The organism is Serratia sp. NCCP-200, assembly GCF_059697885.1.
This window is the reverse complement of record NZ_BAAKUJ010000005.1, coordinates 1-230686: the sequence shown is the minus strand read 5'-3', so window position 1 is coordinate 230686 and position 230686 is coordinate 1. Positions and strand designations below refer to the sequence as shown.

Here is a 230686-nt window from a genome sequence, read left to right as displayed (position 1 = left end):
TATCCGTGAAGACGTGTTCAAAACCACCATCGACAGCTACATTCCGCCGCAGTCGCTGGAAGAGATGTGGGACGTGAAAGGGTTGGAAGAACGCCTGAAAAACGACTTCGATCTGGATATGCCGATCGCCGAGTGGTTGGATAAAGAGCCTGAGCTGCACGAAGAAACGCTGCGTGAGCGCATCATGGCGAAGGCGAAGGAAGATTACCTGCGCAAAGAAGAGGTTGTTGGCGCCGAAATGATGCGCAACTTCGAAAAAGGCGTGATGCTGCAGACGCTGGATTCCCTGTGGAAAGAGCACCTGGCGGCAATGGATTACCTGCGTCAGGGTATCCACCTGCGTGGCTATGCGCAAAAAGATCCGAAGCAGGAATATAAGCGTGAGTCCTTCAACATGTTTGCCACCATGCTGGAATCGCTGAAATATGAAGTGATCAGCGTGTTGAGCAAGGTTCAGGTACGCATGCCGGAAGAGGTTGAAGCTCTGGAGCTGCAACGCCGCGAAGAAGCAGAGCGTCTGGCACGCCAGCAACAGCTGAGCCACCAGGAAGAAAATGCCCTGGCGGTCACCGATCCGAACGCTCCTGCTGTTGCCGAACGTAAAGTAGGGCGTAACGATCCTTGCCCATGCGGTTCCGGTAAGAAATACAAGCAGTGCCACGGCCGCCTGCAAAAGTAAGCCGGGTGCAGTGAACAGTTAACGGTAAGGGCTCAGCATGCTGAGCCCTTTTTTTAAGTAGTAACTTCTGGAGGATGCGATGAAGCACCTGAACATCGCCGTAGGGATTATCCGTAACCCACAGCAGGAAATCTTCATCACACGCCGCGCTGCGGATTCGCACATGGCTGGCTTTTGGGAATTCCCTGGCGGCAAGATTGAGCAGGGCGAAACGCCGGAGCAGGCATTAGGCCGCGAATTGCTGGAAGAAACCGGGATCCGCGCCAATCAGGCACGGTTACTGGAGGTGCTGGAACACCGCTTCACCGATCGGATCGTAACGCTGAATTTCTATCTGGTGGAGGATTGGAAGGGCGAGCCCTATGGCCGTGAAGGCCAGCCGATGCGTTGGGTAAAGCAGGCCGACCTGCGTGAGGAAGAGTTCCCCGAAGCCAACGTCAGTATCATCAAGCTGTTGGTGGCGCAGGCCAGTGCCGTGTAGTTAATTTTCGGCCTGGCAAGGCCAGGCCAATAATACCGTTTTAATGGTTGTTGCTGTCTCTGTCTTCACTCCAATCTTCACTTTCGTTCAGATCTTCGTTGCTCGGAATGCGCTTCTCTTCATCGGCCCATTCACCCAGATCGATCAGCTGGCAGCGCTTGCAGCAGAATGGACGATATGGGCTCACTTCACCCCATACCACGCCTTTGCCACAGGTTGGACATTTTACTACGGTCATATTCATTCCTTTCTCCCTCTTAAACCCAAGGGGTGATTAACAGCAGGCCAGCTCAAAGGTAAGACGCTCTGGCACTGTGCCGTTTTCGCTGTCTAGCGGCAGGAAACGGATGGCATAGCGCGTCTTGTGGCCGGAAATCTGCGGGTAAAGCTGGTAAGCCAGATTAATACGCAAGCGTAACAGATCGGCCCCTTCGGCGTTATCCTGGAAGAAGCCGTTGAGGCTGATCTGATTGCGGAACGGCCCGGCCTGGCGCACCAGATCCAACACGATGGTCAGCGCCTGATTCAAGGGTTCGAGGGTTTGCAACCACTCTGCCACGTCGGCATCACGCTCATTTTGTGCCACATGCATCCACATATGCAGTGTAGGCAAATCAAAGCTGCAACAGCCACCGGGGATGCTCAGACGTTGGCGAACCAGGCTAATCAGCCGGTCTTCACGCAGCGCCTGGCCCATACGCGGAGCAGACATCAGTGCAGATGCACAGCCTTTCAACTGGCTGCGTAGCTGATTGACCACCGAGATATCGACACCGGGCAATTCTGCCCACTGCAGTAATTTTTGCTGCTGGCGTTCCAGTTCTTTGAGCAATTCGGTGCGTACTTCGCCACGTTCCAATACGTCCAGCAGGTCTGCAACGGTACGGAAAAAGGTCAGGGCGATAGCAGTTTCGCTCAGTGCTCTTTGGCCATGCAGTTGTTGTAATAAAAACTCGATCCGCAGCCAGGTGCGCATTTTTTCATTTAACGGGTGTTCAAAGAGAACGGTCGGGGAAGCGTCACTCATTCGGTGTGATCCTGTCGGGTCGCTGAGGTTGCCAGCTCAATATAGTGTTGATGCAATGCGGCGACATGGGATTCAATTCCTTGTGCGCTACCGCTATTGTCAATTACGTCATCCGCCACGGCCAGACGTTGTTCGCGCGTGGCCTGTGCAGACAGAATATTCAGCGCCTGCTGACGGCTGATGCCGTCGCGGGCCATGGTTCTGGCTAATTGTGTTTCGCTGTCGACATCCACCACTAAAACGCGGTCGGCACGATCCTGCAGGCCGTTTTCTACCAGCAAGGGGACTACCCATAGTACGTAACAACTCTGGGCGTTGGCTAGTTGGCGTTGCGTTTCCCGCTGTATCTGCGGGTGCAGCAACTGGTTTAGCCAGCGCTTTTCGTCGGGATCGCTGAAGATCCTCTGACGCAAAGCCGCACGGTTGAGGGATCCGTCCTTCAGCAACATTTCATTACCAAAATGTGCCGCAATGGCGTCCAATGCCGGTGTTCCAGGCTCAACAACCTGGCGAGCAATGATATCCGCATCCACAATGGCCACGCCAAAACGTGCAAAGGCGTTGGCAACGGTGGATTTACCGCTGCCGATACCGCCGGTTAATGCCACTAGGTAGGCCATGGTCAAAGGGGATCCTGATATTCACCAAAAATAATAAACGAATCATAAAGCGATCGCGCAGAAGTGCAAGCGGGTGCGTGTGACTTGCCCTGCGCTTGGTGTTTTGATAGGGGGTAATTTGAGCCGCGGCATTGGGAAAATGAGGCGGCAATCACATTGGGATGTCGCAGGTAAATTTGTGGGATTGTACCGTAAATAAAGGCGAAATCGCAGTCTTGCCGAGCGATTATTAGTGCGTATGATAACACCACTGGAACTGGCAATAACAATACCCGCCGCCTTTCAAGCTGAAACTTGAAATTCATCGGGTAGTGGTTCGAAATCCCCTTGCGATCCGTCGCCAAAAACCAGGAAATCATAAGTCATGCGTATTGAAGAAGATTTGAAGTTAGGCTTTAAAGATGTGTTGATCCGCCCAAAGCGTTCCACGCTGAAAAGCCGCTCGGAAGTTGAACTGGAGCGCCAGTTTACCTTCAAACATTCAGGTTACAACTGGTCCGGTGTGCCGATTATTGCCGCCAATATGGATACGGTTGGCACCTTCCGCATGGCCGAGGCCCTGGCAACCTTCGACGTTCTTACCGCCGTTCATAAACACTACACCGTTGAGCAATGGGCCGAGTTTGTTCAGCGCTCGTCCGACTCCGTGTTGCGTCATGTGATGGTGTCTACCGGCACTTCTGAAGCCGACTTCGTCAAGATGAAGCAGATCCTGGCACTTTCCCCGGCGTTGAAATTTATCTGCATCGACGTGGCCAACGGTTATTCCGAACACTTTGTTGCCTTCCTGAAAAAAGCCCGTGAAGCTTGCCCTAGCCATGTGATCTGCGCGGGTAACGTGGTTACCGGTGAAATGGTGGAAGAGCTGGTGCTGTCCGGTGCCGACATCGTCAAGGTCGGGATTGGTCCTGGTTCGGTCTGTACCACCCGTGTGAAAACCGGTGTGGGCTATCCGCAGCTTTCCGCGGTGATCGAATGTGCCGATGCTGCACACGGTCTGGGTGGGCAGATTGTCAGCGATGGCGGTTGTTCCGTACCGGGTGATGTGGCGAAAGCCTTCGGCGGCGGCGCAGACTTTGTCATGCTGGGCGGGATGTTGGCTGGGCATGACGAATGTGAAGGCACCGTGGTGGAAGAAAACGGTGAGAAGTTCATGCTGTTCTACGGTATGAGCTCAGAGTCTGCCATGAAACGCCATGTGGGCGGTGTAGCTGGCTACCGTGCTGCGGAAGGTAAAACCGTCAAGCTGCCGCTGCGTGGTGAAGTCGAGTTTACCGTGCGCGATATCCTCGGTGGCCTGCGTTCTGCCTGTACTTATGTGGGCGCAGAACGTCTGAAAGAGCTGACCAAACGCACCACCTTTATCCGCGTAGCGGAGCAGGAAAACCGCGTTTTCGGCAGCAAATAATTGCCTGACCTGGTTGGGGCGCAGCAATGCTGCGCCCGTATCAAACAGGGCAAAAATTGAAAAGCATTACCCCAATACATTCCCCAGTTGGAATATCGGCAAATACATCGCGATCACCAACGTACCCACAATCCCGCCAACCACTATCATCAACAACGGCTCCAGCGTTTGTGCCAGCGTATCGGCGAGCTCATAGGTCTGTTGTTCGTGCCAAAGCGCCAGCTTGTCCAACAGGACATCGAGCGTGCCGGACTCTTCCCCCACCCGCACTAATTGCTGGCATAGCGAAGGAAACAGCGGCTGTTGAGCTAGTGCGCTATGGAAGGGATACCCTTGAGAGAGCTGCTGTTCGATCGCCGTCAGCGCCTGGCAATAAAACACAATATTCACCGATAGCTTCGCGGCGCTTAGCCCTGCTACCAGCGTCAATCCGGCCTGCTGCGTCATGGCCAGAATACGGAACACCTGGCTCAGGCAATTGCCCTTGACCAACGAGGCAATCAACGGAATGCGTAGCAACATTGCCTGCTCCCGTTGTTGCCAATCGGCTAACGGATGCAACCTGCGCCAATAAAATCCTGCCAGCCCAGCCACCGTGAGTAATAGATAAGGCCCGGTATCGATCAATGCGCCGGACAGTGCCAGCAGCCCTTGAGTAAACCAGGGCAAGGGAGCGTCGAATGACTGATAAATCTTGGCAAACTCTGGCAGCACCATCACCAACATCAGTATGGTGACTGAAATGGCCACCAGGCAGATAAACAGCGGGTAGCGCAGCGCCTTCAGCACTTTTTTCTGTAGCCTTTGCTGAGCTTCCTGTTGCTGTGCCAACTGTAGGCAGCAGCGATCCAGATTACCCGTCAATTCGCCGATGGCGATCAGCTGGCGGTAGATTAGCGGGAATATGCGATGTTGGTCTGCGATCACCTCGGAAAAGGGTTGCCCCATCGCCACGCTATTGCTGATTTCCAGCAACAGACAGCGCCAGGCCGCCGACTGATGCTCCTGAGCCAGTAACTGTAGGCTATTGACCAGCGGTAACCCGGCTTGCAGCAGAGTTGCCAACTGACGGGTGAATTGGGTCATCGGCTCGCCACGCCATTGACGTGCGGAGACCCGTTTCCCCGCCCCCAACTGGTAAGGCTGCAATCCTTGCTCCAGCAAATGCTGATAGACCTGATTTTTCTCCTCCGCCAGCAGTTCGCCACTGCGAATTCCACCTTGGCTATCGATGGCTTGCCAAACAAACAGACGGCGAGTTTTCATGCTGTACTCTCACCTTGAGTGTTCACTCCGACTACGCGGTACAGTTCCTCCAGCGAGGTTATTCCCTGGGCGACCAGCTCCAGGCCCGCTTGTAGCAGCGTTGTTTGGCCCTGCTGCTGTGCGATATCGGCCAACTGGAGCACCGAGGCATTTTGCATCAGGGCATTTTGGATTTCGGGCGTGATCCTCAGCAGTTCGTAAACGCCGACCCGGCCGTAATAACCGCCAAAGCAATGCTCACAACCAGCTGCACGCCACGGGATCAGGGGTTCCGGCCAAAGGGTAGCCGGGAAGTGCAGGATCTCAACTTGTGGATAGCGGCAATGGGGGCACAAACGTCGCACCAGGCGTTGGGCGATCACCAGTTTCAGGCAGGCCGCCAGCAGGTAACCGGGAATGCCCATTTGGGTCAGGCGGGTCAACGTTTCGCAGGTGGAGTTGGTGTGCAGGGTCGATAGCACCAAATGCCCGGTTTGTGCCGCCTTGACGGCAATTTCTGCCGTTTCTTTATCGCGGATCTCGCCGATCATGATGACATCCGGATCCTGGCGCAGCAGGGCCCGTAACACGCGAGCGAAGTCCAGATCGGTTTTGCTGTTGATCTGCGTCTGATTAATACCGAACACCGGGATCTCGATGGGATCTTCAACGCTGCACAGGTTGCTCTGCGCATCGTTCAACTGGCGTAACCCGCTGTACAGAGTCACGGTTTTACCGCTGCCGGTCGGGCCGGTTACCAGGATCATGCCTTGCGGGTTGCAGAGGGCATTGGCATACCACCCAAGTGCTTCCAGACTCATACCAAGCTGCTCGAGCGGCAGCTCCTGGCGATCGGTTTGCAGGATCCTCAGCACCACCTTTTCGCCATGCAGCGTGGGTAGGGTGGAGATCCGCATTGAGAAACTGGCATTATCCAGCTGCACGCTGAGTTGGCCGTCCTGTGGCAGGCGGCGCTCGGCGATATCCAGTTGCCCCATGATCTTCAGCCTGGCAGTGATCCTGGCCGCCAGCGAAAAGGGCGGAGAGGCGATCGCCTGTAGCACACCGTCGATCCTGAGTCTGACGCGGAACCTCTGCTGATAAGGTTCAAAATGCACGTCAGAGGCACGCCGTTGAATGGCGCTACGCAGCGTTTGGTTAATATATTGCACGACGGGTGTGTCGCTGTCGTCGTTAAGCGAAGGGGGCCGCTCCTCGGTATTTTCCGGCGGTGGAACCAGGGCGAGGGATTGCCGCTGATTCTGTGCCTGTTCCAGCCGCGCAACGGGCCATTGCTCAATCCCCACGCTTTTGCCGGTGGCGAAACGCAGAGCGCTCACCAGTGCCGCAGGGATTTCACCATGCAGGGCGATAGTCAGCCGCTGCTCGTCTTCGCTGAGTGCCAGTGCCTGATAGCGTTGGCACAGTGCGTGGATTTCATCGCTGATTTCCATGCCGCCTCCCCTTTACTGCGCTGCATCATCAAAACGGAAAACTTCCTGGCAGGTTTCCTGCAGGCTGGAGTTACTACTGCTGCATTGGCGTGTCCAGCGCATGGGGCCGGTGGAGTCCATTGTGGGAGCCAGCGTCACCGTCAGGCCTTGCAGGCTCTGTGTGCCGACCAGGCTGATGGTTCCCCCGGTGACCTTGATACTGCTGACGTAACGAGTTGCCGCCCCTGCAGGTATCCCTTTGCTGCCAGCATCGCAGCCAGATGGGCCACCGCCTTCCAATGCGCACAATTCAACCGCCATTTTGTACGGCACCATGGCCTGCAACATATCGGTCATGGCGGCCTTCTGGATATAGCGCTGATAGGCGGGAATGCCAATGGCGCTGAGGATGGCGACGATGGCAATCACCACCATTAATTCGATCAGGGTAAAACCGCGTTGTGTTTCCATCTGTTGTTTCCTCCGTGTCATCAGGAGGCAACGTTAAAATGGCCAACAGCGGGTGGCGAGGGAGGAATGCGGATTATGCGTGGCTGTTCCACCACAATACGTCCGTGTTACGCGGCGTTGAAAAATAATGCGTATTGCATCACAACCGGGAGGAAATGATGCCTGTTTGCGTATTACCTCATCCGCCAGAGCCGTTGACTAAGCTGGAAAGCGTCCGTTTTTTATCTAAAATTTCCCACTCACAAGGTATGATTATTCTTATGAGGTAAGAATGATCCTGCATTTGGCTTTTTTAATTAATGCGATAACGATAGGGTTTAACCCTGTTTTTTAGAGTGTGGCACCTGTTTTTTCTAAGAATAATCCTTCATCAATAATTCCGTAATATAATTCTTATATAATATTTATCAATAAAAATACCATTGATCTGCTTTGGAGATCACGGTATCTTTGCCCTCGCCGTAACAGAGAAGTTAATAAATATCATCTATTCTGCGCTTTAATAAAGGCATGGGTTATCGTGCCTTTATATTGAGCGTAGATTTGTTCTATCGTTGATGATAGACATAACTAGGGCTATTTATTTCACTTTTATATAAGGATGATGTTGTGAAAAAATTAAACGTTTCTGAAGCTAATACAATCGTTGGCGGCACTTGCAAAACCTGTAGCGTTGAGTATGTAAACCTTACTCCAACCACTTGTAATGCTGTTACCACTTGTGTAGACAAAGATGGCAAAGTTGTTAGCGTTGACAGCAAGCCAGTTGCCCTGAGCAGCTGCCCTGCGCAGCCATAATGTAAACATTGGTTTCCTGTTTGACAGGAACTAATACCAGTGCTGGTGCGGTAGGATTTATCGCATCAGCCTGTTTGATTCTCGTGCATTTTTAATGGACAGGGATGTGACTGCTGCAAGGATTATTGCAGCCTGCCTGACTAAAACAATCAATATCCCTCCGTTATTAAGTGCTAATCGATTTACCCTTATACATTAAGGTTTGTGATTGTTCACACGCAACCTTGAAAGATTTTGGGTATATGTATTTTAGGACGTAGCGCTCATGTTCAAGAAGCCATTTTATCTTTTCGCCTATACCCTTTTGGTTATTATTATATCTTCGCTGATCACCACGGCTTATTTTCACTATTTTGTGCTGAATCAGAATGCCGGTCCTGAACAACAGGCTCTGACTATGGTTAGCGAGAGCGACGTTAAAACCAGCCCGATAAACACGGATAATACGATTATCGAGATCTTCTCTTACGGCTGCCACTATTGCGCCTTGAACGAAGAGAATGTTGCCAAGATGGAAGCGCGGATGCCCGCCGGGACTCAACTGGTCCGTGTGCATATCGCCAACCAAAACAATGATGGCCTGGCGAGCTTTGCCCCGTTGTTTGCCACGCTGACGGTGATGGGCATTGAACCACAGCACCGTGAGAGCGCTTATAACGCCATTATCAAAGGTAAAATTGATTTAAGTAACCCGGTCAATCGCGATAAATGGTTAACGAAAAACGGTATCGATCTTGATGCCTATAACAAGGCAAGCCAGACACCGCAGGTAGCAGAGCTACTGGACTATATGACCAAAGTATCCGGGCATTACAAAATCAGGGCGACCCCAACGTTTATCGTCAACAAAAAGTGGATGGCCGTGCAGGATCGCGATTTCCCTGAGTTTGCCGATCATCTGCTGTCATTGTTGCAGAATGATAAACCGCTGGAGAAATAATGCGTTTATTTGCCGTATGGATATATCTGACGTGGAGAGAGGCGCTCACAGGCATTGCTCGCGGTTTGTTGCCCTTGCGCAGGGCATACGGCAAGACGGTTTGTTGGCTGCTGCGCCATGGCAGCTACCGTTGGTTCCTTGGGTTGGCGGCACTGGGCCGCTGGCTGCGATTAGGTAACCGGGGCGATCGTCGGCGCGCCTTTGTGGCCGAGGCGAACAAGCAATCTCTGCTCGGGGCTGACTATCAAGGGAATTTTGCCCGCACCAGTCAGCGCCGCCGTTTACTGGAGCTGGCCGCAACCTACGGTCAGAGCCCTCAGGTCGCAGCTCAACTGGCTCGCTGCCAGGCAGAACTTAATGCGGTCGTCGAGCCTTTGCATCAGGCTGGGCACCCAGTGGTGCTGGCACCGCTGCATATGCTCTCTGACGTGCTGGCCGGTATGGTCGGTGCTGGGGTCTTTCCGGGAAAGGCGACGGCGATAGTTTCCGTTAGCGTTGAGGTGTATCACGCCAGGGCGCGGGAATTAGGGGGCGTTAACCTGTCCTATTGCTCGATCCATGATGATAACCGGGAAATTGCCGGCAATCTGATGGGCGCGATTATGGAAGCGGCCGATCATCAACGCAATATCATGATTTTTCCGGATATCTCGCCGGATTACACCGTCAATACCAATAAGGCGCAAACGGCAAAGCTCAGTTGTCGTTTGTTTGATCGCCCGGCCAATTTGCACAGCGGCGTGATCCGCATTGCCCGAGCGCTGTCGGCTCAGGTGGTGTTTTATTACCTGTATTACGACAAAGAGATAAAAATCCACATTGACCCGCCGATGCCGGCGCGCAGTGTGAAAGCCAGGCTGCCGGAAATTGTTGAGAGTTCGATCGTCCGGCACCCCGAGGACTGGCTGTTATGGCACGCACATTCGTTATTTTTTATCAATGAATAAACCGGAAATTGAAGAAGTCAGATCATGGAAAAGATAATCCCGACGCTGGTGTTTCAAGGCGAAACTAACGAATGTGGGCTGGCCTGCATCGCCATGATGGCGGAAACCCAGGGGATTGATGTCTCGCTGGAAAGCCTGCGTGAACGCTATCCGGCATCGCAGCATGGCACCTCGCTGGCCAGGCTGTGCGATATCATGGGCGAATTGGCGATGCCCGCTTATCCCGTGGCTTTTGAGCATGACGAACTGGCAGAACTGCCGCTGCCCGCCATTTTGCATTATGGCGCCAGCCATTACGTGGTGCTGGCCTACCGTAAAGGCAACCATGTCTGCGTAATGAATCCGGGCATCGGCCAACAACTGCTGCCTATCGATGCGCTAAAGCTGGACATTAGCGGCTATGCGCTGGTGCTGGACAATGAAACCCAGCCCGATCCGCAGGCGCTGGCCAACGTGCAGCGCAGTAAGCGCTTTCGCATGTTCGACACCATGAGTCTGAAAGAAACGGCACGTATCCCCGGCATTTACCGGTTGATGATACTGGCGTTTCTGATCTCGTTAACCCTGTTTATCATGCCGACGATGGTCAGTAGCGCCATCAACCAGGTCTTTTCCTCTGCGGGAAAAACAGATTTCCCCTATTTTTACTTCCTGCTGGCGTTTGTCGTTTCGACCACGTTGGCCTTCGGCGTGCGCTGGATCACCGAGCGATTTATTAAACGTTTCGTGGTGGTCAACAGCGTGGCGGGCTTCTCGCGCTTGCTGAGTAACTCGCTGAACTTCTTTGATAAACGTGCACCAGGTGACGTGTTTAGCCGCTTTGCCAGTTGGCAGATGGCCTCGGGCATTAAAATCGAGCTGGATAACGGCCTGCGTACCGACTGGATCATCGGTGCCATCGCGCTAGCGGTGATGTGCTATATGAGCCCGCTGCTGGCCATGGTGTCTGGCATCAGTGTCACCCTGATGGGGCTGGTTAGCGTCTGGGCCATCTATCGTGACCGCTATTTTACCCAGCAAATGCAGGTCAAAACGGCCGATCAGAGCGACTTTATCCTGGAGAGCATTCAAGGGTTCGCCACCATTAAGTCTGCAGGGCTCGATAGTCAACGCAAGGGCCTGTTTGCCAAATATGCCCTGGCGCTGTTTACCTGCCGCCAGCAACAGAGAATGTACGAGCAGGTCAAAAGCAGCCTGTATCAGCTGATCGGTAGCCTGGAGATGGTGCTGTTTATGTTCCTGGCGCTGCCGTTGTTGAAAAACGAAACTATCACGCTCGGGGAGTTCTTTGCCTATAGCTTTGTGCGTGAAATTTTCACCTCTTACATCACCAAAATTTTCTATTCCATCCTGCAAAAGAATCAGCTGAACGTGATTGATACCCGCGCGCGGGATCTGTTTCCGTCACGTTCTGCACCGGAGCCAGGCAATGATGCGGTCCCTGCGCCCATCCCGTCGTTCACCTCGCAGCTGCGTTATCACCATATCGCCTTTGCCTATGACGCCCAGCAACCGGTGCTGCACGATCTTTCGCTGTCGCTCACGCCGGGCCAAAGCATTGCCATTGTCGGTGAATCTGGCGCGGGTAAAAGCACCTTGCTGAAGGTAATGACCGGCCTGATGCCACCACAGCAAGGGGACGTCATGGTGGATGGCCAGCCGCTCGATTATCAGCAGGTGCACGCGCTGTTCTTCCTGCAAAGCCAGGAGGACATCTTGTTCAATGCCACGGTGTTGGAAAACATCACGCTGTTTGATGAGAACTTTAATGAGCAAAAGCATCGGCAGATTGAGCGTTCGCTGGAGGGGCTGAATCTTGCCCCGGTGATCGAGAAATTGCCGGGCGGCCTGAATGCCCTGATCCGTGAAAGCCATGCTGGGCTGTCTCAGGGGCAACGCCAACGTCTACTGTTGGCTCGGGCCATGTACAGCGATCGCCCAGTGCTGGTGCTTGATGAACCTACGGCCAATCTGGATGAAGAAACGGCGCATCAGGTGATGGCCACCTTGCTTGCGCATTGTCGCGAACGGCATAAAACGTTGATCACCGTGACTCACAGCGAGAGCGTATTACCGATGTTTGATCGGGTGTTCCGCGTGAGCAATGGCCATGTGGCCAGCGTCGAAACATCACCGACACTGATTACGGCGGTGTGCTGATGAAGCTGAAACGGGTTGGCATAACCAAACGCTGGCTGGTGCCGATGGCCTTGCTGTGTTTGGTGGCGATGGGTGCGATCGTCTGGTACGCCACTGCACCCACGCAGGAAAATACCTATGACACCGAAGAGATTACCCGGGGCGATATCGAAAAAACCGTGCTTGCCACCGGCATTCTTAAACCTGCACTGCAGGTCAGCGTTGGTGCCCAGGTTAACGGGCAATTGCAAAAGCTGTATGTGAAGCAGGGCGATCGTGTCACCCGCGGGCAGTTGCTGGCGGAAATCGATCCGACCTTGCAACAGAACGCACTGCGTAAATCGCAAGCGGCCCTGCAAAGCGCCGAAGCGCAAAAGCAAGTCACCCAGGCAACGCTCAAACAGTATCAACAGGAGCTGAAGCGTCAGCAAAAGCTGGATCGTGATGGTTCTGGGGTGAAAAGCGAATTGGAAAAGGCGCAAGCGCAGTTCCAAACCCAGGTTGCCCAGTTGAAGGTCAACGATGCGCAGATCGTGCAGGCGCAGATGGAGCTGGAAACGGCCAAGGCCAATCTGGGCTTTACCCGCATCGTTGCGCCGATCGACGGTGAAGTGCTGGGCATTGTGACCAAGGAAGGGCAGACCATCGTGTCGTCACAAACCGTCCCGACCATTCTGGTGCTGGCGGATGTGGATACCATGACGGTACACACCCGTATTTCAGAGACCGATATCCTGAAGGTACGCGTGGGGCAACCGCTGTGGTTCTACGTGGTGGCCGATCCCAAGCAGCGTTACGAAAGCGTGATGGGCTCGATCCAGGAAGCGCCAAGCGACGCTTTGCGGGAAGATAACCCGTCCAGTTCCTCTAATCAGCAAGCCTCGGCAGTGTATTACAGTGGGGTATTTGCCATTGCTAACGGGAAACGTCTGCTGCGCACCTCGATGACCGCGCAGGTCTTTATCATTACCGAACAGGCAAAGAACGCTTTACGTGTACCGGTGGCCGCCTTCGGTGCACAGCAAGGCAAAGATCGCTATCAGGTGCAGGTGATGAACGGCAAACAGCTTGAATCACGCTGGGTTCGCATCGGCTTGAACGACCGCCAGTTTGCCGAAGTAAAAGAAGGGCTGAAAGAGGGTGACCGCGTGGTATTGGCGGGGAGCGCTAGCAATGGTTAAGCCATCTTCTGCGTTGATCTCACTGAGCGGTATCTCCCGGCATTTTGTTTCTGGGTTGCAGACGGTGGCGGTGCTGAAAAATGTCTCCCTATCCATCCAGCCTGGCGAGATGGTGGCGATCGTGGGGGCGTCCGGCTCGGGTAAATCCACGCTGATGAACATCATCGGCTGCCTGGATAAACCTACCGAAGGTGAGATGCAGATCAAAGGAATCTCCACCCAACTCGCCAGCAGTGAGCAGTTGGCCCAGTTACGCAGCCAGTACATCGGGTTTATCTTCCAACGCTATCACCTGATGCCGTACCTGAGCGCCAGCGAAAACGTCGCCATTCCTGCCCTGTATACCGCGATGCCAGCGGCGGAACGTCAGACGAGGGCTGAATACCTGCTTACCCGGCTTGGGTTGCAACAGCGGATGAACTACAAACCGGCGCAGCTCTCCGGCGGGCAACAGCAGCGCGTCAGTATTGCCCGAGCGTTGATGAACGGGGCCGAAATCATTCTGGCCGATGAGCCGACCGGTGCGCTCGATCGCGCCAGTGGGCAGGAGTTAATGGAAATTCTGCACTCTCTGCATCGCTCGGGGCACACCATCATTATCGTCACTCACGATCGGGATGTCGCCAATCAGGCGCAGCGTATTATCGAAATCAGCGACGGTGAAATTATTGACGATCGGCGCAATGAAGCGGTTGCGCCACTGGACACCCGTCCCGTATTGCCGGTGGTTGCTGCTACTGGGCGTAACCCGTTCTGGCAGAGTGTGCAAGAGGCGATCAAGATGGCCTGGCGTGCGCTGATGGGGCACCGTGCCAGAGCCTTCCTGTCGATGCTGGGCATCATTATCGGCGTCTCCTCCGTGGTGTCGTCGATGGCGGTGGGTGAGGGTGCAAGGCAAAATATTCTCAGGGAGATCGGCCAACTGGGCAACAGTACGTTGGAAATCCGCCCTGGTGAAGGGAGAGGGAAAGTGCGGCCTGACTTTGCGCGTGCATTGAAGGTTTCCGATGTAGAGCTGTTGGCTCGCCAGCCTTATGTCGACAGTGTATCGCCAGTGGTCAGCACAGCGGTTACCGCGGTGCGCGGTGGCAAAGAGGTTACGGTGGCGATTTCTGGCATCAGCAATGCCTATTTCCGCGTGCAGGGCCTGCATTTTATCTCTGGTAACGGTTTTACCCAGCGCGATCTGGACGAGCGGGAACCGGTGGTGATTATTGATCCGGAATTACGCGATACGCTGTTTGAAACGGATGAAACACCAGAAGGGGAAATCATCCAGCTTGGCGGTACGCCTTACCGGGTGATCGGCGTTGCCGAGCGTAAAGGCGGCAAATTCAGCGGCATGATGCTGGGTGCCTGGATGCCCTATACCGCGCTGCTGGAGCGCATGTCTGGCGATATGCCGATCGAGTCCATGACCTTGCGTGTACGTGACGGGCTTTCACCGAATGAGGTTCAGGGTCGCGTGGAAAAACTATTGGAACAGGCTCATGGCCAGCGTGACTTTTACACTCAGACCAACGATCAGATGACGCAGGCCATCCGCAAGGCATCGGACTCCATGAATCTGCTGATCACCGCTATTGCCGGGATTTCACTGCTGGTGGGGGGGGTTGGCGTGATGAACATCATGCTGGTGTCGGTCACCGAACGCACCCACGAGATTGGCATTCGTCTTTCGGTCGGCGCACGGCCAGCGGACATCATGCGCCAGTTCCTGATTGAAGCGATGGTGATCTGCTCGCTGGGCGGGCTGATCGGCATTATTGGCTCCGGGTTGGCCGGGGTTATTTTCTCCCAGGTGACTCAAGAGTTCTCGATGATCTTTACCTGGCCACCGTTGGTACTTGCCTGCGGGTTCTCTGCACTGATCGGCCTGGGTTTTGGCTTCTTCCCGGCGCGCAATGCGGCACGTCTTCATCCCACGGAGGCGCTGGCGCGCGAATGACGAACAACAAACTTTCTCTGGTGATGCTGTTGCCCCTGCTGCTGAGCGGCTGTGGCTCGTTGACGAAAAGCGATTATCAGCGGCCAATGCTGTCGGTGCCTGCTGAGTGGCGAGTGCAGGATACCGGTTCTGGCTATCTGCAACACACTGACCACTGGTGGGATAACTTCGCGGATCCACAGCTCTCGATGCTGATTGGACGCGCGCTGACCAGCAACAACGATCTGGCCATCGCGGGCATACAGCTTCAGCAGGCCCGATTGGCGGCCGGGTTAACCGATACCAACTTAACGCCTGATGTTTCAGTTAAGGGTAACGCTAACAACAGCAAAAACCTGCGGAATAATACCACTCCGACGGAATCTTACAGCACCACGTTGTCGCTGAGTTACGAGCTGGATCTGTGGGGGAAATTGGCACGTGCCAGAGAACAGGCGCAGTGGCAGGCTGAAGCCACGGAGCAGGATCGGCAAAACACCGCGCTGACGCTGATCGGCAATACGGCGCAGTATTATTGGCAGATCGCCAACCTTAACCAGAAGATAAAACAGCAGCAAGCGGGTCTGGAAATCAGTCAGCAGACGCTGGCTCTGGTGCAGTCACGTTATGCTTCCGGTGCTGCCGGACAGCTCGATCTGTTACAGGCGAAACAGTCGTTGCTTAATCGCGAGAACACCTATCGCACGTTGCAACAGCAGCGGGAAGAGAACCGTAATGCGCTGGCGATCCTGTTTAACCGTTCGCCCACCGATCGTCAGGCAGAGCGCAGCTCGCTGGACATCAATCAGGATGTGCCAATTGCCAAAGTGCTGCCGGTTGAGGTCATTGCCCGCCGTCCAGACGTGAAGGCGGCGGAAGGGCGTCTGCGAGCAGCCCTGGCCGGTTCGGATGTGGAGCGTTTAAGCTTCTATCCATCGCTGTCACTGGCTGCGTCACTCGGCTCTGCCAGCAGCATTTTCTCTCAATGGTTCAGCAATCCGGTCAGGACGCTGGGAGCCAACGCTGCACTGCCGTTTGTGCAGTGGAACACGGTGCAATTGACCATTGAGAAATCCAATCTTGACGTCAAACAGGCGGCGATCGTCTTTCGCAGCAAGGTTTATAGCGCGCTTTCCGACGTGGATAACGCCATGTCGCAACGGCTCAGCTATCAACAGCAAAAAATCAATCAGCAACAGAATCTGCAGCTTAGCCAGCAGCGCCTGGCATTGGCCAGAAGCCAATATCAGGCGGGGGCAGTCTCTTTCCAGAGCTTGCTGGATGCCGAGGACGATTTGCTGACCATCGAAACCAATTTGTCAGATCTGCAATACAACTACCTCAACGCCACCATGAAACTGTGGCTGGCGTTGGGCGGCGGTGTGGAAAAAGACGGTGATATAACAGGATGAGATCATGAATAAAGACGCTTTGTCACGTCGCGTGGTGGTTACAGGCTATGGTGCGGTCACGCCATTGGGGATGAATGCCGAGCAAAGCTGGGCGGCGATTATGGATTATCAGCTGGGCTACCGCTATTTCGATCGGTCCGCCGTGGGGATCCAGTCGCGTTTCTTCGGGGTGATCGACGATGAACCCAGCCTGAAGGGCGTCCCTGCGGCGATCCGTCGCCGTTTACCACGTTTTGCTCGCCTAGCGCTGGGGGCGGCTCGGGAAGCGATGGAGATGGCCTTCCATGGTGAGAGCCCGGCGGCCTATTACGATTTGCTGGAGTGCGGCACCATCATCGGCAGCGGCTGGGCGGGTCAGGATGAAACCCATATTAATTACGAAGGCTATCTGCGCACCGGGTTGGGTTCGCCGTTTGGCTGTTTCCTGTCCATGCCGAATGCCGCAACGGCCGCCTGTAGCCTGTTCTGGGGTCTGCGTGGTTATCAAAATAGTCCGATTGCGGCCTGTGCGACCGGGACGATTGCCATTGGCGATGCGTTTGAGGTGATCCGCAGTGGCCGTGCCTCGATGATGCTGGCCGGGGCCGGTGAGTCGTTGTGTACCGATGCCGCCGTATGGAACATCGATATCCTGCGCGCCTTGGCGAGTGAGCAGGATGATGCCAGCAAGGCCTGCTGCCCATTCAGCCTGGATCGCAACGGTTTTGTCCTTTCCGAAGGTGCTGCCGTGTTGTGCCTGGAAGAGCGCGAGGCCGCATTGGCTCGCGGGGCAACCATCCTGGGGGAAATCAAGGGCTACGGCAATTACTCCGATGCCTTCGACTTTACCGCCCCCGCGGAAGACAAGATTGCCCGGGTGAAAACCATCCAGCATGCCTTGCGGCAGGCTGGGGTGACGGCGGAGGAGATCGACTATATCAATGCGCATGGCACGTCCACGCCGCTCAACGATCTGAATGAAACCCAGGCGATCAAGCTGGCCTTCGGCGAGGCGGCCTACAGCACCCCGCTTTCCAGCACCAAGTCTTACTCCGGGCATCTGATTGCGGCGGCAGGCAGCTTTGAATCCATCATCTGCCTGCAAGCGTTGCAGCATCAGCTGATGCCCGCCACCTTTCATCTGAAAAATGCCGATCCGGAGTGCGATCTGGACTACATCAGCGAAGGGCATCGCCCGGCCCGGTTACAGAACATCTTGAATCTGAGCTTTGGTTTCGGTGGCGCTAACGCGGCCTTGGTTATCGGGCAGGCATGAGCATGATCCTCAACTACACCCTGCGTGATGCTGAAGAGTGGGCCGCCTTTTCCGGCGACTACAACCCGATCCACTTTGATTTACAGCACGTGCGAAAAATGGGGGCCGATCAGCTAAGCGTTCATGGGATGCGTGCGATGCTGGATATGAAACGTCATCTGAGTGCGGTCTTACTTGCGACTCCGCTGGAGCATGACTTTTATGTGTTCAGTACCCGCATGCGCCGACCGGTGCTGTGCCAGACGCCGTATCACTTGCAGATAACGGGCAACGGCAAGCAGATCACCGGCAAGATGCTGGACAGTGCCACGCAGGAAAGCTGTTTCAACAGCAAACTGGCTCCGGCTCAGTCGTTAGCGCTGGCAACTTCTGAACTGGAGTATGCACTGACCGTTAACGAGGTGATGGCACTCAGCCAGTCATTCCCGGGGCAGACTTCGGATGTCACTCAGGCGTGGAGTTTCTTTGACGCCCTGCTGTTCCAACTGCTGGTGAAATCCCCGGAAACATTGGCGGCGCTGAGGACAGCGCTGCCGGAACTGCAGGTCGCTACGCTGATTGAGGTGTTTGCTCAGATCCCGGTGGTACAGACGCACCATGAGACCCACTTCAGCGCCCGATTATTCAACCCCGAAACGCTATTTGAACCCGAAGATCGGCTGTACTACCGCATTCAGCCGATGCTGGTTATCGGGGACCGAAGCAGCGGATTTGTGTTACGCGCGGTGATCGAGGCCAGAACGCAGCGGCAGCCTCTGCTCGTCACCTCGGTGACCTTAAAAACATGGCCATTGGCCGACAATTAACCATAGGGATATAACCATGGAAAACTACCAACAAGTTTACGACACCGTCACTGAAATGATTTGTGATGCCAAAGATCTCGAGATGGCCGATCTGGCGCCAGAGATGCCCCTGCAGCAGTTGAAGCTGGACAGCCTGGACTATGTGGAGCTGATGGTATTGGCCAAACGCGAGTTCGGAGTCACGCTCAACGCCGAAATGTTCATCAATCAGCCGAATATGACGCTGGGTGAACTCTGTCAACACCTGGCCGACGCGCAAAAATAACCCTATGACTAAACAATGGGTATTAGTGACCGGCGGTAGCCGTGGGATTGGCCGCGCATTGGTGGAAGAACTGGCCAAGCAGTGGAACGTGGTATTCACCTGCCGTAGTGGCTCTGAGGCGGAGTCAGCAGTTATAGAAGCTTGTGCGGGTTTGCCGGGGTTGGTGGAAAGCTGTGTCTGTGACGGAAGCGATGAGCAGGCAGTGGATGTTGTGGCTCCACAACTGATGGCTCGCCTCGGCGCGCCTTTTGCAGTGATCCATAACGCCGGGATCACGCTGGATGATTTGCATATCCAGCAAACCGGGGAGCGCTGGCGGCAGGTGATCGACACCAACCTCAATGCCATCTTTTACTGGAACCGTCACCTGCTGCCTGCCATGATGGCGCAGGGGGAAGGGGCGATGGTGCTGATGTCTTCAGTGACGGGCATCAAGGGCAACACCGGACAAACGGCCTACGGGGCCAGTAAGGCGGCGATGATCGGCATGGGGAAATCTTTGGCGCTGGAAGTGGCCCGTTTTGGTATCCGGGTGAACTGCCTGCTGCCCGGGATTATCGAAAGCGAGATGACGCAGGCCATTCCGCCGGAGGCGCTGAAGGCGCTGCGCAAGCAAATTCCTCTGCGCCGCCTGGGCAAAGCCAGCGAAGTGGCGCGTGCCACCGCGTTTCTCATTGGTGATGATAGCCGGTATATGACGGGCCAAAGCCTGATCCTTGACGGGGGTTTGACCGTCTAAGGCAAGCCTGATTAACTCTTCTATTGGGGTATCTCTGCATACCCCAAGTGTTTTCGATAACTCCCTATTTCCTCACTTCAGAGCATCCACGATCACCCCCTCCTTCTATCAAATGGTGAGTCTAGCTTACGATTTACGTGGTTAAATAAAGCACCGATGGTAAAATTGCCTGTTCAAAAAACAGACTGTCCCACACGTTATTACTACGATGCGAAATGAATAAATGGCACTGAAACCGCTGAAATTCGATTTATTCCACAAAGTTATGCTGAGCATCAGGTTGTAGCTTGACCAGAATTTTCTTATGTCGTTAAATCCAATATCTGAAAAAAAATGTGTATAGGGAAATACCGCATGTCGGCTAACACCAATCGTAAGTTTTTGAGCATGGATGAAGTACAGCGTTTACTAGATGCAATTCCTGATCATAAGAATACCGTCCGCGATAAATGTATGTTGCTGGTTTGCTTCATTCATGGATTGCGCGTCTCCGAACTCTGTAATCTGCGCCTGCAAGATTTGGATTTACTCAGCAACAAATTGTACGTTAATCGCCTGAAAAATGGCTTTTCTGTCCAGCATCCGATCCAGCCGCGTGAGCACTCCGCACTGGTCAGTTGGCTGGCCCTGCGCCCGCAATATCTTGAAGCAGACAGTGATTTTCTGTTTCTTTCACGCCAGGGGGGACGGCTTTCTCGCCAGCAGATGCATCGCCTGTTTCGCGAGTATGGTGAACTTGCTGGACTGAATGTCCCCGTGCATCCGCATATGTTACGCCACGCCTGTGGCTATGCGCTGGCTGATGGCGGCATCGATACTCGTTTAATCCAAGATTATCTGGGCCATAAAAATATTCAGAATACGGTAATTTATACCGCCAGTAACGCGGGGCGTTTTCGTTCGATCAGAATATAATTAAAACCTGCTTGAAAAGCAGTTTATTTAATCCTTCTATAATAGTTAGACTCATCCAATCTAGGTTGAGTCTAATATTGTATATATAGCCGCCCCTAATTTATTATGCGGGTCATGAATAAGAATGTTATGAGGATATAATATATAATTCCAATGCTGTTTACTGCACTCATTATTGATAGGGGTGTTTCGTTACATTGTGATTGAATTGTTTTCGGATTTATCTCTCACTTAAAAAAGAATAATCCTTTAAATCATAGGGCGTTGGCTTTTCTATGGCGTTTCTTTTTTTTTGTCGGATATCCTTAGCAATTCCATGGCTGTTGTCTTTTTTCCTCTCCGCTATACTGATCTGGGATAGGTTGAAGCTGTAGCAACCCCTGCATCAGCGATCCTATGAATCTTGTAGGTATGTAAAAGGATGAATAGCCCTGCACATTTTTTAGTAAAGTCACAGTGAGGCACTATGAATAATCGCAAGCATCTGACTCCTTCCGAAGTTGCGCGTCTGCTAGGAGCTACTCAGCAGGGTAAACACGCTGAACGCGATTACTGTTTGATTTGGATGTGTTTTATCCACGGATGTCGCGTCAGTGAGATCAACCGCTGGCGCCTTTCCGATATCGATTTGGAGGGCAAAAGCATTTATATCCATCGCCTGAAAAACGGCTTTTCCACCATTCATCCTTTATATGCCAAAGAACATAAAGCGTTACGCGCCTGGTTAAAGGTCAGACGCACTTATCGAGGTGCCGACAGCGACTGGTTATTTCTTTCCGAGAAGGGAAACCATCTATCCCGCCAGCGTATCTACTGGTTAATGCGTAATTATAGCGAGTTGGCTGGTCTGGAGGTTAACGCTCATCCTCACATGCTGCGACATGGTTGTGGATTCGCGCTGGCAGACCGCGGGATAGATACTCGGTTGATTCAGGATTTTCTTGGGCATAAGAATATTCAGCACACCGTACTTTATACGGCCAGCAACGCGCGGAGATTTAAAGAAGTCTGGTAAAAAAAATGTAATAATTTAATTCACCCGGTACACTTTGAACTAAACTGTCACGCACTCTAAGGATTATCTTTTTGCGAGTCAACAAATTTGTTATGGCAACATTCCTAATTTTTATAAAATATTTAATATCAATAACTTAAGTTAATTTCTGGACAGCTATTCATCATTGCGCTCTCTCCCATTAGTGGCTGTTCAAGCCCACTACTGATAGGTCTAAAAAATCCCCTTCGGCACTGTAGATAGTCTTAACGTTTCATGTTTGTTCGTTAATTGTTCACCGGTTGAAGTTTAATGCTGGTGGCTAGGAAATTTCAGCATAAATAATTGGACGGTACACTTTAGTTCAAAATGACTCGTCGGTTCGATAAAGCTTAACGGCTTGATGGGTTATTTAACGGGAGAGGTTCTCGCTTGGAGCTAAATAAACAGGGAACGACATAAGGCTATGTCAAATAATTTTGCTATGCACATGGGTGCATTACATTAAAGGAAAGTGTTGTATGAAAAAGAATCTGATTGCTGTTGCCGTATTGGCCTCCTCTGTGTTTGCCGTTACCGCTGCTGCCGCTGCTGATGGTCAAGTGGATTTCGTAGGTAAAATCACCGATGACGCTTGTGTTGTGACTAACAACCCAGCCAGCCCACTGCAAGTGAATCTGGGTGAAGTAGCTACCACTTCTTTCAACGTGGGTGGCGTTCCGACTGCGGGTGTTAAATCTTCTGCAACCAATTTCACCATCAAATTGACAGGTTGCCCGGCTGCGGCAACTCAAGCTGCAGTTAAATTTGACGGTATCGCTGTGTCTGGTGACAACACCGTTCTGGCACTGACTGCTGGTGGCGCAACAGGTGTTGGTATTCAGCTGAGCGATGACGCTAACGCTGTCGTTCCATTGTTTACCGCATCTAAATCATATCCACTGGTTGTGGGTAATAACGATCTGAACTTCGTTGCACGTTATATCTCTACCTCCGCCACCATCACTTCTGGTGTTGCGAACTCCACCGCTAGCTTCACCCTTAACTACAACTAAGACTTTACCAATTCGACGTAGAGATTAGTTGTTCTGATTTCAGGCCAGCGGCAGTTGAGCTGGCCTTTATGTCTCATTTCACGGGGTGTTTGTATGAAATTTATTCCTGCCACGGTGCTGACGAGCTTGCTGATGATGAGCTGTGCTGCTCAGGCCGGTGTGGTTGTGGGCGGTACGCGCCTGATTTATGAGGGCGGTAAAAAGGAGTCTTCACTGAGCGTCAGTAACCCGGACAAGGGGCCGTACCTCATCCAGACTTGGGTAGAGACCACCGCAGGTGGCGCTGAGAAAGCCCCCTTTGTGGTGACCCCGCCGCTGTTCCGCCTGGATGGCGACCAGAAAAACGTCCTGCGCGTGGTGCGTGCCGGGGGCAATCTGCCCTCAGATAAAGAATCGTTGTATTGGATGAACATCAAGTCCATCCCCGCAGCCAGCAAAGCTGAAGTCCGCAATACGCTGCAAATTGCAGTGAAGACGCGCATCAAGCTGATTTACCGCCCGGAGGGCATCAAAGGCACGCCGGAGCAAGTCACAGAGAAACTGACCTGGCAACGTAGTGGTAATAACCTGCAGGTGAACAACCCGACGCCGTTTTATATGAACTTCTATGAGGTGAAGGTTGCAGGCAAGAAATTGAGCGATGTGACCTATGTGGCTCCGATGAGTACGGCAAGCTTTGCACTGCCAACCGGAGTGAGCGGCGGCCCGCTCAGTTGGAAAATTATCAATGATTACGGGGCGGTAAGCAAAGAGCAACTCGCGTCGTTATAGCCTTCAGAGAGCAGGGATCCCCACAGGCCGTGGGGCACAGGACACAGGGGTAGTTTCACCCTGTAGGCAATGGAGTCAAACGGATGAATAATTATAAAAGCCAGGCCGGGCACTCGCCGCGCGTCAGTCGGTTGGCGTATTTGATCGCTACCCAGCTGGCATTGATGGGAACCCTATCTTTTAGCGTACAGGCGCGTGACTATTTTAACCCTGCACTGCTGCAAATGGATAACCCAAACCAGGGCGCGACAGATTTAACGGTTTTTGAAGAAGGCATAGGTCAGGCACCGGGCACCTATCGGGTCGATATCTATCTCAATAACGAACAGCAGGACACACGGGATGTGACGTTCAGTATGCAAAAAGGGGCTGATGGCAAAGAGCATCTGCAACCTTGTCTGAGCGTAGAGCAACTTAATGCCTTGGGGGTGAAAACCGATTTATTCCCAGGGCTCGGTGATGCCAAGTCACAATGCGCCAACATCAGTGCCATTCCCCAGGCCAGCGCCAAGTTCCGTTTCAGCGAACAGCAATTACTGATCAGTATTCCTCAGGCAGCCCTCTCACAGAAAGCGCGTGGTTACGTTCCTGAAAGCCAATGGGATCAAGGTATCCCGGCATTGCTGCTCAACTACAGCATGAGCGGAGCCAACACTTATGCACGTAATGGTAATAACCAAGACAGCAACAGCCAGTTCGTCAACCTGCGGCCGGGTGTCAATCTCGGGGCGTGGCGGTTGCGTAACTACACGACCTGGAGCCGAAGCAGTGACGGCCAGGATAAATGGGACACCATCTATACCTATGCCCAGCGTGACATTATCGCGCTGAAAAGTCAGATGACGCTGGGGGATAGCAGTTCGCCTTCGGACGTGTTCGACAGCGTACCGTTCCGTGGTGGGCAGTTGGCCTCGGACGACGAAATGATACCGGACAGCCTGAAGGGCTATGCGCCAATGGTACGGGGTATTGCACGAACCAATGCGCAGGTGACTATCCGCCAGAACGGTTATGTGATTTACCAGACCTACGTGGCGCCAGGTGCGTTTGAAATCAACGATATGTTCCCTACCGGGGGCAGCGGTGACCTACTGGTGACCATTAAGGAAGCCGACGGTAGCCAACAGCAGATGGTGGTGCCGTTTGCCTCGCTGCCCGTGCTGCAGCGTCAAGGTCGTTTGAAGTACTCGCTCACCAGCGGGCAGTACCGTTCTTATGACAACAGCATAGACAAGACCCTGTTTAGCCAGGGTACAGCGATTTATGGTTTACCCAATGGCTTTACCGCCTACGGCGGTGGCCAGTTTGCCAGTAAGTACCAGTCTGTGGCCTTGGGGCTGGGCAAGAACATGGGTGACATCGGTGCCATATCGGCAGACGTGACCCAGGCATGGTCTACGATGCAAGACCAACCTAAGACCGATGGCCAATCATGGCGAGTTCGTTACAGCAAGAACCTGGTACAGACGGGTACCAACTTCTCGATTGCCGGATACCGTTACTCAACGGCGGGCTACTACAGTTTGCAGGAAGTATTGGACACCTACCGTGACGGTAGTAGTTACCGGCTCACCGACCGCAAGCGCAACCGCAGCGAGTTGACCATCAGCCAGAACCTGGGAGATGCGGCGGGAACCCTGTCATTAAACTGGGTCAGCGAAGATTACTGGAACAGCGATCGTACCTTACGCTCGATTGGCGTCGGCTATAACAACAGCTGGAACGGTATCAGCTACGGGTTGAGCTACAGCTATAACGAAAACTCGACGGCCAGTGGCAACAGCAGTGGCGCCATTTATGACCGCGATCAGATCTTTGCGCTTAACGTCAGCATGCCGCTGGATCGTTGGTTGAGCAGGACTTATGCCAGCTACAACCTGAACACCAGCCAGAAGGGTTCCACTAACAACGCCGTCGGCCTGAACGGCACGGCGTTAGCGGACAACAACCTGAGTTGGGGCGTACAGCAAAGCTATGGCAACAAGGGCATCGGCAACGGCGGCAACCTGAATGCCGACTATCGCGGTACCTATGGGGAAGTGTTGGCGGGCTATGCCTACGATCGCAACAATCAACGACTGAACTACGGCCTGCAGGGCGGCATTATAGCGCACCAGGACGGGGTGACCTTCGGCCAGCCGTTGGGGGAAACCATTGCGCTGGTGAAAGCACCAGGAGCCGGTGGCACGGGGGTTAACAACCAGACCGGGGTTAAAACCGACTGGCGTGGTTATGCCATCGTGCCGTACGTCAGCCCTTATCGCAAGAATCAGGTGCAGTTGAATACCGAGACTTTGGCGGATGACGTTGAGGTGGAGTTGACCTCTCAGAACGTGGTGCCAACCCGTGGTGCTGTAGTTCGAGCCAACTTCCAGGCCAACGTGGGCCAGCGAATACTGATGACTCTGTTACGCCAGGGCGGCGCACCGGTACCGTTCGGTGCCACGGTGAGCGATCCGGCACAGAAAACGGCACAGGGCTTTATTGTCGGGGACGGTGGCCAGGTTTATCTGACCGGGATGGCAGACAGCGGCAGCCTGAATGTGAAGTGGGGCAGCGGTTCAGACCAACAGTGTCAGGTGAGTTACTCACTGACAAAACAGACAACGGAAAGTGCTGGCATTCAGATGCTGAATGCGCAGTGCCGGTAAGGAACGATGATGAAGTTGATCAGGTTAGTTAAATTAACATTGGGCGGCCTGCTGTGCCTGTTTTCCGTATCAAGCTTTGCTGCAACCGGGTGGTGTACCACGGTAACCGGCACGAAGATATATAACTTCCCCTTTGTCAAACAGTACGACAATCCAGCGGACAACAAGGCTGGCATGTATTTTAATCGAACCTACGAGTGGAATTTAGCGGCGAATTACGCTGCCAACTGTGATTGTACCACCCCGGCCATGACCTACTATAAGGCAGAGGTACCGGGTAATCTGACCGCTACGCGGGACTTTGATGGATTACATTTTTATTCACTAAATCAATATCTGGAAGTGGCTACTGAATTATATGTTGGAGGGAACAGAAGGGATTACTTTGCCACCCCATTCCCGAACCAGGACAATAATTTTGTCAGCGCCTGTTCGGGTGTAACGAACTGGATATCCGGTGCTAATGGCTATGTGTCTTTATACTTTACCCGGCCATTTGTGGGGCAGGTCGTCATCCCAAACACTAAGATCCTGGACCTTTATGGCTCAAAAGTCACTGGATCCTATGGCGGGATGCCGATGTCGTCTGTCTATATGAGCGGATCGGTAACGGTACCACAATCTTGTGAAATTAATGCCGGGCAGGTCATTAATGTCAAGTTTGGCAATATCATGTCAAATGACATCAAGAATCCCGGCGAAATTGCCAATGGGTTTACCCCCAAAGTCGTTGATATGACGCTGGCCTGTAACAATATTTCTAACGGTGTTGTCGTCAGCTTATCCTTTAGTGGTGAGCCATCGGGGGGGGACCCAACCGCATTGAAGACGGACAATAATGATATCGGGGTTCGGGTACGTGACGCGAACGGTAATATCGTGCCGCCGGTCAATGGAAATCTGCCTGTCACCTTCGACTATTCTTCACAAACTGGCACCAGCTCTATGAGTCTGGCACCGATGAACGTGACTGGCAATCCCCCGGCGATAGGGCAGTTTAATGCCGTGGCCACCATTAATGCAGAAATTAATTAAGTTTTTTTAACTCAAGGAAATCAGGCAGGAATTCCCTGCCTGGAATATAGACGGGAACAGTAAGGAAACATCATGAAAAAACAAACTCAACGTACGCTGCTGGCCTTATTGGTTTTGGGGGCTGGTGTTCATCAGGTTGTGGCAGCTCCAACTCAAGTCAATATTACCGGTGTCGTAGTGGCTTCGCCTTGCACGGTAGATACCACCAACTCAGACTTGAACGTCAATCTGGGGACCAGTATTCAGGCGAAGGACCTGGCGACGGCAGGAAACACCTCCACGGCGGTGCCATTCAAGCTGGTAGTGAAGGACTGTCCGACGACAACCAGCAAAGTTACCGCCTCGTTTAGCGGTACGGCGGATACCGCGGCTGGCGGGCGTTACGCGACGACCAGCGGTACGGGGATGGCAGATAACGTGGCGGTAGAAGTGGCGCAAGATGTGTCCCCGTATACCTTGCAAAACCCGGGATCTACCATGGAAATGACAGTGGCAGGAACCACGGCAACATTCGCATTGAGAGCCAGTGCTTATGCCAAAGGGGTGGTTACGCCGGGTAATATTGCTTCGGTAATGTCAGTCGACTTTACCTATAACTGATGAGCCAAGTCAGTTTTCGCGGCGGGTAAAACACGGTCAAGTTTAGACGGCCGGCGTTGGTTTCCCTGGCCGCTGTGTGTATTGGCGTAGCAAGCTTTAACATCGGCACCCAAGTCTATTTTGGGTGCCAGCACCTATCAGGACAAGCTGAGTCATTAATAACGGAACTATTATCATGATGACATCAACCGTATGGAACAACACACCCCTACCGAAAATGCAGACGGCATGCCGCATCGACCGGGTATTGCTCATGGATGCTTGCCCGATAACGCGTGCCGGGATCTGCTCTGCATTCCAGCCACCACAGTTTCAGGTCATGGATTGTGTGCACGTAGAAAAGGTGTGCGATCTGCCAGTGGCGATGCAGCAAGGCAAGGTGGATGTGGTGATCACCGAACTCTGTGGCGAAGGTGAGTCGGTATTGGAGGGGCTGCGAATGATTAGCCATTTACGCCAGTACTGGGCACGGGTGCCGCTTATCGTCGCCACCTCTTTGCAGGAACCGCACCTGCTTGCACAGTTGAGAACGTTGAGGGTCAGCGGTATCTACCTTAAACAGGATCCCCTGTCATCACTGACACAAGGCGTTCTCTGCGCGATGGCGGGGTTGTCCAGTCTTAGCCCGTCAGCGGTGAACCTGATTGGCAATGGCGCGCCGTCATTATCGCTCACCGGACGTGAGATGGACGTACTGGAGTGCCTGTTTGCTGGCAGAACCGTGACCGACACGGCGCGGGTGCTAGCTCGGGATGTACGCACCATCAGCACCCATAAACGCCGTGCCATGATTAAGCTCGGCTTCCATAGTGATAGCGATCTCTATACCCGTGGAGATTATCTGGCGCGTAATGGATTACTGATCTAGGAGTCGCTCATGAATACGCCTTTATCGGTTGTCAAATTAGCCGTTGTTGCCCCTATCCCCTTGCTTCAGGCAGGGATGGCACATTTTATTCAGAACCTTGATCCCCCTATGCATCTGGTGGTGATGGTCTCTTCGCTTGAGCAATTGCTGGCGCAATGGGCGCCGCCACAGATTGACCTGTTGGCGGTGGTGCTCAGTGGCTCGCCGCAGGAGATTGCCCGCGACACGCAACAGTTGCTGATGCTCTCTGAACGTGCGCCCGCGCTGCGTATTGTGGTGTGCACCTATTGCCGGGACATTGCGTTGTTGACGCGATTGAATCTCCGGCCGCACATCAGCCTGCTTGCCCGCCAGGAGTCGCAGGAGCAGACTCGCCGTGATATGGCACAGGCGCTGACCGGTGCCAAGGTTTGTAGCCCCAGTATGGCAATGTACCTGCTGCACAGTGCCACTCCTGCGCAAGTGCAGGACAGCTTGGTGGTGTTGACGCAGGCGGAACATAAGGTACTGGAGTACTTGCAGCAAGGAATGAGCGTTTCTGACGTGGCTGATTTACTGCATCGCAGTGTCAAAACCATCAGCGCACATAAGTGCAATAGCATGCGCAAGTTGGGGGTTCGCAATGATGCGGAACTGTTCCAGCATTTACGCAGTCAGGTCACCGACACGCCCTACAACACGCCGAATTCCCCCTGGTATGTAACGACATGATTAACCAGAAGCGGTATCGCGTGGCAGTAGTTTCACCGTGCCGTTTCTTTCAGGCTGGGATTTGGGCGTTGCTCAACACCCATTCGCTATCGCGGGTCTGGCACTGCCAGAAAGCCGCTGAAGCACAATGGTATCTGGATGCCCAGCCGGTGGATGTGCTGGTTATGTCATTGCACGTTGGGCAACAGGCCGACTTATTGCTAGCCTTGCGCTTCATTCAGCAGATGCGTATCTCTTTTCCCGGCGTCGCGCTGATGGTTATTCTGGATGACCCCATTCCTTATCTGGTGACTCGGTTGCGCCGTCTGGGGGTGAGACATATCGTGGATCTGGGGCAACCGTTAGTCTTATGGCATGCGCAATTGCGTCAGATTCTGTTGGGGGAGGATAGCCGGGCTGGCTGCACTTTACCGGGGTGTGATGAGGAAACGTTGTCTATGGGTGAGCGGCAAGTGGTCGAGTACCTGATACAGGGGATGACTCCCGCCGAAATTGGCGCGCTGACGAAGCGTAGTATCAAAACCATCTCCACACAGAAGGGCATAGCCATGCACAAGCTGGGGATCCGCCACTATGCCCAGCTTATCGCGATACAAAGCGTCTTTACCGACAGTTGGCTGCCCCATGATGGAGTCCAGATGGTTGGGGAGCTGACCCCAAGCCTTTGGTATTATTGCTGAATTTATCTACCATTGCCATTTGTCATCAATCTGATAGGTTTTTGCTATTTACTATAGTGCTCCGACGTAAGCAAGGATTTTTCGTAATAAAGTTAGGGAACCGTTAGGGGGTTATAGGCTCGCTCCAATCATAATACTGACTTTCCAAACGGAATTCCTGCATCAAATTTTTAGCGGCCAGGGTCAAAGGACGTTCAGATGAGTAGACCAGACAAAATTTAGCAGCAGGCAGCATTTCTTTTACTCGAATAATACAAAGATCCTGCTTCAAGAAATTATTGCGAATCATCTGGCTGGTTGCGATGGTTAAATAATCGGCATTCATCACCATTTGCAGCGCGGCACTTCCCGTTCCACGCATGATCGATTTATTTTTATCATTATCGGACTTAAACAATATTTGCTCTAATTGATTGTAATATCCTATTTTTGTTACGGGTAAAAACCAGTCGGCATCTTGTAGTTCGACTAATGAGGTGCAATTCGCTAATGGATGTCCTTTACGGGCGTAGATAAAGTATTGAGTGTCAATTAAAGGTTCTTGAATTAATCCACCCAGATATTCTAAAGGCGCATGGGCACAGATGATAAAATCCAGCTTGCCGTTGCGTAGGCCGGGTAGTAGTTCGGATATTTGTCCCTCCACATTGGTCACGCATGACGTGGAGTGTTTGGCTTTAAAACGCTTTATTGCACCAGGGAATATAGTTAAAATAGGTAGCAGTGATAACCCTATGGTCACAGGACCAGATACAGAGTGAATGTGATGCTGGATTTCATCCAACGCACGGTCTAACTCATTTAATATTAACTCAATACGTGAGTTAAATAGCCGCCCTATATCGGTGAGGACTACACCGGTGCTTCCTCTTGTCATCAGGGAAATACCTAGTATTTGCTCCAACTCTTGCAGACTGCGTGTCACTCCTGGCTGTGACTGGCCCAGTGCCTTGGCGGCAGTGCGGATACTGCCATGCAGAAGAACGGATTGAAACGTTTGCAGTTGTTGCAACTTAGGTAGGTATCTCATATTACCTCTTTTTATATGTTTCAAGTTTATTGAAATGAAAGGCAAAAGTGATGTAAATACCGTATTTCAGAGTAATGTGCACAAAGGGGGGCATACCTCATTATGTTTAATCTACCCAGATTTATCAATAATATTATTGTGTTTCTTCTGATTGTTAATGTGTTGTTTTTATTATAAAATATGAGGTCGTGACATGGTTTTAAATTTACTTTTCTATGGCATTTGATAGGTATAGGTTGATTATAGTTTTTCTGTTGTAGCCTTTGACCATCAGTGGTTGTAATGAGCGGATACCTAACTTAAACAACGCTGAACGTTTATGACTGCTTACGGTCTTCGGGCTGATACGCATATCGCAGGCGATATCAGCCATTTTTTGCTCTTCGAGCAACCTCTGCAATACCGTCGTTTCACGTGGTGTGAGAGAAGGTGTTGTCGATTGCCGCAGTGGGGAACGGCCTGTGAAAGGCTGGAAAGTATTGAGTAGTTGAAATTCCAGGGCCTCCACCGATCTTGAAGTGTCCAATATGGCCAAAACATTCTTGAATTCGCAAATATAGCGGCCCATAATGCTGAAAGACGCTATGTCGTTAATGAGTATGGTCTTCACTCTTGGGTTTACCCGAGAGTATTCACCCAGCAGATGCAAAGTTGATGATGGATTGTTCACCATGCTACTCAGGGTCATAATTAAGATATCTGGCGCAGGCTCCTTATTTAGTAGTTTGATACACTGGCTAAGCCTAGATAAACTGGCAACGACTTCGAGCCCAACCAGAAAATGTATGTTTTGCAGTACTGCCTCAATTCCCCTGCGGGTAAAATGGCAGGGGCATTGAATGATTGTTTTTTTATTACGCATGGTATCTCCTGAGGATTAGACCAGTGATCGGTGCGATTGATATCGGTTATGCCTTTGGGATGACAATAAAGTTTAACGTGTCAGAGTGAAGGCCTTCCTTGGTCGACGCATTTTTGAATAGGTTTATTTTTGGCGTCCAACACATCTCACTGCGGTCAGTCGAGTAATTGTTCGTCTGTCCCAAAGTGATATAATTTGGGGTGCCTGTTGCCGGGAAATTAAAGTTGTTGGCGGTATTGCCGTCATTGCTTGCTAACTGCAAATTATAAAATAATTGGCTGCTGTCTGGGCCTGGTAGCGTAAACAGGTTACGCCCTCCTTGTGAACTGGCACTATTGGTGACGGCCAACGCATATTGCTTGTTAGTGACTCCCGCTGTCACATATCGCACGCACAAATTGTTGTTGTTAATATTGTTAATCATTACTGGGTAACCAGTGCTTGCAGAGGTGACATCGGGAAAGTCAATCAGGTCGGTTGTTTGCAACATCCACTCAGCCGAGTTCATTGTAAATTCGGGGTCTATCGGATTTAATTCCGATATTGGAGGAACTACCGCGGGCGGTGTATTGCCAGCAGATGGTGTACAGGCACTGGTTGTGATAGTAGGGATAAACCAGTAATAACCATACGAGGCGTTGCTGCCATTATCCGCCTGGGAATTTGTTGCGATATAGGCTGCTGGGTAGGCATTATTTGCCTCTGTTGGTGAGATGATAAAGGTCACGGTACCACCAGAACTAATAACCAAAGGAGTAGACGCATTGCTTGAACCGACGGTAATGTTACTAGAGCTCGGGCTATTGCTGGTGATGGCCAGCCCGGCAGGGAAATTAAAACTTGATGCTGGCGGCGGGACTACAAACCGGTTACCAGTACGGCTGATGGTACCGTTTGCTGCTGTTGGCACAGAAATGGTAAAATTATTCACAGAGTTGTTACCGATGGATGCACCACTTGAGCCCATAGCAGGCTGAATAGTAAAGCTGACTTTCCATTCATTGTTACTCCCCGTACTGGCAATTGAGCAATTGCTAAGATTCAACCTGAAAAAAGTGCCAGCAAATGCGGGTTGAATAGCGCAATACAGCAGGAGTACCCCTGAAAAAGCGAACCATGGAAAACGTCTGTTCATCATAAATCCTTAATAAAGTAAATCTGGTTCAAAACACGCTCATCACAGGGGATAAACGCTATATATTGACTTCGAACAGCAACATCAGTTCACCCACATAGTCGCCAGTAATCTCTCCTCGTGCCCCTGCAGGCTGATGGGCTGACACCGACAGTAGATAATTCCCTACTGAGGCATCTCCCTGGGGGATCGGGTTGCTGAAATCTATCGGTGTAGCACTTAATGTCTGCAAGGTAGCCGTACTGCTGCCAAACGCGACATGCGCGGTACTGAACACCAGCGAGGGGTTCGTACTGTGGGTCAGGATCAACGGGTTAACTAGCGTGACGCTGAAATCGCGTTCATTACGGATGCTGACCTTCACCGGCACTTGAGCTTGATAAAGAGTGACGTCTCTACCGCTGCTGTTGTCCAGTGTCAGTGTGTCATACCAACCACCCTCCGGTTTTTCTACCGTAATTTGTGGCAGGTTGGTCAGGTTGATGGTGATAGGCACCCCGCCCAAGGGGGAGTCGGCTGCATTTGCCGTAATTCCAGGCAGCAGCAACACTGCCAAAATCATCTGTTGCCATAGCTTCATGGTGCTCATTCCTTTTTATGCGCCACACTGCAGGGTAAAAGTTTTGTCCTGCGCCTTGCCGCGTAATGTTTTGCCAGCCATATGACGCGGCGTGCCAGGGTAGACGTTAAAGCTATCCACGGCCTTGCCATCCAGCGTCAGTTCACTGAACTCAACGCGCACCGTGCCGGTTGAAGCCAACTGCAATCCTTGTGCTTCGCAGCGATGTTGCCAGGTAGCAATAGGGTTCATGGGCAGTTGGCGCACCAGGCCCATATACCCGAGATTGACCACCATCACGTTGCCTCGAGTTCCGCTGATGTTGAGCTTCTGCTGCGGGATCACCGAGAGCCGATACACTTTTTCCTGCTCAGGCTGTTGCAACGGCTTCAAATGCACCCGTTTTTCCTGGCGTGGGCCCAGCGACAGCTTGAACGGCGCGGCATACAGGTAAGGCGTTTTGATGATACCCAAGGGTATGCGTTGTTCCTGTTCTGGCGGTACGCCGGGGTTAACCAGTTCGAACAGGCCAACTTCGACAAACTCGGATTTATCACCGGTATTGATCACGTTCACTACCGCCTCTTCGCCTTTTATTTCGACGATTTTCGGTCTGATATCAATCAGCGCCTGTGCCATTCCCCAGGGAAACGTACCGAGCACCGCCGCCGCGACAGCCTTACGGGCAGCGCAGATCAAAGGGTTTGCCATCGGCTTGGCCTTTCAGGGCTTTCACTGGGAATACGCGCGGTAATCCTGGGAAGATTTTTTGTTCATCAGGCGTGCTGCCCGCCGGAACCGCCTGCAAACCGCTAAACAACGTATGCATGTTGCCAGTGGAGGTCAATTGCAGCCCACCGGCTTGGCATTGGTGAGCCCAACTGTGGGTTTGCGAACCGGAGGAGGGTAAGTGGTTTACCAGCACCCCATAGGCTATGCCAAAGGTGATCGGTGCTTTGATTTTGTCTTGGCTATTATCACCCACCACCTTGATGCTATTGACTGGCACAATGTATAAGCGATAGAGAGTCTCTTTCGCTGGTGCCTTCAGCACCACCAGATTGATGTCGCGCTTTTGGCCTGGGCCTAAGGTCAATTTGGCCGGGTTGGCCATCATTTCCGGCACGGCTAGCTCGCCAATCGGCGTTTTACGCTCCGGTTTCTCGCCGGGATTTTCAATGCGCACCATATCGATTTTCAGATAAAGGGGTTTATCCCCAAGATTGCTGACCTGAACGGTACGATTTTGAGTGCCTTCAACAGTGCTGCGTGCGGGTATCACCATCAGTTGGCCATCGGCCAGAGTTAACCCACTCATAGCTAGCAGGGCACTTGCCAGAGTGATGTGCAGGGGGCTGATTTTCGGTTTCATTTTTCTACTCTATTCCATGCGTTACTTGCCAACCCTTACAGATGCTGGCAGAGGTAACGGTTGTTATTCTGGCGTTGACTCAGATCGCATTGATAACGCCCCTGTTTGCCATTAACGGTGACCACCTGCAGCATCATCGAGGTCGCTACCGAGAACATGCCGTTCGGGTAGACGGTATCGCCGGTTTCTTGCAGCATACCGCTCACAGGTAGCCCGTGGCTGTCCATCAGAAAACCGTTATACAGCAGGTTCATTTCGACCTCGGCCATCACCGGGTACACTTGTCCTGGATGGGCGCGAAGGATGTTGGCAGGTAGACGAATGTTCATGTCCGTATTGCTATCCACCGACTGCGCGCGGGCGAAGGCCACGTCCTGATAGCTGGCCAGTGGCACCGCATAAGTGCTGCCACCGGCAACCGGAGAGCCTTCAACCTTGAATCCGTACTTCATATCCCCCAATACAGGCGTAGTCACCAGCATTGCAGTACCACCAGAGCTGGTACGTCCCAAGGCAATACCGTCGCGGCTTGCCGCCAGCATGCCGTTGTAGTTAAAACTGGTGTTGGTAATGCGGTCGTCTACCCCAATGCGGCCTGATACGTCACCACGAGAACCGCTGCGGCGGGCGTTGACGCCAATGGCGTTGGTACGGCCGATTTCACTGAAGTCCACTCCGGCGTAGGTGGTGCCGTTGACGTCTTCAAACTCACGGCTATAGCTACCGCCAGTGTGCAATTTACCGTCGTTATAAGCGGCATTGAACGTTCCTGTGTTACGATCCAACATGATGGTGGTATTCAGAAACAGCCCGTAGTTGTTGTTGCTGGTATCAAATCCGCCCTTCTGTAGACCGGCAGAAATTACCGCCCAAACCCCGTTACCGCGCCAGTTCCAGGTGCTTTGTAACTGGTGGCGTTCGCTGCGTGCGAAACGGCTGTAGTGATAGGCCATACGCGTTGCTCCAAACTGCCGATTGTATGACAGCGTGCTACTGTCATTGCCCCGATAGAACTCGGATACCGTAGTATTCTGGTACCGTGAGGCGCTCAGGTAGCCTAATAGTGGGCTGCCAACGCTCAGGCTGGCATAGCCACCGACGCTCCTCTCGCCCGCCATGACACCCGCGGTGGGGGTGACGTCTACATCGTCAACCTGCATGGGCCGGGTGAGGTTATGCTCCATCGCCCATTTGTTACTCGTACCCTTGAGCAGTGCACTACTCATGGCAAACCAGTGGGTACGGAAGTTGGCCCCGGCGCTCGCCAGGTTTTCCTGAGTATCCAGCTCCTTACCCAAGGTCACGAACCAGCCCGTTCCCGCGCCATAGTTCAGGTTGGCAACCTGTTGATTTTCGCGGCTAACCACTTGACCACTGCGGTTGACCAGCCGGATTTCCACGCTGTAGAAGCCGCCTGGCAACTGGTTGAAGTCAATCTCGTTGCGGCCAAGGGTGGCAGGCAGGCGGCGGATCAGCCGCCCGTCGCGGTAGAACTCGTAGTCACCATCGCTGGTGGCGAACAGCACCATCTTGCCGGCCGACTGGTTATCGCGTTTGAGATTATCCTGACTGCCGAGGGTGACGAACTGGTCAAAGCTCGGGCTGATGGTGGTGCTGACGCTGCCAGCAGCATAATCCCGGCTATCCTGGCGACCACCGCGCAGGTATGTGCTGGAGAAGTTTTTCTGCAGATACCAGGTACTGGCACCCTGATCGTTAGTCTGGGTATCGTAGCTTTTGCTCTCGTTGTAATACCAGTTCAGGTAGCCATAGCTCTGGAATGGCATGCCAAGATAGGCCTGACCCGTCGCCGCAACCGAGTGGTAGTTGTTTGACGCGGTTCGCACATCCAGCGCCTGGTTATGGATAAATCCCATCGTGGTGTGTGGCTGCACGTAACGCTGCTTGCCATCGGTGATGGTGATCGACTGCTTGACCTTGTCCAGAGAAATGACCTGACCGCTGATGCTATAGTCGCAACCGTTGGGGCAGACGGCGTAGGGGATCTGCGTCAACATTTTGTTCAACAGATCTATCTGCTCGGTTGGGATACCGTTTTGACGGAACAGTGCCTCATCAAAAGTCAGACGGCTCTTCTGCGCGGACCAACTGATCGCGCCTGGTAAGGGCTTGCCGTCCAGCGTGGCGAGAAACCGCATGGATTTATCCTGCTCGGCCTCGGAAAAACCCGCAGGAACCTGGTATTCAATTTGGGCAGTATCTGCATAGGTTGTTGCTGATGGTGCCAACAGCAATAATCCGGTTGCCCATCCTGGGATAGCTTTGGCCATGGAAAGTCCGTTCCATAAGTAGATTAAAGAGAGCTGCGAATAATTGCTTAACCAAAATGTCCGGTTATATTAAGCAGTCCGTTATTGAATGGATTCTTATGCTTTCATAACTCGGGAACGGATGCCAAACCGTAATCACCATGGCGAAACAAATGGAGTGATAACGATTAAATAATAGGGTTAAAAATCTAACCCTATTTATTATTGGCCTGGGTCTCATCCAATTATTGACTAACTATCAGGCCAAATATAATCAACTTTCCAAAGGTTGGAGATTATGGCATTGGTTCGAACAGCATCACCAGATCGCCCTGGTAGTCACCGTTGGTGCTAACGCCAGCCGCAACGTTGGTTGGTGCATCAGCTGTGATTTTCAGGGTGTAGGTGTTATCAAAACCGCCTGTTACTGGGGTGGTCTGAGTGAGTTCTGCAGCGGTTGCCGTGCTCAATTCCAGGCCGCCCAGAGTCACTTTTACGCCGTCTAACTGCGCGCTATCAGCACGGGTCACGGTCAAAGGTTGAACCATGGTCACATCAACTTTGTCCGTAGTGCTGTAAATACGCACTGGCAGATCGTTAGAAGCGAAAGTAGTCTGGTAGCGATCGCTGGCGAACAGTTCTTCCGTGTCGTACCAGGTGCTGCCATCCGGTTTAGAAACAAAAATCGCATCGTTAATGGTGGCAACGATAGAGATTTTTTTGTTGATGCCAGGGGCGGCGTTAGCCATGCTGGATGACAGAATGGCAGCAGCGACTACAGACAGAAGGATCTTTTTCATGTTTTTCCCTTATTAAATGTTTTTGACGTCCTTATCTTTAAGAAACGTCTCCTGCGTTTATTACTGAACTTTATACAAATAACCCTTAAAAAAGGTTATTTGGAATGAGTTCAATCCATGATCAAAATATTCACTAAACATCAAAAAGGTATAGGATAAAGATTAGACTAATGACTAAGATATATCTGTGTTATCAGTGGTTGGCACTATAGGATCATTCTTTGTTTTATGTAAGATAATATTTATTTATAGGCGATGCGAATTAGTTATACTTCTATTCCAGCCAGGAGCGGTTCGGTAGATTGATGCAGCAGGTGATAAGTTCGGAGGGCTATGTATTGGTATTGATCGGAGATATCGAGAACATGCAGTGGTTATGCTGATATGGGCGACAAAATGGCAATCTGAGGGTGCAGCATAGAAGTGAGCCTGCTTTCAACAACGCCCCAGAAAGAGGCGTTGCCAATAACAGGATCAGTTAAAACGCATCGACAGATCGAGCGCGGTAACGTGCTTGGTCAGCGCCCCGACAGAGATATAATCCACCCCGGTTTCGGCAAACTCGCGCAGGGTCTGATCGGTAACGTTGCCGGAGACTTCCAACTGGGTGCGTCCCTGGGCCAGGGCAACGGCATCGCGCATCATCTCGACGCTGAAATTATCCAGCATCACAATATCGGCCCCGGCATCCAGCGCCTGTTGCAGCTCATCCAGCGATTCTACTTCCACTTCTACCGGCACGTCGGCGTGCAGCCAGAAGGCTTTCTCTACCGCGTTTTTGATCGAGCCAGAAGCAATGATATGGTTTTCCTTGATCAGGAAAGCATCCGAGAGACCGAGACGGTGATTGCTGCCACCGCCGCACAGCACGGCATATTTCAGCGCGGTGCGCAGGCCGGGCAGTGTCTTGCGGGTATCCAGCAGCCGGGTTTTTGTGCCTTGCAGCAACGCAACATAGCGGCTTACCGCCGTGGCTACGCCGGACAGCGTTTGCACAAAGTTCAGCGCGGTACGTTCGCCCGTCAGCATTATACGCGCTGGGCCGCTCAGGCGGCATAGCGGCTGGTTGGGTACCAGTTTATCGCCATCTTCCACCAACCACTCGATCTTCACCTGTCCACCCAGTTGGATAAACACCTCTTCCAACCAGCGGCGGCCACAGAAAACGCCGGGTTCACGGGTGATCACCGTGGCATTGGCCTGCTTATCTGCGGGTAGCAGCTGTGCGGTGATATCGCGCTCGGCATCCACGGAGCCCCCCAGATCTTCGCTCAGCGCCTGGGCGACGGTGGCAGGGACATCATTGGCAATACGTTCGAGAAGCGCGGTACGGCGGCTGTCGGCACTGTAGCGACGGGTCGGCATGGCAAACTCCGGAAATGGGCTATAAGCGGTGAGTGCACATGCTACTCTGTTTTATATCCCCGCGCCAGCCGCTAGTTCTACATAATATCAATAGGTTAGTGATGCTGTAATCCCCCTCACCCTAACCCTCTCCCACAGGGAGAGGGGACTGAATGTGCCACAATTTTACGTCCACATCTGACCTTAACACATGCCGCGCCCCTACGGCGTACCACCTTAGCCATGCTGCAAGTTGTACTACCAACAGCACAACCGCATTAAATATCTCAACCTTCCCTATTTGGCATACTGTTTATCCAGACAGTGTTCTGTCTGGGTTAATAAAATCATCAATAGAATTTTTTAATAACTTACACCGCAGGTGTATTACGAGGATTTAATATGAAAAAGTATCCATTAAATGTTCTCTATCGACTGTATAAAGCAGAGGCTGGCGATACCATTGATAACACTTATGTTCGTCTAACTGGCGGTTGGAAGACCAACGATGACCGTAATGTCGGTGAGAATGGGTTGCTCAGTATAAATCCTTTCTACCAGTTCGTATTTAAGGATTTATCCGATGGGCAATACTATCAGGTAGGTGATGTCGGCAAGGTGGCTTCCGACCCCAAATACCCTGGCAGTGTTTTCTATACAGAGCCATTCACTGATACCAGGGAAATCACCCGGGACGGGCATACTTGCAAATATTCAACAATTGCAGTGAACGTGGTTGAGGTTACGGAAGTGTTGCAGCCTTAATATTATTGAAGTCCAATGGTGACGAACGTGTTTTTTAACCTATAACGTTTTAATCATGAGGCAATCAGGCCTATATTCAGTATTAATAAGATGCTGGATATAGGTCATTCACCGCGTTATTTTAGGACTACGTTTGGGCAACTGAAAATAGTGTCCGTCAAGATGACTTTTGTACTGACTGGCATCCACAGGCCGCGACTGCCGGGGGCAGTGCTTGATGTGGCGGCGCAGGTAACTAATCCATTTATTATCAACGTATTAAATTCACTTCGCGGAAACATGCTACTCTGCTGCTGGCACTCGTCCCATCGCAAGCATTATGCTGGGGAACAGACAGAAGGAGAGGATTAGCTAATGACGCTGTTTACGCTGTTACTGGTTTTGGCGTGGGAACGCCTGTTTAAACTGGGTGAGCACTGGCAGTTGGACCATCGTTTAGAAGTGGTGTTTCAGCGGCTGCATCGGTTTTCTTTGGCACAAACGTTGGCAATGACCCTGGTCTGGATGTTTATCGTCTGGGGCATTCTGTGGTTGGCCCAGGGCCTGTTCTTCGGCGTTGTGGCGCTACTGCTGTGGATTGTGATTGGTCTGCTGTGCGTTGGGGCCGGGATCACACGCAAACATTATCGGGCCTATTTGCAGGCCGCACGGCAGGGCGATACCCACGCCAGCGATCAGATGGCGGAAGAGCTGGCGCTGATCCACGGTTTACCGGTGCAGTGCAGCGAGGCAGAGCGCCTGCGTGAACTGCAAAATGCCCTGTTGTGGATTAACTATCGCTACTATTTGGCACCGCTGTTCTGGTTTACGGTGTGCGGGCCATACGGGCCGCTCGCTCTGGCGGGCTATGCTTTTCTGCGGGCCTACCAAACCTGGCTGGCACGGCATCATACACCGCTGCAACGCTCGCAAACGGGGATCGACTTCCTGCTGCATGTGTTGGACTGGATCCCGGTTCGTCTGGCAGGGGTAGCGTATGCGCTGATTGGACATGGCGAAAGGGCGCTGCCCGCGTGGTTTGCTTCGCTGGGGGATCGTCATACTTCGCAGTATCAGGTATTGACGCGTTTGGCGCAGTTCTCTCTGGCCCGTGAACCGCATATGGACCCGGTTCAGACGCCGCGCGCCGCGGTAACGTTAGCGCGTAAAGTGACTCTGATTGTGGTGGTGGTGGTGGCGATATTGACGATTTACGGTACCTTGCTCTGAAGGTAACGGCGGGCGCAGAGTAGCGCCCGCCAGCAGATTACAGCTTGGCGAAGCAGCGGCGTGCGGCATCGACGGTGCGCTGAATATCTTCCTCGCTGTGTGCGACAGACATAAAGCCAGCCTCGAACGCCGACGGGGCCAGATAAACCCCCTCATCCAACATCAGATGGAAGAAGCGCTTGAAGCGCTCGACATCGCAACCCATCACGTCCTGATAGCAGGTGACCGTTGGCGCATCGGTAAAGAACAGCCCGAACATGCCGCCTACATGGTTGACCACGAACGGAATATTCTCTGCCTTGGCCGCTGCCAGCAGGCCTTCTGCCAGCTTGTTGGTCAGTTCGGTCAAGGTCTGGTGAATGCCAACCTGGGAAACCTCGGTCAGGCAGGCGAAACCGGCGGCCATGGCAATCGGGTTGCCGGACAGCGTACCAGCCTGATACACCGGCCCGGTAGGTGCCAGAGCGGCCATCACTTCACGGCGGCCACCGAAGGCCCCCACAGGCATGCCACCACCGATAATTTTGCCCAGGCAGGTCAGATCTGGTACCACATCGTAATAAGACTGAGCACCGGCCAGCGCGACGCGGAAACCGGTCATCACTTCATCAATGATCAACAGCGCACCATACTTGTCACACAGGGCGCGCAGGCCCGGCAGGAAGTCTGGCAGCGGTGGAATGCAGTTCATGTTGCCCGCGACCGGCTCAACGATGATACAGGCGATCTCTGAAGGGTACTGCTCGAATGCGGTACGCACGGAGTCGAGATCGTTATAGGTACAGGTCAGCGTGTGCTTGGCGAAGTCTGCCGGCACGCCCGGTGAGTTCGGCTGGCCCAGCGTCAGTGCGCCGGAACCGGCTTTCACCAGCAGGCAGTCGGCGTGGCCGTGGTAGCAGCCTTCAAACTTGATGATCTTGTCGCGGTTGGTATAGCCACGGGCCAGACGAATGGCGCTCATGGTGGCTTCGGTACCGGAGTTCACCATACGCACCATATCCATGGTTGGCACCAGATTGGTCACCAACTCGGCCATTTTCACTTCCATCTCGGTAGGTGCGCCGAAGCTCAGGCCGCGCTGTGCCGCCTCGATCACCGCATTGCGGATCGCCGGATGGTTATGGCCCAGCACCATCGGGCCCCAGGAACCGACATAATCGATATAGGCTTTACCATCGGCATCAAACAGATAGGCACCGTCGGCACGTTCGATAAACAGCGGGGTACCGCCTACACCGGTGAATGCACGCACTGGGGAGTTGACTCCGCCTGGGATCAGCTGTTGCGCCTGGGCGTACAGACTTTCGGACTTACTGTGTAAGCTCATAAACCGGCTCCTGGGTTTGCTTTTGAATGATTTGACCGCGCTATTCTAGTGGAGAGTACGGAGTTATGAAACGATCATAGACCGATACCTATTTTGAGGGGGCGGTAAGACAACGACTGAGCTAGAATAGCTTACATCGCTATTAGTCTGATTTTTCAATTCAATAATGAACCCACTATGACTGAATTACAGCAACAGCCTCCTGCGGCTTCAGGCGTGAGCCTGACTCGCAACTATAGAGTCCGTCAGTTTATTCGCCAGGATAAAACGCCGGTTGTCATCCTGATCATGGCGGCGGTGGTAGGGACGTTGGCGGGATTGTTGGGCGTCGCTTTTGATAAAGCGGTGGAGTGGGTGCAGCAGCAGCGGCTGTCGGGCCTGGCCTCTGTTGCCAACTCCTGGTTCCTGGTGTGGCCGCTGGCGTTTATATTGTCAGCCATGCTGGCCGCTTTTGGCTTTTATCTGGTCAAACGTTTTGCGCCAGAGGCGGGGGGATCAGGGATACCAGAGATCGAAGGGGCACTGGAAGAGTTACGCCCGGTGCGCTGGTGGCGGGTTATCCCGGTGAAATTTATCGGTGGTATGGGTACGCTCGGTGCAGGCATGGTACTAGGGCGTGAAGGGCCGACGGTACAGATGGGGGCCAATGCCGGGCGAATGGTGTTGGATATTTTCCGTATGCGCAGTGCGGAAGCGCGCCACTCCATGCTGGCCACCGGTGCTGCAGCGGGTCTCTCCGCCGCGTTCAACGCGCCTCTGGCGGGGATCTTGTTCGTGATCGAAGAGATGCGGCCGCAGTTTCGTTACAACCTGATCTCCATCAAGGCGGTGTTTATCGGCGTGATTATGTCGAGCATTGTCTTTCGCATTTTTAATGGTGAAAGTCCGCTGATCGAGGTGGGTAAACTCGCTTCGGCACCGCTCAATACGCTGTGGTTGTACCTGGTGCTGGGGACGGTGTTTGGCGCGGTGGGGGTGATGTTTAACGCACTGGTGTTTCGTACCCAGGATATGTTTGCCCGTTTTCATGGTGGTAAGATGAGCAAGTTCCTGCTGATTGGTGCTCTGCTAGGGGGCGCTTGTGGCGTGCTTGGGCTGATCGAGCCAGCAGCCGCGGGTGGCGGTTCGGCCTTGATCCCGATCGCGGCGGCGGGTAATTACAGCGTCGGCATGCTGTTGTTTATCTTTATCGCACGGGTGATCACCACGGTGCTCTGCTTCGGTTCAGGCGCACCGGGCGGTATTTTTGCACCGATGCTCGCCCTGGGAACGCTGCTAGGCACCGCTTTTGGTCTTTTTGGCGCTCATCTGTTCCCAGAGTATGGGCTTGAGGCTGGCACCTTTGCTATTGCGGGCATGGGGGCGCTGTTTGCCGCTACCGTGCGTGCCCCATTAACCGGTATTGTGCTGGTATTGGAAATGACCGATAACTATCAGCTGATTTTGCCGATGATTATTACCTGCCTCGGCGCGACCCTGGTGGCGCAGTTCCTGGGCGGTAAGCCATTGTATTCCGCCATTTTAGCCCGCACCTTACAAAGGCAGCAGCAGGCATTGGCCGAGAAAACAGGTAAAGAAAATACAACAAATGCGGTGAATACTTGAACGCAACACTCAGGTATTAGATAATCAGCACCATTAATCAGGTTACCGTCGTCGTCGCCTGATGTGAAACACTGTTGGGAGTAACGAGTATGAGTGATGAAACAGCACTGCCCCTGCAATTTACCGAGGCAGCAGCAAGCAAGGTGAAATTCCTGATTGCTGACGAAGAGAATCCAAACCTGAAGTTGCGGGTTTACATTACCGGTGGTGGCTGCAGTGGATTCCAGTACGGCTTCACGTTTGATGACAAGATCAACGACGGCGATATGACCATCGAGAAACAGGGCGTTGCGCTGGTGGTTGATCCGATGAGCCTGCAATATCTGGTTGGCGGCGCGGTGGATTACACCGAAGGGTTGGAAGGTTCACGCTTTATCGTAACTAACCCGAATGCCAAAACCACCTGCGGCTGCGGTTCTTCATTCAGTATCTGATCCGCCGCCGTTAAATAACCCGCCAGCCGGCATGGTGCGCGGGTTTTTTTGTGCCTACCATTCCACGGTGATCAGTTCGCTTTCCCGATCGTCTACTACCCGTTTGCTATGGCTCATCTTCGGTTGCAAGACTGTGCCATTGCCGCACTCCACCTGTGGCGTGTTGCCGGTCGTGGTTACGCTGCAGGTGGGAACAATCGTCAGACTGATACCCATCTTGCCGCTGGTGTTTTCGGCCAGCACGCTGCTGCTCAACAACAGTGTGCTGGCGATCAAAAGATTTTTCTTCATGCTTAAATTCAAAACAATACCTATCCGCAGGCCACAGCAATAGGACCTATCGGCAAAAGTGAACGGAACTTAATGGCGCGGGATAATTTTTAACGAAGAGTTAACTGGATGATTACATTATTCAAGCGCATTTTAATAGCGCAAAATAATAGCACATTGCTTATATAATAGTCGAATATACTGATTAACAGCAAAGCCTCCGCCGAAGCTGGCGGAGGCAAGAATTACTGTTCGAGGATAAACGCCGGTAGTTTAAGATGCCAACGAATGGCGGCCAGGCGGATGCCCAGCGTGATGATCATCCCTAACATCATGGCATGCTGTAACGGCATACCAAAGCTGTAGAACGCCGTGACGTGCACCGCTCCGCCAACGATGCAGGCGGTGGCGTAGACCTCGGTTCGCAGGATCATCGGGATCTCACGGGCCAGCACGTCACGGATAATCCCGCCGCCGACACCGGTGATCACTCCCATGCAGACCGCCACCAGCGGTCCACTGCCTGCGGCGAACGCCTTATTGACGCCGATCCCCACGAACACCGCCAGCCCGATGGCATCGAGCACCGGCAGGATCCATTTCGGCAACCGACGCGGCTGGCGTACCAGCAGCAGCGTCAGCACACAGGTGATCATCGCCACCACCAGATCGGTGGGATCCTTTACCCAGAATACCGGGCCGTTGGCGAGCGCCATATCACGGATCGTCCCGCCGCCGACCGCGGTCACTACCCCCAGTACCAATACGCCAAAGGGATCCATCCGTAATTTGCCCGCCAGCAACACGCCGGAAATGGCAAACACCGCCGTACCAAGAATATCCAGCCAAAATACCATCAATGGATCTCCTCCAATTGACCGCATAGTGATTGTGCCGCCAGCATGATGCGTGGCCCGGCACGGTTAAACCAATCTTCCTCAAGGGCAATCACCGGCACGTCCAACTGTGGGCCCCAGAAGGCTTTCACATTGGCGATCTGCTGGGCATTCCCGCTGATCACGATGGCCTGCGGTTTACGCACCAGCACCTGCTCACGGCTCACCTGCGGCCAAGGCACGGGGCTATCGGCAAAGATATTCTCAGCGCCGCACAAGGACAGCACCTGGCTTTGCAACGTGGCCGCCGAACTGGTGAACAGCGGTTGGGTGCCAAACTGCAGCAGCACTGGCCTTGGCGAATTGCTGGCATAGCGCATTTTCAGCTCCTCTACCTGTTGGCGGAGGCTGGCAGCGGCCTGATGTGCCTGTTCTGGATGAGGGCTGTACTGCGCCAACGCATCCAGCGACTGGGCGATCTCGTCAATATTTTTGGCATCTGCATAAAAAATCGGGATGCCGAAGGAGGCGAGCTGATCCAATACCCGCTGGGGGTTACCGCCACGCCAGGCGAGAACCAGATCGGGTTTCAACGCCAGGATCCGTTCCAGGTTGATCCCTTGCCAGGAGGCGACCTGTTCCAGCTGCTTGGCGGCAGGGGGGTAATCGGAGTAAGCGCTGACGGCCAGCAGGGTATCCCCCATACCGGCCGCATAGGCAAGCTCCGTGGTGCTCGGTGCCAGGCTGATCACCCGTTGGGCGGCGCTGGCAGGCAGCAGCATCCCCAGGATCAGCCAGCTCAGCAGGGCGCACAGACGCAGCTTCACATTAACCGCGCTTGGCCAGGGCTTGCAGCATGGCATTGACCATCAGCGAGGACTGCTTGGCGGCCACCGCCAGGAACTCGTCGAAGCTCATATGGGATTCACTATCGGCAACGTCGGAAATCGCGCGTACCACCACGAATGGCGTGCCGAACTGATGGCAAACGTGGCCAACGGCGGCGGCTTCCATCTCAACGGCGGCAACGGTTGGGAAGGTGTTGCGGATGCGGGCCAGAGGCTCGGCACCGTTAATAAAGGCGTCACCGCTGCAAATCAGGCCGCGTACCGCGTTCAGGTTAAGCTGCTTGATGCAGTTTTCCGCCAACTCGATCAACGCAGGATCGGCAACGAACGCTGGCGGGCAACCGGCCATCTGGCCCGGTTCGTAGCCAAAGGCGGTCACGTCGGCGTCGTGGTAGCGCACTTCTTCAGACACGACGATATCACCCACGTTCAGCGTAGCGGCCAGGCCACCGGCGGAACCGGTATTGATCACCACATCGGGTTGGCACTGTTCCAGCAGCAGGGTGGTACCCAGGGCCGCTGCCACTTTGCCGATGCCCGATTTGAGCAGGGCGACTTCCACGCCGTTGATTTGGCCGGTATAGATCTCACAACCCGCACGTTGCAGGGTCTGGCGGTTCGCAATTTGCTCGCGCAGCAGGGTAACTTCTTCTTCCATTGCGCCGATGATGCCTACTTTCATAAATAATACTCGCTGATAGGGTATGGAAATTGCGCCATAGTCTATCATGGCTCTGTGAGAGAGATAATCCGCAATACCGTTGCATCCGCCGCCGGGAATTGTTATCACGGAGGGAATGCGCAACGGGAGGAGAAACAGATGTCCGGGATCGACTTTAAGCAGAAGATCAGCTTTCAGCGGCCTTTTAGCAAGCCGATTGAAGCCGAAGAAGAGTACGACATCATTCGCCAGTTCGAGAGCGATCGCGGTCGCATCGTCAATTCTGCGGCGATACGCCGTTTGCAGCAGAAAACGCAGGTGTTTCCGCTGGAGCGTAACGCGGCGGTGCGCAGCCGTCTGACCCACTCGATGGAAGTGCAACAGGTGGGGCGGCATATTGCCAAAGAGATCCTCAACCGCTTCAAACAGGAAAAGCGTATTGATGCGCTCGGCCTGAGCAAGCTGCTCGATCCTTTCGAGAGCATTGTCGAAATGGCCTGCCTGATGCACGACATCGGCAATCCGCCGTTTGGCCATTTTGGTGAATCTGCTATCAACGACTGGTTCCGCCAGCGGCTCGATCCGGCCAGCTGTGGCAGTGAGCCGGGTAGCCACGATCGTTGCCAGGTAGAGGTGTTACGCCTGCATGAAGGGGAGAGCGACCTCAACCGGCTGCGCAGCCGTATTCGCCACGATCTCAGCCATTTTGAGGGCAATGCTCAGGCGATCCGCCTGGTCTACACGTTGCTGAAATTGAACCTGACCTATGCGCAGGTAGGCTGCATCCTGAAATATACCCGTCCGGCCTATTGGGCGAGCGATATTCCCGCCAGCCACAGCTATCTGATGAAGAAGCCAGGGTTTTATCTGGCCGAAGAAGCCTTTGTCGATCGCTTGCGGCGTGAATTACATATGGGAGAGTTCGATCGTTTCCCTCTCACTTATATTATGGAAGCCGCTGATGATATTTCTTATTGCGTGGCCGATCTGGAAGACGCGGTAGAAAAGAACATCTTTACCGTGGAACAGTTGTATCAGCATTTAATCCAGGAATGGGGCGAGATTGCTCCAGGAGATCTGTTTGATAAGACCGTGGCCAGTGCGTTTCGCAAAATTGAGCGCAGCGCAGCGCGCCGCAGTTCAGAAGATCAGTTCTTTATGTACCTGCGGGTATTTACCGTTGCCAAATTGGTTCCCCATGCGGCCCAGCGGTTTATCGATAACCTGGACTCGGTGTATCACGGCCACTTTAACGGAGCCTTGTTGGAGGATGCCAGCCCGGCTTGCCGTCTGCTGGCTATCTTCAAGAACGTTGCGTTCAAACACGTGTTCAACCACCCGGAAGTGGAGCAGTTGGAACTCCAGGGTTACCGGGTGATCAACGGCCTGCTGGACATTTATAGCCCGCTGCTGGCCATGTCGCTGGCCGATTTCAGCCAGTTGGTGCGGGAAGACAGCCACCGGGCGTTTCCGATTGAAACGCGGCTGTTTCACAAGCTTTCGACCAAACATCGCCTGGCCTATGTTGAGGCGGTGGAAGGTTTGCAGCATCTTTCTGCCGAGCAGCAGGCTATTAGGGAATATTATTTCCGGGCGCGGTTGTTACAGGATTATATCAGCGGCATGACCGACCTTTATGCCTATGATGAATATCGTCGTTTAATGGCAGCGGAATAAAATCATGAGATAATTCTCGCTTATTTTAGCGAGATAACTCTCAAGCTGGAACATTATTTCTAGTTTTGTAAAGACCGACAATATTTGTTTACTATTAGCCAGCCGCACCAGGGGAACTTCAGCTTATCAGCAGGCTCTTACTAAGCACCAAGACCCGGTATTCCTTTTTGAACGACTTTTAAGAGACACACAGATGAAAAAAACAGCACTGGTTTTAAGCGCCCTGGCTTTGAGTATTGGTTTGGCAATGGGTCCGGTAACGACCGCCAACGCCGCAGAAACGGCTTCTGCCTCCACTAGCGCCCAACCGATGCCAAGCCTGGCACCGATGTTGGAAAAAGTGATGCCTTCAGTGGTAAGCATTAACGTGGAAGGAAGTGCCGCGGTGAATGCGAAAACGGTACAGCAAATGTCGCCGTTCTGCCAGGATGGTTCACCCTTCCAGGGATCCCCAATGTGCCAAGGTGGCGCACCGGGTGGGCCAACTACCCAGGAAGCCTTTAAAGCCCTGGGTTCAGGCGTCATCATCAATGCGGACAAAGGCTATGTGGTCACCAACAACCACGTGGTAGACAATGCCAGCAAGATCACGGTGCAATTGAGCGATGGCCGTCGCTTTGAAGCCAAGGTGATCGGCAAGGATCCGCGTTCTGATATCGCGTTGATCCAACTGAAAGACGCCAAAAACCTGTCAGCGATCAAAATGGCCGATTCCGAGCAGCTGCGCGTGGGTGATTACACCGTGGCGATCGGTAACCCGTATGGCCTGGGTGAAACAGTGACCTCCGGGATCGTTTCTGCCTTGGGGCGTAGCGGTTTGAACATTGAAAACTACGAAAACTTTATCCAGACCGATGCGGCGATCAACCGGGGTAACTCCGGCGGTGCGTTGGTTAACCTGAACGGTGAGCTGGTTGGCATTAACACCGCGATCCTGGCGCCGGACGGCGGCAACATTGGTATCGGCTTCGCTATTCCAAGCAACATGGTGAAAAACCTGACCTCGCAAATGGTGGAATATGGCCAGGTGAAACGCGGTGAGCTGGGCATCATGGGTACCGAGTTGAACTCCGAGCTGGCGCAAGCGATGAAAGTGGACGCCCAGCGTGGCGCATTCGTCAGCCAGGTTGTGCCGAAATCCTCCGCTGCCAAGGCCGGTATCAAGGCCGGCGACGTGATTGTCACCATGAACGGTAAAGCCATCTCCAGCTTTGCGTCGTTCCGTGCCGAAATTGGCAGCTTGCCGGTGGGCACCAAGATGGCGCTGGGCATTATCCGCGACGGCAAGCCGGTGACCATTGACGTAACGCTTGAGCAAAGCAGCCAGGAGCAGGTTGATTCCAGCAATATTTACACCGGTATTGAAGGTGCAGAACTGAGCAACAGCACCGACAAAGTGAAAGGTGTGAAGATTGAGAAGGTGAAACCTGGCAGTGCCGCTGCGCGCATCGGGCTGAAAAAAGGCGACGTGATCATGGGTGTGAACCAGCAGCCGATCAATAACCTGGGCGAACTGCGTAAGGTGCTCGACAGCAAGCCTGCGGTGTTGGCGTTGAACATCCAACGTGGCGACTCGACGCTGTATCTGCTGATGCAGTAATATCATAGCGATATCGCACATAGGCACGCTTCGGCGTGCCTATTTTTTTGCCCAGCGTTTCAATAAAATAAAAGCCAGTAGCTATTTTTACGCTAGTAAAGTTAGGTTGGAAGATACAAACCAACTTTTTTGTTATAAAAAACACTGAGATTGTTAGTTATAAACGACAGTAAAGTTCGCAGTAGAGTTTGCTACACCAGGAGTAATGGTATCTGAAAAACCGACATAGCGAGAAACAAAACGTAATTCGTTAAAGCCAGCATGTAAAGTAAAATCAGGTGAGGCCTGAAAAATAGGAATAATAGTCGTCATTGTTTCATTGGTGATTTGGATCCCCACACCAGTCGCAACATTATTTTCCGGCGTCAATGCCAAAACCTTATTATCACTGGTGGCGGGAATGCCATCAAACTTTACCTGTGCAGTTTTACCATCTAGAGCGGCAGGACAGTCCGTTAATCGAATAGAGAAATAAACCGGGTTGGCAAATCTTCCTGTGTTGCCGGAGCCTCCTCTGAGGTAAGAGGCATGCGCGGTTCCCATTACCACGGTTAACGGATTGGACGTATCGTTTTCCACCGTACAGGCGACATCCGTAATGCTTCCGGTGAAGTCAACTTCTCCATCGGCCGCTGCCACATACGAACTTATTGAGAGGTAAACAGAGGTTAAAAATAGAGGTAAAAACTTATTCATTTCCCTTCCTTGTGATGATTTTATTTTGGTTGAAAACCAACGTCATCGTAATTGGAAAAAAACCAAATAACACCTCACTAAATGTGATTAAGATCAACTAATGAAGTTAATGGGTAAAAAAGGAAAACTCTGATGTCATAATTTGATAGCATCGATGATTTTAGTGCCAGCGATCTGACATAAGCTTCCGTTATGTATTTTTTGAGGTAAATTAAATGTGGTCATGGCGATTGTCAATGAAAGTGGTATGTCATGGTTAATTTAAATAGATGGCATGGTAATAAACTATTGCCTAAATCATAAAGAATTAATGTGCTTTCTTCTATGATGAAGAAAGAGGATGACGACATAGAAGCCAACCTAAGCCGTATACGGGTCTGCGATAAGGATGAAGTGGTGACGCCTCGCTTTACTCGATAGGGCTAAAAACTGTGAGTTTGAACACAACTTGTGCCCGGCCAAAACGCATTTGGGCATCTGCACAATGTGCCCGTAGAGGCGCGTCGGTATGCTGAACGTTGGTTTATCATCCGACGGGGATAAGACGCAATGGCGGAGTATCATCTTGATGCCAAGCTAGCCAGGGAAATTGTCGCTCGCACCATGAAAATTATTGATAGCAATATCAACGTGATGGACAACCGTGGCCGGATTATTGGCAGTGGCGACCCTGAGCGGCTAGGGGAACTGCATGAAGGGGCATTGCTGGTGCTGTCTCAGGCCAGGGTGGTCGCTATCGACGATGCCGTTGCCCGTCATTTGCACGGTGTTCGGCCTGGTATTAATCTGCCGTTGCACGTTGATGGGAATATCGTTGGGGTCATCGGCCTGACCGGTGATCCGGTGCAACTGCGGCAGTACGGTGAACTGGTCTGCATGACCGCTGAAATGATGCTGGAGCAGGCGCGATTGTTGAGTTTGTTGGCGCAGGACAGCCGCTTTCGTGAAGAGTTTGTGTTGAACCTGATCCGTACGGAGGATCTGTCACCGGCCTTGATGGAATGGGCGCACCGCCTGGGGATAGATCCCAACCAACCCCGCGTCGCGGCGGTAGTGGAGGTGGATAGCGGCCAGTTGGGAGTCGACAGCGCCATGGCCGAGTTGCAGCAGTTACAGGAGCTGCTGACGCTGCCGGAACGTGACAACCTGATCGCCATTGTTTCTCTCAGTGAAATGGTGGTACTTAAACCGGCGCTGAATCACCATGGGCGTTGGGATGCCGAGGCCCACCGGCGGAGAGTGGAGAATCTGCTGGTGCGGATCAATGAAAGCAGCCGTTTACGAGTGCGTATTGCGCTCGGCAACTATTTCGTTGGCCCAGGCAGCCTGGTGCGTTCCTATCGCACTGCGCGCACCACCATGGCCGTTGGCAAGCAGCGCATGCCTGAGCGATGGGCCTATTATTATCAGGATCTGATGCTGCCGGTGTTGCTGGGCAGCCTGCGTAGCGGTTGGCAGGCGGATGAGCTGGCTCGGCCGTTGGAGCGTTTGAAAGCCATGGATGGTAATGGTTTGCTGCTGCGTACCTTAAATGCCTGGTTCCTGAATAATGTGCAACCCACCGCGACCGCCAAGGCACTCTATATTCACCGCAATACGCTGGAATATCGCCTCAATCGCATTTCGGAACTCACCGGGTTGAACCTGGCCAATTTCGATGCGCGCCTGTTGCTGTATGTGGGGTTACAGCTTGATGAAGACTAGGCTAGCTGTACGCCAGCCTCAAGCTTCAGTGTCGCGGTATTTAAACCCCAGCTAATACGGAGTCGGGAGGCTAAATAGTTGCACGTTCGGTTCCCTCTCCTTGGGGAGAGGGTTAGGGTGAGGGGCGTTGCACTCAAGTAACCGGTGCTGGATTAAATACCGCCAACGCGTTGAACAAACCCCATTGATCTGACCAGGTTTGCTTGCGGCCGCTGGCGATATCCAGGATCAGTTCAAACAGTTGCCAGCCCACCTGCTCAATGGTCGCCTCCCCGGTGGCGATGGTTCCGGCGTTGATATCGATCAGGTCGTGCCAGCGTTCAGCCAGCGCGCTGCGCGTTGCCATTTTGATCACCGGCACGGCAGTCAGGCCGTAAGGGGTTCCCCGGCCGGTAGTGAACACTTGCACCGTAATGCCGGAAGCCAACTGCTGCGTGCCGCAAACAAAGTCGCTGGCGGGAGTGGCAGCATAAATCAGCCCACGTTTGCTGGGGCGTTGGCCGGGAGAAAGCACTTCGACAATCGCGCTACTGCCAGATTTGGCAATCGAGCCTAATGCCTTTTCCACCACGTTGGCCAAACCGCCTTTCTTGTTGCCGGGTGAAGGGTTGGCGCTGCGATCGGTTTGCCCTTGGTTGAGGTACTCGTCATACCAGGCCATCTCCTCCAGTAAGCGCTTGCCAACTTGTTGATCGGCGACCCGTGGGGTTAACAGGTGGATGGCATCACGCACTTCGGTGACTTCGGAGAACATCACGGTTGCCCCGCAGCGTACCAGCAGGTCGGAAGCAAAACCCACTGCCGGGTTGGCCGTCACCCCGGAAAAGGCATCGCTACCGCCACATTGCATCCCCACCACCAGCTCTGAGGCCGGCACGGTTTCCCGCTGGCGACGGTTCAGGCGTTGCAGGTGCTGCTCTGCAACGGCCAGGATATCGGCCACCATGGCCTGAAACCCAACGTGTTTCTCATCTTGCAGGCGCACAATCCGGTTTTCATCCACGGAGATGGGGTGTACATCTGAGGTTCCCTGCAGCAGGCGTTCCGGCTGCAACTTCTCGCAGCCTAGCCCCACCACCATCACTTCGCCGCCAAAGTTCGGGTTGAGCGCCAGATTATGTAAGGTGCGGATAGGGACCACCGCTGCGGGAGCGTTGATGGCGACGCCGCAGCCATAGAGATGATTCAGACCTACTACTCCGTCGACGTTGGGGTATTTCGCCAGCAGGTCGCGCTCAATGATTTTCACCACATAATCCACCACACCGGCCACGCAGTGCACGCTGGTGGTGATAGCCAACAGGTTCTTGCTGCCAACGCTGCCGTCGGCATTACGGTAGCCTTCAAAGGTATAACCTTCCAGAGGCGGTAATGCCTGGGGCACATTGTTGGCTAGTGGCAAGCTGGCCAACTCGGGGGCCGGGGGAAGCAGCACCAGCGATTCATCAATCCAACTGCCACGGCGAATATCCCGTGCGGCAAAGCCAATCACTTCGCCATAGCGCAAAATAGTGCTGTCTTGAGGAATATCTTGCAGCGCAACTTTATGCCCTTGGGGAATATGCTCCAATAATGTCAGACCGCAAGGGAAGCTTGCCCCTTTAGGCAGCCCATGGTCATTAACCACAATGGCGACGTTATCTTGCCGATGAACCTGAATATAGCGCGGTAATGCTTTAATACTGCCAACTGCATATTCGGACATAGTGAAACCTCACGCACTCTGATTTATGTACGCCGTGGGTAATAATCGAAAAACTGGCTCAGCAAAAAGCATAACATTCGCAATGGTGTCGGGCATTATGCAAATGACCTAGATTTGGCGTTTCCCGGGCGTCAATCTTTGGCATTGTGCTAATCCGCTGTGAGATAGCTCACGCAACTGGGGGATCCGTGAGCCAGCCCGCGCCCGATTGGGCATACGCCATAAACAAACCGCCATATTAGCCCTGTTATTGGGTTATTTGCCCGATGAGTCCCGGCAGCCGGTTCCCTATACTTTTCTCCACCAAGCGTTAATGCGTTTAAAAATTGCCGATGCCGTATTAATCGAACTGCTCAAAAAAGGCTGCAATTTAATTTAAACCTTTCGTTCTGAGCTATTTTTAGCGGTTTTTCAGGATGAATATAGTAATGCAGGAGAGCACCATGTCTACTATCAGCGCTGCCAACAGTGCCATCAAGCGAACCAATAAGCGTTACTGGATCGTGGTAATGCTGTTTATCGTCACCTCATTTAACTATGGCGATCGTGCCACGCTTTCTATTGCCGGTACCGCAATGGCTCAGGATATTGGCCTCGATCCGGTTGGAATGGGTTATATCTTTTCGGCGTTTTCCTGGGCCTATGTGATTGGTCAGATCCCCGGTGGCTGGTTACTGGATCGCTTTGGCTCCAAACGGGTCTACTTCTGGAGCATCTTCATCTGGTCGCTGTTTACCTTGCTGCAAGGCTTCGTGGATATCTTCAGCGGTTTTGGCATCGTGATAGCGCTGTTTGCGCTGCGCTTCCTGGTCGGCCTGGCAGAAGCACCGTCATTCCCCGGTAACAGCCGGATTGTCGCCGCCTGGTTCCCAGCCCATGAACGTGGCACGGCGGTATCGATCTTCAACTCGGCCCAATACTTTGCCACGGTGATCTTCGCACCGATCATGGGTTGGCTGACGCATGCCGTTGGCTGGTCGCACGTGTTCTTCTTTATGGGCGGGCTGGGCATCATCCTGAGCTTTGTCTGGCTTAAGGTGCTGCACAATCCCAAAGACCACCCCAGCATCAACCAGGCGGAACTGGACTATATCGAAGCTGGCGGTGCCTTGATCAATATGGATCAGAAACAGGCCACGCAGGTGAAGGTCAAAGGCGAGAAGTGGTTCCAGATCAAGCAGCTGCTGCAATCGCGCATGATGATTGGCGTCTATATCGGCCAGTACTGCATCAACGCGCTGACCTATTTCTTTATCACCTGGTTCCCGGTGTATCTGGTACAGGCGCGGGGGATGTCGATCCTCAAGGCTGGCTTTGTCGCCTCGGTTCCTGCCATTTGTGGTTTTGTCGGTGGGGTGCTCGGCGGGGTGATTTCCGACTACCTGATGCGCCGTACCCAGTCGCTGACCTTCGCCCGTAAAACGCCGATCGTGCTGGGCATGCTGTTGTCGATGTCGATGATTTTCTGCAACTACGTTGAAACCGAATGGATGGTGGTGGGCATCATGGCCGCCGCGTTCTTCGGTAAGGGGCTGGGCGCGCTGGGGTGGGCAGTGATGGCAGATACCGCCCCCAAAGAGATCAGCGGCCTGAGCGGTGGCCTGTTCAATATGTTCGGCAATATCTCCGGCATCGTCACGCCGATCGCCATCGGCTACATCATTGGTACCACCGGATCGTTTAACGGCGCGCTGGTCTACGTCGGGATCCATGCGCTGTTGGCGGTGGCCAGCTACCTGTTCATCGTGGGGGATATCAAGCGTATCGAACTGAAACCGATGGCTAAGGCCAGCAGGCAGTGACACGGCGGCGAGTTTGGCAACTGAACCCACAATTTTGAGGACATCTCTATGACTACAGCACCAAAAATTACTGCCATGCAGGTTGTACCGGTGGCCGGTTACGACAGCATGCTGCTCAATCTCAGCGGCGCTCACGCCCCATTCTTCACCCGTAATATCGTGATCTTGCAGGATAACGCCGGTAATACCGGGCTAGGGGAGATCCCTGGAGGTGAGAAAATTCGCCAAACTCTGGAAGAGGCTCAGTCCCTGGTGGTCGGCAAAACACTGGGTGAATACAAGAACGTGATGAACCGGGTGCGCGAACGCTTTGCCGATCGGGATGCCAGCGGGCGTGGCCTACAGACTTTCGATTTGCGTACCACTATCCACGTGGTGACCGGTATTGAAGCGGCGATGCTGGACCTGCTGGGGCAGTTCCTTGATGTGCCGGTAGCGGCCCTGTTAGGGGATGGGCAGCAGCGTGACTCGGTGGAAATGCTCGGTTATCTGTTTTATGTCGGCGATCGCAACAAGACGCCGCTGCCTTACCAGAGCCAGCCGGATGAGGCCTGCGACTGGTATCGCCTGCGTCATGAACAAGCGCTGACGCCGCAAAGCATTGTGCGCCTGGCGGAAGCGGCTTTTGATAAGTATGGCTTCAACGATTTCAAGCTAAAGGGCGGCGTATTGGCGGGCAGTGAAGAGGCTGAGGCCGTCACGGCGTTGGCGCAGCGCTTCCCTCAGGCGCGCATCACGCTCGATCCCAACGGTGCCTGGTCGCTGAAAGAAGCGATCGCACTCGGTAAACAACTGCGTAACGTGTTGGCCTATGCCGAAGATCCTTGCGGGGCAGAGCAGGGCTTCTCCGGACGGGAAGTGATGGCGGAGTTCCGCCGTGCCACTGGCCTGCCTACCGCGACCAACATGATCGCCACGGACTGGCGGCAGATGGGGCATACGCTGCAGTTGCAGTCGGTGGATATTCCATTGGCGGATCCTCATTTCTGGACCATGCAGGGATCGGTGCGCGTTGCGCAGATGTGCCATGAGTTCGGCCTGACCTGGGGCTCACACTCCAATAACCATTTCGATATTTCGTTGGCGATGTTCACCCATGTGGCCGCGGCGGCACCGGGCAACATTGCGGCGATCGACACCCATTGGATCTGGCAGGAGGGCAACCAGCGGCTGACGCGGGAACCGCTGCAGATTGTCGGTGGCCGCGTACAGGTTCCACAACGTCCAGGATTGGGGATCGAGCTGGATCGTGATCGTTTAATGCAGGGCCATGAGCTTTACCAGAAACACGGGCTTGGGGCACGTGACGATGCGCAGGGTATGCAGTACCTGATCCCTGGCTGGATCTTTGATAACAAACGCCCGTGCCTGGTGCGTTAATCCGTCTACAGAGGAAATTTCATGAAGAGCTGCCATAACCCTTTTCGTCAATCGTTGCTCGCGGGCGAAACCCTGATCGGCTGCTGGTCTGCGCTTGCCAACCCGATCTCCACCGAAGTTTTGGGGCTGGCCGGTTTCGACTGGCTGGTGCTGGATGGTGAGCATGCGCCGAATGACATAGGCACTTTTGTGCCGCAACTGATGGCGCTCAAGGGGAGCCCTAGCGCCGCGGTGGTACGGCCGCCCTGCAACGAACCGGTGATTATCAAACGCCTGCTGGATATCGGTTTCTACAACTTTTTGATCCCGTTTGTGGAAAGTGCTGAGCAGGCAGAGTTGGCGGTAGCGTCGACGCGTTATCCCCCTGCAGGGATCCGCGGGGTCTCGGTGTCGCACCGTAGCAACGGTTACGGCACCGTGCCGGACTATTTCGCCCAGATTAACCAGCAGATAGCGGTGCTGGTGCAGATCGAAAGCCAGCAGGGGGTCGATAACCTGGACGCGATAGCTGGCGTAGAGGGTGTAGACGGCATCTTTGTCGGGCCGGGGGATCTTTCCGCCGCTTTGGGGTATCTCGGCCAGCCTAATCACCCGGAGGTGCAGGCGGTTATCCGTCATATTTTCGAGCGTGCCAGCGCGCACGGTAAAGCCAGCGGCATCTTGGCACCGGCTGAGGTTGATGCCCGCCGTTATCTGGAATGGGGAGCCAGGTTCGTGGCCGTCGGCAGCGATCTTGGCGTATTTCGCACGGCCACGCAGGCCTTGTGCGATCGGTTTAAACAGGCTGTTGAATAAGGGGAACGGGATGAAAATTGGATTTATTGGCTTGGGGATTATGGGGAAACCCATGAGCAAAAACCTGCTGCAGGCGGGTTATTCGCTGGTGGTAATGGACCGCAATGCCGGTGCGGTGGCTGAACTGGCTGCGCTGGGTGCTGATGTTGCCGCCACGCCAAAGGCGGTGGCCGCATTGAGCGATATCGTGATCACCATGTTGCCTAACTCACCGCAGGTGCGGGAAGTGGCATTGGGAGAAAATGGCCTGATTGAGGGAGCCAAAGCGGGGACTGTGCTGATAGACATGAGTTCTATTGCTCCACTGGCAAGCCGTGAAATCAGCGAAGCCCTGGCTGCCAAACAGATTGCCATGCTCGATGCACCGGTAAGCGGTGGTGAGCCTAAAGCGATAGATGCCACATTGTCGGTGATGGTGGGCGGCGATAAAGAGGTGTTTGATCGCTGTTTTGACGTGATGAAAACCATGGCCGGTTCGGTGGTGCACACTGGCGATATTGGCGCTGGCAACGTCACCAAACTGGCGAATCAGGTGATCGTGGCGCTGAATATTGCGGCCATGTCCGAAGCGCTGGTGTTGGCCACCAAGGCCGGGGTCAACCCAGACCTGGTATTCCAGGCGATCCGTGGTGGGCTGGCGGGCAGCACGGTGTTGGAAGCCAAGGCACCGATGGTGATGGATCGCAATTTCAAACCGGGTTTCCGCATTGACTTGCACATCAAGGATCTGGCCAACGCGCTGGATACCTCCCATGGCGTGGGGGCACAGCTACCACTGACCGCGGCGGTAATGGAAATGATGCAGGCACTGCGCGCCGATGGTCTGGGCAATGCCGATCACAGCGCACTGGCGTGTTATTACGAAAAGTTGGCCAAGGCAGAGGTTACCCGATAGGGGCAGCAAAGTACTGGTTAGTTAAGGTGACGCCCCTCACCCCAACCCTCTCCCACAGGGAGAGGGAGCTGTTAGCCCCTGCTCTTTTGCAAATAAAGGGGCTATCTCAACAAACTCGATTGTCCCCTCATCCAAGGTACACCACCGAATTTTCAGGCCCACCCTAACCCTTATGTCTTGATCTGGAGCTGTCTGGAGTTGTGGCAAGGTGTGGAGCTCAATCTGTTAGCTGGGTAAAAGGTAGTTGATTGAGTGCCATGATCAGGTAGGTTTCTGCAACGAATAACGAACTCGATCGGTCCCCTCTCCCTGTGGGAGAGGGTTAGGGTGAGGGGTCTGGTTTATCCCAACTGGAACTTCGCTTCCGTCTCCACCAGCTCAATCTCATCCAACAGCTCCAGCCATTCCGGTTCTAAATCACCGTTGCTCACACCCTGACGCAGTTGCTGCTCAAGATAGAAGCACAGTTGCTTAAGGCGCGGAACGCCGCTGTAGCTGCAACTGCCGTGCAGTTTGTGGATCAGATCGAGAATGGTGTCGTCCTCTTCTCCTTCCAGCACGGCTTTTACCCGATCGCTGACCTGCGGTAGGAACTCGATCAACATCTGCAACAGATCGCGCGCCAGATCCTCTTTATTGGCGGCCTGGCGCAATGCCAACGGCCAATCCAGCGATAACGGTGGTTCAGCTGGGCTACGCGGCTGGGCTGCCTCTGGTTCAAGCTCGATGGTGTGATAACGGGAGAGCACCCGTGTCAGCATGGCTTCGTCAATCGGCTTGGCCAGATAGTCATCCATGCCAGCCTCCAACAGGTGTTCTCGCTCACCGCTAACCGCATGGGCGGTCACGGCGACGATCGGCGTGGAGTTGTGGTGCGGCATCTGGCGGATTAGCTCACTGGCGCGGATGCCGTCAATGTTCGGCATCTGAATATCCATCAGGATCATATCCAGCACGTTATCACGTGCCAGCACGATGGCTTCCTCACCGCTTTCGCACAGTAGCGTTTTTTCTACCTGTTCTGCCAGCAAGGCACCGATCAGCTTCAGGTTGGCCGGGTTATCATCGACCGCCATCACCGTCAGCGGTAAGCGTCTATGTACCTTTGGCGCATTCTGACGTAACGGGGCCTCCAGACGCAGTAACGGATACAGACGATTACTGCTGATCGGTTTGGTCAGGCAGCCGATAGCGCCCAGCTTTTTCATTTTTTCGGCATCGATCTGCGATTGGCTAGGTACCGCCAGGATCACCCGATCGGCAAGTTTCAGCGACTCCAGCAGCTTGTCTCGATGCTGGCCGTTAGCGTCCCGATAAGGGATCGGTACGCCTGCCAACAGGAAGTCATAATGATTTTTCGGCAATTGCCCCAGGGTTGGCGAATGGGTTACCACCAGATGGGTGACGCTCAACATATTCAGCGTGGCCTGGGCCGCCGTTGGGTTGGCTTCGATATAGGCCAACGTCTTACCGCGCAGATCCGGTAGACTAGGTGGCAGCGACAACATGCCTTCGTTGAGATCGAGGGTGATGTGGAACCAGAAGGTTGAGCCGCGATTGAGCTGGCTGTGGAAGTTGATATCCCCCCCCATCTCTTTCACCAGCTTCTGGGTGATCACCAGGCCTAGCCCAGTACCGCCGTGGCGGCGCGAGATGCTGGCATCTGCCTGACGGAAGGCCTGGAACAGCTGCGATTGCTGGCGTTCAGAAATCCCGATGCCGGTATCGTGGATCTGCACCTCCAGCTCCACCTGGCGTTCCAACTGGTTACGTAGCTCTACGCGGATATCGATATTGCCGGTTTCGGTGAACTTCACCGCATTGCCGAGCAGATTGGTGATCACCTGCTGTAGCCGCAGTGAATCGCCAATTACCTGCTCTGGCACATCGTTTTGCACATCCAGGGTCAGCTCCAGCCCTTTGTCGTGTGCGCTAGGGGCCAGCAATACCAGCACCTCATCCAGCGTTTCACGCAGCGAGAACGGAATGTGTTCCAGGATCAGCTTGCCAGCCTCCAGCTTGGAGAAGTCCAGCACGTCGTTGATGATGGTCAGCAGGTTGTTGGCCGAGCGTTCGATAGTTTGCAGATAGTCGGTCTGGGTGGCGCTCAGGTCGGTTTTCAGCGTCTGGCGGGTAAAGCCGATCACCCCGTTGAGCGGGGTACGCAGCTCATGGGACATATTGGCCAGGAACTCCGATTTGATACGGGCGGCTTCCTGTGCGCGCTTCTTCGCCAGATCCAGCTCAACGTTCTGGATCTCCATTTGTTCCAGTGTTTCACGCAGATCGGAGGTGGCTTGGTCGATGTTCTGCTGCATCTCCTCGTGATAGGCGGTCAGCGACATCGCCATCGAGTTGATGCCGTTTTTCAGCATTTGCAGCTCGCCGAGCATAAAGCCTTCTACCCGGCTATCCAACTGGCCCCGGCGGATACGGTCGACGGTGTTGACCATATTGCGGATCGGGCCGGTGACGTCGCGCATCAGGCGGTAGGCAAACAGAATGGCAATACACATACACAGCAGCAGCAGCAGGGTAGAAACGAACACCTCTTTATATTGCTGTAGGCGTACCGATTGCAGATCCAGCTCGATCGCCACATAGCCGAGATTGCTGTCTGGATGTGCCTCCCCGCTGGTGTCCTCGTCCGGGAACTGTGACTCCGACAGGATTGGCGTACGCAGGATCAGTGAATCGCCACGCCGGGTCAGCATCATATCGGTGGGCACCGGCACACCTTTGGGCAACTGCAACTGGGTATAATTGTGGTGATAGTTGGAGGTGACAAACAGGTTGTTCTGCGAGTCAAATACGGTGATCGCCCGGACAATATCCGAATGGCGGCGATGCAGCAGACTGACCAGTTGCCGCACCGACTCACGGCTGCGGAAGGTCATGCCATATTCGCTGGCGACGGCCAGAGGTTCGATAATGCTGGCACCGGCATCGACCAATTGCTCCTGCAGTTCGTTGTAGCGGTGCACTACAAAGAAGGTGCTGAGCAGCAGACCGATCAATAAAGTCGGTGCCAGGATCAGGATCATCATGCGCGCGCGCAAGCTGTATTTGGTCATGGGATTCCAATGTGGGAGAATTGGAGGCTAATCTTAAGCTTAATTAACCAACACACAATCAATAATTATGGCGCAATTCTACTCTCCGAAACGCCGCGTGACGACCCGGCAAGCTTCACAAATATTCACGGTGACGGTAACGAACCTCGATCCATTTGGCCAGGGAGTGGCACGCCATGAAGGCAAAGCGGTATTTGTCCCCGGAGTTTTACCGGGAGAACTGGCCGAAATCCAGTTGACGCAGGACAAACGACAGTTCGCCAAAGGTCAGCTCAGGCAACTGTTAAATTGCAGCATACAACGCGTTGAGCCGCGCTGCCCACACTTTGGTGTGTGCGGAGGTTGCCAGCAGCAGCATGTCTCCGAGGCGCTGCAACAGCAAAGCAAGGCGGCCGCGCTGGGGCGCTTGATCTGCCGCGAAACCGGGGTGACGCCGCAACAGGAACCGGTGATTGCCGGGCCACAATATGGCTACCGTCGGCGGGCGCGGCTGGGGTTACAGTGGCAGCCCCAGCAGCATCGTTTGCTGATGGGTTTTCACCAGGCCGCCTCGTCCGATCTGGTGGCGGTGAAACAGTGCCCGGTATTAGCACCGGAACTGGAACGGCTGCTGGTGCCGTTGTATCAATGCCTGAGCGGCTTGCAGGCCGTGCAGCGTCTGGGCCATGCGGAGCTGGTGTTGGCGGATAACGGACCGGTGCTGGTGTTGCGCCACCTGGATGCGCTCAAGCAGGGCGATCGTCAGGCTTTGCAGCAGTTTGCCCAGCAAAATGGCACCACTGTTTATTTGGCACCGGATAGCGATCGGCTGGAAAAACTGTGCGGTGAAGCGCCGTATTATCAGGTTGACGGGCTACGCTTAGACTTCAATCCGCGCGATTTTATTCAGGTAAATGATGCGGTAAATCAGCAAATGGTGGCTCAGGCCCTTGAATGGCTCGAGATTGAGCCCAATGATCGCATATTGGATCTGTTTTGTGGCATGGGCAACTTTACCCTGCCGCTGGCCAAGCGGGCCAAGGCGGTGGTCGGGATTGAAGGTGTTGCCACGCTGGTAGCGAATGGGCAATATAATGCCGATAGGAATAGGCTCAGTAATGTCTCCTTTTTCCATGAAAATCTGGAAGATGACGTTGCGCGACAACCATGGGCAGCACAGGGATTTGATAAAGTGATGCTGGATCCAGCCCGCGCAGGTGCGGCTGGGGTGATGTCACATATTGTAAAACTGGCGCCAGAGCGCGTGGTGTATATATCCTGTAACCCCACGACGTTGGCACGCGACAGCAAAGTGTTGCTGGACGCCGGTTATCGTCTTGCGCGTGTGCGGATGTTGGATATGTTCCCGCACACGGGGCATCTTGAATCCATGGCGCTGTTTATCCACGGGTCGCGGAAAAAGTAGGGAGAAGTTATGGTCGCGGTAAGAACTGCACATCTGAATACGGCGGGTGAATTCGCGCTTGATGACTGGATAGCCAGCCTGGGGTTGCCCAACCCGCAGTCAGGTGAGCGATTAGCCGCAACCTGGCGTTACTGTGAACAGCAGACGAAAGACCATCCCGATGCGCCGTTGATGCTATGGCGTGGCCTGGAGATGGTAGAGATCCTCTCGACCCTCAGCATGGATAACGACAGTATGCGCGCGGCGCTGCTGTTCCCGTTGGTAGACGCGGCGATCGTTCCTGAAGCCACCCTGACCGAAGAGTTCGGTTCCGGCATTACCTCCCTGGTGCACGGCGTACGCGATATGGACGCCATCCGCCAACTGAAAGCCACCCACAACGACTCGATGGGCTCCGAGCAGGTCGATAACGTGCGCCGCATGCTGCTGGCGATGGTGGAAGATTTCCGCTGCGTAGTGATCAAGCTGGCAGAGCGCATTGCCCACCTGCGTGAAGTGAAGGATGCGCCGGAAGACGAACGCGTGCTGGCGGCCAAAGAGTGTTCCAATATCTACGCCCCGCTGGCTAACCGCCTCGGCATCGGCCAGTTGAAATGGGAACTGGAAGATTTCTGCTTCCGCTATCTGCATCCCGATGAATACAAACGCATTGCCAAGCTGCTGCATGAACGCCGTATCGATCGCGAGCAGTTTATTGATGACTTCGTGGCTTCATTGCATAGCGCGATGGAGATCGAAGGCATCAAGGCGGACATTTATGGCCGCCCGAAACACATTTACAGCATCTGGCGCAAGATGCAGAAGAAATCGCTGGCGTTCGACGAGCTGTTCGACGTGCGTGCTGTGCGGGTGGTAGTGGAGCGCCTGCAGGATTGCTATGCGGCATTGGGCATCGTCCATACCCATTTCCGCCATCTGCCGGATGAGTTTGACGACTACGTCGCCAACCCGAAACCGAACGGCTATCAGTCGATCCATACCGTGGTGCTCGGGCCGCGTGGCAAAACGCTGGAGATCCAGATCCGCACCCGCCAGATGCACGAAGATGCCGAACTGGGCGTCGCTGCACACTGGAAATACAAAGAAGGCGCGGTGGTTACGGCGCGTTCCGGCTACGAAGAACGTATTGCCTGGCTGCGCAAGCTGATCGCCTGGCAGGAAGAGATGGCGGACTCGGGCGAAATGCTCGACGAAGTGCGCAGCCAGGTGTTCGACGATCGCGTCTACGTGTTTACGCCGAAGGGCGACGTGGTGGATCTGCCAGCCGGCTCCACGCCGCTGGACTTTGCCTACCATATCCACAGCGACGTCGGTCACCGCTGTATCGGTGCCAAGATCGGCGGCCGTATCGTGCCGTTTACCTACCAGTTGCAGATGGGCGATCAGATTGAAATCATCACCCAGAAGCAGCCGAACCCTAGCCGTGACTGGCTGAACCCTAACCTGGGCTATGTCACCACCAGCCGTGGACGCTCCAAGATCCACAACTGGTTCCGCAAGCAGGATCGCGATAAAAACATCCTGGCCGGGCGGCAGATGTTGGACAACGAGCTGGAACACCTCGGTATCAGCCTGCGGGAAGCCGAAAAGTTGCTGATCCCACGTTATAACGTCAACTCGTTGGATGAAGTGTTGGCGAGCATTGGCGGGGGTGATATCCGTCTCAACCAGATGGTGAACTTCCTGCAGGGCAAGCTCAACAAGCCTAGTGCCGAGGAGCAGGATCGCGAAGCGTTACGCCAACTGACCCAGCAGAAAGCCCCGGCAACCTCGGCCCGTAGCAAAGATAATGGCCGCGTGGTGGTCGAAGGCGTCGGTAATCTGATGCACCACATTGCCCGCTGCTGCCAGCCGATCCCGGGGGATGACATTGTCGGCTTTATCACCCAGGGGCGCGGGATCTCGATCCACCGTGCGGATTGCGATCAACTGGCGGAGCTACAGTCTCACGCGCCGGAACGTATCGTGGATGCGGTCTGGGGGGAAAGCTACTCCAGCGGTTATTCGCTGGTGGTACGCGTCGTGGCCAACGATCGCAGCGGTTTGCTGCGTGATATCACCACCATCCTGGCCAACGAGAAGGTCAACGTATTGGGCGTCGCCAGCCGCAGCGACACCAAAAAGCAGCTGGCCACCATCGATATGGACATCGAAATCTATAACCAGGTGGTGCTGGGGCGTGTGCTGGCCAAGCTCAATCAACTGCCAGACGTTATCGACGCCAAACGCCTGCACGGCGCTTGATTTTTGTTTTTTGCTTAAGGGCTCAGCATGCTGGGCCCTTAATTATTCAGAGAGTTCAACATGACCCAACCAACACCACTGCAACGCCTGCTGACCATTATGAAAACCCTGCGCGATCCGCAGGTGGGTTGCCCGTGGGATCGTAAGCAGACCTTCGCTACCATCGCGCCTTACACCTTGGAAGAAACCTACGAAGTGCTGGATGCCATTGAGCGCCAGGACTATGCCGAGCTGCGTGATGAACTGGGCGATCTGCTGTTCCAGGTGGTGTTTTATGCCCAGATGGGGCAGGAGCAGGGGCTGTTTGACTTCGACCAGGTGTGCAACGCCATCAGCGACAAGCTGGAACGCCGTCACCCGCATATCTTTGGTGAGGCTGAGGCAGCAGACAGCGCGGCGGTTTCCGCCCGCTGGGAGCAGTTGAAGGCCGGTGAACGGGCAGAGAAAGCGCTGCACTCTGCGCTAGATGATATTCCCAATGCCTTACCGGCGCTGATGAAAGCTCATAAAATCCAGAAGCGCTGTGCCGCGGTCGGCTTCGACTGGAACACCTTGGGGCCGGTCGTAGGCAAAGTGTATGAAGAGCTGGATGAAGTGATGCACGAAGCCCAGCAAGCGGTGGTAGACGAGCAGAAGCTGGAAGAGGAAATTGGCGATCTGCTGTTTGCCACGGTCAATCTTTCCCGCCATCTGGGTCATAAGGCGGAAAAGGCGTTGCAGGTGGCCAACCGCAAATTTGAACGCCGCTTCCGCCAGGTTGAAGAAATCGTGCAAAGCCGCGGTCTGACAATGCAGGAAGCCACGTTGGAGCAGATGGAAGAGGCCTGGCAGCAGGTAAAACGCCTGGAAAACTAATTGCCAATACCGTTGTCCTAACTGTGTCGCTTGTTTGATCGGCGACAATATTTACTCAAGCTGAAACGGTTAAGCTCGGAGTTGTGGATTGCTGAATCTGGTTTAACCGGCAGAAAAGCTCAACAAACTGAAATCTAAGGTGTTTTATTGCATCCAAACTCGGTTTGTACGCGGTTTTTATGCTAACCCATTGTTTCTAAAAGGCTCTAAAACGGGGGCCGAACGATTAAACCGGGATGAACTCACGAGGGTGGTTGAGATGATGGCAGGTAAAACGATCGTTTGTAGGTCAAGAGAGGTTCGGGTATACTACTTTCCCGTCTTGGTTCTTCCATCGTCTTTAAACCTAAACTCTCAGGTTCAGCATGACAACTAACTATATTTTTGTAACCGGCGGGGTCGTATCCTCTCTGGGTAAAGGCATTGCCGCAGCCTCCTTGGCGGCTATTCTTGAAGCCCGTGGCCTCAACGTTACCATCATGAAACTGGACCCGTACATCAACGTGGATCCGGGCACCATGAGCCCGATTCAGCATGGGGAAGTTTTCGTCACCGAAGACGGGGCAGAAACCGATCTGGATCTGGGTCACTACGAGCGCTTCATCCGTACCAAAATGACGCGTCGTAACAACTTCACCACCGGGCGTATCTACTCTGATGTGCTGCGCAAAGAGCGCCGTGGCGACTATTTGGGTGCCACCGTACAGGTGATCCCACATATCACCAATGCCATTAAAGAACGCATCATCGAAGGCGGCGAAGGCCACGATGTGGTGCTGGTCGAAATCGGCGGCACCGTCGGCGATATCGAATCCCTGCCGTTCCTGGAAGCCATTCGTCAGATGGCCGTCGAAGTGGGCCGTGAGCACACTCTGTACATGCATTTGACGCTGGTGCCATACCTGGCAGCCGCGGGTGAAGTGAAAACCAAACCTACCCAGCATTCGGTAAAAGAGCTGCTTTCCATCGGTATTCAGCCAGATGTGCTGATCTGCCGTTCCGATCGCGCAGTTCCTGCTAATGAACGCGCTAAAATCGCTCTTTTCTGTAACGTACCGGAAAAAGCGGTTATCTCCCTGAAAGACGTTGATTCCATTTATAAAATCCCAGGCCTCTTGAAATCTCAGGGCTTGGATGATTATATTTGTAAACGATTCAGCCTGACACCGCCGGAAGCCAATCTGGGCGAGTGGGAGCAGGTGATCTACGAAGAAGCCAATCCGGGCGGCGAAGTGACCATCGGCATGGTCGGCAAATATGTCGAACTGCCAGATGCTTACAAGTCGGTGATCGAAGCGCTCAAGCACGGTGGCTTGAAAAACCGTCTGACCGTCAACATCAAGCTGATCGATTCGCAGGATGTTGAAACCCGCGGCGTTGAAGTGCTGAAAGATCTGGATGCCATCCTGATCCCTGGCGGCTTTGGCTATCGTGGCGTGGAAGGCAAGGTGATGACCGCACGCTACGCGCGTGAAAACAAAATTCCTTATCTGGGTATTTGCCTGGGTATGCAGGTAGCGTTGATGGAGTTTGCGCGCAACGTGGTTGGGATGGAAAATGCCAACTCCACCGAATTTGTGCCAGACTGTAAGTACCCGGTTGTCGCATTGATCACCGAGTGGCGTGACGAAGACGGCAACGTCGAAGTCCGTACCGAAGAAAGCGATCTGGGCGGCACGATGCGTGTCGGTGGCCAGCAATGCCACCTGACCGACAATAGCCTGGTGCGCAAGATGTACGGCGAGCCAACCATCGTGGAACGTCACCGTCACCGTTACGAAGTCAACAACATGCTGTTGAAGCCGATCGAAGCCGCGGGTCTGCGTGTGGCGGGTCGTTCTGCGGACAACAAGCTGGTTGAGATTATTGAATTGCCTGATCATCCGTGGTTTGTGGCCTGTCAGTTCCATCCGGAATTTACGTCGACGCCGCGTGATGGACATCCGTTGTTCGCTGGCTTCGTCAAGGCGGCCGGTGAACACCAGAAGCGTCAGGTGAAATAAGAGTTTTAGTAAGCAACGCGCGGCCAAAACCGCGCGTTGTTTGTCTGGAGTTTTAGTTTAACTTGTCTGAGGAAAACCTAATGTCCAAAATCATTAAAGTCATCGGTCGTGAAATCATCGACTCACGCGGCAACCCAACTGTTGAAGCCGAAGTTCATCTGGAAGGCGGTTTCGTCGGTCTGGCTGCAGCGCCGTCAGGTGCTTCTACCGGTTCCCGTGAAGCACTGGAACTGCGTGACGGTGACAAGTCTCGTTTCCTGGGTAAAGGCGTACTGAAAGCCGTTGCCGCAGTAAATGGCCCAATCGCTCAGGCGGTTGTGGGTAAAGATGCCAAAGACCAGGCTAACATCGACAAGATCATGATCGATCTGGACGGTACCGAGAACAAATCCCAGTTTGGTGCTAACGCCATCCTGGCTGTTTCTCTGGCTGCTGCCAAGGCCGCTGCTGCCTCTAAAGGTATGCCGCTGTATGAGCACATCGCTGAACTGAACGGCACCCCAGGCAAATTCTCTATGCCGTTGCCTATGATGAACATCATCAACGGTGGTGAGCACGCAGACAACAACGTTGATATTCAAGAGTTCATGATCCAGCCTGTTGGCGCTAAAACGCTGAAAGAAGCCGTACGTATGGGTTCTGAAGTGTTCCATCACCTGGCTAAAGTGCTCAAGAGCAAAGGCATGAACACCGCCGTAGGCGACGAAGGTGGCTATGCGCCAAACCTGGGTTCTAACGCCGAAGCGCTGGCTGTTATCGCTGAAGCGGTAAAAGCGGCAGGTTATGAACTGGGTAAAGACATTACTCTGGCAATGGACTGTGCAGCGTCTGAATTCTACAAAGACGGCAAATACGTGCTGGCCGGCGAAGGCAACAAGGCCTTCACTTCTGAAGAGTTCACTCACTTCCTGGAAGACCTGACCAAGCAATACCCAATCGTGTCTATCGAAGACGGTCTGGACGAATCTGACTGGGATGGTTTCGCATACCAGACCAAAGTGCTGGGCGACAAAATCCAGCTGGTGGGCGACGACCTGTTCGTGACCAACACCAAGATCCTGAAAGAAGGCATCGAGAAAGGCATCGCTAACTCTATCCTGATCAAATTCAACCAGATCGGTTCTCTGACCGAAACTCTGGCTGCAATCAAGATGGCGAAAGACGCTGGCTACACCGCGGTGATCTCTCACCGTTCAGGTGAAACCGAAGATGCTACCATCGCTGACTTGGCGGTAGGTACTGCGGCTGGCCAGATCAAAACCGGTTCTATGAGCCGTTCTGACCGCGTTGCTAAATACAACCAACTGATCCGTATCGAAGAAGCGCTGGGCAACCGCGCACCGTTCAATGGCCTGAAAGAAGTTAAAGGTCAGTAATATAACGGTTTGATTCGTTACCGAATCAGTAAGCAAACGGAGAGTGCCATAAAGGTACTCTCCGTTTTTTTATGCCTATGTTAAATGAAATCACCAATCTTCGACATGGTGTAATAATTTCTTTAAGATTCTTCTTGGGGTAAGGTGGGGTATTTCAGCGATAGATTTCCTGTTTTTTGGTGATATTTTCCTGCCCGATGAAGCAAGTTTTGATATCAGATCGGTCACTGAGTAATCAATAAATACCTAAACAAAGACATTAAAATATTAAAATGACAGGAATGTTCCTAACCTTAGGGAATACCCCTAAAAAGGCCAATATGTTTCAAAATGTTTTACATTGTGACATTGTAATTGTGGTTTGTTTTTAACTTGTTGATATTTAATGTTTTAATTTATCTGAAAAGCAAAATTAATGATTGTTACAAAGTGTAAATAAAGTCTATTATGTGACCTTGCTACGAAAAAACGGTTGTTAAGAAAAATCTTGGTTTGCTAGAATAATCTCACATGTCCACAGGGCGTTTTGGAAATATAGTGTGGCATGTATATTCTTAGTGAGTTTAAGCCAGTAATTAATTACTGCCAGGACTGCTTTATTGGAAAAAGTAAATTAAAAGGATTTCTTATGAAAATCAAAATGACGGCTCTCGCTTTAATTGCATTCTCTAGTACCTCCATGGCAGATTCAGCCAACACCGTGCAATTCAAGGGTGAAGTGAGTACTCAAACCTGCTCGGTGAATATTAACGGCAATGAAGCCAATCCGGTGGTGTTACTGCAGACGGTGGCGGCCAGCTCGCTCGCGACCAAAGGTGCCACCGCTGGTGACACAACCTTTACCGTTAACGTAACCGGTTGTACAACCGCGGCCAGCGACACTTCCATTAAAACGGTATTTGTGGGTAATAACACGACTACCAATGGCAACCTGGGTAACACCGGTGATGCGACCAAGGTTTCCATTCAACTGTTGGATAGCGATGCCACCACGCCATTGAGCTTTGCTACGGGTTCAACGGCCACCACCAGCGCAATGACGCTGGCAACCGGCGCGACATCAACCTCGCAAGAACTGGTTGCCCGTTATTATGCCGAAGAAGCCGGGGTGACTGCAGGTTCAGTGATCGCCACGGCACAATATGCGATTACGTATAAATAATACTCTGCCGCTCTAGGTTGTTTCCGCCAGCGGGCTTAAGCCCGATGGCGGGAAATAACCTGTTACCCATAATAACGTCAGCACCGCCCGAAACGCTAAGGGGTGCTGAGTTATTAGTCTTGTTGACTGGTCTCTCTTATGGCGTATACCACACGTACCTTTTCTTGTTGGGCGGCATTGCTGTTCAGTCTGACGTTGCTGATTGTCGATAGCGCTGCTGCCAGCGTCACCATGCTGGGCAACCGAGTGATCTACCCGGCCCAGGCACGCGAAAAGACACTGCAGTTTACCAATGATGATGCTGCCCCGGCGCTGATCCAGGTCTGGCTTGATATCGATAATGACAAATCGACGCCGGAAACGGCGGATGCCCCCTTTATCGCATCGCCACAGATTTTCCGGATGAATGCCCATAGCGGGCAAATGGTAAGGCTAATGTACACCGGGAAAGGCTTACCGACCGACCGCGAATCCCTGTTTCACCTTAACTTCCTTCAGGTGCCAGCCGTCAAGCAAAGCGAAACGGATAAAAACAAGCTGGTACTGTTGGTCAGCAACCGGTTGAAGGTGTTCTATCGGCCAGAAGGGCTGCCGGGAGAGGGGAATCAGGCGGGTAAACAGTTGCAAATCCAGCGTAATGGTAATGCATTACAGGTCAGTAATCCCACGCCTTATTACGTCAGCATCAGCTATGCCAAAAGCGGCAATAAAAACCTGCATATTGAACCGGCCGATATGGTCGCGCCTTTTTCGCAGGTGAGTTGGCCGCTCGGTTCGGCGTTCCCCAAAGGGAAACTGAAAGTGGTGCTCGGCGTCATGAATGACTACGGGGTAGAGGTTCCCGTAACGCTAGAGACGCCGCACTAAAAAAGGACAGGGAGGTCCTGATGTCGCTCAAAAACTATCCCACATTGCCGTCTCTGCTATCAACGTGCTGCCGCTATGGCCTCTTTTTGCTCTCTCTGGGCGGGAGCTCCTTGGCACAAGGCGCGACGGACGACTACGCCTTCGACGCCGATTTACTGCGCGGCAGCGTTTTCAGCACCACGCAACTCGAACAGTTCAACCAACAGGATCTGGTGACGCCGGGCACTTATGAGGTTGAGCTGTTTACCAACGGTGTATTTGTTGAACGCAGCAAAATCCGCTTTGTCCTGGGCGACGATCGGCACGTATTGCCATGTTTTGAGCAGCAACAACTGGAGCGCCTTGGCCTAAAGGAAGTGCCGGTGGCACCTGCGGAAGGCTGCCTGCAACCTGGACGCGATCTTAAAGATATTCAGGTTCAGGCCGATATGTCACAACTAAGATTAGATCTCAGTATCCCACAGAGTTTGTTGAACCATAAACCCCGTGGCAGCGTTAGCCCTGACAGCCTGAGCAGCGGTGAAACAATGGCGTTTTTCAACTACAACGTTAACCAATATCACGTCAATTACCGTCAGGGGCAGACCAAGGACCTCAATTCCACCTTCGCCAACATGAACGGGGGTTTTAACCTGGGGCTATGGCGTTACCGCCAGCAATCCAGCTTCCGTTTTGATAATGAATTTGGCAGCCATTGGGATACCAGCCGCCGCTATGTCCAGCGGGCGGTTCTGCCGTTACGCAGTGAGGTGTTGCTGGGGGAAGGCTTTACCGACGGCCATTTCTTCGCCGGGCTGGGGTTTCGCGGTGTCCGGATGACGTCGGACGATCGTATGCTGCCCGACTCGCTGCGAGGTTATGCTCCCGTGGTACGCGGTATTGCCAACAGTAACGCCAGAGTGACCGTATTTCAGGGCAAAAGCCAACTGTATGAAACCACGGTGGCTCCCGGCCCATTTGCGATTGACGATCTGTTTGCCACCAACTTCTCCGGTGACCTGACGGTGGTGGTGACCGAGGCAGATGGTAGCGTCAGCACCTTTACCGTGCCATTCTCTGCCGTTCCCCAATCCATGCGCCCCGGCTCCTCACGGTATTCGGCGACTCTTGGCCGATCGCGCTTTATCGGCGACAACGATCTTTTCAGTGAGCTGACCTGGCAGTATGGTTTGAGTAACTCGGTGACGTTTAACGCTGGCAACCAGTTAGCTGATGGTTATCAGGCCTTGATGCTGGGCGGGGTCTACAGTAACTCGCTGGGGGCTTTTGGCCTGGATAGCACTTTTTCCCATGCCAGCCTGCCGGAAGGCACCACCTCGGGCTGGATGCTGCACCTGTCCTATAGCAAAAGCTTTACCCCAACGGATACCACGCTTTCCATTGCCGGGTATCGTTACTCCACCGAAGGGTTTCGTGATTTGAGCGATGTGCTTGGCGTACGTCAGGCCGACAGCAGTGGGCAAAGCTGGCAATCCGATTCCTATCGCCAGCAGTCGCGCTTTGAAGTGGCCGTCAATCAGGGGATCGGCTCATTGGGTAACCTGACGCTGTCAGGCTCTACGCAGGATTATCGCGATGGGCGTGGCCGGGATAATCAGCTACAGTTTGGGTGGGGCAAGGTATTTGGCAACGGCGTCGCGTTGAACCTTTCGGTGACGCGTACCCGTAGCCTGAACGGCAACAATAGCGCCTATTACGACGGAAATCAGCCTTATGTAAATAGTAATGGTTTCGCGAGTACCAACACCTCGCAAACCGTTAGTTCGCTCTCGGTTTCCTTTCCTCTTGGCCGCTCTTCTTCTGCGCCAACGGCATCGTTGTTCTCTAATCATAGCCAAGGGCAGGGGGGGAGTTATCAGGCGGCGATCTCGGGCAACATGGGGGAGACGCAGCAGGTCGGTTATGGGCTTAATTTTACTACCGACGATAATAACCATAACAGCATCTGGGGGGGGAATCTGCAAACTCGTCTGCCTTATGCCAGTGCCACCGGCTCGGTTTCAGCATCCAGCCAATATTGGCAGGGATCGGCAGCACTACAGGGGGCAGTGGTTGCCCATCGCGGTGGAGTCACGCTCGGGCCTTATGTTGGGGATACCTTTGCCCTGATCGATGCCCCTGGTGCGCGTGGTGCGCAAGTGATGGATGGGCAGGGCGCTCGTGTCGATCGTTTTGGCTATGCGCTGGTTCCTTCGTTGGTGCCCTATCATTTCAATACCGTGGCTCTGAATCCACAGGGGATGAGCAGCAAAGCAGAATTGGAAGATGGGCAACAGCGCGTGGCACCTTTCGCAGGAGCCACGGTGCGAGTGCACTTCAAGACGATACGGGGCCAGGCCGTGCTGATCAAAGTTCAGCGGCCGGATGGCGGTATAATCCCGATGGGTACCTCGGTCTTTGATGAGAACAATAACGATGTCGGCATGGTCGGCCAGGCTAATCAGGTCTATCTGCGCAGTGATAAACCGCAAGGGAAATTGACCTTACGCTGGGGAGAAGGGGCGACTGAGCGATGCAGTCTGCCCTATAAATTACCTCCACCAACCGATGAGCCGCTCCTGCTGCTGAAGGCGGCATGCCGCTGATTTACCGATTATTCACCGGAGGTTATTCCATGAAGTTATTTTCACTGCTGCGGTTGGCGCTGTTGGGAGGCCTATTTGCAGGGGTCTGCCTACCAGCGGCGGCCAGATGCACCCGCGTTTCGCCAGCCATTGACTCCGGTTGCGACGCCTGTGGCGTCGGGATCGGCCTGGGGCGTATCAACCTGACCAGCACATACCTGCAGCCCGTAGGCACGCCGCTGGGCAGTAGCGTGTTTGATTTCACCTCCGGCGTCCGTTACCCAGATCCGAACAAAGTTTTGTATGAGTGCGATGCTAGCGACGTCGGGCAGATTTTTGAAGTTTTTGCCACCAACGGTGACGACCGTGTGGGGGGGTATTATGATTTAGGGGCGGCGGACGGCAATCCCAACTATTTTGCCACCTACTTCCCCTATGTCGGTATTCGTCTCACTCATCTGGATTCGGGCAAGGTATTTACCCGTTACTGGCAGGCAACGCCGATCACCCGTTATGCCACCGTGGGTAACAAGATCCAGGTCCGGGTCAAGGATTTCAGCCCCATCCGGGCAGATCTGATCCGCATCAGTTCGCTCCCTGGCCGTGGAGCCAGTAACTACTGTGGTTATAGTGCCTCTAATCCATTGACTGGCATGGCTTCCACCACGGGTAATTCGAACTATACCTGCATCCAGCCTAATGGCTACGTGACCTTCCAAGGGCCGGGCATTGCGTCTGATCCTATTGGTAGCGATTCAGCCACCAACTATTCGACCTGGGGAACCGGGCGTTGGAACGCTATGGGGATGGGGACGTCGCCGATTTCTTCTCTTTCTTACACCGCCACCTGTGTGGCACGTAACGTCACGCCGCTGGTGATCCTGCCCACGCTTTCTGTCGGTCAATTAACCGCGGGGCGAACCTCGCAGGCCCAGTTCACCATCAATATCGAATGTGATAATGCAGCCGTTTCGGGGATTAGTACCAATCGTACTGCCTTGGGTCTGCAAGTCCCTTATGCCAGCTTTGCTCTGGCGCAACAGCTTGGTCTGGTCAACGCCAGCGGTGGCGTCAGCTATCTGCTCTCTGACGGTTATGGCACGGACAGCAGTGTAGCGACCGGCGTGGGAATTGCACTCTCTAACAGTAGCAACGGTACGCCAATGAACTTTGTCGGCTGGGCTCGTTGTAGTGCTGGCCAGTGCCCACAGGGTAACAATGCGGGTTGGTATCCAGTTCTCGATGGCGCAAGCAGCGGGGGCAGTACCGCGACGGGGTATACTCATTACACCACGCAATTGACAGCCACATTATCACGCTTGCCGGGCCAGACCGTTACGGCGGGCAAGGTTGATGCCAAGGCGTATGTTTGGGTCAAGGTACAGTAGAGAACATTATGAAGAAAATCGTCTGTACGCTACTGCTGCTCGGTGGCTTGTTACCTGCCATGCTGGCTCAGGCCGGCATTATTGCCTCCGCGACGCGAGTCATTTTTCGTGAGGGCGATAATGAAAAAAGCTTGATGCTCCTCAATACCAACGACTATCCGATAGTGGTACAAACCTGGGTAGACGATGGGGATGTCAATGCGGCCCCCGAGCAATCAACAGCGCCTTTTGTCAGCTTGCCCGCCGTATTTAGCATGCAGCCCAAGACCATGAAAGGGCTGAGGCTGATTTATAACCAGCAGTCACTGCCGACGGATAGGGAATCGGTCTTCTGGATTAATCTGTACGAAATTCCACCGACACGCCCGGTGATCCCCCCGCTTCAGCCTAGCGTGACCATGGCGATGAACACCCAGATGAAGATTTTCTATCGGCCCAAGGCGGTAGTCGCGGCAGAGAAGGATGCGCCCAAGCCGGTGTTCACACTGAAAAAGGAAGATAATCATTACGTCTTGCTGTGCGATAACCCGTCGCCGGTTTATCTCTCTTTTTCCCGTCTTGCGTTGCGCATTGGCCAGCAGGATTATCCGGTACAACAAGAGAGCGATATGATGACGCCACCTTTTGGCAGTAAAAAGTATCGGATTGATGGTATTGTTCAATCAGGAGCTATCTCCTCAGCAGTGGTCAACGCCGCCATTATCGATGACCAGGGTAATGCGGTCGATCAACAATATGCCATACGGAAATAACAGGCCTCACCTTGTGGTCAAATAGAGAAAAAGATGATACCCAATAAACCTCAGATCGAACTTGAATTGGCACAACGGGCCACCAGGATAAGACGCTCGGGGCGGTTCCATCAGGCGATAATTAAACATGCTGTGATGATAGATGAAACCTATCGGAATCATCCTATGTTCTACAAAATCATCTTTCGTAACAGCCGTTTTATTATCTGCTCGACTCTGCTGGCCATTTATTACAACCAAAACGGGGCAGCCCTGAAGGATGTTAAAGCCTTTTTTAAAGGCAAAGATATTATCAGCGAGAACGCGTTGGATTCGTTTCTGTTCTTTCTGCGCGTTGGGCGCTGGCTGGAGGTCAAGAAGGACGATCAAGACCGGCGCACGCTGTTGTTCAAGCCTACCCCGAATGCTTTGCGCCAAACCCATGAGCTGGTTTCCTCGATGGCGCTGCCCTATCAAACGTTAGCCCCTGAAATTCCGGTTGCCGACCTGTTGGGTCAGAGCTGGTTTTTACCTGCGTTCTTCAAGGTTTACGGCCAACTGATGATACAGGAGATCTATCTGATCGATCTGGTTCCACAGGCCGCATTATTTATTACTAAAGATGCAGGCCATATGGTGTTACTGATGCTATTTATAGAAAGTATCCGCCATAATTCCCACATGCTGTTTTTGTCCTCGGCGGAGATCGCCAAGTTTAGCTCGGTGTCCCGTACGCATATCAATCGGATCCTGCTGGCGGCGGAAAAATCGGGCCTACTCACCACCAAAAATAACGTGCTGATTGAGTTAAATAGCTCGTTTATTGAGATGGCAGAACGCTACTTTAGCCTGTATATGGCGATGGTGGGTTATAGCCTGGATGGAGCATGTCAGCAGCATAATAACTAGATCTGCCAGAAAAACCACCCTAGTGATATAGCTGCAATATGCAATTTATAGTATTCAACTAATTACCATGGTATTTATTTTACTTTCAATGTTCATAACGCCATGATTTTATTGGTGTAATAAAAATCCTATTTTTATATTCATTTTCATTATGTCTTATAGCTGTTAGCTACTAGACTCTTAATTCTATCAGGGAAATATCTGCTTTCCCCTCGATTAAATACCTTAAATAGAACCGATGGAATAATGCCATTGGCTGTCGTACTTTGTTGCATGCAGACTGAGAGGTTGGAATGCGAAGTAGGATAATTATTGTAGGTGGTGGTACGGGAGGTACCATGCTGGCCAATCTTTTGGCCGCCAAGTTACATCGTGAGGTTATCAATAATCAGGTTGAAATCATGATGATTTCCAACTCTCCGATGCATTATTACAAGCCCGCGTTTATGTATGTCGCCTTTAATGCTTTTTTCAAACAAGAACTGACCAGGCCGCAGCAAAGTCTATTACGTCCAGAGATACAGTTTATTATTGATAAGGCTGAGCAATTCGATTTATCCCAGCGTTGTATTTATACCCGCAGTGGCAATAAATATCACTACGACTTTTTAGTCTTTGCCACCGGCTGCGTACCCTGGCCTGAACAGATTGAAGGATTGGCCCAGGCGGGCGATCACTTTTACCAATATCAGGCGTCTCGCCAGTTGGCGCAAAAGTTGGCTACTATCGAGAAAGGGCGCATTTTTATCACGGTGTCGTTCCCTCAAACGCCCAACGTACCGCACCAATGTGGTATTGCCCCAATAGAAACCACCCTGATGCTGGATGACTACCTGCGGCGGCGCGGGGTGCGTAACAACGTTGAAATTGTTTACACCTACCCGACCATTTCGCAGCTCCTGCGTAACTGCCTGTTCCTGCAACGCCCTACTGGCGAGGCTCTGCCCAGCATTTTTGCGGCCCGTGATATCAAGCATCAGCGCGGTTTTACCCTAAGCAAAGTGGATAGCGAACGGCGCATTGCCTATTCCTCTGAGGGCGACGAACAACCCTTCGACATCCTGATGGCTACCCCGCCGATCCGTGCGGTGGAAGCGGTGCGCAATACCGGACTGAGCGATATCGATAACGGCGAAGGCTGGCTACCCACCGATCACCAGACGCTGCAGGTTTATGGGCAGCAGGGCGTTTATGTGATTGGCGATACCGTCGATCTGCCGGTCAGCAAGGCGGGCGGTTCCTGCCATAACCAGGCCCCGGTGATTGCCGACAATATCGTCGCGGAACTGCGTTTGGGCCAGCCTCATAGCCATTATGACGGTAAGGTACAGGCCATCGCCCAAATGGGACTACAGGCCGGTATGCCGTTGGTTTACGACTATCGCCATGACGTGATCCCCACACCTGCCACTAAGCTGGGCGGCATGCTGCGCAACGGGTTTAACCGTGGCCTGTACTGGGCCACCGTACGCGGACTGATTTGAACGGAGGAAGTATGGACTCATCGCAAGCACAGCCGTTAGATGCCCTGTTGGCCAAGCTTGATCCGCTGCTGGCGACCGGCAGATTGGATAACGTGGTCGATCTGCTGTCGTTGCTGTCTGACATAACGGATATTGCGGACAACGCGCTGGTGGAAAAACTGGCCGGGGTGTTCGAAGGCGTCGTCGCTGCGGGTTGGGAGGGCGGCATGGCGCTGAAGATGGCGCATAGCGAGCTGCAATTGAACACCTCGCCCGCCAATTACCGTTCGGTTTATGCGCTGCTGCGCCAGCCGGACACGCTATTAGGATTGATGCTGGTGTTGCGCACGTTGCAAATCATCGGCCAGCGGTTGCGTACCTCGACGTTGCCAGCAGAAAGCTGACGGCAACTCTTCTCCCCCAACAGGACATCTTTATGTCAATGAATTCCAAACAGGCGTTCGCCACACGCGCCATTCATCACGGTTATGACCCGCAGCAATTTCTGGGTGCCCTTTGCCCACCGGTATTTATGAGTTCGACCTTTACCTTTCCCTCGGCGGAATATGGTGGCGCCTGTTTCGCTGGCACCGAGCCTGGCTATTTTTACTCACGCATTGCCAATCCGACGCTGAATTTACTGGAGCAGCGTATCGCCAACCTGGAGGGCGGAGAGGCCGCCGTGGCTTTCTCCTCCGGCATGGGAGCGATCACTGCCTGTTGTTGGACGCTGCTGGCTCCGGGCGATGAACTGATCGTCGATGAGACGATTTATGGCTGCACCTTCAGCTACTTCCATCATGGCCTGGCGCGTTACGGCGTGAAAATCACCCACGTTGACCTGACACGTCCAGACCAACTGGCGAAGGCCATCGGGCCACGCACCCGACTGGTATATTGCGAAACACCGGCCAACCCGAATATGCGCCTGATCGATATTGCTGCTATCGCCGAAATTACTCACGGGCAACCACGAGCGCAGTTGCTGGTGGACAACACCTACTGCACGCCTTACCTGCAACAGCCGCTGGCTTTAGGGGCCGATATGGTGGTGCATTCTGCCACCAAATATCTGGGTGGGCATGGCGATCTGCTGGCCGGGCTGGTGATCGCCAAGGCCGAACTGGCGCAGGAGATCCGCCTGATTGGCCTGAAGGACATGACCGGTGCGGTGCTGTCGGCGCAGGATGCGTCTTTGTTGCTCCGCGGCCTGAAAACCCTGCCATTGCGCATGGAGCGCCATTGCGACAACGCTCAGCAGTTGGCAGAACTGTTGGAACAGCATCCGGCGGTGGAGCACGTGTATTACCCAGGATTGGAGAGCTTCCCGCAGCATGATTTGGCCAGCCAGCAGATGAGCCGCCCTGGCGGGATGTTGGCCTTTGAGCTGAAAGGGGGAATGGAGGCCGGGATCAGCTTCCTCAACGGATTAAATCTGATCCTGCGGGCGGTGAGCCTGGGAGATTGCGAATCCTTGGCGCAGCATCCGGCGAGTATGACGCACTCAGCCTACAGCGCCGAAGAACGCCGGCGGCACCATATCAGCGATGGGCTGATACGGCTTTCTGCCGGGCTGGAAGATGTTGAGGATTTGAAGGCGGATATCAATCAGGTGCTGGCGCGTTACCAGTAAACCTGCCGCAGCGGGCACCAGCCTCATTAATCGAGGCTGGTGGGCTGGTTGTTAGCGGCTTTCTGTTGAGACTACGGCAGAGGTTTCCCCACCTTTTTTGCGTACCCACAACGTATAAGCCAGCGTCAGGAAGGCTACCCAGACTAGCCCGACATACAGCGCGATGCGGCTTTCCTCGAAGTAACCGAGCAGGCCGATCACAAACACCATAAACGCCGTGGCCAATGCAGGAGCGACTGGCCACCAAGGTACTGGGAAGCTCAGCTTGGCCACTTCATCTTTAGTGAGCGTGCGGCGCATGGCGATCTGCGACAGCAGGATCATCAGCCATACCCACACGGTGGCAAAGGTGGCGATGGAGGCAATGATGATAAAGATTTGTTTGGGGATCAGATAGTTGAGCACTACGGCCAGCAGTAGGGCAATGGACATCACCAATACCGTCATCCAAGGTACGCCGTTACCGGTCAGCTTGGTGAAGGCCTTAGGTGCTTGCCCATCCTGCGCCATGCCGTACATCATGCGGCCAGCGCCGAAGATGTCGCTGTTGATGGCGGAGATGGCGGCGGTGATCACCACTACGTTCAACACGTTAGCCGCCGAGCTGATGCCCATATGGCTGAAAATCTCGACAAACGGGCTACCGTTCTGGCCGATGCTGTTCCACGGATAGATAGACATCAATACCAGCAGGGTCAGCACGTAGAACAGCAGGATACGGACCGGCACGGCGTTGATCGCCTTGGGCAGCACTTTGGCGGGATCTTTGGCTTCGCTGGCGGTGATACCGATAATTTCAATCCCGCCGAAGGCGAACATCACCACCGCCAGGGAGGCAATAACGCCACCAATACCGTTAGGCATAAAGCCGCCGTGTTGCCACAGATTGCTGAAACCGGTCGCTTCCTGTGTGACACCGAAGCCGAACAACATCACGGCAGCCCCACCAACGATCATCGCCACGATGGCGGCAACCTTGACCAGCGACAGCCAGAACTCCATCTCGCCAAACACTTTGACGCTGCACAGGTTAAGCGCGCCGATAAACAGAATGATGCTCAGTACCCAGACCCATTGCGCGACATCCGGGAACCATAGCCCCATATAGATGCCGAAGGCCGTCACGTCGGCCAGGGCCACGATCACCATTTCAAAGGTATAAGTCCATCCGGTGAGGAAGCCCGCCAACGGGCCGAGGTAATGGCTGGCGTAGTGGCCGAAGGAGCCGGAGACGGGCTGATGCACCGCCATCTCCCCCAAGGCACGCATGACCATAAATACCGCCGCGCCACCCACCAGATAGGCAAGCAGTACGGCCGGGCCAGCCAGTTGAATAGCGCCAGCGGAACCATAGAACAGACCGGTACCGATGGCCGAACCCAGGGCCATAAAGCGGATATGTCGCGCGTTCAGGCCACGCCGGAGCTGGGGTTTCTCATTACGCATGTTGCTTCTCCGTTTTAATCATATTGTTGTCGGACAGGCAGCGCTATCCGCACAGGGGGAACGAACCCCGGCGGGATAGAGGACGAATTGTGCAGGGTAATAGGCCGTGCTCCAGACTGACGGGGCACGGCCTAAAGGCGTTACGCCTGGCTAGGTAACAAAGTGGCTGGGATCAGCGCGGTCAGATGGCCTGCTGCCAACAGTTGGCTGGCTGCTTCGATATCGGGGGCGAAGAACCGATCCTTATCGTAGTAGGCGACATGTTCGCGCAGCAGATGCCGAGCCTGTTCCAGCCCTGCGGTGGTTTGCAGACCTTTACGCAGATCCAGCCCCTGGCAGGCCGCTAACCATTCTACAGCCAGAATGCCGCGGACGTTATCCGCCATTTCCCACAGGCGGCGGCCCGCAGCCGGTGCCATCGAGACATGGTCTTCCTGGTTGGCCGAAGTTGGGATGCTGTCAACGCTGGCCGGGTGCGCCAGTGCCTTGTTCTCGCTGGTCAGCGCGGCGGCGGTGACCTGGGCAATCATAAAGCCGGAGTTCACCCCGCCGTTATCCACCAGGAACGGTGGCAACTGCGACATGTGCTTATCCATCATCAGAGAAATACGGCGCTCGGAGAGTGAACCGATTTCGGCAAACGCCAGCGCCAAGTTATCGGCAGCCATGGCTACTGGTTCGGCGTGGAAGTTGCCGCCTGACAGTACATCGCCCTGCTCGGCAAATACCAACGGGTTATCGGAAACGGCGTTGGCCTCGATCTCCAGCACTTCTGCTGCCTGGCGGATCTGCGTCAGGCAAGCACCCATCACTTGCGGTTGGCAGCGCAGGGAGTAAGGATCCTGCACTTTTTCGCAGTTGGCGTGTGAGTCCGAAACGGCGCTACGCGCGCCAAGCAGGTGGCGATAAGCGGCGGCGGCGTCGATCTGCCCACGCTGGCCACGTACTTCATGAATGCGTGGATCGAACGGGCTGCGAGATCCCAGTGCGGCTTCCACGGTCAGGCTGCCGGTTACGGTGGCGGCAGCAAACAGATCTTCGGCATCAAACAGGCCACGCAGCGCAAAGGCGGCGGAAACCTGGGTGCCGTTCAGCAGTGCCAGACCCTCTTTGGCTGCCAGCGTTAACGGTTTCAGACCCGCTTTGGCCAGCGCCTCGGTGGCCGGTAACCATTCACCTTGATAGCGGGCCTTACCTTCGCCCAACAGCACCAGGCTCATGTGTGCCAGCGGGGCCAGATCGCCTGAAGCGCCAACGGAGCCTTTCAGCGGGATATGCGGATACACTTCGGCATTCACCAGCGCCATCAGCGCCTGGATCACTTCCAGACGGATGCCGGAGAAACCACGTGACAGGCTGTTGATTTTAAGCACCATAATCAGGCGCACCAGGCTGTCATCGGTAGGCGCACCTACACCGGCCGCATGTGACAGCACGATGGAACGTTGCAGGTTCTCCAAATCTTCGCGGGCGATACGGGTGGAAGCCAGCAGGCCAAAGCCGGTATTGATACCGTAAGTGGTGCGGTTCTCTTCCACAATGCGTTCCACGCAGGAAACGCTCTGCTGGATCGCGCCATAGGCGTTGTCGTCCAGCGTCAGGGTGACCGGGTGCTGATAAACCTGGCGCAGTTCGGCAAGCGTCAGCTTACCTGGGCGGATAGTCAGAGCGTTCATGCTTTTTCTCCCTGAGTAGCGGCAACCATTGGCAGGTTCAGACCTTGCTCGCGGGCGCAGTCGATAGCGATCTCGTAACCCGCATCGGCATGGCGCATGACGCCGGTGGCCGGGTCGTTATGCAGCACGCGGGCGATACGCTCGGCGGCTTCATCGGTGCCGTCGCAGACGATCACCATGCCGGAGTGTTGGGAGAAGCCCATGCCGACGCCGCCGCCGTGATGCAGAGACACCCAGGTGGCACCGCTGGCGGTGTTGAGCAGGGCGTTGAGCAGCGGCCAGTCGGATACGGCATCAGAGCCGTCCTTCATTGATTCGGTTTCACGGTTCGGGCTGGCGACCGAGCCGGAGTCCAGGTGGTCACGGCCAATGACGATTGGAGCAGAGAGTTCGCCGCGGCGTACCATCTCGTTAAACGCCAGGCCCAGCTTGGCGCGTTGGCCCAGGCCAACCCAGCAGATACGGGCTGGCAGCCCCTGGAAGCTGATGCGCTCACGCGCCATATCCAACCAACGGTGCAGGTGCTCATCGTCTGGGATCAGCTCTTTGACCATGGCGTCGGTCTTGTAGATATCCTGCGGATCGCCAGACAGCGCCGCCCAACGGAACGGGCCGACGCCGCGGCAGAACAGCGGGCGAATATAGGCAGGTACAAAGCCTGGGAAGTCAAAGGCGTTATCAACGCCCATCTCTTTGGCCATCTGGCGAATGTTGTTGCCGTAGTCGAAGGTAGGCACGCCCATTTTCTGGAACGCCAGCATGGCTTCTACGTGTTCGGCCATTGACTGTTTGGCAGCCTTCACCACCACCGCAGGTTCGGTTTGTGCACGGCGGCGATACTCTTCCCAGCTCCAGCCTTTTGGCAGGTAACCGTTGAGCGGATCGTGGGCGCTGGTCTGGTCGGTAACCATGTCCGGGCGCACGCCACGCTTGACCAGCTCCGGCAGGATTTCTGCCGCATTGCCACACAGGGCAATCGAGATGGCTTTGCCTTCGGCGCAGTACTTTTTCAGGCGCGCCAGTGCGTCATCCAGATCGGTGGCCTGCTCATCGACGTAGCGGGTTTTCAGGCGGAAATCGATGCGGCTCTGCTGGCATTCGATGTTCAGCGAGCTGGCTCCGGCCAAGGTAGCGGCCAGTGGCTGTGCGCCACCCATGCCACCCAGCCCGGCGGTCAGCACCCAGCGGCCTTTCAGGCTGCCGTCGTAATGCTGGCGGCCAGCTTCGACGAAGGTTTCGTAAGTGCCCTGCACGATGCCCTGGCTACCGATGTAAATCCAGCTGCCGGCGGTCATCTGGCCATACATCGCCAGACCCTTGGCATCCAGTTCGTTAAAGTGTTCCCAGGTTGCCCAGTGAGGCACCAGGTTGGAGTTGGCAATCAGCACGCGCGGGGCGTTACTGTGCGTTTTGAACACGCCGACCGGCTTGCCGGACTGCACCAGCAAGGTTTCGTCGTCTTCCAGAGTTTTGAGGGTGGCAACAATCTTGTCGTAACAGTCCCAGTCACGGGCTGCGCGGCCGATACCGCCATAAACGACCAGTTCGTGTGGATTTTCAGCCACTTCAGGATCGAGGTTGTTCATCAGCATGCGCAGCGGCGCTTCGGTCAGCCAGCTTTTGGCGTTTAATTGTGTGCCGCGGGGCGCGCGAATATCAACATGGCGAACTTTGTTATTTGCAGTCACAGCTAGTTCCTCAAACAGTATCGGTACAAATCTCATCTTATGACGGCAACTCACAGGCCATAACAATGAGCGGGGTTTATTAACATATACTTGTATGTACAAGCATATGCAACAGCGGCGACAATTTGAGAAAAATGGCATAAGCAAAGGTTATTTGTGTTTTAAATCATGTTGTTATGTTTTGTTTTTGGATTAAAACCATTAGCCGGACGTGGCAAAACAGTGAGCTGCTCTACAAAAATGAATTAAAATAGTGTCATTTTTGAGCGACAAATCACAATAATTTTACATCTGGATTACAACTAAGCGGGAGAGATAAAAAAAACCTATTACCGGAGGATTGGAAGACAACGATACGTAGGGCGCTGTATACAGCGCCCATTAATATAATCAATAGGTTAGATAGCCGGTTGCAATGCGCTTGAACGCGTCATTTTAAATACCGTGGCCAGGCTGGCTAGCAGCGCCGGGATCGCCAGGAACAGCAAAATACTCTGCACCTGCCACTCCATCGCCAGTAGCTGAGCCGCCATCATGGTGCCAGCCACGCCGCCAAAGCGGCCAATCCCCTGCATCCAGGCAATACCGGTAGCGCGGCTGTGCGTTGGGTAGTAGGTGGCAGCCAGGGTTTGCAGGCCGGATTGCGCGCCGTTCATGGTAATGCCCATCAGGAAGATAAAGGCGCCGAGCAGCACGATCTGGCTATCCTCGGTGGCCATCGCCACAATCAGCAGGGCGCTGATGGCAAAGCCGGTGGAAACCACCTTATGGGCATTCCAGCGGTCCATCAACCAGCCAGCCATCAGGATCCCCAGCGTACCACCGAAGGTGAACAGCGACGTCAGGAGCGCCGATTGCTCAAGCTGATACCCCAGCCCTTGCATCAACAGCGGCATCCAGCTCAGTAATACGTAGTAGATCACCAACCCCATAAAGTAGGTGAGCCACAGCATCAGTGTCCCCACCAGGTAGGGGCGGCTGAACAGCAGGCCGACGCTGGTCTTCGACAGGGCCAGCTTGTCCTCATACAGGTAGAAACGGGAGATGTGGCTGATGTTATAGCTGATAAAACGTTGGGCAATCTGTTTGATTTTAGCTGCATCTTGCCCGCGGTTAACCATGTATTTCACCGATTCTGGCAGCAGCAGGATCAACAGCACGGTGAGCAATAGTGGGGCAATGGCCCCCAGCAGCAACACGCTGTGCCAGCCGTAAACGGGGATCAGCCAGGAAGAGAGGGCACCACCGCCTGCTGCTCCCAGCGGAAAGCCGCAGTACATGGTGTTAATGGCCAGCGATCGGCAGCGCTGCGGAGCATATTCGGAGATCAGCGTGATGGCGTTTGGCATGGCGGCACCCAGCCCAAGCCCGGTGAGGAAGCGCCACAGCGTCAGGCTATTGAGTGAACCCGCGTAGGCGGTAGCCAGGCTGGAAAGGCCAAAGAACAGGCAGGAGAACACCAGCACCCGTTTGCGGCCAACGCGGTCAGAAATCGGCCCGGCAACCAAGGCTCCTAACGAAAGGCCAAGCAGCGCCGCGCTTAATACCGGCCCCAGATCCTGTTTCACGATCCCCCAGTCTTTGGCCACCGAAGGGGCGATATAGCCCATCGCCGCGGTATCGTAACCGTCAATTGCCAGGATCAGAAAACCCAGGATGATCAGGGTCCAGTGAAACAGCGAAAATTTGCTGTCGTCGATAGCCTGCTGAATATTCAACTCGGTGGAATGGGCCATAGTTTCCTTAAACGCAGATGTGATGTTGATGGATCGTCGGAACTGCGCCCGACTTGTGCCTGCCTGTCTATACATCTGCGTCACAGTCGCTTTTATGTCAAATATTTTTGTTTTAAATGTTAATTTTATGTTTGTTTTGAGCGGTGGATAACATCGGTGGTTGGCGTTTGGTCTTTAATAAACGCCATCCATGAACAGGTTAGCCGGAGAAAGCTGCTGGCCACCGCCGAACAGACAAAATTTAATACACTTTTCCAGGTTTGGTCGCCCGGTCGGGATCTGCGATAATGCGTCTTTACCTAGACAGATTGAGAAAGCGATGCAGTACCCGATTAATGAGATGTTCCAGACTTTGCAGGGCGAAGGCTATTTCACCGGCGTTCCGGCCATTTTTATTCGCCTACAGGGTTGCCCGGTGGGATGCAGCTGGTGCGATACCAAACACACCTGGGAAAAGGACGCCGATCGGGAAGTGGATATGCATCGCATCCTGGTGAAAACTGCCGAGAGTGATGCCTGGGGAAGCGCCAGTGCGGAACAATTGCTGGAGGTAGTCGAACAGCAGGGCTATACCGCGCGCCATATCGTGATCACCGGCGGTGAGCCGTGCATCTACGATCTGATCCCGTTGACCAAACTGTTTGAGAACGCGGGTTATGGCTGCCAAATTGAAACCAGTGGCACCCATGAAGTCCTCTGTTCCCCCAATACCTGGGTCACGATTTCACCCAAAGTGAATATGCGCGGTGGTTTGAAGGTGGTAGAGCAGGCGCTGATGCGGGCCGATGAGATCAAGCATCCGGTGGGGCGTGAACGTGATATTGAGGCGTTGGATGAGCTGCTGGCAACGTTGCACGACGAAAAACACCGTATTATCGCTTTGCAGCCGATCAGCCAGAAAGAAGAGGCGACGCGGTTGTGTATTGAGACCTGCATTGCCCGCAACTGGCGGCTTTCAATGCAAACGCATAAGTATTTGAATATTGCTTAAGACCTACCCCTCACCCCAACCCTCTCCCACGGGGAGAGGGAGCTGCCCGGAGCCTTTGGTGGGATCGTGCTGCTTTGGAAAAGGGGAGTAAGAACAAGAAAGGAAAGTAAAACGCTGAGCAATCAACGAACTCGATCGGTTCCCTCTCCTTGGGGAGAGGGTTAGGGTGAGGGAGATCGCACTGCAGCCAATCGCCTCACCCTGAGCCTTGCCCTGTTAACCTTTATATACGCAGCCTGCGGTACAGGTCTCTTTGACCATCACAGCCGACAATTCAGGCAGCTGCGGTTTCAACTGCTGCCAGATCCAGGCGGCTAGCACTTCGCTGGTCGGGTTCTCCAAGCCAGGAATATCGTTCAGATTATAGTGATCCAGGCGCTCCCAAATCGGCTTGAAAGCGGCCTTCAGCTCGGCAAAATCCATCACCCAACCGGTATGGGCGTCTACTTCCCCGGTCACTTCAATACGCACCATAAACGAATGCCCGTGCAGGCGGCCACATTTATGGCCCTCCGGCACGTTTGGCAGATGGTGTGCGGCTTCAAACTGAAAATCTTTAAATAGCGTGGTTGCCATTATTACGGCCTCATTGACTCAAAAACCGCCGAATACTAACGGAAAGCGGCCCTGGTTACTATCTTTTGGGCTGCTTCAGGGGAGATCCAGGGGCACAGCATGTAGCGCTGCTGGCATTTTTTATTTGGGCGGGATTGAGCCGATCGGAGGACGTTATCCGCCTCAAATGCGAGTCATTCAAACTTTTAAAAATTAACTCATTAAATAACAATGAATTAAAAATAAACATCTAACGATTTAGCCACTATCCCTTACCAGGAAAACTGCTTAGTCGTTTTGGTTATTAATTATTGCTATCCCTTATTTAATCGTTGCAATGACGCTCGGTAACCTTACAAACTCTCCTGGTCTTTTCAGGACATGACACAACAACAATTACAGCGACTGACACTGGCTAAGCATAGGATATCCGTACCGCGATGACGACTCAGGTTCCTCCAACATCTTTGCTCCCGCTGACCCCCGAACAGCTTTCGAGTTTGCAGGCCGTCATTGGCGGGTACTCCCCAACGCAGCTGGCGTGGCTCTCTGGTTATTTCTGGGGCAGGGTTAACCAGCAGCCGGGAAGCGTGGCTTCAGCACCGGTTGCCGCAGCCCCTGCGGCCAGCATCACCCTGATTTCTGCTTCCCAGACCGGTAACGCACGCCGTCTGGCCGAACAGCTACGCGACGATCTGCTGGCGGCGAAGCTGAGCGTCACCCTGGTGAATGCCGGTGACTACAAGTTCAAGCAAATCGCTCAGGAGCGTCTGCTGGTGGTGGTCGCCTCCACCCAAGGGGAAGGGGAGCCAGCGGAAGAAGCGGTGGCGCTGCATAAATTCCTGCATTCGAAAAAAGCCCCCAAACTCAATGAAACCGCCTTTGCGGTGTTTGGCCTGGGGGATAGCTCTTATGAGAATTTCTGCCAGTCCGGCAAAGACTTTGATAGCAAGCTGGCCGAGCTGGGGGCCGAACGCCTGGTGGAGCGCATCGATGCGGATGTGGATTATCAGGAACTGGCTATCGCCTGGCGCAAGCAGGTGGTGGAAGTTCTGAAGGCCCGAGCACCAGCGGAAAACAGTGCTCCGGCAGCATTGGCCAGCGGTGCGGTCGATCAGTTGGACAGCAGCCCCTACAGCAAAGAACAACCGCTGACCGCGCAACTGGCGGCCAAGCAAAAGATCACTGGCCGCGCTTCCGATAAAGATGTGCGCCATATTGAAATCGATTTAGGCGATTCCGGCCTGCGTTATCAACCGGGCGATGCGCTGGGTGTATGGTTTGATAACGATCCGGCGCTGGTGGATGAGCTGGTACAGCTGCTGTGGCTGAAAGGTGACGAACCGGTCGAGGTTGAGGGGCAAACCCTGCCGCTGCGTGAAGCTTTGCGTAGCCACTTTGAACTGACGCAGAACACTACGCCGATCGTGGAAAAATATGCCGGGCTGTCGCGGGACGAAACGCTGATTGGCCTGCTGGCTGACAAACCTAAACTGCAACACTATGCCCATAACACCCCGATTGTGGACATGGTACGCCAGGCTCCGGCCGACCTGAATGCAGAGCAGTTACTCAGCCTGCTGCGCCCGTTGACGCCGCGCCTGTACTCCATTGCCTCCTCTCAGGCAGAGAACGAAAACGAAGTGCACATCACCGTTGGCGTGGTGCGCTACGACATTGATGGCCGCAGCCGTGCCGGTGGGGCTTCCAGCTTCCTGGCCGATCGTCTGGAAGAAGAAGACGATCTGCGGGTGTTTATCGAACATAACGACAACTTCCGTTTGCCCGCCAACCCGGAAACGCCGGTGATCATGATTGGCCCGGGTACCGGCATTGCCCCGTTCCGCGCCTTTATGCAGCAACGTGAAGCGGAAGGTGCCGGGGGCAAGAACTGGCTGTTCTTTGGCAACCCGCACTTTACCGAAGACTTCCTGTACCAGGTTGAATGGCAGCGCTATGTGAAAGAGGGTCTGTTGACCCGCATCGATCTGGCCTGGTCACGGGATCAACAGCATAAGGTTTACGTGCAGGACAAGCTGCGTGAGCAGGGCGCGGAAGTCTGGAACTGGATCCAGCAGGGCGCGCACATCTATGTCTGTGGCGATGCCAACCGCATGGCGAAAGACGTTGAAAACACATTGTTAGCACTGGTGGCCGAGCACGGTGGTATGGATACCGAGCTGGCAGACGAATTCTTAAGCGAGCTGCGCCTTGAGCGCCGTTATCAGCGAGACGTTTACTAATGAGTGATAAACACCCTGGACCTCTGGTGGTTGAAGGCAAACTGACCGATGCTGAGCGTCTGAAGAAAGAGAGTAACTTCCTGCGCGGAACCATTGCCGAAGATTTACAAGACGGTCTGACCGGCGGCTTTACCGGCGATAACTTCTTGCTGATCCGTTTCCACGGCATGTACCAGCAGGACGATCGCGATATTCGCGCCGAACGTGCCGAACAAAAACTCGAGCCTCGCCACGCCATGATGCTGCGCTGCCGCCTGCCGGGCGGGATTATTTCCCCGCAACAGTGGCTGGGGATCGACAAATTTGCCGCGGAAAGCACGCTGTACGGCAGCATCCGTATCACTAACCGGCAGACGTTCCAGTTCCATGGCATCGTCAAAGGTAACGTGAAACCGGTGCACCAGTTGCTGAATCGCCTGGGGCTGGATGCGCTGGCGACGGCCAACGACGTGAACCGTAACGTACTTTGCACCTCGAATCCTGTGGAGTCGGAGCTGCATCAGGAAGCGTACGAATGGGCGAAGAAAATCTCCGAGCACCTGCTGCCGCGTACCCGTGCCTATGCCGAAGTGTGGCTGGATAAAGAAAAAGTCGCGACCACGGACGAAGAGCCGATCCTGGGTGCGACTTACCTGCCGCGCAAGTTTAAAACCACGGTGGTGATCCCGCCGCAGAACGATGTAGATCTGCACGCCAACGACATGAACTTTGTGGCGATTGCCGAACACGGCAAGCTGGTGGGCTTTAACCTGCTGGTGGGCGGCGGTCTGTCTATCGAGCATGGCAACAAGAAAACCTATGCGCGTACGGCGAGTGAGTTTGGCTATATTCCGCTGGAACACACGTTGGCCGTTGCTGAAGCGGTAGTGACCACCCAGCGTGACTGGGGCAACCGCACCGACCGTAAGAACGCCAAAACCAAATATACGCTGGAGCGGGTGGGGGTTGATACCTTCCGCGCCGAGGTAGAAAAGCGGGCTGGCATCACCTTTGCGCCGGTGCGTCCGTACGAGTTTACCGGCCGTGGCGATCGCATCGGCTGGGTTAAAGGGGTTGATAATCACTGGCATCTGACGCTGTTTATTGAAAACGGTCGCCTGCTGGATTATCCAGGCCGTCCGCTGAAAACCGGCGTGGCCGAGATCGCCAAGATCCATCAGGGTGATTTCCGTCTGACAGCCAACCAAAACCTGATCGTGGCCGGCGTGCCGGAAAGCGAAAAGGCGAAGATCGAAGCCCTGGCACGCGAGCATAGCCTGATCGACGATGGTATCAGCGAGCAGCGCAAGAATTCGATGGCCTGTGTGTCCTACCCAACCTGCCCACTGGCGATGGCGGAGGCCGAGCGCTTCCTACCGGAGTTTGTGACCAAGGTAGAAGGCATCATGCATCGGCATGGCGTGGGGGATGAGCACGTAGTGCTGCGTATCACCGGCTGCCCGAACGGCTGTGGCCGAGCATTGCTGGCAGAGATTGGACTGGTTGGTAAAGCAATTGGCCGTTACAACTTGCATCTGGGCGGTAACCGTGAAGGGACGCGCATTCCCCGCATGTATCGGGAAAATATTAACGAAGACGAAATCCTGCAGACCATTGACCAACTGGTAGGGCGTTGGGCAACGGAGCGCACCGCTGGCGAAGGCTTTGGCGATTTCACCGTGCGCACCGGGATTATCCGGCCGGTGATGGATCCCGCGCAGGATTTCTGGGAATAATCTTGCTGGCTTTCTCACTCTTTGTGCAGTAGCTAAGTTTTTGCACCTTACTGTCCCCTCTCCCTGTGGGAGAGGGTTAGGGTGAGGGGCCACATCAACACTTTCAGGAGATCGCATCATGGCTGAATTGGATCTGGCGGCGCTGAACGCGTTACCGAAGTCCGGGCAGGCGCTGGCACTGGCGGTCGTCAACGGCCAGTTGGAACAGCTTTCGGCACAGGAGAGGGTTGCCTGGGCGCTGGAGCATCTGCCGGGGGAGTTTGTGCTTTCCTCCAGCTTTGGTATTCAGGCGGCGGTGTGTCTGCATCTGGTCACGCGCATCAAGCCGGATATCCCGGTGATCCTGACCGATACCGGCTACCTGTTCCCAGAAACCTACCAGTTTATCGACCAACTGGCCGACCAACTGAACCTGAACCTGCAGGTATTCCGTGCCGAGCATTCACCTGCCTGGCAAGAGACGCGCTACGGCAAGCTGTGGGAGCAGGGCGTTGAGGGCATTGAGCAATACAACCAAATCAACAAAGTTGAGCCGATGAACCGCGCGCTGGAAACGCTAGGTGCGCAAACCTGGTTTGCCGGCCTGCGCCGTGAGCAATCGGGCAGCCGTGCCAATCTGCCGGTGCTGGCGGTGCAGCGTGGGGTGTTCAAGATCCTGCCGATCATCGACTGGGATAACCGCCAGATTTACCAATATCTCACCGAACATGGGCTGAGCTACCACCCGCTGTGGGATCAGGGCTATCTGTCGGTGGGCGATACCCACACCACCCGTAAATGGGAGGAAGGCATGAGCGAGGAAGAAACCCGCTTCTTCGGCCTGAAGCGCGAGTGCGGTCTGCATGAAGGTTGATGAGCGCATAGTTAACGAACCGGGTTCTGCGAGGGCCCGACTAATTAAGTTCTAGCTCAATAACATGTGACGTCTGAGTGCGCGGGTCAAATCTTGGCGGGTATGCAAAAACAGCAAGATGTCGACGGTATGACCGGTGATTTCATACAGCGTCCGGTATTCGTGTTTATCCAGACGTTCTCGTAGTGCTAAGCCATAATCAGCCAAAGTGGCGTTAAAACGATAGCGCTTGGGATCTTCTCGCAACGTGGCAGTAGCTTCCAAGAGCAATTGGTCTACAAAGTGCCCTGCATCCACTGAACCAATAGTGGCTGTTTTGAACGACTCTATATCGGCAAGGCACTGAAATGCGGTTTCGGTCAGACGCACTTCATACATGGTTGGTTACTCCTTAACCTCTTGCAGCCCTTAGCCTTTTTAATGCTTCATCAGGAGTCAGGACTTTCCCTTCGGCGACTTCTTGCTTGGATTTCAGCACCAGTTTTAGCAGTGCATGGGTTTGCTGCTCCTGTTCCCAGGCAGCCAATTCCTCTTGTCGTTCCAAGGCCGTTTGGACGAATAATTCTGCGGTTCCATTTTTAGTCACCCAAACACCTCCTTTGAAACTATCAGGTGAACCGAGACTCTCTCGTGTCGCTTGTTGCGATAAGGTTTTGTGCGTACTCATTAGTTTTTTCTCGAATACGGGTTTCTCTCAGTATACTTAACCGAGATGTCGAGTACAAAATTTGTACTCGATTTTACGTCCAATTATTTCTTCTTTTTCTTTTTCGGCTCAGGGACAGGATGCGCCTGCACCCATTCTTTTACCAACGGTAACAGGATCCGCACGCTGTCGCGGCTGCGCTTGTCGATTCGCCCTGGCAGGTGGGTTTCCAGATATTGCAGATTGTCGTATTGCGGGCGATGCCAGGTAATGCCCTGCGGGAAGCTGGGGCTTACAGCACGCTGCTGGTAACCGTCTCGATCCCCAAGCGACCAGTTGGTGGCTTCTACCGCCATCACCGGAATTTTGGCGTTATCGAAGACGATCTGATCGGAACAGCAACCGGTGCCGGTTGGAAAACCTTTGCTGCCTGGGTTGATGGCCGCCTCAATACCATAACGGTGGGCGATGCTCAGCGCACGATCGCGGGATCTGGCCACCACTTCCGGCTCGGTGTTACGCCCGGAGTGGAAATAGAGGCGATCGCCAGTGATCAGGCTGTCGAGATTAATCACCAGTAGCGTGTTTTTGCGTTCCTCCGGCGTCATACGGCCAAGGTAGTTTTTAGCGCCTACTGACTTCAGCTCTTCGCCACTCATGGCCACAAAGCGCAGGGTATAGGTGGTGGGGATGTTTTTCAGCCTGTTGGCCAACTCCAGCATCACGCCCACGCCGGAGGCATTGTCATCGACCCCCTGCAGCGTCAGGCCACCGAGGTTATTGTCCACCTCATCGTCGCTCAGCGGGGTATAGGTATCGAAGTGCGCCATGATGATGACCTGCTGGGGCCGCTCACCCTTTTTGGTCGCAATCACCGAGGTGACGCTGATCTTGCGCCAGTTTTCACTGGCGTCTTTATTGGTGTAGAGATAACGGGCGTCAAAGGTACGGGTATCAGCCGGGTAGCCCATCTCGGTAAACTGCTGTTTCAGGTAGTCTGCGGCCAGTAATTCTGCCGGGCTGCCCGCCATGCGGCCGGGGAAGTAGGTAGCGATATGGCGGATCTGGTTGGCGGCGAACTGGCCCACTGGGGCTTCTTTTACGGGTTTGGTAGCGGCCGAAACGCTTACAGCACTGCCGAGAGCGACTAACAACAGCCCTGCCCTCAGACACAAGCGGGAAAACATACCGAAAAATCCTTCTCTGACAGCAGTGATGCCGATTATTTTTGCGGTAGTTAGTATGGGACGCCAGCGCCGATAAGACAATTTCTTCGCGTCCTATTTTTGTCTTAGGTGCGCGCCGTTAAACCTCTGCTATCCACGTTTGGGGGGATTGTAGGGCAACATTAAGCAAGCCATGTTAACCCTCACCTGTAACCTCATTACGAACAGCCAGTTAGGCGCAATGCCAACAGCCTTATTCCTTTTAAGAACATCTCATGCCTTTTCGTCATTTCAGGGGGCAAATCGCACGCCGTATAGTCACCCTATCAATCTGTTATATGAAAAGGCCGTTGTGGACTATCTACCAATATTTGCCGACCTGAAACAACGCCCTGTGCTGGTGGTTGGCGGCGGCGAAGTGGCTGCACGCAAAGTCGACCTCCTGCTACGCGCAGGGGCGCAAGTGCGGATCGTGGCGCAGGCGCTCTCAGAAGAGCTGGAGCATCAACACCTGCAAGGGCGCGTTGAGTGGCTGGGGCAGAACTTTGTGCCGCAGCAGTTAGACGACGTCTTTCTGGTGATTGCCGCTACCGACGATAGCGCGCTGAACGCCGAGGTGTATGCCGAAGCGGATAAGCGCCGCGTGCTGGCCAACGTGGTGGATGACCAACCGCGCTGCTCCTTTATCTTCCCGTCGATTATCGATCGCTCACCGTTGGTGGTGGCCGTGTCATCTAGCGGCCAAGCTCCGGTATTGGCGCGGATGTTACGTGAGAAGCTCGAAGCGTTATTGCCCGCCAGCCTGGGGCAGATGGCGGAACTGGCCGGTGGGTTACGTGGCAAAGTGAAGCAACGACTGGCTTCCATCGGGGCTAGACGCCGTTTCTGGGAGAAAACCTTCAACGGCCGTTTCGCGACGTTGGTGGCGAATGGCCAGACGGAGCAGGCGCAGCAGCAGTTGGAACAGGATTTAACGGCTTTTGCGCAGGGTAATGAGGGGACGCAAGGTGAGATCGCACTGGTCGGGGCAGGCCCGGGCGATGTCGGCTTGTTGACCCTACGTGGGCTGCAGGTGATGCAGCAGGCCGACGTGGTGCTTTACGATCACCTGGTGAGCGAAGAGACGCTGGATTTGGTGCGTCGCGACGCCGAACGTATCTGCGTGGGCAAACGCGCCGGTGCGCACTCGGTGATCCAGGAAGAGACCAATCGCCTGCTGGTGGAACTGGCGCAGCAAGGGAAGCGGGTAGTGCGGTTAAAAGGCGGCGATCCCTTTATCTTTGGCCGGGGTGGCGAAGAGTTACAGGTGGCCGCCGCTGCCGGGATCCCCTTCCAGGTGGTGCCGGGCGTAACCGCCGCCGCAGGGGCTACGGCCTATGCCGGTATTCCGCTAACGCATCGTGATCATGCTCAAAGCGTGACCTTTATTACCGGCCATTGCCGTGACGATGACGACGGCTTGGATTGGCCCGCACTGGCGCGGGCGCGTCAGACGTTGGCGATCTACATGGGCACGATGAAGGCGGCGGATATCAGCCGCAACCTGATTGCCCATGGCCGTGATGCGAGCACGCCAGTCGCCGTGATCAGCCGGGGTACGCGGGCCGATCAACAGGTACAGACCGGCACCTTGCAACAGTTGGAACAATTAACTCGGCAGGCCCCGTTACCGGCGCTGCTGGTGATCGGTGAAGTGGTGGAATTACACCATCAAATCGCCTGGTTTGGGCATCAATCGCAGACGGCAGTGGCAGCGCGCCCGGCCGTCGTGAATTTGGCTTAAAGGATCTGTTATGGACCAAAAACGACTCACTCATTTGCGGCAATTGGAGGCGGAGAGCATCCATATCATCCGTGAAGTGGCCGCCGAATTCGGCAATCCGGTGATGCTCTATTCCATCGGTAAAGACTCCTCGGTGATGCTGCATCTGGCACGCAAGGCGTTCTATCCGGGCACGCTGCCGTTTCCGTTGCTGCACGTGGATACCGGCTGGAAATTCAACGAAATGTACCAATTCCGCGATCGTACCGCCAAAGAGTACGGCTTCGAGCTGCTGATCCACAAAAACCCGGAAGGGGTGGCTATGGGGATCAACCCGTTTGTCCACGGCAGCGCCAAGCACACCGATATCATGAAAACCGAAGGCCTCAAGCAGGCGCTGAACAAGTACGGTTTTGACGCCGCCTTCGGTGGTGCCCGCCGCGACGAGGAGAAATCCCGCGCCAAAGAGCGCATCTATTCTTTCCGCGATCGCTTCCACCGCTGGGATCCGAAAAACCAGCGCCCGGAGCTTTGGCACAACTATAACGGCCAGATCAACAAGGGCGAGAGCATCCGCGTGTTCCCGCTGTCGAACTGGACCGAGCTGGATATCTGGCAATATATCTTCCTGGAGAAGATCGACATCGTGCCGCTCTACCTGGCCAAACCGCGCCCGGTGGTGGAACGCGACGGCATGCTGATGATGGTGGATGACGATCGTATCGATCTGCAACCGGGTGAAGTGATCAGCCAGCGTATGGTGCGGTTCCGTACCCTCGGCTGCTGGCCGTTGACCGGCGCGGTGGATTCCTCTGCGCAGACGCTGCCGGAGATCATCGAGGAAATGCTGGTCTCTACCACCAGCGAACGTCAGGGCCGCATGATCGACCGCGATCAGTCCGGTTCGATGGAGCTGAAAAAGCGCCAAGGGTATTTCTAAGGAGCCGCCGGAATGAACAACGTTATTGCACAACAAATCGCCGAACAGGGCGGGGTAGAAGCCTACCTGCACGCGCAACAGCACAAGAGCCTGTTGCGTTTCCTGACCTGCGGCAGCGTGGACGACGGCAAAAGCACCCTGATTGGCCGCTTGCTGCACGATACCCGCCAGATCTACGAAGATCAGCTCTCAACCTTACATACCGACAGCAAACGCATCGGCACCCAAGGGGAGAAGCTCGATCTGGCCTTGCTGGTGGATGGCCTGCAGGCAGAGCGTGAGCAGGGCATTACCATCGACGTGGCCTACCGCTATTTCTCGACCGAAAAGCGCAAATTTATCATCGCCGATACGCCAGGGCATGAGCAGTACACCCGCAATATGGCTACCGGTGCCTCGACCTGCGACTTGGCGATCCTGCTGATCGATGCGCGCAAAGGCGTGCTGGATCAGACCCGTCGCCACAGTTTTATCGCCACGCTGCTCGGTATTCGCCATCTGGTGGTGGCGGTGAACAAAATGGACCTGGTGGATTACAGCCAGGCGGTGTTTGAACAGTTCAAACAGGATTACCTGACCTTTGCCGAGCAGTTGCCCAACGACCTGGAGATTAAATTCGTCCCGTTGTCGGCACTGGACGGGGACAACGTTGCTAGCCAGAGCATACAGATGCCTTGGTACAGCGGCCCGACGCTGCTGGAAGTGTTGGAAAGCGTGGATGTGATCAGCGAGCGTGAACATCAGCCGCTGCGCTTCCCGGTACAATACGTCAATCGCCCGAATCTCGATTTCCGCGGTTATGCCGGGACTTTGTCTGCCGGTGTGGTCCGCGTGGGCCAGCGTATCAAGGTGTTGCCGTCTGGCGTTGAATCCGCCGTGGCGCGCATCGTGACCTTTGATGGCGATCTGCAGGAGGCGGGGCCGGGTGAAGCCATCACGCTGGTGCTGAAAGACGAAGTCGACATCAGCCGGGGCGACCTGCTGGTGGATGCCAGCGAAACCCTACAGGCCACGCAAAGCGCCTTGGCAGACGTGGTATGGATGGCAGAACAGCCGTTGTTGCCGGGCCAAAGCTACGACATCAAGGTAGCCGGGAAGAAAACTCGCGCCCGCGTTGAGAGCATTCGCCATCAGGTGGAGATCAACTCGCTGGCGCAGCATCAGGCCGATGTGTTGCCTTTGAACGGTATTGGACTGGTGGAGCTGACCTTCGACGAACCGCTGGTGCTGGACAGCTATCAACAGAATCATGATACCGGCGGCCTGATCTTTATCGATCGTTTGACCAACGTCACGGTTGGCGCGGGGTTGATCCGCGAAGCCTTGCAGCAGGATAATCCGGCAGCGGCGGGCAATTTCAGCGCCTTTGAACTGGAGCTGAACGCCTTGGTACGCAAGCATTTCCCACACTGGGGTGCGCGTGACCTGCTGAAGGGGAATTAACGTGGCCGAGGCTGAGTTAGCGAAAGACGAAAACGTTGTGTGGCACCCGCATGCGGTTACGCGTGCGGAGCGTGAAACCGCGAACGGCCATCAGGGTGTGGTGCTATGGTTTACCGGCCTGTCTGGTTCGGGGAAATCGACCGTGGCTGGCGCGCTGGAGCAGGCGCTGCATCAGCTGGGGGTCAGTACCTATCTGCTGGATGGTGACAATGTGCGCCACGGCCTGTGCCGCGACTTGGGGTTCTCCGACGACGATAGGCGCGAGAATATCCGCCGGGTGGGGGAAGTGGCCAAGCTGATGGTGGATGCTGGGCTGGTGGTGTTGACGGCGTTTATCTCACCGCACCGTGCCGAGCGGCAGATGGTGCGGGAAATGTTGGCCAAGGGGCAGTTTATCGAAGTCTTTGTCGACACCCCGCTGGCGATTTGTGAGGCTCGCGATCCGAAAGGATTGTACAAAAAGGCCCGCGCCGGTGAGCTGCGTAATTTCACCGGTATCGACTCGGTGTATGAAGCGCCGGAACGGCCGGATATCCGGCTTAATGGTGAACAATTGGTAACAAATTTGACCGCGCAATTGTTAGACCTGCTGCGTGGTCAGGCTATTATCAAACCCTGAATTCGCAAAAAGCGCGTGGCGTGATCGAGCCACGCGCTTTTTACTCTAGCAAGTCGCCGCAGAGCGAGCCAATAGACCAGGGAACGCTATGCAAAATGCCACGCCACTAGTGATTGATAGCCAACTCGAGCAAGAGGAACCCTCGTACTCCTTTTTGGGCGGCACCAGCGGCTTTGTCTTCTATTGGTTGGCGTTTACCGTGCCTTTTATGGTTTACGGCTCTAACACCTTGTTTTTCCTTCTCTATACCTGGCCGTTTTTCCTGGCTTTGATGCCAGCCTCGGTGCTGCTGGGTATCGTCTTCAGCGTGCTGTTGCGCGGGCGTTTGTTCCTCACGCTACTGCTGACCGGTATCACCGTCATCTGTCTGTTTTGGCTGGTGTTCAGCTTCCTGAGTGGCTGGTAATAAAAAGGGCGCCAGTGCGCCCAAGAGATGTCAAAGCGGTGCCGAAGGTTACAAAACTTTGCTTAAAAATGCCTGGGTGCGCGGATTGGTCGGGTTACCGAAGATGTGCTCCGGTGTGCCTTCTTCCTGAATGATCCCCTGATCGATAAACAGCACCCGGTCGGCCACTTCGCGGGCGAAGCCCATTTCATGGGTTACCACCACCATCGTCATGCCTTCAAGGGCCAGCGCCTTCATCACCGCCAACACCTCACCGACCAACTCCGGATCCAGCGCCGAGGTAGGCTCATCAAACAGCATGATTTGCGGTTCCATCGCCAATGCGCGGGCGATGGCGACACGCTGTTGCTGCCCGCCGGACAGGCTGCTGGGATAGGCATCGATCTTGTCGAGCAGGCCCACTTTATTCAGTAGCACCTCTGCACGCTCAATGGCCTCGCTGCGGGAGAGTTTTTTCACGTCCATCGGCGCCATGATGATGTTCTCCAACACCGTCATATGCGGGAACAGGTTAAAGCGTTGGAATACCATGCCCACGCTTTCACGCATCTTGTTTAGATCGGTCTTCTGATCGTGAATGGCAAAGCCATTGACGTCGATCTCACCGCCCGAGAGTGTCTCCAGCGCGTTGATACAGCGCAGAAAGGTACTTTTACCGGAGCCGGAAGGGCCGATAATGCATACCACTTCTTTCGGCGCGATCTGGCAGGAGATCCCGCGCAGCACGTGGGCTTCGCCAAATTGTTTTTGCAGGTTATGTACGCGAATCACTTTTACCGAACCTTTTTTCCATGTGTTGCACCATCAGCGAGAGCAGGAAGGTGATGACCCAATAGATCACTGAAATAGTCAGATAGGGCTCCCAGTAGGTGGCGTACGCGCCGGAAACGGTACGCGCGGCATAAGCCAGATCCGCCAGACCAATCGCGGAGGCCAGGGACGAATCCTTGACGATGGCGATGGCGTTATTGCCAAGCGGCGGCAGCATGCGGCGGAAGGCCTGCGGCAGGATCACCTTACGCATGGTCTTGCCGTAGCCCATCCCCAACGAGCGTGAAGCCTCCATCTGGCCGCGGTCGATCGACTGGATCCCGGCACGGAATATCTCCGAGACGTAAGCACCGGCGTTCAACGTGATGGCGACTACGCAAGACAGGAAGGCACCGTAATCGGAACGTAATGCGCGAGCGAAGTCGACGCTCATCAAACCGTTGCTGACCAGCAGGCCGTCACGCGGGTTGATAAACAGCGGCACCAGCGCGAAGTGGACCACCATGATTTGCACAAACAGCGGTGTGCCCCGGAAGGCGCTGATGTAGATGCGCACTGGCCATTGCACGCAATAGTGCAGGATCGGTTTCCAGATACCGTGCGGTGCCTGAGCCAGGCGGCCTAAGCCGAGGAGCAGCCCCCAGGTGGTGCCCAGGATCACGCAGATGATGGTACATTTGATGGTCATCCAGGCACCCTCCATAAACAGCGGAGCGTATTCCTCAATGATCTCCCAACGGAATGCTGACAAAATATAATCCTTACGGTGGTAGTGCGAACTTGTGGGTCTAATGCGTAGGGGCACAGTCAATTGCGCCCCTATTTACAGCCGGTTTATTCTGCTGGCAGCGTTGGGACGTTGCTGTCGAACCAGGTCTGGTAGATTTTGGCGTAGGTGCCATCGGCGATGATTTTCTTCAGGCCGCTGTTGATCTTGTTACGCAGCTCATCGTTGCCCTTGGCCACCGCAATGCCGAAATACTGGCGTTCAAACTTGGCGTCTGACACCAGCTTGAACTCTTTCTCCGGGTGGGTCTTGATATAGAACTTGGCCACGCCAACGTCACCCACGGCCGCGCCAATGCCATCTTCATACAGCTCTTGCAGCAGCAGCGGGGTATTATCAAAACGCTTGATGGCGGTGTTGTTTTTACCCAACACGTCGGAAACCACGATGTCGCCGGTGCTGGAGTTAACCACGCCCACCTTCAGGGTTTTCAGCGCGTCGATGGAGTCTACTTTAGACTCTTTCGGCACCACGATGGCCTGCTCTGCCGGGAAGTATGGCGTAGAGAAGTCGACCATCTGCTTGCGCTTGTCGGTAATGGTGATGCCGGAAATGATGATGTCGCGGTCGCCCGAGTTCAGGGTGGCAAAGATGCCTTCCCACGGCGTATTTACCAGCTTCACCTGGAAACCTTCCGCTTTGGCGACGGCCTTGATCACATCGATATCAAAACCTTCCAGCTCTTTTTTGCTGTTTTCGTATTCGAACGGGCGATAGGTACCGCCGGAGCCGACAACATACGTCGGTTCTGCGGCAAAGGAAGCCGCGGAAAAAGTGGCCGCCAGGCAGGCGCTAATCAGCACGAGACGTTTTAACATGAGCATTCCCCGAATAAGTTGAGTCGTTGAGTAAAGGTTATACATTGGATTTATTTATGCACTTTAGATGCATAAAAATAAACTTACATGAATAAAAACACAACCCCTACCTGATGATGAAAATGCTAACAGTGTTAAATATGAATAATTATTTAAAATCCGGCGTAAATGTCGGTAAAAATACCCTCAGCCCAGTTGTTCTTACTGCATACTGACGCAAGGGGCGGTGCACGCTATGCCTGTCTGGATTTAATGCCGCTTTCAGGCGACAATCAGGCGCTAAACTAAGGAAGTTCTGGTTACGCTTGAGGGCTGCAGGTGAAAAGCCGTTGCTGCTGTGGAGTCAAACGGCAAGTTGTGGGATGATTAAGCGCTTTTTTTAGGGGGCGGAGATGGGAAAACTGACGCTGCTATTGCTGGCGCTGCTTGGCTGGTTACAGTATTCGCTGTGGCTGGGGAAGAATGGTATTCACGATTATGTACGGGTCAATGATGACGTTGCGACTCAGCAGAGCAACAATGCCAAATTGAAAGCGCGTAACGATCAGCTGTTTGCCGAGATCGACGACCTGAACGGTGGTCAGGAAGCGATAGAAGAACGCGCACGTAATGAACTGGGCATGATCAAGCCCGGCGAGACTTTCTATCGTCTGGTGCCTGAACCTTCCGGACGCAACGCGGCGTCTGCCACACAGAATAACCCACCGAAGTAACGCATGAATCCATCCGTAGGCTCTTCCCCTCAGGTGATCGCCGTCCTGCCCGCTGCCGGTATTGGCAGCCGTATGCAGGCCGATTGTCCGAAGCAATATTTAACCATCGGCCATCAAACCATTCTTGAGCACGCCATCCACGCCTTGTTACGTCATCCGCGTATTACCCAGGTGATCGTGGCTATCAGCCCCGAAGACCAACAGTTTAAAACGCTACCGATCGCCAGCGATCCGCGGGTGTTGGTCACTGAAGGCGGGCAACAGCGCGCCGATTCGGTGCTGGCTGGGCTGCAACTGGCTGGCAACGCGCACTGGGTATTGGTACATGATGCTGCCCGCCCTTGCCTGCATCCCGACGATCTGGAGCGGTTGCTGGCGATCACGGCAAACAGTAAGGTCGGCGGCATTCTTGCCGCGCCGGTGCGTGATACCATGAAGCGTGCGCAGGTGGGCCAAAGCATCATCTCGCACACCGTGGAACGCCAGGATTTGTGGCATGCACTGACGCCACAGCTGTTCCCGCTGGAACTGCTTAAACTCTGCCTGCAACGCGCCCTGGATGAAGGGGCGACGGTTACCGATGAAGCCTCGGCGCTGGAACATTGCGGCTATCATCCGCTGCTGGTGGCGGGGCGTGCGGACAATATTAAAGTGACGCGGCCAGAGGATTTGGCGCTGGCGGCGTTCTATTTGACTCAGTTGAACAACTAAAGGAGCGCATCATGCGTATCGGTCACGGTTTTGATGTCCATAAATTTGGCGGCGAAGGGCCGTTGGTGATCGGCGGTGTTCGCATTCCTTATGAAAAAGGACTGCTGGCTCACTCCGATGGTGACGTGGCGCTGCATGCGGCCACCGATGCTCTGCTGGGGGCGGCGGCGTTGGGGGATATCGGCAAGCTGTTCCCGGATACCGATCCGGCCTTTAAAGGCGCGGACAGCCGTGAGCTGCTGCGCGAAGCCTGGAAACGCATTCGTGCCAAGGGCTATCGTCTGGGTAATCTGGATGTCACCATCATTGCGCAGGCACCGAAGATGGCACCGCACATTCCTCAGATGCGCATCTTCCTGGCGGAAGATCTGCAATGCCATATGGATGACGTTAACGTCAAAGCGACCACCACCGAACAGCTGGGCTTTACCGGCCGTGGTGAAGGCATTGCCTGCGAAGCGGTTGCCCTGTTGATCAAGGAATAACGTATGGACATGGCCAATCTGACCTGGTTGCACGGCAAGCCAGCGGCTACCGGCGTGCTGAAAGCCAACCCGGAAGACTTTGTGGTGGTTGAGGATCTGGGCTTTACCCCAGATGGTGAAGGTGAGCACCTGCTGGTGAACATCCGCAAGAACGGCTGCAACACCCAGTTTGTGGCGGACGCTCTGGCGAAGTTTGCCGGCATTCATGCCCGTTCGGTCAGCTATGCCGGTTTGAAAGATCGCCATGCAGTCACCGAGCAGTGGTTCTGTCTGCATCTGCCGGGGAAAGAATCTCCCGATCTCAGCCAGTTTGCGCTGGAAGGCTGCGAAGTGCTACAGGCCGCTCGCCACCTACGCAAGCTGCGCATCGGTACGTTGAAGGGTAACGAATTTACCCTGGTGCTGCGTCAGATCGGCGATCGCCAGGAGGTGGAGAAGCGTTTGCAGGCCATCGCGGCGGGCGGCGTGCCGAACTACTTTGGTAGCCAGCGCTTTGGCCGTGGGGGCAACAACCTGACGATGGCGCGCCGCTGGGCCAACGATGAGATCCGGGTTAAGGAGCGCAGCAAACGTAGCTTCTACCTCTCCGCCAGCCGCAGTGCGTTATTCAACCTCATTACCAGCCAACGTTTGGCTAACCAACAGCAGCAAACGGTGCTGGAAGGGGATGCGTTACAGCTGGCCGGGCGCGGGAGCTGGTTTGTGGCCAAAGCGGAAGAGTTAGCCACCCTGCAACAACGGTTAGACGCAGGTGAATTGATGGTCACTGCTCCATTGCCGGGGGATGGTGAACCCGGTACTGCCGGGGAAGCATTGGCCTTTGAACAAGCTTGTCTGGTGTCGCAGCCAGAGCTGATGGCGTTGTTAATGCGTGAGCGCGTAGAGCCTGCGCGCCGGGCTTTGCTGCTACAGCCGCAAAAGCTACAGTGGAACTGGTGGGACGATGTCACTGTGGAATTACGTTTCTGGTTACCGGCTGGCAGTTTCGCGACCAGCGTGGTGCGCGAAATAATGCAATTGGCTAGCGATGAGGCGGATATTGCCGAGTAGCCGTTAGCTTAACCCTCAGCTATTAATCCTTGTTTTCTTGTTCAGGCGGAGCGGAACTCGGCCTGAACAGAAATGAGACAGCGAAAATGTTGTCATCGGGCCTGGCTTGCCAGGCTAATTCCCTCCATAGTGATCCGATAATTCATATCTCATCTTGCAATTCACATTAATCATTATAATTTATTTGTTTTTTTCTTTGTAATTAAAAATTATCTTGTTTTTTATCATAACCTTACGGTGGCTGTAATTATTAATTTTATTATTATAATTATTAAGTTGATCTGGGTGTTGATTGGTTTTTATACTTGCTGCGAATTTTACGAGACTAAGCGTGGCTGGAGTTGGCTGTGTTTTAAAGTTTGATATAAGAGACTCTCATTAGGGATTAATCATGAAGCTCAATATTATTAAACGCCTGACCGGTGTTGCTATTTTTTGTTTTTTACCAGGTTTTGTATTGGCCAATATGAGCGTTTATCCTATGGAACTCTGCATCGGCGAAACCGGAGCCGCTCAAATAAGGGTTATATCCCAAAGCGACGGGGTGCAATTCGTCAAGGTAACAGAAAAACAAATACTCAATCCTGGCACTAAACAAGAACAGGAAGCGGACGTTGAGCAATTTGGACAAAGCTCGCTGGTGATAACGCCGCAAAAACTGGCTATTTCGGCAGGTAGTCAACGCCTGGTACGGTTGGTTGCCCTGGAGTTACCGGAAAAGGAAACCACTTGGCGAGTCTATTTTGAAGGCGTACCGGAACTAGAAGATAACGTCGCCGCTGCCAGCCCGCAGAAGACCACGACCAAGGTGGGTATCAACCTGGTGTGGGGGGCATTGGTCCACGTAGCGCCGAAAAAGGCCGTTGCCAGCCTGACGTTGGATGCACAGCGCGGCCAGGTTATCAATGATGGCACGCTGCGTATTCCGCTACGAGAGGTGGGAGTTTGTGACCAGTCCGGTGTTTGCGACTGGAAAAAAGAAACCACCACAATATATCCCGGTACCGAGCTTAAAATTGCTTCCCTAATGGTAAAACCTGGGAAGACGTATAAAGCGCGTTATTTTAATTGGCTTAAAAAACGCGTTGAAGAAATTGATTTGTCTGTAAAGCGTTAAATGTGGAGTCAAATCATGTATAGCCCCGATCGTATGGGGTGAGTAAAGCTGGATGTTATTTGTAAAATAAAATGGAGATTTTATGAAAAAGTTTATTAAACCACTGCTGATTGTTTCAACCATGGCTGCCGTATTTTCCACTCAGGCCGTACAGAAAGATATTACTGTTAATGCCAACGTGGATGCGACGATTGATATGACACAGCCTGATAATACCGCCTTGCCAAGCAGCATCGATATGCAGTATTTGCCAGGCAAAGGTCTGACGCCGTTTAACCTGAACACCAAGGTCTGGTCTAACAACGCTACCGCTGGCGTTAACGTTCGCCTGGTTAGAGCGGCGAGCCTGGCGGATGTGAATGGTGCTAACAAGATCCCATTGACCATAAGCCTGGGCGATAAGGTACTGACCACTACCAACCAACTGCTGGAAGCGGCGACCCTGTTCCCTGCGGGAATCGAAAATGGCTCAGACGTCCTGCCACTGCGTTTTGCCCAGACCGCGCAAGGCACTATTGCTACCGGCACCTACAGCGGTATTGTCAGCCTGGTGGTGACTCAGGCAACCAAGGCTCCTTAAGGCGGCTCAATTAAAAAGTTTTATTCATATCTCGTGGGGCTTTTTAGCCCCACTGTTATCAGGGATGAACAATGGCTTTTCGCGCTCGCCTATCTGCAGGGTTGTTGGTAGGCCTTATGATTACGCAACACGATTTGTCGGCTACCCCTAAAATTCCACCAGGCTTTGAGTCCTTGGCACAAGGGCAGCTTGTCTGGGTTGATGTTTCCCTCTATGGCAAATCTCTCGGGCTTTATGAAGCCAATATTAATCTGGAACAGGTTGTCTTCATAAAGCCAGCGGAACTGGCTGATGCCGTGAAGCAGCAATTCAGCGACGATCCTGAATTGGATGCACAACTGATGACCGAGTTGGTGCAACCGCTAGCGCGTAACGGCAACCTTGCCTGCAGCGGTAACGGTAACGCACCAAGCTGTGACTATCTGGAAACCCAGACGGTTGGCATCATCTATGACGAGAATAATTCCCGGGTTAACCTGTTTCTTGACCGTCGATACCTTCCGAAAAAAGCTGCCGGTAGCGGTTTCTATCAGGCGACGGCAGAAAGTGAAAATGCGCTGATCCATCAGCAAAACCTCAATTTTGTCGCTGATGAAAACTATCAGTCATTGTCGCTACAGGGGACTGGCTCACTGGGCGTCACTGAAAATGGCTATCTTAATGCCGACTGGTTCTATACGGGGCAGCGCTATCGCCATAGCAACCATCAGCAGATAGAGATGAACAATGCCTATTTTCGGCAGGACTTGTGGAAAAGCCTCTATCTGCAAGGCGGCATGATGGACTCCCGCGACATCTTCAGCAACGCGGGGGGCAACATCAACCTGAGCCAATTGCCGATTGGCAAGATCCGTGGGCTACGGGTTGGTTCGACCACGGCCTGGGTCAACCAGAGCCAGGTTTCCCGGGGGACCCCGGTGTCGGTCTTCCTTTCGCGCAACGCTCGCATCGACGCCTATCGTGACGAACAGTTACTGTCATCTTTTTACCTGAACGCCGGGGCTCAGGAGCTGGATACGCGCACCTTCCCCAGCGGCAGCTATACCGTCACGCTGCGGATCTATGAGGATAACCAGTTAGTCAGGACAGAAACCGTCCCTTATACCAACACCGGCGTGGCTCAGATCTATGGCCCTCAGTGGTTCCTGCAAGCCGGGGTTGAGGTAGACCACAATACGCATCCTATGGCGGGCGATCGGCAGGTGGTGCAAGGCGGGTTGCGCATTCCGTTGACCGATACGCTGTCGCTGACGGCGGGGAGCACGGTATTGAGCGACGTACACTACTGGGAAGGGGCGGCGGACTGGAGCCACGGTTTTAACAGTGGCCCGTTGGATGGCGTCATGACGGCTCGCGTCAGTTATCTGGCTGGCAGTGAGGGGACGCGGGGAAATATTCAGCAAATTAACTATAACGACGGTTTTTCATTGAGTTTCTACCGCTCGGCCCTCTCGGCGCCTGACTGCGACTCTCAACAGAGAAACTATGGCTTTAGCGGTTGTTATCAGAGTTCCAACCTGATGTTTTCGGTCCCGCTTGCGCAGTGGTTTGCCAATATTGGCTACTCGCTTAACAGCAGCGGAGGGCGTTATCACTATCGCAGTGAACTGAATGACAATGATGAAACCCATCAGGATATCGCCCCTTGGGAGCAGGTCTACACGACGCGTTCGCGTAGTCAAACCTGGCAGATGGGGGTCAGCCGCTCCTTTGCGTTCAACGACATTAACATCAACAGCGGAATCAGCGCGTTCAGGCGTCACGATAGCGGCCAACAGGGAACCGATAAAGGCGGCTACCTCACGGTCAGCCTATCATTCTCCGGGCGTCGTGGCGGCGCCACTAACAGCAATACCTCTCTGGGTACCAACTATCGCAATAGCCAGCGTGGGGAAGGGCAACTCAGTTATAACGCGGACTACAGCCGCTATATGGACCAGAGTGGACAAAATGAACTGGGGGCTTCGATATATGGCGTCAATAGCCAGACCCTGACCGCTTCAGCTTATGCTCGTGCCGCTGGGCAGTACGGTAATGGCAGCTTCGCCGTCAGTGATGCCTATGACAAGGTAGCGAACCGGCACACGCTCAGCAGCAGCGGCAGCTATAGCTCCTCTCTGTTGGTCGATCGCAGCGGACTTTATTGGGGACGCTGGGGGGATGGCCGCCCGGCCTCCGCGATCACGGTTGGGGTGGTCACAGGGGAAGAGAGCAGTGCCTCGTTGATCAACGTAGCGGTAGACGGTAGCGCTCAGACGGACGTGCGCAGCAACAGCCGGGCACTGTTTACCGTACCGGGCTATCAGCCCACCACCTTTGATATCAACGAGTCACCCAGCGCTCCTGCCGGTATCAGCAGTGAGATCCGCCGAGGGGCGGGAACACGTACGGCATTTATGGTGCCGGGGAAAGTGCTGCGCCGGGATATCGAGGTGACTTCACGCTACACCTGGTTGGGCAGAATGCTGGATGAGCAGGATCGACCTTTAGTTAACGGCATCCCTCTTAACGTGCTGTCCTGGACGCCACTGGGTGAAGGCGGTTTTAGCCTGGAAACCACCCGGCCAATGAAGCGGCTGTATCTGATGCGTGGCTCACAGTTCTATCAGTGCGCCATGAAAGTGCAGGCCATGCGTGACGTGGTGCGCTATGTCGGTACTACCCGCTGTGCCGGGGTAGCCATGGCCAGTATACCGCCAGCCGAGCAGAAGCAGGCGCAATTGATGACCGTGCGGCAGGGCCATGGCTCTGGGGTACCGGTGGCGATGAAAACAAACTAGGTAGTGATATATGTTATTGAAAATAATCAGCGGTTTTAAATTTATCATTGCAGGAGCCATTAACCCTTTTAACCTGTGCGTTATGCTAGGGGGGCTGAGCGTACAGGCGTACGGTGCCAGTATCGCCCCGCAGGCACAGAATACCAAGGTCAATGTGACCTACGATCGCATGAGCCTGCCAGCAAATATCTATATCTGGGATCAGGCATTCGGCGGGAGTACTGATAGTGGCGAATGTTCGACGGCTGTTAATTGCAAAGACAAGGATGTTATTAACGCCCTAACGTGCTATTCCGAGACCGAACCAACCAATGGTGCCTGCCAGGTAAAATTGTGGTGGTGGGATAGTGCTTACAATAATAATTCGAAAACTCTGACGCTGCGCTTTACTCACAGCAGTGGAAAGACCAAAGATTTACTGGTCACCTCTATTAAAGCTACGGGTAAATTTAGTTCCTGGATCACCGGCGCCGGTTTGGGTTCCAAGGGATTCAGTACTTTTATTCCCGCCTCCGAGTTGAACAAACTATCTGATGCCGGTGCTTGGCGCGCTGAACTCAAGATGCAGGTGAAAGCCTGGGATGATTGCAGTGCATCTGCCTACGGCTGCCCAGGCATTTTCCGCGTTACCTGGAAGGCGAGTCTGGCTCTTAACGTGACGGATTATGGTAACCAACAGATTTACCTACCCGCTTTTCCGACTTCGACACCGGTTATCAACCTGAATCTGATTACTCGGCCGGGAGGGGGCGCGAGAAAGAGCGTCAGCGGCAGTACCGGCCTGGATATGTGCCTTTACGATGGTAGCGACTCGGCCAGTAACCGCATCAGCCTGTTATTTCAGGATGAGGGAGCCACTGCTCCGGAGCGAGCTGACGGGCAGTTTTCGCTCTATCGCAATGGCGGAGATAAATCCAAGGCGCGTGACCGGCTGGACTACCAGGTCAGTGTGATCAACCCAACCACCGGGGCGGTGCAAGAGATCGCCAACGGCACAGAAATCATCTGGAGCGAGACCAACCGCCGTAATATCCAGCGGATGGTGGTGTTACCTGGCGGTGGTGCTCCGGCACTTTGCGTGCCGGCCCCGCTGACCCTGACGACGCCAGCCTTTTCAATGGCGGATAAAACGGCGGGGGATTATACCGGCCAGCTACGCATTATTTATACGCCAACCACCCAGACGACCCCATAACCTGGGAATTTAACGACCAACCTCAGCTAATCACTCCAGCCCCTTTGCCGAGGGGCTATCCTGCCCCGTTTGCCACTGATGACCGTTGAATTGTATAGTAGATCGCATAGCTGGCTGTTTTGGCTAATACTATCAGCAACAGCAAGGCTTGCCTTGCTGTACCACGCTAGTCACCATGGGTAAAACGGCAGGTTGGGCTTACTATTGAAAATTTTATTAAAAACAGATAGATGTAATAAAATAGGGCAAAATCCTCGTTTTATCGCTTTCAGCAAGAAAGTTGTTTAACTGCAATATGAGAATACTACTGAGCAACGACGACGGCGTTAGCGCCCCGGGTATCCAGATACTGGCGGCGGCGTTGCGCGAGTTTGCCGAAGTGCAGGTGGTGGCCCCCGATCGTAACCGCAGTGGTTCCTCCAACGCGCTGACGCTGGATTCGCCGCTGCGTATGCTGACCTTGCCCAACGGCGATATCGCCGTGCAGCAGGGCACCCCGACGGACTGTGTCTACCTTGGCGTTAACCAACTGATGCTGCCAGCACCGGAGATCGTGGTGTCAGGTATAAACGCCGGGCCAAATCTGGGTGATGATGTTATCTATTCCGGCACGGTGGCTGCTGCGATGGAAGGCCGCCATCTGGGGTTGCCCGCGTTGGCAGTATCGCTCAATGGTCATCAGCATTATGAGACGGCGGCGGTAGTCACCTGCCGTATATTGCGCGCGTTACAACAAGAACCGCTGCGTACTGGTAAAATTCTGAATATCAATGTCCCTGATTTACCGTTGGCGGAAATCAAAGGGATACGCGTGACCCGCTGTGGCAGCCGACATCCCGCCGATAAAGTGTTTAGCCAACCGGATCCGCGTGGCCAGATGCTGTATTGGATTGGGCCGCCGGGTGCTAAATTCGACGCTGGGCCAGACACGGATTTTGCCGCCGTGGAGCAGGGCTACGTGTCGGTCACACCTTTGCAGGTGGATTTGACCGCCTACGGGGCGCAAGATGTGCTATCAAAATGGTTAACCAAAGCAGAGGTTAGCGGGGAATGGTGAACAAACGCATACAAACGCTGCTGGCACAGCTGCGCCAGCAGGGGATCAGGGACGAACGGCTGCTCAAGGCAATCGAGAACGTACCGCGTGAGCGTTTTGTTGATGAAGCATTAGCCCATAAAGCTTATGAGAACACGGCCCTGCCGATTGGTTCGGGGCAGACGATTTCTCAGCCTTATATGGTCGCGCGCATGACCGAGCTGCTGAACCTGCAGCCGAACTCACGCGTGCTGGAGATTGGCACCGGTTCCGGTTATCAGACCGCGATCCTGGCGCATATGGTGCAGCATGTCTGCTCCGTTGAACGCATCAAAGGGCTACAGTGGCAGGCCAAGCGTCGCCTCAAGCAGCTTGACTTGCACAATGTTTCGACCCGCCATGGCGACGGTTGGCAAGGCTGGGGTTCGCGTGGACCATTTGATGCGATCATCGTGACGGCCGCGCCGCCGGAGATCCCGCAGGCGTTGATGCAGCAGTTGGACGACGGTGGCATTTTGGTGTTGCCGGTGGGCGAACAGGCTCAGGTACTGCAATGTATTCAACGGCGGGGCGGTGAGTTTTCCATCGATACCGTTGAAGCGGTGCGATTCGTTCCTTTGGTGAAGGGTGAATTGGCTTAGCCTATGCAGAGCAACGTGACGGATAAATAAGTTGAATAATATTAATTTTCATTAGAATTGTTCCAGTATGTAGTTGTCTTATGGCGTGATCGTGCCAATGTGGCTAGCATTGGCGCCACGGTTTTTTAGCTCCCTGGTGGGTGATCTTCTGGTTTTCAGAGATTGGCCGGGGAAACCTTATGCTGTAGAACGATAAAGCTCGGCTACGATGTATATGGTATTTTTTGATATTGCTGTCATGGGGGAAGCATGAGCACGGGAAGCCCAATGAGTTCTTTACGCCGAGTTGCGGTGTGTACGATGTTAAGTGTGTGGTTAGTTGGCTGTTCGGATAAAAATTCTACCTCGGCACCTATCAGCAGTGTCGGTGGTGGTGGAGCCGCCGCATCGGCCAACGCCGGTGGTGGTAACGCATCACAGCAGGGGCGTATTGTTTACAACCGTAGCTATAACTCGATCCCCAAAGGGAGCTATAACGGTGGTAGCACCTATACCGTTAAACGTGGCGACACGCTGTTCTATATTGCCTGGATCACCGGCAACGATTTCCGCGATCTGGCCCAACGCAACAATATTCCACAGCCGTACAGCCTGGAAGTTGGCCAAACACTGCAACTGGGTGGCGGTTCTGCCAACGGTGGCGGGATGCTGGCGGGCGGTACGGGTACGGTGTCAAAACCGCCTTCTACCACTCAGATACAAACTGCAACGGTTGATTCTCAATCAACGAACGCGTATTCTGATAACTCGAGTAAACAGAATGTAGGTAAAATGTTACCTGCATCAGGAGCCGTAGTGGCAGGCTCAGCCGCAGCTCCTGTTACCGCACCAGCCGCTACGCCATCGGCGAGCAGCACCGCCAGCAACAGCGCCCCAGTTAGCACCTGGAAATGGCCAACTGACGGTAAGATCATCGATAACTTCTCCTCATCGGAAGGTGGGAACAAAGGCATCGATATCTCTGGTTCCCGTGGGCAGCCGATTGTCGCTACCGCCGATGGCCGTGTAGTGTACGCAGGCAACGCTTTACGGGGTTACGGTAATCTAATCATCATCAAACACAACGATGATTACTTGAGTGCCTACGCCCATAACGACACCATGCTGGTCCGGGAACAACAAGAAGTTAAGGCGGGGCAGAAAATAGCAACGATGGGAAGCACCGGAACCAGTTCAGTACGTTTGCATTTCGAGATTCGTTACAAGGGGAAATCCGTAAACCCGCTGCGTTATCTTCCGCAGCGATAGATTGGGCAGAATGCGCTGTATTCTGCTCGCGGTATCACGGGTAGGAGCCGCTTTATGAGCCAAAATACGCTGAAAGTTAACGAGTTACATGACGATGCAGATTTCGATGAGAACGCCATGGAGGCTGAGTCATTCGATGAAAAAGCGCAGGTAGAAGAAGAGACCAGCGAGAATGACTTGGCGGAAGACGAGCTGTTGTCTCAAGGTGTTACCCAACGCGTATTGGATGCCACGCAGCTCTATCTGGGCGAAATCGGTTACTCCCCTCTGTTAACCGCAGAGGAAGAAGTTTATTTTGCGCGGCGTGCATTGCGCGGAGACGTGCCGTCCCGCCGCCGCATGATAGAAAGTAACCTGAGGCTGGTAGTGAAAATTGCCCGTCGTTATAGCAATCGCGGCCTGGCGCTGCTGGATCTGATCGAAGAGGGTAACCTTGGTCTGATCCGTGCGGTGGAAAAGTTTGACCCAGAGCGCGGTTTCCGTTTTTCCACCTATGCGACCTGGTGGATCCGCCAGACGATTGAACGGGCGATCATGAATCAAACCCGGACTATCCGTTTGCCGATCCATATCGTCAAAGAGCTGAATGTTTACTTGCGCACCGCGCGCGAGCTTTCTCACAAACTGGACCATGAACCCAGCGCTGAAGAGATTGCGGAGCAACTCGACAAACCGGTTGATGATGTCAGCCGTATGCTGCGCCTGAACGAACGTATCACTTCTGTCGATACGCCGTTGGGTGGGGATTCAGAGAAAGCCCTGTTGGACATTCTGACCGACGAGAAAGACAACGGGCCTGAAGACACCACGCAAGACGATGATATGAAACAGAGCATCGTCAAATGGCTGTTCGAATTGAACGCCAAACAGCGTGAAGTGTTGGCTCGCCGTTTCGGCCTGTTAGGCTATGAAGCGGCTACGCTGGAAGATGTTGGCCGTGAGATTGGCCTGACACGTGAGCGTGTTCGTCAGATCCAGGTTGAAGGCTTACGCCGCCTGCGTGAAATTCTGCAGATGCAGGGCCTGAGTATTGAGGCACTGTTCCGCGAATAAACGCGTTATAGACATAAACTAAAAACGGTGAGCGTTAATGACGCTCACCGTTTTTTTTGCCTGCGATTTACTGTGATTGACGGCGATTTACCGTTATTTAGGGTAGAACGGCGTCGATATTTGCCCTCACCCCAACCCTCTCCCACAGGGAGAGGGGGCTGGCACGGTGTTGTGGTCAAGTATGGGAGGCGGTCTGTAACACCTACGATTATTGACCCCAACAGGCTCATCACAAGGGGGCGCTGCGTTTGGATTATCAAGGAGAGGGAGGTCAGTTCAGCGTTTAATAGCGAGCTCGGACGGTCCCCTGTGGGAGAGGGAGCTGGTACGGTGTTGTCATTCGGTTCTTCCGTAAAAAGAGCTGATTCAATGCGGTGGTTAGGTAGATTTAGCAACGAATAGCGAGCTCGGACGGTCCCCTCTCCCTGTGGGAGAGGGTTAGGGTGAGGGGACACTGCCCAAGTTAATGAAACAGCCTTACACCAGGCTTTTCAGCCGGTAGATCCACTCCAACGCCTGGCGTGGCGAAAGAGAATCCGGATCCAGCGTTTCCAACGCCTCAACCGCCGGTGACACCTCTTCGTTAAGCAACGTCATTTGGGTTGCATCCACCGTACCTGCCGCCGTTTGGCTGGAGAGGCTCTCCAACTCACGCAGCTTCTGGCGCGCTCGTTTGATCACATCACGTGGCACACCGGCCAACGCCGCCACCGCCAAGCCGTAGCTCTTACTGGCCGCGCCATCTTGCACACTATGCATAAAGGCAATGGTGTCGCCGTGTTCCAACGCATCCAGATGCACGTTCACCACGCCCTCCATTTTTTCCGGCAAGGTGGTCAGCTCAAAGTAATGGGTGGCAAACAGCGTCATAGCCTTGATTCGGCTGGCCAGGTTTTCTGCACAAGCCCAGGCCAGAGAAAGCCCGTCGTAGGTGGAGGTGCCACGGCCAATCTCATCCATCAACACCAGGCTGTTTTCCGTGGCGTTATGCAGGATATTGGCAGTCTCGGTCATTTCCACCATAAAGGTAGAGCGGCCAGAGGCCAGATCGTCTGCCGCGCCCACGCGGGTAAAGATACGATCCACCGGCCCGATGGTGGCTTTTGCCGCCGGTACATAGCTACCGATATGCGCCAGCAGTACAATCAGAGCCGTTTGTCGCATATAGGTACTTTTACCGCCCATATTGGGGCCGGTAATAATCAGCATACGGCGCTGTGGTGAAAGGGAAACCGGGTTGGCAATAAAGGGTTCTTTCAACACCTGCTCCACCACCGGGTGGCGGCCATCGACTATACGAATGCCTGGCTGTTCACTGATGGTCGGGCAGGTGTAGTTCAGCGTTTCGGCACGTTCTGCCAGGTTGGCTAACACATCCAGTTCGGCCAAGGCTCCGGCGCTCTGTTGCAGTTGCTCCAGGTGCGGCAGCAGCAGATCGAAAAGCTCGTCATACAGCCCTTTTTCGATCGCCAAGGCTTTCCCTTTTGAGGTCAGTACCTTGTCTTCATACTCTTTCAGCTCGGGAATGATGTAGCGTTCCGCATTCTTCAGCGTTTGGCGGCGCACATAGTGGATCGGCACCAGATGGCTTTGCCCACGGCTGACCTGAATGTAGTAACCATGCACGCCGTTGAAACCGACCTTCAGCGTATCCAGGCCCAGCTTCTCGCGCTCACGGATCTCCAGGCGATCCAGATAGTCGGTAGCACCGTCGGCCAGCGCCCGCCACTCATCCAGCTCTTCGTTATAACCCGGGGCAATCACGCCACCATCACGGACCAGCACCGGTGGGGATTCCACAATGGCGCGTTCCAGCAGTGCCTGCAATTCGTCAAACTGGCCAACCTGCGACAACAGCTTTTGCATCTGTGGTGCATCAGCGTTTACCAACAGAGCGCGGATATCCGGCAACTGTTGGAAGGCGTGGCGCATGCGGGCCAGATCTCGTGGGCGAGCCGTGCGCAGTGCCAAACGGGCAAGAATACGTTCCAGATCGCCCACCTGGCGTAGTGGCTGCTGCAGATCGCTGCTCAATGGCTGCAATGCGGCGATAGCTTGCTGACGGTTGTTCAGCACTTGGACGTCGCGAGTTGGCATATGTAACCAGCGCTTGAGCATGCGGCTACCCATTGGGGTAACGGTACGATCGAGGATGGCGGCCAGGGTATTTTCACTGCCGCCGGACAGGCTCTGGGTGATTTCCAGGTTACGGCGAGTGGCCGCATCCATAATGATGCCGTCCTGCTGGCGCTCCATGGTGAGGCCACGGATATGCGGCAGTGAGGTGCGCTGGGTATCTTTAACATATTGCAGTAGGCAGCCCGCTGCGCGCAGCGCCTGATGGGCCTGCTCGACGCCAAAGCCGGTCAGATCGCGGGTGCCGAACTGCAGGTTCAACTGCTGGCGTGCGGTGTCCAGCTCAAATTCCCACAGTGGGCGGCGGCGCAGTCCGTGGCGCTGTTCGATCAGCGCCATTTGCTCGAAGTTTTCCGGGTAAAGCAGCTCTGCCGGATGGGTACGTTGTAGCTCTGCCGCCATGGTTTCAAGATCTTCTGGCTGGGCAACGCGGAAGCGGCCGGAGCTGAGATCCAATGTGGCATAGCCAAAGCCGCGGCCATCCTGCCAGATGGCGGCCAGCAGGTTGTCCTGGCGCTCTTGCAACAGGGCTTCATCGGTGATGGTGCCAGGGGTAACTATGCGCACCACTTTACGCTCGACCGGGCCTTTGCTGGTGGCCGGATCGCCAATCTGCTCACAGATCGCGGCCGATTCCCCAAGCTGTACCAGCTTGGCGAGGTAGTTTTCCACCGCGTGGTGCGGCACACCGGCCATTGGAATGGGTTCCCCTGCCGAGGCACCGCGTTTGGTCAGCGAGATATCCAGCAACTGAGAGGCGCGTTTGGCATCGTCATAGAATAGCTCGTAGAAATCCCCCATCCGATAGAACAGCAAGATCTCCGGATGCTGCGCCTTAAGGCGCAGGTATTGCTGCATCATCGGGGTGTGCGAATCGAGTTTTTCGGTGCTAGTCATAACGTTACCGTTTCCAATCCATTGAATTTAAAGTTGATTGTGATATTCGTTGGCATCATTGGGTATCACGTCGCCTCATTAAAATAACCGCCAAAACGTTCAGGATGAGCAACAGCTAGCGTGGCTCAAATAAATCAATCGGTTGGTCAAGGGAACGAGCATATATGACCGGCAAACAGGCTGGCAAACCTTTGTCACTCAAAGCCTGCACAATGACCAAATCAACAGAAAAAAGCCAGGCGGAACCCAGCAAGATCCGAAGGTTGCATGCCGTAGACCGCGGGATTGATTTTCAGCCGTTATACTAGCCCAGCGGGCAATAGGCTGTCACAGCCAAAAATTGGAAGCACTACGCAAACTAGATATTTAATGGCGATTAAGATTGCCTTAACGCAAACCCAGTAGTTTACTATTTATATTATTGTTACACCAAGGGTGAACCTATGCCATCAAAACTAAACTGGCTTTTGCAGAATACTTCGCCTGGATCCTTGGTGTTACAGTCTTGGCTGACAAAAAACGGCATCAGCCCTTCTTTAGCCAATAAGTATATGCATAGTAACTGGTTGCAAAAACTACGTGCTGGGGTATACGTGCGGAGTGGGCGTGAACCTCTGTGGAGTGATGCCGTATTATGTCTGCAAAACCAGCTTGGGGTTCCTGTACATCTGGCTGGATTGACTAGCTTGACCTATCAAGGGCGTTCTCATTATCTTCAGTTAACATGCCAGGCGATTTGGCTCTGTGTAGACGATAAGGCTTCATTGCCAAAGTGGTTCAGAGAATTTCCTAATATCGAATGGTTTTTACTCACTAACCAGAAGCTCAAATTGCATGACGAAAAATATCTGACAGAGGTAGAAATCAAGGGGGAGCGGTTAAGGGCGAGCGTGCTGGAACTAGCCGCTTACGAGATTGCTAATGCAGTACCCGGAGCGATTTCCTTTGAACACGCCGCTGAGTTGTTTCAGGGGCTGGTAAACCTGAGCCCGCGCAAAGTCGAAGCGTTGTTACAATCAAGCCGGGCTGTGCAAACTAACCGCCTTTACCTGTTCCTGGCCGATTATTATGCTCATGCATGGGGTAAGCGAATAGATAAAACCAACATAGAATTAGGGGCCGGGAAGCGGCAGATCGTATTGGGTGGTAAGCTGGATCAAAAATATCAGATCACTGTGCCAGAAAATTTTGCCAGCAAAGGGATTTCACATGGATAAGCATTCACCTTACTATCGGCAAGCTTTACGCTGCGCTGGATAGGCAACATCCCCGCGATTTGTATGACGTCAAAATGCTACTCGAAACGCAAGGCATCGATCGCCAAATTTTTAATGGATTTATTACCTACCTGCTGGGATACCCGCGCCCGTTATCAGAGGTACTGAACCCTCGCTCCCGAAAACCAGATAGAACACCTACTCGCGGTGAAGTGGAAGTTGCAAAATATCGGCCGGATGCCTAAAGAGAAGCACATTCAGGCTTTAGCGAAGCTTGAGGCGGTGCTCACCGAGTGGATCGGGTTTCACGCCCAGTTCTGCCCGGCCTGCAGATTTTTCATAACGTTGCCAAAGTAAATTGAAGTCGGAGTATTGACCATACACTCGAGCGTGGATATACGTAGCGTGATATTGGACGGGAGGATTGAGCGTGCTCTATCCCCAGACGATACCCCTGAGAAACTGCCAGCATACATCACCGGGACTGCTATTTCAGCAGCCTTCTGTTGGCCATCGGCAACCAGCACCCAGGGACCTGATATCACGGCACTACGCTCCCAGGCGACAGCAACCTGGATTTTGTCACCGGCCTTGAGATAGACGTTTGGCTTGCTAACTTCGCTCAACATGATGCCGGTATTGGTACCGGTGGAGTTGAAGATATTTGAGTTGGCAGCCCGCGTTTGGCCGGACACAACCAGTTTGGCGGTATCGGCAGCGGCGATGGGGGCTTCACAGTTGTTCAGGCCCACTGTGAACTGTTTCTGGCTGGCAGCGATAGGGGTCAAGACACCGGTAAATTGTTTTGGTGAAAAGTTACCCAGATCCAGCATGTTGTTAGACAGTGAAACGTCACAGGCGGCAGCAACCACGTTGGCCGTTACAGTTAATTGGGCGTTGGTTGCCGCCTGAGTGTTGCCCGCTACGGCCAGTAAAACCAATGCAGCCGGAGCCAGAGTGAAGATTGATTTACGTATGAGTGGTATTCCTTTAGATATGAGGTGGCTTATTAAGAACAAGTTGGTGTTTGATAGACTTACAGTTATCTCTGCTCAGAAATAACTGGATGTATATCGATTAATGGGGGCTAATTAATTTACTTTGTGTGCGCTAAATGGACGCTATTTATTTCTGAAGGTGAATCACCCTGACTTTCGTTTTCAATAATTTCAAAAGACGTCATGGTTGTCAAATGTGTGCTTGGTGTGTTGTTTAAGTTTAATATATTGATTGCTATGGATAATTATTTTATGATTTTTAGTGGATAAATATTAATTTTTAATTCTGATTATTTTGTATAATATGGTTTTTTAGTCTGATTTTAATGTTTATTTTGGTTTTTATGCCTGTTTTTTGCTGTTTTCTTATGGGGTGAGCAAGGGGGAGGCGTTGGTAGGCTATGGATAATAAAAAATTATGAAAATTATCTAAATTAAGTGGAGTGTGCGCCGATTTAATTATGTTGCGGGTTGGTAGACTGAAGAATAATTCTGTCGTTATTACGCGCGTAGAATAAAAAACAGTGGTTTTGTGTTAACGCGGACGCTACCTACTCACGGAGATCGCCACGCTGGATGAGAAAACCGGGATTGTAACTCTCATGCAAACTTCAGCCATTCAGGTATAAGACTGGCTTTCCAGATGAGATGCGCCACCGAGTTCCATCCACCGGTACAACTCCTGGGTACTCTTGACGCACAGTTTGCGCATGGCATTGCGCTTATGGCCATTAACCGTTTTGTCCTTGATGCCAAGACGCCCTGCGGTGTCATGTCCGCTCATCCCTATGGCCAGGTACTTCAGCACCTCAGTTTCCCTGAACGTCAGTAATGAGGAGCACCGGCATTTTCCTACCGTGGGGGGACGTTCTCCTTCATGTGGGAAGATGACTTTATCGAGCAAGGCCTCAATTGCCTGTATTGGCTGATGGCGGTACAGCGTGCCTGCACCGCATTTGCTATTGGCAACAGGGTGATGGGCGATGGATCCACCGCGTTCCAGATCCCTGATGAAAAATACCTGGGGAGCGTAACCTTGCTGGTATAACGCATTAAGCCAAGGAGGGCAGGAGATGCTGTCGCCCAGAAAAATGATATCGACTTCGGTTGCCAGGATGGCACTACTGTCAACCAGCCGTAGGGATACTCCCCGTAAATAGCAGTAAGCCTTTAGCCCGACGCAAAGTCCATGAGCAAAATAGCGATCGCGCTCGGCGAGCAAAATGGAGATGGTGTGCTTTATCATAGCGCCTCCTTGCGGCATGAATGATCCTCCACCCCGCCCTATGTCCTGTAGGGCAGCTCGGCGGCGGTGTACTTTTGGGCCGCGCTTTTGGGATTGCAGGCTGACGGGATTTTATCTCAACTTGTCATGATAAACGGCCGTTTACCCACAACAGTATTTTATTTGTGAATAGCAAAATCAAAGCTATAAATTTAGCTTTGATTTTTCTTGGGCATCCCGATGAGTAATTTATTTGCTGGGGTTTTTGTGAATGCCTAGGCGTTATGATATGGCTGTTCACCAGTAGATTAAATGGGAGTTTTCTCTTTATTTCTTCCTATTGTCTTATATTTGGCTGCATTTTATTAAGGTTTGAGCTATAAGCGATTATAAAATATGAGAAAGATCTCTATGTCATTTTTTGATTATTGCAAGAAATTAAATTTATTGACGATAATAATTTTATAAGAATATACTGATATGGCTGGGTGTTAAATGGCCTATTGTTTGTATGACTTTATCCAGGGTTAGATAATGAAATTGGTATGCTTTGAATGGAACGATTAAATGAAAGGTAAAGCGGCTATAGGGCAATGGTATCTTCCCTGATCTCCCTATAGTCGCAGCAGCAGATGCAGCTTCCACATAAATAGCACCAAGTTGAGTGAGAGGATGTTGCTCTTGCAAACCTGTGCTGGAGATTATTTCGGTTTGCTCTGCCCATTGTATTAGGACCTGGATATTTACTAAAGACGATGTTGGGTCGCCAGCGATTGGCACTCATGAAATCAGCACGTTCCAAAATGGATGGATTATTTTTACCAGGAGGTAAGTATTCCAATGACTCTAATAGACTCAAATTATTCCTGTGCCTTCAGCAAAATTACCTTTAAATCGCTTATGGAATCCTTAAAGTGTGAGCCAACCCCAGCCTTGCGTTATGGTGAGGGGTCAATCGCTTTTGTTGATGGGGATTCGGTTAATATCTACAGCGTAGTCAAGTCGGTGTACGAGTTACGCAAGAGCTGCAAGGTCGTTTATATGGTTACGTTGCTGTCAAAAGATAAAGACTGTTCCTCAGTGATTCGGCATTTATCTGATTACGTGGTGGATAAAAAAATCACCTATGGCGATCTGGAAAAGTTGATCAGACACATGGTGACGGCAAAACCCAAGGTTTTAGCGGATAATGTTTTTGGCGATGTCTGGGGGGACATCCTGAAGTCTTCTCAGAAGGAGTATCTGGTGTTGAAGTTGCTGTTGGATGGTCACAGCCAATACCAGATCGCCAAAATGTTAAATTTATCGATAAAAACCATCAGCGGCTATAAGGTTAAGGCGATAAAAAGGCACGGGGCAAGAAATTTCAACGAGCTCTACATGTTAAAGCTAAGCAATAATGCTTGATATCACAGCATCCATGGCGTTGACGTTAAGCTGTAGGATGACTTGTTGCTGAATGTCACCGTGATTAAGTGGTGTTAAGCTCTGAAGGAATCAATAATAAACTTAAAATTTAGCATTTAAACCTATAAATAACGCAATCGCAGTTATAAATAACTGCGTGGTAACTTTTCCTGTAACTTGAGGCTCAGATTGATGTGGGGCGCAATTTGCCGGGGGTACGGCCTGGCAGGCGCAACATCAATCTTGAGCAGTAACGATAAGTTCAGTACCAGGTAGACATCGACAAACCCTTAGAGGGTGAGGTCTCTGACGTCGATTAACAATGAACAAGGCTATCCTGGATAGCCTTGGGCCTGGTACGTCACCAAATCCAAGTATTCTTTTTGCAGGAAGTTGCCCATGTTTATATTTGACACGAATTATCCTTGCCCTTTAAATAAGGTCGCCTTCGATTCAATTATCGACTCCTTAAATGCTGAGCCAAACTCAAGCTTGCGTCATGATGAAAGTTACGTTGCTTTTGTTGACGGAGACTCAACCGATATATACAGCACCATAAAGCAGATTTACGGCCTGAAAAAGGAAAATAAAACGATTTATGTGATCACGCTGCTTTCCAAAGGTAAAGAGTGTTCTGCGATGGTTAAGCATTTATCCGACTTTATCGTCGATAAGAAAATTGCCTATGCCGATCTGAAAAACCTGGTCCGAGTTGTGGGCTCAGCGCAACCCAAGACGGTAGCGGACAATATCTTTGGTGATATTTGGGGGGAGGTCCTGAAGTCGTCGCAGAAGGAGCACCGAGTATTAAAGCTATTAGTGGAGGGATACTCACAATCACAGATAGCCAAGATGCTGCATCTGTCGATAAAAACGGTCAGTGGCTATAAGGTCAAGGCGGTAAAACGGCATGGGGCAAGAAACTTCAATGAGTTGTACATGCTTAAGTTCGGTAATAGTCATGTGCAATAAACCGCTAAACACCGGTGCGATGGCGTTGGATGCTATCCTTCAGCCACCGCACTCGCCGAACGGGTGGGGAGATCGCTTTACTGTTCAGTCATGAATTGGCCTGTTATTCACTAAGGATGCACATCATCACTGGCGAAAAGTCATTCCACAATAAATAGCCATCGCCTACTTCGGTGATCCTCAGTTGCCTGGTTTTCACCGAAAAATCAATAATGGACTGGTTAAACAATTTATTCGGCATATTATCGCTGGCATTTTTATTGACAGCTACCATCTGCAAGGAGAGGTAGCCATCACCTACATAACGATATTCAAAGTTGACGTTACGCAGAAGATTATACTTTACCGCGCCAGCGCTATCCCTGACCGTAGCTGAGATATGCATTCTCCCATGGCTTACACCATCAATGTGCAAACTCATGACGCCCTGGGTTTGCAAGTCGCTCTGTACCAGGAAAAAGGCGGCACAGCTCACTTTTGGGCCTTTCTCGGTAACGAAAAATTTATGCATCAGGAAGTTGAATAACAAGGCTGTCGCGACCAAGGTGAGGGCAACCAACCCGATGAACTTGCCTGAGCGATTATTTAGCAAAAGCATAGACGGCCTTACAGTCAGAGAAATGAGACAGGGTATGATCACTATTGGTGCAGCGGGTTATGAATGCTCTGCCGGACTGTTGGTAGGTATAGTGTTCGCCTGAGTGAAAAATGAACACCTCATTGTTAACGCACGGAGCATGCGCAGCAGCCAACTCTTCGGCCAGTTTTTCCTTGCGTGCAGCGACGTCAGGCGAGCTAGCGCTAAGCGCATAGAGAGGGCAGGTCGCTATATTGCCAATTTTATACAACTTAGACTTCGGGAAACTGTAATCCAGGCGGCCAGTAGCGGAACGGAAAGGTTGTAGAACCACTAAGGTTGAGATGATCAAGCTGATGGCGAGCAACGAGGGCTTATACCATCTTTGTAGCCTGGATTGCTCTTTAGCTGGCGGCGTTTCGGTTCCCGCACTTGCTACGTTCTGCTGAGTCTCTTGACTGCGAGACACCATGTCCCCGGCGATAAAGAACCCGACTCGAGGAAGGGTTTTTATGATATCTTCGTCACAGCCCAATTCGATCAATGACTTACGGATCAGTGAGATGTACTGATTAACCGAGTTATTCGACGGTTCAAGGCCATACTTATCCCAAATATTATTGAGCAGCTCTTCTCTACCGACCATCCTATCGGCGTTTTCCAGCAGGTAACTGAACAGCCGGGTAGGAATGGTGGTGAAGGTGAGCCTTCTATCGGGCTGTGCGATGTTCCACATCGCCCCGTCTTCGCTCCTGAACGCAATCATATTGAAAATCGTAAAGACCATTACCACCCCTTATAAGTTACGGCCTGATGGGTCATCGATCGGTCAATCTACTCTGCTACCAGGCCGCCGTACAGAGCCGCATCCTCTCTGCTGATTATAGTGCATCCCCGCGGCCAACGGTTTCGACCTTGAAACTTCATTTGTTATATATAAGTAACTACAGACAGAAAAAGTTGCAAAAATGTAAATGACGAAAGCGCGGGATGTCTATCGTGCGGGAAGAAATCTATAGCAGCAAATTTTAAAATGCATTTTTTTTGATTATTTTAACCACCCGTTCAGTTTATTTCAAACACAGTGAATTAGACATTTCCTAGTCCATACAGATGCTTGCGACTACGACTGTAGGATGCTCTTATCTTTATAAGACAGTAAGAGAAAACATAGAGGAACGTCCTATATCTCTATTTTTGGCTGGCGGTATTATAGCACCAATCCTAAGCAACGGCATTATTGTTGGGTAGTGATAAAAGGCGTGGCAGTGTATTTCACAGTCCGCCTAACATTTTAGTTAATATATTTAAATCATAGGAACGGATTTCATGAAAGTTAAAGCAATTGCAATGATCATTGGCGCATCCCTGATGGCTAGCACCGCTTACGCCGCTAACCAAGGCGAAGGCAAAATCACCTTCACTGGTTCAATCACTGATGCACCTTGCTCTATCGCTGCGGGTTCACTGGATCAGGTTATCCCATTGGGTGCTGTGTCTAACGTTGCTCTGGCTGCTAATGATAACACCGGTGTTTCTACACCAGAACCTTTCAGCATTGAACTGAAAGATTGTGTCATTGCTACTGCTGGCACCAAAGATAAAGTCACTGTGACCTTCACCGGTGCAGCTTCTTCATATGACTCTAGCAGCCTGGGCCTGATCGGTACTGCTGAAGGTGCTTACATCCTGATGTCTCAGGCTGACGGTGCCAAAGTGGCTCTGAACACCCCTACCGCAGCTCAGACTGTAGCTAACGGCACCAACAACACCCTGAGCTTCACTGCAGCTCTGAAAGGTGGCGGTGAAGACGCTGTGATCAAACCAGGTAGCTTCCAGGTTCCAACCAACTTCGTACTGACCTACCAGTAAGTTTGTTGCGTAATGCTGAACAACCTGCGGCGGTACTGCCGCAGGTTTTTTTTGCGACCCATGGAGTCGGTTAATGAAATGGACTTATGACGTTTCACCTTGTGTGGTGCCTTCCCTGCTGATGTGTTGTGCCCTGGCGTTTTCCGGGAGTGCATTTTCCGCTGATGTGCTGGGGCAGGGGCGCGTCAGCATGGAAGGCGCCATTGTAGAGACGCCTTGTGCAATTGAAGTTGGGGACCGTGACCAGAGTCTGGTGATGGACACTCTCCCGGTCAGCCAACTGATCCGGGATGGTCGCGGGCCAGAAAAAGAGTTTGTTATTCACCTGAGAGATTGTGTGCTGGCTCGTCTTGACCCGAAGGCCGCCAACTGGAAGCACTTTGTTGTGGCTTTCGATGGTGACAGCGACAAAGGTCACTTTGGCCTCTCGGGGGAGGCACGTGGTGTGGCTCTGATGATACGCGATCCGCATGGCACGGTGGCGGCACCGGGGAGTGCTTTGCGTGCTGGGGACATTTCTCCGGGAGAGATGCAACTGCATTACACCCTGAGCCTGGTGGGTAACCAACAGACGTTGCGGGCAGGGGCTTACAGTTCGGCGATACGGTTCAGAATGGATTATTACTAAAGGGACTCTCTACATGGTGCGTTATTTTTCCCGCTCCCTGCTTGCCATCTTGTGTCAGGCCAGCCTTGGCAGCAGCGTATTGCTCGGTGCGGTGAGCGTGGCCCAGGCAAAAGATATCCAGTTCAACACGGATGTCCTGGATCTCAAGGATCGTGACAACATTGATTTAGGCCAGTTTTCGCACCAGGGTTTTATTCTGCCGGGTACTTATGACCTTGCTCTGAGCCTGAATAACCAGGTGCAACCCGCACGCCCGATAACGTTCTTGCCGCCGGAAGACGATCCGAAAGGCAGCCAGGTGTGTCTGAGCAAAGAGATGGTGGACCAGTTGGGTCTGACCAAAGCCGCACTGGCCGGGCTGACCTGGTGGCATCAGGGCGAGTGTCTGGACCTGGCTAGCCTGGATGGGCTTCAGGCTCGTACCGATCTCGGTACCAATACGCTGTACCTGAGTATTCCGCAGGCTCATCTGGAATACAGCAGTGCGAACTGGGATCCGCCGTCGCGCTGGGAAGAGGGGATCCCTGGCATGTTGCTGGATTACAACCTGAATACTCAGGTTCAACGCCAAAACCAGAATGACACTCAGGATTACAACCTCAGCGGTAATGGGGTGGCAGGAGCCAACCTGGGGCCATGGCGATTGCGGGCCAGTTGGCAGACCAGGTTCGACCATCAGAGCGATTCGGCAAGAGAGAATACCCGCAGTTTTGACTGGACACAGTACACCGCCTACCGGGCGATTGCACCGTGGCGCGCCAAGCTGACGTTGGGGGAAGATTTCCTGAATTCCGACATCTTCGACAGCTTCCGTTTCACCGGGGGCAGTCTGGTCTCGGATGACAACATGTTGCCGCCGAACCTGCGGGGCTATGCGCCGGAAGTTACCGGTGTGGCACGCAGCAACGCCAAGGTAGTCATTAGTCAGCAGGGCCGTGTGATCAAGGAAGTGTTGGTCGCCTCCGGGCCATTCCGTATTCAGGATCTCGATAGTGCGGTCTCTGGTGCATTGGATGTGCGGGTTGAAGAAGCCGATGGCAGCGTGCAGAACTTCAAGGTCGATACTGCCACCATTCCGTATCTGACTCGGCCAGGGATGGTGCGTTTCAAGCTGGCGGCAGGTCGTCCATCCGACTTCCAGCATAAGGTCAATGGCCCTATGTTTGCCACGGGTGAGTTTTCCTGGGGCGTGAGTAACGGTTGGTCGCTGTACGGCGGCGGGCTGGGCGGGGATGAATACTCGGCCCTGTCACTGGGGATTGGGCGCGATTTGATGGCGTTAGGTGCCGTGTCTGCGGACGTGACGCAGTCTCGGGCTCGGTTACCGGGTCAAGATACTCAGCAGGGGGGCTCTTACCGCCTGAGCTACTCGAAGCGCTTTGATGATACAGGGAGCCAGGTGACCTTTGCCGGTTATCGGTTTTCAGACAGTGGCTTTCTATCCATGGCGGATTATCTGAGTGCCAGGGACACCCACGACGGAGTAGCGTCGGGACGCAGCAAGGAGATGTACACCGTGTCCTTCAGCCAGCAGTTTGAATCGCTGGCGATGAGCGGGTACCTGAATTACAACCACCAGACCTACTGGAATCAGGCCACCAGCGACCGTTATGACCTGACGGTGGCGCGTTACTTTGACATTGGCCGTTTCCGTAACGTCAACCTGTCGCTGACGGCGTACCGCAACAACTTCAGCAACACCAAGGATGACGGCATGTATCTGTCGCTGTCGTTGCCGTGGGGAAGCAGCGGGATGCTGGGCTATAACGGCTCTTATGCTGCGGGTGACAATACCAACTCGGTGACCTATTCCGATCGGGTCGGTGATACCGACAACTATACGGTCCGGGCTGGGATGGCGAATAGCGATGCTGATTTCAGCGGCTATTACTCACACCGTGGCACCCTGGCACAGGTGAATGGCATGGCCAGTTACCGCTCCGGGCAGTATAGCTCGGCAGGGATGTCGATGTCGGGCGGAGCTACCCTGACGGGTGAAGGCGGCGCTTTACATCGTACATCGATAATGGGCGGGACGCGGATGCTGGTTGATACCGATGGCGTAGCAGGAGTGCCGGTGGGCGGTTATGGCAACACGGTCAACACCAATAGCTTCGGTAAAGCGGTGGTAACGGATGTGAACAGTTATTACCGCAACAGCGTACGTATCGACGTAGACAAACTGGCGGACAACGCCCAGGCCACCGGCTCAGTGCTGCAAGGCACGCTGACCGAAGGGGCCATTGGCTATCGTCACTTTGAAGTCGTGGCAGGTGAGAAGGCGATGGCGGTAATACGTCTGGCCGATGGTTCGGTGCCGCCGTTCGGTGCCACGGTGCTGAACGCCAAGCAACAGGAAACCGGCATGGTGAACGATGCGGGCAACGTCTACCTCAGCGGTATCAAGCCGGGTGAGACCATGACGGTACATTGGAACAATGCCGAACAGTGCCGCATTACGCTGCCGAAAGAAATACCGGTGGGCATGACCGCCAACCTGCTGTTGCCTTGTGTAAAGGGGTAACGGCAGCCAATTGAACCCATTGAACAGTAAGGGCGTCATCGCCTGCCGGCTTAAGAGCCCGCAGGGATGACGTCCGATAGGAAGAGTATAGGTAATGATGATGAAAAGATTTTTTGCGATGAGCCTGTTGGCTGGGGCCGCAGTGGCCACCCTGGTTCCGTCTGCACAGGCGGCTATTTCCCTGGATCGGACCCGCGTGGTGTTCCCAGGGAATGAAAAGTCGGTGAGCCTGACCGTGCGCAATCAGAACCCTGAATTGCCTTATCTGGCACAGGGCTGGCTGGAAGACGCACACGGCACCAAGCTGGAAGGGAACAGCGCGTTTACCGTGCTGCCACCGGTACAGCGTGTCGAACCCAAAGGGCAGACCCAGGTAAAAATCCAGGCAACGCCGGGAGCCAACATGTTGCCACAGGATCGCGAATCGCTGTTCTTCTTCAACCTGCGGGAAATCCCGCCGAAAAGCGACAAGTCGAACGTATTGCAGATAGCGCTGCAAACGCGCATCAAGATGTTCTATCGCCCGGCGGCACTGGCCGAAGAGGCGACCAAACAGCAGGCGACACCGTATCAGGAAAAACTGACGCTGAGCAAAAATGGTGACCAATACACCGTCAACAACCCAACGCCGTATTTTGTGACGTTGATTGGTGCCAGCGCCAAGAAAGAAGGCGACGTGGTGAAAGGTTTTGAACCGGTAATGGTACCACCAAAGGGTAGCGTCAAGCTGGGCGGCAGTGCGGCGGCGTTAGGAGCGACCCCGGTGCTGGTGTATGTCAACGACTACGGCGGTCAACCGGTGCTGACTTTCAAATGCAGTGGCAGCAGCTGCCAGGTGGATGAAAGCAAGCGCGACAAATAATCACCCGGCATCAGTGGTGGTGATGGGCGGTGCCCAGCGGGCATGAGCCGTGACGGAAGAACAAGGAAAACAATCATGGAAAAGAGAAGACTGCCCGGCAAGACGGCAAAGTACTCCGTCCTGAGCAGCATGGTATTGGCTGCCCTGCTTACCCCGATGGCACAGGCCGCAACGGGGTTGATTGACGGTGAACACGGCGTGCTGCGCGTGTCGGGGGCGCTGACCGAAAGCGCCTGCCGCCTGGAGATGAGCAGTGCCGATCAGTCGGTCGAGTTGGGGGGTGTGGGAACGGGTCGCCTGCAACACGTGGGCGATCGCGGAACGGCGGTGGCGGTACAACTGCGTTTGCAAGATTGCATGCGCAGCGCGGCCCACAATCGTGACCAGCAGGGCAACCTGACCTGGAGCACCAACCAGCCTGCGGTGTCGTTGACCTTTACCGGCGTGCAGGATAACTACGAACCCAATCTTTTCCTGGCTCGCGGTGTGGGTGGTATGGGGCTGCGCCTGACGGATGCCTCTCGCCGTGACGTCGTGCCGGGGTTGGCAGGACAACCGCAGTTACTGACACCGGGCAGCAACGTGCTGACCTACTATATCGCGCCGGAGCGCACCGGGGCGCCGCTACAAGCGGGCGCGTATCTGGCCCATGTCAACTTCAGGCTGAGCTATGAATAGGTTTATTAATCGGCCCAAGGGCCGCTCCGCTCTCCAGAGTCTTTGGCGTACCGCTATCGGTACGGTAGGGGGCCTGGCGTTATGCCTGTCTGCGGCACAGGCCAGCAACCAGCTTGCGCTCACCATCAAGGGGATCGTGATGACGGGACCCGGTTGCCTGGTGAATGGCGACACCGCGATTGATGTGAAATTTGGCAATGCCTTACAGACCACCAGCATTGATGGCATTAACTATGCCACGCCGGTGCCGTTTTCCCTGAGCTGTACCGGCAATCCGGCGAGCCTGCGCCTGCGGTTCCAGGGAACGGTCAGCGGCTTTGATTCTGACGTGTTGGCAACCAACTTTGCGGATCTGGGGATCAAGCTGTTGAAACCGGACAGCAGTGCGTTAGCGCTGGGTGAATGGTTTACCTTCGGCTATTCGGCCACGCCGCCTGCCATCAGTGCCGTGCCGGTGAAACGGCCGGGGTCCACTCTGCCGGGTGGGGTGTTCAACAGTACGGCAACGCTGCTGGTGGAGGTGTTATGAAGCAGATAACCGCAGTATGGCCTGTCCTGGCCCTGGCGATCGCTCTGGGTAGCGCGTTACCTGCGCAGGCCGTAGACGTTAAGTTCAGCGGCACCCTGGTGGTGCCACCGCCTTGCGTGATTAACAGCAACAGCGATATTTCCGTGGATTTTGGCAACGATATGCTGGCCGGGCGGATAAATGGGGTGAATTACGAACAGCCCATCACTTATACGTTGGACTGCACTGAAGCGACCTCTGCCACGTTGAAACTGCAATTTCAGGGCGGTGGCGCAGGTTTTGATGCCAGCGTGCTCGCGACCAGTAAAGCCGATCTGGGCCTGGAACTGCGCAGTGACGGCGTCAAGCTGCCGATGAATACCTGGCTCAATTTTACCAACCCGGCTCGTCCGGTGCTGACGGCCGTTCCGGTCAAAGGTAGCAGCCTGAGTGGCGGGACCTTTACCGCAGCGTCGACGCTGGTCGTGGATTATCAGTAAGGGATGACCGATGAAAGCAAAATATGTCGCGCTTGCCGCAGGGCTAGCCATGATGGGCCTGATCGCTCAATCGGCGCATGCCGTGCAGGTGAACTTTCAGGGCGGCCTGGTGGAGGCGTTGCCTTGTACCATCAATAACGGTGGGCTGATCGAAGTAGATTTTGGCGACAATCTGGTGATCCGCAATCTCGACGGAGTACGTTACAGCAAGCCGATACCTTACCAGATTGATTGCAGTGCGGCAGGGGTGGTCAGATTGAGTATTAAGGGGGAGCCGAGCAGTTTTGACAACACGGCCCTTCAAACCAATCTGACGGGGCTAGGTATCCGTATTCTGCTGGGTGGTGGGGTGCCTTTCTCTTGGCAGTACACGCATTTTGAGAATGTTGACGTGCAATCTCCCCCGGAACTGTCCGCAGTCCCAGTGGCCGATCCAGCGCAGCCACCGAGCCCGGGAGCATTTACCGCCCGTGCCACGCTGCTGGCCGAATATCAATAGGAGCCGTTTGATGAAGCAATGGCAAGCATTACCACGGATCGGTCTGGCACTGCTGTTGACCTGCCCGTTTTTATTCTGCGTACCGGCGCAGGCGGTCGAGAACGTGGAATTCAGAGGCGCGCTGGTGAATGCGCCCTGTACCCTGCGCCCGGGTGACGAGGCGATAGAGCTAAACTTTGGCTCGTTGGTTAACAAGTTCCTTTACACCAATACGCGCACCCCTAGCCAGACATTCTCGCTGCATCTGGATGACTGTGATACGGCGGTGGCAACGGGTGTGAAGCTGACCTTTATGGGCACCGAGAGCACCGCATTGCCAGGGCTGTTGGCGCTGGATGCTGCCAGCGTGGCCCGCGGGGTGGCGGTGGGGATGGAAACAAGTGCTGGCCAGGCATTGCCGCTCAATGTCCAGGGCTCCACCACGCCACTGACGCAGGGCAACATGACGATTGCTTTGCAGGCCTATGTGCAGGCAGAACCTACGGCCAAGGCCAACCAAGGGATAGTCGAGGGCGCATTTACGGCCACGGCGACTTTTGCGCTGGAGTACCAGTAGCAAGCCGTGCCGCCGGATAGCGGCCCTTTCCTGAAACCGAGATTTGAGAAATATGTACAACATCGTGAAACGAATGAAATCGCTGATTGCTATACTCTGCCTGACGGCCACTCCGTCCAGCTATGCTGCGTTTACCATCACCAGTGCGCAATTCGACCAGACAACGCTAGAGATGTTCTTCACCTATACCGACGGTGTCGAACAATACGATACAACAAACATCCGCCCGGGCACGACCTCGTTCTTTAACGTGTGTGTGACAAAAAATAATGTTGGGTGGAATGCCTATGCCACTGATACCTACTGCGCCTTTAGTTATTATACTTCCGCCTATGCAAAGAATTACTATTACTGGGCGGATTTCCAAAAGGAATTAATGAAGAGAACGGGGCTCGGATCGGGGGGAAGCTGGAAGGGCAAGGCTAGCAGGGTCAATGCGAACACCGGAACGACTCGCACCTGTGCTGTCTATGAAGGTCCTAACAGCAGGAATGCGAGGCTGACAACGTCGTGCGTCAATACGGTTCTCAGACCCTTCACCACCGGGTGTGATATAACCGGGCCAACGGTTCTCGACCATGGTCTGGTGGACAGCACTGCTTTTGATGGGAATACCGCCAGCCTCACGGCGACGATATCTTGCCCGACGCCAGCCAAGGTTGTCATAACTTTACCCGGGCTATATGATAACACCGTCAATTTCTACAATGGGATACAGTCGACTATCACCGTCAACGGCGCGAAATTCCCGCCGCCAATTACCATTAATGGTTCGGCAGATGTGCAGATTGCATCGACTCTCGCCCCCACGGGGAGTACCGTCAAGGCTGGCGCGTTCAGCGGGTCTGCGGTTGTTGTGGTGGATGTGCTGTAGATAAGCCGTACCACATCACGGCGATGTCATCACCGGAGGAAAGAGACTCTTTTCTCCGGTTTTTTGTTTTTGTCATTCGATCCCAGCGTTAAAGAGTGTCCTCCCCAAAGCGAAACTCGTTTACATCAAACTATCAGGTATACCTTGCAAGGCAATGAAACGAATTTCTTCGGGCTGGGTCAAGAAATTGGCAAACGTCCTGCTGATGGTCCGACCATGAACGTTTCTCTCGAACATAGCAGCGGAACCGGCGATGGTTGGAAACCCCAGCCACCGCCGGGCCCCGCCTGCTCACTGGTGGGCACTGCGGTAGACATCAGCTATGGGGATATTAAGGCCGCTAGCGTGCCAGGATTGAAAAAAAGTTCGGACTTGTACGTTAAATGCACTGCCAGCGCCACGGTTAAAGTCACGCTGATCGGCTACACCTCTAGCGGTATCAAGCTGCGTGCGGATGGTTCACTGACGGCGGATGTACTGGTGCGTGACCAGCCAGCCAATCTCGGCAGCCTTGAGAAGATCGCGGCGAACCAAACGATGAACATACCCATCTCTTCGGTGTTGAAAGTGAACGGTAATCTGGCGGGGGGCGCTTTTAGCGGTTCGGCAGTGATCAATGTGGAGATTCAGTAACGTTCTTTCCTGACAACGTCAGCCTGCGTTTGGCGGGCTGATGCCCTCAGCCGTTTCCGAGCTGTTCCACCCTCGCCAACCGGGCGGGTTATTATTCCCGATTCTCTGCCTTCCTTTTATCTGAGCTTGCCAATCAATAAGCAGGGTAAATGTAATTAGCTAATGTATTAGCGCTAAGGCTATGTGACATTCTGACCGGTTAAAAATAACATGATGAACAATTGATTAGCAAAATAGCGTGACGGTATTTTCATCTTATTACAAAATTTAAAATTCTATTTAGTTAATTTTTGTCTAGCGGGGCGATTAGGAGAAACCTCGTTTGGGCTGGAAGTGGCAGGCCAGCTCTGGTCTTGCTCACAAAACGCGCTTTTGATGAGATAAATCTTATGCTTGTAGGGGGCGGAAAATAACCCGTTAAATTTTTATGGTCTTGTTACTTTTTTAGTTTTAGCCAGCGGGTGGGTAAATCTATTTTTATTTGGTAATCCTTCATCACAATAAGCTATGCTTTAAGCAATCTGTCAGCGACAGATTTTATTAATTCTTGAGCGAGTAATATCCAGCCTAATTGCAATAGGAGTTTTTTGTGGCACAACGTAAATTTCTCACTCTCACCGAAGTTAACAACCTGATGAGTGCTGCCCGGAATAAACAGACCGGGGTACGAGACAGTTGCCTGATCCTGCTTGCCTTCCGCCATGGGTTTCGTATCAGCGAGTTGCTGAACTTGCGTTATCACGACCTGGAAATGATTGAAGGACGGATAAATATACGCCGGCTTAAGAATGGATTCTCTACCGTTCATCCTCTGATGAGTGATGAATGCAAGGCGATTATGGAGTGGAACCAGGTCAGGGCGCAGTGGAAGCCTGCGGTGGATCCACAGATTGTTTTTATCTCCCAGCGTGGTACTCAGCTATCGCGCGGTCAAGCTTGGCGCATTATCCGTGAGGCTGGGGAACTGGCGGGCACCGCTACTCATACGCATCCCCATATGCTGCGCCATGCCTGTGGCTATGAACTGGCGGAAAGGGGCACTGATACACGTTTGATTCAGGATTATCTGGGGCATCGTAACATCAGGCACACCGTGCGATATACCGCCAGCAACGCGGCGCGCTTTGTCGGGATGTGGGATCGTAATGGGTTGGTTATAAAGGATTTTTTGGTAAATAATCAGGTGCAAGATGAAACAATTGGGGCTAAACTGTTCCTAATTCTTAAACGAAAGATAAGAATTTGCAATGCCCAGCATTAGAATATTCCTTGATCAAGATCTATCTAACTGAAAAATAAAGTTATATTTTTTCCTCCGCAAATCACTATCTCCATTCCCTAAATTTTGGCCATTGCGCCAGACCGCTATTGCAAAACCCCAAAACACCTAAAATCACATATCACTGTAAATGACAAAGCATTTAATTTCTTATTTTAAAATTAAATAAATAAAAAATAGTCAATTAATTCAATATTAATGTATTTACCGTTTTTTTATAGGGTGCGACAAAATAGCCCCAAATGTCTCATGTTGCTGGCGAAAACTGAACGGAATAGGGAGGTCCGGCCGTGAGTAGAAATGAAGTCTGTGCGGTTGCCCGCCAGGGGAATCGACCTCCACACTTTTTCATGGTTATGAAACATTATGTGTTCAAAGGAAAATAGTATGAAAATCAAATCACTGGTTGCTGGTATTGCCGCAGTTATTTCTCTGGCTGGCGTCGCTAATGCGGCAACGGTTACTACCGTCAACGGTGGCCCTATCCATTTTAAAGGGGAAGTTGTTAATGCGGCCTGTGCCGTGGATGCCGGTTCTATTGGCCAGACAGTGCAATTGGGGCAGGTTAAAACAACTTCACTGGCTACCGCTGGTGATGTTAGCTCCGCTACCGGGTTCAACATCCAACTGAATGATTGTGATTCAACCGTTGCTACTCAGGCAGCTGTTGCTTTCAGCGGCACAGCGGTTAACGCTACCTATCCTACCGCGCTGGCCCTGCAAGGCTCTGCGGCGGGTAACGCAACCAACGTCGGCGTTCAGATCCTTGACCGCACCGGTACTGCGTTAGCGGTTGATGGCGCTACCTTCAGTGCGGCTACTACGCTCTCTGATGGCACAGTTATTGTTCCATTCCAGGCTCGTTATATCGCGACCGGCGTAGCCACTGCCGGTATTGCCAATGCTGATGCGACCTTCAAGGTGCAGTATCAGTAAGCTGAATTAGCTTATCAAGGATGATGATGACAGGCCAGGGAGGCCTGATTTTCAGCTATCGGAGGCAAGGAGTGTGCGATGTGGAGAATGGGTGCGGGACTCCTGCTAACTCTGCTGTTGGTGGGGAAGGCCGTTGCTGACGATCGTTGGGAGGAACAACCTCTCGGTGGCCTGATGCGCTTTCAGGGTGAAGTGATCGCTGAAACCTGTTCGGTGGAAGCCGGAGATCGCAATTTGACGGTATCGATGGGGAATATCACCACCGACCGGTTTCGTATGCCTGGCGATGAGGCCGATCCAGTCCCCTTTGATTTACATCTGCAGAACTGCACTTCCACGGTCAGTCGTAACGTGGGCGTGATGTTCCATGGCATGGCAGACAGCAATAATCCGCAGGTGCTTTCTGTTGGTGACGGGCCAGGTGTCGCCTCTGGCGTAGCCGTGGCGTTGTTTGATGACAGAGGCCGATTTATTCCACTCAATACCGCGCCGCGGTACTGGGTGCCGTTGCAAGAGGGGCCGGTGATCCTGCATTTCGTAGCGAAATACCGTGCCACCGGACAGCCGGTGAACAATGGTTTGGCTAACGCTCAGGCCTGGTTCGCACTGACTTATCAGTAGGCCTTGGCCGCAAGATGAAAAGTAATAGCGCTGTGAATGTTTGGCCTTTGGCCACGCAGTGTTATGGAAGTCAGATCCTGATGGACGAGGTAAATGTGAGAACAATTTCGAAGGTTGGAAAGGCAATGTCCGTGCTGTTGTTGTTGGCGGCGGGGCATGTGGGTATGGCAAACGCCGGAGTCGGCCTGGGTGCGACCCGGGTGATCTATCCTGCCGATCAGAAGCAGGTGACTTTGGGAGTCAGCAATAACGATGAGAAAAGTACCTATCTGATCCAATCCTGGGTAGAAAACGCCGATGGCCAGAAAGACGGTCGGCTGATTATTACGCCACCGTTATATTTGATGCAGGGAAAAAAAGAGAACACGCTGCGCATTATTGACGCGACTAATCAAAGCTTGCCGAAGGATCGGGAGAGCCTGTTCTGGGTTAACGTCAAAGCGATCCCCTCACTGGACAAATCACGCCAGGATGAAAACACCCTGCAATTGGCTATTACCAGCCGTATCAAACTTTTTTATCGCCCCAATGGGCTGAGTATTGCGCCAGACAAGGCTCCGGAGCAACTGCGTTTTAAACGTAGCGGCAAAGAGTTGACGATCGTCAATCCTACACCCTATTTCATCACGCTGAGCGAGTTGAACGCCGGCACGCGGCAGTTAGCAAACACCATGGTGTCGCCGATGGGATCGACCAATGTGGCGCTCCCCGCCGATGCAGGCAGCGCGATTTCCTATCGGACGATCAACGATTACGGTGCCCAAACGCCGGTATTCAAGGGTGTGATGCAGTAAGGCCTGGAGCCGCCATCCACTTCATCAAGCTATAACCAGATAAATCAGGCAGCCGGGCGACCTGTATCGAACCGGAGGGATCATGCTATACCTGAAAAACGGCACGGAAAGTCGCAGAGTGATAAACGATAACCACCAGGGTGCCCCCATCTTAAAGCTGACTTTAACGCCTTTGGCCTTGATGCTGTGGGCGCTATGTGGCGATGCATCGGCTCGAGCGGAAAATTACTTCAACCCTCGTTTTCTGGCTGACGATCCGGCGAAGGTAGCCGATCTGTCTGGGTTCGAGAAGGGACTTGAGGCGCCTCCGGGTATCTACCGTGTCGACATTTATATGAATGACGGGTTTATGTCGACCCGGGATGTCTCTTTCCGGCCCGATGCCGACAACAAGGCCTTGGTGCCTTGCCTGACTCGCAGCCAACTGGCCACCATGGGCGTCAATACCCGGGCGGTCCCAGGAATGGCCATCTTGGCATCGGAAGCCTGCGTACCCTTAACCTCGCTGATCAAGGAAGCCTCCACTGATTTTGACGTCGGGCGGCAGCGCCTGTCTATCAGTGTTCCCCAGGCTTACATGGGCAACTCTGCCCGTGGTTATATCCCGCCTGACCAGTGGCAAAACGGCATCACTGCCGGGCTGCTCAATTACAGCTTCACCGGCAGTAATGTCCGTAACAGCCAGTCGAGCAACAGCAATTACGCCTTCCTTAACTTACAAAGCGGCGTGAATCTGGGAGCTTGGCGGCTGCGGGATAATACGACCTGGAGCTACACCAGCGGCGGCGGATCGAGTTCTAATCAAAACCGCTGGCAGCACGTCAATACCTACTTGCAGCGGGACATTGCGCTACTGCGCAGTCGCTTGACGTTGGGGGACGGCTATACCTCAGGGGACGTCTTCGACGGCGCGAACTTCCGCGGTGTACAGGTGGCGACGGATGACAATATGTTGCCAGATAGCCAGCGAGGGTATGCTCCCGTGATCCGTGGAATTGCCCGCGGCACCGCCAGAGTCACGGTCAAGCAGAATGGGTTCGAGGTGTACCAAACCACGGTGCCGCCAGGCCCATTTACCATCGACGATCTGTCTGGATCGGGCAGCGGCGGTGATTTGCAGGTCAGCATTCAGGAAGCCGACGGCACGGCTCAGGTCTTTACCGTGCCCTATACGTCGGTTCCTGGGCTGCTGCGCCAAGGGCAGGTGAGATATACGGTGATGGTGGGGCAGTATCGCAGCGGCAACGATCAGCAAGAAAAACCTACCTTTGGCCAGGGCACCCTGATGTGGGGGCTGGCCGACGGCTGGACGCTGTCTGGCGGTACTCAGCTTGCCGATCGCTATCGTGCATTCAACCTTGGGGTGGCTAAAAACCTGGGCATTTTCGGCGCGGTGTCGTTTGACATCACCCAGGCTCGCGCCACCTTGCCGGATGACAGCACCCATCAGGGGCAGTCGCTGCGTTTCCTTTATAACAAGGCATTAAACGAGTGGGGCACCAACCTGCAACTGCTCGGTTACCGCTATTCCACCAGTGGCTATTACGCGCTGGGTGATACGACCTGGCGCCAGATGAGCGGTTATAAGGCGGCAACCGATGAAGGTATTGTCGAACTCATTCCGAAACTTACCGATTACTACAATCTGGCCTACAACAAGCGTGGGCGGTTGCAGATGACGGTGACTCAGCAGGTTGGGGACAATGGCACCTTTTATCTGACCGGTAGCCACCAGACTTATTGGGGGGTAGGTAAGGCGGATGAACAACTGCAGGCCGGTTTCAGCGGTACGTTGGAGGATATCACTTATACCCTCAGCTACAGCCTGACCAAAAATGCCTGGCAGGACGGACGCGACAATATGCTGGCCTTCAACATCAGCATCCCGTTCAGCCATTGGCTGCGTTCCGACAGCCAGTCCGCTTTCAACCGCTCCAGCGTCAGCTACAGCATGTCTGACGATCTGAGCGGTAGGATGACCAATCAGGCTGGGGTGTATGGCACGTTACTGGAGGATAACAACCTGAGTTACAACGTGCAGGCCGGTTACGCCGGAGGCGGAACGGGCACTTCAGGCGGGACGGGTAACACCTCGCTGAACTATCGCGGGGCTTCTGGCAACGCCAACGTGGGTTACAGCCGCAGCAGCGGTACCAGCCAACTGTATTACGGGCTAAGCGGCGGCGTGCTGGCGCATGAGAATGGCATCACCCTGAGTCAACCGCTGAACGACACCTTGATCCTGGTCAAAGCACCGGGGGCGGGTAACGTGTCGGTGGAAAACCAGAGCGGGATACGTACCGACTCGCGGGGGTATGCCGTACTGCCGTTTGCCATGGATTACCGGGAAAACCGTGTGGCGTTGAACCCTAATACGTTGGCAAACAACGTCGAGCTGGATGACGCGGTGGTCAGCGTGGTGCCGAATCACGGCGCGGTGGTGCTGGCCGATTTTAAAACCCATGTCGGGCTGAAGGTACTGATGACGCTGAGCTATAACGGACAGCCGTTGCCATTCGGGACGGTAGTGTCCTTCGATAATGGCCGCTCTGGCAGCATTGTTGCCGACGGTGGGCAGGTCTATCTGACCGGGCTGCCACCAAGTGGCGAGGTGAAAGCCAAATGGGGCGAGGGTGCTGGCGAGCAATGCGTGACGAGTTACCAACTGCCGCCGGAAAGTCAGCAGCGGGCACTTAGCTATCTAACGGCAGTATGCCGATGACGCCGGGCGGGAGAGGCGAGCAATGAGAATACAACTTTATAGCCTGTGTCTGCTGGCGCTGTTTAGCACCAGGGTAACGCAGGCCGCGGACAGCACCATCGCCATTAACGGTTACGTTAAGGACAATGCCTGCTCAATAGCTCCGGGGTCGCAAAGTTTTGTGGTGGATCTGATGAGTAATGCGGCCAAACAGCTGCATCGGGTAGGGGCGACGACGCCAATGGTGCCGTTCAGCATCGTGCTCGATAAATGCGGCGGTTCAGCCATCGCGGTGAAAACGGGTTTCACCGGCGGGGCAGACAGCGACAATCTGACTTTGCTGAAAATCGACGGTGGGGCCGGTGCGGCAGCTGGCATGGGCATACAGATCCTCGATAACAACGGCAATGCCATTGCTCTCAATGAGATCTCTAGCGGGTTGAACTGGTCAAACATCACCGCCGGGCAATCCAATACGCTGTATTTCTATGCGCGTCTGATGGCGACCCGTGCCCCAGTGACTGCCGGGCAGGTCAGAGCGACGGCAAACTTCACCCTGGAATTTCAGTAACCGGAGAAAAGGGCTATGAACATGAGCAAGCTGGTCCCGATCGCGGGGTGGTTACTGATGATGGTACTCCCCCTGGCGCATGCGGCAGATGTCAACATCACCATCAATGGCAAGGTGGTGGCAAAACCCTGCACGGTATCCACCGTGTCTACCACGGTAGAACTGGGTGATTTATATACCTTCAACCTGCTGGCGGCAGGTGCCACTTCGCCATGGCATTCGGTGACATTAAACCTCACCAACTGCCCGGTAGGGACCTCAAAGGTGACCGCGACCTTTTCCGGCACGGCCGATAGCACACGGAACTATTACGCCAATCAGGGCGCGGCCCGCAATATTGCATTGCAGCTGGCCGATAGCGGCGGGGTAAATCTGCCCAACGGCAGTACCAAAGTCGTGGCGGTGAATGACGCATCGCTGGCCGCCAGCCTGGTTTTGCAAGTGAGGGCCATCACGCCCAGCGGCAATGTGACGCAGGGTTCGATTCAATCCCTGATCAACGTGACTTACACCTATTCCTGATGATGAAGAACATATGAAAGACTTAATCCGCGTATTTCTGAAATATCTGGGTGCAGCTGCGCTCTTGATTGGCTACTCATCCAGTGCCCATGCCTTTGCTTGCCGAACGGCGGCCGGTGTGACCATTCCTATCGGCGGCGGCAGCGCCAACGTTTTTGTTACTTTGTCTCCGCAGATTGGGGTGGGCCAAAACCTGATTGTCGATTTGTCTACCCAGATATCTTGCCGAAATGATTATCCAGATACCCGAACAGACTATGTTTCTCTGCAAAGAGGTTCGGCCTATGGCGGCGTACTGGAACATTTCACCGGCAGCTTTGTTTATGACGGCTCGTCTTACCCATTCCCAACCACGTCTGAAACCAAGAGCGTGATTTATAAATCGACCACCATGACGCCATGGCCCGCTGTACTTTATCTCACGCCTGTCAGCACCGCAGGTGGCGTGGCAATAACCAATGGGTCGTTGATTGCGGTGTTAAACATGCATCAAACCAATAACGTGGGGGATTCCTACTCATTTATATGGAACATCTACGCCAATAATAGCGTGGTGATCCCTACCGGTGGCTGTGATGTCTCTTCCCGCGACGTTACCGTGAATCTGCCAGAATATCCGGGAACGGTGTCGATACCGTTGACGGTGCGTTGCGCCAAGAACCAAAACCTGGCCTATTACCTGACCGGGCCAACCACGGATGCCGCATCCACGATTTTTGCCAACACTGCCTCTGCACCGGTAGCTCAGGGAATTGGTATTCAGGTTGCTAACCGCAATGGCGCTATTCCGACCAACAGGAACGTCGCGCTGGGGACCGTCGGTAGTTCTGCAGTCAGTTTAGGTTTGACCGCCAACTATGCACGCACAACCGGTCAGGTGGTGGCGGGTAATGTCAAGGCCGTGGTGGGTGTGACCTTTTTGTATCCTTGAATGTGCGTTTGAACGAGGCCTCAAGCCTGGGGGAATGGCACTAAACACGGTTATTTAGGAGGAAAAATGCAGCAGGCAAATCATCAGCAAGCTGAGCATGCGACAGCGGAAAGCTGCAAGCGAATTCTGGTTGTTGAGCCATCCAGGATCAATTGGATCGGGCTGCAGCGGTTATTGGGGGACGCGGGCAGCACAGAGTTAAGTTTTTGCCGGGTCAGTAAATTGACCGATGCCAAAAAGAAAGTTTATGAATTTAAACCTGATGTGATCTTGTTTAGCTCATTATCTCGTGGCACTGACTATCTGTCGTTATTATCCTTTTTGTCAGATATTGCCAGTTATCATCATAAAACCAACTCGGTGATCTGGTTGCAGCATGATATGGCCTGGATGGTGCAACTTCTCCACGCGTTTGGCGTAGATACGGTATTGATCGATCCGGTTAACCTTTATCAAATCACCCAGTGTTTAGGCCGCGATCGGACTGACAAAGCGCCCAAAAATGCGGCTTTATTAGGTAAGCAGGAAAGATTGATTGCGCTGGCCTTACTGCGCGGGCGTAGTGCCACGGCTATCGCCAATGTGACCGGCAAAGATGTACGAACCATCAGCACGCAGAAGAAATCGATCATTAGAAAGTTACAGATGACAACCAATGAGGAGCTCTACCTGCTGGCGGGTAAGCTGGTTTATTTAACCAAGATAAACGGACTGAGTGGTGAGACTCGATGAAAAAAATAATGATTATGCATCCTTGTATTGTTACCTGGCATGGTTTGCATCAGTTATTCAGGCGCAAACTGCCCGACGCTGAGATCGTACCGGCGCACTCCATCTATGATTTGGTATTTGATGATGATTTATCTGATGTTGATCTGATCGTCAGTGAGCTCTATGGTCTGAATGAAAATATCACTATGGGGGCGAAGCTGCTGTCATTTGTTCAATCAGTCAGGCAGGACAAACCGTTACTGATTATGACCGATGTGCCAGGAAAACAGGTGTTGGAATGCCCAGGTTATCTACCGGGGGTGTCCTATATTGCTTTATCTGAAGATATTCGTCAGTTAGTTAATCAGGTCGATCAGGTTCTGGCTGGCAAGATTGTTATCAGTCCGTCTCTGCGTAGTGAACAGGGGAGCAGTCTGTCCAACATCGACACCAGACCTTTTTCCCGCTCGGAAATAAAGGTTTATAGCTTATTGCAGGAGGGCTTCAGTATCTCGCAGATAGCGAAGAAGATTTCCCGCAGCGTCAAGACCGTGAGTGCACATAAACGCAACATGATGGGCAAGCTTGGCATTGAGAGTGAAGTCGAGCTCTATGCCTGTTTTAATCAATAGCCCTATATCGGTTACCGCCTGATTTGGAGATCGCTGTCATCAGCGATCTCCGGCGGTGGTGGAGCATAGTTTGCTGTATAATACACAAAAAGTAAGGCTATTCCGGCGGGTTTAGCCGTTTTTGCGTTTACCCGCTTCCCATATCCCCGCGAATCGTGCCGCATTACTGGCGGTATAGCGTACGGTATGGCGAATATTTCGGTGCCCCAGATAATCCTGAATCAATCGAGTATCCGCACCTCTTTCCGCCAGTTCATAGCCGCAGGCATGGCGTAGCATATGGGGATGCGTATTGATGACCGTGCCCGCCAGTTCGCCAGCCTGACGGATAATGCGCCAGGCTTGACCCCGCGATAGCTGGGTTCCTCGCTGAGAAATAAAGATAATGTCCGGGTCTGCACCGGGTTTCCATTGGGCCCTGTGCTGCTTCCATTCCAGAATTGCTTCGCATTCGTCATTCATCAGAGGATGAACGGTAGAGAATCCATTTTTAAGCCGGCGTATATTTATCCGTCCTTCGGCCATTTCAAGATCGCGAAAGCGCAGGCGCAGCAGTTCGCTGATACGGAATCCATGGCGGAAAGCCAGTAAGATCAGGCAGCTATCTCGTACTCCAGTCGGTGTATTTCTGGCAGCACTCATCAGTTTGCGGACTTCTGTTAGAGTGAGAAATTTACGCTGTACCAAAGAAAACTCCTATTTTTTTCGCTTAAAAAACGCCAGAGTTAGGATTAAATAGAATAAAATTCTTACCTACCGTTATTAAATCCAAAGAGTGCAATAAAAGTTTGTTAAAAGTGCAGTTGGAGGTAATTTCATAGGATAATTCCTATTTGATGTTTATTGTGATGTTACAGGTGACTACCGTCAATATCCAGCATTTACGGGGGAGGGCAATTGCACTGTTTAATTAGCATTGATAATACAGTCTATAATTTGACTGTTTCCCGTAAATATAATGAATATTGGGTTTCTTAATAGAGTAAAGTGTAATGAATTTCACATTTGTCAGAATAAAAAGTTGATGTGAAGTGTAGTGAACCGGCACTAGCCAAAAATTGTACATTGAGCCTATCATGATAAGGATAACCCCAAGCCCCTTGCTAGAGACTGCCAAATGAATATTCAAATAAAAGTTGATAACAATCTGTTCGACAACCTCTCTGAGAAAGCCCGTGAGGCGTTGCTGAACGAACTGCAAACTCGCGTCCATGAGGTCTACCCGGCTAGTCACCTCACGGTGATTGCTGGGCTGAATGATAAGACTGAGATCGTGACCAGTGATTTTTTTAACGACGTTGAGGCAAAATTGACCGTGCAGGAAATTGTCGACGATGTCATCCTGCATGGCCATTGGCATAACGCATAGCCCTCACCCCAACCCTCTCCCACAGGGAGAGGGAGCTGTCAGCCCCTGTTCGTTTGGTAGTAAAGCGATAAACTCAGCACACTCGATCGGCCCCTTCCACAGGGAGAAGGAGCTGCCAGCCCATGCTCATTTGTAAGAAAATAGATAATCTCAGCAAACTCGATCGGTCTCCTTTGACAGGGAGAGGAGGCTGTTAGCCCCTGCTCTTTGGAAGTAAAGAAGTCATCTCAGTAAACTTGAACGCCCCCCATCCAAGGTACATCACCGCATTTTCAGCCCACTCGATCGGTTCCCTGGAGAGGGGAGCTGTCGTTGGAAGTAAAGAAGTCATCTCAGTAAACTTGAACGCCCCCCATCCAAGGTACATCACCGCATTTTCAGCCCACTCGATCGGTTCCCTCTCCCTGTGGGAGAGGGTTAGGGTGAGGGCACATGCTTTACCCATCCAGATGCTCTCCCTGTGCCGTATTTTTCCCGCCCAACATGGAAAAAATGAAAGTCCGACATATACTTATGGTGCTAAACATCAATCTGTTATTGAAAGCCGTTTTATCCTGGTTTTGCTAGACCATAAGGAGCGCTAATGACCTATCACCTACTTACCCTGTGGGATATTCTGGTTACCACGTTTTCATTTTTCTTTTTCATCGCCTACCTGTTTATCCTGTTCCAGGTCGTCTCCGACCTGTTCCGCGATCACCAACTGAGCGGCTTTTATAAGGCAGTATGGATTGTGTTCCTGCTGTTTATCCCGCTGTTAACGTCTCTGGTCTATCTGATAGCCCGTGGCAAAGGCATGGCCGAGCGGCATCGTGCGCAGGTGCAGAAATCCGTCTCTGCCACCAACGAGTATATCCGCGGCGTCGCGGGTAAATCGCCAGCCGAGCAGATTGCAGACGCCAAAAAGCTGTTGGATGACGGTGTGATCACCGAAAGTGAATACCAGCAGCTTAAGGCTAAAGCACTGGCCTGAGGTTGAAGTTGGCAGGAAACATGACATGAGAGAGAAGGGGGGCCGCAAGCTCCCCTAATAACCCATATTCGGCAGTGAACCCACCTTGAGATCTCTTGCAATCTACCGCTCAACCAAGCGCCGCTGTTGGTCATTATATGGCTGAACTACTATTGGCTTCCCACTGGTCGTAGGCCGGCAAGAGGGTCGTGCTGATTATCGATTTGAAATCGTGAGGAACATCTTAGATCGCCTTGCGCAGTGGTATCGCAAAATAATACCAGCGTGCTGTGGTTTGCCGGGGTTCGGGTAATGTAGACAAACTCATCCGGATTACAGACTACATTGTTAACGGTTAAATACTCCTTGTAGCCAGCCACATTGGTTTCCAGATCGTCTCTATCTATATAGACAGAACACTGATTGATCGTGGCCGCTTTAGTGTGACTGTCAAAAAAACGTGCGCTTTGCGATTGATTGCTGGCCAGCAGGATCAGCATAGCCAGGGTGAACGCCGTAAATAGGCCATAGCGCAATAGCTTGGTCTGGTTTAAAACCGTGCGTTCTGGCGGCAGAGTTTCGGCCTGTGAGCTCTCGACTGGGAGCGGATCTGGCTTATTGCTTTGCTGCACTATGACGTTGGCGCTCTCTTCTTGCTGTATTTCAACGGTGCCGGAAAAAACCACTCCGACTTTGGGAACCGTGCGGATGATGTTTTTGCTCAGCCCGGCTTCCCGCATCCCTTTTCTTACCAATGAGATGTTCTGATAGAGGGTATTGGCAGTGACATACTGGCCATGTTTTTGCCAGACTTCATTGAAAAAGTCGCTTTGACTGATTACCTCACCCGGGCGTTGCAACATTAATTGCAGGCAACGGCTTGCAGGAACGTTTAAAACGGTTTCTTTGCCTCGAGCGCGCAGCGGGCACAGACGGTGCTCTTCGGGAAGGTACAGAACGGTATCGTTAATGATTATTTTTTTATTCATTTTCAATATAGTAAATTTAGATTGTCTGAATGCTCAGCTTGTTTAAAGTATAGATTATAAGTCTTAGCAGGCGTGAAAAATCAGTAACATTTCATATTCATTTAAAAAACAAAGTGTTAATAACAAATCTTAAATGAGAGTTACTGTCATCTAAGAGCGATTGAGAACGCGCTGTTCTGATTTAATATTTTTTATTAACTGGCTGAATTTTAAGTGTATTTTTGTTTTTTTATCAAGAATAAAACTACTTCACTCAGAAAAATCCCATTTATGACCTAGTATTTGTTCCATCAGCAAGGAGGGAGAGAAGTAAAGCGGCTTCATCTTACTGAGGTAACGGATAGCTTCACCGGTAAAGGTTTTAATATATCGGCGTAACAGATAAATCCTAATCGTAGGTTTATGGGTAATGGATTGATTATTAATGAGTAAAAATTAATAACCAGCGATAAATGTTGTAAGATAAAAATCTTTGACATTTATGACTACTAAAATGAAGTGAAGTAATGAGATGTGAAAAACACCAGGATGATTCGCGTCAGCTAGCGTTAAATGCTGACCGATATTTGTTTTTCGGCATTTAAGGCTGTTAAGAGACTTTTAGAGATAGCAATGTGATCATCTTGGCGCGGTTGCCATAGTGGAAATTGCTCCTATAATGTCTCACTTAAGGGAGGTTTGTTATTTTTGTTATTAAACCAAAATAATAATCCGAGATGCATATGGAAAATAGACTTTATGGATTCCTAATTGATGATGACATTCAATTCGATATTGCCAATCGAAGGCTCCTTTATTATTCTGATGGAGCTTCGGAGCGCACCCTGTTTTTCAAGGTTATCTCTTTAAACGAGATCCAGACCCGATTACTGATTTATTTGCTGGCGAATAGCCTGGATGCCGTCATCTATAAAAATGACATAATGAAAAACGTTTGGGAGGAGATTAATTTATCTTCGTCCAGCCAGCGTTTATGGCATGCAATAAATGAATTGCGTAAGAAACTGGCGTCACTTGGGCTCCCGGAAGATTTTATAGCGAACGTTCATGGTATTGGCTACTCCGTCGATAACCAGCGAGTCTCTTCGCTATTTGTTAAGTAAGTTGTAGTTAATATAAATGCTGGAGTCATCTAGCTATATCCATCCCCATGGGTATTCACCAGGCCATTTTAATGGATATTAAAATGGTATTCATAATACAAGGTAAGTAGGAATATATATGAAAAAGTTAGCAATCGCTGCATCCCTGATCGCTGTTTTCGGTACTGTTGGCCTGGCCCAGGCAGCTTCTACCGGTACCATCACTTTTAACGGTGAACTGACTGCCAATACCTGTGACGTTGTGGTTGATGGCCAGGGTGCGGACGCGACCGTCATTCTGCCAACCGTCGGCACCAACCAACTGCAAAACGCTGCTCGCACAGCAGGTGATACCGGCTTCGTGATGTCCTTGAGCAACTGTTCAGGGACCCTGGAGACTGCCTCCGCTTTCTTCCAGGCGGGTTCTTCTGTTGATACGGTGACTGGTCGCCTGTTTAACACAACCGGTACGGCTACCAACGTCAGCCTGCAATTGCTGGACGCTTCCAGCCCGACTCAGGCCGTGATCAAAGCCGGTAGCCAAGAGCAGACCACCGCGATGACTTATAAAGACGTTACCAGTGGTAGCACCACACTGCCGTACATCGTTCGCTACTACGCTGAGGCACCAACCACTGCGGGTACCGTAGTCAGCAACGTTGTTTATTCTATTCAGTACCAGTAATGGACTGTGGGAGGGGTACGCCCCTCCCAATCTGTCAGTTCCCGGAGTTTATGATGAAATTACTCTCTACTAATGTGCTAAAAGTTGGCGTTGTTGCCGCCGCAGCCTTGTTCAGCGTCAGTAGCCTGGCCAGCGTGGTGATTAGTGGTACGCGGGTGATTTACCCCTCTGATGCCAAAGAAGTCAGCGTCAAAATCAGTAATGGCGGTCCATCACCGGTGTTGTTGCAAAGCTGGATCGATAACGGTGACGCCGACGCCAAACCGGCCGCGATCAAGGTGCCGTTTGTCCTGACGCCCCCGATGAACCGTGTGGAGCCGAGCAAGGGCCAGACGTTACGTATCAGCTACGCCGGTGGCTCGCTGCCGATGGATAAAGAATCGGTGTTCTGGCTGAACGTACTGGAAGTTCCGGCAAAAACCCAGGCTAAAGCGACAGAGAACCGCTTGCAGATGGCTTTCCGTTCGCGCATCAAGCTGTTCTATCGCCCTGCGGGTCTGCAAGGTAACGCCAATGAAGCGGCTAAAGCGCTAACCTGGAACAGCCAGGGTAACCGGGTACAGGCCAGCAACCCAACGCCGTATTATGTCTCGTTGGTCAACCTGTCGGTTAATGGCAAAAAACTTGACCATGCGATGGTGGCCCCCCGTAGCACCATGACATTGGACTTGGCGGGCAGTGCAGGTAGTAAGGTTACAGGGAGTTTCGTAAATGATTACGGTGCGGTTAATACTTTTGATGCAGTGATAAAATAACGACCCCGCTATATAAAACACTCTCGCATTAATCGGTTGACCGCTATTCAGGAATCAGTTCTTGAAGGGATATCTATGTCTAAATATTTTCAATATGGCCTGTGTAGCCAGTTATCGCCACTGGCCATAGCTATTTTATCAACTTTTTTTGCGGCTAACGTTAATGCTGAGAACGCGGTTTCTGCACCACAAGACATCGCCAAAAATCTTGAGTTCGATGCGTCATTCCTGAATGTGGATGATGAGAAGTCCGTTGACCTCAGTCGTTTTGCCAATGGCTCTTCGGGATTGCCTGGGATCTATAAAACGGCTTTATATGTTAATAATCAACCGATCAGCAATACTGACATTGAATTCAAAGCGCGGACAGATAAAAGCGTTTATCCCTGCCTGACCCGCGAACTGATTAAAAACATTGCGTTTGATTACGCCAAGCTGCCAGCGGATTTTTTAACCTCGCTGGACAAAGGGGATGTCTGCTTCGATCTCCAAAGCAAGTTACCGGAAGCTCAGGTGAATTACGACAGTAATGAGCAACGTCTGGATATTGTGGTGCCGCAGGTTTACATGCTCAACACCGCCCGCGGCACCGTTAGCCCGGAGCTGTGGGACAGCGGCGTACCGGCACTCTTGATGGGCTACAACGTCAACGGCTACACCAGCGAATCGCACGGTAATACCTTCAATTCGCTGTTTGCTGGCGTGAACGCCGGGCTGAATGTCGGCGCCTGGTATCTCCGTCACAACGGGTCTTATACCCGGATGGACAACGGACCGAACCAGTACAACAACCTCAATACTTATTTGCAGCGCGATATTCCAGTACTCAAGGCGCGCGTGTTGATGGGCCAATCGAACACCACCGGGCAACTGTTCGATACGCTGCCGTTTACCGGTATTCAGTTAGCTACTGATGAGCGGATGTTGCCGGAGTCCCTGCGCGGTTATGCGCCGGATATCCGTGGCATTGCCCGTACCAACGCCCGCGTTACCGTACGCCAGGGCGGTCAGGTGTTGTATGAAACCACGGTCACCCCGGGCGAGTTCCTGATCAACGATCTGTACCCGACCGGCTACGGCGGGGATCTACAGGTCACTGTACGTGAGTCCGACGGTACCGAGCAGACTTTCAGCGTGCCTTATGCCTCGGTGGCCCAACTGCTGCGGCCTGGGTCATCACGGTATTCGATCACCGCAGGTGAAGTACGTAGCGATAACCTGCGTGAGAAACCGGCGCTGTATCAGGGCACCTACCAGTTGGGGTTAACTAACGCCATCACCGGCTATGGTGGCCTGCAGGCCAGCCAGGATTACTACGCACTGCAGTTGGGTGCGGCGGTAGGCACGCCGATTGGTGCCTGGGCATTTGATGTTACCCAGGCGCGTACTCATTTGGGGAACGGCACCGATGCCAATGGCCGACATGAGTCGGGTAATAGCCTGAGTGGGCAAAGCTATAAGGTGAGCTACAGCAAGCTGATCAGCGAAACCAACAGCAATCTGTCGCTGGCAGCGTACCGCTTCTCAACCGATGGCTTTATGGACTTTATGACCGCGATGCAGACTCGTGACGCGGTAGCAGAAGGGTTCTCGCCGGAGTCGATCTCGCGAGCCAAAAATCGCCTGACGGTGACTGCGGGACAAGGTCTGCCGGAGAACTGGGGCCAGCTGTATATCAGCGGCTCCTTGCAGAATTACTGGAACAAAGACGGCAGCGAGAAGCAGTACCAGATAGGTTACAACAATCGCTACAAGGACCTGTCCTACGGCCTGAGCATTAACCGCAGCTTCTCCAGCCTGGGTACGGCGCAGACCAACTATCTGTTGAGCTTCAGCCTGCCGTTGGGGCGTAGCGACGAAACCCACACGCCACAGTTGCGTATGGACTTGTCCCATGACAGCAGCGGCCGTTATGGCCAGCAGGCTACGGTATCCGGCACCACAGGGCAGGATAACCAGTTCAGCTATGGCGTGACGGCGATGAATGCCAATCAGGGTATGGGTTCCAGCGGCTCGCTGAACGGTAACTACCGTAGCCCGGCCACGGCATTGAGCGGTACTTACAGCACGGGTAAAGGCTATCAAAGCGCCTCTGCCGGGATGAACGGTACGGTGATCGCCCACTCTGGCGGGGTGACCTTTACACCGTACACGTCGGACACCTTCGCGCTGGTGGAAGCCAAAGGTGCAGAGGGTGTTAAGGTTTCCTCATATCCCGGCGTGAGCATTGATTCACGAGGGTACGCGATAGTGCCTTACCTGAATCCGTACCAGATGAACGAGATCAGTCTCGATCCGAAAGGGACGGCGGCCGGTGTGGAATTGGATAACACCAGCCAGAAAGTGGCGCCATATTCCGGTGCGGTGGTGAAGGTGAAATATACTACTAAGCAGGGGACGCCAATTCTGGTGAACGCAACCTATCGAGGGGAGCCGGTACCGTTCGGGGCCGATATCTTTGATAGCAAAGGCAACAGCATAGGCTCAGTGGGCCAGGGCGGGCAACTGTATGCGCGTGTGGCGCAAGACAAGGGCCAGTTGCAAGTGAAATGGGGCGAAGGTGGTGAGATGCAATGTACCGTCAGCTATATGCTGATGCCTATGGCCAAGGGCCAAGAGCAGATACAACAATTCAACTCTCCTTGCACGGCGATAGCGCCCGTTCGTTCACCGAAGTCGGCGCTGGCCAATAACGACGCGCTATCGGCGGTTAATCACGGTTAATCGCCAGCCATGACAACTATTTTGCTTTCGGGTTGGCCTGCAAGGGCAGCCAGAAAGAGAGGAATGACGTATGAAGTTATCGAAAAACAAGATGTTGGGTTTGCTGGGCGGGTTGGTTCTGGCTACGGTGAGCCAGGCTGGCTGGGCTGCGGTGGCCTGTAAACCGACGCGTAACGCACCGCCCTCGTATAGCGTCCCTCTGAACCCTCCAGTGATTTCGGCGGGGGCAGATATTCCTATCGGTACCATCATCTTTCAGGGGAGCTGGATCGGTACCCAGACCCCGTTGATCGAATGTACTTACGATGGTATTCCCAACGCCTACAGCACGGCGTTCAGCGTTTCCCAAGCTCCGCTTCCTTTGAGCGGCCTGAACACCGGCCCGTTTGCCGGGACGGTATATCAAACCAACATTCCAGGGGTTGGTGTTGCCATATCACGCGTTAGCGCCGGTCCTGGGGCAAAACTGGGTGTGCCCGTGCGTCGTCCCGACGAAATAGTGATGACGGCGGGTGGGACGATCGATTTCCAGAACGCCACACGTTATGTCACGCTGATCAAGATCGGTGAGATGACGCCGGGCAACTATTCCATTTCGGCCGCGGGTTTTCCTGCGGTGCGCGATGATATGATTAATTCACTGACCGACAGGCCCATTCAGGGGCTGCCGATTGAATTAAGCCAGGCCACGTTTCAGGGCAATCTGACGGTCTCGACGCAGACCTGCATGACGCCTGATGTCACCGTTAATATGGGGTCTCATGATATCCGTGAGAAATTCAGGGCAATAAACTCGACCTCACCTTGGGTTGACGCCTCTATTTCGCTGACCAATTGCCCGACATTCTTTGGTTTTTATAACCAGAGCAACTCGACGTTGATGATGGATTTCAATACCAAGGCACCGATCGTTTCACCTTCAATAAGTAACAGCATTGGTTTGCGATTAACACCGATGAGCAACGTGATTGATGGCACCAATGGCGTGATGGCTATAGACACGACACGGCCTGATGCCGCGTCGGGCGTCGGCATCCAGATTGGCTGGGGAGACAGTAGCCAAATACCGACACCGTTTGATTTTGCCTTAGAAAAAACGGTAACGCTGCCGAAGGATGGTAGCCGAACTATTCGCATCCCTCTGTCTGCACGTTATATTCAAACGGCTGCGACACCTACGCCGGGTCAGGCGAATGGCAAAGTGACGTTTACGATCAATTACTATTAAACAATTTAAGACGATACCGGTACTGGGCCTCTGTGTATCCTCTTTTATAACGATTAGAGCACTTAACTCGACCATCTTTCAGCCTCAGCTTGTAGCGATATTGATGGGGGAGTTCATTTAGCATAAAGGAGCTCAATTAATATGCCTGGTAAAATTAATATCATTACCGATAACTATTATTTTTTTGTTGGGCTCAAGGCGTATTTACATGCCGAGGGGCGAGTGATTAACCAAATGGCACTCAATGAACTGAAAAACACCAGCACCAGTAGCTTTAGCAAAGAAGATGTGCTGGTTTTTCATATGTTGAATTCAATCAGTGAGATGTCGTTCTTGATTGCGGTAGCCAAATTCCCGGGCAAAGTGATTTTTTTGCCAAGCGAAATGAAAATTAAATTCAATCTGGATTTTGGGCGGCATATTGCCTTGGCAGAGGATACCGATGAGGGCGCGGTGTTTAATGAATTGGTCAAGATCGTTGGTGGGGAGCTTCCTGTTGCTACTTTTCTCCAGGATAGCTTAACCCGCAGAGAGAAGGCCGTACTGCTGTCTATGATCGATGGCATGAATATGCAGGCCATCGGCCACAGTTTACGTATCTCAACCAAAACCGTGTATACCCACCGGCGTAATGCCTTGCAAAAGCTGGGGGTGCGAAACCTGTTTCAGGCGTGCCCCATAAAAACCAGCGTGCTTAATTCAGCTATTTTTGCCAGTTGAAAACATGGCCAGCGCCTAGGGGAGCACTGGCCGTGGTTAACCTACCTTATTTCGTTGGTGCCGGGCCGATGTTGTCATCGATACGCTTGAGCATATAAGGGAAGAACGGGTTTGAGGACAGACGCATCAGTGAGTCCAGCCCGACCACCAGCACTGCCCGCTCGCCACGTGCGGCAAAGGTCCCCAGGCTGATACCGTACTGATTGCGTGGTTCCGGGTAACGCCCGTAAAGGGAATCACTCAGCGGGAACGGCAAGGCCACGTGCGACAGCGAGAAGATATCCGGCAAGTAGGTGATACCGAGCAGATCCGTGGTCTCTGCCGTTTGCCCTGCGACGATGGTGCGTGCCTCGGTATCGGTAGTTTCTGGCGTTACGTTAGTGACGATGGTGGCTGTATAGTTACGCGGTGCCGGTGGCAGCAGCCGCGGCAGCGCGGTATAGGATGAGCTTCTGAGTAACGGCCCAAACGCCACCGCCTGGTTTAAATCAAATAACACCACTTCACTGCCGTTGGCAGGCAGATGGTTATACAGGGCGGTGATCACCGCGCGGGTACTGACGGTAGAATCCATCACCGATTGGAACGTCAGGATCGGCGGCAGTTCGCCCATTTTGCCGTTGCGTGAATCGGCGGCAATCTGCCTTTGCAATGCCTGGGTTAGCTGGAAGGACTGGCGTGCCGCATTCACCGGGAACGAATTGTATTTGAATGGGTTAAACTCCGGCACAATCCCCAACCACGCCGCCTTGGCAAACGCCGGGAAGATGGCTGGCCAACCGGCAATACCGGCAAAACGAGCAAAGCTGGTGACGCCGATCATCGGCGAAATCAGCACCACACGCTGGGGTTTCGTCAGGCGGGGGTCATCCAACGCATCCAGCGTGTATTTCATCGCCAACGCGCCGCCGTTTGAGAAGCCTACGATATGCAGCGGTACGTCGTCACCCGCCAGGCGTTTGGCTTCACGGATCGCCAAACGGGTGGCCGCCATCCAATCCTGCCAGTCTACGTCGGTCAGTGCTCCTGGTACGGTGCCGTGCGCCGGTAAACGAATACCGACCGCCACATAACCATATTCACGGTAATTATCCGCGATATGCCGCAGGCTGTAAGGGGTATCGGTCAAGCCATGCAACAGCACTACAGCGCCTTTCGGCTTGCCTTCCGGCATCATAATGTAGGAGCGGTTCCAGTCGGTGGGAAACTTTTCGGGATAGATTGGGCTGTCGGCATAGTAGCGGTTCAACGAGGTCTGCTGGCTGCTGTCCAACTTGTCGGTCACATTCTGGCGAACCTCTTTGAAAATGGCGTCCTCGGCAGTCAGATAATCCGCCCAACTGGCCTTATCGATCTCATCGGCGTGCATTTCATCAGGGACAAAGGTATGCCAAAGCTGTAACGATGGCCCACGCTGGGTGTCATAAACTCGCATGCCCAGCGCACCGACGATTAACACCACCAGCAGCAGGGCAATGCGTTTAATCCATTTGATAAACATCAGGTTTAACTCCGTTTTTTATTGTAATGGCCGAGCCGGAAAACTCGCTATTATCCCGCAAGGGGAGTTCGTCCCTGAATTCTGTATCCTATCAGCAAGGGGGCCATGTTGCGGCCTGACACCTAAACCGTGAAGCAACTTGTTCCCTTTAGCGTGGTGATACGGTGGTGGTACTGCCATTGGTCACCAGTGCAACGCGCTGCCCTGTATGGAACTGGGTTGAGCCCTGTGCCTGAACGACCACGATATTCACGCCATCATCCCGGCGCACTTCCAGTTCCACCCCGGCGCTGCGGTTCATGGCGCTTTGGATCCCTGAGCCAGCAGCTGCGCCCCCCACGGCACCCGCCGCCGTTGCCAGGCTGCGTCCTGAGCCGCCACCCACGGTATTACCCAGGAAGCCACCGACCACGGCCCCACCAATAGCCCCAGCGGCGTTGGTGCCATCACCACCCTGGATGGTTACCGGACGCACGGAGACCAGCGTGCCATAAGTGACGAAGTTGGCCTGCCTGGCCTGTGCTGCTGTAAAGGTATCGCCGGAAGCGGTGCGATTAGCGTTACATCCGCTGAGAACGGCGGCAGCAAGAGCGACAACAATGATGGTTTTATTCATGAGAAAACTCCGGGCAAGTTAAGTACGCAAAGAGACAGTCGCTGTCTCATACAAATAAGTATGGCAGGAACTTGATTTTATTCAGGCGGTACGACAAAAAATTATAATCGGGCGTAAGAATAAGGATTAAGAATTTTAGTGTGTTGTTTTACGTCAATTAACCAAGAATATTCTTATTCATCAGCATGATTAATTATTCTGAAGGAGGATAAATGAATAGCGGGGTGACAGCCTGAACGCTCCTGGAATGGCGACGAATTGGCGGGAGAAACCAGAACAGGTCTGGTGTTCTCCCGATTTTATCTGAGGGTAATGTCAGGGCTTAACGACAGCCACGTCCGCCGTGCATCCCCGCCCCGCCCATCCCGTGACCCATCATCGGCACGCCAGCCTTGGCCAGATCGGTATCCAGCGCCACGCGTTGTTGGTACAGGTTATCACGCAATGCGGTGATTTCTTTGCTCACGGCCAAGACCTTCTGCTCATCCAAAGGCTTGCTGGTCAGCAATGCCTGATATTCGTATTGCTTGGACATCAGTTGTTGGCGCAGATCGGCGGTTTTCGACTGGAACTCATCAAAGGCTTTCTGGCTGACGGCTTGCTGTTCAGGCGTCAAGTTCGCGCGGTTACCGTGCTGATAACCCATCCCCTGATGAGTTCCCTGTGCATTGGTCATGTTTGCGTGGTAACCATTTTGCGCCAGCGCGGTAGTGCTAACACTGGTCAGCAGGGCAACGGAGATAATGGCGGCGAGGGTAGTTTTAGTTAGCGTCATGATTGATTTCCTTTGGTTTAGGGTTCATGGATTCCATTTCTTTAATTGCAACCGCCATGCCAGCTTCAGGCTGGCATGGGAATTGTATAGATCCAGGATCGCCGTTAGGGCTTGGCTATCTCAGCCAACGGGCGCCAGCCAAGGAACTCCAGCATGCAGCGCGTTAAGTTTATGACAGTAATAAAAATAACTGATGGTGGAGGGTGGCCGTTTGCTGGTCGCCATCCAGAGATAAAGTGGGTTATTTTTACTCGCCATACTGATAGTGTGGGTAATAATTACCCGCACGCTGGCGTGCCGGTTGCAGAGGAAGCCAATGGAATTTAAAACCAAATCGACGCTCTTACCTGCCTGGATTGCGATCGCCGCGGTCGCGTTACTGCTTGGCATTATCATCACGCTGGCCATTAAAGATCTGCAGCGTGGGCGTGAGGTGGAAATCCAAACGCTACGAGAAAAAAGCGCGGTGTTGATGAGCTCGTTTGAATCCGGTGCTCGTACCGGTATGGGCATGCGCTGGCGTCACGATCAGCGTCAAACCCTGTTGGAGGAGATGGCCTATCAGCCAAACGTGCTGTACATCGCCATTACCGATCGTTCTGGCCGTATCCTGGCGCACAGCGATCCGCAACGCGTTGGCCAGCAGCTGTATAGCCCGCAACAGATGGCTGAGCTGAAGGTCTCCAGCGATGCACAGTGGCATATGACGACCTTTGATGAGCCGCAGGCTCAGCAGCAGAATGCTTTCGAAGCTTACCGTTGGTTTAAGCCGCTCAAGCGCGGCAGCGGCCACTCTGGCCATATGATGAACCGATCGCGTATGCAGGAGGCTGCCGAGCCTCAGGATGATGAGCAGGCCGTTATTTTTGCGGCGTTAGACACTATCGCGCTTGATGCCGCCCAGGCAAAAGATATGCGCAACACCTCGATTTTGCTGTCCATCCTGCTGTTGCTGGCGTTAGCCAGTTTGTTGGCGCTGTTCTGGGGGCGGCGTTATCAACGTTCCAGCCAACAGTTGCAGGACTCAAGGGCCTTCTCCAGCGAAATTATCAGTAACTTGCCGATGGGCTTGATCACCACTAATGATCAGCACCAAATCCGGGTGGTTAACCATGCGGCAGAAGTGATGCTGGGTTGTAGTGCCGCCGAGCTGTTTGGCCAGCCCAGCAATCAGGTGTTGCCCGCCGAATGGCAGCAACTTGCGCAGAAAAGTAGCCACGGTCAGCCGATCATCGAACAGGATATTGATCATCGTCTGGCTGGTGGGCAGAGCCTGCCGTTGAGCATCAGCGTGGCGAATATTGTTAATCACAGCGGTCATTTTCTCGGCAACGTGTTTATCTTCCGCGATATGCGGGAAATCCGCCAACTGCAAGAGGAGATCCGCCGCAAAGAAAAGCTGGCGGCTATCGGCGATTTAGCGGCTGGCGTGGCCCACGAGATCCGCAACCCGCTTTCCTCCATCAAAGGTTTCGCCAAGTATTTTGCCGACCGCTCGCCTGCGGGTAGCGAACAGCATGAACTGGCCAAGGTGATGGCGAAAGAGGTCGATCGCCTCAACCGGGTGATCACCGAGTTACTGGCGCTGGTGCGCCCTGCCGATCTGCGTTTGCAGCGGGTGGCGATTAATGAGGTGATCGAACATTCGCTGCACCTGATCCGTCAGGATGCAGAGAGTAATAATATCGTCCTCCGCTCCCGTTGTGATGAAGCTTTGCCGCTGGTGGAGATCGATCCCGATCGCCTTACTCAGGTGTTGTTGAATCTGTATCTCAATGCCATCCAGGCGATTGGCTCGGATGGCGTACTCGAGGTTGACGTTGAAGCGATCAAGGATGGGGCGATGCGCATTACCGTCTGCGACTCGGGTGCTGGTATCCCACCTGACGACTTGGGAAAAATCTTTAACCCTTACTTCACCACCAAGGCGGCGGGCACTGGCCTGGGCCTGACCATGGTGCAGAAAGTGATCGAGGAGCACCAGGGGACGATCGTCGTTACCAGTGGCCAACCAACGGGCACCCGATTTGAAATAGTGATCCCGCTCAGGCATAACAATCAACAAGGGGAGGCTCATGCAGACGTCTAATGCACATATTTTGCTGGTTGAGGACGATCTCAGCCACTGCACTATCCTCGAGGCTCTGATAAACGGCTGGGGCTACCGGGTCAGCGTGGCGCATAACGGTCGACAAGCGTTGGAGCAGGTCAGGGCACAGCCGTTCGATCTGATCCTCAGCGACGTGCGAATGGCGGAAATGGACGGCATCGCGGCGCTGAAGGCCATCAAAAGCTATAACCCGGCGATCCCGATCCTGATCATGACCGCCTACTCCAACGTAGAGTCTGCCGTGGAAGCGATAAAAGCGGGGGCTTATGACTATCTGACCAAGCCTCTCGATTTCGATACGTTGCAGCTCACATTGGCACGCGCACTGGAGCACACCTCGTTAAAGAGTGAAAACCAGGATCTGAAGCAGCGTTTGCGGTTCGATCAGCAAAATTTTATTGGCCGCAGTGAACCGATGCGCAAGCTGCTGGAAATGATCGCCATGATTGCCCCTTCCGAAGCGACGGTGTTGATCAGCGGCGAATCCGGCACCGGCAAGGAGCTGATAGCCCGGGCCGTACACGCCAACAGCCTGCGCAAGGAGCGGCCATTGGTGAGCATTAACTGCGCCGCCTTGAGCGAATCTCTGCTGGAGTCGGAGCTGTTCGGTCATGAGAAAGGGGCATTTACCGGTGCCGATAAACGCCGGGAAGGGCGATTTATGGAGGCTGACCAGGGTACGCTGTTCTTGGACGAGATTGGAGAAGTCTCGCCGCTGATGCAGGCAAAATTACTGCGGGCGATCCAGGAGCGGGAGATCCAGCGGGTGGGCAGTAATCAGACCCTGTCGGTGGATGTACGTCTGATCGCAGCGACTAACCGGGATCTTTTGGCGGACGTGGAGGCTGGCAGGTTCCGCCAGGATCTCTACTATCGGCTGAACGTGGTGACGGTGGACAGCCCGCCGCTGAGGGCGCGCAGCGAAGATATACCCCTGTTGGCAATGCATTTTCTGGCCAAATTTGCCGAGCGTAACCGTAAGCCGGTTAAGGGATTCACTCCGCTGGCGATGGATATGTTGCTGAAATACCCCTGGCCGGGCAACGTGCGTGAGCTGGAGAACAGCGTTGAGCGCGGGGTGATCCTGCTGAGTGGGGACTTTATCAGTGAAAAAGAGCTGCCGCTGAGTATCAGCCAGTGCGTTGATGTGCAGCCGGATCGCCAATGTGGCCAAGCGATCCAGCCGTTGGATCAGGTAGAGAAACAGGCGATTTTGGCGGCGCTGGAACAAACCTCCGGTAACAAGACCGAAGCGGCCAAACAGCTCGGCATTACCCGTAAAACGCTGTTGGCCAAGTTACAGAAGTAGCTTCTGGCTTCCGTTCATACCCCTCACCCGAACCCTCTCCCACAGGGAGAGGGGACCGTTCGAGCCGTCACTGAATTACAGTGATTTGTCTTTATATTAAGTAGTTACAGAATTATTTTGCGCCCTGCCACGCGCCCCGTTCAGCTCCCTCTCCCTGTGGGAGAGGGTCGGGGTGAGGGCGCAGCGATCTCCGGGTGGCCATTGATTATCCAACAGGTGTCACAGCTCGCCTCTCTTACCTAACCACAACGCCGTACTAGCTCCCTCTCCCTGTGGGAGAGGGTTGGGGTGAGGGGTCAGTCTCCGCGCGTAGTTCAGCCACCCGTTGCTGCAAATCAGGCCACGGTTTTTGCTTGGTAAAGTCCTGCCGTAGATACTGCAGCAGCGCAGCGATTTGCTCGTCGTTGAGGTTATAACGGAACGCAGGCATATAGCCTAATTCGCCTTTGGCCGGCTGCTGGATACCGGAAAGCACCACGCGGATGGCATTATCCGGGCTGCTGCTATACAGGTTGCTGTTCAGGGCCAGGGAAGGGCGTACGCCCTGCATCTGCGCGCCTTTCTCCTGGGAGTGACAAGCCATACAGGCACCGGAGAAAATCCGTGCTCCCTGCGAAGTCAGTGGCTCAACCCTTAGCTCCGCCAACCGGTTGATCTCTGCGGCCTTACCCGGGAGGCTTTCATCCTGAGGATGGAAAGAGCGTAAATAGGTGGCAATCGCCTGCAAATCCTCTGGCGGCAACTGAGAAAGACCTTCCTCGATCACCGGTGCCATCGGCCCAGCAGCCACACCGTGGTTAGCGGAGTAGCCGGTTTGCATAAAGGTCAGCAGATCCTGCTGGCTCCAGGCCAGCGGTAACTGAGCGTTGGCGGTCAGGGCCGGAGCGGTCCAGCCCTCTGCGACACCACCGCTCAAATGTTTGCTGCCCCCTTGCTCCCCAAACAGGAAGTTTCGTGGCGAATGGCAGGCGCTGCAATGGCCCAGCCCTTCCGTCAGATAGGCCCCCCGGTTCCACTCTTTACTCTGGCTGGCGTCTGGCTGCATGGCACCGGGCGTCAGATAGAGCCAGTTCCAGGTCACGATCCCCTGACGGATATTGAACGGGAAATGTAATGAGGTTTTCGGCGGTTGGTAGTGCACCGCTGGCTGCGTCATCAGGTAGGCGTACAGTGCCTTGAGATCTTCGTCGCTGGTGCGGGTAAATGCGGTATAGGGGAAAGCCGGGTAGAGGTAATTGCCCTGGCGATCGACCCCGTGGCGCATGGCGCGCTCAAAGGCGGGATAGGACCATCCGCCAATCCCCGTTTCCAGGTCGGGCGTAATATTGCTGGTATAGATGGTACCGAACGGGATCTCCATTGCCAGCCCGCCGGTATTGCGTTCGCCACCGGGGCGCGTGTGGCAAACCGCACAATCACCAACGGCGGCCAGACGCTCACCTTTTTCAATCTGTGCCTGGCTGAAGGTATGGGTATCCAGACGATCGATTTGCACCATTTCTGGCTGCCAGGTGGCAATCGCCCCCACGGCAACGATGATGGCAACGGCCAGCGCGCCCAGCCCGGCGATTTTCTTTATCTTGTGCATAATGTGTTACCCGTTTGCATGGCTGGAAGAGGTGGCAGTAGCTAAAGCCTTCAGGATCCGTTCCGGGGTGAAGGGGACTTCGCGCAGCCTGACGCCCAGCGCATCAAATAACGCATTGGCGATGGCGGCAGCGCTCGGTACGGAGGCGGATTCCCCTGCTCCCATCGGCGGTTCATGCGGGTTATCCAGCAGTTGGATATCCACTTCTGGCAGTTCGTCAAACCGCAGCAGGGGGTAACCGCCCCAATCCAGTGAGGTCACTCCGCTGTGGTCAAAAGTGACAAACTCTTTCAGGACCCGGCTGGCAGACTGGATGATGTTGCCATGCACCTGATGGCGCACCCCGGCCGGATTGACGATTTGCCCGCAGTCGTGGGCCACGTAGATCTTGTTCAGTGTGATCTGCCCGTTGCGGCGATTAACGCTGAGATCGCAGACCCAGGCCGCCCAGGCGGCACCAAACCCGGGGAATTTGCTGTGGAAGTAACGGGCATAGGCGAAACCTCGGCCATTGACCACCTCTTGATCCTCGGCCACCGGATTACGGTGGGCTGGCCCATCCTGCCAGTTGGCCTGTTTTTTCAGCGCGTGGATCAACGTAATGGCGCGCGGATCGGTTAAATATTGCAGCCGGTAGGCGATCGGATCCTGTTTGGCGAGGTAGGCCAACTCGTCGATCCAGCTTTCATGGGCAAACACGTTCGGCAGCGCCGACACGCCACGCATCCAGGAAGCCCGCACGATGGGTGCTGCATCTTCCGCAATCACCCGCATATGCGGATATTCATATTGCGGCACGGCGGTACGGTCCCCCATCTGCTGTACGTCTGGCCGATTGGCAACTTTGCCGGTTAATATCAGCGGCAGGGTAACGGCGTTGTTGGAGGGATAGCTGGTCCTCAACTCATAGGCGGCGACCTGATGATTGGCATCCAGCCCGCCACGTACGCGGATCAATTGCCCGGTACCTTTAGGCTCCCAACCCGCTTCCTGCTCGCGCATCAACTGCACCCGCACCGGCTTGCCGGTGGCGTGTGACAGTAAGGCCGCATCTGCAGAAACGTCGTCGGCACAGTTACGTCCATAGCAGCCGGAAGCTTCCATGCGGTTGATATGCACCTGCTCCGGCTCACGGCCAAGCAATTTGGCAATGTCTTTGCGCAGGTCGTGGGGGTTTTGCGTACCGGACCAGATTTCCACCTGATGCGCATTTACCTCGGCCACGGCACAGGAAGGGCCGATAGAGGCATGTAAATGATAAGGCCAGACGTAGTCGGCATTGACCTGCGTTGCGACTGCGGCAAGGGCGTCGGTGGTGCCCGGATCGTCGCGCAGAATTCGCTCGGCTTTCGGCATGGCTTCCAGCGTCGCGTGCAGCTTATCCAAAGACAGATCCGGTAACCCGGCCCAGGGCTGCCATTGTACCTTCAGTTGGCGCATGGCTGCGATCGCCTGCTCCTCACGCTCGGCGACGATGCCGATAAAGTCATTGATGACCACCAGTTTGACAATACCGGGCAGGTGGGCAATGGATCCCCGATCGACGGAAATCATCGCTTTTCCCAATGGCGCGCTGCTGTCTGCTCCGGCATAAGGCGGGCGCACTACCCGCCCATGTAACATGCCTGGTAGGCGCATATCGTGCACATAGGTCAGTTGGCCGCGAACCTTGGCCGGAATATCGACGCGTGCCACCGGTTTGCCCACATACTGGCCGCTTTGCGGGCTTTTCAGCACTACATTGCTGTCCAGCGGCAGATGCAGATCCTGCCCACGCGCCAGTTCGGCGTAGCTCAGGCGGGCTGAGGGGGCATCTGGGGCAAACACGAAGCCATTGGCAGTTGTCAGCTGTGCGGCCGGGCGCTTGAAGGCAAGAGCAGCCAGTTCCACCAGCAATTGCCGCACCTGCGCTGCCGCCTGACGCAAGGGAACCGAGGTTACTTGAATGGTGGCGCTGGCGATGGTTGGGCCTTGATCGGGCGTGCGATTGGTATCGCCCAGGATCAGCGTGACATCGTCGAAAGCCACGTCCAGTTCATCGGCGACAATCTGCGCCAGTGAGGTGCGTATGCCGGTGCCGAGATCGACGTGGCCGTTAAATGCGGTCACTTTGCCGTCGGCACTGAGGGCAATAAAGCTGCTGATGCGGTCCAGAGGGATCGCTTTACCTGTAGTGGCAGGGCTGCCCGCAAGCGCGTTGAAGGGTAACAGGCTGCTGACCATCACTACGCCCCCCGCCTGCAGCAGGCGGCGACGGGTTATTTGCATCTCCATCATTGGGCACCGCGCTCGGCCAGAAGCCGCTTGGCCTGTTGCGCCGCAGCCAGAATTTCCAGATGGGTACCGCAACGGCACAGGTTGAAGGCTAATTCGTTTTTGATCTGTTGCTCGCTGGCTTGGGGATCGCGTTCAAACAGCGCCACCAGCGTCATAATCATGCCGTTGGTGCAGTAGCCACACTGCACGGCCTGTTCATCGATAAAGCCCTGTTGCACCGGGTGTAAATGGCCTTCATGGCTTAGCCCTTCCAGCGTGGTGACCGCTTTCCCCTGGGCAGCAGACAGCGGGGTGGAACAAGAACGGGTCGCAACGCCGTCGATCAGTACGGTACAGGCACCGCATTCGCCCAGGCCACAGCCATACTTGGGGCCGTTGAGTTGTAGATCGTTGCGTAGGACATACAGCAGGGGAGTCTCTGGTGGGATGTTGCTCAGTGCGACCAAACGGCCATTAACCTTAATTTCCATGTAAAACCCTATCCTTGATGAGTTTAATTTTTTGTGAATTCTATGTTGATGGCTGGGGGCTTGTTTGATCAAAAGAGGGATTTTTAATAATTAGCAGAATAATTATTGAAACAAGATGTGATGTAATGCATTGATACTCAAGAATAGTTATAAGCAGCGGCGAGCCAATGCCCACCGCTGTTGTGAGGGGTTACCTAAGGGTTAAGCGAGAAACTCAACCTTGCCGCCGTCCAGATGGTACATGCTGCCCACAATCTTGATTTTTCCTTCCTCTTCCAGCTTTTTCAGCACCGGGCTGTTTTTGCGGATATCGGCGATGGTCAGCTCGACGTTGGTTTTGGCGACGGCATCAACAAAATCATAGTTGCTACCGCTGCGGTCGCCTTTGAATTCGGTTTTGTCGATGGCCGGTTTGATCTTGTTGAGTAATCCGGTCAGGTTACCCAGCTCGACATTCTCGATAGCGCCTCTTATCGCACCACAGGCGGTGTGCCCCATCACCAGGACCACTTTGGCTCCGGCAGCAGCACAGGCAAACTCCATGCTGCCTAGAATGTCGTCATTCTGAATGTTACCAGCAACGCGTGCGTTAAAGGTTTCGCCAATGCCGACGTCAAACAGAATTTCTGCCGGGGCGCGTGAGTCAATGCAGCTTAAAATGACTGCTGCTGGGAACTGCCCCTGAGCGCTGGCCTGCTTCTGGGCGACATAGTCATGCTGCTGCATTTTGCCTTCCCGAAAGCGCATATTGCCTTGTTTAAAGCTGGCGATGATGTCGTCCGGCGTCATTTTATCGCGCTGTTCTTTGGTCATCGCGGCGGCAAAGGCCACTGAAGGTGCGGTGAAACCGGCAATGCCGGTCATGGCTAATACTGAAAGGGCTGCGGTACGTTTTAGCAGGGCACGGCGTGGCGGTTCTTGATCGGGGAGCTTACTCATATACGTTATTCCTCGTGTGCTGTTTTGGAGAGAAAACACGTTGATTGCGCCAGTTCCCAGAGGTAATGAAACAACCGGGCGTAGTGGCGTTGAACGGGTATCGCCTTGATAAAGGTAAGCACTAGTAAGTGTATATGTGCCCTTGCTTTTCAGCTGGATATTTTGTGAACAAAATGAGGCCGCCGGGAACCAGATTCCTGTTTGTTCGCGCCAGACAATGGCTTAACATAGCGACAACTTTTTTTGCCTGGCCTATATGGATATCCGATGCGTCACCTGGTTACGCTTTTACCCCTGATCCCTTTGCTGGCTGCCTGTAGCAGCGAGCCTAAACCTACCGAGCAATTGGCCCCCCCAGATAGCCTGGTGCAGAGTGGCTTTGTGCTTGAACCGGAGCATGCCATTCATCCGCTGGGCGGCGACTTTGCCAATAATCCGGCGACGGCGCGCTTTATCGACAAGATGGTGCAGGAGCACGGCTTTGAACGCCAGCAGTTGCATGACGTATTGGCCCAAGCCAAACAACTGGACTGGGTGGTGGCGCTGATGGATAAGCAGGCACCCGCTGGCAAGCCAGCGACGTCGCCAAACGGCGCCTGGATCCGCTATCGCAACAAATTTCTGACGCCGGATAACGTGCAGAACGGGGTGGTGTTCTGGAATAAATATGAGGCGGATCTCCAGCGCGCCTACCAGGTTTACGGTGTACCGCCAGAAATTATCGTGGGTATTATCGGGGTGGAAACCCGTTGGGGCCGGGTGATGGGCAAAACGCGCATTATCGATGCGTTGGCGACGCTGTCGTTTAACTACCCACGCCGTGCCGAGTACTTTAGCGGTGAATTGGCTACCTTCCTGCTGATGGCGCGTGCCGAAGGCGACGATCCGCTTTCCCTGCGTGGCTCCTACGCCGGTGCGATGGGCTACGGCCAGTTTATGCCTTCGTCGTTCAAGAGCTATGCGGTTGACTTCAACGGCGACGGCCATATCAACCTGTGGGATCCGGTGGATGCCATCGGCAGCGTAGCCAACTACTTCAAAGCTCATGGCTGGACGCGTGGAGCAACGGTGGCGGTGCCAGCTAATGGCCAGGCTCCTGGTTTAGAGACCGGTTTTAAAACCAATTATTCGGTCGCTACGCTGGCTGCGGCTGGGTTGACGCCGCAAGGGTCGTTGGAAGGTAATCAGCAGGTCAGCCTGCTGCGCCTGGATATGGGCAACCGTTATCAATATTGGTACGGCCTGCCGAACTTCTACGCCATCACCCGCTATAACCACAGCGTGCATTATTCGATGGCGGTGTGGCAGTTGGGTGAAGCGGTGGGCAGGGCTCGGCGCGGGCAGTGAGTTTTTTGGGTGATTGATTTTAGCTCGGAGATCTGCCCCTCACCCTAACCCTCTCCCACAGGGAGAGGGGACCGATCGAGTTGGACTTAAAATGTAGTGATTCTACATAAGCACCGGTGGTTGAAGTGACAATCAAAGGTTGCTGAAATGACCTCCTTCTCCCAACAGAGCAGGGGCTATCAGCTCCCTCTCCCACAGGGAGAGGGGACCGATCGAGTTGGACTTAAAATGTAGTGATTCTACATAAGCACCGGTGGTTGAAGTGACAATCAAAGGTTGCTGAAATGACCTCCTTCTCCCAACAGAGCAGGGGCTATCAGCTCCCTCTCCCTGTGGGAGAGGGTTGGGGTGAGGGGGCATCAACGTTCCCGCAACGACTCTTTCACCTTGTTCAGCGGCTTGATCAGGTAATCCAGCACGCTTTTCTGCCCAGTTTTGATCTCCACGCTGGCCACCATTCCCGGCACGATCGGGAACTTCTTACCCGCCTTATTCATCAGCTCCGCCTGCTTGGTGCGCACGTAAACCCGGTAGTAATACTGGTCGCGTTTGACCTCGTCCTGAAGGGTATCCGGGGAAACGTTCTCCACCTCGCCATTCAGGTTGCCGTAGATCGACGAATCATAGGCGGTTACTTTTACGGTGGCGGGCAGGCCAGGGCGGATATAGGCGATATCTCGTGGATTGATACGGGTTTCGATCAGCAACTGATCTTCCAACGGCACGATCTCCATCAGCTTACCGCCCGGCTGCAACACGCCGCCCACGGTGGTCACCTGAATGTCTTTGACGATCCCACGCACCGGCGAAACCATGGTGGCACGCTCCAACTGATCTTCCTTACCGTTCACCAGCTCCAGCTGGGCGTCGAGATCGGCGTTGTTTTTCACCTGCTCTTCGCGCGCGCGTACGGCATACTGGTTCCGAGCCTCGTCAATCTTGCCGCGCAGCTCACTGACCTGCCGCCGTAGGCGGATCACTTCAACCTGACCGGCGGCCCCCTTGGCGACCAATGGTTCGGTCATACGTAATTCCTGCTGAACCAATTGCATGGATTGCTGCAGGTTGGTGACGGTTTCATCGCGGTTGCGCTTGCGGGATTCATACAGCTGGCGTTCACGGGCCACCAGACTTGGCTCCTTCAAGGTATCGGCGCTGAACTGCAGTGGCTCGCCGGTCAGCTCGGAACGCAGGCGTTCGGCGGAGGCGCGCAGGGTGCGTACGCGGGAAAAGGCCTCGCCATAGTTGGACTGGAAGCGTTTCACATCCAACTGCGCCAGTTTCTGGCCCTTGTTGACGATATCCCCTTCATGCACATACAGGTGATCGATAATCCCACCGTCCAGGCTCTCAATCAGCTGCGCCCGGCTTAAGGGCGTGACCTTGCCGGTGCCGACGGTGACCTCATCGAGCAGGGCAAAATAGGCCCAAACCACAAACAGGATCATCCCCAACAGCGTCAACCAAAGTACCGAGGAATGCCGCCGCCCCTGGCGTGCCAGATCGTCTTGCATGGTGATATTGCTCATTGCTTGCTCCTCATGCTACGCCCTGTTCTTTATTGATCGGCTTATTGGCTGCCTGCAGGATCTGATCCTTTGGCCCATCGGCCACCACGCGGCCGTTATCCAGCACCACAATGCGATCCACCAGCTTCAACAACGCTGGCCGATGGGTGACCAGCACCAGCGTGCGGCCGCTGAGCCAGCCGTGCATCTGGCGGATCACGTACTCTTCCAACTGTTCATCCATGGAGGCGGTGGGTTCATCCAGCAGCACGATTTGCGGGTTACGCAGGATCATACGGCTCAACAACACCATCTGGCGCTGGCCGCCGGACAGGCCGCGGCCTCCTTCATGAATAATGCGATCCAGGCTGGCGGCATCTTGTTGTACCAGGCTCAGTGCCCCCGAGATCCGCAGCGCCTGGAGCATTTCCGATTCGGTAGCGTGAGGGTGGCCGAGCATCAGGTTCTGGCGCAGGCTGCCGAAGAACAGCCGGGACTCCTGGGATAGAAAGCCCACTTGGCGGCGTACATCGCTGGGGTCGATATGGCTGATATCAACCCCGTCGATGATCACCTTGCCCCGGGTGGCGCTGGCTTGACCGGAGAGCAGCTTCAATAGCGTCGATTTCCCCGCGCCGACCTTGCCGAGGATCGCTACCCGTTCGCCGGGTTTGATCTCCAGATTATTGACGGTAATCGAGTTATCCCCTTTCTCCACGTCGTAGCTGTATTGCAGACTGCGCAGTTGGAAATGGCCGCTGAGCACCGGGCAATGAGCCATCTTGCCCTCTTCCGGCTTGTCGAGCGGCTTCTTCAACAGATCGTCAAGGCCGGTCATGGCGGTTTTGGCGTGCTGCCAGCGTGAGAACACCATGGTCAACTGCATCAGCGGGGCGATGGTACGTGAGGAAAGCAGGCTACAGGCCACCATGGTACCGGTCGTGATATCGCCGGCGAGCACCAGATAGCTGCCAAACACCAGCATACCGGCATAGGTCAACTGTTGTACCGTCGAGGCCCAACCGCTGAGCCGTGCGCCCCACAGCCGCTGCTGCATACCGATGTTGGCGCTGACCGCGTGGGTCTGCTCCCATTGGCGCTGGAAGTAGGGCTCGGCTTGCAGTGCCTTGATATCCTCAACCCCTTCGATCGACTCAACCAGCACCGCGTTGCGCAGCGCGCTTTCCCGCATGCCTTCCTTCGCCAGTTTGGCCATCGGCCATTGCAGCAAGATGCCAGGAATGACGATCAGCGGGATCGCCAGCATCGGGATAAACACCAGCGGGCCACCGACCAGCGCCATAATGGCGAGGAACAGCAACACGAACGGCATATCCGCCGCCGCTCCCACGGTGGTGGAGGTCAGCAACTCCCGCACCTGATCGATCTCCCGCAGCTGCGAGATAAACGAGCCGGTCGATTTTGGCCGCGCTTCGTTTTTGATCGCCAGGGCGCGGGCAAATAGCATACCGGAGATCTTCAGGTCGATTTTCTTGCCCATCAGATCGGAGATCACGGTGCGCGACAGGCGGATGGCATACTCCAGCGCCGCCGCGATCAGCACCCCAAAGAACAGTACCCACAAGGTGGAGTAAGACTGGGCCGGAATAACCCGGTCATAGACCTGCATCGAAAACAGAATACCGGCCAGTGCCAGCACGTTGCTGATGATCGATGCCAGCGAGATCTCGCCGATTTGCCGTTTGGCCCCGCGAAAATGTTGCCAGAACCAGTGTTTGCGATAGGGCTGTACGAAGTCGTCGATGCGCGCATCCTGCCCGCGCTTCGCCGCTCCCAGCAGCACAATGGTGCCTTGCCCTTTCAGCAGCAGCTCCACCAGCTCGGCCTCTCGTTGCACGTCGCCGCTGTCGTTGAGCCAATACAGCGCCTTGCCCTCGCTATCGAGGGATTCGATCACCATCAGGCCGCCGTCGTCGATCTCGATCAGCGCGGGCAGGATCTCATTGCGCCAGCGGACTTTCTCCCGTGGCTGCAAGCTGACGCTAAGCCCCATCAGGTGGCCCAGACGTTCCAGCCGACGCGGGGCTGGCAGTTGTTCATACCAGCGCATTTGCTGGCGGACGGATTTGATATCGACAGCCAGACCGTAGCCGTTGGCCGCTCGGGCCATGGCGGCGATCCAGGTTTCGAGTGATGCAGGTTGTGACATAAGCGCTCCTGGCAAATCATTCAGACTATAGCGACGGTAAGTTGTCGCCACTGGCTCGTTGGCGCTCGATACCCAACATATCCAATAAGTTGTCGACCGCGGAGGCGTAGCGCACCGCCGCGTCCCAGCCGTCGTACAGGGCGATGACGCGTGAGCTTTCTGCCTGTAGCACGTCTTGTTCCACGCTGAGCAGGTCGTTCAGGCTGCGCTTGCTGAGCTTGTACTCGTCCTGATAGACGCTGCGGGTGTAGTCAGCGCTGCTCAATTGCTGTGCTCCGGCCAGCTCTCGCTGCTGCGCACCGATCAGGTCTGCATAGGCGGTGGAGGCTTTCTGGTTCATATCCAGCTTGGCGGCCTCGACCTGAGCCTGTGCCGCCTGGCGATCGCCCTCGGCGGCATCGACCTTGGCATTGACCGCGCCGCCCTGATAGATCGGTGCCTGCACTACGAGTTGCAGCTGATCGTTCCAATAGGATTGGGCATCGTTGCCATCGCTCTCATAGCGGGTGCGGCCTGCTTGAACCGAGATGGTAGGCCAGTGCTGGGCTTCGGCCTGGCGGATGCGCTGGGTCGCGGCTTCCTGCTTGGCCTGGGCGCTGAGCACTGCATTGCTTTTTTGATAGGGCAGCGACTTGAGGGTGATTTTCTGTTGCAACAGTTGCTGCGGCAGGTCGGGTAATTTATCCGGCACGACGCCGGTCAGTACGGAAAGCTGCGCCAGGGCTGAACGGTGTTGGGCGCGATACTGTTCCAGCGTGGCGTTCATCCCGGCGATGCGGGTTTGCGCCTGTAACACGTCGGATTGTGAACTGAGGCCAGCATTGGCCCGCAGCTCGGCAATTTCCTTGACCCGGTTCAGTGACACCAGGTTGCGCTCCGCCGCTGTGCCCAAGTCCTGATAGCGCTTGACCTGTAGGTAAGCCTGCAGCGTTTGTTGGCCCACCTCGGTCATGGTTTGGTACAGCGTGTAGCGATAGGCATCGGAGAGGTTATTCTGTTCCTCAATGCTGCCGCTGGTTTTGCCGAAGTCATACAGCAACTGGTTCAGGGTCACGCCTGCCGAGGCGTTGTTGTTCAAGGTGCCAGAGGAGTCGGTCTGGCTGGATTTGCCAAAATTGCTGTTGAGGGCAATTTGCGGGAACCAGGCGCTTTGTGCCAGCGCCAGATCGGCTTTACCCACGTTAATCTGCGCCGAAGCCTGGGCGATCTGCGGGTTACGAGCAAAGGCTCGCAGGATCGCATCCTGTAACGTCAGCGTCATTACCGAACGTTCTGTCGGCGCAGCTTGCCAGTTAAATTCGACCTGCGGTGCGGCGAGAGTCTGACCTGTCAGCCCGCCTAATCCGCCCAAAAACAGTCCGATTGTGGCCGCGCGCCGTAGCGTGAGCCGAGTTCCATCCATGCCATAAAGGTGTCTTTTCATTATCGCTACCACATCTATGCCGATAACTGCGCTGGGTTGCCGTTTCGGTTTTGTTATTGTGACGATCGTTAATTTCGGCGGCCCGTCTCCCGAACGGAACCGCCGCACTGCCTTGGCCTGAACCCTGTCATTCCCATGCCACTGGCTCGCTGTGTACCAGCCAGTGGCTGACGGATGGGCCGGGTACTACACCAGATTGACGTGCAGGCCTTGCTGCACCAGGACATCTCCCAGGGTGTTGCCGCTTTCAAGGGCGGAGTTGTGGTAAACGTCGAACACTTGGCCATCGACCGTCCGTTGGCCCACCGAGCTCCAGGTGCCGCCTTCGGCCTGGGTCAGATTGACCTGGTCACCGACGCTGCCCTTGATCAGCAGGTTGTCACTGGCCGCATCCTTGACGTTCAGCGCCTCGTGCAGATCCAGCGTGATGCTGTTAGTGCCGCTGGTGCCCAAATCGAAGATATCGATGTGTTGCACCTTCAGGCCCAGCGCCGTCAGATCCAGGTTGAGGTTGTTGCCATCCAGCTCCAGGGTGTCGATACCCGCGCCGCCGTCGATCGACAGGAAGTCGAGGGCGTTAACGTGGATCACATCGTTAACGCTGCTGCCGTGGATGGTGTCGCCGCTGGCAGTAGTGCCATCCGCCAGATTGATGGTGACGCCGCCAATGCTGAAGGTGGTGTCTTCAACCTTGGTTTCGCTTGCGGTATCAACCGGCAGCGTTGGGTTTACCACCAGCGTGCTGGTGACGGTTTCGCTGGTATCCGTGGTGGTCTGGGTACTGCTGACCTCGCTGGTTGGCGTGCTGGTATCGGTGGTGGTGTGCTGCACGGCGGCTACCTGAGCATGCTGTACAGCGGTGTTATCGGTCGTGCTGTCGGTGCTGGTGTTTTCGGACCCCGATGTATCCAGTGACAGCGTTTCGACCGCTGCGTTGGCCGTCAGCAGCAGTGGCAATTCGATACCGGATGTCAGCCCTGCAGAGACGCTAACCCCGTTACCCGCCAGGTCGGTGACCGAAGCTGCCACTACGGTGCCCAACAGAGTAGGGATCAGGTTGAGCACATTTAGACCCTTGAGGGCGTTGGTGGTGTCGAATTTCACCGACCAATGACCGGTGGCGTCTACGGTGCCTAGCAGCGTACTGCCCAGCAAGGTGACGCTGACTTTCGCGCCTTGCTGCACGTTCAGGCTGGTACCGCTGACGGTCAGGCCGTTGGTTAGAATGCCCAGCGCCCCCGTCAGAGTCCCTAGAGCATCAATACCCAACAGCGGCAGCGCGTGGATTTTCACCGTAGCGTTGGCGTTGGCCGAGCTGGTGTTACCGTAGCGGTCGGTGACGGTAACGCCGACCGACAATGGGCCATCTGCCAGATTGACCAGGTTCAGGGTAGGAACGCTAACGCTCCATTTCCCGTCGTTGCCTACGGCGGCGCTCAATACCAGCCCTCCCACATTAACGCTGACCCTACCGCCGATGGCGTTGGTGGTGGTGCCACCGATCAGCTGGTTCAGGTTGGCTTCGCTCAGGTTGAGGAAACCATCACCAAACAGACTGCCCAGGCTGACGGTCGGCAGGTTGTGGATCCCTATACCCAGATCGGCGCTGATGCTGCCGGTTTTTCCTGCGGAGTTGGTGACCGAAACGCCCAGTGACAGATTGCCGTCCAGCAGGCTGGACAGGTTGAGCGGCGTCAGGCTGAGTGACCAGCTACCATCCGCTTTGACCTGGGTGGTGAAGGTATTGCTGCCCAGATGAACCTGAATGGTGGAGCCCGGTGCGTTGGTGGCATGACCGCTGATGATCTGGTTGCCGGTCGCTTCCAACGCATTCAGCAGGCCATCGCCGCCGAACAGCGGATCCAGCGTCAGGGTTGGCAGGGCGTTGATCAGCACGTTGAGCGGGCTGACCTTGCTCACGGTGTTACCTGCCGCATCGGTGAGGCTGGCGGTGACGTTGGTCAGGCCATCCAACAGCCCTTGCAGATCAAGAGCTGGGATCGGCAACTGCCATTTGCCGGTGGCATCGACGCTGGTGGTGTAGGTGTGACTGCCCAGCGTCAGAGTGATGGTGGTCCCGGCCGACACGTTACCAGCGTTGCCGCTCAGGATCTGCGGTGACAGCAGATCGCTCAGATCCAGCGTGCCGTCGCCAAACAGAGGGTTAAGCGTCAGCGTTGGCAGAATGGTCGCCACGTTGAGGCCTACGCTGGCACCGCTGGAGTTACCTGCCGGATCGGTGACCGTGGCACTGACGATCAGATTGCCCGCCGCCAGATCCGCCAACTGCAGCGGATTGATGGTGGCGCTCCAGCTACCGTCGGCACCGACCGTGGCGTTCAGTTGCAGCGTACCGACCTTGATCACCACCTGGGAACCTGCCGCCGCATTGGTGGTGGTCCCGCTGATGGTCTGGGTCAGCAGCGCTTCGGCCGCATTGAGGAAGCCGTCGCCGCCAAACAGCGGGTTCAGCGCCAGCGTTGGCAGCTTGTTGACGATCACATCAATCGCCGTATTCAGCACGCCGGTGTTACCGGAACCATCCAGCACCGAAACGCCAACGTTGATATTGCCGTCCAGCAGGGTGTGCAGATCGGCAGGTTGCAGCACCAGGCTGAACTTGCCGTCGGTACCGACGGTGGTCAGGAAGTTTTTACCGCCAAGAGAAACCTGCACCTGCGCACCGGCGCTGGCGAAGGCCACGGTACCGCTGACGGTTTGTGCCACCAACGCTTCCGCCGCGTTGAGGAAGCCATCACCGCCAAACAGCGGATCGAGTGTGATCACCGGCAGTTTCACATCCAGCTGTAGCCCGGCGGTGGCACTGGTGGTGTTGCCCACCGCATCGGTCGCTGAAGCGGTAACGGTGAAGTTACCGTTGCCCAGCCCTTGCAGGATACCGAGGATATCCGGCGTGACGGTGGCGCTCCATTTGCCGCCGTCGCCTACGGTGGCCGTCAGCGTTTGCGAACCGGCAATATCCAGATTGATGGTGGCGCCCTTCGCCAGATTGGTGACGGTGCCGCCGATGGTCTGGTTCAGCAACAGGTCTGCCACGTTGAGGATACCGTCGCCAAAGATCGGATCCAGCACGATGTGCGGCAGATTGTGGATGATGGCGGTGATATCGATGTTTTTGCTTACCACGTTACCGGCAGAGTCGGTCACCGATACGCCCAGCGCCAGATTGCCGTCGCTCAGGGCAGCCAGATCCAGCGGTGGGATCGACAGGCTCCAGACACCGCCCGCGCCCACGCTAGCGGTATAGGTTTTGGTGCCCAGGCTGACGCTAACGCTGCCGCCGCCGATACCAAGACCGTTAATCACCCCGCTGATGGTCTGAGACACACCGGCTTCAACCGCATTCAGTAGGCCATCGCCAAAGGCGGTGACCGGGCCGATCACCGGCAGGTTCTGCGTAAGGACATCGATATCGATCAGGTCGTTGACCACGTTGCCGTGGGAATCAACGATTTGCACCTGTATCTGCGCCAGACCGTCACCCAACAGGCTCAGTTGGCTTGGCAGCAGTGAGACGCTCCACTGGCCGTTGCCGCCCACGTTGGCATCCAGCGTTATCCCGGCAACGGTGACATGCACCACCGCACCGTTGTAATCGCCGGTGGCGTTACCGCTGATCACCTGAGTCAGCAGCGATTCGGCCAGGTTCAGCACGCCATCACCACCAAACAGGGCGTTAACCCCCGCGCCGAGCGTTTTGTTCAACGCCACGTTCAGCGTTACGTCGGTATGGCTGCTGTTGCCAGCGGTGTCGGTCAGCGTGACGCCGATGATCTGCGGCCCATCGGTCAGGCTTTGCAGATTGAGCGACGGCAGCGGAATGCTCCATTTGCCATCCGGCCCAACCACCACGCTGGCGGTCAACGGCCCTAACGTAACGGTGACAGTTTCGCCAATGCCGCCAGTCCCGGTCAATGTCTGGCCGAGCAGGGCTTCTGCCAGCGTCAGGATATTGTCCCCGGTCAGCAGATCGACCGACAGCAGTGGTGCCGTGGTATCGGTAGTAATGACATGCGTTGCCGGCGTGGTGTTGCCTGCCGCGTCGGACAGGGTGGCATTAATGGTGCTACTGCCCTGCGGCAGGTTAACCAGATCTGCCGGTGGCACGTTGACCGACCAGGTGCCGGCTCCACTGACCTGCGCACTGTAGGTTTTGCCGTTCAGCGTGACGGTGACAATGCGGCCCGCTTCCGAAACCGAAGCGGTACCGGAGATCGCCTGGGCGACTGAGCTTTCACTGGCGTTCAACACGTCGTTACCCGCGAAGGTATTGATGGTGAGCGTCGGCGGAATGCGGTCTACCAAGACGGTTTCGCTGGCGGTAAATACCGTTGGCAGCGGTGACAGCAGCGTAGTACTGGCCGTAACCACAATGTTGCCGTCAACCGGGAAGGTCACCACGGTGCTGAAGGTACCGTCTGCCAGTGTAGTGACCGGAATACCCAGCGGTAAGCCACCCACGGTAATGGTGACTACCTGCCCAAGGCCGATGCCACCGACCACTTTACCGGTCAGGTTGATGATCAGCCCAACTTCGCTGGCGTTAACGATGTTATCGCCTGTCACCGGATCGAGAGTGATGATCTGGCCCGGAGGCGTCAGGTTAACGGTGAAGTTGTGATTGTCGACGGCAATGTTCCCTGCCTGATCGCTGACCTGAGCCGTGATGCTTGGCGTCCCGCTCAGGGCTTTCAGATCGGCAGGTAGGACAGACACGCTCCAACTGCCATCGGCCAACACCACACCGGTATAGGTTTTGCTATTGAGCGTAACGGTCACTTGTTGCCCAACCGCGACGTTGGTGGAGGTACCGGTTATCAACTGTACCGATTGGCTCTCGGCATAGTTGATGATGTTATCCGCCGTGAAGTTACTGATGGTGACAGACGGCAGCGAGTTGACGGAAATATGTACTGAAGAACCGGCCGTGCCCTGGTTGCCAGCGGCATCCGTGGCGGTCACGGTGATGGTATTATCGCCCTCAGCCAGCGCTTTTAACTGCGGCGTAGTCAGCGCCAGGCTCCAGTTGCCGCCGCTGACCTGTGCGGTAAAGGTTTGCGTCCCAATCTTCACGCTGACCGTAGTCGCATCACCTGCGCTGCCTGTCAGAATTTGCCCCAGGTTGGCCTCGGCCAGGTTGAGGAAACCGTCACCGAACGGTGTGTTGATGGTTGGCACCGGCGCGGTAAGATCGCTGGTGAAGTTCAGTGCGCTGCTGTTGGTGTTGCCCGCGGCGTCGGTCGCCGTGACGGTCAGCACGTGTGGCCCATCCAGCAAGGTGCTCAGGGTGGCCGCAGGCAGCGGTAACGACCAGTTGCCGTTGATATCAACCTGCGCGTTGTAACTGACGCCATTGACATCGATAACCACTTTCACCGCCTGGCCTGAGCCATTTACCCCGGTGGTGCCGGTGATCGTCAGCGCACCGGCGGCTTCGCTGATGCTCAGCACACCGTCAACGCCAAACGGCGGAACTATGGTAGGAGTCGGCAGCGTCAGCAGGGCATTAACGTCCAGCGGTGAGGTGGTGGCCGTATTGCCGCCACGATCCTCGACGGTGACCTCAATGGTATGTTGCCCGTTGGTGAACACGGCAAGTTGGGCTGCGGTGAGTTGCAGAGACCAGCCACCCAGCCCATCGGCCTGAGCGGTAAAGGTCTGCTGATTTGGCAGGCCTTCGTCCACCGTTACCGTGACGATCTGGCCGCTGCCGATCAGACCGGTTTTGCCGGTCAGGGTTTGCGTCAGCGCGGCTTCGGCAATATTCAGCAGGCCATCGCCAAACGGCAGGTCCAGGGTTGGCAACGGCAGCTTGTTGACCAGGATCTCCAGCGAGCCGGTGGTGCTGTTGGTGTTACCCACTGCGTCGGTAACCGTCACCGTGACCGGCCAGTTGCCGTCCGGCAGGCCGAGCAGGGTGGCACTGTCGAGTGGCAGTGTCCAACTGCCGTCGGCATTTACCGTAGCAGCCAGGTTCAGGCCGTTGACGTTGACCATCACTTTCTGGCCAACATCGCTGGCAAGCCCGGTGGAGCCGGTGAGGGCTCCGCCCAACAAGGCTTCGGCATGGTTGACAATGCCATCGATAAACGGCGTGTCAAACCCGGCCACCGGCAGCCCGGTGAGGATGCTGTCAAAGTCCAGCGTCGCGCCATGGCTGTTGCCGCCTTTATCGGTAGCGACCACGCTGATGGTGTGCGGGCCATCCAACAGCTCCAGCAGATCGGCGGTTGGCAGGGTGACACTCCACTGGCCGTTGTTACCGACCGTGGCGTTGTAGTCTTTACCGTTGAGGCTGACTACCACCGTTTGACCGTTGCCGATAATGCCGGTGGTGCCGGTCAGCAGCTGATTGACCCCGGCTTCCACCAGGTTCAGTGCGCCGTCGCCAAACGGCAGGTTAATGGTTGGATTCGGCAGGATATGCGACAGGATCTCCAGTGAACCACCGGCGCTGGCAGGGTTACCGGCCGCATCCACGGCGGAGACCACCACCTGCACGGTGCCGTCTGCCAGCAAGGCCAGGGCATTGGCTGGGATCAGCGCGCTCCAGGTACCATCGTTATTCACGATACCGTTCACCACGTAGGTGCCAATCTTGACCAATACCGGGGTGTTAACCAGCAGGTTGGCCGCTGCACCACCGATTGGCGTAGCGATGCCCAGTTCGGCAATATTGAGAATATTGTCACCGAACAGCGGGTTCAACGTCAGTGATGGCAGCGTATGGGTATTGACCGCCACCGTGATGGAGTCTGACACGCCGTTACCTGCGGCGTCGGTGACGCTCACGCCGATGGTCACGCTACCATCCAATAGCCCTTGCAGGATATTGCTTGGAATATTGACGCTCCATGCACCGGTCGTTGGATCCGCCAGGGCGGTGTAAACGTTGGCACCCAGCGTGACGGTAACGGTCAGGCCCGGATCGGTATGCCCGCTCAACACTTGCCCCAGCAGTGCTTCCGCCAGGTTCAGGATGCCGTCACCAGCGAAGATATCGATCTCCAGCAACGGCGGCACGGTGTCAACAGTGACGTTATGGGTGGCGCTGGCCGGGTTCTCGGCGACATCGGTCACCGAGGCTGTCACGGTCTGCAAACCTTGCGGCAATGCCTGCACGTCGGCTGATGGAACCGTTGCGCTCCAACTGCCGTCTGCTTGTACCACGGCGGTGTAGGTTTTGCCGTTAAGCAGCACGCTGACTACCTGGCCAGGCTGCACGTGGCTGGATCCTCCGCTGATGATGATGGCAGCTTTCGCCTCATTGGCGTTGATGATGTCATCACCGGCAATCACGTTGACCGACAGCTGCGGCAGATTGCCCGCATCGGTGATCACGGTGAGGTTGTGGTTGGCGGTAGCCTGGTTGCCAGAGGTATCGCTAACCGTGGCGGTGATGGTGTCTTTACCGTCTGGCAAGGCCCCTACATCCACAGCTGGAACCTGCAGACTCCAACTGCCGTCCGCGCCGACGATGGCGGTGTAGGTTTTGCCATTGAGCGTTACGGTGACCTGTTGCCCCTGTTCGACGCGCTGGCTACCCCCGCTGATGGTCAGCGGCAGGTTGGATTCCGCCAGGCTGAGGTAGTCATCGCCGGACAGGGTGTTGATGGTCAACAGCGGCGCCTGGGCCGGGTCGGTATCCAGGGTGATGCCGTGGCTGACGCTGCCGGTGTTGCCAGCGGCGTCGGTCAAGGTGGCGGTGATGGAAGAGGCACCGTTCGGCAGGTTAGCCAGATCGCCAGCCGGAATGGTGACGCTCCAACTGCCATCCGCCAGCACCAGCCCGTTATAGGTCAAGCCGTTGATGGTGACTTTCACCACCACAGGCTGGCCGCTGTCGTTGATCGGTGCGGTACCGGTGATTTGCAGCGCTTGCTGGCTTTCGGCGATGTTGATGATGTCATCACCGCTGATGGTGTTGATGGTCAGCACTGGCACGGTCAGATCGACCGTGGCACTGGAGTTGATGCTGGAGGTGTTGCCAGCGATATCCCCGACGGTGACCCCAATGCTGGTTGGGCCGTCAGGCAGGGCCGCCAGATCGGCACTTGGTACGCTCACGCTCCAGTTGCCGTTGTTATCGACAATGCCGGTATAGGTTTTCCCTCCCAGCACCACGCTGACGGTTTGCCCGCTGCCGCTCACTCCGGTGGTGCCGCTCAGCGTTTGATCGCTGGTGGACTCCGCCTTGTTGAGGTAGCCATCACCGAACGGTGTGTTCAGGGTGGCAACCGGCAGGCTGTTGATCAGTACGCCCAACTGCTGCGAACCGGTGACCAGATTGCCCGCTTCGTCGGTGGCACTGACGGTGACGGTCAGATTGCCATCGCCCAGGATTGTCAGGTCGGCTGAAGGAACGGTCGTCGTCCAGCTGCCATCGGCCTGCACGATTGCCTCGTAGAACTTACCGTTTAGTGCAATGGTGACGGTCGCACCGGTGGCAACGTTGGTGGAACTCCCGCTGATGCTGATCCCAGCGGCGGCCTCGATGGCGTTCAACTGGTTATCGCCGGTGATTGGAGCAATCGCCAGGGCGCTCTGGGTGAGATCGACCGTAACATCATGGGTGGCGCTGGCCGGGTTACCGGCTTTATCGGTGACGTCGGCGGTGATCGTTAAGCTGCCGTTGGTCAACAGAGCCAGATCGGCTGCCGGTACGCTGGTGCTCCAGGAACCGTCTGCCTGCACGGTGGCGGTATAGGTTTTGCCATTGAGGGTGATGGCAACGATCTGCCCGGCTTCAACATTCAGGCTGCTGCCGCTCAGGGTTTGCGTTGCCTGCACCTCGGCACCGTCAATAATATTGTTGCCCGCAAAGGTGCCGATGGTCAGCACCGGTGCGTTCAACGGGCTGGCATCAACCCCGATGGCGTGGGTGATGCTAGTGCTGTTGCCGGCGCTATCGGTCAGGGTGGCGACCAGGTTATAGCTGCCATCGGACAGTGCGGTGAGATCGGCGGTTGGCAGAGAAGTGCTCCACGAACCGTCCGGCTGAACCACCGCAGTGTAGGTTTTACCGTTCAACGTCAGCGTTACGGTACGACCAGCATCGCCGATGGAGGCGGTGCCTGAGACGGTCTGGTTAAGCAGCACTTCTGCGCTGTTAAGCACGTCATCCCCGGCAATGACGCCGATGGTGAGGGTCGGAGCGACCTTATCGACCACGACGGTGCCACTCAGGGTGTTGCTGTTGCCTGCAGAATCGGTGACCACTACGTTGAGCAATGGCGTCCCATCCGGCAATGCCTGCAGATCGCCAACCGGAACGGTTACGCTCCAGTTGCCGCTACCGTCTACCGTGCCGGTATAGGTTTTATCCCCAAGGGTCACGGTCACGGTTTGCCCCGGCGTGGTGATGCCGGTGGAACCGGTGATGGTCTGTGGCTGGCCAGCTTCCGTACCGTTCAGGATGCCATCGCCAAACGGCGTATCGAGGGTGGCGTCTGGCAGGTTATGGATAAATACGCCCAAGGTATGGCTGCTGCTGACCGGGTTACCGGCCTGGTCGACAGCGGAAACGCTCAGGTTGATATTGCCGTCTGCCAACAGCGCCAGATCGGCCGGTGGTACCAGCACGCTCCAGGAACCGTCCGCCAGCGTAATACCGGTGTAGGTTTTGCCGTTCAGCGTCACGGTCACGCTTGCGCCAATGGCCAGATTGAGGCTGCTGCCGCTGATGGCTAATGGCAACAGGCTTTCGGCCAGATTCAGCTTATCGTCACCGGCAATCACGTCGATGGCGATGCCGCTCAGGGCCGTGTTGACCAGCACGTTGTGCGTTGCTGTGGCCGGGTTGCCGGAAGTATCGCTAACGGTGACGTTAATGGTGCTGTTGCCCTGAGCCAGTTGGCCCAGATCGGCGGCGGATACGCTGGTGCTCCAGGTACCGTCTGCCAGCACGGTGGCTGTGTAGGTTTTGCCATTCAGCGTGATGGTCACCAACTGGCCCGCTTCCACGTGGGTGGTGGTACCGCTCAGCGTCTGGCTGGTTTTCACCTCTGCGCCGTCGATAATATCGTTACCGGCAAACACATTGATGCTCAGGGTTGGCAGATCCAGCAGATTGGCGTCGATCGTCACGGTATGGGTGACGGTAGTGGTGTTGCCCGCCGCATCGCTCAGGGTAGTGGTTAATGGATAACTGCCATCGCCAATTGCTTGCAGATCGGCGCTTGGGATGGTGGCACTCCAGGTGCCGTCGTTGGCGACTACCCCGGTATAGGACTTACCGTTGAGGGTTACCGTGACGGTACGCCCGGCATCGCCGATGGAAGCGGTGCCGGAAACCACCTGGTCGCTGAGGCTTTCCAGGGCGTTAACCTTGTCATCCCCTGCAAACGGCTTGACCGCCAGAGTGGGTGGCACCAGATCGACCTGTGCCGTAGTGCTGCCAGGTACGCTGTTACCCGCGGAGTCCGTAGCGGATACGCTGATGGTATTGCTGCCCGCTGGCAGGTTTTGCAGATCGGCCGATGGGATGGATACGCTCCAGTTACCGCTGCCATCCACGGTTGCGGTATAGGTTTTGCCACCCAGAGTGACGATCACGCTTTGTCCCACACCAGGGATACCGGTGCTACCGCTCAGCAGTTGTGCTGTGGCGGCCTCCGCCTGGTTGAGGAAACCATCGCCAAACGGCAGATTGATGGTTGGCTCTGGCAGGGTATGGATATGCACATCCAGCGAATGACTGTTGCTGACCGGATCGACTCCTGGGTTGGAGACGCTGGCGGTGACCGTGGTCAGGCCGTCTTGCAGGGCCAGCAGATCGGCGCTGTTCACCGATACGCTCCAACTGCCGTTGGCCAGAACGACGCCGGTGTAGGTTTTGCCGTTCAAGGTGACGGTAACGGTTTGGCCTGCGTTCACATTGACCGTGGTCCCGCTGATGGTCAGCGGCTGTGAGGCTTCGGTCAGGTTCAGCTTATCGTCGCCGGCAATCAGGTTAATGGCGATGCTTTCCACTGCCGTATCAACGCTGATGGCATGGCTGCCGGTGGCCGGATTGCCTGCCCGATCGCTGACGCTGGCGGTGATGGTAGCCTGGCCGTTGGCCAGCAACGCCATATCCGCCGCCGGAACGTTAACGCTCCAGGCGCCGCCCACCTGCACGGTGGCGAAGTAGGTTTTGCCGTTCAAGGTCAGGGTAACGGTCTGGCCCACCTCGACATTGGTGGTGGTACCGGACAGGGCCTGAGTGACCAGCGCTTCGGCCCCGTTAACGATATCGTCCCCGGCGAATGCGCCGATGCTCACCGTTGGCAGATTGGCCGGGTTGGCATCGACATTGAGGCTGTGGGTGACGCTGGTGCTGTTGCCAGCCGCATCGGTGAGGGTCGCGACCAGATTGTGGCTACCGTCGGTGAGCGCTTGCAGATCGGCGGCAGGCAGGCTGGTGCTCCACGATCCATCTGGCTGTACCACGGCGGTGTAAGTCTTGCCGTTCAACGTCAGGGTCACGGTGCGACCCGCATCCGCGACCGAGGCGGTGCCGGACACGGTTTGTGCCACTAGCACTTCTGCGGCGTTCAGCACATCATCCCCGGCAACCAGACCCACGGTGAGGGTAGGCGCAGTTGCATCAACGGTGACGGTGGTGTTCAGCGTATTGCTGTTACCGGCGGCATCGGAGACCACTACGGACAAGGCTGGTGTGCCGTCAGGCAGCGCTTGCAGATCGTTAGAAGGAACGCTGACGCTCCAGTTACCGCTGCCGTCCACGGTGCCGGTGTAGGTTTTACCGCCCAGGGTGACCGTGACGGTCTGCCCTGGCGTGGTGATGCCGGTAGACCCTGTGAGGGTCTGAGGCTGGCCCGCTTCGGCACCGTTCAGAATACCGTCGCCAAACGGTGTATTCAGGGTAGCTTCTGGCAGGCTATGGGTAAAGACGCCCAGGTTGTGGCTGTCGCTGACCGGGTTACCGGCCTGATCGGTGGCAGTGACGGTCACGGTAGCGGTGCCATCGGCCAGCAATGCCAAGTCGGCGGCAGGTACGGAGACGCTCCAGGAACCATCAGCCAGTGTGGTGCCGGTGTAGGTTTTACCGTTCAAGGTCACGGTAACCGTGGCGCCGACGGCCAGATTGGTACTGCTACCGCTGATTGCCAACGGCAGTTGGCTTTCCGCCAGGTTGAGTTTGTCATCACCGGCGATCACGGCAATCGACAGCCCGCTGAGGTCGGTATCGACGGTCACCTCATGACTGCCGCTGGCCGGGTTACCTGCAGTGTCGTTGACGGTGGCGGTAATGGTGGTCTGGCCGTTGGCCAACAACGCCAGGTCGGCAGCCGGTACGCTGGTGCTCCAGGAACCATCGGCCAGCACGGTGGCTGTGTAGGTTTTACCGTTCAGCGTAATGGTCACGATCTGGCCCGCTTCCACATGGGTGGAGGTGCCTGACAGGGTCTGAGCGGTTTTCACTTCCGCGCCGTCGATGATGTCGTTACCGGCAAATACACCGATGCTGACGGTTGGCAGGTTGGCCGGGTTGGCGTCGACATTGATGCTGTGGGTGACGCTGGTGCTGTTGCCTGCGGCATCGATGAGGATTGCCACCAGATTGTGGCTACCGTCGCTGAGCGCCTGCAGATCGGCAGCGGGCACGCTGGTGTTCCACGAGCCATCCGGTTGCACCACGGCGGTGTAGGTTTTGCCGTTCAAGGTCAGGGTGACGGTGCGACCCGCATCCGCGATCGAGGCGCTGCCGGAGACGCTCTGTGCCACCAGCACTTCGGCGGCGTTCAGCACATCATCGCCAGCAATCAGGCCCACGGTGAGGGTAGGCGCGGTTGCATCGACGGTGACGGTGGTATTCAGCGTATTGCTGTTACCTGCGCTGTCAGTAACCGTCACGGTCAAAGCTGGCGTGCCGTCTGGCAGCGCTTGCAGATCGGCAGAAGGAACGCTGACGCTCCAGTTGCCGCTGCCATCCACGGTGCCGGTATAGGTTTTACCACCCAGGGTGACCGTGACGGTCTGGCCTGGTGTGGTGATGCCGGTGGACCCCGTGATGGTTTGCGGCTGACCCGCTTCTGCGCCATTCAGAATGCCATCGCCAAACGGCGTGTTCAGCGTGGCGTCTGGCAGGCTATGGATAAACACGCCCAGATCGTGGCTGCCGCTGACCGGGTTACCGGCCTGATCGACGGCGGTCACGCTGAGAGTGGCGGTGCCATCGGCCAGCAAGGCCAGATCGGCCGCAGGCACGGTGACGCTCCAGCTACCGTCTGCCAGCGTGGTGCCGGTGTAGGTTTTACCGTTGAGCGTGACGGTTACGGTTGCACCCGTGGCCAGGTTGGCACTGCCGCCGTTGATGGTGAGTGGCAGCAGGCTTTCTGCCAGATTCAGCTTGTCGTCACCGGCAATGACGGCAATCGACAGGCCGCTGAGGTTAGTGTCGACGGTCACGTCATGGCTGGCACTGGCCGGGTTCCCGGCACTGTCGCTGACGGTGGCGGTAATGGTGGTCTGGCCGTTGGCCAGCAGTGCCAGATCGGCAGCCGGTACGCTGGTGCTCCAGGAGCCATCGGCCAGCACGGTGGCGGTGTAGGTTTTGCCATTCAGGGTAATAGTGACGGTCTGGCCCACTTCCACATGGGCAGTGGTGCCAGACAGGGTCTGAGCGGTCTTCACTTCTGCGCCGTCGATAATGTCATTACCAGCAAATACACCGACGCTGATGGTCGGCAGGTTGGCCGGGTTGGCGTCGACATTGATGCTGTGGGTCACGCTGGTGCTGTTGCCCGCAGTATCGGTGAGGGTAGCGACCAGGTTATGGCTGCCGTCGCTGAGCGCCTGCAGATCGGCGGCGGGCAGTGACGCACTCCACGAACCATCCGGTTGCACCACGGCGGTGTAGGTTTTGCCGTTCAAGGTCAGGGTGACAGTGCGGCCTGCATCACCAATCGAGGCGGTGCCGGACACGGTCTGTGCCACCAACACTTCGGCGGCGTTGAGCACATCATCGCCAGCAATCAGGCCCACGGTCAGGGTTGGTGCGGTTGCATCGACGGTGACGGTGGTATTCAGCGTATTGCTGTTGCCAGCGGCATCGGTGACCACTACAGACAAAGCCGGTGTACCGTCTGGCAGCGCTTGCAAATCGGCAGAAGGGACGGTGACGCTCCAGTTGCCGTTGGCATCCACGGTGCCGGTATAGGTTTTACCGCCCAGGGTGACCGTAACGGTCTGCCCCGGCGTGGTGATGCCGGTGGAGCCCGTGATGGTCTGCGGTTGGCCCGCTTCCGTGCCGTTCAGGATGCCATCGCCAAACGGCGTGTTCAGGGTGGCGTCCGGCAGAGTGTGGATAAACACACCCAGATTATGGCTGTTGCTGACCAGGTTGCCGCCCTGATCGACGGCGCTGACGCTGACGGTGGCGGTGCCATCGGCCAGCAGTGCTAAATCGGCGGCTGGGACCTGAACGCTCCAGGAACCGTCTGGCAGGGTCAGGCCGATGTAAATCTTGCCATTCAGCGTCACGGTGACGATGGCACCGAGCGGCAGATTGGCGCTGTCGCCGGAGATCGTCAGCGGCTGCAGACTTTCGGCCAGATTCAGTTTGTCATCCCCTGCGATCACGGAGATGGACAGCCCACTGAGGTTGGTATCGACGGTCACGTCATGGCTGGCGTTGGCCGGGTTACCTGCACTGTCGCTGACGGTGGCGGTAATGGTGGTCTGGCCGTTGGCCAACAGTGCCAGATCCGCAGCCGGTACGCTGGTGCTCCAAGTGCCATCTACTAGCACGGTGGCGGTGTAGGTTTTGCCGTTCAGCGTGATGGTGACGGTCTGGCCCGCTTCCACATGGGTGGTGGTACCGGTCAGGGTCTGGGCGGTTTTCACCTCTGCGCCGTCGACAATGTCGTTACCGGCGAACACGTTGATGCCGAGCGTCGGCAGGTTGGCCGGGTTGGCATCCACACCGAGGACATGGGTAGTGCTGGTGCTGTTACCCGCGGCATCGGTGAGGATAGCGACCAGGTTATGGCTACCATCGCTAAGCGCTTGCAGATCGGCGGCGGGCAGACTGGTGCTCCACGATCCATCTGGTTGCACCACGGCGGTGTAGGTTTTGCCATTCAAGGTCAGGGTGACGGTGCGGCCCGCATCGGCGACCGAGGCGGTACCGGAGACGGTCTGCGCCACCTGTACTTCCGCGGCATTCAACACATCATCCCCAGCCACTACGTTAACGGTGAGGGTTGGGGCAGTCTCATCGACGGTAACGGTGGTGTTCAGCGTATTGCTGTTACCGGCGGCATCCATAACGGTTACGGACAGGGTAGGCGTGCCGTCTGGCAGCGCTTGCAGATCGGCTGCCGGAATGGTGGCGCTCCAGTTGCCGCTGGCATCCACGGTGCCGGTGTAGGTTTTACCGCCCAGGGTGACGGTAACGGTCTGCCCCGGCGTGGTGATGCCGGTAGACCCCGTGATGGTTTGTGGCTGACCCGCTTCTGCGCCATTCAGAATGCCATCGCCAAACGGTGTGTTCAGGGTGGCGGTTGGCAGACTATGGATAAACACGCCCAGATCGTGGTTGCCGCTGACCGGATTACCGGCCTGGTCGACGGCGGTGACGGTCACGGTGGTGGTGCCATCGGCCAGCAAGGCCAAGTCGGCGGCAGGCACGGAGACGCTCCAGGAGCCGTCTGCCAGCGTGGTGCCGGTGTAGGTTTTACCGTTCAGGGTCACGGTAACCGTAGTCCCGACGGCCAGGTTCTGGCTGTTGCCATTGATCGCCAGCGGCAGCTGGCTTTCCGCCAGGCTGAGTTTGTCATCACCGGCAATGACGGCGATAGACAGCCCGCTGAGATCGGTATCGACGGTCACCTCATGGCTGGTGCTGGCTGGGTTACCGGCGCTGTCGCTGACGGTGGCGGTGATAGTGGTCTGGCCGTTAGCCAACAGTGCCAGATCGGCAGCCGGTACGCTGGTACTCCAGGATCCATCCGCCAAGACGGTCGCCGTGTAGGTTTTGCCGTTCAAGGTAATAGTGACAGTCTGACCGGCTTCCACATGGGTGGTGGTGCCGGACAGGGTTTGGGCAGTTTTCACCTCCGCGCCGTCGACAATGTCGTTACCGGCAAATATGCCGATGCTGACGGTTGGCAGGTTGGCCGGGTTGGCGTCGACATTGATGCTGTGGGTGACGCTGGTGCTGTTGCCCGCCGCATCGGTGAGGGTGGCGACCAGATTGTGGCTGCCATCGGCCAGGGCGGCGAGGTCGGCCGCAGGCAGGCTGGTGCTCCATGAACCATCCGGTTGCACCACGGCGGTGTAGGTTTTGCCGTTCAAGGTCAGGGTGACGGTGCGGCCCGCATCGGCAACGGACGCGGTGCCGGACACGGTCTGTGCCACCAACACTTCGGCAGCATTCAGCACATCATCCCCGGCAATCAGACCCACGGTGAGGGTAGGCGCGGTTGCATCGACGGTAACGGTAGTATTCAGCGTATTGCTGTTCCCTGCGGCATCCGTGACCGTGACGGTCAAGGCTGGCGTGCCGTCAGGCAGCGCTTGCAGATCGGCCGCTGGAATGGCGGCGCTCCAGTTGCCGCTGGCATCTACGGTGCCGGTATAGGTTTTACCGCCCAGGGTGACCGTAACGGTTTGCCCCGGCGTGGTGATACCTGTGGTGCCGGTGAGGGTCTGCGGCTGGCCCGCCTCGGCACCATTCAGAATGCCATCGCCAAACGGTGTGTTCAGGGTGGCTTCTGGCAGGCTATGGGTAAATACGCCCAGGTTGTGGCTATCGCTGACCGGGTTACCGGCCTGATCGACGGCGGTGACGGTCACGGTGGCGGTACCATCGGCCAGCAAGGCCAAGTCGGCGGCAGGCACGGAGACGCTCCAGGAGTCGTCTGCCAGCGTGGTGCCGGTGTAGGTTTTACCGTTCAGGGTCACGGTAACCGTAGTCCCGACGGCCAGGTTGGCGCTGCTGCCGTTAATGGCCAGCGGCAGTTGGCTTTCTGCCAGGCTGAGTTTGTCATCGCCCGCGATAATGGCGATAGACAGGCCGCTCAGGTTGGTGTCGACGGTCACGTCATGGTTGGCGCTGGTTGGGTTCCCGGCGCTGTCGCTAACGGTGGCGGTAATGGTGGTCTGGCCGTTGGCCAGCAGCGCCAGATCGGCAGCCGGTACGCTGGTACTCCAGGATCCATCCGCCAGCACGGTAGCGGTGTAGGTTTTGCCGTTCAAGGTAATAGTGACAGTCTGACCGGCTTCCACATGGGTGGTGGTGCCGGACAGGGTTTGGGCGGTTTTCACCTCTGCGCCGTCGACAATGTCGTTACCGGCGAACACGTTGATGCCGAGCGTTGGCAGATTGGCCGGGTTGGCGTCGACGTTGATGTTGTGGGTGACGCTGGTGCTGTTGCCCGCCGCATCGGTGAGGGTGGCGACCAAGTTATGGCTACCGTCGGCCAGGGCGGCGAGGTCGGCCGCAGGCAGGCTGGTGCTCCATGAACCATCTGGCTGCACCACGGCGGTGTAGGTTTTACCGTTCACGGTCAGGGTGACGGTGCGGCCCGCATCACCAATCGAGGCGGTACCGGAGACGGTCTGCGCCACCAGCACTTCGGCGGCGTTCAGCACGTCATCCCCTGCAACCAGACTCACGGTGAGGGTCGGTGCCGTCTCATCGACGGTGACAGTGGTGTTCAACGTATTGCTGTTGCCTGCGGCATCGGTGACCGTGACGGTCAAGGCTGGCGTGCCGTCTGGCAGCGCTTGCAGGTCGGCAGAAGGGACGCTGACGCTCCAGTTGCCGTTGGCATCCACGGTGCCGGTGTAGGTTTTACCGCCCAGAGTGACCGTAACGGTTTGCCCTGGCGTGGTGATGCCGGTGGAGCCGGTCAATGTCTGCGGTTGGCCCGCTTCTGCGCCATTCAGGATACCATCGCCAAACGGCGTGTTCAGGGTGACGTCCGGTAGGCCATGGATAAACACGCCCAGGTTGTGGCTGTCGCTGACCGGATTACCGGCCTGATCGACGGCGGTGACGGTCACGGTGGCGGAGCCATCGGCCAGCAACGCCAAGTCGGCGGCAGGCACGGAGACGCTCCAGGAGCCGTCTGCCAGCGTGGTGCCGGTGTAGGTTTTACCGTTCAGGGTGACGGTAACCGTAGTCCCGACGGCCAGGTTGGCGCTGCTGCCGTTAATGGCCAGCGGCAGCTGGCTTTCCGCCAGGCTGAGTTTGTCATCACCGGCAATGACGGCGATAGACAGCCCGCTCAGGCTGGTGTCGACGGTCACGTCATGGCTGGCACTGGCCGGGTTCCCGGCGCTGTCGCTGACGGTGGCGGTAATGGTGGTCTGGCCGTTGGCCAACAGCGCCAGATCGGCAGCCGGTACGCTGGTGCTCCAGGAACCATCGGCCAGCACGGTGGCGGTGTAGGTTTTGCCGTTCAGGGTAATAGTGACGGTCTGACCCGCTTCCACGTGGGTGGTGGTACCAGACAGGGTCTGGGCGGCTTTCACCTCTGCGCCATCGACAATGTCGTTACCGGCAAATATGCCGATGCTGAGTGTTGGCAGGTTGGCCGGGTCGGCATCGACGTTGACGCCGTGGGTGACGCTGGTGCTGTTGCCTGCGGCATCGGTGAGGGTGGCGACCAGATTGTGGCTGCCGTCGCTGAGCGCCTGCAGATCGGCGGCGGGCAGTGACGCACTCCACGAACCATCCGGTTGTACCACGGCGGTGTAAGTCTTGCCGTTCAAGGTCAGGGTCACAGTGCGGCCTGCATCCGCGACTGAAGCAGTACCAGACACGGTCTGCGCCACCTGCACCTCGGCAGCGTTGAGGATATCGTCGCCTGCGATGGTGTTGATGGTGAGGGTTGGCGCGGTCTCATCGACGGTGACGGTGGTGTTCAGCGTATTGCTATTGCCCGCCGCATCGGTGACCGTGACGCTCAAGGCCGGCGTGCCGTCTGGCAATGCTTGCAGATCGGCCGCAGGAATGGTGACGCTCCAGTTGCCGTTGGCATCCACGGTGCCGGTATAGGTTTTACCGCCCAGGGTGACCGTGACGGTTTGCCCTGGCGTGGTGATGCCAGTCGTCCCAGTCAATGTCTGCGGTTGGCCCGCCTCTGCGCCGTTCAGGATGCCATCGCCAAACGGTGTATTCAGGGTAGCTTCTGGCAGGCTATGGGTAAATACGCCCAGGTTGTGGCTGTCGCTGACCGGGTTACCGGCCTGATCAGTGGCAGTGACGGTCACGGTAGCGGTGCCATCGGCCAGCAAGGCCAGATCGGCCGCAGGCACGGAAACGCTCCATGAGCCATCTGCCAGCGTGGTGCCGGTGTAGGTTTTACCGTTCAGGGTCACGGTAACCGTAGTCCCGACGGCCAGGTTGGCGCTGCTGCCGTTGATGGCCAGCGGCAGCTGGCTTTCCGCCAGGCTGAGTTTGTCATCACCGGCGATCACGGCGATAGACAGCCCGCTGAGGTCGGTGTCGACGGTCACGTCATGGCTGGCGTTGGCCGGGTTCCCGGCGCTGTCGCTGACGGTGGCGGTAATGGTGGTCTGGCCGTTGGCCAGCAGTGCCAGATCGGCAGCCGGTACGCTGGTGCTCCAGGAACCATCGGCCAGCACGGTCGCCGTGTAGGTTTTGCCGTTCAGGGAGATGGTGACGGTCTGGCCCGCTTCCACATGGGCAGTGGTGCCAGACAGGGTCTGAGCGGTTTTCACCTCTGCGCCGTCGACAATATCGTTACCGGCGAACACGTTGATGCCGAGCGTTGGCAGGTTGGCCGGGTCGGCATCGACGTTGACGCCGTGGGTGACGCTGGTGCTGTTGCCTGCGGCATCGGTGAGGGTGGCGACCAGATTATGGCTACCGTCGCTGAGCGCCTGCAGATCGGCGGCGGGCAGTGACGTACTCCACGAACCATCCGGTTGCACCACGGCGGTGTAGGTTTTGCCGTTCAAGGTCAGGGTGACGGTGCGGCCCGCATCGGCAACGGACGCAGTGCCGGAGACGGTCTGCGCCACCTGCACCTCAGCAGCGTTGAGGATATCGTCGCCCGCGATGGTGTTTATGGTGAGGGTAGGCGCGGTTGCATCGACGGTAACGGTGGTGTTCAAGGTGTTGCTGTTGCCAGCCGCATCGGTGACCGTGACGGTCAAGGCTGGCGTGCCGTCTGGCAGCGCTTGCAGGTCGGCGCTTGGCAGCGTGACGCTCCAGTTGCCGTTGGCATCCACGGTACCGGTGTAGGTTTTACCGCCCAGGGTGACCGTGACGGTTTGGCCTGGCGTGGTGATGCCGGTAGAGCCCGTGAGGGTCTGCGGTTGGCCCGCTTCTGCGCCATTCAGGATGCCATCGCCAAACGGCGTGTTCAGGGTGACGTCCGGCAGGCCATGGATAAATACGCCCAGGTTGTGGCTGTCGCTAACCGGGTTACCTGCCTGATCGACGGCGGTGACGGTCACGGTGGCGGAGCCATCGGCCAGCAAGGCCAAGTCGGCGGCAGGCACGGAGACGCTCCAGGAGCCGTCTGCCAGCGTGGTGCCGGTGTAGGTTTTACCATTCAGGGTGACGGTAACCGTAGTCCCGACGGCCAGGTTGGCGCTGCTGCCGTTAATGGCCAGCGGCAGTTGGCTTTCTGCCAGGCTGAGTTTGTCATCACCGGCGATCATGGCGATAGACAGCCCGCTCAGGCTGGTGTCGACGGTCACGTTATGGCTGGCACTGGTCGGGTTCCCGGCGCTGTCGCTGACGGTGGCGGTAATGGTGGTCTGGCCGTTGGCCAACAGGGCCAGATCGGCAGCCGGTACGCTGGTGCTCCAGGAACCATCGGCCAGCACGGTGGCGGTGTAGGTTTTACCGTTCAGGGTGATGGTGACGGTCTGCCCGGCTTGCACGTGGGTGGTGGTACCAGACAGGGTCTGGGCGGTTTTCACCTCTGCGCCGTCGACAATGTCGTTACCGGCGAACACGTTGATGCCGAGCGTTGGCAGGTTGGCCGGGTCGGCATCGACGCTGACGCCGTGGGTCACGCTGGTGCTGTTACCTGCGGCATCGGTGAGGGTGGCGACCAGATTATGGCTGCCGTCTGCCAGAGCGGCGAGGTCAGCTGCTGGCAGTGAAGCGCTCCAGGTGCCGTCCGCTTGTACCACAGCAGTGTAGGTCTTGCCGTTCAAGGTCAGGGTGACGGTGCGGCCCGCATCGGCAACGGACGCAGTGCCGGACACGGTCTGCGCCACCAGCACCTCAGCAGCGTTGAGGATATCGTCGCCCGCGATGGTGTTGATGGTGAGGGTTGGCGCGGTCTCATCGATGGTGACGGTGGTGTTCAGCGTATTGCTGTTGCCCGCCGCATCGGTAACCGTGATTGTCAAGGCCGGAGTGCCGTCTTGCAACGCTTGCAGATCGGCGGCAGGGATGGTGACGCTCCAGTTGCCGTTGGCATCCACGGTGCCGGTATAGGTTTTACCGCCCAGGGTGATGGTGATGGTCTGGCCCGGACTGGTGATGCCGGTGGTGCCGGTAAGCGTCTGTGGCTGACCCGCTTCTGCGCCGTTCAGGATGCCGTCACCAAACGGCGTGTCCAGAGTCACCGCAGGCAAATCATGAGTGTAAACGTCCAGATTATGCGTGGTGGTCACGGTAGAACCATCGTTGCCTATCACGCTGGCAGAAATGGTGTTGCTGCCTTCGGCCAGCAGTTGCAGATCGGCGCTAGGCACCTGCAATGTCCAACTGCCGTCCGCCAATACCAGTGCGGTATAGGTTTTGCCATTTAGCGTGACGGTAACGGTAGCCCCGGCAGCGACGTTGGCCGTGGTACCACTGATGGCGAGTGGAAGTCCGGCTTCGACGGCGTTGAGTTTATCGTCTGAAGAGACAATACCGATATTGATTGCCGAAGCATTGCTGTCTACGGTGATCACTTGTGGGACGGTAGTGGTGGTATTGCCTGCCTGATCGCTGAGCGTGGCGATCATCTCATAGCTACCGTCGATCAACGCGGCCATATCCGCGGCTGGCACGCTGATGCTCCATTTGCCATCGGCACCTACGATGCCGGTATAGGTTTTGCCATTGAAGGAAACGCTGACCACCTGCCCAGCTTCGCTGACGGAAGCGGTGCCGGTGATGTTTTGCGCCGATTTTTGCTCGTCGACGGTGATCAAATCGTCGCCGGTAAATTTATCCAACGTCAGCACCGGTGGCACGGTATCTACCTGCAAGTGCTCCGTCACTGTAGTGCTGTTGCCTGCGGCGTCGGTAGCCGTCACGGTGAGGGTATTATCCCCTTGAGCCAACGCCTGCAGGTCTGCGGCAGGCAGTACCAGGCTCCACTTGCCATCCCCGCCAGTGACTGTCGTGTAGGTTTTACCATTCAGGGTAACGACAATGGTCTGGCCCGGATTGCTGGTGCCGCTCAGGGTCTGTGATGTTTGCGCCTCGGCGGCGTTGAGTACGTCGTCTCCGGCCAGTTTGTTGACGGTCAGCACCGGGGCGGTCAAATCGACTGTGATGTTCTCATGCGCATTGGCGCTTTGGCCTGCTTTGTCGGTGACGGTGGCATTGAGCGTGATCGAGCCATTGGCCAGCGCGGCCAGATCGGCGGCAGGCAGTGAAAGCGACCAACTGCCATCGCCTTGAACCACGGCGCTATAGGTTTTGCCGTTCAAGGTGATGGTAACGGTTTGCCCCGCCTGAACATTTTGCGTATGGCCGCTCAGCGTTTGGGGGCTTTTCGCTTCGTTGGCGTTGATTACGTTATCGCCGGTCAGGGCGTTAATCGTGATCTGCGGGGTAGGATTAACTACGGTGGTATCAACCGAGATCTGATGATCTACCGTGGTTTGGTTGCCCACTTTATCGACGGAGGTCACGATTAACTCATAGTTACCGTTTTTCAGCAAAGCCAGATCTGCCGCAGGCAGTTGCAGGCTCCATTTGCCGTCGCTACCCACCGTCGTGGTGTAGGTTTTACCGTTCAGGGTAATGGTAATTGTCAGCCCGACCTCGCCGGTACCGCTCAGCGCCTGCGCCGCTTTTAACTCGGCACCGGTCAGGTGGTCATCGCCGGTCAGCTTGTTGACGGTCAAGGCTGGCGGAGTGGTATCGACCAGCACGGAGATGGTTTTTTCGACGCTAACCCCATCCTGGTTGGTCACTTTAACCGTCAGTTGATAATTGCCGTCTTTCAGGCTAGAAAGCGCAGCGGAGCTAAAGTCAAAGCTCCACTTGCCATCGGCTCCGACGGTAGTGGTGTAACTTTTGCCGTTGAGCGTCAGCGTGATGGTCGCGCCTGCGGCAACGCCGGTGGTCAGGCCGCTCAGTAACTGGGCAATTTTAACTTCACTGGCGTTGAGAACGTTGTCCTGGCCCAGCTTCCCGACGGTCAGGGTAGGTTGTTCTGGCGGTACGGACGGTTCGTCATTGTTGTGGTCGTTCTTCCCCGTCCCGGTAGCTATGGCGACGCCAGCCCCCAGCGCCAGGCCAGCCAGAATGGCGGCGATGGCACCGTTGGATAAATCATGATCGGTAATTAGCAGAGACGAAACATCAGAGAGTGACTCAAACTGCGGTGTGATCAGCGTTGGCTCAGCGGTGGCGGCGGTTGCCGGGAATATCGCGTGCTGGATGGCGCCATTGCCATCATCAAACACCAATTCGCTGTGTTTGCCGTCGGCGTCCACTTCAAAGAAGCTCTGATAACGTACCGTGGTGCCATCTTTCATATGCACGATCAGGTCGTTACCTTGGCGTTCATAGCTGCTCACCAAAGCCTGAGTACCATGGATCCGCACAATACTGCTTTGTGTGAGGCTGACGGAACGGGTACCGGTTGCTACGTCAGCGATTTTCGCGCCGCCATGACGAGCAATAATATCAACAGCCCCAAGGGTAAAATTGGATTGTGCCATGTGGTTAGCCTCTGAACGCCAAAGTTAATTTGCATAACGCGCCAAAGCCGTTTGTGTGGCTTTTGTAGGCGCGCTGGAATGCCCGAGGGGGTGCCCTAGAGCTAAATTTAACCTGGTGTTTAGATGACTAATTAGTACAAAGGTAACACTAAACTCATCCCTGAAAGGGTTTTAAGATTAATCTTCCTAATTTATCTGTGAGGTAAGGTATAAGCGAGCTTTGATAAAAATGCCATACGTAGTAATGATTATTGTGCGAATTTGCTATTGATAAAAATTCTTATTTACCAAGATGGGTAAGTACCCATGGATAATTGATGGTTTCTTAATTCAGCGGGGTGTTTTAATTTTAAATTAGATAATTTGTATTTTAATTGCCATTTAAATTAGCTGCCATTACATAGTTAATTTATTAAAATCAATAGCTTAATTTTTTTATGCTAAATGTTTTACTTGTTTTATAACTGGTGCTACCGGGGGGAGAAAATAAGATAATTACATTACAAAATTAACGGTTTTTACAAGTTTTATTGGCATGTCTTTGCGGGCTAATAAAGAGATGTTTTTTGAAAGTGTGAGGCTAATGCTTTTTATTTATTAGTTATGCTACTGATTTCTCTATGCGTCATAAGAAAACCTTCATGTTCTGGGGTGAGGAGACGTGGCGGACCACGCCTGGCTGACCTATAGCATGGTGTAGGCTTTTTTCAGCCCGGTGTCTTCTTCGGGATCTGCACCTTGGGGATGGGCGGGCTCTTCTTCAGGCAGCAGTTCCGCCAACGGAGCTTCTGCTAGCGGATCGGGAGCGGCCTCCGGCGCTGGCATCGTATCTTGAATGGTCTGCTCATCGAACGTCGGGTTTAATGCCGGGGAAAGTGGGGAGCTGGAGAGGCTGTCTGGCATGGCGATATGGGGCACTGGCGCATCTTGTACAAACTGCGACTCATCCTGTTTGACCGTTCTGCTGAAGGCCATAATCAATAGGCCACACAGTGCGAAAAACACGTACAGGATATTCCCACCCAAAGGCTGGATCAGCGCACCGACGGCCAGCGGCCCGATGCTGGCCCCCACGCCAAATGCCATGAGCAGACAGGCAGCCAGGGAGACGCGGCGTTCTGGCTCAATCATGTCGTTGGCCAGCGCTACCGCCAGCGGATATAGGGTGAACTGCAACATGCTGACTATGAAGCCGACGATCAGTAACACCGGGAAATCGATATGGGGCAACAGAGCCAGCGGTAAGGCGGCAATCACCAGCAGTAGTGCATTAACCCGCATCAGCAACGTGCGGTTGTAACGGTCTGACAGCCAGCTCAGCGGAAACTGCGCCACTAGCCCGGCAAAGATAGCTATGGCCATAAACAGACCGGTTTGCTGAGTGGTCAATGCCTGCTGGCTGGCATATACCGGTGCCAGCCCGTAGAAGGAACCTACCACCATGCCGATCACCAGCGTGGTGGCCAACACTTTAGGAATGGCATGCACAAAATAGCGCAGCTCCATCGGGGCGGGCGACATATGCCGGGCATTGGTACGGGTTGTCAGGGCGATCGGCACCAGGCAGAGGGAAAAACACAGCGCGATGAGCAGCAGCGTGCTGATGCCAAGGTTGGCTTGTAGCATAAGCACAATCTGCCCCAGCGACATGCCAAGGTAGGAGGCCGCCATATAAAAGCCGAATACCATGCCGCGCTGATTGGATTCGGACTGATCGTTCAGCCAGCTCTCCAGCACCATGTACTGGCACATCATACACAGGCCGATAATCAACCGCAGCACCACCCAAACCGGGATGTATTCCGTCAGGCCGTGGCCCAGCACCGCGGCGGTAATAATCCCGGCGCAGGAGACATAGGCGCGGATATGCCCTACGCGGGCAATCAGAAAGTGGCCGACCTTGCCGCCGATCACCAGGCCGATGTAGTTGGCGGCGATAATGGCCCCGATCAGGGCGCCACTGACGTTGATGGAGGTTAACCGCAGGGAAATGTAGGTGGTCAGTAACCCTGAACCCAGCAGCATCAGCAGGGTGGTGGTATACAGCGGAAAGAATACACCTAACGTTTTTTTCACTCGGCCTTCCTGTTTTAGTCGAAGATTGAGGCAAACGGGTTTGCCGCAACAAGCTGGACGTATCCCCGATACTAGCAGTTAGTACAACGGCTTAAAACCGCAGCACTGCGAAGCGCATGGCATTTCGGCCGGTAAAATGCCGTAGAGGCTTGATAAATGCTACCATCAGGCGCATATACATTGATTGATTCAAAGGAGAGTCCATGAGTGAGAAGCGGTTGCGTGAGCTCAGTATTGCCGTCGGACAAAGGCTAAAGGCCAATGGGCGTTGGATCAGCTGTGCAGAGTCCTGTACGGGCGGCGGTATTGCCAAGGCAATTACCGATATCGCCGGCAGCTCGGCCTATTTCGATCGCGGCTTTGTCACTTATAGCAACGCGGCAAAGCACGAACTGCTAGGGGTGGCGGAAGCGACCTTGCAGGCTCATGGCGCGGTCAGTGAGGAAGTGGTGCGCGAGATGGCGCAGGGCGCGATGCACGCGGCCAAAGCCGATCTTGCGCTCTCGGTCAGCGGCATTGCTGGCCCAGACGGTGGCAGTGTGGAAAAACCGGTGGGTACCGTCTGGTTTGGTTTTGCCGAACGTTCCGGCCGGGTGCTGGCGCGCAAAATGCAATTTACCGGCGATCGCGATGCGGTGCGCCTGCAGGCAACCCTTTTTGCGCTGCAAACGGCGCTTGATGAATTTTTGTAAAATTAGGCTTGATACTGTATGACCATACAGTATAATTAGCAGCAATTTCCTGCACAACATACATTCAGCGGCAATGTGAGTCACACTGACATTGCGCAACGAAGGAGCAAAAATGGCTATTGATGAGAACAAGCAAAAGGCGTTAGCTGCAGCACTGGGCCAGATTGAGAAACAGTTCGGCAAAGGCTCCATCATGCGTCTGGGTGAAGACCGCTCCATGGACGTAGAAACGATCTCCACCGGCTCGCTGTCACTCGATATCGCACTGGGCGCAGGCGGCTTGCCAATGGGCCGTATCGTCGAGATTTATGGCCCGGAATCCTCCGGTAAAACCACCCTGACTCTGCAAGTTATTGCCGCTGCACAGCGCGAAGGTAAAACCTGTGCGTTTATCGATGCCGAGCATGCGCTGGATCCTATCTACGCCAAGAAACTGGGCGTGGATATCGACAACCTGCTGTGTTCTCAGCCGGATACCGGTGAGCAGGCGCTGGAAATCTGTGATGCGTTGACCCGCTCTGGTGCGGTTGACGTCATCATCGTTGACTCCGTAGCGGCATTGACGCCGAAAGCGGAAATCGAAGGCGAAATCGGTGACTCCCATATGGGGCTGGCGGCACGTATGATGAGCCAGGCCATGCGTAAGTTGGCCGGTAACCTGAAGAACGCCAACACCTTGCTGATCTTCATCAACCAAATCCGTATGAAAATTGGCGTGATGTTCGGTAACCCGGAAACCACCACCGGGGGTAACGCCCTGAAGTTCTACGCTTCTGTCCGTCTGGATATCCGCCGTATCGGTGCGATCAAAGAAGGTGATGAAGTGATCGGCAGCGAAACCCGCGTGAAAGTGGTGAAGAACAAAATCGCTGCACCGTTCAAACAGGCAGAGTTCCAGATCCTGTATGGTGAAGGGATCAACAGCCGTGGCGAACTGGTCGATCTGGGCGTAAAACACAAGATGATCGAGAAGGCCGGTGCCTGGTACAGCTACAACGGTGAGAAGATCGGTCAGGGTAAGTCCAATGCCTGTAACTTCCTGAAAGAAAACCCGGCCATTGCTGCGGAACTGGATAAAAAACTGCGTGACCTGTTGCTGCACAGCAATGGTGAAGCGGCTGCTGCCAGTGCCGAGAAGGCCGATGACAACGAAGCAGAAACCAGCGAAGAGTTTTAATCTTTGCCGGTGGGTATACGCCCCTTAGGGCGTATACCGATCACCAAGGCTTGCAGATATGAATGATGTAGGTTCCCAATCTGCGGGTAATCAGCAAAATACGTTGATTAGCCGTGCGATGCGGCTATTGTCCCAACGCGATCATAGTGAAGCCGAACTGCGCCGCAAACTTGCGGCGCCGCCATTTATGGCTAACGCCAGATTCGGTAGCAAATCCCCTACAGAACCCCCCGAAGAACCCGTCGATCCTGCAATCATTGAACAGGTGATTAGCTATTGCTACCAGCATAACTGGCTGGACGATCGGCGTTTCGCCAATAGCTTTATTGCCAGCCGCAGCCGCAAGGGATATGGCGCGCAACGCATTCGTTCAGAACTGATGCAAAAGGGCGTAGATAAAGAAATAGTGCAGGACGCCCTGGCGGAATGCGAAATCGACTGGTGTGAGCAAGCCAGGGAGATCGCGCTGCGCAAATTTGGCGATCCGTTACCGGTAGAATGGAAAGAGAAAGCCAAGGTGTTGCGCTATCTGCTCTATCGCGGCTTCTTCCAGGAGGAAATTCAGTCGATTTATCGTGATTTTGCGCAATGAATGCACACGGCGTTTTACTTCCCCCCGAAGAAAATTTATCTTATCCCCACATTTAGTTCGTGAACCAGAGGATATCGTCAGGATGTCGAGCCTCTTTCACGCATCGTTATTCTAGTCTTTCCGGGAAAATTATGAGCAAGAGCACCGCTGAGATCCGTCAAGCGTTTCTCGATTTCTTTCATAGTAAAGGCCACCAGGTTGTAGCAAGCAGCTCCCTGGTACCTAACAATGATCCGACATTGCTGTTTACCAATGCCGGCATGAACCAATTTAAAGACGTTTTCCTGGGGCTGGACAAGCGCGCCTACTCGCGTGCCACCACTTCACAGCGTTGCGTGCGTGCCGGTGGCAAGCACAACGATCTGGAAAACGTCGGCTATACCGCCCGTCACCATACTTTCTTTGAAATGTTGGGCAACTTCAGCTTCGGTGACTATTTCAAGCACGATGCCATCAGCTACGCGTGGGAACTACTGACCGGTGAAAACTGGTTCAACCTGCCGAAAGAAAAGCTGTGGGTTACTGTCTATGAGACCGATGACGAAGCCTTCGACATCTGGCAGAAGCAGATTGGCGTGCCTGCGGAACGCATCATCCGCATCGGCGATAACAAAGGCGCGGCCTTTGCTTCTGATAACTTCTGGCAGATGGGCGACACTGGTCCATGCGGCCCGTGCACCGAGATCTTCTTCGATCACGGCGACCATATCTGGGGTGGCCCTCCGGGTAGCCCGGAAGAAGATGGCGATCGCTATATCGAGATCTGGAACATCGTGTTCATGCAGTTCAACCGTCAGTCTGATGGCACCATGCTGCCGCTGCCGAAACCTTCGGTGGATACCGGCATGGGCCTCGAGCGTATCGCTGCGGTGCTGCAACATGTCAATTCCAACTACGAAATCGATCTGTTCACCACCCTGATTGCCGCCGTCGCCAAACTGACCGGCGCAACCGATATGGGTAACAAGTCATTGCGCGTGATTGCGGACCATATCCGTTCTTGTGCCTTCCTGATCGCCGATGGCGTGATCCCGTCGAATGAAAACCGTGGCTACGTGCTGCGCCGTATCATTCGCCGCGCGATCCGTCATGGCAATATGTTGGGCGCGAAGGATACCTTCTTCTACAAGCTGGTTGCTCCATTGATCGAAGTGATGGGCCCGGCTGCCGACGAACTGAAGCGCCAGCAGGCACAGGTTGAGCAGGTACTGAAATCCGAAGAGGAACAGTTTGCCCGTACGCTGGAGCGCGGTTTGGCGCTGCTGGATGACGAACTGGCCAAGCTGCAGGGCGATACCCTGGATGGCGAAACGGCATTCCGTTTGTATGATACCTACGGTTTCCCGGTGGATCTGACCGCCGACGTCTGTCGTGAGCGTGGTCTTAAGGTTGATGAACATGGCTTTGAGCAGGCCATGGAGGCTCAACGCCGCCGTGCGCGTGAGTCCAGCGGTTTTGGCGCGGACTACAACAGCCTGATCCGTGTTGACGGCGCAAGCCAGTTCAATGGTTACGATCGCGAAGAACAACAGGCGAAAGTGACAGCTTTGTTCCGTGATGGTCAGCCGGTGGATGAGATCCATGCGGGTGAAGAGGCCGTTGTGGTGCTGGACGAAACGCCATTCTATGGCGAATCGGGTGGCCAGGTCGGCGATAAAGGCGTGCTTAAAGCGGCCGGCATCGAGTTCGTGGTGAGTGATGCGCAGAAATATGGCCAGGCTATCGGACACCTGGGCAAGCTGGCTAGCGGCTCGCTGAAGCTGAATGACCGCGTTGATGCGGTGATCGACAGCGAACGCCGTAACCGTATCCGCCTGAACCACTCCGCCACTCACCTGTTGCATGCGGCATTGCGCCAGATCCTGGGTGAGCACGTAGCGCAAAAAGGCTCGTTAGTTAACGACAAGTACCTGCGTTTTGACTTCTCGCACTCCGAAGCGATGAAGCCAGAACAAATCCGCGCGGTAGAAGATTTGGTTAACCAGCAGATCCGTCGTAACCTGTCGGTGCAGACCGAAGTGATGGCGCTGGATGATGCCAAAGAGAAGGGCGCGATGGCACTGTTTGGCGAGAAGTACGATGACCACGTGCGTGTGCTGACGATGGGCGATTTCTCTACCGAACTGTGTGGCGGTACGCATGCCAACCGTACCGGTGACATCGGCCTGTTCCGCATCCAGAGTGAGTCTGGTACCGCAGCCGGTATCCGTCGTATTGAAGCTGTGACGGGTGAAGGGGCGATAGCGACCTTGCATCAACAGAGTGACTTGTTACAGGATGTTGCTCACCTGGTGAAGGGTGACAGCAATAACCTGAGTGATAAAGTGCGTGCGGTGCTCGATCGCACTCGCGCGCTGGAAAAAGAGCTGCAACAGCTGAAAGATCAGCAAGCTGCGCAGGAAAGTGCTTCGCTGTCGAGTCAAGCCAAGCTGGTCAATGGTGTGAAGCTGCTGGTCAGCCAGCTGGATAACGTTGAGCCGAAGATCATGCGTACCATGGTTGACGATCTTAAAAATCAGCTGGGTTCTGCGATCATCGTGTTGGCCACGGTGGAAGAAGGCAAAGTCAGCCTGATTGCGGGTGTTACCAAAGATCTGACCGACCGGGTTAAGGCCGGCGAGCTGATCGGCAACATCGCACAGCAGGTTGGCGGCAAGGGCGGTGGACGCCCTGATATGGCAATGGCTGGGGGCAGTGATGCCAACGCCTTGCCTGCGGCATTAAACAGCGTAGAGGCCTGGGTGGCCGCGAAACTGTGAATATAAATAAATAGGCGCGTTACTGACGCCGTAAGCCACTGTGGCTTATGGCGTTTTTAGACTGTGCTAACACAATGTAGTGACAATTGCGGGAACAAAGTTTTCCAGGTCGGCTAAACTTATTCTTAATCTGGAGTGACACCAAGTCTGCTTACATTTATTGTGGGTTCTTGACTTACGTTTTCACTGCATATAATGGATAATGGCGGGGAAACTGAGAGACCCGACTCTTTTAATCTTTCAAGGAGCAAAGAATGTTAATTCTGACTCGTCGAGTTGGTGAAACCCTCATGATTGGCGATGAGGTTACGGTCACAGTGCTAGGGGTTAAAGGCAACCAAGTTCGTATTGGTGTGAATGCCCCCAAAGAGGTGTCTGTTCACCGCGAAGAAATCTACCAGCGCATCCAGGCCGAGAAGTCTCAACAGACGACTTACTGATTTCTAAGTAGCGTCTCGTTCTATAACGAGACGCTTCTTGCTTCTCTTGACCCGTTGTCCCCCTTCTTTTCACGCTTGCTGTTATCTCCCCCCACTTTTTTGCCAATAATCTTTCTCCTGCGATCAGACTCTTATCCGCGGTAGCACGGCATTTTCTTGTTGATAAAGCACTCTTTTTGCCGCGAAATCACTCATGTTGCCTGTGATTTGTGCAAACGCGCGAGAGTTGGGAAAAATTGTTTGACTTATAAACCCACGAAAGTAATATGTGCGCCACGCAGTGCCGATGAGCTTCTTTAAAGCAAGTTAGGCACGATTCGCAAGAAGCGTACTGGTGAGGTGGCCGAGAGGCTGAAGGCGCTCCCCTGCTAAGGGAGTATGCGGTCAAAAGCTGCATCCGGGGTTCGAATCCCCGCCTCACCGCCATTTGCATCCATAGCTCAGCTGGATAGAGTACTCGGCTACGAACCGAGCGGTCGGAGGTTCGAATCCTCCTGGATGCACCATATTTTGCAGTATGGTGGGGTAGTAACGACATACCATACGGTATCAAAAAAGAATTCCTGTGCATCCATAGCTCAGCTGGATAGAGTACTCGGCTACGAACCGAGCGGTCGGAGGTTCGAATCCTCCTGGATGCACCATTCTTCAAGTGAAGTTTCACGGAACGAAACCCATCGCTAAAAAAATAAAACTGCATCCATAGCTCAGCTGGATAGAGTACTCGGCTACGAACCGAGCGGTCGGAGGTTCGAATCCTCCTGGATGCACCATATTATAATGTACCTATCGCGAACGCTAACTCGTAGATAGATACAATATGGAAGGTAGCACTAGGGAGGATAACGTTGCACTGCAACGGCCCAACGGGTGAAGCGCTTGCGCTGAATAATCCTCCTGGATGCACCATATTATAGAGAAACCCGCTTCGGCGGGTTTTTCGTTTTCTGCTTTCCAGTTTCCGTCTTTGCTTCTTATAAGCTCTCTTCTACACCGCATTTTCCGTCATGCTCTGGCAGCGACAACCTTTCGGCTTTACGCTAAAGTAGCTTTCTTTGCTCAATGGTCATGGAGTCACGATGTACGATCGCTATCAGGGGCTGATCTTCGACATGGACGGTACCATTCTGGACACCGAGCCAACGCACCTCAAGGCGTGGCACGAGGTGTTGGCACGTTACGGAATGAAGTTTGATGCGGCCGCCATGACAGGGCTGAACGGTTCACCTACCTGGCGCATTGCTCAGGCGGTGATTGCCGCACATCAGGCCGATCTCGATCCTCATCAGCTGGCCGCCGAGAAAACCCGCGCGGTAGAAAGCATGCTATTAGACACGGTGCGCCCGTTACCGCTGATTGAGGTGGTGAAGTCTTATCATGGCCGTCGTCCCATGGCGGTAGGGACGGGCAGTGAGCACCGGATGGCGGAGATGTTGCTGCGTCATTTAGGGCTGTTCGACTGCTTTGATGCCATCGTCGGGGCTGATGATGTTCAACGCCACAAGCCGGAGCCGGAGACTTTCCTGCGCTGTGCGGAGTTGATCGGTGTGCCTCCAGAGCACTGCGTGGTGTTTGAAGATGCCGATTTCGGCATTCAGGCCGCCAGAAGCGCCAATATGGCCGTGGTGGACGTTCGCACGTTGTGAGTAGTACGCTGGCGGTCATGTCGCTGTTTGGCAGCAGCTTCCTTAGTGCGACGCTGTTGCCTGGCAATTCAGAGATCGTGTTGGTTGCGTTGTTGACCAACAGCAGCGCTTCACCAGGTTTACTGGTGCTGGCTGCAACGTTGGGAAATACCCTGGGTGGGTTGACCAACGTCATTATCGGGCGCCTGTTACCGGCGTTGAAACCACAACGCGGGCTGGAAACGGCCCTTGGTTGGTTACAACGCTTTGGCCCGGCTGCGCTGTTGCTCAGTTGGGTGCCGGTTGTGGGCGATTTATTGTGCGTGTTGGCAGGCTGGCTGCGCATGCCATGGGGCTTTGTCACGCTGTTTCTGTGTATCGGAAAAGCGTTGCGTTACATCATCTTGACGATGATCACGCTGCAGGGTATCGCCTGGTGGCATTAACCAAGTGAATATAACTCAATATTCTCTAGGGAGCGGATTCAGTATGCTTACAGCTATCGTTTTTAGAAGCGGGAGGTCAATTTGATCCCGGACGTATCACAGGCGCTTTCTTGGTTGGAAGCCCACCCTCATGCATTAAAAGGGATCCGGCGCGGTATTGAGCGTGAAACACTGCGGGTAACCGCAGATGGCACGCTTGCCAGCACGGGTCATCCAGAACAACTGGGGGCGGCATTAACGCACCATTGGATCACTACGGACTTTGCCGAGGCGCTGTTAGAATTTATTACACCGGTTGATGATGATCTCGATCACTTGCTGACGTTCCTGCGCGATATCCATCGCCACGTGGCGCGCAATCTGGGTGATGAGCGCATGTGGCCGCTGAGCATGCCGTGCTTTATCAACGCCGAGCAGGATATCGAACTGGCGCAATTTGGCACCTCCAACGTTGGCCGGATGAAAACGCTGTACCGGGAAGGATTGAAGAACCGCTACGGCGCGTTGATGCAAACTATTTCCGGGGTGCACTACAACTTCTCCCTGCCGCTGGAGTTTTGGCAGGCGTGGGCCGGTGTTGAGGATGAAGAGAGTGGTAAAGAGCAGATCTCTGCGGGATATTTCCGCCTGATCCGCAACTACTACCGCTTTGGTTGGGTGATCCCGTATCTGTTCGGGGCATCGCCCGCCATCTGTTCCTCGTTCCTCAAAGGCCGTGAAACCGATTTGCCGTTTGAGCGCAATGAACGGGGCATGTGCTATCTGCCTTATGCCACCTCGCTGCGCCTGAGCGATCTGGGCTATACCAATAAGTCGCAGAGCAATCTGGGCATTACCTTTAACGATCTGCAAACCTATGTGCAAGGTCTGAAACGCGCTATTGCGACGCCTTCAGAAGACTATGCCAAGCTGGGAGTGAAAGAGGGCGATCGCTATCTGCAACTGAACAGCAACGTGTTGCAGATCGAAAACGAACTCTATGCCCCGATCCGGCCAAAACGCGTCACCCACAGCGGTGAGACACCGTCAGATGCGCTGTTACGCGGCGGTATCGAATATATCGAGGTGCGCTCGCTGGACATCAACCCATTCTCGCCAATCGGTGTGGATGCGGTGCAGGCGCGTTTCCTGGATCTGTTCCTGGTGTGGTGCGTATTGGCGGATGCGCCAGAAATGAGCAGCGATGAGTTGCTGTGCACCCGTAAAAACTGGAACCGGGTGATCCTGGAAGGGCGTAAGCCAGGCCAGACTATTGGCATCGGCTGTAACGATACCCGTGAACCGTTGGATAAGGTTGGTAAGGCGCTGTTTGACGATCTGAAGCGCGTGGCTGAAGTGTTGGATAGCGAAGCGGGCGATCGGCAATATCAGCAGGTGTGTGAACAACTGGTGGCGGCGTTTGACGATCCGGAGCTGACCTTCTCGGCCCGTATCCTCAAGAAAATGAAAGCGCAGGGCACCGGTAACGTTGGCCTGGAACTGGCGGAAAAATATCGCAAAATGCTGATAGAGGAACCGTTGGAGCTGCTGACCGAAGAGCAACTCGCTCAGGAGCAGCAAGCCTCGTGGCAGCGCCAGCGCGACATAGAAGCCAGTGATACGCTAAGCTTTGAACAGTTCCTGAAGGAAAACGGCGGGGGCTGAAAAAGAAAAAGGCCACATCACTGTGGCCAAATACACATCTCTGAAAACAGTGATGATGATAACAAATGCGCGTCTTTCATAGATTAAGACCCGCAGGGTTGGAAAAGGTTTCATCGGTACGAAAAAAGTTTCTAAATAAATTCATTTTACCAAGAGGTGATGACATGCCACTGCTGGATAGCTTTACCGTAGATCATACTCGCATGGCGGCTCCGGCTGTCCGCGTTGCTAAAACCATGCAAACTCCTCATGGGGATACCATCACCGTATTCGATCTGCGCTTCTGTCGCCCGAATCTGGAAGTGATGCCAGAGCGTGGGATCCATACCTTGGAACATCTGTTCGCTGGCTTCATGCGCGACCATCTGAACGGTGACGGCGTGGAGATCATCGATATCTCACCAATGGGCTGCCGTACCGGCTTTTATATGAGCCTGATTGGCGTACCGGAAGAGCAGCGCGTGGCCGATGCCTGGCAAGCCGCGATGGCCGACGTCTTGAAGGTGACTGACCAGCGCAAGATCCCTGAACTCAATGAGTTCCAATGCGGTACCTACCATATGCACTCGCTGGAAGAGGCGCAGGAAATTGCCAAGCATATTCTTGAGCACGGTGTGGTAGTGAACCATAACGAAGAGCTGGCGCTGCCGAAAGATAAGCTGCAAGAGCTGCACATCTAGGCCCTCACCCCAACCCTCTCCCACAGGGAGAGGGAGCTGATAGTCCCTGCTCTTTTGGAAGTAAAGAGGTTATCTCAACAAATCACTCGCCCCTTCAACCTTCGCTGTTTATGGAGAATCACGACACTTTCAACCTAACCGCTCGCCCCTTCAACCAAGGTGAGTCGGCCGATGCTTATGAAGAATCACCCTACTTTCAGCCTAACTCGATCAGCTCTTTTGCAAGTAAAGAGGTGATCTCAGCCTAACTCGATTACCCTTTCATTCACCGGTGCTTAGGGAGAATCACCATACTTTCAGCCTAACTCGATCAGCTCTTTTGCAAGTAAAGAGGTGATTTCAGCCTAACTCGATTACCCTTTCATTCAGCGGTGCTTAGGGAGAATCACCATACTTTCAGCCTAACTCGATCGGTTCCCTCTCCCTGTGGGAGAGGGTTAGGGTGAGGGGACTAGTGGTTCTGTACGCTGGCCTGTAAGGATTTAATCGGCGTGACGCGCACCTGCTTGATCATATTATCCTGCACGTCAAGGATATCGATATCATAGTGGCTGATACGCAGCCTGGTCCCGATGCTGGGGATCTCCTCCAGCTCTTCAAGCAGCATGCCGTTGATGGTTCTGGCCTCGGTGGCTGGTAGCGTCCAGTTGAAGGCCTTGTTCAGCTCACGCACGTTGGCACTGCCGTCGATCAATACCGAGCCATCGCTCTGTGGATTCACTTCCTCCGCCAGCGTAGGTGACATTGAGGTGGTGAAGTCGCCGACGATTTCTTCGAGAATATCCTCAACCGTCACCAGCCCCTGGATATCACCATACTCATCGACCACGATGCCGACCTTCTCTTTGTTGCGCTGGAATTTCACCAGTTGCACATTGAGTGGTGTGCCCTCTGGCACGTAGTAGATCTCATCGGCTGCCCGTAGCAGGTTCTCTTTGTTGAACTCTTTTTTCTCGGTCATCAGCCGGTAGGCTTCGCGTACGCGCAGCATGCTTATGGAGTCGTCCAATGAATCCCGATACAACACGATGCGGCCGTGTGGAGAGTGTGTCAGCTGGCGCATGATCGATTTCCAGTCGTCGTTGATATCAATCCCGACGATCTCATTGCGCGGCACCATGATGTCTTCCACCGTCACCTTCTCCAGATCCAGCACAGAAATCAGCATGTCCTGATTACGGCGCGAAATCTTCGACTGGGACTCGTTCACAATGGTGCGCAACTCCTCTTTACTCAACGCGCCGCTGATACGTACGTTGGTGCGGATGCCGAAAATCCGCAGCACCAGGGTGGTAATGCCATTGAGCAGCCATACCAGTGGGAGCATGACTTTTTGCAGCGGGGCCAGCAGGAAGCTGCTAGGGAAGGCAATTCGTTCAGGATAGAGAGCGGCAAAGGTTTTGGGTAACACTTCGGCGAACAACAGTACGACAAAGGTCAGGACCCCGGTGGCGATTGCCACGCCAATATCGCCGTAGAGGCGCATCCCGACAATGGTTCCCAGCGCAGAGGCCAGGATATTGACCAGGTTGTTGCCAATCAGCACCAGGCCAATCAGGCGGTCAGGCTTTTGCAGCAGCTTCTCTACCCGGCGTGCGGCACGGTTGCCTTGCTTAGACAGGTGGCGCAGACGATAGCGGTTGAGCGTCATCATGCCGGTTTCGGATGCTGAAAAATAAGCGGAGACCACGACCATAATCACCAAAATGAAAATGAGGGTCTCTGTCGAAACGTGCTCCAACGCGGTATTCCTTATGTTGGGTGAGAAGGGTGCCTAGGCAGGGCGATGGAGCGCCAGGCCAGCCTTAGCGCACCATCATCAGTTCCTGGAGCAGGCGGCTCCCGAAGTAGGCCATGGTAAGCAGAAAAGAGCCGGCAAAGCTGAACCAGACCACGCGGCGGCCACGCCAGCCCTCGTGATAATGGCCCCACAGCAGCACGATATAAACAAACCAGGCCATGATGGACAGCACGGCCTTATGCACGTTCTCTTTGCTAAACAGGTTGTCCATATACAGCAGACCGGTACACAGCGTCAGCGTCAGCAGCACCACGCCGATCTGGGTGATATGAAACATCTTACGCTCAATACTCATCAGCGGCGGCATATCGGCACTGAAACTGAGTTTTTTGTGTTTCAGCAGATAATCAAGCCAGGCGAGTTGCAGGGCGTACAGCGTAGCAATAATCAGGGTGGAGTAAGAGAACAGCGCCAGGCCGATATGCACCATCAGCTCCGGGCTGGCTTCCAGATGGGTGATAAACTCCCCAGGCAGAAAGCTGGCAAACGCCAGGTTGATCATGGCAAAGCTGTAGACGATCGGCAGCAGGAACCAGCCGCGATCGCGAGAGGCGACGTAGGTCATCACCGAACAGATAATCAAGCCAACGATGGAACCGATGTTTAGCAGGCTAAGATTTTGCCCGGCGCTGACGTCAAAAATGCGCTGCTGGAGAGCAATGGCATGGCAAACCAGCGCCACTACGGCCGAGACCAGTGCCAGCCGACGGTATGCGCTATTCTTCCGCAACAAACTGGGAATGATCAGTCCAAGGCTGAGCAGGTAGGCCATCAAAGCCACAAGAGAGAATACTGGCATAGCGTTATTTAGCATCGGCATGGTTAATTGGAATGCCAGTATAGCGTTGAGCGGCCCCTACTCCAACCAATCTCCAACGCTGAGGCAGAGATCGTTGTAGCAACGTGTTATAATCGCCGCAATTGTGTCGCCACTGCGGCCTGACTCTTACGTTGAGCATGAGACGATGTTTGAAAATTTAACCGATCGATTGTCGCGCACCCTGCGCAATATCAGCGGCCGCGGGCGGCTGACCGAAGAGAACATTAAAGAAACCCTGCGTGAAGTGCGTATGGCATTGCTGGAAGCGGACGTTGCGCTGCCGGTCGTGCGTGACTTCATCAACCGTGTAAAAGAGAGCGCGGTTGGGCATGAAGTTAACAAAAGCCTGACGCCGGGCCAGGAATTCGTCAAAATCGTCAAGAGCGAGCTGATTGCCGCGATGGGCGAAGTGAACACCGAGCTGAACCTGGCGGCGCAGCCACCGGCGGTGGTGCTGATGGCCGGCCTGCAAGGTGCGGGTAAAACCACCAGCGTGGCCAAGCTCGGCAAATTCCTCAAAGAAAAGCAGAAGAAAAAAGTCTTGGTGGTTTCTGCCGACGTGTATCGCCCTGCGGCGATCCGGCAGTTGGAAACCCTGGCGGAAGGCGTCGGCATCGACTTCTTCCCGTCAGACGTTAAAGAAAAACCGATCGACATCGTTAACCGTGCGCTGCAACAGGCCAAGCTGAAGTTTTACGACGTACTCATCGTCGATACCGCGGGCCGCTTGCACGTAGATGAAGCGATGATGGACGAAATCAAACAGGTACATGCGGCGATCAAGCCGGTTGAAACCCTGTTTGTGGTCGATGCCATGACCGGCCAGGATGCGGCCAACACCGCCAAGGCCTTTAACGAAGCGCTGCCGTTGACCGGCGTAGTGCTGACCAAGGTCGATGGTGATGCGCGCGGCGGTGCGGCGTTGTCTATTCGCCACATTACCGGCAAGCCGATCAAATTCCTCGGCGTGGGCGAGAAAACCGACGCGCTGGAGCCATTCCATCCGGATCGCGTGGCCTCACGTATTCTCGGCATGGGCGACGTGCTGTCGCTGATCGAAGATATCGAAAGCAAGGTTGACCGCGCACAGGCGGAAAAACTGGCTAGCAAGCTGAAGAAGGGCGACGGTTTCGATCTGACCGACTTCCTCGACCAACTTAAGCAGATGCGTAATATGGGCGGTATGGCCAGCATGCTGAGCAAACTGCCGGGCGCGGGCCAACTGCCAGACAACGTCAAATCGCAGATGGATGACAAAGTGCTGGTACGCATGGAGGCGATCATTAACTCAATGACGCTGAAAGAGCGTGCCAAGCCGGAAATTATCAAGGGTTCACGCAAACGTCGTATTGCGATGGGCTCCGGCATGCAGGTGCAGGATGTTAATCGGTTGTTAAAACAATTCGACGATATGCAGCGCATGATGAAAAAGATGAAAAAAGGCGGAATGGCGAAGATGATGCGTGGCATGAAAGGTATGATGCCGCCGGGCTTCCCAGGCCGTTAAAACCACGCCGCAGCAAGGCTGTGGCGGGTTTGCCGATTTACCAATCACGGTAAAACCTGTCCGAGAGCGTGATGGTGCAAAAACGAATTACCGGCAATCTACGCTTTAGATTGCTTTTTGCGCCAAAATGAGTAAAATTTTCGGGCTTTTTATATTGCAACCGGGCCCCGTCCCTCAATGGGGCCCGGCTGTTTTATTAACTAAAGAGGATGTTATGGTAACAATTCGTTTGGCACGTGGCGGCGCTAAAAAGCGTCCGTTCTATCAAGTAGTAGTGACCGACAGCCGCAATGCTCGTGATGGTCGTTTCATCGAGCGTGTAGGTTTCTTCAACCCAATCGCATCTGGTCAGGCTGAAGCACTGCGTCTGGACCTGGATCGCATTGAGCACTGGGTTGGTCTGGGTGCTACCGTTTCTGATCGCGTTCACGCGCTGATCAAAGACGCTAAGAAAGCAGCTTAATCTGTCGCGGTGGTGGCAATGAGCAAGCAACTCAAACCGGTAGCACCTAAGCAGCCGATTGTACTCGGTAAGATGGGGTCTACTTACGGCATCCGTGGTTGGCTCAGAGTGTTTTCATCCACCGAGAACGCCGAAAGCATATTTGACTATCAGCCCTGGTTAATCCAGCGCTCTGGTCAGTGGCAGTTTGTCGAGTTGGAAGACTGGAAACGCCACAGTCAGGATCTGATCATCAAGGTCAAAGGCATTGACGATCGGGATGCCGCGAATTTACTGACCAATTGCGAAATTGTCGTAGATTCCGAGCAGTTGCCTCCGCTGGAAGGCGATGATTACTACTGGAAAGACCTTATGGGCTGCCAGGTAGTCACCACTTCCGGATACGAACTGGGTAAAGTCATCGATATGATGGAAACCGGTTCTAACGACGTAATGGTCGTGCGGGCAAACCTGAAAGATGCATTCGGTATGAAGGAGCGGTTGGTCCCGTTTCTTCATGGGCAGGTTATCAAGAAAGTCGATCTCGCCGCCAAGATTATCGAGGCTGAGTGGGATCCTGGTTTTTGACCTCCGGATTTAATGGTCGAAGCAAGTGGAATAACAAAATGGGGATTGGCTGGTGTTCATTGGTATCGTAAGCCTGTTTCCTGAGATGTTTCGCGCAATCACCGATTACGGGGTAACTAGCCGGGCAGTAAAAAATGGCCTGCTGAGCGTGCAGTGTTGGAGTCCGCGTGACTTCACCTACGACCGGCATCGTACCGTGGACGATCGCCCTTATGGCGGCGGCCCGGGAATGCTGATGATGGTGCAACCCTTGCGGGAAGCTATTCATGCAGCAAAAGCAGCGGCAGGCGAGGGAGCAAAGGTGATTTATCTGTCACCTCAGGGGCGCAAGCTGGATCAAACCGGTGTGCGCGAACTGGCGGCTAACCAGAAGATGATCCTGGTGTGTGGCCGCTACGAAGGGATAGACGAGCGCGTGATCCAAACCGAAATTGACGAAGAATGGTCAATCGGCGATTACGTTCTCAGCGGCGGTGAACTACCGGCAATGACACTGATCGATTCGGTCGCCCGCTTTATACCGGGTGTTCTGGGCCATCAGGCTTCGGCAGAAGAAGATTCTTTCGCTGAGGGATTGCTGGACTGTCCGCACTATACCCGCCCGGAGGTGTTAGAAGGGATGGAGGTTCCGCCAGTTCTGCTGTCGGGCAACCATGCCGAGATACGTCGCTGGCGCTTAAAGCAGTCGCTGGGCCGTACCTGGCTTAGAAGACCTGAACTTCTAGAAAGCCTAGCTCTGACTGACGAGCAAGAGGTGTTGCTGGCCGAGTTCCAACGGGAACATCGAGCTAAGTAACAGGACTATGAAGGGAACGTCTGAGCGTTGTCTCGACGAGACCGATATATCAGTTTACCTAGGGTAAGAGACATATTATGAGCAACATTATTAAGCAAATTGAACAAGAGCAGATGAAGCAAGACGTACCTGCATTCCGTCCGGGTGATTCCGTGGAAGTGAAGGTATGGGTCGTTGAAGGTACCAAAAAACGTCTGCAGGCATTCGAGGGCGTGGTTATCGCTATTCGTAACCGCGGTCTGCACTCTGCATTCACTGTTCGTAAGATTTCCAACGGCGAAGGTGTTGAGCGTGTATTCCAGACTCACTCCCCAGTAATCGACAGCATTACTGTTAAACGTCGTGGTGCCGTTCGTCAAGCCAAACTGTACTACCTGCGTGAACGTACTGGTAAGTCTGCTCGTATCAAAGAGCGTCTGAACCGCGTTAACTAACGCTGCATCCAATAGTTAATAGTTATAAGGGGATTACCGTCATGGTAATCCCCTTTTTTCATTACATCGCAGCGGCGCGTTGTTTGCTTTCTTGCGGGTGTGGCTGCGCAGGAATGATGTCGCCGGGTGAAACGATGACCCGGGCCACGGATTCATGGGTGGCAAAGGTACAACTGCAGTTAATGTTACGGCATTGATGATAGCGTTCTTTGGTCGACTCGCTCAGATAGCGGCTGGAGCGAGTGTGTGCCACGCTACCGCACAGTGGACAATGCATCATAGAGACCCCCTCTTGATAAAACGGTGAAAAACTATTCGTCAGCAATGCTCGAAAAAGTTACTGAGCGAGCTGTTCTTTCCCTGGGAAACTGGTGGTGTTCGGCGTGCTGAGGCCTTTTAGGCACAGCTCACGTTCGGCGGCCCGGCGGCGTTCCAGCCCGCGGTTTTTGACGCCATTGACATAAATCCAGCGCGGTAACTGATCGCAAGCCTGCTGCCATTGGCCATGGTGAAGAAAATAAACCAGGGTAGAGCGGCAGGCGGCCCCGGTACCGACGTTAAAGGCAAACGCCATGACGGCATCATAAGTGGCCTGGGGCATTTGCTGTGGCAGACAGGCCGCCATGCGGCTCTCTACCCGGCGGATATCTTCCAGCAGGTTTTCCGCCGCTTGCACTGGGGTGATGGACTTACCTGGAATAACGCCAGCCGTATGGCCGACACCTTGCGTCCAAACCCCTGCTGCGCATTGATACGGGGTTAACTGGCACCCCTCAAAATCGGCAATCAGGTACAGCCCTTGTTCGGACGTTTTAATTTGATTGGCCTGCGGCAGCAGCATGGCGATCGCCAGAATGGCCAGGGCGCTGCAACGCTTAACGATTGAGCTCATCAAAAAGTCTCCGTGCTGCCGCATCGCGTTCGATGCTTTTGAGGATCTCCAGACTCTTGCGTCTGTAGTACCAATTAACCAGGAAGGTGCCGATCCCGACGGCCGCGCCGATCAGAAACGCAACATCCTGCGGCGAGAGCTTGCCTAGCCAGGCGAGAAACAGCGCCGCGGAGTAGGTAATGAATGAAGTTAATCTCTCCATCCTATTAACCCCGCATCTGCTTTCGCAGCGGGTTGTTTTGTAGGATAACGCGACTGTCGGCCACGATAAGCGGGTCGATACTGGCCTCATTTGCCGGGTTTATCATGGTTTTTACCTTAGCTATAATTACTGTATATGCATACAGTATTAATCAAAATGCTAAAGTCGTCAAGCGGGGATAGGACTATTTTTAGCAAAATGGTCAATATGATAATGGACATAAAAAAAGCCCATTAATTATGGGCTTAGAGGAGGGCTGTGCGGAGCTGTAAGACGAGATTACAAACCGTACACCAGCGTTACTGACGTCGTGGTATCGGTATTTTTCGGTGCCGAGGCAGGTGGTTTGGTGTTGTAGACCACCGTGTAGGCCAGCCGTAGGGCGAAGTCGTTATTGATGGCGACGTTTAACGCGGTTTCGGAGTTAACGGTGGTTTCGTCGTTCGCCAAAGCGGATAGACCTTCGGATAGGCGGGCCGTGTCTGTCAGCCTGTAGGAATAGTTGGCTGCGCCATAGGCCAGGGCGCGGGTGGTACGGCCACCGCCGTGGTATTCATCATGACGAACGCCTGGGCCGAATTCGACACGTAGGTCCTGGCGCGGGTCGCTAAAGATCTGGCGCCCGTAACCTCCGGTCAGCGTAGAGCGTGAATCGTACCCGTTGTAACGATCGTTCAACCAGCCAACCTGGCCAAACATATAATTACGAACTGTCAGATTATAACGGGTACGGCCACCGGCCTGGTATTTCTCCGAGGAGCGTACGTTGGAGGAGGTGGTGTTGTTCGCCGAACCCCACAGGCTGTAAGCCGTATCGCTGTTAAACCAGGTCATGGTGGTGTTGGCCAACAGGGTCGAGTTCTGTGTGTTGCCTGACTGGGCGTTATAGCCAGCCTGAACGTTACCATCAAACGGCTTTTTGGCGGTGGCTGGATCGTCCATCGCGGTGAAGAGGGTATTGTCGGCGAACACGGAAACACTGGTGAAGGCGGTCAAGCAGCTAAAAAACAGCGGAATGGCGCGACGAGCGCGTAAAGAGAGCATTTTGGATCCAGTAGTTAAGTGTGATTATAAGTGATAGCGGTCACATTATATCGATTCGCCGAGGGGACAAAAATAGGCCTGGTTAGCTTATGTTTTTAGTTTAAACAGGGGACTTATGCACTTTTCGTCTAGTGATACCGTTGGCTTTTTGCGGCGGTGTTAGCAGCGGCAACGGGGATCGCCCGTTGCCAGCAGAAACGTGATTAAAGGAAGGTCATCACCAGCAGATAACCGGTGATGCAGGAGCACAGCACGCCGATCAGGCCAGGGATGATGAAGCTGTGGTTAATGATGAATTTACCGATGCGAGTGGTGCCAGAGCGGTCAAAGCCGATGCAGGCCAGATCGCTTGGGTAAGTGGGCAACACGAAGTAACCATAGGCCGCCGGGAAGAAGGCCAGCAACATTTTAGGCTCGACGCCTAACTGCAAGGCCATGGGTGCAACGGCGGCCAGAGCAGCGGCCTGGCTGTTCACCAGTTTGGAAACCAGGAACAAGACGATGGCATAAGTCCAGGGCTGGCTTTTCACCACGTCTTCCAGCACCACCTTTAACTCCCCCATATGTGCCTGGAAGAAGGTATCACTCATCCATGCCACACCGAATACCGAGAAGATGGCGACCATTCCCGCTTTGAATACGGCACCGTTGGCGATATCGCTAGGTTTGACTTTACAGCCCATCAGGATCACGGCACCGGCGATCAGCATCATCATCTGGATCACCAGATTCATCGACAGCGGTTTCAAGACACCCTTGGCATCGGCAAAGGAAGGACGCAGATCGGCAAAGGCACCGAGCATAACCACGATAGCGATAGCGCCGAAGAAGATCAGCGTTGACCAGTAAGCCTGCTTGGGAAATGTTTGATTGAGCAGGGTTTCGGTGCCGCCATAAATATAGGCGCGCTGCTCCGGATCCTGGATCCTGGCCTGGAAATCCGCATCCTTATCCAGATCTTTGCCGCGGCGCAGGCTCCACAATGCTGCCATCAATACGCCGACTAGCGAAGCCGGGATAGAAACGGCCAGGATCTCCAGCAGCGAGTAGGCTTTACCGATCCCATGACCGGCAGCGATGATCGAAACCAGTGATACTACGGCCACGGAAACCGGGGATGCGGTGATAGCCATCTGTGAGGCGACAGAGGCGACGGCCATAGGGCGTTCTGGGCGGATCCCTTTTTTGATGGCGATATCAGAAATGATCGGGAACATGGTGTAGACCACGTGGCCGGTACCGCACAGGAAGGTCAGCGTCCAGGTGGTAAAAGGGGCGAGTAAGGTGATGTGTTGTGGGTGGCGGCGCAGTAGCCGCTCGGCATATTGCATCATGACATTCAGACCGCCAGCGGTTTGTAACACCGAGGCACAGCCGATCACCGCCAAAATGGTGAGCATGACATCTACAGGGGGTTTGCCTGGTTCCAAACCGAATATAAAGCACAGCAGAAATAAGCCAATACCACTTATTAAGCCTAACCCCATACCGCCAAATCGGGTGCCGACTAATAGGCAGATAATAATAATTGCGAATTGCAATGTGATCATGAGAGTCCCTTGTCAGAAAGAAATAACTGCTAACGCCCATCGCTCCTCAATGCAGGCAGTACGGGCTCTGTCTTCGCAGAGTAACCCTAAAGAGGTGTGAGCGATTTATGCCATAGTTATTTATTTGGCGAGGGATAACTGTGAGATCCCGCAATATTTATTCAATAGAGTGACTATTATTTCTTATATAGATTCAAATGAATAAAGAATGAAAATCAATTGCCAGTTAAATGTATGACAATTGTTTTATAGTTGTTTAATTTAGCGATGGATGGGGCCGGTTTGCCAAGGAGCTTGTTGGCTACGCGGGCGCGGCATGCAGTGCCACTACACGCCGAAGAGGTGGTTTTTTGATCGCACCAGGGCCAATGAGTAATCTATTTTTGTGTTCATTTTTGTTTACGGCCTGTGATTTTCAGGGAGACTGCTGTTGGTTGCTCTTCGCTGTGTTTTATTGGTGATTTAATTTTTTATTTAAATAAAACAGTTTGTTAAGTTGTTTTTTATTTCCTGTTGCCGATGATTTCCTTCGCTGTTTATGGTGGTAATTTTTTATTTACAGTAAATGGATTGAAAACTTTACAATGAGTGGTTAAGGTAGCACCTGTAACGCTCAATGTTTTCACTACGCACACGCATAACGGCAAACGACAGGAATAGGATCATGCAAAAAGACGCGCTCAACAACGTACATATCAGTGCAGAACAGGTTCTGATCACCCCGGAAGAGCTGAAGAACCAGTTCCCACTCAGTGCCAACGATGAAACGGAAATCGCGACGGCCCGCCAAACCATTGCCAATATCCTTAAAGGGCAAGATCACCGTCTGCTGGTGGTCTGTGGGCCATGTTCGATCCACGATCCCGATGCCGCGCTGGATTACGCGCGCCGTCTGAAAACCCTGTCGGCTGAATTGAGCGATCAGCTGTATATCGTTATGCGCGTCTATTTTGAAAAACCAAGAACCACCGTCGGCTGGAAAGGCCTGATCAACGATCCGTATATGGATGGATCCTTTGATGTAGAAGCGGGTTTGCACATTGCGCGTCGCCTGCTGCTGGATCTGGTCGGTATGGGCCTGCCGTTGGCGACCGAAGCGTTGGATCCGAACAGCCCGCAATACCTGGGCGATCTGTTCAGTTGGTCGGCGATCGGTGCGCGTACTACAGAATCTCAGACGCACCGTGAAATGGCTTCCGGCCTCTCAATGCCAGTGGGCTTCAAAAACGGTACGGACGGTAGCCTGGGCACGGCTATCAACGCAATGCGCGCTGCATCCATGGCGCACCGTTTTGTCGGTATCAATCAGGCTGGCCAGGTTTGCCTGCTGCAAACCCAGGGTAACCCAGACGGCCATGTGATCCTGCGCGGTGGTAAAACGCCTAACTACAGCGCTGAGCACGTTGCCGCCTGCGAAAAACAGATGCAGGATGCGGGACTCCACCCGTCCTTGATGATAGATTGCAGCCATGGCAACTCAAATAAAGACTATCGCCGTCAGCCAGCGGTTGCCGAATCCGTCGTTGAGCAGATCAGAGCGGGTAACCGTTCGATTACCGGCATCATGCTGGAAAGCAATCTGCACGAGGGCAGCCAGTCTTCTGAACAGCCGCGTGTGGATATGCGCTACGGCGTATCGGTGACCGATGCCTGCATCAACTGGGAAAGCACGGAGACGCTGCTGCGCCAAATGCATCAGGAACTCGGCGCTGCGCTGATGGCACGCACTGGAGAGTAGTGAGTTATGGTGGCTGAACTGACCGCATTGCGCGATCAAATTGACGAAGTGGATAAAGCGCTGCTGGCCCTGTTGGCGAAACGCCTGGAGTTGGTGGCGGAAGTAGGGGAAGTCAAAAGCCACTACGGTTTACCGGTTTACGTACCTGAGCGGGAGGCGGCAATGTTGGCCTCTCGCCGCCAGGAAGCGGAAAGCCTCGGCGTTCCGCCAGATTTGATCGAAGACGTGCTTCGCCGCGTGATGCGCGAATCCTACACTAGCGAGAACGATAAAGGCTTCAAAACGCTGTGCCCACAGCTGCGCCCTATCGTCATTATTGGCGGTAATGGCCAGATGGGCCGCCTGTTTAACCGGTTGCTTACGCTGTCGGGTTATCAGGTCAAAGTGTTGGATCAAGAGGATTGGCCGCAGGCGGATAGCCTGCTGGCAGATGCCGGTATGGTGATTGTCAGCGTGCCGATCCATATTACCGAGCAGGTGATCGCCCAACTGCCGCCGCTGCCGCAGGACTGTATTCTGGTCGATCTGGCTTCGGTGAAGAACCGACCGTTACAGGCGATGCTGGCCGTACACGGCGGCCCGGTACTGGGATTGCACCCAATGTTCGGCCCGGATGTTGGCAGCGTGGCCAAACAGGTGGTGGTGTACTGCGATGGTCGTCAGCCAGAGGCCTACCAGTGGTTGCTGGAGCAGTTGCAGGTTTGGGGCGCGCGTTTGCATCGTATCAGCGCCGTCGAACACGATCAGAACATGGCCTTTATCCAGGCGCTGCGCCACTTTGCTACTTTTGCTTACGGCCTGCATCTGGCCGAAGAGAACGTACAGCTGGAGCAGTTGCTGGCGCTCTCTTCGCCGATCTATCGGTTGGAACTGGCAATGGTGGGGCGGCTATTTGCTCAGGATCCGCAGCTGTACGCCGATATCATCATGTCTTCTGAAGACAACATTCATCTGATCAAACGCTACTATCAGCGTTTTGGTGAGGCGATCAAGTTACTGGAGCAGGGCGACAAGCAGGCCTTTATTCAAAGCTTCCAGAAGGTGGAACACTGGTTTGGTGATTATGCCCAGCGCTTCCTGGTTGAGAGCCGTTCTTTGCTGCGCCAGGCGAACGATAGCCGTCAATAATAGATGAAAAAGGGTTCGGCATAGCCGAACCCTTTTTGTTACTTAAGACGGATTGACCGGCACCACGTTTTCGCTTGGATAACAGCCCAGAACTTTCAGCGAGCGGGTGATCGGTGTCAGCCCTTTCAACGCCTTCTCCATCGCCACAGAACGCAGGTTAGCCTGCACATCAATGTAAAACATCTCTTCCCACGGGTTACCGTTGATCGGGCGTGATTCCAGCTTGGTCATGATGATGCCATTGTCACGTAGCACCAACAGAGCTTCCACCAGAGCACCGGATTGTTGACCGGTGGCCATGATCAGCGTGGTTTTGGCCGGAACCTGCTCGGAAACCTCTATCGCCTTACGCGCCAGAATAATGAAGCGAGTGATGTTCTGCTGCTGGTTAGCCAGGTTATGTTCCAGTACCTGCAGGTTGTACAGCGCACCACCGGCCTCGCTACCCAACGCCGCAGCTTTTGGCGAGTTCAGCTTGGCGACCTTCTCCATCGCGGCGGCGGTGCTTTCGCAATACTCGATCTTCCAGTGTGGATAGCGGTTCAAATACTGGCTGCACTGCTGGAAAGGTTGCGGGTGGCTATAGACGGTTTCGATCTGCTGCAGATCGGTGTCGCTGGCTACCAGCACGCAGTGATCGATCGGCAGGGTTAACTCACCCACGATCGACAGGCTGGTATGTTGCAGCAGGTCGTACACATCGTTGATAGAGCCGGAGCTGGTGTTCTCGATGGGCAAAATGGCGTAATCCGCCTGGCCGGTTTCCACCTGAGTAAAGATGTCCTGGAATTTCTGACAGCCGCATTCGATGAGCTGATCGAAATGGCGGGCGGCGTACTGGCGGGCGGCCAGATGTGAGTAAGAGCCTTTTGGCCCCAGGAAGGCAATGCGCGCGGAATGTTGGCTAGTCTGGTTAAGCTGGTGCTGCAACAGGGCCTGCTGGGTCAGCACGGAGTCTTCGATAATCAGCTGGAACAGGCGAGTGACGTAAAAACCATCGAGGTCATAAGGTTTGGCCGCGCTGATCAAGGCGTCCAACAGATCGCGCTCACGCTCTTTATCGCGGATCGGGCGGTGCGAATGCAGTTTGGTTTTGCCCACTTCCACCGCCAGTTCACGGCGCTCTGCCAGCAGGGCCAGCAATTTCATATCCAGTGCGCTGATGCGTTCGCGCAGCACGAGTAACGGGTTATCAGTCATAATCAGCTTTGCCTTGTATTCTTCTAATCCCGTCGTCTTGCAAGCCGCAGCTTGAAGCCCAGCGGGGCGGGTTGTCAAATAGCCATAAAAAAAGCCCCCTGCTTGAGGAGGCTTGTTTGTTCGTCTTCGCATTCTTTCTCACACGACGAAACGCCTCCCAATCAGGGGAAGGTAAAAAAGAATGCGAAGAAAAACGGTTTACGGCTCATGGCGTTCCAAAATGTGTATAAATCAGGGGTTAAAGTAACCGCTGGCTTTTCATTGTGTCAATAGAAACCGGCAGACAAAAAACGCGCCCTCGGGCGCGTTTGATGTGAAACAATCACTTGCAGAGTTATTCCTCTTCTTCCTGCGTGATTACCGGAGCCAGGTCTTTCACGCTGGCATAAGCGCGGCGTGCCTCGCTTTTGTGTTGTACCTTGTTCAACTGACGCTCAAGTTTGGCAATCAGGTCATTAACGGCGGTATACATGTCTTCATGTTTAGCGCTGGCAACCAGCGGACCGTTAGGTGTGGTAATGGTGGCGTCGACGGCAAACCCTTTAGGTTCTTTAGATAAGACGATGTGTGGGTTGATCAACTGCGCCTGCCACTTTTCCAGTTTACTGAGACGGTCTTCGACATGATTACGGATTGCGGGGGTGATATCCATTTGTTTGCTGGTAATGTTGAGTGTCATATAACTTACCTCTCTGTCTTTCCGTCTTGGATAGATTCAGCATACCGCTCTTTTTGCCGAAATGCGTGATGGAAAACACAAATTTTTGTCACTTTTTGCAAAGTTAGTTCAATCTGTGATTTAGCGTCTGAAACTGCCATCTAACGCTTGAGTCTTGGCAGCAGAACGCGCATTATCGATAGGTTAACCGGTGGTGCAGCCTTGCTAACACCGTGTTTTTGCTTGTGTATTTATCCTGAAAATGGCTGAATTTGCAGCAAATGAAAACGGCAGCCGAAGCTGCCGTTTTGTTTTTGTGCCCATCTCAAAGACTCAAGACGCGTTGGCGGCGATGATTTTCGCTACCTTGTCGGCCTGAGCATTCAATTGCAACTGGCGATAGGCGTTTTCCATCAGCGGCAGCGCATCGCGCGTCGCTTTGGTATCCGGGAATTCACGCATCATCTGCTCAACGCGATTAACTACCGCGACGTAAGCGCCACGTTTAGTGTAGTATTCCGCCACTGAGAGCTCGTACTTGGATAGACGGTCCTTCAGGAATACCAGACGCTTGTAGGCATCGGTCGCGTATTGGCTGTTCGGATACTGCTGGATCAGTTGGCTGAAGTCGCGGAATGCGGCGCGGGCATGCTGTGGATCGCGGTCAGAACGGTCAACCCCGAAGAAGCCTTGCAGTGCACTGTCATCCAACGCCATATCTGTCAGACCGCGCATGTACATGACGTAGTCGATGTTCGGATGCGTTGGGTTCAGACGCATAAAGCGATCGATAGAGGCCTGTGCCAAAGGTAAATCGGCAGATTTATAGTAGGCATAAATCAGATCCAATTGGACCTGCTGAGAGTACGGCCCGAATGGATAGCGGTTATCTAACGCTTCGAGTTGCGTAATCGCGCCCTTAAAGTTACCGTCCTGCAGTTTTTGCTGGGCAGTAGCATAGATTTCCGAAGGCGGGCTGTCGGGAACCGTATCCTTGGATGTGGAGCAACCTGCCAGCGCCAGGCTCAACGTGGCTGCCGCCACCAGATATTTCATACGCGTCATGACGTTTAGATTATCCTCAGGGTGTTATTTTGGGAGACTGTCCGTTAAGCTCCCGACAAAAGACCAGTTACAATAGCACATTATATTAAACGGCATCGCCGTGAAAACCCAACGTTAACGAAGAAGCTGCATATGGCACAACAAGTACAACTCACCGCAACGGTGGCCGAAACTCAACTCGGACAACGTTTAGATCAGGCTTTGGCCGAATTGTTCCCTGATTATTCAAGATCTCGCATAAAAGAATGGATCCTGGAAGACAGGGTACAGGTCAATGGCAAAACGATAAACAAGCCGAAAGAGAAGGTACTGGGGGGAGAGACGGTCGCCATTGATGCACAGATTGAAGAAGATGCCCGTTGGGAACCGCAAGACATCCCGCTGGATATCGTCTATGAAGACGCCGATATTCTGGTGATCAACAAGCCCCGCGGCCTGGTGGTGCACCCGGGGGCGGGTAATCCGGATGGGACGGTGCTTAATGCATTGTTACATTATTTCCCGGAGATTGCCGACGTACCGCGTGCCGGTATCGTTCACCGTTTGGACAAAGATACCACCGGCCTGATGGTGGTTGCCAAAACCGTTCCGGCGCAAACCCGGCTGGTTGAGGCATTGCAGGAGCGTGAGATCACCCGTGAGTACGAAGCGGTAGCGATCGGCACCATGACCGCGGGTGGCACGGTGGAGCAACCTATTGCCCGCCACTCCACCAAACGGACTCACATGGCTGTGCACCCAATGGGCAAACCTGCGGTGACCCATTACCGCATTATGGAACATTTCCGCGCCCATACCCGTTTGCGCTTGCGCCTGGAAACCGGCCGTACGCACCAGATCCGTGTGCATATGGCGTATATCGACCATCCGCTGGTGGGCGATCAACTCTACGGTGGCCGTCCACGTCCGCCAAAAGGGGCGTCAGAGGCCTTTATCAACACGTTGCGCGGCTTTGACCGTCAGGCACTGCACGCAACCATGTTGCGCCTGTATCATCCGATCAGCGGTATCCAGATGGAATGGCATGCGCCAATCCCACAGGATATGGTCGATCTGATCAACGCGCTGAAGCTCGATACCGAAGAATTCAAAGATCAGATGAATTGGTAATGAGTTCGCTGATTGTACCCGATTGGCCGCTGCCTGCAGGGGTAACAGCCTGCAGCTCCACTCGTCATGGCGGTGTCAGCCTTCCTCCCTACGACTCGCTGAATCTGGGTGAGCACGTTGGTGATGATGCACAGGCCGTGGCGCGTAACCGCCAATGTCTGGTCACGGCCGCTGGCTTGCCGCAGATGCCGCTATGGCTGGAGCAGGTACATGGTACTCGTGTACTGACGCTGGATGGCCAAACGCCTGAAGATTTGCGCGCCGATGCGGTTTACAGCAATGTGGCCGGGTTGGTCTGCGCAGTGATGACGGCGGATTGCCTACCGGTGCTGTTTGCTTCACAAGCGGGGGATGAAGTTGCCGCCGTGCATGCCGGTTGGCGTGGCTTATGTCATGGCGTGCTGGAAAATACCGTGGCGCGCTTTGCTGCCGCACCAGAAAACATCACTGCCTGGCTCGGCCCGGCAATCGGCCCAAGCCGGTTCGAAGTTGGGGCTGAAGTGCGTGCGGCATTTATGGATATTGATAGCGCCGCCGCCGCCGCTTTTACTCCCCACGGTGAAAAATTCCTCGCAGACCTCTATCTTTTGGCTCGTCAGCGCCTGCAAGGTGCTGGTATTTTCGCCATTTATGGCGGTAATCGTTGCACAATGAACGAAATGAGTCATTTTTTCTCCTATCGGCGCGACGGAACAACCGGACGTATGGCAAGTTTGATCTGGGTGAGATAACCTACTGCCCTAGGACGATCCACTGATGCATGACGTTGTACTCATAATATAGTGTCGAGATAACCTTGAAAATTTGAGGGATGACCTCATTTAATCTCCAGTAGCAATTTTGACCTACATTGGAGGTGTTATGCGTCTGGATCGTCTTACTAACAAATTCCAGCTTGCCCTCGCCGATGCCCAGTCTTTGGCCCTTGGGCGCGACAATCAATTTATTGAACCGTTACATCTGATGAGCGCCCTGCTCAATCAGGATGGGGGCACGGTTCGCCCATTACTGACTTCTGCCGGGATTGATGCTGCGCGAGTGCGTACCGACATCGATCTGGCATTATCTCGTCTGCCGCAGGTTGAAGGTACCGGTGGGGATGTTCAACCCTCACACGAACTGGTACGCGTCCTCAACCTGTGCGACAAGCTGGCGCAAAAGCGGGCAGACAAGTTTATTTCATCCGAGCTGTTTGTGCTGGCGGTGCTTGAAGATCGCGGTAACTTGACCGATCTGCTGAAAGCTGCCGGTGCCACAGCGGACAAAATAGCCAAAGCCATTGAACAAATGCGAGGGGGAGATAGCGTGGATGACCAAGGTGCTGAAGATCAGCGTCAGGCTCTGAAAAAATACACTATCGATCTCACTGAGCGTGCGGAACAGGGCAAGCTTGACCCGGTGATTGGCCGTGATGAAGAGATCCGTCGCACCATTCAGGTGCTGCAACGCCGTACCAAAAACAACCCGGTACTGATTGGTGAGCCTGGTGTCGGTAAAACCGCCATCGTTGAAGGCTTGGCTCAGCGTATTATCAACGGCGAAGTTCCCGAAGGGCTGAAGCATAAACGCGTGCTTTCCCTGGATATGGGCGCGTTGATTGCCGGTGCGAAATACCGGGGCGAATTTGAAGAACGCCTGAAGGCGGTGCTGAGCGATCTTTCCAAACAGGAAGGCAGCGTCATCCTGTTCATCGATGAGCTGCATACCATGGTGGGTGCCGGTAAAGCCGATGGCGCGATGGATGCTGGCAACATGCTCAAACCCGCGCTTGCCCGTGGGGAACTGCACTGCGTAGGGGCGACCACGCTAAACGAGTATCGCCAGTATATAGAGAAGGATGCTGCGCTGGAGCGCCGCTTCCAGAAAGTCTATGTCGCGGAACCGAGCGTGGAAGACACCATCGCCATCCTGCGTGGCCTGAAAGAACGCTATGAGCTGCATCACCATGTGCAGATCACTGACCCGGCGATCGTAGCAGCGGCGACATTGTCGCACCGCTATGTCTCCGACCGTCAGTTGCCGGATAAGGCCATCGACCTGATCGATGAGGCCGCCTCCAGCATTCGTATGCAGATGGACTCCAAACCGGAATCGCTCGATCGCCTGGAGCGCCGCATCATCCAGTTAAAACTGGAAGAGCAGGCACTGAACAAAGAATCGGATGACGCCAGTAAGAAACGCTTGGAAATGCTGAGTAGCGAGCTGGAGCAGAAAGAGCGCGAATACTCAGAACTGGAAGAAGAGTGGAAAGCGGAAAAGGCTTCGCTGTCTGGTACCCAGAATATCAAGGCGGAACTGGAGCAGGCCAAGATCACGCTGGAGCAGGCGCGCCGCGTAGGTGACCTTGGGCGCATGTCTGAACTGCAGTATGGCAAAATCCCTGAGCTGGAAAAACAGCTTGAGGCGGCCACGCAGGCAGAAGGCAAGACCATGAAGCTGCTGCGTAACCGCGTTACCGACGCCGAAATCGCCGAAGTGTTGGCGAAAGCGACCGGTATCCCGGTGGCCAGAATGCTGGAAGGTGAGCGCGACAAACTGCTGCGTCTCGAGCAGGAACTGCACTCACGGGTGATTGGCCAGGATGAAGCGGTGAACGCGGTGTCCAATGCCATTCGCCGTAGCCGTGCCGGTCTTTCCGATCCAAATCGGCCGATCGGTTCATTCCTGTTCCTTGGTCCTACCGGGGTGGGTAAAACCGAGCTGTGTAAGGCGTTGGCTGGGTTCCTGTTCGACAGTGATGACGCGATGGTGCGTATCGACATGTCCGAGTTTATGGAGAAACACTCCGTATCGCGGCTGGTGGGTGCGCCTCCAGGCTACGTCGGTTATGAAGAGGGCGGTTATCTGACAGAAGCGGTGCGTCGCCGTCCGTATTCAGTGATCCTGCTGGATGAAGTGGAAAAAGCGCACCCAGACGTGTTCAATATCCTGTTGCAGGTGTTGGATGACGGACGTCTGACAGACGGTCAAGGTCGTACCGTGGATTTCCGTAATACTGTGGTGATCATGACCTCTAACCTGGGTTCCGATCTGATCCAGGAGCATTTCGGTCAGATGAGCTATCCACAGATGAAGGAATCGGTCATGGAGATGGTGAGCCAACATTTCCGTCCGGAATTCATCAACCGTATCGACGAAGTGGTGGTGTTCCATCCGCTCGGTCAGAAACATATCGCGCAGATTGCCAAGATCCAGTTGGCACGTCTGTACCAGCGTCTGGAAGAGCGCGGCTACGAAGTCAGTATTACGGAGCCAGCTTTGGAACTGCTGGGCAAAACCGGTTACGACCCTGTGTATGGTGCGCGGCCGTTGAAACGCGCTATCCAGCAGGAAATCGAAAACCCGCTGGCACAGCAAATCCTGTCTGGCAAGTTGATCCCAGGCAAACCGGTGACGCTGGACGTGGAAAACGACCATATCGTTGCCAAGCAATAAAAGTTGTTGTTGGTAGCTATATAGAAGGGGGGCGGTTTTTACCGCCCCCTTTTCTTTGGCTTTAGCCTGGTTGACGGGTTTTCTTCGAGCAAAACGCTTAAAACCTTCCTTTTTTGCTCAATAAATACCCACAAATGACGTTTTGGCTTGTTTTTTGAACGCTTGAAAAGTTTTTTGAATTTAGGGGTTGCGCCCTTCTGAGAACTCCCTATAATGCGCCTCCACTGACCGGGAACAACGACGAACAAGTCGCCCAGCC

General features: G+C 54.5%; 190 protein-coding genes, 4 tRNA genes, 1 pseudogene and 1 other annotated feature (1 of these 196 cut by a window edge). Of the genes and pseudogenes, 130 read left to right on the top strand and 65 right to left on the bottom strand.

The window, feature by feature from the left end; translation table 11 throughout:
- On the top strand, positions 1-679 hold the 3' end of the coding sequence (gene secA / locus AC6HVW_RS17620) for a preprotein translocase subunit SecA (RefSeq protein ID WP_021179333.1). Its footprint begins 2033 nt before the window's first position; 679 of the gene's 2712 nt are visible here — the last part of the coding sequence; its start codon lies off the left edge, out of view; the stop codon is at positions 677-679.
- Between the two features lie 79 nt (positions 680-758).
- Positions 759-1160: an 8-oxo-dGTP diphosphatase MutT gene (gene mutT, locus AC6HVW_RS17615; protein WP_059199744.1), complete on the top strand. Its 402-nt coding sequence runs from the start codon at positions 759-761 to the stop codon at positions 1158-1160.
- A gap of 40 nt (positions 1161-1200) precedes the next feature.
- Here the strand turns inward: mutT and yacG are convergent, their stop codons facing one another.
- Genes yacG through coaE form a run of 3 tightly spaced genes read right to left on the bottom strand, consistent with a single transcriptional unit; the run spans position 1201 to position 2807 of the window.
- Complete coding sequence (gene yacG / locus AC6HVW_RS17610; RefSeq protein ID WP_223498881.1) at positions 1201-1404, bottom strand: DNA gyrase inhibitor YacG; 204 nt, start codon at positions 1402-1404, stop codon at positions 1201-1203.
- A 30-nt stretch (positions 1405-1434) separates the two neighbouring features.
- Positions 1435-2187 carry a cell division protein ZapD gene (zapD, locus tag AC6HVW_RS17605; protein WP_059199745.1) on the bottom strand — a complete coding sequence of 251 codons (753 nt, stop codon included), beginning with the start codon at positions 2185-2187 and terminating at the stop codon, positions 1435-1437.
- Positions 2184-2807 (bottom strand): dephospho-CoA kinase, encoded by a 624-nt coding sequence (gene coaE / locus AC6HVW_RS17600; protein WP_071682183.1) that lies wholly within the window; start codon positions 2805-2807, stop codon positions 2184-2186. The genes zapD and coaE overlap by 4 nt, the downstream gene beginning before the upstream one ends.
- A 364-nt stretch (positions 2808-3171) precedes the next feature.
- On the opposite strand from coaE, the gene AC6HVW_RS17595 reads away from it, so the two are divergent.
- A complete protein-coding gene (locus AC6HVW_RS17595; protein ID WP_021179338.1) occupies positions 3172-4215 on the top strand; it encodes a GMP reductase in 1044 nt (347 codons plus the stop codon).
- Positions 4216-4281: 66 nt separating this feature from the next.
- Here AC6HVW_RS17595 and hofC read toward each other — a convergent pair whose 3' ends face one another.
- From hofC to ppdD, 3 genes are read right to left on the bottom strand one after another with little or no spacing between them, the layout of a single operon-like run.
- Entirely contained in the window at positions 4282-5481 is a 1200-nt protein-coding gene (gene hofC, locus AC6HVW_RS17590; protein ID WP_071682184.1) for a protein transport protein HofC, read from the bottom strand.
- Positions 5478-6914, bottom strand: a complete 1437-nt coding sequence (gspE, locus tag AC6HVW_RS17585; protein WP_071682185.1) for a type II secretion system protein GspE — start codon at positions 6912-6914, stop codon at positions 5478-5480. The genes hofC and gspE overlap by 4 nt, the downstream gene beginning before the upstream one ends.
- Before the next feature lie 12 nt (positions 6915-6926).
- Positions 6927-7364: a prepilin peptidase-dependent pilin gene (gene ppdD / locus AC6HVW_RS17580; protein ID WP_071682186.1), complete on the bottom strand. Its 438-nt coding sequence runs from the start codon at positions 7362-7364 to the stop codon at positions 6927-6929.
- Between the two features lie 609 nt (positions 7365-7973).
- On the opposite strand from ppdD, the gene AC6HVW_RS17575 reads away from it, so the two are divergent.
- From AC6HVW_RS17575 to AC6HVW_RS17475, 21 genes are all read left to right on the top strand, one after another.
- The gene (locus AC6HVW_RS17575; protein WP_071682187.1) at positions 7974-8162 is read left to right on the top strand and encodes a DUF4762 family protein; all 189 of its coding nucleotides are present in this window, start codon (positions 7974-7976) and stop codon (positions 8160-8162) included.
- 265 nt (positions 8163-8427) lie between these two features.
- A complete protein-coding gene (locus AC6HVW_RS17570; RefSeq protein ID WP_059199750.1) occupies positions 8428-9102 on the top strand; it encodes a DsbA family protein in 675 nt (224 codons plus the stop codon).
- Entirely contained in the window at positions 9102-10049 is a 948-nt protein-coding gene (locus AC6HVW_RS17565; protein WP_059199751.1) for a hypothetical protein, read from the top strand. Before AC6HVW_RS17570 ends, AC6HVW_RS17565 begins: the two co-directional genes overlap by 1 nt.
- A gap of 24 nt (positions 10050-10073) precedes the next feature.
- Positions 10074-12209 carry a peptidase domain-containing ABC transporter gene (locus AC6HVW_RS17560; RefSeq protein ID WP_071682188.1) on the top strand — a complete coding sequence of 712 codons (2136 nt, stop codon included), beginning with the start codon at positions 10074-10076 and terminating at the stop codon, positions 12207-12209.
- Positions 12210-12277: 68 nt separating this feature from the next.
- Complete coding sequence (locus tag AC6HVW_RS17555; protein ID WP_390900623.1) at positions 12278-13369, top strand: efflux RND transporter periplasmic adaptor subunit; 1092 nt, start codon at positions 12278-12280, stop codon at positions 13367-13369.
- Positions 13362-15317, top strand: coding sequence for an ABC transporter permease (locus tag AC6HVW_RS17550; protein WP_071682190.1), 1956 nt, complete (start codon positions 13362-13364; stop codon positions 15315-15317). The genes AC6HVW_RS17555 and AC6HVW_RS17550 overlap by 8 nt, the downstream gene beginning before the upstream one ends.
- Entirely contained in the window at positions 15314-16708 is a 1395-nt protein-coding gene (locus tag AC6HVW_RS17545; protein WP_071682191.1) for an efflux transporter outer membrane subunit, read from the top strand. Before AC6HVW_RS17550 ends, AC6HVW_RS17545 begins: the two co-directional genes overlap by 4 nt.
- A 4-nt stretch (positions 16709-16712) precedes the next feature.
- The gene (locus AC6HVW_RS17540; protein WP_071682192.1) at positions 16713-17963 is read left to right on the top strand and encodes a beta-ketoacyl-[acyl-carrier-protein] synthase family protein; all 1251 of its coding nucleotides are present in this window, start codon (positions 16713-16715) and stop codon (positions 17961-17963) included.
- Between the two features lie 2 nt (positions 17964-17965).
- Complete coding sequence (locus AC6HVW_RS17535) at positions 17966-18769, top strand: hotdog family protein (protein WP_081367037.1); 804 nt, start codon at positions 17966-17968, stop codon at positions 18767-18769.
- 16 nt (positions 18770-18785) lie between these two features.
- Entirely contained in the window at positions 18786-19034 is a 249-nt protein-coding gene (locus AC6HVW_RS17530; protein ID WP_071682194.1) for an acyl carrier protein, read from the top strand.
- Between the two features lie 4 nt (positions 19035-19038).
- Positions 19039-19773, top strand: a complete 735-nt coding sequence (locus AC6HVW_RS17525; protein WP_071682195.1) for an SDR family oxidoreductase — start codon at positions 19039-19041, stop codon at positions 19771-19773.
- A 354-nt stretch (positions 19774-20127) separates the two neighbouring features.
- Complete coding sequence (locus tag AC6HVW_RS17520; protein ID WP_071682196.1) at positions 20128-20688, top strand: tyrosine-type DNA invertase; 561 nt, start codon at positions 20128-20130, stop codon at positions 20686-20688.
- Between the two features lie 466 nt (positions 20689-21154).
- A complete protein-coding gene (locus AC6HVW_RS17515; RefSeq protein WP_071682197.1) occupies positions 21155-21703 on the top strand; it encodes a tyrosine-type DNA invertase in 549 nt (182 codons plus the stop codon).
- 500 nt (positions 21704-22203) lie between these two features.
- Positions 22204-22737, top strand: coding sequence for a fimbrial protein (locus tag AC6HVW_RS17510; RefSeq protein ID WP_071682198.1), 534 nt, complete (start codon positions 22204-22206; stop codon positions 22735-22737).
- Between the two features lie 93 nt (positions 22738-22830).
- On the top strand, positions 22831-23508 hold the full coding sequence (locus AC6HVW_RS17505; protein ID WP_071682199.1) for a fimbrial biogenesis chaperone: 678 nt from the start codon (positions 22831-22833) through the stop codon (positions 23506-23508).
- An 83-nt stretch (positions 23509-23591) separates the two neighbouring features.
- Entirely contained in the window at positions 23592-26159 is a 2568-nt protein-coding gene (locus AC6HVW_RS17500; RefSeq protein ID WP_081367038.1) for a fimbria/pilus outer membrane usher protein, read from the top strand.
- A gap of 6 nt (positions 26160-26165) precedes the next feature.
- Complete coding sequence (locus AC6HVW_RS17495) at positions 26166-27194, top strand: fimbrial protein (protein WP_253249459.1); 1029 nt, start codon at positions 26166-26168, stop codon at positions 27192-27194.
- 72 nt (positions 27195-27266) lie between these two features.
- Complete coding sequence (locus tag AC6HVW_RS17490; RefSeq protein ID WP_081367039.1) at positions 27267-27794, top strand: fimbrial protein; 528 nt, start codon at positions 27267-27269, stop codon at positions 27792-27794.
- A gap of 175 nt (positions 27795-27969) precedes the next feature.
- Positions 27970-28662, top strand: coding sequence for a LuxR C-terminal-related transcriptional regulator (locus AC6HVW_RS17485; protein WP_080660661.1), 693 nt, complete (start codon positions 27970-27972; stop codon positions 28660-28662).
- A 9-nt stretch (positions 28663-28671) separates the two neighbouring features.
- A complete protein-coding gene (locus AC6HVW_RS17480; RefSeq protein ID WP_024529781.1) occupies positions 28672-29373 on the top strand; it encodes a helix-turn-helix transcriptional regulator in 702 nt (233 codons plus the stop codon).
- Positions 29370-30053, top strand: a complete 684-nt coding sequence (locus AC6HVW_RS17475) for a helix-turn-helix transcriptional regulator (protein WP_071682201.1) — start codon at positions 29370-29372, stop codon at positions 30051-30053. Before AC6HVW_RS17480 ends, AC6HVW_RS17475 begins: the two co-directional genes overlap by 4 nt.
- Positions 30054-30156: 103 nt before the next feature.
- Here the strand turns inward: AC6HVW_RS17475 and AC6HVW_RS17470 are convergent, their stop codons facing one another.
- From AC6HVW_RS17470 to nadC, 9 genes are all read right to left on the bottom strand, one after another.
- The gene (locus tag AC6HVW_RS17470; protein ID WP_071682202.1) at positions 30157-31083 is read right to left on the bottom strand and encodes a LysR substrate-binding domain-containing protein; all 927 of its coding nucleotides are present in this window, start codon (positions 31081-31083) and stop codon (positions 30157-30159) included.
- A gap of 205 nt (positions 31084-31288) precedes the next feature.
- Complete coding sequence (locus tag AC6HVW_RS17465) at positions 31289-31945, bottom strand: helix-turn-helix transcriptional regulator (protein ID WP_071682203.1); 657 nt, start codon at positions 31943-31945, stop codon at positions 31289-31291.
- Positions 31946-31991: 46 nt separating this feature from the next.
- Positions 31992-33080 carry a hypothetical protein gene (locus AC6HVW_RS17460; protein ID WP_137751116.1) on the bottom strand — a complete coding sequence of 363 codons (1089 nt, stop codon included), beginning with the start codon at positions 33078-33080 and terminating at the stop codon, positions 31992-31994.
- A 58-nt stretch (positions 33081-33138) separates the two neighbouring features.
- Positions 33139-33660: a fimbrial protein gene (locus AC6HVW_RS17455; RefSeq protein ID WP_186486129.1), complete on the bottom strand. Its 522-nt coding sequence runs from the start codon at positions 33658-33660 to the stop codon at positions 33139-33141.
- Between the two features lie 15 nt (positions 33661-33675).
- The gene (locus AC6HVW_RS17450) at positions 33676-34350 is read right to left on the bottom strand and encodes a fimbrial biogenesis chaperone (RefSeq protein WP_497569570.1); all 675 of its coding nucleotides are present in this window, start codon (positions 34348-34350) and stop codon (positions 33676-33678) included.
- Positions 34319-35011: a hypothetical protein gene (locus AC6HVW_RS17445; protein WP_071682207.1), complete on the bottom strand. Its 693-nt coding sequence runs from the start codon at positions 35009-35011 to the stop codon at positions 34319-34321. The genes AC6HVW_RS17450 and AC6HVW_RS17445 overlap by 32 nt, the downstream gene beginning before the upstream one ends.
- 35 nt (positions 35012-35046) lie before the next feature.
- Positions 35047-37302, bottom strand: a complete 2256-nt coding sequence (locus tag AC6HVW_RS17440; RefSeq protein ID WP_071682208.1) for a TcfC E-set like domain-containing protein — start codon at positions 37300-37302, stop codon at positions 35047-35049.
- A gap of 275 nt (positions 37303-37577) precedes the next feature.
- The gene (locus tag AC6HVW_RS17435; RefSeq protein WP_071682209.1) at positions 37578-38081 is read right to left on the bottom strand and encodes a CS1 type fimbrial major subunit; all 504 of its coding nucleotides are present in this window, start codon (positions 38079-38081) and stop codon (positions 37578-37580) included.
- A gap of 474 nt (positions 38082-38555) precedes the next feature.
- On the bottom strand, positions 38556-39446 hold the full coding sequence (gene nadC, locus AC6HVW_RS17430; protein WP_071682210.1) for a carboxylating nicotinate-nucleotide diphosphorylase: 891 nt from the start codon (positions 39444-39446) through the stop codon (positions 38556-38558).
- A gap of 381 nt (positions 39447-39827) precedes the next feature.
- Between nadC and AC6HVW_RS17425 the strand changes: the two genes are divergently transcribed.
- Together AC6HVW_RS17425 and ampE are read left to right on the top strand one after the other, a co-directional pair.
- Complete coding sequence (locus tag AC6HVW_RS17425) at positions 39828-40190, top strand: hypothetical protein (RefSeq protein WP_071682211.1); 363 nt, start codon at positions 39828-39830, stop codon at positions 40188-40190.
- A gap of 354 nt (positions 40191-40544) precedes the next feature.
- Complete coding sequence (ampE, locus tag AC6HVW_RS17420; RefSeq protein ID WP_071682212.1) at positions 40545-41399, top strand: beta-lactamase regulator AmpE; 855 nt, start codon at positions 40545-40547, stop codon at positions 41397-41399.
- 37 nt (positions 41400-41436) lie between these two features.
- Here ampE and hemL read toward each other — a convergent pair whose 3' ends face one another.
- A complete protein-coding gene (gene hemL, locus AC6HVW_RS17415; RefSeq protein ID WP_071682213.1) occupies positions 41437-42726 on the bottom strand; it encodes a glutamate-1-semialdehyde 2,1-aminomutase in 1290 nt (429 codons plus the stop codon).
- A gap of 177 nt (positions 42727-42903) precedes the next feature.
- On the opposite strand from hemL, the gene clcA reads away from it, so the two are divergent.
- Together clcA and erpA are read left to right on the top strand one after the other, a co-directional pair.
- Positions 42904-44331: a H(+)/Cl(-) exchange transporter ClcA gene (gene clcA, locus AC6HVW_RS17410; protein ID WP_071682214.1), complete on the top strand. Its 1428-nt coding sequence runs from the start codon at positions 42904-42906 to the stop codon at positions 44329-44331.
- 89 nt (positions 44332-44420) lie between these two features.
- Positions 44421-44765, top strand: a complete 345-nt coding sequence (gene erpA, locus AC6HVW_RS17405; protein ID WP_021179368.1) for an iron-sulfur cluster insertion protein ErpA — start codon at positions 44421-44423, stop codon at positions 44763-44765.
- Positions 44766-44819: 54 nt separating this feature from the next.
- Here the strand turns inward: erpA and AC6HVW_RS17400 are convergent, their stop codons facing one another.
- The 4 genes from AC6HVW_RS17400 to mtnN form a co-directional block, all read right to left on the bottom strand.
- Positions 44820-45056, bottom strand: coding sequence for a hypothetical protein (locus AC6HVW_RS17400; protein ID WP_071682215.1), 237 nt, complete (start codon positions 45054-45056; stop codon positions 44820-44822).
- Positions 45057-45280: 224 nt separating this feature from the next.
- Positions 45281-45895, bottom strand: coding sequence for a TRIC cation channel family protein (locus AC6HVW_RS17395; RefSeq protein ID WP_059199769.1), 615 nt, complete (start codon positions 45893-45895; stop codon positions 45281-45283).
- Positions 45892-46698: a vitamin B12 ABC transporter substrate-binding protein BtuF gene (gene btuF, locus AC6HVW_RS17390; protein WP_071682216.1), complete on the bottom strand. Its 807-nt coding sequence runs from the start codon at positions 46696-46698 to the stop codon at positions 45892-45894. The genes AC6HVW_RS17395 and btuF overlap by 4 nt, the downstream gene beginning before the upstream one ends.
- Before the next feature lies 1 nt (position 46699).
- Positions 46700-47401, bottom strand: a complete 702-nt coding sequence (mtnN, locus tag AC6HVW_RS17385; RefSeq protein WP_024483476.1) for a 5'-methylthioadenosine/S-adenosylhomocysteine nucleosidase — start codon at positions 47399-47401, stop codon at positions 46700-46702.
- A 138-nt stretch (positions 47402-47539) separates the two neighbouring features.
- On the opposite strand from mtnN, the gene dgt reads away from it, so the two are divergent.
- Together dgt and degP are read left to right on the top strand one after the other, a co-directional pair.
- Positions 47540-49057, top strand: a complete 1518-nt coding sequence (gene dgt / locus AC6HVW_RS17380) for a dGTPase (RefSeq protein ID WP_071682217.1) — start codon at positions 47540-47542, stop codon at positions 49055-49057.
- Between the two features lie 193 nt (positions 49058-49250).
- The gene (gene degP, locus AC6HVW_RS17375) at positions 49251-50657 is read left to right on the top strand and encodes a serine endoprotease DegP (protein WP_071682218.1); all 1407 of its coding nucleotides are present in this window, start codon (positions 49251-49253) and stop codon (positions 50655-50657) included.
- A 153-nt stretch (positions 50658-50810) separates the two neighbouring features.
- Here degP and AC6HVW_RS17370 read toward each other — a convergent pair whose 3' ends face one another.
- The gene (locus tag AC6HVW_RS17370; protein WP_071682219.1) at positions 50811-51353 is read right to left on the bottom strand and encodes a fimbrial protein; all 543 of its coding nucleotides are present in this window, start codon (positions 51351-51353) and stop codon (positions 50811-50813) included.
- A 549-nt stretch (positions 51354-51902) separates the two neighbouring features.
- Here AC6HVW_RS17370 and AC6HVW_RS17365 point away from each other — a divergent pair.
- Positions 51903-53057 (top strand): CdaR family transcriptional regulator, encoded by a 1155-nt coding sequence (locus tag AC6HVW_RS17365; protein WP_071682220.1) that lies wholly within the window; start codon positions 51903-51905, stop codon positions 53055-53057.
- A gap of 133 nt (positions 53058-53190) precedes the next feature.
- Here the strand turns inward: AC6HVW_RS17365 and garD are convergent, their stop codons facing one another.
- Positions 53191-54762 carry a galactarate dehydratase gene (garD, locus tag AC6HVW_RS17360; protein ID WP_071682221.1) on the bottom strand — a complete coding sequence of 524 codons (1572 nt, stop codon included), beginning with the start codon at positions 54760-54762 and terminating at the stop codon, positions 53191-53193.
- A gap of 443 nt (positions 54763-55205) precedes the next feature.
- On the opposite strand from garD, the gene AC6HVW_RS17355 reads away from it, so the two are divergent.
- From AC6HVW_RS17355 to garR, 4 genes are read left to right on the top strand one after another with little or no spacing between them, the layout of a single operon-like run.
- Positions 55206-56564, top strand: a complete 1359-nt coding sequence (locus tag AC6HVW_RS17355; RefSeq protein ID WP_024483471.1) for an MFS transporter — start codon at positions 55206-55208, stop codon at positions 56562-56564.
- 48 nt (positions 56565-56612) lie between these two features.
- Positions 56613-57944: a glucarate dehydratase gene (gene gudD, locus AC6HVW_RS17350; protein ID WP_071682222.1), complete on the top strand. Its 1332-nt coding sequence runs from the start codon at positions 56613-56615 to the stop codon at positions 57942-57944.
- Between the two features lie 21 nt (positions 57945-57965).
- Positions 57966-58739, top strand: coding sequence for a 2-dehydro-3-deoxyglucarate aldolase (gene garL, locus AC6HVW_RS17345; protein ID WP_071682223.1), 774 nt, complete (start codon positions 57966-57968; stop codon positions 58737-58739).
- A gap of 10 nt (positions 58740-58749) precedes the next feature.
- Positions 58750-59634, top strand: coding sequence for a 2-hydroxy-3-oxopropionate reductase (gene garR, locus AC6HVW_RS17340; protein WP_071682224.1), 885 nt, complete (start codon positions 58750-58752; stop codon positions 59632-59634).
- A 341-nt stretch (positions 59635-59975) separates the two neighbouring features.
- Here the strand turns inward: garR and barA are convergent, their stop codons facing one another.
- Positions 59976-62708 (bottom strand): two-component sensor histidine kinase BarA, encoded by a 2733-nt coding sequence (gene barA / locus AC6HVW_RS17335; protein ID WP_071682225.1) that lies wholly within the window; start codon positions 62706-62708, stop codon positions 59976-59978.
- 67 nt (positions 62709-62775) lie between these two features.
- Between barA and rlmD the strand changes: the two genes are divergently transcribed.
- The 14 genes from rlmD to AC6HVW_RS17265 all read left to right on the top strand — a co-directional run bounded on the left by rlmD (position 62776) and on the right by AC6HVW_RS17265 (position 81308).
- On the top strand, positions 62776-64113 hold the full coding sequence (gene rlmD / locus AC6HVW_RS17330; RefSeq protein ID WP_186486131.1) for a 23S rRNA (uracil(1939)-C(5))-methyltransferase RlmD: 1338 nt from the start codon (positions 62776-62778) through the stop codon (positions 64111-64113).
- Positions 64114-64122: 9 nt separating this feature from the next.
- On the top strand, positions 64123-66357 hold the full coding sequence (gene relA / locus AC6HVW_RS17325) for a GTP diphosphokinase (protein ID WP_186486132.1): 2235 nt from the start codon (positions 64123-64125) through the stop codon (positions 66355-66357).
- 60 nt (positions 66358-66417) lie between these two features.
- On the top strand, positions 66418-67212 hold the full coding sequence (gene mazG / locus AC6HVW_RS17320) for a nucleoside triphosphate pyrophosphohydrolase (RefSeq protein WP_059199780.1): 795 nt from the start codon (positions 66418-66420) through the stop codon (positions 67210-67212).
- Positions 67213-67577: 365 nt separating this feature from the next.
- Positions 67578-69215 (top strand): glutamine hydrolyzing CTP synthase, encoded by a 1638-nt coding sequence (pyrG, locus tag AC6HVW_RS17315; protein ID WP_021179387.1) that lies wholly within the window; start codon positions 67578-67580, stop codon positions 69213-69215.
- A gap of 80 nt (positions 69216-69295) precedes the next feature.
- Positions 69296-70591 (top strand): phosphopyruvate hydratase, encoded by a 1296-nt coding sequence (eno, locus tag AC6HVW_RS17310; protein ID WP_021179388.1) that lies wholly within the window; start codon positions 69296-69298, stop codon positions 70589-70591.
- 628 nt (positions 70592-71219) lie between these two features.
- Entirely contained in the window at positions 71220-71753 is a 534-nt protein-coding gene (locus AC6HVW_RS17305; protein ID WP_071682228.1) for a fimbrial protein, read from the top strand.
- Between the two features lie 138 nt (positions 71754-71891).
- Complete coding sequence (locus AC6HVW_RS17300; protein ID WP_071682229.1) at positions 71892-72620, top strand: fimbrial biogenesis chaperone; 729 nt, start codon at positions 71892-71894, stop codon at positions 72618-72620.
- A gap of 20 nt (positions 72621-72640) precedes the next feature.
- Positions 72641-75205, top strand: coding sequence for a fimbria/pilus outer membrane usher protein (locus AC6HVW_RS17295; RefSeq protein ID WP_081367042.1), 2565 nt, complete (start codon positions 72641-72643; stop codon positions 75203-75205).
- 29 nt (positions 75206-75234) lie between these two features.
- Complete coding sequence (locus AC6HVW_RS17290; protein WP_071682260.1) at positions 75235-76572, top strand: fimbrial protein; 1338 nt, start codon at positions 75235-75237, stop codon at positions 76570-76572.
- Between the two features lie 8 nt (positions 76573-76580).
- The gene (locus tag AC6HVW_RS17285; RefSeq protein WP_071682230.1) at positions 76581-77324 is read left to right on the top strand and encodes a fimbrial biogenesis chaperone; all 744 of its coding nucleotides are present in this window, start codon (positions 76581-76583) and stop codon (positions 77322-77324) included.
- Between the two features lie 165 nt (positions 77325-77489).
- Positions 77490-78212, top strand: a complete 723-nt coding sequence (locus AC6HVW_RS17280; protein ID WP_254698885.1) for a cyclic nucleotide-binding domain-containing protein — start codon at positions 77490-77492, stop codon at positions 78210-78212.
- A 293-nt stretch (positions 78213-78505) separates the two neighbouring features.
- Positions 78506-79696: an NAD(P)/FAD-dependent oxidoreductase gene (locus AC6HVW_RS17275; RefSeq protein ID WP_186486133.1), complete on the top strand. Its 1191-nt coding sequence runs from the start codon at positions 78506-78508 to the stop codon at positions 79694-79696.
- Between the two features lie 11 nt (positions 79697-79707).
- Positions 79708-80079 (top strand): hypothetical protein, encoded by a 372-nt coding sequence (locus AC6HVW_RS17270; RefSeq protein WP_024483433.1) that lies wholly within the window; start codon positions 79708-79710, stop codon positions 80077-80079.
- Positions 80080-80111: 32 nt separating this feature from the next.
- Positions 80112-81308 (top strand): methionine gamma-lyase, encoded by a 1197-nt coding sequence (locus AC6HVW_RS17265; RefSeq protein ID WP_071682233.1) that lies wholly within the window; start codon positions 80112-80114, stop codon positions 81306-81308.
- Positions 81309-81359: 51 nt separating this feature from the next.
- Here the strand turns inward: AC6HVW_RS17265 and AC6HVW_RS17260 are convergent, their stop codons facing one another.
- The 4 genes from AC6HVW_RS17260 to AC6HVW_RS17245 all read right to left on the bottom strand — a co-directional run bounded on the left by AC6HVW_RS17260 (position 81360) and on the right by AC6HVW_RS17245 (position 87854).
- A complete protein-coding gene (locus AC6HVW_RS17260; RefSeq protein WP_059199787.1) occupies positions 81360-82754 on the bottom strand; it encodes an amino acid permease in 1395 nt (464 codons plus the stop codon).
- A gap of 140 nt (positions 82755-82894) precedes the next feature.
- Positions 82895-84430, bottom strand: a complete 1536-nt coding sequence (hutH, locus tag AC6HVW_RS17255; RefSeq protein WP_071682234.1) for a histidine ammonia-lyase — start codon at positions 84428-84430, stop codon at positions 82895-82897.
- Complete coding sequence (gene hutU, locus AC6HVW_RS17250; protein WP_024483429.1) at positions 84427-86118, bottom strand: urocanate hydratase; 1692 nt, start codon at positions 86116-86118, stop codon at positions 84427-84429. Before hutU ends, hutH begins: the two co-directional genes overlap by 4 nt.
- 398 nt (positions 86119-86516) lie before the next feature.
- Positions 86517-87854: an MFS transporter gene (locus tag AC6HVW_RS17245; protein ID WP_071682235.1), complete on the bottom strand. Its 1338-nt coding sequence runs from the start codon at positions 87852-87854 to the stop codon at positions 86517-86519.
- Positions 87855-88173: 319 nt separating this feature from the next.
- Between AC6HVW_RS17245 and queE the strand changes: the two genes are divergently transcribed.
- The gene (gene queE / locus AC6HVW_RS17240) at positions 88174-88845 is read left to right on the top strand and encodes a 7-carboxy-7-deazaguanine synthase QueE (protein ID WP_071682236.1); all 672 of its coding nucleotides are present in this window, start codon (positions 88174-88176) and stop codon (positions 88843-88845) included.
- A 216-nt stretch (positions 88846-89061) separates the two neighbouring features.
- Here queE and queD read toward each other — a convergent pair whose 3' ends face one another.
- A complete protein-coding gene (queD, locus tag AC6HVW_RS17235) occupies positions 89062-89421 on the bottom strand; it encodes a 6-carboxytetrahydropterin synthase QueD (RefSeq protein ID WP_071682237.1) in 360 nt (119 codons plus the stop codon).
- 419 nt (positions 89422-89840) lie between these two features.
- Between queD and cysJ the strand changes: the two genes are divergently transcribed.
- From cysJ to cysH, 3 genes are all read left to right on the top strand, one after another.
- Positions 89841-91643 carry an NADPH-dependent assimilatory sulfite reductase flavoprotein subunit gene (cysJ, locus tag AC6HVW_RS17230; protein WP_071682238.1) on the top strand — a complete coding sequence of 601 codons (1803 nt, stop codon included), beginning with the start codon at positions 89841-89843 and terminating at the stop codon, positions 91641-91643.
- Positions 91643-93358: an assimilatory sulfite reductase (NADPH) hemoprotein subunit gene (gene cysI / locus AC6HVW_RS17225; RefSeq protein ID WP_186486135.1), complete on the top strand. Its 1716-nt coding sequence runs from the start codon at positions 91643-91645 to the stop codon at positions 93356-93358. The genes cysJ and cysI overlap by 1 nt, the downstream gene beginning before the upstream one ends.
- 118 nt (positions 93359-93476) lie before the next feature.
- Positions 93477-94211 (top strand): phosphoadenosine phosphosulfate reductase, encoded by a 735-nt coding sequence (gene cysH, locus AC6HVW_RS17220; RefSeq protein WP_071682240.1) that lies wholly within the window; start codon positions 93477-93479, stop codon positions 94209-94211.
- A gap of 51 nt (positions 94212-94262) precedes the next feature.
- On the opposite strand, the gene AC6HVW_RS17215 is transcribed toward cysH, so the two are convergent.
- The 3 genes from AC6HVW_RS17215 to AC6HVW_RS17205 form a co-directional block, all read right to left on the bottom strand.
- Complete coding sequence (locus AC6HVW_RS17215) at positions 94263-94589, bottom strand: type II toxin-antitoxin system RelE/ParE family toxin (protein ID WP_037412844.1); 327 nt, start codon at positions 94587-94589, stop codon at positions 94263-94265.
- A 13-nt stretch (positions 94590-94602) separates the two neighbouring features.
- Positions 94603-94878 carry a hypothetical protein gene (locus tag AC6HVW_RS17210; RefSeq protein WP_024485708.1) on the bottom strand — a complete coding sequence of 92 codons (276 nt, stop codon included), beginning with the start codon at positions 94876-94878 and terminating at the stop codon, positions 94603-94605.
- A gap of 83 nt (positions 94879-94961) precedes the next feature.
- On the bottom strand, positions 94962-96044 hold the full coding sequence (locus AC6HVW_RS17205) for an aminopeptidase (RefSeq protein WP_071682241.1): 1083 nt from the start codon (positions 96042-96044) through the stop codon (positions 94962-94964).
- 331 nt (positions 96045-96375) lie between these two features.
- On the opposite strand from AC6HVW_RS17205, the gene cysG reads away from it, so the two are divergent.
- The 5 genes from cysG (at position 96376) to AC6HVW_RS17180 (ending at position 101193) form a co-directional block, all read left to right on the top strand.
- Positions 96376-97806, top strand: a complete 1431-nt coding sequence (gene cysG, locus AC6HVW_RS17200; RefSeq protein WP_071682242.1) for a siroheme synthase CysG — start codon at positions 96376-96378, stop codon at positions 97804-97806.
- Between the two features lie 10 nt (positions 97807-97816).
- Positions 97817-98725, top strand: a complete 909-nt coding sequence (cysD, locus tag AC6HVW_RS17195) for a sulfate adenylyltransferase subunit CysD (RefSeq protein WP_024485711.1) — start codon at positions 97817-97819, stop codon at positions 98723-98725.
- A 12-nt stretch (positions 98726-98737) separates the two neighbouring features.
- Complete coding sequence (gene cysN, locus AC6HVW_RS17190; RefSeq protein WP_071682243.1) at positions 98738-100168, top strand: sulfate adenylyltransferase subunit CysN; 1431 nt, start codon at positions 98738-98740, stop codon at positions 100166-100168.
- 1 nt (position 100169) lies between these two features.
- Complete coding sequence (gene cysC, locus AC6HVW_RS17185; protein WP_223537462.1) at positions 100170-100787, top strand: adenylyl-sulfate kinase; 618 nt, start codon at positions 100170-100172, stop codon at positions 100785-100787.
- A gap of 88 nt (positions 100788-100875) precedes the next feature.
- Entirely contained in the window at positions 100876-101193 is a 318-nt protein-coding gene (locus tag AC6HVW_RS17180) for a DUF3561 family protein (RefSeq protein ID WP_071682245.1), read from the top strand.
- A 48-nt stretch (positions 101194-101241) separates the two neighbouring features.
- Here AC6HVW_RS17180 and AC6HVW_RS17175 read toward each other — a convergent pair whose 3' ends face one another.
- The 3 genes from AC6HVW_RS17175 to AC6HVW_RS17165 form a co-directional block, all read right to left on the bottom strand.
- On the bottom strand, positions 101242-101964 hold the full coding sequence (locus AC6HVW_RS17175; RefSeq protein ID WP_071682246.1) for an amino acid ABC transporter ATP-binding protein: 723 nt from the start codon (positions 101962-101964) through the stop codon (positions 101242-101244).
- Entirely contained in the window at positions 101948-102715 is a 768-nt protein-coding gene (locus tag AC6HVW_RS17170; RefSeq protein ID WP_059199800.1) for an amino acid ABC transporter permease, read from the bottom strand. The genes AC6HVW_RS17175 and AC6HVW_RS17170 overlap by 17 nt, the downstream gene beginning before the upstream one ends.
- Positions 102716-102798: 83 nt before the next feature.
- Positions 102799-103569: a basic amino acid ABC transporter substrate-binding protein gene (locus AC6HVW_RS17165; RefSeq protein ID WP_071682247.1), complete on the bottom strand. Its 771-nt coding sequence runs from the start codon at positions 103567-103569 to the stop codon at positions 102799-102801.
- A gap of 392 nt (positions 103570-103961) precedes the next feature.
- Between AC6HVW_RS17165 and ftsB the strand changes: the two genes are divergently transcribed.
- From ftsB to rpoS, 12 genes are all read left to right on the top strand, one after another.
- Positions 103962-104282, top strand: coding sequence for a cell division protein FtsB (gene ftsB / locus AC6HVW_RS17160; RefSeq protein ID WP_071682248.1), 321 nt, complete (start codon positions 103962-103964; stop codon positions 104280-104282).
- 3 nt (positions 104283-104285) lie between these two features.
- The gene (ispD, locus tag AC6HVW_RS17155; protein WP_071682249.1) at positions 104286-104993 is read left to right on the top strand and encodes a 2-C-methyl-D-erythritol 4-phosphate cytidylyltransferase; all 708 of its coding nucleotides are present in this window, start codon (positions 104286-104288) and stop codon (positions 104991-104993) included.
- Positions 104994-105004: 11 nt separating this feature from the next.
- Positions 105005-105478 carry a 2-C-methyl-D-erythritol 2,4-cyclodiphosphate synthase gene (ispF, locus tag AC6HVW_RS17150; RefSeq protein WP_021179414.1) on the top strand — a complete coding sequence of 158 codons (474 nt, stop codon included), beginning with the start codon at positions 105005-105007 and terminating at the stop codon, positions 105476-105478.
- A 3-nt stretch (positions 105479-105481) separates the two neighbouring features.
- Positions 105482-106528, top strand: a complete 1047-nt coding sequence (gene truD, locus AC6HVW_RS17145) for a tRNA pseudouridine(13) synthase TruD (RefSeq protein WP_071682250.1) — start codon at positions 105482-105484, stop codon at positions 106526-106528.
- A gap of 391 nt (positions 106529-106919) precedes the next feature.
- The gene (locus AC6HVW_RS17140) at positions 106920-107645 is read left to right on the top strand and encodes a fimbrial protein (protein WP_081367043.1); all 726 of its coding nucleotides are present in this window, start codon (positions 106920-106922) and stop codon (positions 107643-107645) included.
- 82 nt (positions 107646-107727) lie between these two features.
- Positions 107728-108225, top strand: coding sequence for a CS1 type fimbrial major subunit (locus tag AC6HVW_RS17135; RefSeq protein WP_059199804.1), 498 nt, complete (start codon positions 107728-107730; stop codon positions 108223-108225).
- A gap of 116 nt (positions 108226-108341) precedes the next feature.
- Entirely contained in the window at positions 108342-111005 is a 2664-nt protein-coding gene (locus AC6HVW_RS17130; RefSeq protein ID WP_254698886.1) for a TcfC E-set like domain-containing protein, read from the top strand.
- A 10-nt stretch (positions 111006-111015) separates the two neighbouring features.
- A complete protein-coding gene (locus AC6HVW_RS17125) occupies positions 111016-112200 on the top strand; it encodes a CblD like pilus biogenesis initiator family protein (RefSeq protein WP_071682252.1) in 1185 nt (394 codons plus the stop codon).
- 295 nt (positions 112201-112495) lie between these two features.
- Complete coding sequence (gene surE, locus AC6HVW_RS17120) at positions 112496-113257, top strand: 5'/3'-nucleotidase SurE (RefSeq protein ID WP_071682253.1); 762 nt, start codon at positions 112496-112498, stop codon at positions 113255-113257.
- Positions 113251-113877 (top strand): protein-L-isoaspartate(D-aspartate) O-methyltransferase, encoded by a 627-nt coding sequence (locus tag AC6HVW_RS17115; RefSeq protein ID WP_024484091.1) that lies wholly within the window; start codon positions 113251-113253, stop codon positions 113875-113877. Before surE ends, AC6HVW_RS17115 begins: the two co-directional genes overlap by 7 nt.
- Before the next feature lie 267 nt (positions 113878-114144).
- On the top strand, positions 114145-115125 hold the full coding sequence (gene nlpD, locus AC6HVW_RS17110; protein WP_081367044.1) for a murein hydrolase activator NlpD: 981 nt from the start codon (positions 114145-114147) through the stop codon (positions 115123-115125).
- A 54-nt stretch (positions 115126-115179) separates the two neighbouring features.
- Positions 115180-116178 carry an RNA polymerase sigma factor RpoS gene (gene rpoS / locus AC6HVW_RS17105; protein ID WP_024484093.1) on the top strand — a complete coding sequence of 333 codons (999 nt, stop codon included), beginning with the start codon at positions 115180-115182 and terminating at the stop codon, positions 116176-116178.
- 477 nt (positions 116179-116655) lie between these two features.
- Here rpoS and mutS read toward each other — a convergent pair whose 3' ends face one another.
- Positions 116656-119211, bottom strand: a complete 2556-nt coding sequence (mutS, locus tag AC6HVW_RS17100; RefSeq protein WP_071682418.1) for a DNA mismatch repair protein MutS — start codon at positions 119209-119211, stop codon at positions 116656-116658.
- Between the two features lie 443 nt (positions 119212-119654).
- Between mutS and AC6HVW_RS17095 the strand changes: the two genes are divergently transcribed.
- A complete protein-coding gene (locus AC6HVW_RS17095; protein WP_071682417.1) occupies positions 119655-120428 on the top strand; it encodes a type IV toxin-antitoxin system AbiEi family antitoxin in 774 nt (257 codons plus the stop codon).
- 17 nt (positions 120429-120445) lie between these two features.
- Positions 120446-120785 (top strand): annotated as a pseudogene (locus AC6HVW_RS17090) (nucleotidyl transferase AbiEii/AbiGii toxin family protein); the annotation flags it as partial.
- Here the strand turns inward: AC6HVW_RS17090 and AC6HVW_RS17085 are convergent.
- Together AC6HVW_RS17085 and AC6HVW_RS17080 are read right to left on the bottom strand one after the other, a co-directional pair.
- Positions 120734-121369, bottom strand: coding sequence for a fimbrial protein (locus tag AC6HVW_RS17085; RefSeq protein WP_071682415.1), 636 nt, complete (start codon positions 121367-121369; stop codon positions 120734-120736). The pseudogene AC6HVW_RS17090 and the gene AC6HVW_RS17085 sit on opposite strands and share 52 nt — an antisense overlap.
- A 676-nt stretch (positions 121370-122045) precedes the next feature.
- Positions 122046-122672, bottom strand: coding sequence for a helix-turn-helix domain-containing protein (locus AC6HVW_RS17080; RefSeq protein ID WP_071682414.1), 627 nt, complete (start codon positions 122670-122672; stop codon positions 122046-122048).
- 819 nt (positions 122673-123491) lie between these two features.
- Here AC6HVW_RS17080 and AC6HVW_RS17075 point away from each other — a divergent pair.
- Together AC6HVW_RS17075 and AC6HVW_RS17070 are read left to right on the top strand one after the other, a co-directional pair.
- Positions 123492-124058, top strand: coding sequence for a helix-turn-helix transcriptional regulator (locus AC6HVW_RS17075; protein WP_071682413.1), 567 nt, complete (start codon positions 123492-123494; stop codon positions 124056-124058).
- Between the two features lie 399 nt (positions 124059-124457).
- Positions 124458-125030 carry a helix-turn-helix domain-containing protein gene (locus AC6HVW_RS17070; protein WP_071682412.1) on the top strand — a complete coding sequence of 191 codons (573 nt, stop codon included), beginning with the start codon at positions 124458-124460 and terminating at the stop codon, positions 125028-125030.
- 103 nt (positions 125031-125133) lie between these two features.
- Here AC6HVW_RS17070 and AC6HVW_RS17065 read toward each other — a convergent pair whose 3' ends face one another.
- Together AC6HVW_RS17065 and AC6HVW_RS17060 are read right to left on the bottom strand one after the other, a co-directional pair.
- Positions 125134-125628 carry a FidL-like protein gene (locus AC6HVW_RS17065; protein ID WP_071682411.1) on the bottom strand — a complete coding sequence of 165 codons (495 nt, stop codon included), beginning with the start codon at positions 125626-125628 and terminating at the stop codon, positions 125134-125136.
- Positions 125612-126394, bottom strand: a complete 783-nt coding sequence (locus AC6HVW_RS17060; RefSeq protein ID WP_497569569.1) for a winged helix-turn-helix domain-containing protein — start codon at positions 126392-126394, stop codon at positions 125612-125614. The genes AC6HVW_RS17065 and AC6HVW_RS17060 overlap by 17 nt, the downstream gene beginning before the upstream one ends.
- Before the next feature lie 542 nt (positions 126395-126936).
- Here AC6HVW_RS17060 and AC6HVW_RS17055 point away from each other — a divergent pair.
- From AC6HVW_RS17055 to AC6HVW_RS16955, 21 genes are all read left to right on the top strand, one after another.
- A complete protein-coding gene (locus AC6HVW_RS17055; RefSeq protein WP_071682409.1) occupies positions 126937-127479 on the top strand; it encodes a fimbrial protein in 543 nt (180 codons plus the stop codon).
- Between the two features lie 73 nt (positions 127480-127552).
- Entirely contained in the window at positions 127553-128107 is a 555-nt protein-coding gene (locus AC6HVW_RS17050; RefSeq protein ID WP_071682408.1) for a fimbrial protein, read from the top strand.
- A 13-nt stretch (positions 128108-128120) separates the two neighbouring features.
- Positions 128121-130631: an outer membrane usher protein gene (locus tag AC6HVW_RS17045; RefSeq protein ID WP_071682407.1), complete on the top strand. Its 2511-nt coding sequence runs from the start codon at positions 128121-128123 to the stop codon at positions 130629-130631.
- A 100-nt stretch (positions 130632-130731) separates the two neighbouring features.
- Positions 130732-131493 carry a fimbria/pilus periplasmic chaperone gene (locus AC6HVW_RS17040; protein ID WP_137751117.1) on the top strand — a complete coding sequence of 254 codons (762 nt, stop codon included), beginning with the start codon at positions 130732-130734 and terminating at the stop codon, positions 131491-131493.
- Between the two features lie 75 nt (positions 131494-131568).
- Positions 131569-132171: a fimbrial protein gene (locus AC6HVW_RS17035; RefSeq protein WP_071682405.1), complete on the top strand. Its 603-nt coding sequence runs from the start codon at positions 131569-131571 to the stop codon at positions 132169-132171.
- Complete coding sequence (locus AC6HVW_RS17030; RefSeq protein ID WP_071682404.1) at positions 132164-132700, top strand: fimbrial protein; 537 nt, start codon at positions 132164-132166, stop codon at positions 132698-132700. Before AC6HVW_RS17035 ends, AC6HVW_RS17030 begins: the two co-directional genes overlap by 8 nt.
- On the top strand, positions 132697-133179 hold the full coding sequence (locus AC6HVW_RS17025; RefSeq protein ID WP_071682403.1) for a fimbrial protein: 483 nt from the start codon (positions 132697-132699) through the stop codon (positions 133177-133179). The genes AC6HVW_RS17030 and AC6HVW_RS17025 overlap by 4 nt, the downstream gene beginning before the upstream one ends.
- Before the next feature lie 10 nt (positions 133180-133189).
- Complete coding sequence (locus AC6HVW_RS17020; RefSeq protein WP_071682402.1) at positions 133190-133678, top strand: fimbrial protein; 489 nt, start codon at positions 133190-133192, stop codon at positions 133676-133678.
- Positions 133679-133688: 10 nt separating this feature from the next.
- A complete protein-coding gene (locus tag AC6HVW_RS17015; protein ID WP_071682401.1) occupies positions 133689-134234 on the top strand; it encodes a fimbrial protein in 546 nt (181 codons plus the stop codon).
- A gap of 52 nt (positions 134235-134286) precedes the next feature.
- Positions 134287-135108 (top strand): MrpH family fimbial adhesin, encoded by an 822-nt coding sequence (locus AC6HVW_RS17010; protein ID WP_497569568.1) that lies wholly within the window; start codon positions 134287-134289, stop codon positions 135106-135108.
- Between the two features lie 216 nt (positions 135109-135324).
- A complete protein-coding gene (locus AC6HVW_RS17005; RefSeq protein WP_497569567.1) occupies positions 135325-135741 on the top strand; it encodes an MrpH family fimbial adhesin in 417 nt (138 codons plus the stop codon).
- Between the two features lie 589 nt (positions 135742-136330).
- Positions 136331-137002 carry a tyrosine-type DNA invertase gene (locus AC6HVW_RS17000; protein ID WP_497569566.1) on the top strand — a complete coding sequence of 224 codons (672 nt, stop codon included), beginning with the start codon at positions 136331-136333 and terminating at the stop codon, positions 137000-137002.
- Positions 137003-137407: 405 nt separating this feature from the next.
- Complete coding sequence (fimA, locus tag AC6HVW_RS16995; RefSeq protein WP_497569565.1) at positions 137408-137956, top strand: type 1 fimbrial major subunit FimA; 549 nt, start codon at positions 137408-137410, stop codon at positions 137954-137956.
- 78 nt (positions 137957-138034) lie between these two features.
- Positions 138035-138577, top strand: coding sequence for a fimbrial protein (locus AC6HVW_RS16990; protein WP_021179445.1), 543 nt, complete (start codon positions 138035-138037; stop codon positions 138575-138577).
- 125 nt (positions 138578-138702) lie between these two features.
- On the top strand, positions 138703-139371 hold the full coding sequence (locus AC6HVW_RS16985) for a fimbria/pilus periplasmic chaperone (protein ID WP_497569564.1): 669 nt from the start codon (positions 138703-138705) through the stop codon (positions 139369-139371).
- A gap of 82 nt (positions 139372-139453) precedes the next feature.
- Positions 139454-142093 (top strand): fimbrial biogenesis usher protein, encoded by a 2640-nt coding sequence (locus tag AC6HVW_RS16980; protein ID WP_447888041.1) that lies wholly within the window; start codon positions 139454-139456, stop codon positions 142091-142093.
- A gap of 22 nt (positions 142094-142115) precedes the next feature.
- Entirely contained in the window at positions 142116-142643 is a 528-nt protein-coding gene (gene fimF / locus AC6HVW_RS16975) for a type 1 fimbrial adaptor subunit FimF (protein ID WP_071682395.1), read from the top strand.
- A gap of 15 nt (positions 142644-142658) precedes the next feature.
- Positions 142659-143165, top strand: a complete 507-nt coding sequence (fimG, locus tag AC6HVW_RS16970; RefSeq protein ID WP_071682394.1) for a type 1 fimbrial minor subunit FimG — start codon at positions 142659-142661, stop codon at positions 143163-143165.
- Positions 143166-143178: 13 nt separating this feature from the next.
- Positions 143179-144096 carry a fimbrial protein gene (locus AC6HVW_RS16965; RefSeq protein WP_071682393.1) on the top strand — a complete coding sequence of 306 codons (918 nt, stop codon included), beginning with the start codon at positions 143179-143181 and terminating at the stop codon, positions 144094-144096.
- Positions 144097-144162: 66 nt separating this feature from the next.
- On the top strand, positions 144163-144828 hold the full coding sequence (locus AC6HVW_RS16960; protein ID WP_497569563.1) for a hypothetical protein: 666 nt from the start codon (positions 144163-144165) through the stop codon (positions 144826-144828).
- Entirely contained in the window at positions 144825-145439 is a 615-nt protein-coding gene (locus AC6HVW_RS16955; protein ID WP_094983299.1) for a helix-turn-helix domain-containing protein, read from the top strand. Before AC6HVW_RS16960 ends, AC6HVW_RS16955 begins: the two co-directional genes overlap by 4 nt.
- 111 nt (positions 145440-145550) lie before the next feature.
- On the opposite strand, the gene AC6HVW_RS16950 is transcribed toward AC6HVW_RS16955, so the two are convergent.
- The gene (locus AC6HVW_RS16950) at positions 145551-146126 is read right to left on the bottom strand and encodes a tyrosine-type DNA invertase (RefSeq protein WP_094983298.1); all 576 of its coding nucleotides are present in this window, start codon (positions 146124-146126) and stop codon (positions 145551-145553) included.
- A gap of 430 nt (positions 146127-146556) precedes the next feature.
- Between AC6HVW_RS16950 and AC6HVW_RS16945 the strand changes: the two genes are divergently transcribed.
- Both AC6HVW_RS16945 and AC6HVW_RS16940 read left to right on the top strand, forming a co-directional pair.
- On the top strand, positions 146557-146808 hold the full coding sequence (locus tag AC6HVW_RS16945) for a DinI-like family protein (RefSeq protein ID WP_497569562.1): 252 nt from the start codon (positions 146557-146559) through the stop codon (positions 146806-146808).
- Between the two features lie 583 nt (positions 146809-147391).
- Positions 147392-147781, top strand: a complete 390-nt coding sequence (locus AC6HVW_RS16940; protein WP_021179454.1) for an SHOCT domain-containing protein — start codon at positions 147392-147394, stop codon at positions 147779-147781.
- 149 nt (positions 147782-147930) lie between these two features.
- On the opposite strand, the gene AC6HVW_RS16935 is transcribed toward AC6HVW_RS16940, so the two are convergent.
- Positions 147931-148749 carry a winged helix-turn-helix domain-containing protein gene (locus tag AC6HVW_RS16935; RefSeq protein WP_071682389.1) on the bottom strand — a complete coding sequence of 273 codons (819 nt, stop codon included), beginning with the start codon at positions 148747-148749 and terminating at the stop codon, positions 147931-147933.
- A gap of 722 nt (positions 148750-149471) precedes the next feature.
- On the opposite strand from AC6HVW_RS16935, the gene AC6HVW_RS16930 reads away from it, so the two are divergent.
- From AC6HVW_RS16930 to AC6HVW_RS16905, 6 genes are all read left to right on the top strand, one after another.
- Positions 149472-149852 (top strand): winged helix-turn-helix domain-containing protein, encoded by a 381-nt coding sequence (locus tag AC6HVW_RS16930; RefSeq protein ID WP_071682388.1) that lies wholly within the window; start codon positions 149472-149474, stop codon positions 149850-149852.
- Positions 149853-149970: 118 nt separating this feature from the next.
- On the top strand, positions 149971-150516 hold the full coding sequence (locus AC6HVW_RS16925; protein WP_071682387.1) for a fimbrial protein: 546 nt from the start codon (positions 149971-149973) through the stop codon (positions 150514-150516).
- A gap of 53 nt (positions 150517-150569) precedes the next feature.
- Entirely contained in the window at positions 150570-151271 is a 702-nt protein-coding gene (locus AC6HVW_RS16920; RefSeq protein WP_071682386.1) for a fimbria/pilus periplasmic chaperone, read from the top strand.
- Between the two features lie 75 nt (positions 151272-151346).
- Positions 151347-153995, top strand: a complete 2649-nt coding sequence (locus AC6HVW_RS16915) for a fimbria/pilus outer membrane usher protein (protein ID WP_497569561.1) — start codon at positions 151347-151349, stop codon at positions 153993-153995.
- 70 nt (positions 153996-154065) lie between these two features.
- The gene (locus tag AC6HVW_RS16910) at positions 154066-155223 is read left to right on the top strand and encodes a fimbrial protein (RefSeq protein ID WP_071682384.1); all 1158 of its coding nucleotides are present in this window, start codon (positions 154066-154068) and stop codon (positions 155221-155223) included.
- 141 nt (positions 155224-155364) lie between these two features.
- Positions 155365-155943, top strand: a complete 579-nt coding sequence (locus tag AC6HVW_RS16905) for a helix-turn-helix transcriptional regulator (protein WP_071682383.1) — start codon at positions 155365-155367, stop codon at positions 155941-155943.
- 46 nt (positions 155944-155989) lie between these two features.
- Here the strand turns inward: AC6HVW_RS16905 and AC6HVW_RS16900 are convergent, their stop codons facing one another.
- From AC6HVW_RS16900 to AC6HVW_RS16890, 3 genes are all read right to left on the bottom strand, one after another.
- Complete coding sequence (locus AC6HVW_RS16900) at positions 155990-157444, bottom strand: alpha/beta hydrolase (RefSeq protein ID WP_071682382.1); 1455 nt, start codon at positions 157442-157444, stop codon at positions 155990-155992.
- Positions 157445-157592: 148 nt separating this feature from the next.
- A complete protein-coding gene (locus AC6HVW_RS16895) occupies positions 157593-158060 on the bottom strand; it encodes an outer membrane lipoprotein (protein ID WP_065686966.1) in 468 nt (155 codons plus the stop codon).
- Between the two features lie 322 nt (positions 158061-158382).
- A complete protein-coding gene (locus tag AC6HVW_RS16890; protein ID WP_071682381.1) occupies positions 158383-158835 on the bottom strand; it encodes a periplasmic heavy metal sensor in 453 nt (150 codons plus the stop codon).
- 153 nt (positions 158836-158988) lie between these two features.
- Here AC6HVW_RS16890 and AC6HVW_RS16885 point away from each other — a divergent pair, with 153 nt between their 5' ends.
- Genes AC6HVW_RS16885 through AC6HVW_RS16875 form a run of 3 tightly spaced genes read left to right on the top strand, consistent with a single transcriptional unit; the run spans position 158989 to position 162254 of the window.
- Positions 158989-159162, top strand: a complete 174-nt coding sequence (locus AC6HVW_RS16885; RefSeq protein ID WP_172414007.1) for a hypothetical protein — start codon at positions 158989-158991, stop codon at positions 159160-159162.
- The gene (locus AC6HVW_RS16880; RefSeq protein ID WP_081367057.1) at positions 159152-160924 is read left to right on the top strand and encodes an ATP-binding protein; all 1773 of its coding nucleotides are present in this window, start codon (positions 159152-159154) and stop codon (positions 160922-160924) included. Before AC6HVW_RS16885 ends, AC6HVW_RS16880 begins: the two co-directional genes overlap by 11 nt.
- The gene (locus AC6HVW_RS16875; RefSeq protein WP_071682379.1) at positions 160911-162254 is read left to right on the top strand and encodes a sigma 54-interacting transcriptional regulator; all 1344 of its coding nucleotides are present in this window, start codon (positions 160911-160913) and stop codon (positions 162252-162254) included. The genes AC6HVW_RS16880 and AC6HVW_RS16875 overlap by 14 nt, the downstream gene beginning before the upstream one ends.
- A 256-nt stretch (positions 162255-162510) precedes the next feature.
- On the opposite strand, the gene AC6HVW_RS16870 is transcribed toward AC6HVW_RS16875, so the two are convergent.
- The 4 genes from AC6HVW_RS16870 to AC6HVW_RS16855 form a co-directional block, all read right to left on the bottom strand.
- Positions 162511-163842: a c-type cytochrome gene (locus AC6HVW_RS16870; protein ID WP_071682378.1), complete on the bottom strand. Its 1332-nt coding sequence runs from the start codon at positions 163840-163842 to the stop codon at positions 162511-162513.
- 6 nt (positions 163843-163848) lie between these two features.
- Positions 163849-166119, bottom strand: a complete 2271-nt coding sequence (locus AC6HVW_RS16865; protein ID WP_071682377.1) for a xanthine dehydrogenase family protein molybdopterin-binding subunit — start codon at positions 166117-166119, stop codon at positions 163849-163851.
- Positions 166116-166589 (bottom strand): (2Fe-2S)-binding protein, encoded by a 474-nt coding sequence (locus AC6HVW_RS16860; protein ID WP_071682376.1) that lies wholly within the window; start codon positions 166587-166589, stop codon positions 166116-166118. Before AC6HVW_RS16860 ends, AC6HVW_RS16865 begins: the two co-directional genes overlap by 4 nt.
- A gap of 201 nt (positions 166590-166790) precedes the next feature.
- Entirely contained in the window at positions 166791-167528 is a 738-nt protein-coding gene (locus AC6HVW_RS16855) for a carbonic anhydrase (RefSeq protein WP_059199878.1), read from the bottom strand.
- 267 nt (positions 167529-167795) lie between these two features.
- On the opposite strand from AC6HVW_RS16855, the gene mltB reads away from it, so the two are divergent.
- Entirely contained in the window at positions 167796-168875 is a 1080-nt protein-coding gene (gene mltB / locus AC6HVW_RS16850) for a lytic murein transglycosylase B (protein ID WP_071682374.1), read from the top strand.
- A 359-nt stretch (positions 168876-169234) separates the two neighbouring features.
- Here the strand turns inward: mltB and AC6HVW_RS16845 are convergent, their stop codons facing one another.
- The 5 genes from AC6HVW_RS16845 to AC6HVW_RS16825 all read right to left on the bottom strand — a co-directional run bounded on the left by AC6HVW_RS16845 (position 169235) and on the right by AC6HVW_RS16825 (position 199962).
- Positions 169235-170404 (bottom strand): HlyD family type I secretion periplasmic adaptor subunit, encoded by a 1170-nt coding sequence (locus AC6HVW_RS16845; protein ID WP_497569560.1) that lies wholly within the window; start codon positions 170402-170404, stop codon positions 169235-169237.
- A 10-nt stretch (positions 170405-170414) separates the two neighbouring features.
- Positions 170415-172553, bottom strand: coding sequence for a type I secretion system permease/ATPase (locus AC6HVW_RS16840; protein ID WP_447889652.1), 2139 nt, complete (start codon positions 172551-172553; stop codon positions 170415-170417).
- 25 nt (positions 172554-172578) lie between these two features.
- Complete coding sequence (locus AC6HVW_RS16835; RefSeq protein WP_447889651.1) at positions 172579-173976, bottom strand: TolC family outer membrane protein; 1398 nt, start codon at positions 173974-173976, stop codon at positions 172579-172581.
- 186 nt (positions 173977-174162) lie between these two features.
- Entirely contained in the window at positions 174163-197886 is a 23724-nt protein-coding gene (locus tag AC6HVW_RS16830; RefSeq protein ID WP_497569559.1) for an Ig-like domain-containing protein, read from the bottom strand.
- Between the two features lie 684 nt (positions 197887-198570).
- On the bottom strand, positions 198571-199962 hold the full coding sequence (locus AC6HVW_RS16825) for an MFS transporter (protein WP_059199883.1): 1392 nt from the start codon (positions 199960-199962) through the stop codon (positions 198571-198573).
- A 203-nt stretch (positions 199963-200165) separates the two neighbouring features.
- On the opposite strand from AC6HVW_RS16825, the gene pncC reads away from it, so the two are divergent.
- From pncC to luxS, 13 genes are all read left to right on the top strand, one after another.
- On the top strand, positions 200166-200654 hold the full coding sequence (pncC, locus tag AC6HVW_RS16820) for a nicotinamide-nucleotide amidase (RefSeq protein ID WP_059199884.1): 489 nt from the start codon (positions 200166-200168) through the stop codon (positions 200652-200654).
- A gap of 112 nt (positions 200655-200766) precedes the next feature.
- The gene (recA, locus tag AC6HVW_RS16815) at positions 200767-201831 is read left to right on the top strand and encodes a recombinase RecA (RefSeq protein ID WP_024485175.1); all 1065 of its coding nucleotides are present in this window, start codon (positions 200767-200769) and stop codon (positions 201829-201831) included.
- Positions 201832-201889: 58 nt separating this feature from the next.
- On the top strand, positions 201890-202423 hold the full coding sequence (gene recX / locus AC6HVW_RS16810; protein ID WP_024485176.1) for a recombination regulator RecX: 534 nt from the start codon (positions 201890-201892) through the stop codon (positions 202421-202423).
- A gap of 131 nt (positions 202424-202554) precedes the next feature.
- Positions 202555-205182 (top strand): alanine--tRNA ligase, encoded by a 2628-nt coding sequence (gene alaS / locus AC6HVW_RS16805; protein WP_186487140.1) that lies wholly within the window; start codon positions 202555-202557, stop codon positions 205180-205182.
- A gap of 254 nt (positions 205183-205436) precedes the next feature.
- Positions 205437-205622, top strand: coding sequence for a carbon storage regulator CsrA (gene csrA, locus AC6HVW_RS16800; RefSeq protein ID WP_004091602.1), 186 nt, complete (start codon positions 205437-205439; stop codon positions 205620-205622).
- 333 nt (positions 205623-205955) lie between these two features.
- Positions 205956-206048 (top strand) — tRNA-Ser (locus AC6HVW_RS16795).
- A gap of 3 nt (positions 206049-206051) precedes the next feature.
- A tRNA-Arg gene (locus AC6HVW_RS16790) sits at positions 206052-206128 on the top strand.
- 61 nt (positions 206129-206189) lie between these two features.
- Positions 206190-206266, top strand: a tRNA-Arg gene (locus AC6HVW_RS16785).
- Positions 206267-206318: 52 nt separating this feature from the next.
- Positions 206319-206395, top strand: a tRNA-Arg gene (locus tag AC6HVW_RS16780).
- Positions 206396-206701: 306 nt separating this feature from the next.
- A complete protein-coding gene (gene yqaB / locus AC6HVW_RS16775; protein ID WP_071682369.1) occupies positions 206702-207268 on the top strand; it encodes a fructose-1-phosphate/6-phosphogluconate phosphatase in 567 nt (188 codons plus the stop codon).
- Positions 207265-207693 (top strand): YqaA family protein, encoded by a 429-nt coding sequence (locus AC6HVW_RS16770; protein ID WP_039996317.1) that lies wholly within the window; start codon positions 207265-207267, stop codon positions 207691-207693. Before yqaB ends, AC6HVW_RS16770 begins: the two co-directional genes overlap by 4 nt.
- A gap of 81 nt (positions 207694-207774) precedes the next feature.
- Entirely contained in the window at positions 207775-209337 is a 1563-nt protein-coding gene (gene gshA / locus AC6HVW_RS16765) for a glutamate--cysteine ligase (RefSeq protein ID WP_059199887.1), read from the top strand.
- A gap of 164 nt (positions 209338-209501) precedes the next feature.
- Entirely contained in the window at positions 209502-210017 is a 516-nt protein-coding gene (gene luxS / locus AC6HVW_RS16760) for an S-ribosylhomocysteine lyase (protein ID WP_071682368.1), read from the top strand.
- 451 nt (positions 210018-210468) lie between these two features.
- Here the strand turns inward: luxS and AC6HVW_RS16755 are convergent, their stop codons facing one another.
- Both AC6HVW_RS16755 and AC6HVW_RS16750 read right to left on the bottom strand, forming a co-directional pair.
- The gene (locus AC6HVW_RS16755; RefSeq protein WP_021808138.1) at positions 210469-211758 is read right to left on the bottom strand and encodes an HlyC/CorC family transporter; all 1290 of its coding nucleotides are present in this window, start codon (positions 211756-211758) and stop codon (positions 210469-210471) included.
- A gap of 64 nt (positions 211759-211822) precedes the next feature.
- On the bottom strand, positions 211823-212617 hold the full coding sequence (locus AC6HVW_RS16750; protein WP_024530732.1) for a cytochrome C assembly family protein: 795 nt from the start codon (positions 212615-212617) through the stop codon (positions 211823-211825).
- Positions 212618-212783: 166 nt separating this feature from the next.
- On the opposite strand from AC6HVW_RS16750, the gene ffh reads away from it, so the two are divergent.
- The 5 genes from ffh (at position 212784) to rplS (ending at position 216405) form a co-directional block, all read left to right on the top strand.
- Positions 212784-214145 (top strand): signal recognition particle protein, encoded by a 1362-nt coding sequence (gene ffh, locus AC6HVW_RS16745; protein ID WP_021182183.1) that lies wholly within the window; start codon positions 212784-212786, stop codon positions 214143-214145.
- 214 nt (positions 214146-214359) lie between these two features.
- Positions 214360-214608 carry a 30S ribosomal protein S16 gene (rpsP, locus tag AC6HVW_RS16740; RefSeq protein WP_004932501.1) on the top strand — a complete coding sequence of 83 codons (249 nt, stop codon included), beginning with the start codon at positions 214360-214362 and terminating at the stop codon, positions 214606-214608.
- An 18-nt stretch (positions 214609-214626) separates the two neighbouring features.
- Entirely contained in the window at positions 214627-215175 is a 549-nt protein-coding gene (gene rimM / locus AC6HVW_RS16735) for a ribosome maturation factor RimM (RefSeq protein WP_021182184.1), read from the top strand.
- Positions 215176-215227: 52 nt separating this feature from the next.
- Entirely contained in the window at positions 215228-215971 is a 744-nt protein-coding gene (gene trmD, locus AC6HVW_RS16730; RefSeq protein ID WP_021182185.1) for a tRNA (guanosine(37)-N1)-methyltransferase TrmD, read from the top strand.
- A gap of 77 nt (positions 215972-216048) precedes the next feature.
- Positions 216049-216405, top strand: coding sequence for a 50S ribosomal protein L19 (gene rplS / locus AC6HVW_RS16725; protein ID WP_024485183.1), 357 nt, complete (start codon positions 216049-216051; stop codon positions 216403-216405).
- Positions 216406-216466: 61 nt separating this feature from the next.
- Here rplS and AC6HVW_RS16720 read toward each other — a convergent pair whose 3' ends face one another.
- The 5 genes from AC6HVW_RS16720 to AC6HVW_RS16700 form a co-directional block, all read right to left on the bottom strand.
- Positions 216467-216685, bottom strand: a complete 219-nt coding sequence (locus AC6HVW_RS16720; RefSeq protein ID WP_021182189.1) for a DNA-binding transcriptional regulator — start codon at positions 216683-216685, stop codon at positions 216467-216469.
- 57 nt (positions 216686-216742) lie between these two features.
- A complete protein-coding gene (locus AC6HVW_RS16715; RefSeq protein ID WP_071682367.1) occupies positions 216743-217297 on the bottom strand; it encodes a lysozyme in 555 nt (184 codons plus the stop codon).
- Positions 217281-217499 carry an HP1 family phage holin gene (locus AC6HVW_RS16710; RefSeq protein WP_021808134.1) on the bottom strand — a complete coding sequence of 73 codons (219 nt, stop codon included), beginning with the start codon at positions 217497-217499 and terminating at the stop codon, positions 217281-217283. The genes AC6HVW_RS16715 and AC6HVW_RS16710 overlap by 17 nt, the downstream gene beginning before the upstream one ends.
- Before the next feature lie 279 nt (positions 217500-217778).
- Positions 217779-218543 carry a DUF481 domain-containing protein gene (locus AC6HVW_RS16705; protein WP_071682366.1) on the bottom strand — a complete coding sequence of 255 codons (765 nt, stop codon included), beginning with the start codon at positions 218541-218543 and terminating at the stop codon, positions 217779-217781.
- 203 nt (positions 218544-218746) lie between these two features.
- Complete coding sequence (locus AC6HVW_RS16700) at positions 218747-220093, bottom strand: anaerobic C4-dicarboxylate transporter (protein WP_021182193.1); 1347 nt, start codon at positions 220091-220093, stop codon at positions 218747-218749.
- A 664-nt stretch (positions 220094-220757) separates the two neighbouring features.
- On the opposite strand from AC6HVW_RS16700, the gene AC6HVW_RS16695 reads away from it, so the two are divergent.
- Together AC6HVW_RS16695 and tyrA are read left to right on the top strand one after the other, a co-directional pair.
- Positions 220758-221831 carry a 3-deoxy-7-phosphoheptulonate synthase gene (locus AC6HVW_RS16695; protein WP_021182194.1) on the top strand — a complete coding sequence of 358 codons (1074 nt, stop codon included), beginning with the start codon at positions 220758-220760 and terminating at the stop codon, positions 221829-221831.
- Positions 221832-221837: 6 nt separating this feature from the next.
- The gene (tyrA, locus tag AC6HVW_RS16690) at positions 221838-222959 is read left to right on the top strand and encodes a bifunctional chorismate mutase/prephenate dehydrogenase (protein ID WP_021182195.1); all 1122 of its coding nucleotides are present in this window, start codon (positions 221838-221840) and stop codon (positions 222957-222959) included.
- A gap of 42 nt (positions 222960-223001) precedes the next feature.
- Here the strand turns inward: tyrA and pheA are convergent, their stop codons facing one another.
- The 4 genes from pheA to bamD form a co-directional block, all read right to left on the bottom strand.
- A complete protein-coding gene (gene pheA, locus AC6HVW_RS16685) occupies positions 223002-224159 on the bottom strand; it encodes a bifunctional chorismate mutase/prephenate dehydratase (RefSeq protein WP_021182196.1) in 1158 nt (385 codons plus the stop codon).
- 84 nt (positions 224160-224243) lie between these two features.
- Positions 224244-224369 (bottom strand) — a sequence feature (Phe leader region).
- Positions 224321-224368, bottom strand: a complete 48-nt coding sequence (pheL, locus tag AC6HVW_RS16680) for a pheA operon leader peptide PheL (RefSeq protein WP_192958309.1) — start codon at positions 224366-224368, stop codon at positions 224321-224323. Its footprint overlaps the feature before it by 48 nt.
- 124 nt (positions 224370-224493) lie before the next feature.
- Positions 224494-224838 (bottom strand): ribosome-associated translation inhibitor RaiA, encoded by a 345-nt coding sequence (gene raiA, locus AC6HVW_RS16675; protein ID WP_021182197.1) that lies wholly within the window; start codon positions 224836-224838, stop codon positions 224494-224496.
- A 312-nt stretch (positions 224839-225150) separates the two neighbouring features.
- Positions 225151-225882: an outer membrane protein assembly factor BamD gene (bamD, locus tag AC6HVW_RS16670; RefSeq protein ID WP_021808131.1), complete on the bottom strand. Its 732-nt coding sequence runs from the start codon at positions 225880-225882 to the stop codon at positions 225151-225153.
- A 132-nt stretch (positions 225883-226014) separates the two neighbouring features.
- On the opposite strand from bamD, the gene rluD reads away from it, so the two are divergent.
- From rluD to clpB, 3 genes are all read left to right on the top strand, one after another.
- Positions 226015-226992 carry a 23S rRNA pseudouridine(1911/1915/1917) synthase RluD gene (rluD, locus tag AC6HVW_RS16665; protein WP_021182199.1) on the top strand — a complete coding sequence of 326 codons (978 nt, stop codon included), beginning with the start codon at positions 226015-226017 and terminating at the stop codon, positions 226990-226992.
- A complete protein-coding gene (yfiH, locus tag AC6HVW_RS16660; protein ID WP_497569558.1) occupies positions 226992-227723 on the top strand; it encodes a purine nucleoside phosphorylase YfiH in 732 nt (243 codons plus the stop codon). Before rluD ends, yfiH begins: the two co-directional genes overlap by 1 nt.
- A 130-nt stretch (positions 227724-227853) precedes the next feature.
- Positions 227854-230427: an ATP-dependent chaperone ClpB gene (gene clpB / locus AC6HVW_RS16655; protein ID WP_071682365.1), complete on the top strand. Its 2574-nt coding sequence runs from the start codon at positions 227854-227856 to the stop codon at positions 230425-230427.
- Positions 230428-230465: 38 nt separating this feature from the next.
- On the opposite strand, the gene AC6HVW_RS16650 is transcribed toward clpB, so the two are convergent.
- A partial coding sequence (locus tag AC6HVW_RS16650; RefSeq protein WP_497569557.1) for a hypothetical protein occupies positions 230466-230686 on the bottom strand: 221 nt, incomplete at its 5' end.

What these genes read in the sequence shown, in the direction of transcription:
- rlmD (WP_186486131.1), top strand. Translation starts at nt 62,776, where the DNA reads ATGGCGCAATTCTACTCTCCGAAACGCCGCGTGACGACCCGGCAAGCT.
- rpsP (WP_004932501.1), top strand. Translation starts at nt 214,360, where the DNA reads ATGGTAACAATTCGTTTGGCACGTGGCGGCGCTAAAAAGCGTCCGTTC.
- mutT (WP_059199744.1), top strand. Translation starts at nt 759, where the DNA reads ATGAAGCACCTGAACATCGCCGTAGGGATTATCCGTAACCCACAGCAG.
- truD (WP_071682250.1), top strand. Translation starts at nt 105,482, where the DNA reads ATGGACATGGCCAATCTGACCTGGTTGCACGGCAAGCCAGCGGCTACC.
- AC6HVW_RS17535 (WP_081367037.1), top strand. Translation starts at nt 17,966, where the DNA reads ATGATCCTCAACTACACCCTGCGTGATGCTGAAGAGTGGGCCGCCTTT.
- AC6HVW_RS17440 (WP_071682208.1), bottom strand. Translation starts at nt 37,302, where the DNA reads ATGGCCAAAGCTATCCCAGGATGGGCAACCGGATTATTGCTGTTGGCA.
- AC6HVW_RS16930 (WP_071682388.1), top strand. Translation starts at nt 149,472, where the DNA reads ATGGAAAATAGACTTTATGGATTCCTAATTGATGATGACATTCAATTC.
- AC6HVW_RS17280 (WP_254698885.1), top strand. Translation starts at nt 77,490, where the DNA reads ATGTTCTACAAAATCATCTTTCGTAACAGCCGTTTTATTATCTGCTCG.
- AC6HVW_RS17445 (WP_071682207.1), bottom strand. Translation starts at nt 35,011, where the DNA reads ATGAAACCGAAAATCAGCCCCCTGCACATCACTCTGGCAAGTGCCCTG.
- mtnN (WP_024483476.1), bottom strand. Translation starts at nt 47,401, where the DNA reads ATGAAAGTAGGCATCATCGGCGCAATGGAAGAAGAAGTTACCCTGCTG.
- AC6HVW_RS17115 (WP_024484091.1), top strand. Translation starts at nt 113,251, where the DNA reads ATGGTGAACAAACGCATACAAACGCTGCTGGCACAGCTGCGCCAGCAG.
- AC6HVW_RS16700 (WP_021182193.1), bottom strand. Translation starts at nt 220,093, where the DNA reads ATGATCACATTGCAATTCGCAATTATTATTATCTGCCTATTAGTCGGC.
- hutH (WP_071682234.1), bottom strand. Translation starts at nt 84,430, where the DNA reads ATGAACGCTCTGACTATCCGCCCAGGTAAGCTGACGCTTGCCGAACTG.
- gspE (WP_071682185.1), bottom strand. Translation starts at nt 6,914, where the DNA reads ATGGAAATCAGCGATGAAATCCACGCACTGTGCCAACGCTATCAGGCA.
- AC6HVW_RS17465 (WP_071682203.1), bottom strand. Translation starts at nt 31,945, where the DNA reads ATGCGTAATAAAAAAACAATCATTCAATGCCCCTGCCATTTTACCCGC.
- cysH (WP_071682240.1), top strand. Translation starts at nt 93,477, where the DNA reads ATGGCTGAATTGGATCTGGCGGCGCTGAACGCGTTACCGAAGTCCGGG.
- AC6HVW_RS17460 (WP_137751116.1), bottom strand. Translation starts at nt 33,080, where the DNA reads ATGAACAGACGTTTTCCATGGTTCGCTTTTTCAGGGGTACTCCTGCTG.
- AC6HVW_RS17215 (WP_037412844.1), bottom strand. Translation starts at nt 94,589, where the DNA reads ATGTATGAAGTGCGTCTGACCGAAACCGCATTTCAGTGCCTTGCCGAT.
- AC6HVW_RS16750 (WP_024530732.1), bottom strand. Translation starts at nt 212,617, where the DNA reads ATGCCAGTATTCTCTCTTGTGGCTTTGATGGCCTACCTGCTCAGCCTT.
- AC6HVW_RS17515 (WP_071682197.1), top strand. Translation starts at nt 21,155, where the DNA reads ATGAATAATCGCAAGCATCTGACTCCTTCCGAAGTTGCGCGTCTGCTA.
- ffh (WP_021182183.1), top strand. Translation starts at nt 212,784, where the DNA reads ATGTTTGAAAATTTAACCGATCGATTGTCGCGCACCCTGCGCAATATC.
- raiA (WP_021182197.1), bottom strand. Translation starts at nt 224,838, where the DNA reads ATGACACTCAACATTACCAGCAAACAAATGGATATCACCCCCGCAATC.
- alaS (WP_186487140.1), top strand. Translation starts at nt 202,555, where the DNA reads ATGAGCAAGAGCACCGCTGAGATCCGTCAAGCGTTTCTCGATTTCTTT.
- AC6HVW_RS17435 (WP_071682209.1), bottom strand. Translation starts at nt 38,081, where the DNA reads ATGAAAAAGATCCTTCTGTCTGTAGTCGCTGCTGCCATTCTGTCATCC.
- AC6HVW_RS16920 (WP_071682386.1), top strand. Translation starts at nt 150,570, where the DNA reads ATGAAATTACTCTCTACTAATGTGCTAAAAGTTGGCGTTGTTGCCGCC.
- dgt (WP_071682217.1), top strand. Translation starts at nt 47,540, where the DNA reads ATGTCCGGGATCGACTTTAAGCAGAAGATCAGCTTTCAGCGGCCTTTT.
- AC6HVW_RS17070 (WP_071682412.1), top strand. Translation starts at nt 124,458, where the DNA reads ATGTTTATATTTGACACGAATTATCCTTGCCCTTTAAATAAGGTCGCC.
- cysI (WP_186486135.1), top strand. Translation starts at nt 91,643, where the DNA reads ATGAGTGATAAACACCCTGGACCTCTGGTGGTTGAAGGCAAACTGACC.
- AC6HVW_RS17455 (WP_186486129.1), bottom strand. Translation starts at nt 33,660, where the DNA reads ATGAAGCTATGGCAACAGATGATTTTGGCAGTGTTGCTGCTGCCTGGA.
- AC6HVW_RS17210 (WP_024485708.1), bottom strand. Translation starts at nt 94,878, where the DNA reads ATGAGTACGCACAAAACCTTATCGCAACAAGCGACACGAGAGAGTCTC.
- AC6HVW_RS17305 (WP_071682228.1), top strand. Translation starts at nt 71,220, where the DNA reads ATGAAAATCAAAATGACGGCTCTCGCTTTAATTGCATTCTCTAGTACC.
- mazG (WP_059199780.1), top strand. Translation starts at nt 66,418, where the DNA reads ATGACCCAACCAACACCACTGCAACGCCTGCTGACCATTATGAAAACC.
- AC6HVW_RS16945 (WP_497569562.1), top strand. Translation starts at nt 146,557, where the DNA reads ATGAATATTCAAATAAAAGTTGATAACAATCTGTTCGACAACCTCTCT.
- AC6HVW_RS16960 (WP_497569563.1), top strand. Translation starts at nt 144,163, where the DNA reads ATGCAGCAGGCAAATCATCAGCAAGCTGAGCATGCGACAGCGGAAAGC.
- AC6HVW_RS17265 (WP_071682233.1), top strand. Translation starts at nt 80,112, where the DNA reads ATGTCAATGAATTCCAAACAGGCGTTCGCCACACGCGCCATTCATCAC.
- AC6HVW_RS17555 (WP_390900623.1), top strand. Translation starts at nt 12,278, where the DNA reads ATGGGTGCGATCGTCTGGTACGCCACTGCACCCACGCAGGAAAATACC.
- AC6HVW_RS17025 (WP_071682403.1), top strand. Translation starts at nt 132,697, where the DNA reads ATGAAGCAGATAACCGCAGTATGGCCTGTCCTGGCCCTGGCGATCGCT.
- zapD (WP_059199745.1), bottom strand. Translation starts at nt 2,187, where the DNA reads ATGAGTGACGCTTCCCCGACCGTTCTCTTTGAACACCCGTTAAATGAA.
- AC6HVW_RS17505 (WP_071682199.1), top strand. Translation starts at nt 22,831, where the DNA reads ATGAAATTTATTCCTGCCACGGTGCTGACGAGCTTGCTGATGATGAGC.
- AC6HVW_RS16715 (WP_071682367.1), bottom strand. Translation starts at nt 217,297, where the DNA reads ATGAGCTCAATCGTTAAGCGTTGCAGCGCCCTGGCCATTCTGGCGATC.
- garR (WP_071682224.1), top strand. Translation starts at nt 58,750, where the DNA reads ATGAAAATTGGATTTATTGGCTTGGGGATTATGGGGAAACCCATGAGC.
- AC6HVW_RS17510 (WP_071682198.1), top strand. Translation starts at nt 22,204, where the DNA reads ATGAAAAAGAATCTGATTGCTGTTGCCGTATTGGCCTCCTCTGTGTTT.
- AC6HVW_RS17285 (WP_071682230.1), top strand. Translation starts at nt 76,581, where the DNA reads ATGAAGAAAATCGTCTGTACGCTACTGCTGCTCGGTGGCTTGTTACCT.
- AC6HVW_RS17300 (WP_071682229.1), top strand. Translation starts at nt 71,892, where the DNA reads ATGGCGTATACCACACGTACCTTTTCTTGTTGGGCGGCATTGCTGTTC.
- AC6HVW_RS17450 (WP_497569570.1), bottom strand. Translation starts at nt 34,350, where the DNA reads ATGGCAAACCCTTTGATCTGCGCTGCCCGTAAGGCTGTCGCGGCGGCG.
- AC6HVW_RS17135 (WP_059199804.1), top strand. Translation starts at nt 107,728, where the DNA reads ATGAAAAAGTTTATTAAACCACTGCTGATTGTTTCAACCATGGCTGCC.
- AC6HVW_RS17040 (WP_137751117.1), top strand. Translation starts at nt 130,732, where the DNA reads ATGAAAAGATTTTTTGCGATGAGCCTGTTGGCTGGGGCCGCAGTGGCC.
- AC6HVW_RS16875 (WP_071682379.1), top strand. Translation starts at nt 160,911, where the DNA reads ATGCAGACGTCTAATGCACATATTTTGCTGGTTGAGGACGATCTCAGC.
- AC6HVW_RS16925 (WP_071682387.1), top strand. Translation starts at nt 149,971, where the DNA reads ATGAAAAAGTTAGCAATCGCTGCATCCCTGATCGCTGTTTTCGGTACT.
- AC6HVW_RS17485 (WP_080660661.1), top strand. Translation starts at nt 27,970, where the DNA reads ATGATGACATCAACCGTATGGAACAACACACCCCTACCGAAAATGCAG.
- AC6HVW_RS16940 (WP_021179454.1), top strand. Translation starts at nt 147,392, where the DNA reads ATGACCTATCACCTACTTACCCTGTGGGATATTCTGGTTACCACGTTT.
- AC6HVW_RS17475 (WP_071682201.1), top strand. Translation starts at nt 29,370, where the DNA reads ATGATTAACCAGAAGCGGTATCGCGTGGCAGTAGTTTCACCGTGCCGT.
- AC6HVW_RS17060 (WP_497569569.1), bottom strand. Translation starts at nt 126,394, where the DNA reads ATGGTCTTTACGATTTTCAATATGATTGCGTTCAGGAGCGAAGACGGG.
- pyrG (WP_021179387.1), top strand. Translation starts at nt 67,578, where the DNA reads ATGACAACTAACTATATTTTTGTAACCGGCGGGGTCGTATCCTCTCTG.
- AC6HVW_RS17010 (WP_497569568.1), top strand. Translation starts at nt 134,287, where the DNA reads ATGTACAACATCGTGAAACGAATGAAATCGCTGATTGCTATACTCTGC.
- AC6HVW_RS17480 (WP_024529781.1), top strand. Translation starts at nt 28,672, where the DNA reads ATGAATACGCCTTTATCGGTTGTCAAATTAGCCGTTGTTGCCCCTATC.
- AC6HVW_RS17140 (WP_081367043.1), top strand. Translation starts at nt 106,920, where the DNA reads ATGAAGCTCAATATTATTAAACGCCTGACCGGTGTTGCTATTTTTTGT.
- AC6HVW_RS17130 (WP_254698886.1), top strand. Translation starts at nt 108,342, where the DNA reads ATGATTACGCAACACGATTTGTCGGCTACCCCTAAAATTCCACCAGGC.
- AC6HVW_RS17270 (WP_024483433.1), top strand. Translation starts at nt 79,708, where the DNA reads ATGGACTCATCGCAAGCACAGCCGTTAGATGCCCTGTTGGCCAAGCTT.
- AC6HVW_RS17565 (WP_059199751.1), top strand. Translation starts at nt 9,102, where the DNA reads ATGCGTTTATTTGCCGTATGGATATATCTGACGTGGAGAGAGGCGCTC.
- rpoS (WP_024484093.1), top strand. Translation starts at nt 115,180, where the DNA reads ATGAGCCAAAATACGCTGAAAGTTAACGAGTTACATGACGATGCAGAT.
- eno (WP_021179388.1), top strand. Translation starts at nt 69,296, where the DNA reads ATGTCCAAAATCATTAAAGTCATCGGTCGTGAAATCATCGACTCACGC.
- AC6HVW_RS17125 (WP_071682252.1), top strand. Translation starts at nt 111,016, where the DNA reads ATGTTATTGAAAATAATCAGCGGTTTTAAATTTATCATTGCAGGAGCC.
- AC6HVW_RS16935 (WP_071682389.1), bottom strand. Translation starts at nt 148,749, where the DNA reads ATGAATAAAAAAATAATCATTAACGATACCGTTCTGTACCTTCCCGAA.
- AC6HVW_RS17260 (WP_059199787.1), bottom strand. Translation starts at nt 82,754, where the DNA reads ATGCGTAATGAGAAACCCCAGCTCCGGCGTGGCCTGAACGCGCGACAT.
- AC6HVW_RS17290 (WP_071682260.1), top strand. Translation starts at nt 75,235, where the DNA reads ATGAAGTTATTTTCACTGCTGCGGTTGGCGCTGTTGGGAGGCCTATTT.
- mutS (WP_071682418.1), bottom strand. Translation starts at nt 119,211, where the DNA reads ATGACTAGCACCGAAAAACTCGATTCGCACACCCCGATGATGCAGCAA.
- AC6HVW_RS16885 (WP_172414007.1), top strand. Translation starts at nt 158,989, where the DNA reads ATGCAGCGCGTTAAGTTTATGACAGTAATAAAAATAACTGATGGTGGA.
- tyrA (WP_021182195.1), top strand. Translation starts at nt 221,838, where the DNA reads ATGGTGGCTGAACTGACCGCATTGCGCGATCAAATTGACGAAGTGGAT.
- AC6HVW_RS16860 (WP_071682376.1), bottom strand. Translation starts at nt 166,589, where the DNA reads ATGGAAATTAAGGTTAATGGCCGTTTGGTCGCACTGAGCAACATCCCA.
- AC6HVW_RS17015 (WP_071682401.1), top strand. Translation starts at nt 133,689, where the DNA reads ATGAAGCAATGGCAAGCATTACCACGGATCGGTCTGGCACTGCTGTTG.
- rluD (WP_021182199.1), top strand. Translation starts at nt 226,015, where the DNA reads ATGGCACAACAAGTACAACTCACCGCAACGGTGGCCGAAACTCAACTC.
- clcA (WP_071682214.1), top strand. Translation starts at nt 42,904, where the DNA reads ATGACTGAATTACAGCAACAGCCTCCTGCGGCTTCAGGCGTGAGCCTG.
- AC6HVW_RS16900 (WP_071682382.1), bottom strand. Translation starts at nt 157,444, where the DNA reads ATGTTTATCAAATGGATTAAACGCATTGCCCTGCTGCTGGTGGTGTTA.
- AC6HVW_RS17425 (WP_071682211.1), top strand. Translation starts at nt 39,828, where the DNA reads ATGAAAAAGTATCCATTAAATGTTCTCTATCGACTGTATAAAGCAGAG.
- AC6HVW_RS17165 (WP_071682247.1), bottom strand. Translation starts at nt 103,569, where the DNA reads ATGTTAAAACGTCTCGTGCTGATTAGCGCCTGCCTGGCGGCCACTTTT.
- yacG (WP_223498881.1), bottom strand. Translation starts at nt 1,404, where the DNA reads ATGAATATGACCGTAGTAAAATGTCCAACCTGTGGCAAAGGCGTGGTA.
- yqaB (WP_071682369.1), top strand. Translation starts at nt 206,702, where the DNA reads ATGTACGATCGCTATCAGGGGCTGATCTTCGACATGGACGGTACCATT.
- hofC (WP_071682184.1), bottom strand. Translation starts at nt 5,481, where the DNA reads ATGAAAACTCGCCGTCTGTTTGTTTGGCAAGCCATCGATAGCCAAGGT.
- garD (WP_071682221.1), bottom strand. Translation starts at nt 54,762, where the DNA reads ATGTCCGAATATGCAGTTGGCAGTATTAAAGCATTACCGCGCTATATT.
- fimA (WP_497569565.1), top strand. Translation starts at nt 137,408, where the DNA reads ATGAAAATCAAATCACTGGTTGCTGGTATTGCCGCAGTTATTTCTCTG.
- AC6HVW_RS17075 (WP_071682413.1), top strand. Translation starts at nt 123,492, where the DNA reads ATGACTCTAATAGACTCAAATTATTCCTGTGCCTTCAGCAAAATTACC.
- gudD (WP_071682222.1), top strand. Translation starts at nt 56,613, where the DNA reads ATGACTACAGCACCAAAAATTACTGCCATGCAGGTTGTACCGGTGGCC.
- AC6HVW_RS16980 (WP_447888041.1), top strand. Translation starts at nt 139,454, where the DNA reads ATGCTATACCTGAAAAACGGCACGGAAAGTCGCAGAGTGATAAACGAT.
- pncC (WP_059199884.1), top strand. Translation starts at nt 200,166, where the DNA reads ATGAGTGAGAAGCGGTTGCGTGAGCTCAGTATTGCCGTCGGACAAAGG.
- AC6HVW_RS17030 (WP_071682404.1), top strand. Translation starts at nt 132,164, where the DNA reads ATGAATAGGTTTATTAATCGGCCCAAGGGCCGCTCCGCTCTCCAGAGT.
- rimM (WP_021182184.1), top strand. Translation starts at nt 214,627, where the DNA reads ATGAGCAAGCAACTCAAACCGGTAGCACCTAAGCAGCCGATTGTACTC.
- AC6HVW_RS16870 (WP_071682378.1), bottom strand. Translation starts at nt 163,842, where the DNA reads ATGCACAAGATAAAGAAAATCGCCGGGCTGGGCGCGCTGGCCGTTGCC.
- coaE (WP_071682183.1), bottom strand. Translation starts at nt 2,807, where the DNA reads ATGGCCTACCTAGTGGCATTAACCGGCGGTATCGGCAGCGGTAAATCC.
- AC6HVW_RS17495 (WP_253249459.1), top strand. Translation starts at nt 26,166, where the DNA reads ATGATGAAGTTGATCAGGTTAGTTAAATTAACATTGGGCGGCCTGCTG.
- AC6HVW_RS17540 (WP_071682192.1), top strand. Translation starts at nt 16,713, where the DNA reads ATGAATAAAGACGCTTTGTCACGTCGCGTGGTGGTTACAGGCTATGGT.
- erpA (WP_021179368.1), top strand. Translation starts at nt 44,421, where the DNA reads ATGAGTGATGAAACAGCACTGCCCCTGCAATTTACCGAGGCAGCAGCA.
- AC6HVW_RS17180 (WP_071682245.1), top strand. Translation starts at nt 100,876, where the DNA reads ATGCAAAATGCCACGCCACTAGTGATTGATAGCCAACTCGAGCAAGAG.
- AC6HVW_RS17525 (WP_071682195.1), top strand. Translation starts at nt 19,039, where the DNA reads ATGACTAAACAATGGGTATTAGTGACCGGCGGTAGCCGTGGGATTGGC.
- ppdD (WP_071682186.1), bottom strand. Translation starts at nt 7,364, where the DNA reads ATGGAAACACAACGCGGTTTTACCCTGATCGAATTAATGGTGGTGATT.
- AC6HVW_RS16835 (WP_447889651.1), bottom strand. Translation starts at nt 173,976, where the DNA reads ATGAAAAGACACCTTTATGGCATGGATGGAACTCGGCTCACGCTACGG.
- AC6HVW_RS17545 (WP_071682191.1), top strand. Translation starts at nt 15,314, where the DNA reads ATGACGAACAACAAACTTTCTCTGGTGATGCTGTTGCCCCTGCTGCTG.
- AC6HVW_RS16840 (WP_447889652.1), bottom strand. Translation starts at nt 172,553, where the DNA reads ATGTCACAACCTGCATCACTCGAAACCTGGATCGCCGCCATGGCCCGA.
- AC6HVW_RS17400 (WP_071682215.1), bottom strand. Translation starts at nt 45,056, where the DNA reads ATGAAGAAAAATCTTTTGATCGCCAGCACACTGTTGTTGAGCAGCAGC.
- nadC (WP_071682210.1), bottom strand. Translation starts at nt 39,446, where the DNA reads ATGCCGACCCGTCGCTACAGTGCCGACAGCCGCCGTACCGCGCTTCTC.
- recA (WP_024485175.1), top strand. Translation starts at nt 200,767, where the DNA reads ATGGCTATTGATGAGAACAAGCAAAAGGCGTTAGCTGCAGCACTGGGC.
- ftsB (WP_071682248.1), top strand. Translation starts at nt 103,962, where the DNA reads ATGGGAAAACTGACGCTGCTATTGCTGGCGCTGCTTGGCTGGTTACAG.
- queD (WP_071682237.1), bottom strand. Translation starts at nt 89,421, where the DNA reads ATGGCAACCACGCTATTTAAAGATTTTCAGTTTGAAGCCGCACACCAT.
- AC6HVW_RS17470 (WP_071682202.1), bottom strand. Translation starts at nt 31,083, where the DNA reads ATGAGATACCTACCTAAGTTGCAACAACTGCAAACGTTTCAATCCGTT.
- AC6HVW_RS16965 (WP_071682393.1), top strand. Translation starts at nt 143,179, where the DNA reads ATGAAAGACTTAATCCGCGTATTTCTGAAATATCTGGGTGCAGCTGCG.
- pheA (WP_021182196.1), bottom strand. Translation starts at nt 224,159, where the DNA reads ATGACTGATAACCCGTTACTCGTGCTGCGCGAACGCATCAGCGCACTG.
- AC6HVW_RS16905 (WP_071682383.1), top strand. Translation starts at nt 155,365, where the DNA reads ATGCCTGGTAAAATTAATATCATTACCGATAACTATTATTTTTTTGTT.
- queE (WP_071682236.1), top strand. Translation starts at nt 88,174, where the DNA reads ATGCAGTACCCGATTAATGAGATGTTCCAGACTTTGCAGGGCGAAGGC.
- AC6HVW_RS17020 (WP_071682402.1), top strand. Translation starts at nt 133,190, where the DNA reads ATGAAAGCAAAATATGTCGCGCTTGCCGCAGGGCTAGCCATGATGGGC.
- AC6HVW_RS17295 (WP_081367042.1), top strand. Translation starts at nt 72,641, where the DNA reads ATGTCGCTCAAAAACTATCCCACATTGCCGTCTCTGCTATCAACGTGC.
- AC6HVW_RS17045 (WP_071682407.1), top strand. Translation starts at nt 128,121, where the DNA reads ATGGTGCGTTATTTTTCCCGCTCCCTGCTTGCCATCTTGTGTCAGGCC.
- AC6HVW_RS17530 (WP_071682194.1), top strand. Translation starts at nt 18,786, where the DNA reads ATGGAAAACTACCAACAAGTTTACGACACCGTCACTGAAATGATTTGT.
- barA (WP_071682225.1), bottom strand. Translation starts at nt 62,708, where the DNA reads ATGACCAAATACAGCTTGCGCGCGCGCATGATGATCCTGATCCTGGCA.
- AC6HVW_RS16990 (WP_021179445.1), top strand. Translation starts at nt 138,035, where the DNA reads ATGTGGAGAATGGGTGCGGGACTCCTGCTAACTCTGCTGTTGGTGGGG.
- cysN (WP_071682243.1), top strand. Translation starts at nt 98,738, where the DNA reads ATGAACAACGTTATTGCACAACAAATCGCCGAACAGGGCGGGGTAGAA.
- csrA (WP_004091602.1), top strand. Translation starts at nt 205,437, where the DNA reads ATGTTAATTCTGACTCGTCGAGTTGGTGAAACCCTCATGATTGGCGAT.
- garL (WP_071682223.1), top strand. Translation starts at nt 57,966, where the DNA reads ATGAAGAGCTGCCATAACCCTTTTCGTCAATCGTTGCTCGCGGGCGAA.
- nlpD (WP_081367044.1), top strand. Translation starts at nt 114,145, where the DNA reads ATGAGTTCTTTACGCCGAGTTGCGGTGTGTACGATGTTAAGTGTGTGG.
- AC6HVW_RS16985 (WP_497569564.1), top strand. Translation starts at nt 138,703, where the DNA reads ATGTCCGTGCTGTTGTTGTTGGCGGCGGGGCATGTGGGTATGGCAAAC.
- yfiH (WP_497569558.1), top strand. Translation starts at nt 226,992, where the DNA reads ATGAGTTCGCTGATTGTACCCGATTGGCCGCTGCCTGCAGGGGTAACA.
- degP (WP_071682218.1), top strand. Translation starts at nt 49,251, where the DNA reads ATGAAAAAAACAGCACTGGTTTTAAGCGCCCTGGCTTTGAGTATTGGT.
- AC6HVW_RS17095 (WP_071682417.1), top strand. Translation starts at nt 119,655, where the DNA reads ATGCCATCAAAACTAAACTGGCTTTTGCAGAATACTTCGCCTGGATCC.
- AC6HVW_RS17355 (WP_024483471.1), top strand. Translation starts at nt 55,206, where the DNA reads ATGTCTACTATCAGCGCTGCCAACAGTGCCATCAAGCGAACCAATAAG.
- AC6HVW_RS17570 (WP_059199750.1), top strand. Translation starts at nt 8,428, where the DNA reads ATGTTCAAGAAGCCATTTTATCTTTTCGCCTATACCCTTTTGGTTATT.
- AC6HVW_RS16710 (WP_021808134.1), bottom strand. Translation starts at nt 217,499, where the DNA reads ATGGAGAGATTAACTTCATTCATTACCTACTCCGCGGCGCTGTTTCTC.
- cysJ (WP_071682238.1), top strand. Translation starts at nt 89,841, where the DNA reads ATGACGACTCAGGTTCCTCCAACATCTTTGCTCCCGCTGACCCCCGAA.
- AC6HVW_RS16910 (WP_071682384.1), top strand. Translation starts at nt 154,066, where the DNA reads ATGAAGTTATCGAAAAACAAGATGTTGGGTTTGCTGGGCGGGTTGGTT.
- AC6HVW_RS16865 (WP_071682377.1), bottom strand. Translation starts at nt 166,119, where the DNA reads ATGATGGAGATGCAAATAACCCGTCGCCGCCTGCTGCAGGCGGGGGGC.
- AC6HVW_RS17550 (WP_071682190.1), top strand. Translation starts at nt 13,362, where the DNA reads ATGGTTAAGCCATCTTCTGCGTTGATCTCACTGAGCGGTATCTCCCGG.
- AC6HVW_RS17500 (WP_081367038.1), top strand. Translation starts at nt 23,592, where the DNA reads ATGAATAATTATAAAAGCCAGGCCGGGCACTCGCCGCGCGTCAGTCGG.
- AC6HVW_RS16855 (WP_059199878.1), bottom strand. Translation starts at nt 167,528, where the DNA reads ATGAGTAAGCTCCCCGATCAAGAACCGCCACGCCGTGCCCTGCTAAAA.
- AC6HVW_RS16895 (WP_065686966.1), bottom strand. Translation starts at nt 158,060, where the DNA reads ATGAATAAAACCATCATTGTTGTCGCTCTTGCTGCCGCCGTTCTCAGC.
- AC6HVW_RS17065 (WP_071682411.1), bottom strand. Translation starts at nt 125,628, where the DNA reads ATGCTTTTGCTAAATAATCGCTCAGGCAAGTTCATCGGGTTGGTTGCC.
- hemL (WP_071682213.1), bottom strand. Translation starts at nt 42,726, where the DNA reads ATGAGCTTACACAGTAAGTCCGAAAGTCTGTACGCCCAGGCGCAACAG.
- AC6HVW_RS17560 (WP_071682188.1), top strand. Translation starts at nt 10,074, where the DNA reads ATGGAAAAGATAATCCCGACGCTGGTGTTTCAAGGCGAAACTAACGAA.
- ampE (WP_071682212.1), top strand. Translation starts at nt 40,545, where the DNA reads ATGACGCTGTTTACGCTGTTACTGGTTTTGGCGTGGGAACGCCTGTTT.
- AC6HVW_RS16890 (WP_071682381.1), bottom strand. Translation starts at nt 158,835, where the DNA reads ATGACGCTAACTAAAACTACCCTCGCCGCCATTATCTCCGTTGCCCTG.
- AC6HVW_RS16830 (WP_497569559.1), bottom strand. Translation starts at nt 197,886, where the DNA reads ATGGCACAATCCAATTTTACCCTTGGGGCTGTTGATATTATTGCTCGT.
- cysD (WP_024485711.1), top strand. Translation starts at nt 97,817, where the DNA reads ATGGACCAAAAACGACTCACTCATTTGCGGCAATTGGAGGCGGAGAGC.
- AC6HVW_RS16880 (WP_081367057.1), top strand. Translation starts at nt 159,152, where the DNA reads ATGGAATTTAAAACCAAATCGACGCTCTTACCTGCCTGGATTGCGATC.
- AC6HVW_RS16845 (WP_497569560.1), bottom strand. Translation starts at nt 170,404, where the DNA reads ATGAGCAATATCACCATGCAAGACGATCTGGCACGCCAGGGGCGGCGG.
- AC6HVW_RS17490 (WP_081367039.1), top strand. Translation starts at nt 27,267, where the DNA reads ATGAAAAAACAAACTCAACGTACGCTGCTGGCCTTATTGGTTTTGGGG.
- surE (WP_071682253.1), top strand. Translation starts at nt 112,496, where the DNA reads ATGAGAATACTACTGAGCAACGACGACGGCGTTAGCGCCCCGGGTATC.
- ispF (WP_021179414.1), top strand. Translation starts at nt 105,005, where the DNA reads ATGCGTATCGGTCACGGTTTTGATGTCCATAAATTTGGCGGCGAAGGG.
- AC6HVW_RS17370 (WP_071682219.1), bottom strand. Translation starts at nt 51,353, where the DNA reads ATGAATAAGTTTTTACCTCTATTTTTAACCTCTGTTTACCTCTCAATA.
- fimF (WP_071682395.1), top strand. Translation starts at nt 142,116, where the DNA reads ATGAGAATACAACTTTATAGCCTGTGTCTGCTGGCGCTGTTTAGCACC.
- AC6HVW_RS16955 (WP_094983299.1), top strand. Translation starts at nt 144,825, where the DNA reads ATGAAAAAAATAATGATTATGCATCCTTGTATTGTTACCTGGCATGGT.
- ispD (WP_071682249.1), top strand. Translation starts at nt 104,286, where the DNA reads ATGAATCCATCCGTAGGCTCTTCCCCTCAGGTGATCGCCGTCCTGCCC.
- AC6HVW_RS16915 (WP_497569561.1), top strand. Translation starts at nt 151,347, where the DNA reads ATGTCTAAATATTTTCAATATGGCCTGTGTAGCCAGTTATCGCCACTG.
- AC6HVW_RS17055 (WP_071682409.1), top strand. Translation starts at nt 126,937, where the DNA reads ATGAAAGTTAAAGCAATTGCAATGATCATTGGCGCATCCCTGATGGCT.
- mltB (WP_071682374.1), top strand. Translation starts at nt 167,796, where the DNA reads ATGCGTCACCTGGTTACGCTTTTACCCCTGATCCCTTTGCTGGCTGCC.
- luxS (WP_071682368.1), top strand. Translation starts at nt 209,502, where the DNA reads ATGCCACTGCTGGATAGCTTTACCGTAGATCATACTCGCATGGCGGCT.
- AC6HVW_RS17245 (WP_071682235.1), bottom strand. Translation starts at nt 87,854, where the DNA reads ATGGCCCATTCCACCGAGTTGAATATTCAGCAGGCTATCGACGACAGC.
- AC6HVW_RS17365 (WP_071682220.1), top strand. Translation starts at nt 51,903, where the DNA reads ATGGCGGAGTATCATCTTGATGCCAAGCTAGCCAGGGAAATTGTCGCT.
- AC6HVW_RS16720 (WP_021182189.1), bottom strand. Translation starts at nt 216,685, where the DNA reads ATGATGCATTGTCCACTGTGCGGTAGCGTGGCACACACTCGCTCCAGC.
- recX (WP_024485176.1), top strand. Translation starts at nt 201,890, where the DNA reads ATGAATGATGTAGGTTCCCAATCTGCGGGTAATCAGCAAAATACGTTG.
- fimG (WP_071682394.1), top strand. Translation starts at nt 142,659, where the DNA reads ATGAACATGAGCAAGCTGGTCCCGATCGCGGGGTGGTTACTGATGATG.
- AC6HVW_RS17005 (WP_497569567.1), top strand. Translation starts at nt 135,325, where the DNA reads ATGAACGTTTCTCTCGAACATAGCAGCGGAACCGGCGATGGTTGGAAA.
- rplS (WP_024485183.1), top strand. Translation starts at nt 216,049, where the DNA reads ATGAGCAACATTATTAAGCAAATTGAACAAGAGCAGATGAAGCAAGAC.
- AC6HVW_RS17520 (WP_071682196.1), top strand. Translation starts at nt 20,128, where the DNA reads ATGTCGGCTAACACCAATCGTAAGTTTTTGAGCATGGATGAAGTACAG.
- AC6HVW_RS16705 (WP_071682366.1), bottom strand. Translation starts at nt 218,543, where the DNA reads ATGCTCTCTTTACGCGCTCGTCGCGCCATTCCGCTGTTTTTTAGCTGC.
- AC6HVW_RS17050 (WP_071682408.1), top strand. Translation starts at nt 127,553, where the DNA reads ATGAAATGGACTTATGACGTTTCACCTTGTGTGGTGCCTTCCCTGCTG.
- AC6HVW_RS17595 (WP_021179338.1), top strand. Translation starts at nt 3,172, where the DNA reads ATGCGTATTGAAGAAGATTTGAAGTTAGGCTTTAAAGATGTGTTGATC.
- clpB (WP_071682365.1), top strand. Translation starts at nt 227,854, where the DNA reads ATGCGTCTGGATCGTCTTACTAACAAATTCCAGCTTGCCCTCGCCGAT.
- AC6HVW_RS17205 (WP_071682241.1), bottom strand. Translation starts at nt 96,044, where the DNA reads ATGTTTTCCCGCTTGTGTCTGAGGGCAGGGCTGTTGTTAGTCGCTCTC.
- relA (WP_186486132.1), top strand. Translation starts at nt 64,123, where the DNA reads ATGGTCGCGGTAAGAACTGCACATCTGAATACGGCGGGTGAATTCGCG.
- AC6HVW_RS17080 (WP_071682414.1), bottom strand. Translation starts at nt 122,672, where the DNA reads ATGATAAAGCACACCATCTCCATTTTGCTCGCCGAGCGCGATCGCTAT.
- AC6HVW_RS17275 (WP_186486133.1), top strand. Translation starts at nt 78,506, where the DNA reads ATGCGAAGTAGGATAATTATTGTAGGTGGTGGTACGGGAGGTACCATG.
- AC6HVW_RS17035 (WP_071682405.1), top strand. Translation starts at nt 131,569, where the DNA reads ATGGAAAAGAGAAGACTGCCCGGCAAGACGGCAAAGTACTCCGTCCTG.
- AC6HVW_RS16695 (WP_021182194.1), top strand. Translation starts at nt 220,758, where the DNA reads ATGCAAAAAGACGCGCTCAACAACGTACATATCAGTGCAGAACAGGTT.
- bamD (WP_021808131.1), bottom strand. Translation starts at nt 225,882, where the DNA reads ATGACGCGTATGAAATATCTGGTGGCGGCAGCCACGTTGAGCCTGGCG.